Source organism: Streptomyces sp. NPDC050842 (assembly GCF_044456565.1).
Lineage (GTDB): Bacteria > Actinomycetota > Actinomycetes > Streptomycetales > Streptomycetaceae > Streptomyces.
Genome location: NZ_JBITGA010000010.1, coordinates 171,590 through 365,647, shown reverse-complemented (window position 1 = coordinate 365,647; position 194,058 = coordinate 171,590). Strand labels below are relative to the sequence as shown.

The 194,058-nt window shown below is 71.2% G+C and carries 159 protein-coding genes, 2 pseudogenes and 1 riboswitch (1 of these 162 running past the window's edge); of the genes and pseudogenes, 88 read left to right on the top strand and 73 right to left on the bottom strand.

All coding sequences use genetic code 11. The features are described from left to right. Positions 1-277: 277 nt before the first annotated feature. A complete protein-coding gene (locus ACIBG6_RS31355) occupies positions 278-937 on the bottom strand; it encodes a ScbR family autoregulator-binding transcription factor (RefSeq protein ID WP_399226079.1) in 660 nt (219 codons plus the stop codon). 79 nt (positions 938-1,016) lie between these two features. On the opposite strand from ACIBG6_RS31355, the gene ACIBG6_RS31350 reads away from it, so the two are divergent. The 3 genes from ACIBG6_RS31350 (at position 1,017) to ACIBG6_RS31340 (ending at position 3,847) form a co-directional block, all read left to right on the top strand. Beyond that, positions 1,017-2,015, top strand: a complete 999-nt coding sequence (locus ACIBG6_RS31350) for a ScbA/BarX family gamma-butyrolactone biosynthesis protein (RefSeq protein ID WP_399226078.1) — start codon at positions 1,017-1,019, stop codon at positions 2,013-2,015. A 14-nt stretch (positions 2,016-2,029) separates the two neighbouring features. Continuing rightward, complete coding sequence (locus tag ACIBG6_RS31345) at positions 2,030-2,995, top strand: NAD-dependent epimerase/dehydratase family protein (RefSeq protein ID WP_399226077.1); 966 nt, start codon at positions 2,030-2,032, stop codon at positions 2,993-2,995. Positions 2,996-3,082: 87 nt separating this feature from the next. Further along, on the top strand, positions 3,083-3,847 hold the full coding sequence (locus ACIBG6_RS31340) for an SDR family oxidoreductase (protein WP_399226076.1): 765 nt from the start codon (positions 3,083-3,085) through the stop codon (positions 3,845-3,847). A 7-nt stretch (positions 3,848-3,854) separates the two neighbouring features. Here ACIBG6_RS31340 and ACIBG6_RS31335 read toward each other — a convergent pair whose 3' ends face one another. Both ACIBG6_RS31335 and ACIBG6_RS31330 read right to left on the bottom strand, forming a co-directional pair. Continuing rightward, positions 3,855-4,505 carry a ScbR family autoregulator-binding transcription factor gene (locus ACIBG6_RS31335; RefSeq protein ID WP_399226075.1) on the bottom strand — a complete coding sequence of 217 codons (651 nt, stop codon included), beginning with the start codon at positions 4,503-4,505 and terminating at the stop codon, positions 3,855-3,857. A 276-nt stretch (positions 4,506-4,781) separates the two neighbouring features. Continuing rightward, the gene (locus tag ACIBG6_RS31330) at positions 4,782-5,873 is read right to left on the bottom strand and encodes an Lrp/AsnC family transcriptional regulator (protein ID WP_399226074.1); all 1,092 of its coding nucleotides are present in this window, start codon (positions 5,871-5,873) and stop codon (positions 4,782-4,784) included. Between the two features lie 63 nt (positions 5,874-5,936). On the opposite strand from ACIBG6_RS31330, the gene ACIBG6_RS31325 reads away from it, so the two are divergent. From ACIBG6_RS31325 to ACIBG6_RS31270, 12 genes and pseudogenes are all read left to right on the top strand, one after another. Continuing rightward, the gene (locus ACIBG6_RS31325) at positions 5,937-7,214 is read left to right on the top strand and encodes an MFS transporter (RefSeq protein ID WP_399226073.1); all 1,278 of its coding nucleotides are present in this window, start codon (positions 5,937-5,939) and stop codon (positions 7,212-7,214) included. Then, positions 7,211-8,512, top strand: a complete 1,302-nt coding sequence (locus ACIBG6_RS31320; RefSeq protein ID WP_399226072.1) for an amidohydrolase — start codon at positions 7,211-7,213, stop codon at positions 8,510-8,512. The genes ACIBG6_RS31325 and ACIBG6_RS31320 overlap by 4 nt, the downstream gene beginning before the upstream one ends. Continuing rightward, positions 8,505-10,208, top strand: a complete 1,704-nt coding sequence (locus ACIBG6_RS31315; protein WP_399226071.1) for an amidohydrolase — start codon at positions 8,505-8,507, stop codon at positions 10,206-10,208. Before ACIBG6_RS31320 ends, ACIBG6_RS31315 begins: the two co-directional genes overlap by 8 nt. 69 nt (positions 10,209-10,277) lie before the next feature. After that, positions 10,278-10,835, top strand: a complete 558-nt coding sequence (locus ACIBG6_RS31310; protein WP_399226069.1) for a TetR/AcrR family transcriptional regulator — start codon at positions 10,278-10,280, stop codon at positions 10,833-10,835. A gap of 153 nt (positions 10,836-10,988) precedes the next feature. Then, the gene (locus ACIBG6_RS31305; protein ID WP_399226068.1) at positions 10,989-11,729 is read left to right on the top strand and encodes a DJ-1/PfpI family protein; all 741 of its coding nucleotides are present in this window, start codon (positions 10,989-10,991) and stop codon (positions 11,727-11,729) included. A 169-nt stretch (positions 11,730-11,898) separates the two neighbouring features. After that, positions 11,899-12,115, top strand: a pseudogene (locus ACIBG6_RS31300) (amino acid permease); the annotation flags it as partial. A gap of 90 nt (positions 12,116-12,205) precedes the next feature. Beyond that, complete coding sequence (locus tag ACIBG6_RS31295; protein WP_399226067.1) at positions 12,206-12,412, top strand: cold-shock protein; 207 nt, start codon at positions 12,206-12,208, stop codon at positions 12,410-12,412. A 50-nt stretch (positions 12,413-12,462) separates the two neighbouring features. Beyond that, positions 12,463-12,670: riboswitch (cobalamin riboswitch) on the top strand. A 65-nt stretch (positions 12,671-12,735) separates the two neighbouring features. Continuing rightward, positions 12,736-13,797 carry an ABC transporter substrate-binding protein gene (locus ACIBG6_RS31290; protein WP_399226065.1) on the top strand — a complete coding sequence of 354 codons (1,062 nt, stop codon included), beginning with the start codon at positions 12,736-12,738 and terminating at the stop codon, positions 13,795-13,797. Beyond that, on the top strand, positions 13,794-14,864 hold the full coding sequence (locus ACIBG6_RS31285) for a FecCD family ABC transporter permease (RefSeq protein ID WP_399226064.1): 1,071 nt from the start codon (positions 13,794-13,796) through the stop codon (positions 14,862-14,864). Before ACIBG6_RS31290 ends, ACIBG6_RS31285 begins: the two co-directional genes overlap by 4 nt. Further along, complete coding sequence (locus tag ACIBG6_RS31280; protein WP_399226062.1) at positions 14,861-15,688, top strand: ABC transporter ATP-binding protein; 828 nt, start codon at positions 14,861-14,863, stop codon at positions 15,686-15,688. Before ACIBG6_RS31285 ends, ACIBG6_RS31280 begins: the two co-directional genes overlap by 4 nt. Positions 15,689-15,742: 54 nt before the next feature. Beyond that, complete coding sequence (locus tag ACIBG6_RS31275) at positions 15,743-16,159, top strand: ArsR/SmtB family transcription factor (protein ID WP_399226061.1); 417 nt, start codon at positions 15,743-15,745, stop codon at positions 16,157-16,159. Positions 16,160-16,249: 90 nt separating this feature from the next. After that, a complete protein-coding gene (locus ACIBG6_RS31270; RefSeq protein WP_399226060.1) occupies positions 16,250-17,629 on the top strand; it encodes an MFS transporter in 1,380 nt (459 codons plus the stop codon). Between the two features lie 3 nt (positions 17,630-17,632). On the opposite strand, the gene ACIBG6_RS31265 is transcribed toward ACIBG6_RS31270, so the two are convergent. Continuing rightward, on the bottom strand, positions 17,633-18,373 hold the full coding sequence (locus ACIBG6_RS31265) for a TetR/AcrR family transcriptional regulator (protein WP_399226059.1): 741 nt from the start codon (positions 18,371-18,373) through the stop codon (positions 17,633-17,635). A gap of 147 nt (positions 18,374-18,520) precedes the next feature. On the opposite strand from ACIBG6_RS31265, the gene ACIBG6_RS31260 reads away from it, so the two are divergent. The 5 genes from ACIBG6_RS31260 (at position 18,521) to ACIBG6_RS31240 (ending at position 23,749) form a co-directional block, all read left to right on the top strand. Further along, positions 18,521-20,044: an MFS transporter gene (locus ACIBG6_RS31260; RefSeq protein WP_399226058.1), complete on the top strand. Its 1,524-nt coding sequence runs from the start codon at positions 18,521-18,523 to the stop codon at positions 20,042-20,044. Positions 20,045-20,173: 129 nt separating this feature from the next. Beyond that, positions 20,174-21,325, top strand: a complete 1,152-nt coding sequence (locus tag ACIBG6_RS31255; RefSeq protein ID WP_399226057.1) for a hypothetical protein — start codon at positions 20,174-20,176, stop codon at positions 21,323-21,325. Positions 21,326-21,353: 28 nt separating this feature from the next. Beyond that, positions 21,354-22,271, top strand: coding sequence for a glutaminase (locus tag ACIBG6_RS31250; protein ID WP_399226056.1), 918 nt, complete (start codon positions 21,354-21,356; stop codon positions 22,269-22,271). 87 nt (positions 22,272-22,358) lie between these two features. Beyond that, positions 22,359-22,805, top strand: a complete 447-nt coding sequence (locus ACIBG6_RS31245) for a BlaI/MecI/CopY family transcriptional regulator (RefSeq protein ID WP_399226055.1) — start codon at positions 22,359-22,361, stop codon at positions 22,803-22,805. 11 nt (positions 22,806-22,816) lie between these two features. Next, on the top strand, positions 22,817-23,749 hold the full coding sequence (locus tag ACIBG6_RS31240) for a M56 family metallopeptidase (RefSeq protein WP_399226054.1): 933 nt from the start codon (positions 22,817-22,819) through the stop codon (positions 23,747-23,749). Between the two features lie 29 nt (positions 23,750-23,778). Here the strand turns inward: ACIBG6_RS31240 and ACIBG6_RS31235 are convergent, their stop codons facing one another. The 3 genes from ACIBG6_RS31235 to ACIBG6_RS31225 all read right to left on the bottom strand — a co-directional run bounded on the left by ACIBG6_RS31235 (position 23,779) and on the right by ACIBG6_RS31225 (position 25,911). Further along, on the bottom strand, positions 23,779-24,234 hold the full coding sequence (locus tag ACIBG6_RS31235) for a tellurite resistance TerB family protein (protein WP_399226053.1): 456 nt from the start codon (positions 24,232-24,234) through the stop codon (positions 23,779-23,781). A gap of 157 nt (positions 24,235-24,391) precedes the next feature. Continuing rightward, on the bottom strand, positions 24,392-25,087 hold the full coding sequence (locus tag ACIBG6_RS31230; RefSeq protein WP_399226052.1) for a sigma-70 family RNA polymerase sigma factor: 696 nt from the start codon (positions 25,085-25,087) through the stop codon (positions 24,392-24,394). Positions 25,088-25,224: 137 nt separating this feature from the next. Continuing rightward, positions 25,225-25,911 (bottom strand): hypothetical protein, encoded by a 687-nt coding sequence (locus ACIBG6_RS31225; protein WP_399226051.1) that lies wholly within the window; start codon positions 25,909-25,911, stop codon positions 25,225-25,227. Between the two features lie 198 nt (positions 25,912-26,109). Here ACIBG6_RS31225 and ACIBG6_RS31220 point away from each other — a divergent pair, with 198 nt between their 5' ends. Both ACIBG6_RS31220 and ACIBG6_RS31215 read left to right on the top strand, forming a co-directional pair. Then, entirely contained in the window at positions 26,110-27,441 is a 1,332-nt protein-coding gene (locus ACIBG6_RS31220) for an MFS transporter (RefSeq protein ID WP_399226098.1), read from the top strand. Beyond that, a complete protein-coding gene (locus ACIBG6_RS31215; RefSeq protein WP_399226050.1) occupies positions 27,438-28,514 on the top strand; it encodes a sugar ABC transporter permease in 1,077 nt (358 codons plus the stop codon). The genes ACIBG6_RS31220 and ACIBG6_RS31215 overlap by 4 nt, the downstream gene beginning before the upstream one ends. Here ACIBG6_RS31215 and ACIBG6_RS31210 read toward each other — a convergent pair. Then, a complete protein-coding gene (locus ACIBG6_RS31210) occupies positions 28,501-29,682 on the bottom strand; it encodes an acyl-CoA dehydrogenase family protein (protein WP_399226049.1) in 1,182 nt (393 codons plus the stop codon). The two genes, ACIBG6_RS31215 and ACIBG6_RS31210, sit on opposite strands and share 14 nt — an antisense overlap. A 115-nt stretch (positions 29,683-29,797) precedes the next feature. On the opposite strand from ACIBG6_RS31210, the gene ACIBG6_RS31205 reads away from it, so the two are divergent. Together ACIBG6_RS31205 and ACIBG6_RS31200 are read left to right on the top strand one after the other, a co-directional pair. Then, on the top strand, positions 29,798-31,618 hold the full coding sequence (locus ACIBG6_RS31205; RefSeq protein WP_399226048.1) for a CoA transferase: 1,821 nt from the start codon (positions 29,798-29,800) through the stop codon (positions 31,616-31,618). Next, entirely contained in the window at positions 31,615-33,276 is a 1,662-nt protein-coding gene (locus tag ACIBG6_RS31200; RefSeq protein WP_399226046.1) for a class I adenylate-forming enzyme family protein, read from the top strand. Before ACIBG6_RS31205 ends, ACIBG6_RS31200 begins: the two co-directional genes overlap by 4 nt. Before the next feature lie 48 nt (positions 33,277-33,324). On the opposite strand, the gene ACIBG6_RS31195 is transcribed toward ACIBG6_RS31200, so the two are convergent. Genes ACIBG6_RS31195 through ACIBG6_RS31185 form a run of 3 tightly spaced genes read right to left on the bottom strand, consistent with a single transcriptional unit; the run spans position 33,325 to position 35,590 of the window. After that, positions 33,325-34,131, bottom strand: coding sequence for a metal ABC transporter solute-binding protein, Zn/Mn family (locus ACIBG6_RS31195; RefSeq protein WP_399226045.1), 807 nt, complete (start codon positions 34,129-34,131; stop codon positions 33,325-33,327). Beyond that, entirely contained in the window at positions 34,080-34,958 is an 879-nt protein-coding gene (locus ACIBG6_RS31190) for a metal ABC transporter permease (RefSeq protein ID WP_399226044.1), read from the bottom strand. Before ACIBG6_RS31190 ends, ACIBG6_RS31195 begins: the two co-directional genes overlap by 52 nt. Then, positions 34,955-35,590, bottom strand: a complete 636-nt coding sequence (locus tag ACIBG6_RS31185) for an ATP-binding cassette domain-containing protein (protein WP_399226043.1) — start codon at positions 35,588-35,590, stop codon at positions 34,955-34,957. The genes ACIBG6_RS31190 and ACIBG6_RS31185 overlap by 4 nt, the downstream gene beginning before the upstream one ends. A 234-nt stretch (positions 35,591-35,824) precedes the next feature. Here ACIBG6_RS31185 and ACIBG6_RS31180 point away from each other — a divergent pair, with 234 nt between their 5' ends. From ACIBG6_RS31180 to ACIBG6_RS31160, 5 genes are read left to right on the top strand one after another with little or no spacing between them, the layout of a single operon-like run. Beyond that, positions 35,825-35,953, top strand: coding sequence for a hypothetical protein (locus ACIBG6_RS31180; protein ID WP_399226042.1), 129 nt, complete (start codon positions 35,825-35,827; stop codon positions 35,951-35,953). Further along, a complete protein-coding gene (gene kdpF / locus ACIBG6_RS31175; RefSeq protein ID WP_399226041.1) occupies positions 35,950-36,039 on the top strand; it encodes a K(+)-transporting ATPase subunit F in 90 nt (29 codons plus the stop codon). The genes ACIBG6_RS31180 and kdpF overlap by 4 nt, the downstream gene beginning before the upstream one ends. Before the next feature lie 8 nt (positions 36,040-36,047). Then, positions 36,048-37,712, top strand: a complete 1,665-nt coding sequence (gene kdpA / locus ACIBG6_RS31170) for a potassium-transporting ATPase subunit KdpA (RefSeq protein WP_399226040.1) — start codon at positions 36,048-36,050, stop codon at positions 37,710-37,712. Further along, entirely contained in the window at positions 37,709-39,829 is a 2,121-nt protein-coding gene (gene kdpB / locus ACIBG6_RS31165; RefSeq protein WP_399226039.1) for a potassium-transporting ATPase subunit KdpB, read from the top strand. The genes kdpA and kdpB overlap by 4 nt, the downstream gene beginning before the upstream one ends. A gap of 6 nt (positions 39,830-39,835) precedes the next feature. After that, positions 39,836-40,504, top strand: coding sequence for a potassium-transporting ATPase subunit C (locus tag ACIBG6_RS31160; RefSeq protein ID WP_399226038.1), 669 nt, complete (start codon positions 39,836-39,838; stop codon positions 40,502-40,504). Positions 40,505-40,598: 94 nt separating this feature from the next. Here ACIBG6_RS31160 and ACIBG6_RS31155 read toward each other — a convergent pair whose 3' ends face one another. After that, entirely contained in the window at positions 40,599-41,276 is a 678-nt protein-coding gene (locus ACIBG6_RS31155; protein ID WP_399226037.1) for a DUF998 domain-containing protein, read from the bottom strand. A 143-nt stretch (positions 41,277-41,419) separates the two neighbouring features. On the opposite strand from ACIBG6_RS31155, the gene ACIBG6_RS31150 reads away from it, so the two are divergent. Beyond that, complete coding sequence (locus tag ACIBG6_RS31150; protein ID WP_399226036.1) at positions 41,420-41,848, top strand: YciI family protein; 429 nt, start codon at positions 41,420-41,422, stop codon at positions 41,846-41,848. A 107-nt stretch (positions 41,849-41,955) separates the two neighbouring features. Further along, positions 41,956-43,989, top strand: coding sequence for a sigma-70 family RNA polymerase sigma factor (locus ACIBG6_RS31145; protein ID WP_399226035.1), 2,034 nt, complete (start codon positions 41,956-41,958; stop codon positions 43,987-43,989). On the opposite strand, the gene ACIBG6_RS31140 is transcribed toward ACIBG6_RS31145, so the two are convergent. Both ACIBG6_RS31140 and ACIBG6_RS31135 read right to left on the bottom strand, forming a co-directional pair. After that, entirely contained in the window at positions 43,964-45,118 is a 1,155-nt protein-coding gene (locus ACIBG6_RS31140; protein ID WP_399226097.1) for an MFS transporter, read from the bottom strand. The genes ACIBG6_RS31145 and ACIBG6_RS31140 overlap by 26 nt on opposite strands. Positions 45,119-45,144: 26 nt before the next feature. Further along, the gene (locus tag ACIBG6_RS31135; RefSeq protein WP_399226034.1) at positions 45,145-45,717 is read right to left on the bottom strand and encodes a Chromate resistance protein ChrB; all 573 of its coding nucleotides are present in this window, start codon (positions 45,715-45,717) and stop codon (positions 45,145-45,147) included. 143 nt (positions 45,718-45,860) lie between these two features. Between ACIBG6_RS31135 and ACIBG6_RS31130 the strand changes: the two genes are divergently transcribed. Together ACIBG6_RS31130 and ACIBG6_RS31125 are read left to right on the top strand one after the other, a co-directional pair. Continuing rightward, complete coding sequence (locus tag ACIBG6_RS31130; protein WP_399226033.1) at positions 45,861-46,430, top strand: DinB family protein; 570 nt, start codon at positions 45,861-45,863, stop codon at positions 46,428-46,430. A gap of 236 nt (positions 46,431-46,666) precedes the next feature. Next, complete coding sequence (locus ACIBG6_RS31125; protein WP_399226032.1) at positions 46,667-47,458, top strand: DUF4239 domain-containing protein; 792 nt, start codon at positions 46,667-46,669, stop codon at positions 47,456-47,458. A 69-nt stretch (positions 47,459-47,527) separates the two neighbouring features. Here ACIBG6_RS31125 and ACIBG6_RS31120 read toward each other — a convergent pair whose 3' ends face one another. Beyond that, positions 47,528-48,691 (bottom strand): agmatine deiminase family protein, encoded by a 1,164-nt coding sequence (locus ACIBG6_RS31120; RefSeq protein ID WP_399226031.1) that lies wholly within the window; start codon positions 48,689-48,691, stop codon positions 47,528-47,530. Positions 48,692-48,914: 223 nt separating this feature from the next. Here ACIBG6_RS31120 and ACIBG6_RS31115 point away from each other — a divergent pair, with 223 nt between their 5' ends. The 5 genes from ACIBG6_RS31115 to ACIBG6_RS31095 all read left to right on the top strand — a co-directional run bounded on the left by ACIBG6_RS31115 (position 48,915) and on the right by ACIBG6_RS31095 (position 55,433). Next, positions 48,915-49,976, top strand: a complete 1,062-nt coding sequence (locus tag ACIBG6_RS31115) for a hypothetical protein (RefSeq protein WP_399226030.1) — start codon at positions 48,915-48,917, stop codon at positions 49,974-49,976. A gap of 80 nt (positions 49,977-50,056) precedes the next feature. Further along, the gene (locus ACIBG6_RS31110; protein ID WP_399226029.1) at positions 50,057-50,638 is read left to right on the top strand and encodes a TetR/AcrR family transcriptional regulator; all 582 of its coding nucleotides are present in this window, start codon (positions 50,057-50,059) and stop codon (positions 50,636-50,638) included. A 214-nt stretch (positions 50,639-50,852) separates the two neighbouring features. Beyond that, positions 50,853-53,135 (top strand): RICIN domain-containing protein, encoded by a 2,283-nt coding sequence (locus ACIBG6_RS31105; protein ID WP_399226028.1) that lies wholly within the window; start codon positions 50,853-50,855, stop codon positions 53,133-53,135. 85 nt (positions 53,136-53,220) lie between these two features. After that, on the top strand, positions 53,221-54,486 hold the full coding sequence (locus tag ACIBG6_RS31100) for an NAD(P)/FAD-dependent oxidoreductase (RefSeq protein WP_399226027.1): 1,266 nt from the start codon (positions 53,221-53,223) through the stop codon (positions 54,484-54,486). A gap of 107 nt (positions 54,487-54,593) precedes the next feature. Next, positions 54,594-55,433, top strand: coding sequence for a hypothetical protein (locus tag ACIBG6_RS31095; RefSeq protein WP_399226026.1), 840 nt, complete (start codon positions 54,594-54,596; stop codon positions 55,431-55,433). A 69-nt stretch (positions 55,434-55,502) separates the two neighbouring features. On the opposite strand, the gene ACIBG6_RS31090 is transcribed toward ACIBG6_RS31095, so the two are convergent. The 5 genes from ACIBG6_RS31090 to ACIBG6_RS31070 form a co-directional block, all read right to left on the bottom strand. After that, positions 55,503-55,769 (bottom strand): hypothetical protein, encoded by a 267-nt coding sequence (locus ACIBG6_RS31090; protein WP_399226025.1) that lies wholly within the window; start codon positions 55,767-55,769, stop codon positions 55,503-55,505. Between the two features lie 106 nt (positions 55,770-55,875). After that, entirely contained in the window at positions 55,876-56,103 is a 228-nt protein-coding gene (locus ACIBG6_RS31085) for a hypothetical protein (RefSeq protein WP_399226024.1), read from the bottom strand. 4 nt (positions 56,104-56,107) lie between these two features. Then, positions 56,108-56,239 (bottom strand): hypothetical protein, encoded by a 132-nt coding sequence (locus ACIBG6_RS31080; RefSeq protein ID WP_399226023.1) that lies wholly within the window; start codon positions 56,237-56,239, stop codon positions 56,108-56,110. A gap of 159 nt (positions 56,240-56,398) precedes the next feature. After that, on the bottom strand, positions 56,399-57,919 hold the full coding sequence (locus tag ACIBG6_RS31075) for a protein kinase (RefSeq protein WP_399226022.1): 1,521 nt from the start codon (positions 57,917-57,919) through the stop codon (positions 56,399-56,401). A 147-nt stretch (positions 57,920-58,066) separates the two neighbouring features. Further along, positions 58,067-58,645 (bottom strand): TIGR03086 family metal-binding protein, encoded by a 579-nt coding sequence (locus tag ACIBG6_RS31070; RefSeq protein ID WP_399226021.1) that lies wholly within the window; start codon positions 58,643-58,645, stop codon positions 58,067-58,069. A 448-nt stretch (positions 58,646-59,093) separates the two neighbouring features. Between ACIBG6_RS31070 and ACIBG6_RS31065 the strand changes: the two genes are divergently transcribed. From ACIBG6_RS31065 to ACIBG6_RS31035, 7 genes are all read left to right on the top strand, one after another. Further along, a complete protein-coding gene (locus ACIBG6_RS31065; RefSeq protein WP_399226020.1) occupies positions 59,094-60,518 on the top strand; it encodes an extracellular solute-binding protein in 1,425 nt (474 codons plus the stop codon). A gap of 94 nt (positions 60,519-60,612) precedes the next feature. Next, positions 60,613-61,572, top strand: coding sequence for a carbohydrate ABC transporter permease (locus ACIBG6_RS31060; protein ID WP_399226019.1), 960 nt, complete (start codon positions 60,613-60,615; stop codon positions 61,570-61,572). A gap of 15 nt (positions 61,573-61,587) precedes the next feature. After that, positions 61,588-62,463: a carbohydrate ABC transporter permease gene (locus ACIBG6_RS31055; RefSeq protein ID WP_399226018.1), complete on the top strand. Its 876-nt coding sequence runs from the start codon at positions 61,588-61,590 to the stop codon at positions 62,461-62,463. Positions 62,464-62,658: 195 nt separating this feature from the next. Further along, positions 62,659-64,269 (top strand): glycoside hydrolase family 13 protein, encoded by a 1,611-nt coding sequence (locus ACIBG6_RS31050; protein WP_399226017.1) that lies wholly within the window; start codon positions 62,659-62,661, stop codon positions 64,267-64,269. Positions 64,270-64,396: 127 nt separating this feature from the next. Continuing rightward, complete coding sequence (locus tag ACIBG6_RS31045; protein ID WP_399226016.1) at positions 64,397-65,407, top strand: LacI family DNA-binding transcriptional regulator; 1,011 nt, start codon at positions 64,397-64,399, stop codon at positions 65,405-65,407. A gap of 357 nt (positions 65,408-65,764) precedes the next feature. Next, positions 65,765-69,142 (top strand): CARDB domain-containing protein, encoded by a 3,378-nt coding sequence (locus ACIBG6_RS31040; RefSeq protein WP_399226015.1) that lies wholly within the window; start codon positions 65,765-65,767, stop codon positions 69,140-69,142. Positions 69,143-69,222: 80 nt separating this feature from the next. Next, the gene (locus ACIBG6_RS31035) at positions 69,223-73,512 is read left to right on the top strand and encodes a discoidin domain-containing protein (RefSeq protein WP_399226014.1); all 4,290 of its coding nucleotides are present in this window, start codon (positions 69,223-69,225) and stop codon (positions 73,510-73,512) included. Positions 73,513-73,533: 21 nt separating this feature from the next. Here ACIBG6_RS31035 and ACIBG6_RS31030 read toward each other — a convergent pair whose 3' ends face one another. The 5 genes and pseudogenes from ACIBG6_RS31030 to ACIBG6_RS31010 form a co-directional block, all read right to left on the bottom strand. After that, positions 73,534-73,764: a hypothetical protein gene (locus tag ACIBG6_RS31030; RefSeq protein ID WP_399226013.1), complete on the bottom strand. Its 231-nt coding sequence runs from the start codon at positions 73,762-73,764 to the stop codon at positions 73,534-73,536. Next, positions 73,761-74,708 (bottom strand): hypothetical protein, encoded by a 948-nt coding sequence (locus ACIBG6_RS31025; RefSeq protein WP_399226011.1) that lies wholly within the window; start codon positions 74,706-74,708, stop codon positions 73,761-73,763. Before ACIBG6_RS31025 ends, ACIBG6_RS31030 begins: the two co-directional genes overlap by 4 nt. Positions 74,709-74,732: 24 nt before the next feature. Then, positions 74,733-77,102 (bottom strand): hypothetical protein, encoded by a 2,370-nt coding sequence (locus tag ACIBG6_RS31020; RefSeq protein WP_399226010.1) that lies wholly within the window; start codon positions 77,100-77,102, stop codon positions 74,733-74,735. A 666-nt stretch (positions 77,103-77,768) separates the two neighbouring features. Next, complete coding sequence (locus tag ACIBG6_RS31015; protein WP_399226009.1) at positions 77,769-77,978, bottom strand: hypothetical protein; 210 nt, start codon at positions 77,976-77,978, stop codon at positions 77,769-77,771. A gap of 193 nt (positions 77,979-78,171) precedes the next feature. Continuing rightward, positions 78,172-78,357 (bottom strand): annotated as a pseudogene (locus tag ACIBG6_RS31010) (Loki-CTERM sorting domain-containing protein); the annotation flags it as partial. 394 nt (positions 78,358-78,751) lie between these two features. On the opposite strand from ACIBG6_RS31010, the gene ACIBG6_RS31005 reads away from it, so the two are divergent. Next, the gene (locus ACIBG6_RS31005; protein ID WP_399226008.1) at positions 78,752-79,876 is read left to right on the top strand and encodes a hypothetical protein; all 1,125 of its coding nucleotides are present in this window, start codon (positions 78,752-78,754) and stop codon (positions 79,874-79,876) included. A gap of 360 nt (positions 79,877-80,236) precedes the next feature. On the opposite strand, the gene ACIBG6_RS31000 is transcribed toward ACIBG6_RS31005, so the two are convergent. The 4 genes from ACIBG6_RS31000 to ACIBG6_RS30985 form a co-directional block, all read right to left on the bottom strand. After that, positions 80,237-81,880 carry a hypothetical protein gene (locus tag ACIBG6_RS31000; RefSeq protein ID WP_399226007.1) on the bottom strand — a complete coding sequence of 548 codons (1,644 nt, stop codon included), beginning with the start codon at positions 81,878-81,880 and terminating at the stop codon, positions 80,237-80,239. A gap of 90 nt (positions 81,881-81,970) precedes the next feature. Further along, on the bottom strand, positions 81,971-86,125 hold the full coding sequence (locus tag ACIBG6_RS30995) for an Eco57I restriction-modification methylase domain-containing protein (protein ID WP_399226006.1): 4,155 nt from the start codon (positions 86,123-86,125) through the stop codon (positions 81,971-81,973). Beyond that, the gene (locus ACIBG6_RS30990; protein ID WP_399226005.1) at positions 86,122-89,169 is read right to left on the bottom strand and encodes a helicase-related protein; all 3,048 of its coding nucleotides are present in this window, start codon (positions 89,167-89,169) and stop codon (positions 86,122-86,124) included. Before ACIBG6_RS30990 ends, ACIBG6_RS30995 begins: the two co-directional genes overlap by 4 nt. A gap of 67 nt (positions 89,170-89,236) precedes the next feature. Further along, entirely contained in the window at positions 89,237-94,468 is a 5,232-nt protein-coding gene (locus ACIBG6_RS30985; protein WP_399226004.1) for a DEAD/DEAH box helicase, read from the bottom strand. A 238-nt stretch (positions 94,469-94,706) separates the two neighbouring features. On the opposite strand from ACIBG6_RS30985, the gene ACIBG6_RS30980 reads away from it, so the two are divergent. Then, positions 94,707-95,672: a serine/threonine-protein kinase gene (locus ACIBG6_RS30980; RefSeq protein ID WP_399226003.1), complete on the top strand. Its 966-nt coding sequence runs from the start codon at positions 94,707-94,709 to the stop codon at positions 95,670-95,672. Positions 95,673-95,676: 4 nt separating this feature from the next. On the opposite strand, the gene ACIBG6_RS30975 is transcribed toward ACIBG6_RS30980, so the two are convergent. Genes ACIBG6_RS30975 through ACIBG6_RS30960 form a run of 4 tightly spaced genes read right to left on the bottom strand, consistent with a single transcriptional unit; the run spans position 95,677 to position 105,001 of the window. Next, positions 95,677-98,610 carry a pPIWI_RE module domain-containing protein gene (locus tag ACIBG6_RS30975; protein WP_399226002.1) on the bottom strand — a complete coding sequence of 978 codons (2,934 nt, stop codon included), beginning with the start codon at positions 98,608-98,610 and terminating at the stop codon, positions 95,677-95,679. Positions 98,611-98,629: 19 nt separating this feature from the next. After that, positions 98,630-102,223, bottom strand: a complete 3,594-nt coding sequence (locus ACIBG6_RS30970; protein ID WP_399226001.1) for a hypothetical protein — start codon at positions 102,221-102,223, stop codon at positions 98,630-98,632. After that, on the bottom strand, positions 102,216-103,367 hold the full coding sequence (locus ACIBG6_RS30965; protein WP_399226000.1) for a hypothetical protein: 1,152 nt from the start codon (positions 103,365-103,367) through the stop codon (positions 102,216-102,218). The genes ACIBG6_RS30970 and ACIBG6_RS30965 overlap by 8 nt, the downstream gene beginning before the upstream one ends. 5 nt (positions 103,368-103,372) lie before the next feature. Next, positions 103,373-105,001 (bottom strand): PD-(D/E)XK nuclease family protein, encoded by a 1,629-nt coding sequence (locus ACIBG6_RS30960; protein ID WP_399225998.1) that lies wholly within the window; start codon positions 104,999-105,001, stop codon positions 103,373-103,375. 145 nt (positions 105,002-105,146) lie between these two features. On the opposite strand from ACIBG6_RS30960, the gene ACIBG6_RS30955 reads away from it, so the two are divergent. Beyond that, on the top strand, positions 105,147-106,640 hold the full coding sequence (locus ACIBG6_RS30955; protein WP_399225997.1) for a serine/threonine-protein kinase: 1,494 nt from the start codon (positions 105,147-105,149) through the stop codon (positions 106,638-106,640). A 3-nt stretch (positions 106,641-106,643) separates the two neighbouring features. On the opposite strand, the gene ACIBG6_RS30950 is transcribed toward ACIBG6_RS30955, so the two are convergent. Beyond that, complete coding sequence (locus ACIBG6_RS30950; RefSeq protein WP_399225996.1) at positions 106,644-108,638, bottom strand: N-6 DNA methylase; 1,995 nt, start codon at positions 108,636-108,638, stop codon at positions 106,644-106,646. A 1,059-nt stretch (positions 108,639-109,697) separates the two neighbouring features. Between ACIBG6_RS30950 and aspS the strand changes: the two genes are divergently transcribed. Then, on the top strand, positions 109,698-111,014 hold the full coding sequence (aspS, locus tag ACIBG6_RS30945) for an aspartate--tRNA(Asn) ligase (RefSeq protein ID WP_399225995.1): 1,317 nt from the start codon (positions 109,698-109,700) through the stop codon (positions 111,012-111,014). Positions 111,015-111,075: 61 nt separating this feature from the next. On the opposite strand, the gene ACIBG6_RS30940 is transcribed toward aspS, so the two are convergent. The 5 genes from ACIBG6_RS30940 to ACIBG6_RS30920 form a co-directional block, all read right to left on the bottom strand. Then, positions 111,076-111,858: a hypothetical protein gene (locus ACIBG6_RS30940; protein ID WP_399225994.1), complete on the bottom strand. Its 783-nt coding sequence runs from the start codon at positions 111,856-111,858 to the stop codon at positions 111,076-111,078. 14 nt (positions 111,859-111,872) lie between these two features. Continuing rightward, positions 111,873-112,751, bottom strand: coding sequence for a radical SAM protein (locus tag ACIBG6_RS30935; RefSeq protein WP_399225992.1), 879 nt, complete (start codon positions 112,749-112,751; stop codon positions 111,873-111,875). Next, complete coding sequence (locus ACIBG6_RS30930; protein WP_399225990.1) at positions 112,748-114,049, bottom strand: radical SAM protein; 1,302 nt, start codon at positions 114,047-114,049, stop codon at positions 112,748-112,750. The genes ACIBG6_RS30935 and ACIBG6_RS30930 overlap by 4 nt, the downstream gene beginning before the upstream one ends. A 4-nt stretch (positions 114,050-114,053) precedes the next feature. After that, positions 114,054-114,413, bottom strand: coding sequence for a hypothetical protein (locus ACIBG6_RS30925; protein WP_266907177.1), 360 nt, complete (start codon positions 114,411-114,413; stop codon positions 114,054-114,056). A 438-nt stretch (positions 114,414-114,851) separates the two neighbouring features. Then, complete coding sequence (locus ACIBG6_RS30920) at positions 114,852-115,067, bottom strand: hypothetical protein (protein WP_399225989.1); 216 nt, start codon at positions 115,065-115,067, stop codon at positions 114,852-114,854. A 238-nt stretch (positions 115,068-115,305) separates the two neighbouring features. Between ACIBG6_RS30920 and ACIBG6_RS30915 the strand changes: the two genes are divergently transcribed. Continuing rightward, entirely contained in the window at positions 115,306-116,628 is a 1,323-nt protein-coding gene (locus ACIBG6_RS30915) for a DNA-binding protein (RefSeq protein WP_399225988.1), read from the top strand. Between the two features lie 20 nt (positions 116,629-116,648). Here the strand turns inward: ACIBG6_RS30915 and ACIBG6_RS30910 are convergent, their stop codons facing one another. Continuing rightward, positions 116,649-117,659, bottom strand: a complete 1,011-nt coding sequence (locus ACIBG6_RS30910; RefSeq protein ID WP_399226096.1) for an NAD-dependent epimerase/dehydratase family protein — start codon at positions 117,657-117,659, stop codon at positions 116,649-116,651. A 455-nt stretch (positions 117,660-118,114) separates the two neighbouring features. Between ACIBG6_RS30910 and ACIBG6_RS30905 the strand changes: the two genes are divergently transcribed. Continuing rightward, the gene (locus ACIBG6_RS30905; protein ID WP_399225987.1) at positions 118,115-118,669 is read left to right on the top strand and encodes a flavoprotein; all 555 of its coding nucleotides are present in this window, start codon (positions 118,115-118,117) and stop codon (positions 118,667-118,669) included. Positions 118,670-118,779: 110 nt separating this feature from the next. On the opposite strand, the gene ACIBG6_RS30900 is transcribed toward ACIBG6_RS30905, so the two are convergent. From ACIBG6_RS30900 to ACIBG6_RS30880, 5 genes are all read right to left on the bottom strand, one after another. Further along, positions 118,780-119,163, bottom strand: coding sequence for a hypothetical protein (locus ACIBG6_RS30900; protein WP_399225986.1), 384 nt, complete (start codon positions 119,161-119,163; stop codon positions 118,780-118,782). A 115-nt stretch (positions 119,164-119,278) separates the two neighbouring features. After that, positions 119,279-120,979, bottom strand: coding sequence for a relaxase/mobilization nuclease domain-containing protein (locus ACIBG6_RS30895; protein WP_399225985.1), 1,701 nt, complete (start codon positions 120,977-120,979; stop codon positions 119,279-119,281). Beyond that, on the bottom strand, positions 120,976-121,371 hold the full coding sequence (locus ACIBG6_RS30890) for a plasmid mobilization protein (protein WP_399225984.1): 396 nt from the start codon (positions 121,369-121,371) through the stop codon (positions 120,976-120,978). Before ACIBG6_RS30890 ends, ACIBG6_RS30895 begins: the two co-directional genes overlap by 4 nt. Positions 121,372-122,249: 878 nt before the next feature. Then, a complete protein-coding gene (locus tag ACIBG6_RS30885; protein ID WP_399225983.1) occupies positions 122,250-122,948 on the bottom strand; it encodes an ATP-binding protein in 699 nt (232 codons plus the stop codon). Continuing rightward, positions 122,945-123,865: a hypothetical protein gene (locus ACIBG6_RS30880; protein ID WP_399225982.1), complete on the bottom strand. Its 921-nt coding sequence runs from the start codon at positions 123,863-123,865 to the stop codon at positions 122,945-122,947. Before ACIBG6_RS30880 ends, ACIBG6_RS30885 begins: the two co-directional genes overlap by 4 nt. A gap of 566 nt (positions 123,866-124,431) precedes the next feature. Between ACIBG6_RS30880 and ACIBG6_RS30875 the strand changes: the two genes are divergently transcribed. The 3 genes from ACIBG6_RS30875 to ACIBG6_RS30865 all read left to right on the top strand — a co-directional run bounded on the left by ACIBG6_RS30875 (position 124,432) and on the right by ACIBG6_RS30865 (position 126,513). Further along, complete coding sequence (locus ACIBG6_RS30875; protein ID WP_399225981.1) at positions 124,432-124,671, top strand: helix-turn-helix domain-containing protein; 240 nt, start codon at positions 124,432-124,434, stop codon at positions 124,669-124,671. 246 nt (positions 124,672-124,917) lie between these two features. Next, on the top strand, positions 124,918-125,196 hold the full coding sequence (locus ACIBG6_RS30870; protein WP_399226095.1) for a helix-turn-helix transcriptional regulator: 279 nt from the start codon (positions 124,918-124,920) through the stop codon (positions 125,194-125,196). Between the two features lie 186 nt (positions 125,197-125,382). Then, positions 125,383-126,513 carry a tyrosine-type recombinase/integrase gene (locus ACIBG6_RS30865; RefSeq protein ID WP_399225980.1) on the top strand — a complete coding sequence of 377 codons (1,131 nt, stop codon included), beginning with the start codon at positions 125,383-125,385 and terminating at the stop codon, positions 126,511-126,513. On the opposite strand, the gene ACIBG6_RS30860 is transcribed toward ACIBG6_RS30865, so the two are convergent. From ACIBG6_RS30860 to ACIBG6_RS30850, 3 genes are all read right to left on the bottom strand, one after another. Then, positions 126,498-127,082 (bottom strand): hypothetical protein, encoded by a 585-nt coding sequence (locus ACIBG6_RS30860; RefSeq protein ID WP_399225979.1) that lies wholly within the window; start codon positions 127,080-127,082, stop codon positions 126,498-126,500. The two genes, ACIBG6_RS30865 and ACIBG6_RS30860, sit on opposite strands and share 16 nt — an antisense overlap. A gap of 1,222 nt (positions 127,083-128,304) precedes the next feature. Then, positions 128,305-129,483, bottom strand: a complete 1,179-nt coding sequence (locus ACIBG6_RS30855) for a DNA sulfur modification protein DndB (RefSeq protein WP_399225978.1) — start codon at positions 129,481-129,483, stop codon at positions 128,305-128,307. A gap of 1,070 nt (positions 129,484-130,553) precedes the next feature. Further along, positions 130,554-131,660, bottom strand: coding sequence for a magnesium and cobalt transport protein CorA (locus ACIBG6_RS30850; RefSeq protein WP_399225977.1), 1,107 nt, complete (start codon positions 131,658-131,660; stop codon positions 130,554-130,556). A 176-nt stretch (positions 131,661-131,836) separates the two neighbouring features. On the opposite strand from ACIBG6_RS30850, the gene ACIBG6_RS30845 reads away from it, so the two are divergent. Next, the gene (locus tag ACIBG6_RS30845) at positions 131,837-132,952 is read left to right on the top strand and encodes a winged helix DNA-binding domain-containing protein (protein WP_399225976.1); all 1,116 of its coding nucleotides are present in this window, start codon (positions 131,837-131,839) and stop codon (positions 132,950-132,952) included. A gap of 49 nt (positions 132,953-133,001) precedes the next feature. Beyond that, positions 133,002-133,463: an SUKH-3 domain-containing protein gene (locus ACIBG6_RS30840; RefSeq protein ID WP_399225975.1), complete on the top strand. Its 462-nt coding sequence runs from the start codon at positions 133,002-133,004 to the stop codon at positions 133,461-133,463. An 11-nt stretch (positions 133,464-133,474) separates the two neighbouring features. On the opposite strand, the gene ACIBG6_RS30835 is transcribed toward ACIBG6_RS30840, so the two are convergent. Further along, positions 133,475-134,308 (bottom strand): response regulator transcription factor, encoded by an 834-nt coding sequence (locus ACIBG6_RS30835; protein ID WP_399225974.1) that lies wholly within the window; start codon positions 134,306-134,308, stop codon positions 133,475-133,477. Positions 134,309-134,425: 117 nt separating this feature from the next. On the opposite strand from ACIBG6_RS30835, the gene ACIBG6_RS30830 reads away from it, so the two are divergent. Together ACIBG6_RS30830 and ACIBG6_RS30825 are read left to right on the top strand one after the other, a co-directional pair. Then, a complete protein-coding gene (locus tag ACIBG6_RS30830) occupies positions 134,426-136,111 on the top strand; it encodes an AMP-binding protein (protein WP_399225973.1) in 1,686 nt (561 codons plus the stop codon). Continuing rightward, positions 136,108-137,727 (top strand): AMP-binding protein, encoded by a 1,620-nt coding sequence (locus tag ACIBG6_RS30825; RefSeq protein WP_399225972.1) that lies wholly within the window; start codon positions 136,108-136,110, stop codon positions 137,725-137,727. The genes ACIBG6_RS30830 and ACIBG6_RS30825 overlap by 4 nt, the downstream gene beginning before the upstream one ends. Here ACIBG6_RS30825 and ACIBG6_RS30820 read toward each other — a convergent pair. The 3 genes from ACIBG6_RS30820 to ACIBG6_RS30810 form a co-directional block, all read right to left on the bottom strand. Then, a complete protein-coding gene (locus ACIBG6_RS30820) occupies positions 137,724-138,311 on the bottom strand; it encodes a GNAT family N-acetyltransferase (protein ID WP_399225971.1) in 588 nt (195 codons plus the stop codon). The two genes, ACIBG6_RS30825 and ACIBG6_RS30820, sit on opposite strands and share 4 nt — an antisense overlap. 19 nt (positions 138,312-138,330) lie before the next feature. Continuing rightward, on the bottom strand, positions 138,331-139,161 hold the full coding sequence (locus ACIBG6_RS30815; RefSeq protein WP_399225969.1) for a TIGR04222 domain-containing membrane protein: 831 nt from the start codon (positions 139,159-139,161) through the stop codon (positions 138,331-138,333). Positions 139,162-139,285: 124 nt separating this feature from the next. Then, entirely contained in the window at positions 139,286-140,581 is a 1,296-nt protein-coding gene (locus tag ACIBG6_RS30810) for a hypothetical protein (RefSeq protein WP_399225968.1), read from the bottom strand. A gap of 324 nt (positions 140,582-140,905) precedes the next feature. On the opposite strand from ACIBG6_RS30810, the gene gcl reads away from it, so the two are divergent. Beyond that, positions 140,906-142,693 carry a glyoxylate carboligase gene (gene gcl, locus ACIBG6_RS30805; RefSeq protein WP_399225967.1) on the top strand — a complete coding sequence of 596 codons (1,788 nt, stop codon included), beginning with the start codon at positions 140,906-140,908 and terminating at the stop codon, positions 142,691-142,693. A 105-nt stretch (positions 142,694-142,798) separates the two neighbouring features. Here gcl and ACIBG6_RS30800 read toward each other — a convergent pair whose 3' ends face one another. After that, positions 142,799-143,782 (bottom strand): ArsR family transcriptional regulator, encoded by a 984-nt coding sequence (locus ACIBG6_RS30800; RefSeq protein ID WP_399225966.1) that lies wholly within the window; start codon positions 143,780-143,782, stop codon positions 142,799-142,801. Positions 143,783-143,859: 77 nt separating this feature from the next. On the opposite strand from ACIBG6_RS30800, the gene ACIBG6_RS30795 reads away from it, so the two are divergent. Beyond that, positions 143,860-145,092: an MFS transporter gene (locus ACIBG6_RS30795; protein WP_399225965.1), complete on the top strand. Its 1,233-nt coding sequence runs from the start codon at positions 143,860-143,862 to the stop codon at positions 145,090-145,092. Here ACIBG6_RS30795 and ACIBG6_RS30790 read toward each other — a convergent pair. From ACIBG6_RS30790 to ACIBG6_RS30775, 4 genes are all read right to left on the bottom strand, one after another. Then, positions 145,028-145,693, bottom strand: coding sequence for an HNH endonuclease (locus ACIBG6_RS30790; RefSeq protein ID WP_399225964.1), 666 nt, complete (start codon positions 145,691-145,693; stop codon positions 145,028-145,030). The two genes, ACIBG6_RS30795 and ACIBG6_RS30790, sit on opposite strands and share 65 nt — an antisense overlap. 512 nt (positions 145,694-146,205) lie before the next feature. Then, positions 146,206-147,663, bottom strand: a complete 1,458-nt coding sequence (locus ACIBG6_RS30785) for a catalase (protein ID WP_399225963.1) — start codon at positions 147,661-147,663, stop codon at positions 146,206-146,208. 209 nt (positions 147,664-147,872) lie between these two features. Further along, a complete protein-coding gene (locus ACIBG6_RS30780; RefSeq protein ID WP_399225962.1) occupies positions 147,873-148,763 on the bottom strand; it encodes a 2-hydroxy-3-oxopropionate reductase in 891 nt (296 codons plus the stop codon). Positions 148,764-148,807: 44 nt separating this feature from the next. Then, positions 148,808-149,659, bottom strand: a complete 852-nt coding sequence (locus ACIBG6_RS30775; protein WP_399225961.1) for a TIM barrel protein — start codon at positions 149,657-149,659, stop codon at positions 148,808-148,810. A gap of 140 nt (positions 149,660-149,799) precedes the next feature. On the opposite strand from ACIBG6_RS30775, the gene ACIBG6_RS30770 reads away from it, so the two are divergent. From ACIBG6_RS30770 to ACIBG6_RS30730, 9 genes are all read left to right on the top strand, one after another. Beyond that, complete coding sequence (locus ACIBG6_RS30770) at positions 149,800-150,051, top strand: hypothetical protein (RefSeq protein ID WP_078627122.1); 252 nt, start codon at positions 149,800-149,802, stop codon at positions 150,049-150,051. Positions 150,052-150,095: 44 nt separating this feature from the next. Then, the gene (locus ACIBG6_RS30765) at positions 150,096-150,434 is read left to right on the top strand and encodes a helix-turn-helix domain-containing protein (RefSeq protein ID WP_399226094.1); all 339 of its coding nucleotides are present in this window, start codon (positions 150,096-150,098) and stop codon (positions 150,432-150,434) included. Positions 150,435-150,590: 156 nt separating this feature from the next. Continuing rightward, positions 150,591-151,115 (top strand): 2-oxo-4-hydroxy-4-carboxy-5-ureidoimidazoline decarboxylase, encoded by a 525-nt coding sequence (uraD, locus tag ACIBG6_RS30760; protein ID WP_399225960.1) that lies wholly within the window; start codon positions 150,591-150,593, stop codon positions 151,113-151,115. Beyond that, positions 151,112-151,501: a hydroxyisourate hydrolase gene (gene uraH / locus ACIBG6_RS30755; RefSeq protein WP_024758738.1), complete on the top strand. Its 390-nt coding sequence runs from the start codon at positions 151,112-151,114 to the stop codon at positions 151,499-151,501. The genes uraD and uraH overlap by 4 nt, the downstream gene beginning before the upstream one ends. A gap of 5 nt (positions 151,502-151,506) precedes the next feature. Continuing rightward, positions 151,507-152,430 carry a factor-independent urate hydroxylase gene (pucL, locus tag ACIBG6_RS30750; RefSeq protein WP_399225959.1) on the top strand — a complete coding sequence of 308 codons (924 nt, stop codon included), beginning with the start codon at positions 151,507-151,509 and terminating at the stop codon, positions 152,428-152,430. Positions 152,431-152,499: 69 nt separating this feature from the next. Then, positions 152,500-153,906 carry a nucleobase:cation symporter-2 family protein gene (locus ACIBG6_RS30745; RefSeq protein ID WP_399225958.1) on the top strand — a complete coding sequence of 469 codons (1,407 nt, stop codon included), beginning with the start codon at positions 152,500-152,502 and terminating at the stop codon, positions 153,904-153,906. Positions 153,907-153,954: 48 nt separating this feature from the next. Continuing rightward, a complete protein-coding gene (locus ACIBG6_RS30740; protein ID WP_399225957.1) occupies positions 153,955-155,343 on the top strand; it encodes an 8-oxoguanine deaminase in 1,389 nt (462 codons plus the stop codon). Between the two features lie 436 nt (positions 155,344-155,779). Next, positions 155,780-157,129 (top strand): nucleobase:cation symporter-2 family protein, encoded by a 1,350-nt coding sequence (locus ACIBG6_RS30735; RefSeq protein ID WP_399225956.1) that lies wholly within the window; start codon positions 155,780-155,782, stop codon positions 157,127-157,129. Between the two features lie 62 nt (positions 157,130-157,191). Further along, complete coding sequence (locus ACIBG6_RS30730) at positions 157,192-157,845, top strand: aspartate/glutamate racemase family protein (protein WP_399225955.1); 654 nt, start codon at positions 157,192-157,194, stop codon at positions 157,843-157,845. A gap of 7 nt (positions 157,846-157,852) precedes the next feature. Here ACIBG6_RS30730 and ACIBG6_RS30725 read toward each other — a convergent pair whose 3' ends face one another. Then, entirely contained in the window at positions 157,853-158,530 is a 678-nt protein-coding gene (locus ACIBG6_RS30725; RefSeq protein WP_399225954.1) for a hypothetical protein, read from the bottom strand. 131 nt (positions 158,531-158,661) lie between these two features. Between ACIBG6_RS30725 and ACIBG6_RS30720 the strand changes: the two genes are divergently transcribed. Together ACIBG6_RS30720 and ACIBG6_RS30715 are read left to right on the top strand one after the other, a co-directional pair. After that, positions 158,662-159,621: a fibronectin type III domain-containing protein gene (locus ACIBG6_RS30720; RefSeq protein WP_399225953.1), complete on the top strand. Its 960-nt coding sequence runs from the start codon at positions 158,662-158,664 to the stop codon at positions 159,619-159,621. A 76-nt stretch (positions 159,622-159,697) separates the two neighbouring features. After that, positions 159,698-161,497 (top strand): hypothetical protein, encoded by a 1,800-nt coding sequence (locus ACIBG6_RS30715; protein WP_399225952.1) that lies wholly within the window; start codon positions 159,698-159,700, stop codon positions 161,495-161,497. Here the strand turns inward: ACIBG6_RS30715 and ACIBG6_RS30710 are convergent. The 3 genes from ACIBG6_RS30710 to ACIBG6_RS30700 all read right to left on the bottom strand — a co-directional run bounded on the left by ACIBG6_RS30710 (position 161,484) and on the right by ACIBG6_RS30700 (position 165,360). Then, positions 161,484-162,629: a GDSL-type esterase/lipase family protein gene (locus tag ACIBG6_RS30710; RefSeq protein ID WP_399225951.1), complete on the bottom strand. Its 1,146-nt coding sequence runs from the start codon at positions 162,627-162,629 to the stop codon at positions 161,484-161,486. The two genes, ACIBG6_RS30715 and ACIBG6_RS30710, sit on opposite strands and share 14 nt — an antisense overlap. Before the next feature lie 255 nt (positions 162,630-162,884). After that, entirely contained in the window at positions 162,885-164,507 is a 1,623-nt protein-coding gene (aceB, locus tag ACIBG6_RS30705) for a malate synthase A (RefSeq protein WP_399225950.1), read from the bottom strand. Between the two features lie 238 nt (positions 164,508-164,745). Further along, positions 164,746-165,360, bottom strand: coding sequence for an NTP transferase domain-containing protein (locus tag ACIBG6_RS30700; protein ID WP_399225949.1), 615 nt, complete (start codon positions 165,358-165,360; stop codon positions 164,746-164,748). Between the two features lie 183 nt (positions 165,361-165,543). Here ACIBG6_RS30700 and ACIBG6_RS30695 point away from each other — a divergent pair, with 183 nt between their 5' ends. Then, positions 165,544-165,867, top strand: a complete 324-nt coding sequence (locus ACIBG6_RS30695) for a DUF5955 family protein (protein ID WP_399225948.1) — start codon at positions 165,544-165,546, stop codon at positions 165,865-165,867. A gap of 21 nt (positions 165,868-165,888) precedes the next feature. On the opposite strand, the gene ACIBG6_RS30690 is transcribed toward ACIBG6_RS30695, so the two are convergent. After that, complete coding sequence (locus ACIBG6_RS30690; protein WP_399225946.1) at positions 165,889-166,539, bottom strand: response regulator; 651 nt, start codon at positions 166,537-166,539, stop codon at positions 165,889-165,891. Continuing rightward, positions 166,536-167,774: a sensor histidine kinase gene (locus ACIBG6_RS30685; RefSeq protein WP_399225945.1), complete on the bottom strand. Its 1,239-nt coding sequence runs from the start codon at positions 167,772-167,774 to the stop codon at positions 166,536-166,538. The genes ACIBG6_RS30690 and ACIBG6_RS30685 overlap by 4 nt, the downstream gene beginning before the upstream one ends. Positions 167,775-167,898: 124 nt before the next feature. Between ACIBG6_RS30685 and ACIBG6_RS30680 the strand changes: the two genes are divergently transcribed. Both ACIBG6_RS30680 and ACIBG6_RS30675 read left to right on the top strand, forming a co-directional pair. Beyond that, positions 167,899-168,981, top strand: coding sequence for an ABC transporter permease (locus ACIBG6_RS30680; RefSeq protein WP_399225944.1), 1,083 nt, complete (start codon positions 167,899-167,901; stop codon positions 168,979-168,981). Beyond that, a complete protein-coding gene (locus tag ACIBG6_RS30675; RefSeq protein WP_399225943.1) occupies positions 168,978-169,658 on the top strand; it encodes an ABC transporter ATP-binding protein in 681 nt (226 codons plus the stop codon). Before ACIBG6_RS30680 ends, ACIBG6_RS30675 begins: the two co-directional genes overlap by 4 nt. A 73-nt stretch (positions 169,659-169,731) precedes the next feature. On the opposite strand, the gene ACIBG6_RS30670 is transcribed toward ACIBG6_RS30675, so the two are convergent. Further along, positions 169,732-170,541, bottom strand: coding sequence for an IclR family transcriptional regulator (locus ACIBG6_RS30670; protein ID WP_329620460.1), 810 nt, complete (start codon positions 170,539-170,541; stop codon positions 169,732-169,734). Between the two features lie 334 nt (positions 170,542-170,875). Here ACIBG6_RS30670 and allB point away from each other — a divergent pair, with 334 nt between their 5' ends. Continuing rightward, entirely contained in the window at positions 170,876-172,210 is a 1,335-nt protein-coding gene (gene allB, locus ACIBG6_RS30665; RefSeq protein ID WP_399225942.1) for an allantoinase AllB, read from the top strand. Between the two features lies 1 nt (position 172,211). Further along, positions 172,212-173,327, top strand: a complete 1,116-nt coding sequence (gene alc / locus ACIBG6_RS30660) for an allantoicase (RefSeq protein ID WP_399225941.1) — start codon at positions 172,212-172,214, stop codon at positions 173,325-173,327. A gap of 133 nt (positions 173,328-173,460) precedes the next feature. Here alc and ACIBG6_RS30655 read toward each other — a convergent pair whose 3' ends face one another. Continuing rightward, a complete protein-coding gene (locus ACIBG6_RS30655; RefSeq protein ID WP_399225940.1) occupies positions 173,461-174,201 on the bottom strand; it encodes an SDR family NAD(P)-dependent oxidoreductase in 741 nt (246 codons plus the stop codon). Positions 174,202-174,370: 169 nt separating this feature from the next. Between ACIBG6_RS30655 and ACIBG6_RS30650 the strand changes: the two genes are divergently transcribed. After that, positions 174,371-174,979 carry a dihydrofolate reductase family protein gene (locus ACIBG6_RS30650; protein WP_399225939.1) on the top strand — a complete coding sequence of 203 codons (609 nt, stop codon included), beginning with the start codon at positions 174,371-174,373 and terminating at the stop codon, positions 174,977-174,979. Positions 174,980-175,098: 119 nt separating this feature from the next. After that, positions 175,099-176,034, top strand: a complete 936-nt coding sequence (locus ACIBG6_RS30645) for a DMT family transporter (RefSeq protein WP_399225938.1) — start codon at positions 175,099-175,101, stop codon at positions 176,032-176,034. A 47-nt stretch (positions 176,035-176,081) separates the two neighbouring features. Here ACIBG6_RS30645 and ACIBG6_RS30640 read toward each other — a convergent pair whose 3' ends face one another. After that, positions 176,082-176,303, bottom strand: coding sequence for a hypothetical protein (locus ACIBG6_RS30640; protein ID WP_399225937.1), 222 nt, complete (start codon positions 176,301-176,303; stop codon positions 176,082-176,084). Between the two features lie 145 nt (positions 176,304-176,448). On the opposite strand from ACIBG6_RS30640, the gene ACIBG6_RS30635 reads away from it, so the two are divergent. From ACIBG6_RS30635 to ACIBG6_RS30625, 3 genes are read left to right on the top strand one after another with little or no spacing between them, the layout of a single operon-like run. Beyond that, the gene (locus ACIBG6_RS30635; protein ID WP_399225936.1) at positions 176,449-177,675 is read left to right on the top strand and encodes a sensor histidine kinase; all 1,227 of its coding nucleotides are present in this window, start codon (positions 176,449-176,451) and stop codon (positions 177,673-177,675) included. Beyond that, a complete protein-coding gene (locus ACIBG6_RS30630; RefSeq protein ID WP_399225935.1) occupies positions 177,672-178,355 on the top strand; it encodes a response regulator in 684 nt (227 codons plus the stop codon). Before ACIBG6_RS30635 ends, ACIBG6_RS30630 begins: the two co-directional genes overlap by 4 nt. 17 nt (positions 178,356-178,372) lie before the next feature. Further along, positions 178,373-179,551: a cytochrome P450 gene (locus ACIBG6_RS30625; RefSeq protein WP_399225934.1), complete on the top strand. Its 1,179-nt coding sequence runs from the start codon at positions 178,373-178,375 to the stop codon at positions 179,549-179,551. Between the two features lie 11 nt (positions 179,552-179,562). Here the strand turns inward: ACIBG6_RS30625 and ACIBG6_RS30620 are convergent, their stop codons facing one another. Beyond that, complete coding sequence (locus ACIBG6_RS30620) at positions 179,563-180,558, bottom strand: Gfo/Idh/MocA family oxidoreductase (protein WP_399225933.1); 996 nt, start codon at positions 180,556-180,558, stop codon at positions 179,563-179,565. A gap of 167 nt (positions 180,559-180,725) precedes the next feature. Here ACIBG6_RS30620 and ACIBG6_RS30615 point away from each other — a divergent pair, with 167 nt between their 5' ends. The 7 genes from ACIBG6_RS30615 to ACIBG6_RS30585 all read left to right on the top strand — a co-directional run bounded on the left by ACIBG6_RS30615 (position 180,726) and on the right by ACIBG6_RS30585 (position 187,714). Then, positions 180,726-181,445 carry a GntR family transcriptional regulator gene (locus tag ACIBG6_RS30615; protein ID WP_399226093.1) on the top strand — a complete coding sequence of 240 codons (720 nt, stop codon included), beginning with the start codon at positions 180,726-180,728 and terminating at the stop codon, positions 181,443-181,445. A 111-nt stretch (positions 181,446-181,556) separates the two neighbouring features. Continuing rightward, positions 181,557-182,576 carry a sugar ABC transporter substrate-binding protein gene (locus ACIBG6_RS30610; protein WP_399225932.1) on the top strand — a complete coding sequence of 340 codons (1,020 nt, stop codon included), beginning with the start codon at positions 181,557-181,559 and terminating at the stop codon, positions 182,574-182,576. Next, the gene (locus tag ACIBG6_RS30605; protein WP_399225931.1) at positions 182,573-183,628 is read left to right on the top strand and encodes an ABC transporter permease; all 1,056 of its coding nucleotides are present in this window, start codon (positions 182,573-182,575) and stop codon (positions 183,626-183,628) included. Before ACIBG6_RS30610 ends, ACIBG6_RS30605 begins: the two co-directional genes overlap by 4 nt. Next, complete coding sequence (locus ACIBG6_RS30600) at positions 183,625-184,419, top strand: ATP-binding cassette domain-containing protein (protein WP_399225930.1); 795 nt, start codon at positions 183,625-183,627, stop codon at positions 184,417-184,419. Before ACIBG6_RS30605 ends, ACIBG6_RS30600 begins: the two co-directional genes overlap by 4 nt. Before the next feature lie 37 nt (positions 184,420-184,456). Beyond that, entirely contained in the window at positions 184,457-185,632 is a 1,176-nt protein-coding gene (locus tag ACIBG6_RS30595; RefSeq protein ID WP_399225929.1) for an ROK family glucokinase, read from the top strand. After that, positions 185,629-186,216, top strand: coding sequence for a hypothetical protein (locus ACIBG6_RS30590; RefSeq protein WP_399225928.1), 588 nt, complete (start codon positions 185,629-185,631; stop codon positions 186,214-186,216). Before ACIBG6_RS30595 ends, ACIBG6_RS30590 begins: the two co-directional genes overlap by 4 nt. 16 nt (positions 186,217-186,232) lie before the next feature. Then, complete coding sequence (locus ACIBG6_RS30585) at positions 186,233-187,714, top strand: PHP domain-containing protein (protein WP_399226092.1); 1,482 nt, start codon at positions 186,233-186,235, stop codon at positions 187,712-187,714. Between the two features lie 27 nt (positions 187,715-187,741). On the opposite strand, the gene ACIBG6_RS30580 is transcribed toward ACIBG6_RS30585, so the two are convergent. The 6 genes from ACIBG6_RS30580 to ACIBG6_RS30555 form a co-directional block, all read right to left on the bottom strand. Further along, the gene (locus ACIBG6_RS30580) at positions 187,742-188,437 is read right to left on the bottom strand and encodes a formyltransferase family protein (protein ID WP_399225927.1); all 696 of its coding nucleotides are present in this window, start codon (positions 188,435-188,437) and stop codon (positions 187,742-187,744) included. Beyond that, positions 188,434-188,625 carry an MbtH family NRPS accessory protein gene (locus tag ACIBG6_RS30575; protein WP_399225926.1) on the bottom strand — a complete coding sequence of 64 codons (192 nt, stop codon included), beginning with the start codon at positions 188,623-188,625 and terminating at the stop codon, positions 188,434-188,436. Before ACIBG6_RS30575 ends, ACIBG6_RS30580 begins: the two co-directional genes overlap by 4 nt. Further along, positions 188,625-189,863, bottom strand: coding sequence for a cytochrome P450 (locus ACIBG6_RS30570; RefSeq protein ID WP_399225925.1), 1,239 nt, complete (start codon positions 189,861-189,863; stop codon positions 188,625-188,627). The genes ACIBG6_RS30575 and ACIBG6_RS30570 overlap by 1 nt, the downstream gene beginning before the upstream one ends. After that, positions 189,860-191,644: a beta-ketoacyl synthase N-terminal-like domain-containing protein gene (locus tag ACIBG6_RS30565; protein WP_399225924.1), complete on the bottom strand. Its 1,785-nt coding sequence runs from the start codon at positions 191,642-191,644 to the stop codon at positions 189,860-189,862. The genes ACIBG6_RS30570 and ACIBG6_RS30565 overlap by 4 nt, the downstream gene beginning before the upstream one ends. Before the next feature lie 69 nt (positions 191,645-191,713). Further along, positions 191,714-193,594, bottom strand: coding sequence for an amino acid adenylation domain-containing protein (locus tag ACIBG6_RS30560; protein ID WP_399225923.1), 1,881 nt, complete (start codon positions 193,592-193,594; stop codon positions 191,714-191,716). After that, on the bottom strand, positions 193,591-194,058 hold the 3' portion of the coding sequence (locus ACIBG6_RS30555) for an acyltransferase domain-containing protein (protein ID WP_399225922.1). Its footprint extends 5,556 nt past the window's final position; the window shows 468 of its 6,024 coding nt (coding positions 5,557-6,024); its start codon lies off the right edge, out of view; it ends in the stop codon at positions 193,591-193,593. The genes ACIBG6_RS30560 and ACIBG6_RS30555 overlap by 4 nt, the downstream gene beginning before the upstream one ends.

Here is a 194,058-nt window from a genome sequence, read left to right as displayed (position 1 = left end):
ACCGCGGCCGCGAACGGCGCGATCTTCGCCTCCGCCAGCGCACGCACCGACTCCCGGAGCATGTCGTGCTCCTCGGAGGGCCGATACAGGTCGAAGTCCTTGCCCATGATGTGGAGCTCCCCTAGACGCTTGTGGCACCGATGTCACGCTTGTGGCACTGAGTACCCTCAGCAAAACACACTCAGTGCCATGACGCCAGAGCGCCCCGACGCTGTTCCACGTCGGGGCGCTGAGAGGACCGGTCGGTCGGTTTTGTTAACGGAGGGTGTACGCGAGACTAGAACTCCTCACGGCGTCTCAGGCTCGCGTCGTACTCCTCGGCCAGCTGCCGGGCGCGGCCCTCGGTCATGTCGAGGCTGGTCAGCAGGGCGGGGGTGCAGATGCTCGGCAGGAGGTACCGCAGCAGCACCGAGACCCGGTGGGTCAGGTCGTTGCGATCGCGCAGGATCTGGGACATCGTCTGGATCCCGGCGTACGCGCCCGAGAAGAGCTCGGCCGTGTCCGACACGTCCACATGGACGAGGATCTCCCCCCGGGCCTTCGCGACCGTCAGGATCTCCGACACCTGGTCGATCCACGCCTTGAAGGGCGCCGCCCGGTCGACCCCCGTGGCCCCACTGTCCAGGGCCAGTGCCACGCTCGCCCGCACGAGCGGGTCGCGCTGCAGCCGGTGAGCGAGCAGGAAGGCCTGGTCAGCGAGCTCCTGGAGCTTGATGGACTGCGGGGTCAGCGGCTCGTCGAGCATCTGGGCGTCGAGTACGCCGAGCGCGAGGTCTTCCTTGGAAGCAAAGTGGAAATACAGCGCTCCCTTGGTCACCCCGGCGCGCACCAGGATCTCCCCGATGGTCGTCCGCTCGTAGCCGCGCTCCGCGAAGACCGTGGCGGCCGACTCCAGGATCGCCCGCCGGGTCTTGATTGCACGCGCTTGCTGCGCCAAGGCGCCTCCTGCTGTCTCGCTGTCTGTGCTCACCGTGTGACGTGAAGCATTGAAAAGAAAACCGGGCTGTACGTATTCTATGTTGGGCGGACACACCGCCCAGGGGCGTGGGGCGCAAGGGGGATCCATGGATCAGAACTGTCGAGGGGCTACGACGCAGGTCCCCGGAGAGTTCGTTCACCGCGCCGACCCCGCGGACATCATCCCCACGGGCTGGACGCAGTTGACGGAGAACCGGTTCTCCATATCCGCCCGCTGGCCTGCCACGCATCCCTTCTTCTCTCCCGTCGCAGGGGACCGGCACGACCCTGTGCTGGTGGCCGAGACGATACGCCAGGCCACTATGCTCGTCGCTCATGCCGAGCTGGGGGTACCCGTCGACGACCAGTTCGTCATGTGGGGCCTCAATTACGCCGCCGATCCCGAGGCGCTCGCCGTGGACGGCCTCTCCTCGGACGTCACCGTGGACCTCGTCTGCTCCGACCTGACCCGTCGCGGCGGCAGCATCCGGAACCTGCGCACCACCATGGTGCTCACCCGCGACGGCCGTCACCTCGCCACCGGCAGCGCTCTGGCCCGCTGCACGTCGGCCCTGGCGTACCGCCGGATCCGCGGCGACCGCATGGCCGCGCTGGGCAGGCCGGTCCCGCTCATACCGGGCCTGGCCCCGCACCTGGTCGGCCGCGAGAACGCCAAGGACGTCGTCCTGGCCCCGGGCACCAGGCCCGGCCAGTGGCAGCTGCGGATCAACACCCAGCACACCACTCTCTTCCGCCGCCCGAACGACCACGTGCCGGGCATGGTGCTCCTCGAGGCCGCCCGTCAGGCGGCGACCATGACGACCGGGAGCCGCGTCTTCCTGCCCACCGTCATGGACGCCTCCTTCTCGCGGTACGCCGAGCTCGACAGCCCGTGCTGGATCGAGACCGAGGTCGTCCCCAGCTCGGCCTCCTCGGCCACCACCGTCCGTGTCCTCGGCCGGCAGGACGGCAACGAGGTGTTCCAGTGCGCGCTCACCTCCCCGTCGCGCGACCTGGCGGTCGTCGGAGGCGGCCTCGGCAGCCGCCTGGCGGGTTGAACCGGACAGGAACCATGGCACTTCGCATTCTGATCACCGGCACGACCGGATTCATCGGCGGCCGGGTCGCGGCGCTGGCCGCGGCGCGGCCGGAGCCCGGGTGCCTTCGGCTGCTCGCACGCGGCCCGCTGCCGCCGCCCGCCCTCGTGACGGGGGAGCGCGACGGAGGGCCGGTGACCGAGACCGTCACCGGTGACCTCCGGGACGCCGACTCGCTGCGCAGGGCCTGCGCGGGCGTCGACGTGCTGATCCACTGCGCCTCGGCGATCGGCGGGGACGAGGAGCTGGCCCGCACCGTCAACGACGAGGGCACCCGGACCCTCGTCGACGCGGCCGTGCGCGCCGGGGTGACCCGGATCGTCTCCCTGAGCACCGCCTCCGTCCACGGCCGCGGCCCCTTCCGGGCTGCCGCCCCCGGCACGTTGCCGTTGGCCCCCGGCTCGGCGACCAGCCGGACCCGGTCGGCGGGCGAGCGGCACGTCATGGACGCGGGCGGGGCCGTCCTGCGACCCCACCTCGTGTACGGCACGGGCGATCGGCAGCTGATCCCGGGCTTGGTCCGGCTGCTCGCGGCGCTGCCCGGTCCGCTCGACGCCGGCGCCTCGCTGCACTCGCTGATCGACGTGGACCGCTTGGCGGGCGCCCTGCTCGGCGCGGCGCTCTCGCCGCGGACGGAGGCGGGCCCGTACTACGTCAACCATCCCGACCCGGTGTCGGTGGCGGAGCTGCTCGCACCCTGCGAGGAGCTCCTGCAAGGGCGGGCGGGGCGGGCCAGGGCGGCGGCGGTGGACCTCGCGGAGGCCCACGAGCTGCTCGCCGGGCACCCCTTCGGCCGGCACCACCTCGCCATGCTCGCCACCGACCACTGGTTCGCCGACGGCCGTCCCTGGGCGGAGCTCGGCTGTGACCCGGGGCCGGGTTTCACCGCCGGGTTCGCGGCCCACGCGCCCTGGTACCGGAATCTGCTCGACCGTTCCTGAACCCGAACCCGAACCCGAACCCGAACCCGAACCCGAACCCGAACCCGAACCCGAACCTGATCCGCACCGAAGGAAGGCACCACCGACATGTCCGCGTTGGCCGGCAGGACCGCGATCGTCACGGGCGCGAGCCGCGGCATCGGAAGAGGCATCGCAGAGCGGCTGGCCAGGGACGGAGCCCTCGTCGCCGTGCACTACGGCAGCAACGGCGACGCCGCGCGCGAGACGGTGAAGGCCATCGAGGAGCAGGGCGGCCGGGCCTTCGCCTTCCGCGCGGAGCTCGAAGCGCCGGACGTCGCGGACACCTTCTACGCGGCGCTGGACGCCGGTCTCGTGGAGTGCGGCGCGGAGCCCGGGTTCGACATCCTCGTGAACAACGCGGGTGCCAGCGGTTCCGGCCGCATCCACGAACTGACCACCGAGGTCTTCGACCGGCTGTTCGCGATCAACGTGAAGGCCCCGCTGTTCCTGATCCAGCGTGGCCTCGGCCGGCTGCGCGACGGCGGCCGGATCGTCAACGTCTCCTCGGCGGCGACGCGGATCGCCTTCCCCGACTCCGTCACCTACGCGATGACGAAGGGCGCCGTCGACACGATGACGCTCGCCCTCGCCAAGGAACTGGGGCCCCGGGGGATCACGGTCAACGCAGTGGCCCCCGGCTTCGTCGCGACGGACATGAACGCGCGACGCAGGGCGACGCCCGAGGCGAGCGCCGCCCTGGCCGCCTACTCGGTCTTCAACCGGCTCGGGACACCGGCCGACATCGCGGACATCGTCGCGTTCCTCGTCTCCGACGACGCCCGCTGGATCACCGGCCAGTACGTGGACGCCACGGGAGGAAGCGCGCTCTGAGCCACGGTCAGCCGACCGGGTCGAGCGAGCGGGTGATGACGGCAGCGGTGCCCGCCGGTTCCAGGCCCGCGAGGGCCTCCGGGGCCGTCAGGGTCGGCAGCAGGGTGCGCCACAGACCGGTGACGGTGTGGGGGGAGAGCCACTCGCCGGTGTCCTGGCACAGGGTCACCAGGCCGACGGTGGCGGCGACGATCGTGCGGGCGAGGTCCTGCTGCCGCGCGACGCCGGCGGCGAGGATGCCCTCGTCGGCCGCCTCCGCGAGCCGTTGCTGTACGCAGCTCTGCCATTCCTGGCGCAGATTCAGCTCCGTACGGGAGTCGTTCGCGCAGCTGAGCCGGAAGCCCGCCCGTACGACGATGTCCTCGCGGAACAGGCGGGCGAGCGCGTGCGTGGTGTCCGCGAGGTTCTGCAGGGCGTTGGACCGGTGGCGGTACGCGATCCGGGCGGTCCGCCGCAGCGTCGTGCAGGCCGCGCCCTCGACGGCCTCGGCGATCGCCGCCTTGTTCTCGAAGTGGAAGTGGAGCGCCCCGGGGCTGACGCCGGCTCCCACGCTGATCGCGGACAGTGTGGCCAGGGCGTAGCCGTGCAGGTCGAACTCTCCTGCCGCCGACCTGATCAGCGCGTCGCGGGTCCGTGTGCCCCGCTCTTGTTTGGTCACCAACGGCTCCAGTAGCACCATGCGTCGAGCGGTAAGGAATTGCGCCCCGTCGCGCCGTACCACCCGACGACCTCAAACCGACTGATTGGTATTCTACGAGCTTTCGTTGGGATCCAAGGGCGCTTCCGTGTTGTCGGATTTACCTACCCATGGAGGGCGTCGGCATGCGCCCCCGACGGGGCCCACGACGTGTTCCAGGCCGGGGGAGGGGACAAGGGGGGCTGTAAACAAACCGATCAGAAGGTTTGTCGGTGCGAGCGGTAGTCAGCTGTCGCTTCAGTGCTCGGGCAGTCCCAGCGGGACCCGGCCCTCCGCCCGTCCCTGCTCGTCCAGGAGCCAGCCCATGCGTTTGCGGGAGAGCAGCGACACCGTCCGGTCCTTCACCGCGAGCGCCGGGAACCGCTCCGCGAGCAGTGCCTCGAAGGGGTCCACGGCGCCGAGGCCGTGCAGCCAGACCAGGACGAGCAGGTTGTACGGCCCGCTCACCGACACGCACATCCGCACCTGGTCGAGCCGGGCCAGCGCGTTCCCCGTCTGTTCGAGGAGGCCGTGCGGCACGGTCGCCCGGTAGACGACCATCGTGGACAGGCCCGCCAGCGGGTGCGCCAGATCGCAGCGCAGTGAGATGTCCCCGTCGCGGATCATCCGCTGGAGCCTGCGCCGCGCCGTGTGCTCGCTCATCCCCGTCCGCGCGCCGAGCTCCGCGTACCCGAGCCGCCCGTCACCGCCGAGCGCGCTGAGCAGCGCCTGGTCCTGCGGCCCTGGTCGCTCGTGGAGGTGCGTGCTGTACGAACGGGGGTGCGGGCCGCGCGGTCCGCCGAGACCGGCCCGCTCCGCCGGGTTCATCGCCCGCATCCGCCAGTCGCGCCCCTCCCCGAACAGCGTGATGCCCAGCCGCGTACGCGTCGAGCGCACTCCGCGCAGGCCGCCGATCCCGCCGTGGACCGCGCGCCCCAGGGACGGCAGATCGGGCGCGGCGACGGAGAGGAAGAGGTCGAAGTCCCCGGCCGTCTCGTCGACGCTGAACACCCACGGCAGCGCCGTCACCGCGGCGCTCACCCGGTCGAAGGCCCGGGGCCGGCACCGCACCTCGACATAGGCGACCGTCGCCGTCTTCGCGGCGTCGTACGCGGTGACCCAGGCGAGCCCGCCGGCCCGGAGCCGCTCGAAGCGGCGGGCCGCCGTCGTCGCGTCCACGCCGAGCGCCCGCCCGATCCGGGTCCACGGTGCGCGCGGGGCGGCCTGGAGCGCGTCGATCAGCGCGAGATCCAGCTCGGAGAACCCCGTGGCGGAACCCTCGGCGCGGGAATCCGGCGGAGGAAGGACTGGATCGAGGGTTTCCGGCAGTTTCCCGGCGTTCGCGCTCATGGACCGGATCGTAGGGGCACTTCAGGCCGACGACCAGTTTCGGCCACCGGTGAGAGGAGTACCGTGCCTGCTCCGACCCTTCCCGCACCCTCGGCGGCGCCGCCCGTGCACCGCAGAACCGTCCGGATCACGGTCGTCCTGCTCTTCGCTGCCTGGCTGGTCGACTACGCCGACCGGCTCGTGATCAACCTCGTGCTGCCGTCCATCGGCGCGGAGTTCCACCTCGACCGCACCCAGCAGGGCCTCGTCGTCTCCGCGTTCTTCCTCGCCTACGCCCTCTGCCAGATCCCCGGCGGCATGCTCGCCGACCGGTTCGGCGGCCGGCGGGTGACCCTCTGCGCCCTGCTGGCCTGGTCGGTCTTCACCGCCCTCACCGGCTTCGCCTGGTCCTTCGCCGTGCTGCTCGCCCTGCGCTTCGCCTTCGGCGTGGCCGAGGGCGTCTTCCCGCCCGCCGCCATGAAGGTCCTGGTCGAGCGCACCCGGCCCGAGGAGCGCATGGGCGCCAACGGCGCCGTGATGAGCTCCAACGCGATCGCCGCCGTCATCACCCCGCTCGCCGTCGCCCCGCTCGTCGCCGTCTTCGGCTGGCGCTCGGCCTTCTGGTCCACCGCTGCCCTCGGGCTCGTCGCCCTCGTGGCCGTACGCCTCTGGCTCCCGGCGCCGCTGCCCCGTACGGACGGCACCACTCCCACCGAGGAGGCCGCGGCCCGCCCTCCGCTGCGCGAGGTCCTGCGCAAGGGTGTTCTGTGGCGGTTCTCCCTCATGATGTTCGGCTACAGCACGATCGTCTGGGGCCTCAACACCTGGGTCCCCACGTACCTCAGCGAGGAGCACGGGGTCTCCCTCACGGCGGCCGGAGCCCTCGTCGCGATCCCGGCGCTCGGGGCCGCCGCCGCCACCCTCCTCGGCGGACGGCTCTCCGACCGGCTCGGCGGCCACCACCGAAAGATCATCGTCCCCGGCATGGGCGTCTCCGCCGTCGCCCTGCTCCTCATGGCGAACACGCCGTCCCTCACCGGCTTCGTCGTCTTCGGCACCCTCGCCATCTTTGCCGCGTCCCTCGCCTACATGCCGATCTTCGCCGTCCCCCTGTCCGGCCTCACCCCGGAGTACGTGGGGGTGGGCAGCGCCGTGATCATCGTCGGCGGCCAGATCGCGGGCGTCCTCGCCCCGCCCGTCATGGGCGCCCTCGCCGACGCCTTCTCCTTCCAGGTCGCCTTCGGCTTCCTCGTCCTCGGCGCGGTGATCGCCGCCGTCATGTCGTGCCTGACCCCGCAGGACGCCACCGCCTTCCGCATCGCCGCGGACCGTACTCCGAGCCCCGCAAAGGAATCCGCATGACCACCGAAGCCACCCGAGCAGCCGTGGCCCCGCTCCTCGCCGGGCTCGACGAGCGGCTCCCCGGGCTCCTCGCCCTCTACGAGGACCTGCACGCCCACCCCGAGCTCTCCTTCCGGGAGTTCCGCACGGCCGGTGTCGCCGCCGAGCGGCTGCGCGCCCAGGGCTGGGAGGTCACCGAGGGCGTCGGCGGCACCGGAGTGGTCGGCGTCCTCGCCAACGGCCCCGGTCCCGTCGTCCTGCTCCGCGCCGACATGGACGCCCTGCCCGTCAAGGAGGAGACCGGACTGCCGTACGCCTCCACCGCCACCGGCACCGACCCGGACGGCCACGAGGTGCCCGTCATGCACGCCTGCGGGCACGACATGCACGTCACCTGCCTCCTCGGCGCCACGGACCGGCTCGCCGCGCACCGCGACACCTGGAGCGGCACCGTCGTCGCCGTCTTCCAGCCCGCCGAGGAGATCGGCGGCGCGCCCGCCATGATCGAGGACGGCTTCCTCGACCGCTTCCCCCGCGCCGAGATCTGCCTCGGCCAGCACGTCGCCCCGGCGCCGGTCGGCTTCCTCGGCACCCGGCCCGGCCCCGTCATGGCCGCGTCCGACAGCCTCCGCGTGACCCTCTTCGGCCGCGGCGGCCACGGCTCCAGCCCCGAGACGGCCGTCGACCCGGTGGTGATGGCCGCCGCCGTCGTCATGCGCCTCCAGACCGTGGTCTCCCGGGAGATCGGCGCCTCGCAGACCGCGGTCGTCACCGTCGGCTCGCTGCACGCCGGGACGAAGGAGAACATCATCCCGGACACCGCCGAGCTGCGGATCAACATCCGCTCCACCACCCCGGCGGTACGAGACCGGATCCTGGCCGCCGTCACCCGCATCGTCCGCGCGGAGGCCGCCGCCTCGGGCGCGCCCGAGGAACCGGAGATCGTCCCCTTCAACCCCTTCCCGGTCACCGTCAACGACGGGCCCGCGACCGCCCTCGTCCAGACCGCCCTCACCGAGGCCTTCGGCGAGGGCAGGGTCTTCACCCTTCCCCAGGTCATCACCGGCAGCGAGGACTTCGGCGTCTTCGGCACCGCGCTCGGAGTCCCCTCCGTCTTCTGGCACTTCGGCGGCGCCGACCCCGCCCTGTACGCGGGCATCGACCCCGACTCCCTCCTGGAGAACGGGCTCCCCGACACCGTCCCCGCCAACCACTCGCCCCACTTCGCCCCCGTACCCGGGCCGACGATCCCCATCGGCGTGACCGCGCTGCTCGCCGCGGCCGCCCACTGGCTGCGGAAGGAGACCCCCGGTGCCTGAGCCCGACGCCACCCCCGGCCTCGCGCCCACCCCCGGCCTCGCGCCCACCGCCGACCTGGTGTTCATCGGTGGGCCCGTCCTCACCATGGATCCCGCCCGCCCCCGCGCCGAGGCCCTCGCCGTCCGCGACGGGCGCATCACCGCCGTCGGCACCCGCGACGAGATCCTGCGGCTGCGCGGCCGGACGACCGAGGTCGTCGACCTCGCCGGCCGGGCCCTGCTGCCCGGCTTCGTCGAGGCCCACGGCCACCCGGTCATGGTCGCCCTCGCCGTCGCCCCGCCCGCTGTCGACGTCCGGCCGTTCACCGTGCCCACCGGCGCGGGGGTCCTCGACCGGATCCGGGCCGCCGTGACCGCCGCCGAGCCGGGCGAACCGGTCTGCGCCTACGGCGTCGACCCGCTGCTCCAGCGCGACCTGACGCCCCCGACCCGGGCGGAGCTCGACGCGCTCCGCCCCGACGCCCCGCTCGTCGTCGTCGCGAACAGCGGCCACGCCGCCTGGGCCAACTCGGCCGCCCTGCGCGCCGCCGGCATCACCCGTGACACCCCCGACCCGGCCGGCGCCCGCTTCCTGCGCGACGCGCACGGCGAACCCACCGGCGAAGCCCACGAAGGGGGCGCCGTCGAGGCCCTGTTGTGGGTGGTGGCAGGGGACCGGCTGAAGCCCGACCGGCTCGCCGCCGCACTCGACTGGGCCTACGCCGAACACGCCCGCGTCGGCATCACCACCGTCGCCGACCTGGCCACCGAGCCGCGCCTCCTCCCGGCGCTGCGGGCCGCGGCGGAGCGCCCCGACGCCGCCGTCCGCGTCCGCTCGTACCTCATCGGCACCCCCGAACTGGCCGCCGACCCGGACCGCCGGTTCCCCGGACACGCCCCCGCCGAGGAGCTGTTCGGAGTCTCCGGCATGAAGCTGTGGGCGGAGGGCACCGCCTGGGAGGGCACGGTCGCGACCAGCTTCCCCTATCTGGACAGCGCCGCCACCCGGGCGATGGGACCGGGCCGCTGCAACCACGCCCCCATGAACTACACCCCCGACCAACTCGCCGAACTGGCAGGGGCGTTCACCGCGCAGGGCTATCCGATGGCCTGCCACGTCCACGGCGACGTCACCTTCGAAGCCGTCCTCGACGCCTACACCCGCGCCGCCGCGGCCGACCCCGAGGCCTTCCGCGCGCTGCGCCCCCGCATGGAGCACTGCGGCGCGGTCACCGCCGCCCAGTACCGCCGGGCCGCCGAACTCGGCGCCACCGTAAGCCTGTTCATGGACCACGTCCGCTGGTGGGGCGACGTCCTCGCGGACGACCTCTTCGGCCAGGGCGTCGCCGACCGCTGGATGGCGGTCCGCTCGGCCTGGGACGCGGGGCACCGGGTCTCGCTCCACAACGACGGCGTGTGCTCCCCGACCGACCCGCTGGCCTCGGTCGCGACCGCCCTCACCCGCCGCACCCCCGCCAGCGGCCGGGTCCACGGCGCGACGGAACGGCTCACCCTCGACGAGGCGCTGCTCGCGGTCACCGCCCACCCCGCCTGGCAGCTCCACCTCGACGACGAGCTCGGCTCCCTGCGCCCCGGGCTCCGCGCCGACCTCGCGATCCTCGCCCGAGACCCGTACACCGTCCCGCCGGAACGCCTCCCGGAGGAGGCCGCGGTCACGGCGACGTACCTGGGCGGGCGGCTCACCTGGAGCGGGTGACGGGAGGGCCTGTCCGCTCGTCCGTACGGGGACGGGCGGGCCTGTCACCGTGGATAAAGTGGGGCCACGATGACACGTTTCCGCGAGAGCGTCCGGTTTCTCCTGCGCGAGCAAGTGCTCGACGCCGCCTACCGCGTCGTCGCCGCGGAGGGCTGGGGCGGGCTGCGCATGACCGCCATCGCGCGGGCCGCCGGGATCAGCCGCCAGACGCTCTACAACGAGTTCGGCTCGAAGGACGCCATCGGCAACGCCCTGGTCCAGCGCGAGCTGGACGGCTTCCTGCGCGGCATCCAGCGCGAACTGGACGGCCACCGGGGCGAATTGGAGGCCGCGGCCGCCGCCGGGGTCGGCTACACCCTTCAGCAGGCCGCGGACAACCCGCTGATCAAGGGGGTCCTGGTGGCCGAGCGGGGCGGCGAGGGCGCTCTCCTCGCCTCGACGGCGATGGTCGACGCGTACGCGATCGAGACCTGGCCCGATGTGGACGAGGAGTCGCGGCGTCTCGCGGTCGAGACGATCGTGCGGCTCACGGTCAGCCACATCGTCCGGCCCGTGGCCTCCCCGGAGGAGTCGGCGCGCCGCATCGCCCGGATCACGGCGCGGACCGCGTACCCCGGCGGCCGCTGAGGCGCCGACCGGCCGCGCGCGGGAACCGGGCGGCGGGGCCGTCCGACTGACTCAGCGGGACGGACGGCCGGTGACGACCGCCGGGAACGAACGGTCCGGATCGGCCTTTTCCCACGGCTGTCCCCTTCGTCCGTCCACGACCCGGGGAGAGCCATGAACCGCCGCGACCTGCTCCGCGCCACCTCCACCCTCGGTGCCGCCTCCGCCCTCGCGGGCGTCGCCGCGGGACCCGCCGAAGCCGCCACGGGACCCGCCCGCACCGGACCCGCCACAGAGAAGCCGTTACGCGTCCAGCTCGTCCTCTTCGACGGAGTCGAGGAGCTCGACTTCGCCGCGCCCTACGAGGTGCTCGCGGCCGCCGGGTTCTTCACCGACCGCCCGGTGGAGGTCCGTTACGTCACCACCTCCGGTCCCGGCACCGTCACCGCCGCCTACGGGACGAAGGTCCGCGTCGAGCACCCCTGGGCCCCGCACAGGGCCGAGCTGCTCGTCGTGCCCGGCGGCGGCTACGCGCGCCGCGACAGCCCCGGGGTGTGGGCCGAGATCGACAAGGGCGTCCTGCCCCGTGCCCTCGCGGCGGCGGCCCGGCCGGGGCTCACCGTCACCGCCCTGTGCACGGGCGTGATGCTCCTCGCGGCGGCCGGGCTCACCCGGGGCCGTCCCTGCACCACCCACCACAAGGCCCGGCCCGATCTGGAGCGGCAGGGCGGCTTCCTGAAGAGGGCCCGGGTGGTCGACGACGGCGACCTGGTGACCGCCGGCGGCGTCACGTCCGGTCTGGAGCTCGCCCTCTGGCTGGTCCGCCGCGAGCTGGGCCCGGACGCGGCGAACGGTCTGGAGGCGATGCTCGAGTACGAGGCCCGCGGCACGGTATGGACCCGGACCCGGGACTGATCGGCGGGCCGCGGGACGTGCCGTGAAGTCGGCGAGGCCCGGTGACGGACACGGGGGATCTCCGACACCGGGCCTCTGTTGAAGATTCTACGAGATCGTGGAGGGTGTCCCGCACATCGGGGCCGTCCAGGTCACCGCGAGCCAGACGACGCCGTGGCGGTGGACCGCGGCTGGAGGCCTGCTCGTCTTCTCCGGCGGCGACGCCAGCACCCTCGTCCCGCTCTTCGCGATCGGGGTCTTCGTCGGCTTCACCCTCGCGCAGACCGGCATGGTCCTGCATTGCCGGCATGGTCCTGCACTGGCGGGCGACCCGTCAGTGGGGCAGGGCCGCGCTCAACGGGCTCGGCGCCGTCCTCACCGGCGTCTCCGTGATCGTCGTCACCGCCCACGGCGGTGTCCCGTGACGGGCGAAGTGCGCGCCGACGGGGTAGATCTCCCCTGAGAGGCACATCGCCGGTGACGACAGGGAGGCCGCCGTGGAAGGCAGAAGCAAAGGGTTCGTCCAGTCCTTCAACCGTCTCGGCGGGTACGGCTTCGTCGTCCCGGTGGATTCCGAGGAACAGGTCTACTTCAGCGCCGCGGACATCGAGGGAGAGGTGCGGACGGTCTCCGAGGGCCAGCAGGTCACCTTCGTCCTCGTCCTCGGCGACGGCCGCTTCGAGGCGAAGGAACTGCGCCTCTGACCTGGGGGGTGTCGTGACGGTCCGCGCCCGGAGGCGCGACGGGTCCCCGGTGGTACTGTGCCGAGGCCAGTCGCACCTTTGCGCTCACCCGAACGGGCGAGCGTACGGGTCAGGGAATCCGGTGGGAAACCGGAGCTGACGCGCAGCGGTGAGGGCGACGGGCGGAGCATCGGCCACTGGGCGGCGGAACAGGCCCGGGAAGGCGCCCCGTCCGGATGACCCCGAGTCCGAAGACCTGCTGGCGGCCCCGGCGTCACGCCGTCGACCGGGGAGCACCGTACGACAGGCTCCGCGTATGAGCCGTGGACGCAGAGGAATGCTCCGTGCCGCTCGCACACCCCGTCCGTTCCGCCGCGCTGCTTCTCGCCGGCGCCCTGACCCTGCTCGTGACCGCGACGGGCTGTGGCGGCGGACCCGCCACGACGCCGTCGGCGAAGAGTCCCGCCGAAGGCTCGGGATCCGGCTACCCCGTGACCCTCGACAACTGCGGTGAGCGCGTACGGATCGACCGCCCGCCCCGGCGGGCCGTCGCCCTCGACCAGGGTGCCGCCGAGATCCTGCTCTCCCTCGGCCTGGCCGACCGGATGGTCGGCACCGGGACCTGGACCGACCCCGTCCTCAAGGGGCTCGAGGCGCAGAACGCGAAGGTGCCGCGCCTCGCCGACCGCTACCCCTCCTTCGAGAAGGTCCTCGACACCGAACCCGACTTCGCCGCGGCCTCGTTCGCGTACACCCTCGGCAAGGGCGGCGTCGCGCCCCGCGAGCAGTTCGCGAAACTGGGCGTCCCCACGTACCTCTCGCCGACCGACTGCGCCGACAAGGACAACAGCGGCGACGGCGACGGTGTCCGCACCCGGCCGCTCACGATGGAGACCGTCCACGGCGAGATCCGCGACCTGGCCCGGGTGTTCGGGGTGCCGGAGCGAGGCGAGAAGCTCGTCGCCGAACTCGAAGGCCGGGTGGCGAAGGCGACGTCGTCCGGCGACTTCACGGACGCCACGGTCCTCTATTGGTTCGCCAACTCCGAGTCCCCCTACATGGCGGGCTGTTGCGGCGCCCCCGGCATCGTGACCCGCGCGCTCGGCGCGAAGAACGTCTTCGACGACACCCGCGAGGAGTGGCCCCAGATCAACTGGGAGACCGTCGCGGACCGCGACCCGGACGTGCTCGTGATCGGCGATCTGACCCGCCGTTCCCAGTCGGCCGAGAGCGCCGCGAAGAAGATCGCGTTCCTGGAGTCCGACCCGGTCACCAGGAACATGACGGCGGTGAAGAAGAAGCGGTACGTGCTGCTCAGCGGACAGGCGATGAACCCCACGATCCGTACCGTCGAGGGCGTCGAGAAGGTGGCGGCCGCGCTCCGCTCGTACGGGCTCGCCAAGTGACCCTCACGCGCCCGGTCGAGTCGGTCGAGGTGCCGCGCGGGAGCGGAGCGCTGTCCGGCGGCCGGACACTGGCGTGGGCCGTGGCCGGGCTCGCCGTCCTCTGCGCGTCGGCCGCCGCGGCGATCACCATCGGGCCGGCGGACATCCGCGTCGGCGAGGTGTGGTCCGTCGTCGTCGCCCACCTGACCGGGGGCGCCTCGGACCTGTCCCCGATCCGGGACGGGATCGTCTGGAACCTGCGCCTGCCCCGTACCCTCCTCGCGGCCGTGTGCGGCGCCGGACTCGCCGTGTGCGGGGCGGTCATGCAGTCGCTCCTGCGCAATCCGCTCGCCGATCCCTTCGTCCTCGGCGTCTCCTCGGGGGCCTCGACCGGCGCCGTCCTGGTCGTCGTCCTCGGCGTCGGCGGGGGAGTCGTCTCCGTCACCGGCGGCGCGTTCCTCGGGGCCGTCTGCTCCTTCGTGCTCGTGCTGCTGCTCAGCCACACCCTCGGCGGCTCGCCGGACCGCGTGGTCCTCGCCGGGGTCGCGGCGATGCAGCTCTTCTCCGCGCTGACCTCCTTCGTCGTCATGACGGCCGCGGACGCGGAGACCACCCGCGGCGTGCTGTTCTGGCTGCTCGGCTCGCTCGGCGGGGTCGGCTGGGACGAGGTGCGGGTGTGCTTCGCGGTGCTCGTGGCGTCCCTGCTGATCTGCGGCGGGTACGCGCGGACGCTGGACGCCTTCGCCTTCGGCGAGGACGCCGCCGCGTCGCTGGGCGTCGCCGTCAACCGCGCCCGGACCGTCCTGCTGTGCGTCACCGCCCTCCTGACGGCCGCTCTGGTCTCCGCGGCCGGCGCGATCGGCTTCGTCGGCCTCGTCCTGCCGCACGCGGCCCGCGCGCTCGTCGGCCCCGGGCACGCCCGGCTGCTGCCGGTCACGGCGCTCACCGGAGCGGTCTTCCTCGTCTGGGCGGACACCCTCGCCCGTACGGCGCTCGATCCCCAGGAGGTCCCGGTGGGTGTGGTGACCTCGCTGATCGGCGTACCGGCCTTCGTCCTCGTCCTCTACCGCACGAGGAGCACGCGATGACCGCGGAGACGGGTACGACCACGGGGCTCCGCGCCGACCGGGTCTCGCGCACCGTCGGCGGCAGCCCCGTCCTCGACGGCGTCAGCCTCGCCCCGCGTCCCGGCACCGTCACCGGCCTGCTCGGCCCCAACGGCTCGGGGAAGTCGACGCTCCTGCGCCTCCTCGCCGGCGTCCTCGCCCCCGACAGCGGCGTCGTCACCCTCGACGGCGATCCCCTCGACGGCCTCGGCCGCCGGGCGGTCGCGCGGCGCCTCGCCGCGGTCGAGCAGCAGGCCGACACCCAGGTCGACCTGACCGTCCTCGACGCCGTCCGGCTGGGCCGCGTCCCGCACCGCAGGGCCTGGACCCCCGCGTCGGCGGCGGACGAGGCCGCCGTCCGCTCCGCCCTCGCCCGCACCGGCCTCGCGGACATGGCCCACCGCTCGTGGCGGACGCTCTCGGGCGGGGAACGCCAGCGGGTCCAGATCGCCCGCGCCCTCGCCCAGGAACCGCGCGAACTCCTCCTCGACGAACCCACCAACCACCTCGACATCCAGCACCAGCTCGACCTCCTGACCCTGGTCGCCGGGCTCCGCCTGACCGCCGTCGTCGCCCTGCACGACCTGAACCTCGCGGCGATGTACTGCGACCGGCTCGTCGTCCTCGCGGAGGGCCGGGTGGTGGCCCGGGGCACCCCGGACGAGGTCCTGACGGAGGAGCTCATCGCCGAGGTGTACCGGGTACGCGCCACGGTGACCCGACCGACGCCCGGAGGCCGCCCCCACATCCGCTTCCTGGGCACGCTCCCGGCTCCCGCCGATGCCGAGGCCGGGCACGAGGGCTGAACCGTGGCCCCGCGCGAGGACTGAGCCGTGGGCCGGTCTGCCTACGATGGCCCCATGTCCGAGCGCGCAGATCCGGCAGACGCCGCAGGTCCCGACGGCCCCACGACGGATCCGGCGGCGGACGCCGGGGCGTCCGCCGTGCCGCGTCCGCACGAGCGGACACCCGGAGCGCGGGAACTCGCCGCGGCGGCTGAGGTGTTCGCGCTCCTCGCCGACCCCACCCGGCTCCACCTGCTGTGGCTGCTCACCCGCGGAGAGGCCGACGTCAGCGCCCTGACCGAGGCGTGCGGGGCCGCGCGCCCGGCCGTCAGCCAGCACCTGGCCAAGCTGCGCCTCGGCGGCCTCGTGCAGTCCCGCAAGGACGGGCGGCGGGTCGTGTACGCGATGCCCGACGGGCACCTGAAGCGACTGGTCGTCGAGGCCATCAGCCGCGCGGACCATGTGGTGAGCGGCGAGCCCTGGCACGACTGAGCCCGCATGACGTCAACGTGTGCGCACGTACGCACGTATCGGCTACGGTGAAGGGGTCCGCCGACCACCTGGCCGACCGGGGGCGTCCCCATGCTGTCCGTGCTGCGCAACCGCACCTACCGGCGCCTGTTCACCGCCCAGGTCGTCGCCCTCGCCGGCACCGGCCTCGCGACCGTGGCGCTGAGCCTCCTCGCCTACGACCTCGCGGGGACGAACGCCTCCGCCGTGCTCGGCACCGCCCTCGCGATCAAGATGGCCGCGTACGTCGGCATGGGCCCGGTCGTCGGCGCCCTCGCCGACCGGCTGCCCCGCCGGAACCTGCTCGTCACCATGGACCTCGTACGGGCCGGGGTCGCCCTGTCCCTGCCGTTCGTCACCCAGGTGTGGCAGATCTACGTCCTGATCCTCCTGCTCCAGACCGCCTCCGCCGCCTTCACGCCGACCTTCCAGGCGACGATCCCCGACGTGCTCCCCGAGGAGCGCGACTACACGAAGGCGCTCTCCCTCTCCCGGCTCGCCTACGACCTGGAGAGCCTGCTCAGCCCGGTGCTCGCCGCCGCGCTGCTCACCGTCGTCCCGTACGACCGGCTCTTCACCGGCACCGCCGCCGGGTTCCTCGCCTCGGGCGTCCTGGTCCGCGCGACCGCCCTGCCCGCACCCGCACTTGCCGCACGCGCGGGAGGACTCCGCGCCAGGGCGGCCTTCGGTACGCGGCTCCTCCTCGGCACTCCGCGCCTGCGGGCCCTGCTCGCCCTGGACGTCGCGGTGGCGGCGGCGGGCGCGACGGTACTGGTCAACACGGTGGTCCTGGTCCGCGACACCCTCGGCCGCACCCCCGGAGACGTCCCGCTCGCCCTCGGCGCGTACGGAGCGGGCTCGATGGCGGTCGCGCTCCTGCTCCCACGCGCGCTGGACCGCCGGCCCGCCGACCAGCCCGCCGACCGGCCTGCCCCGGGGGGTGAACGGGCGCTCATGCTGCGCGCCGCATTCGTCCTGGCAGGGGCCCTCGGGCTGCTCGCGCTCGGGCTCGCGCTCCCGCCGGGGGACTGGTCCTGGCCCGGGCTGCTCGCGGTCTGGCTGGTACTCGGCGGAGCGACCTCGGCGATCCTCACGCCCGGCGGCAGGCTGCTGCGCCGCTCCGCCCGGAGCGCCGACCTGCCGGCCGCCTTCGCCGCCCGGTTCTCCCTCTCGCACGCCTGCTGGCTGCTCACCTATCCCCTCGCCGGCTGGCTCGCGGCGCGAGCCGGACTCATGGCCTCGGCGGCCGTACTCGCCGGGATCGCCCTGCTCGGCGCCCTGGCCGCCACCCGCCTGTGGCCCCGTACGGACCCGGCCGCGCTGGCACACGTCCACCCCGAACTCCCCGCCGGCCACCCCCATCTCGTGGAGGCGGGCGGCGGCGGCCGCCACGCGCACGACTTCCACATCGACGAACTGCACCGCCGCTGGCCGCGCGGGGAGGCCGCGTAACGCTTATCGGGGGAGGCGCATCTCCAGGCCGTCGAGGACGACGTCCAGGCCGTAGGCGAACTTCTCGTCGCGGATGGCGACGGGGTCGACGACCGCGTGGACGGCGGAGTCGGCGTACGCCTCGGTGAGGTGGTCGTGGCCGGCCGCGGCCTGCTGGGCGGCGGGCATCAGGCGCGCGATGAAGTCGGCCTCGCTCTCGCCGGAGCGGGCGACCGTGGTGAGCCAGGCGGCCTCCGTCGTGCTCATCCCGATGACGTACGAGAGGAGGGTGTCGATCGCCCGGCTCGGCTCCGGGAAGCCGGCCGCCGCGAACAGGGCGGCGAGCCGCTCCGAGTACGCCATCAGGTTCGGGCCCAGGTAGGCGAGGCCCGCCTGGCCGAGGACGGACGAGAGCCAGGGGTGGCGCAGGGCCGTCGCGCGGAAGGAGTCCGAGGCCTCGGTCGCGGCGGCGCGCCAGCCGGCTCCGCCGCGGGCGGCTTCGGCCGGAGGGACGGCGATCTCGGCGGCGACCTCGTCCACGGCGAGCTCCATGAGCTCGTCCTTGGTCGCGACATGGCGGTAGAGCGAGGCCGCGCCGGCGTGGAGGCGGGCCCCGAGCTTGCGCATGCTGAGTGCCTCGATGCCGTCGGCGTCCAGCATGACGATCGCCTCGCGGACGATCGCGGTCCGGCTGAGGGCGGGCTGATCGGGTGCGGCCTGCTGTCGCGTCCATACGGACGGGACGGGGTTCGCCTTGGTGGCCATGGGGGCGGATCCTCCTTTGCGGCGCGTACGACGTTCGCATCAAGCGTACAGGTGCAAGAGGTTGCGAACACTGTGCGCGTCTGCGTACAGTGTTCGCACCGAAGGAAAACGGCAAGAGGAAAAGACGAAAGTCGAGGGGGAAGTCCCATGGAAAGCCGCAACCCACGCCGCTGGTGGATCCTGGTCGTGCTGTGCCTCAGCACCCTGGTCCTGGTGGTCGACAGCATGGCGCTGACCGTCGCGGTCCCCTCGATGACCGAGGACATCGGCGCGAGCGCCCAGGACATCCAGTGGATCCTGGACTCCTACATCCTGGTCTTCGCGGGACTCCTCCTCACCTCCGGAAGCCTCGGTGACCGGTTCGGCCGACGGAAGATCATGATCTTCGGCCTGCTGCTCTTCGGCGCGGCGTCACTGGCCGCGACCTTCTGCACCAGCCCCGGCGAGGTGATCGCCGCGCGGATCACGATGGGTGTCGGCGGCGCGCTGATCATGCCCTCGACGCTCTCCATCCTCATCACCGTCTTCGACGAGGACGAGCGGCCCAAGGCGATGGCGGCCTGGGGCTCCGTGTCGATGCTCGGCCTCGTCGGCAGCCCGGTCCTCGGCGGCGTCCTGATCGACCGGTTCTCGTGGCAGTCGATCTTCTTCATCAATGTCCCGGTCGTCGTCCTCGCCGTCGTCGCCGCCCTCACCCTCATGCCGGAGTCGAAGGGCCCCTGGCAGAAGCCCGACCCGCTCGGCGCGATCCTCTCCGCCGTCGGCATGACCGCGCTGATCTGGTGGATCATCGAGATCCCGCAGCACGGCGCCTTCGAGGGCCGCTCGCTCGTCACCCTGGCCGTCGCGGTCGTCTCCCTCGCCGGCTTCGTGATCTGGGAGAACGTCACCCCCCAGCCGATGGTGCCGCTGGTCCTCTTCAAGCACCGCAACTTCAGCGGCGGGTCGCTCTCGCTGACCCTCGTGCAGATCGGCAACGGAGGCCTGCTCCTCGTCCTCACCCAGTACCTGCAGTTCGTCCTCGGCTACTCGCCGGTCAAGGCGGGCCTCGCCTTCGTCCCGCTCGCCGTCGCCGCCCTCATCGGCAACGGCGCCGGAGCCGGACTCGCCGCCAAGGTCGGCAACCGCGTCCTGATCCTGGCGGGCATGCTCGTCATGGCCGGCTCCTTCACCCTGCTGACCACGGTCGACGCCGCCTCCGGCTTCACCGTCCCGGCCATCGCCCTGGGCCTGCTCGGCCTCGGCGCCGGCCTCGCGATGCCGGCCGCCGTCGGCGCCCTGATGAGCACCATCCCCGAGGAGAAGGCGGGCGTCGGCTCCGCCCTGAACGACACGATCCAGCAGGCCGGCACCGCGCTCGGCATCGCGATCCTCGGCTCGCTCCTCACCAGCACCTTCTCCCGTGAGATGCCGGCGGACGCCTCCGAGGAGGCCAAGCAGTCGATCGGCGGCGCGCTGGCCGCCGCCAAGGGCGACCCCGCGATGGTCGAAGCGGCCCGCGAGGCCTTCACCACCTCGATGTCCACCACCTTCACGATCAGCGCGATCGGTGTCCTCGCGGCGGCCGCCCTCGCCACCCTGGTCATGCGGGACGGCAAGAAGGCCCCCGTCGGAGATGAGGCGGACGAGGCAGACGCGGCGGGTGCGGAGAAGTCCGAGCTCGTCGCCTGACCCGAGCCCACACCGGGAGCCGGTGTCCCCTTCGGGGGGGCACCGGCTCCCGCCGTACGCGCGTGCCGTACGCGAAAAGCTTCCGCGAACACCCGCGTCCACCCGCCCCGGCCTGGCACGCTTTCGTCCGTGACCTATGTCGTAACCGTGGAAATACGCATTCCGGAGGGTGCTCCGGAGCTGGACGGGCTCCACCGCGTGGGAGCCTCCGCCCTGCTGGAACAGGGCTTCGCGTCGGTGGCCGGTATCGAAGGCGCCGACGGCATGGAGATGGACCTCTTCGACGTCGCCGTGGCGGTCCATCCGGGCGGGGCGATCCTGAAGGTGATGGTCGCGGCGCCGTCGCTGGAGTTCGCCGAGGAGGCGGTCGGCTCCGTCAGCGAGGAAGTCCTGGAACGTTCGGAGCTGCTGGCCGAGTGGACGGTCGAGAGCAGCGAGGTGCAGCTGCACACCGACGCGGCGCGCGAGAGCCTCGAAGCCGCCGACGGGCCCGGCGCCCCGCCCAGCGACCCGCAGGCGCGCCGGGCCCACCACACGGCGAAGCCCGACACCGCCGACGAGGCGGAGGGAGAGGCGCAGGACCACGAAGCCGCGTTCCGCGCCCTCGCGACCCGCCTGCGCTCCTTCACCCCGGCCACCTTCGGTGTCCCGCATGACGTGGACGAGGCGGAGGACGCGGCGCCGTCGGGGGAGGAGGAGCCGGCGGACGGGCCCGCCGGCGTCAGTCCCGAGAGCGCCGAACTCGCCGCCGGTTCCCTGGTGTACGGCGCCGAGGTCCTCATCGACGAGCTGTACGACGACGTCCAGGCCCTCGCCGAGGAGGACACCACCGTCGCCGAGTGCCAGGGGCACCTGTGGCACCTCGACCAACTGCCCTCGCGCCACGCCCCGCAGTACAACGAACTCTTCGCGCGCCGCTTCCTGGTGACCGCGATCGCCCTCACCACCCGGTTCACCGACGGCAGCTTCCGGCGGCTCGGCTGCCTCGCCGAGGAGCTCGTCCTGAAGCTCCTCCTCGAACAGGCCCACGTCACCCTCGACCTGCACGGACTCCTGGACGACGAGGTCGCGGCCGCCCTCGGGCGCTTCGCCGGGGAGGTCTACGAGGACATGGACTTCGCGTGGCTCCAGGACGAAGGGGAGAGCGGCGCCGGCGAGGGCGGTGTGGCGGCGCTCGGCTTCGGCACGTGGTTCACGCCCTTCGACGACGCGCGGTACGTGCACCCGTACGCGTTGGACGAGATGCCGGAGAGCGGCGTCCCCGACACGGCGGAGAGCTGACCCGGGCGCGGCCGGGCACAATGCGCTCATGGTGCAGTCCTTCCTACCCGTACTCGAACGCATCGGCGAGGAGATCGAGGGCCTCGCCGGCCGGGGCCGCCCCGCCGACTACATCCCGGCCCTCGCCGCCGTCGACGCGAGCCGCTTCGGCATGGCCGTGGCGGAGCTCGACGGCGCGGTGTACGGGGTGGGGGAGTGGCAGCAGCCCTTCTCCACCCAGTCCGTCACCAAGGTCTTCACCCTCGCTCTCGACCTCGCCCGGGAAGGCGACAGCCTCTGGGAGCACGTCGGCCGCGAACCCTCCGGCAACCCCTTCAACTCGCTCGTCCAGCTGGAGTACGAGCACGGCATCCCCCGCAACCCGTTCATCAACGCCGGCGCTCTCGTCGTCACCGACCGCCTGCAACGGATGACCGGCGACGCATCCGGCTGCGTCCTCGACTTCCTGCGCGCCGAGTCCGCCAACCCGGACCTCGACTTCAACCGGGACGTGGTCGCCTCGGAGTCCGCCCACGGCGACCGCAACGCGGCCCTCGCCCACTTCATGGCCTCGTACGGCAACATCACCACGCCCGTCCCGACCCTGCTGCGCGAGTACTTCCGGCAGTGCTCGATCGAGGCGTCCTGCGCCGACCTCGCCGTCGCCACCGGCTTCCTCGCCCGGCACGGCATCCGTGCCGACGGCACCCGCCTGCTCACCCGCAGCCAGGCCAAGCAGGTCAACGCCGTGATGATGACCTGCGGCACCTACGACGCGGCGGGCGACTTCGCCCTCCGGGTGGGGCTCCCCGGCAAGAGCGGGGTGGGCGGCGCCATCATCGCCGTCGTCCCCGGCCGCTGCACCCTCTGCGTCTGGAGCCCCGGCCTCGACGAGCGCGGGAACTCGGTCGCCGGCGTCGCCGCCCTGGACCGCTTCACCACGATCACGGGCCTCTCCGTCTTCTGAGCGGAAGCGTCACTGCGTCACTGACCTGCGGCGTACCGGTCGTAGGCTACGAGTGACGGGGTACGGGACTGGCGGGAGGGCGGCGGCATGACGGACCGGAGCGGGAGCGGGGCGGAGCCCTCGCCGCGCAGACGCGGCCAGGGAAAGCTGGAGGCGCACGTCCTCTCCGTGCTCAAGGGCGCCGCCGAACCGGTGCCCGTGGCGTGGGTGCAGGAGCGCCTCGGCGGCGACCTCGCGTACACCACCGTGATCACGATCCTGACCCGCCTGCACGGCAAGGGCGCCGTCGAGCGCGAGCGGGCGGGGCGCTCCTTCGTCTGGACCGCCGTGGCCGACGAGGCGGGGCTCGCCGCGCTGCGGATGCGCAAGGTGTTGGACGCCGAGGCGGACCGTCAGGCCGTGCTCGCCAGTTTCGTCACCGCGCTCTCACCGAACGACGAGCTGCTCCTGCGCGCACTCCTCGCCGAAGAGCCCGGTGAGTCGGGTGAGTCCGGTGGTTCCGGTGAGCTCGGTGAGTCCGAGCGGGACCGGTAGCAGCAGTCGTCATGGGGTTCTTCGTCTTCCTTCCGCTCGTCCTTCCGCTCACCGCCTGGCCGATCGCCCGCCTCGCCGAGAGCCGGCTCCATCCCCGTACGGCGACGCGGCTCCTCTCCGCCGTCGCCGGCGTCCTCGCCGTGTGCAGCACCCTCTGTCTCGTCCTGCTCATGATCGTCGGCACGGCCCAACTGCCCGGCAACCCCCTGCCCGACGCCTGGTCGGACCCCGAGGTGCGCGCGGCCCTGCCGTACGACGAGGTGGCCGGCCGGGCGGCGATCCCGGCCCTCCTCGCCGTCCTCGTCTCGTGCGGTGCGGCGGCCCGGCGCCAGAGGCGGGCACGCCGGCGGGCCGAGGGCGCGCTCGCCGGGCTGCCCCGGACCTCCGTGACCGTCCTGCCGGACGGCGCCCCCTACGCGTACGCGCTGCCCGGCCGTCGGCGTGGCCGCGTCGTCGTCAGCACCGGCATGCTCGCCGCGCTGACCTCCCGCGAACGCAGGGCGCTCTTCGCCCACGAGCGGGCCCACCTGGCGGGGCGTCACCACCGACACCTCCTGACGGTCCATCTCGCGGCCCGCGCCCACCCGTTCCTGCGCCCGCTCCGTACCGCCGTCGCGTACACCGCCGAACGCTGGGCCGACGAGGAGGCCGCGGTGGCGGTCGGCAGCCGCCGCTGCGTGGCCCGCGCGATCGGTACGGCCGCCCTGCTGGGCCCGCCCGCGACCACCGCGCTGCTCCCCGCGGTCACCGGCGCCGGGCCGGTGCCCCGCCGGGTCGCGGCCCTGCTGCGACCGGCCCCGGCGGGGCGCGCCTGGCCCTCGCTCTTCACCGCCGTCGGGTTCGCGGCCTGGGGCGCGGCCTTCGGCGCGACGGTGTCGGCCCTGTCCTCGGCGAACTCGGCCGTCACCCTCTTCCTCGTCCTGCGGGCGGCCACCCCGATGTAGCGACCGGCCTCCGGGCGGCCGGGTCTTTCCTAGAGGTCGAACTCGTGCGGCGGCAGGCCGAGGGTGAAGCACGCCTCGCGGACGACGGCCTGCTCGGTCTTGTCGAAGTCGCCGTCGGCGCCGCCGATGACGATGCCTATCTGGATGACGGCGCGGGCCTCGGCGGGCTTCTTCTTCGCCTTGGCGATCTCCTGGAGCACGCTGACCCGGCCGAAGTCGAAGTCGGCCGTCAGCTTGTTCAGGTTCTCGTCGAACCGGCGCTGGAGGTCGGCCGCGTCGAAGTTCTGCAGCACTTCGTTGGTCGAGATCAGCTGCGCGACCCGGCGGCGCTCGGCCGGATCGATCGTCCCGTCGGCGGCGGCCACGAGCGCGCACATCGCCATGCTGGCGTCCCGGAAGGCGCCGCTCTTCAGGTCGTTCTTCCGCGCCTCCAGCTGGGTCTGCATCGTCGATGCGGATTCCTTGATGCGGTCCCACAGGGCCATGTTCCGTCACTCCAGACGTCGTCGATTGCTTCTACGCTTCTGTAGAACGTGGCGGTGCCCGGGATGGTTCCCGGGCACCGCGGCCGATGTGACGGGTGGTCGGAACAGGCCTGGGCCTGTGTCTGGGCCTGTGTCTGGGCCTGTGTCTGGGCCTGGGTCAGGCGAGGGCGGGCGCCCGGGGGAATCTCCTGGTCGGCGGGGTGACGCCGGCCGGGGGCGTCTGCGGGGTCGCGTCCTCCTCACCGCGGAGCAGGGCGATCAGGGAGGCCCGGGCGCGGGCCACGCGGGAGCGGACCGTGCCCACCGGACAGCCGATGGCCTCGGCGGCCTCGGCGTAGGGCAGGCCCAGGAGTTGGGTGAGGACGAAGGCGTCCTTCCGCTCGGCCGGAATGGCCGCCAGGAGTTCCGCGAGGGCGATGCCGTCCTCGAAGCCGGGCAGCCCCCGGGGCTGGGTGTGCTCGGCCTCCGCCTGCCAGTCGTCGCGGTCGGAGAGACGGGGGCGGGCGGCCGCGTGCCGCAGGCTGTCGACCACGGTCCGCCGGGCTATGGACAGCAGCCACGTACGGGCCGACGAACGCCCCTGGAAGCGGGGTAGCGCGGCGAGCGCACGGAGGAAGACCTCCTGGGTGAGGTCGTCGGCCGCCTGGCGGTCGGCACTGAGGTAGGCCACGTACCGCCAGACGTCGCGGTGCAGGGCACGGACGAACAGGTCGGCCTTGGCCGGGTCGCCGTCCCGGGCAGCCAGCGCGAGCCGGGTCGTCACCGCGTCGGCGGCCGACGACTGCGCGGAGCGGGGTGCGGAGCGGGCCGGGGCGGTCGATCCGTCGAGGAGCGTTTCGTGGGCAGGGGTCATCGCCACAAGTCCTTACGAGGCAAGGGGAACCCGGCGGCGCGCGGACGGCGGCACCGGTGACTGGTACGGCCCGCCGGAACGGCATGGCCGATGCCCGAGCGGCGGACGCGTGTCCGTCGCGCTCGGGGAGCCGGCTGTCAGAGGACAGCGAGTGCCTGTGGAGGACCTCTGGAGACGACGGAACGGGCGAGCAGGAGCCGCCGGGGAGCCCGCTCGTCACCCGCGCGGGCCGGCCGGACGCGGGGCACGTCCCGCGGTACGGGAACGACCGCCGTGAACAGAAGCCGCAGGGGGCGGCAAAGCCCCATCGGCAGGGCGCGCAGCATGCGGAACACGGCCCGCTCCCCGTACGCCATCCACAGCCCGCTCAGGAGCGCGGCGAGCAGGTGCGCCGACAGCATGCCCAGGGACGACGACATCTCCCCCATGGCCGCCATGTCTGTCATGTCGTGGGCGGCGGGCGGCCCGGCGGTCCCGTGCGCCATGCCTCCGTGCCCCATGCCCTCGTGCCCCATGCCCGCGTGGGACGTGGTCGCGTCGGCGTGAGCCGTCGACGGGTCGGTGGCGGCTGACGACTGGGTCCAGGAGAACACCGTGTGCAGCACGCCCTGGACGGCTACGGTCGCCGCCGTCACGGCGAACAGCCCGCGTTCGCGCCCGGCGAGGACCCAGGCGACCGCCACGGTTCCCGCGAACGCGAGGGCCATCGCCCAACCGGGCACTCCATGACCCGACATGACGATGTGTCCGGTGGCCGCGAGCAGCACACAGACGGCCGCGAAGATCGCGGCCCGCGCTCCTCGGGAACATCGGCCTGGTGTCATGGCGCGCCCATCCTCGCACCCCCTCCGACGGCTCGCGGGCCGGTACGGCTGTCTGCTGTCGGCTCATGACTACGGGACTGTGGCGCGCCCCACAAGAGCGCCTCGGGAACTTCCGGCACTGCCGCGACGACTCCTCGGGTGCCCGCACGTCGCGAGAGAAGGGGACAGTCGGTGAGGACCGCGCTGCTGACGACCGCCATGGCCTTCTCGATGATGCAGCTCTTCCTCATCGGTGCGCTCGGCCCGCGCCTCGTCGACGACCTCGGCGTCTCGGCGACCGTCCTGGGCCTGACCACCACGGTCGGGTTCGGCACGGCCGCCGTCCTCTCGCCCGTCGGCGGCCGGATCGTGGACCGGGTCGGACCCCGGCGCGCGCTCGTGACGCTGCTCGCCGTGTCGGCCGTGGCGCTCGGGCTGATCGGCGCGGCCCCCGGGCCCGGCCTGCTCCTCGCGGCCGTCGCGCTCGGCGGTCTGCCCCAGGCGCTCGCCAACCCGGCGACCAACAAGGCCATCCTGGCCGCCGTCCCGGCCCCGAAACGGGGCGCGGTGACCGGCGCCAAGCAGTCCGGCGTGCAGCTGGGCGCCTTCGCGGCCGGGCTGCCGCTCGCGGCCGCGGCCGGCCTCGTCGGTTGGCGGGGCGCGGTGGCGGTGGCCGCCGGGGCGGCGCTCCTCGCGGCGGTGTGGGCGTGGCGCACGCTCCCGGCCGACGCGACGCGGGGGCCGATGCCGGCGCACACGGCGAGGCCGGATGCTCGTACGCCGTCCGCGCCGTCGCCGCCGTCCGCGCCGTCGCCGCCGTCCGCGCCGTCGCCGCCGTCCGCGCCGTCGCCGCCGTCCGCGCCGTCGCCGCCGTCCGCGCCGTCGCCGCAGTCCGTGCCGTCCGTGCCGTCCGTGCCGTCCGTGCCGTCCGTGCCGTCCGTGCCGCCCGCGCCGTCCGTGCCGCCCGCGCACGCCGGCCGGCACGTGCCCTGGCTCGCCGCCTTCTCGCTCTTCCTCGGCGCGGGCATCGCCTCCGTCAACACCTACCTCGCACTGTTCGGCGCCCGGCACCTCGGCCTCGGCCCGACCGTGGCGGGCGCGCTCGTCGCCGTCCTCGGCGTCGCAGGGATCGCCGGCCGCGTCGGCTGGTCCCGGGCCGCCACCCCGGGCAGGGCCCCGTGGTTCCCGGGCCTGCTCGCGGGCGGGGCCGTCGGCGCCGCCGTGCTCCTCGCCCTGGCCGTCCGCGTCGAACTCCTCGTATGGGTGGCGGCCGTGGCGGTGGGCGTCTTCGCCGTCTCCGGCAACGCGGTCTCGATGGTCCTGGTGATGCAGCGCTCCGCGCCCGGCCGCGCCGGGCAGGACTCGGCGCTGGTCGCCGCCGGCTTCTTCGCCGGATTCGCCGTCGGGCCCCCGCTGTTCGGACTGCTCGCGGAGCGGGGCCGGTACGGCCAGGGGTGGTTCCTGGTCGCGGCGGAGTTCGCCGTCGCGGCGGCCGTCGCCCTCGCCTGGGCGCTGCGGGACCGCCGTACGAGAACGGGTGCCTCCGCATGACCGGTGGTGACTGGGCCGGGGACGCTCTCCGCCTCCTCCTCCAGCGGGTCACCGTGACCGCCGAGCAGGTGGGCGACCGCTTCCCCCTGTACGCGGACCCGGCCGATGGGCGCTGGACCACCACCGGGCGAGGGTCGTGGACCGGGGGTTTCTGGGCCGGACTCCTCTGGCTGCGCGCCCGGCACACCGGCCTCCCCGCGCACCGCACCGCGGCGGCCGCCGCGACCGCCGCGCTCGCTCCCTGGGCCGAGGCCGACACCGCGACCCGGGGGCTCATCCTCTGGTACGGCACGGCCCTGGCCGACGGGGACGCGGCGGCCGGCGCCCTGCGCGACCGTGCCGCGCGGGCCGCCCTCGAAGCCCGGGACCCTGTGCTCGGCCTGATCCCGTGGGGTGCGGCGCTCGGAGGCCCCCGGCTGCGGGCCCGTGCGGACGGCGCTCCCGGCCTCGTCCCTCTGCTGGCGTGCGCCGGGCCCGAGGGCCGGGCGGCGGCCGCCGCGCACCTGCACCGTCACTTCGACCTGTGCCTGCCCCGCGAGGGCGCCGGGAGGCCCACGCCGGCCTGGCGCTGGGACGAGGGCACGGGCTGGGCAGCCGAGCCCGATCCGGCGCCCGGCTGGACCCGGGGCGAGGCATGGCTCCTCCTGTCCGTCGCGGATGCCTTCTCGCTTGCCCCGGCTACGGGCGGGCTGCCTGCGGCTACCGAACTGCTCCTCGCCCGCTGCGAGTTCCTCGCCGGGCCGCTCGTCCCGCCCGCCGACGCCTACCGCCTCGACGGCCCCCTGGACACCTCCGCCGCCGCCATCACGGCCGTCGCCCTGCTGAAACTCGCCCGCGTCCCCGGGGCTCCGTGGGCGGCCGCGTGCGCGGCCCGCGCGCGGGTGGTCCTGCACCGGCTGGCGCACGCCCATCTCACCGGGCCGGACGGTCCCCGCCCGCCCGGCATGCTCGTCGACGGCTGTTACGACGCGCCCGGCGGTACGGCCGTCCGGCACGAACTCGTATGGGGCGACTTCTTCCTTGCCCTCGGCCTGGCCGCACTCCTCGGCCGCGCCGACCTCACGCGGGTGTGACCGCAGCGCCCTCCCGGCTGCGCAGGATCCGCCGGGCGACGGAGGAGACGTGCAGCTCGTCGGGACCGTCGAGGATCCGGGCCGTCCGCCCCGTGCGGAACAGCGCGGGGAGCGGGGTGTCCGGGCCCAGTCCAGCGGCGCCGAAGACCTGGACGGCGCGGTCGGCGACGTCCTGGAGCGTGCGGGCCGCCGCCGTCTTCGCGAGCCCCACCTCCACGTGCGCGTCACGTCCTTCCGCGACCAGGGCCAGCGCCTCGTACACGAGCGGCCGCGTGGTCCGCAGGGCGAGCAGCGACTCGAAGACGTGCTGCTGGACGAGCTGCCGGTCCGCGAGCCGCCCCCGGGCGCCCTGCCGCGCGACGGCCCGCCCGCACAGCAGGTCGAAGGCCCGCTGGGCCTGACCGACCCAGCGCAACGCCCGCAGCGTGCGCCCCAGTTGGAGGCGCTCGCCCGCGACGGACAGTGCTCGGCCGGCCTCGCCGACGAGCTGGTCCTCGTCGACGTCGACGTGGTCGAACGCGATCTCGTACTGTCCGGCCGATCCGAGCACGGGCAGTTCGCGTACGACCCGGAAGCCGGGGGAGGCGGTGGGCACGAGGAACAGGGACAGGCCGTCGCGGTCCCCGGCCGTTCCGCTCGTGCGGGCGAGGACGGTGACGAGGTCGGCGTCGCCGGCCTGCGACACGAACCACTTGCGCCCCGTGACGCGCCAGCCGCCACCCGGCCGCGGCTCCGCCCGCGTCGCGGTGAGCGCCGGCTCGGTGCCGGGTGTGTCCGGCTCGGTCATCGCGTAACAGGTACGGAGCTCGCCGGAGACCAGGCCGGGGAGGCAGTCCGCGCGCACCCGGTCGGAAGCGTGCCGGGACAGCATCGTCACGTCGAGCAGCGGCGCGGATCCCAGGGCGGCGGGGCCGTGGTCGCTCGCTCCTTCGGCCTCGGCGAGGGAGGCGTATTCGAGCAACGGGATGCCACCGCCGCCCAGTTCGTACGGCAGGGGCAGTGCCCACAGGCCGGCCTGGCGCGCCTCCTCCCGCAGGCGCCGCCGCAGGTCTCCGGCGACCGGCCCGCCGGTGTCGAGCCGGGACTCGCACGGGAACACCCGGTCGCGGACGAAGGCGGTCACCCGCTCCCGCAGCGGCCCGACATCCGCTACGTCATGATCCGTCACCGTTTTCCTCCATCTCGGGAACTCGACAGAACACGCGTCCGACTGTCTGTCCGTGGAAGTGGTCGGGCGCATCGGCCCGCCGGTTCCCGCAACCGTGACGGAAGAGAGGAGAGGCATGGCGCCCCCATCGACCAGGACCTCCACCACGTATACGTCGGTACGTCGCCCGCTCGACGCGCTGCGCTTCGGCATCGAGGGGCCGCCGGCCCTGACCCGGGTCGTGGCCGACCACCTGCGGCGGCTCGGCGCGCGGGCGAGCGACGGGGACGCCGGGGAGATCGCCGTCGGCGGCGGCGGTTTCGCGCCCGTCACGGCACGCACCGCCTGGGGCGGGCTCGGCTCCGGCATCGAGGACGAGGCCACCGCCCAGGCCGCCACCGGCGTGATGGCCGTGCACGGCCGCCGTCACGGGGCTCCGCGCGGCCTCGGCGTCGACTACCTCGCGACCGCCACCGGCGTGCTCACGGTCCAGGGCCTGCTCGCCGCCCTCATCGGCCAGGCGCGGGGCGGTTCGGAGAGCCGCCGCATCCCTGTGTCGCGCGTGAGCACGACGGCCGACCGCACGGGCCTGCTCGCAGTGTCCCAGTACCTGGCCGCCGCCGGGGCCGACGAGTCGGAGTCCGTCGAACTGTCCCCGGGCGGACCGCCGTTCACCTCCGCCGACGGCGTCCTCTTCGAGCTGGAGACGCTCGACCCGGGGGCGTGGGCGGCGTTCTGGCGCGCCCTGGACGGGCCCGGCGACGCGATACGGGCGGGCTGGCGCCCCTTCCAGTTCCGGTACGCGACCGCGTGCGCGCCCTTCCCCGCCGAGCTGCACGACGTGACCCGGCGCCACGCGTGGGAGCGGATCCGGTGGGCCGCCGCGCAGTCCGGGGCCGAGGTGTGCCGCGTACGCACGCTCGCCGAGCGAGCGCAGGAGGCCGGTGAGGACTCCGGCGTCGACCCGTGGACCATGACCCCGATGCGGCCGGGGAAGGCCCCCGTCACCAAGGCCCCCGTCGCCGCGTCTCCCGCGCCGGGCCGCCCGTTGGCCGGCCTGACCGTCCTCGAAGCGGGCCGCCGCATCCAAGCACCGCTCGCCGCCCATCTGTTGGGACTCCTCGGCGCCCGGGTGATCCGCGTCGAACCTCCGGGCGGCGACCCGCTGCGCGGGATGCCGCCCGCCTGCGACGGGATCTCCGCCCGCTGGCTCGCGCTCAACCGGGGCAAGGAGGCCGTCGAGATCGACATCAAGGCGTCCGGCGACCGGCGCCGCCTGCGCGAACTCGCCGCCGATGCCGACGTGTTCCTGCACAACTGGGCGCCCGGCAAGGCCGCCGAACTCCGGCTCGACGCCGAGCACCTGGCCGACGCCAACCCGTCCCTCGTGTACGCGTACACCGGCGGCTGGGCCGGCCGGCTCGCCGACGCGCCCATGGGCACCGACTTCATGGTGCAGGCCCGTACGGCCGTGGGGGAGGCGATCCACCCGGCCGGCGAGACTCCCGCGCCGTCCCTCATGACGCTGCTCGACGTCCTGGGCGGTCTGCACGGCACCGAGGCGGTGCTCGCCGGCCTCCTCCTGCGCGAGCGCACCAGCCACGGCGTACGGGTGGAGTCGTCCCTGCTCGGCGCCGCCGACACCCTCCTCGCCCCCGCCCTGGGCGCGGCCGCCTCCGGATCCGACCCCCGGCGCCCCGCCGGCTTCCGGCACCCGCTCCCGACCGCCGACGGCTGGATCGCCCCGAGCGACGCCTGCGCGGCGGCCGCCGCCGCGTACGACCTGCGCGGGATGTGTACGGAGGACGCCCTCGACCAGCTGCGTTCCCACGGGCTGACGGCCACGGATGTCACCACCGACCTGACCGGCCTCGCCCACGACCCGCGCCTCTCCGGCTCGATCAGCCGGGACGCGCACGGTGCACCAGCCGTTCCCGACCCCTGGAGCCTCGCGTGACCGTCGCCCTGAACGACCTGCTCCCCGCCGCGCTCCGCCGCTCCTGGGCGGCGGACGGCACCTGCCCCGACCTCGACGTCTACAGCCTCTACCGGGCCCGGCGGATCGCCGACCCGCACCGCACGGCGCTCGTCGACGCCAAGGGCCCGCTCTGTTACACCGCGCTCGACCGCAAGGCCCGATGTCTGGCCGAGGGGCTGCGCGGGCTCGGCATCGGCCTCGGGGACGTCGTCGCCGTCCAGCTCCCCGACCGCCGCGACGCCGTCGTCGTCGACCTGGCCCTCGCCGCGCTCGGAGCGGTGGCCCTGCCCTTCCCCGTCGGCCGCGGCGCCGCGGAGGCCGCCTGCCTGCTGCGCCGGGCCGAGGCCGTGGCCGTCGTCGCGGCCACGGCCCACCGGGGCCGGACGCCCGCGGCCGATCTCGTCGCCCTCGCCCCGGGCGCCCTGCCGACCGTGCGGCGCGTGATCGCCGCGGGGCCCGGCCCCGCACCCGAGGGAACGATTCCGCTCGCGGCCCTCCTGCGTACGGACGCGACCGGCTTCGTCCCGGCCCGCCCCGACCCCGACAGCGCGGCCCGCATCCTCGTCTCCTCCGGCTCGGAGGCGGAACCGAAGATGGTCGCGTACTCCCACAACGCCCTGGCCGGTGGCCGCGGCAACTTCCTCGCCTCCCTCATGCCCGACGGCGCCCCGCCCCGCGCGCTCTTCCTCGTCCCCCTCGCCTCGGCCTTCGGCTCCAACGGCACGGCCGTCACCCTCGCCCGGCACGGCGGCACCCTCGTCCTGCTCGACCATTTCACCCCCGAAGCCGCGCTCGCCGCCGTACGCGAGCACGCCCCCACCCACGTCCTCGGCGTCCCCACCATGGTCCGGATGATGCTGGAGGCCCTGGAGCACACAGGCGGCCCGCTGCCCGCGCCCACCGCCCTCGTCGTGGGCGGCGCCCCGCTCGACGAGGTCACCGCCGCGGCGGCGGCCGCGGCGTTCGGCTGCCCCGTCGTCAACCTGTACGGATCGGCCGACGGCGTCAACTGCCACACCGGACTGGGTCGTTCGGTGCCGCCCACCGCCCGCTCCGGCGTCGTCGCGGGCCGGCCCGACCCCAGGGTGGCGGAGATCCGGATCGCCGACCCCGACACCCACGCGCCGCTGCCCGACGGGCGGATCGGCGAGATCGTCTCCCGCGGGCCCATGACCCCGCTCTGCTACGTGGCCTCCCCGGACCTCGACGCCCGCTACCGCACCCCCGAGGGCTGGGTCCGCACCGGCGACCTGGGCCTCCTCGACGAGGACGGCGTCCTCCACGTCGTCGGCCGCCTCAAGGACGTGGTGATACGCGGCGGCGCCAACATCAGCCCGGCCGAGGTCGAGCGCGCACTCGTCGCCCACCCGGGGGTGAGGGACGTGGTGTGCCTGGGCGTCCCCGACGCGCTGATGGGGGAGCGGCTCGCCGCCTGCCTGGTGACCAAGGGCGGGCGGGTGCCGAGCCTGGCCGAGCTGGGCACGTACCTGACCGGGCGAGGGCTCGACCGGCACAAGCATCCCGAGCACCTGCTCGTCCTGCCCGAACTGCCGCTCACCGCCGCGGGGAAGCCGGACCGCGCGGCCCTGCGGGACCGGATCGCGGAGGAGCGGGCCACCACCTTGATCAGGGCGTGACGACACGGACGGAGGAGAGTCGCGCGGGTCGGCTCTCCTCCGTACCGGTCAGACCCCGCCCATCGCCTTCTTCAGCTCGGCCGCCGCATCCCGGTACACCGTCAGCAAGTCCAGGTCCTCGCCCGGGTAGTTCACGATCCCGACCTGCTTCGCGCCCGAGTCCGGCAGCACCGCGCCCGTCGACATGTGCGCGTTGTCGAGGACGAGAGCGGGCTTCTTCGCGGAGAGGGAGGCCAGTTGGGCGGGGGTGACCGGCTCGGGGCCGTACGTCCCCACCGTCGTCGCCCCGGCGAGGGCCGCCGCCCACGCGGTGAAGACCTGACTGACGACCGAGGGGCTCTTCCCGCCCGGCCAGGCGGCCTTGAGCTCGCCGTTCAGCTTCTCCACCTCGTCCTCGAGGCGGGTCTTCCACCGCGAGGCCGCATCCTTCGTACCGAACAGGCCCCCCAGGCGGGCGACTTCGGCCCCGGCCTTGGCCGGGTCGTTGTCGAGGTTCACCTCGACGAGCTTCGCCTTCGAGCCCGCCGCCTCCTTGATCTTCGCCGCGTACGGCTCGAAGGGCGCGTACAGCACGAAGTCGGCCTGCGCGACGGCCGCCAGATCCGAGGGCTTCGGGTCGTAGTCCGGAGCGTGGTGCACCGACCGCGGCACGATCACCGTGACATCCTCCGCCCCCGCGGCCTTGGCGAAGGCCCCCTCCCAGGTGGTCGTCACGACCACGACGGGCTTGCTACCGGCGGCCTTCCGATCCGGGGCGGGGGTGGATTCGGTCCCGCATCCGGTGGCGAGGGGCAGTGCCGTGCTCAGTGCGAGGACGGAAACGAGACGGGCGGTACGGACGCGGGTGCGCGCCATGAGCGGTTTCTCCGTTCGGGAAAGAGGTGCGCGGCGAGGACGACCGCCCCCGCCGTCAGGACGAGGACCGGGCCCGGAGGCCAGTCCAGCCACAGGGCCAGCAGGAAGCCCGTCAGATTGACCGCGACGCCGATGCCGACCGCCCACACGGTGATCGACCACAGCGAGCGGCCCAGGCGGCGCGCGGCCAGCGCGGGCAGCAGGGTCAGGGCGTCGACGAGGAGGGCGCCGGTCAGCTTGATGGCCCCGGCGACCGACACCGCGACGAGGACGAGCAGCGCCGTGGTGAGGAAGCGGACGGGGACGCCCGAGCAGTGGGCGAGCTCCCGGTCGTACAGCAGCAGCGCCACCTCGCGGCGCCGCCACCAGAACAGGGACGGCACGACCACGGCGAGGACACCGAGGACCACGAGGTCGGGGGTGCCGACCGAGAGGATCGACCCCCACAGCAGGGCGAACGCCCCGGAGGCGTTGACCCCGGAGACGGCGAGGACGAGCAGCGCGGCGGCGATGGCCAGGCTCATCAGCAGGCCCATCGCCCCCGAGAGACCGTCCGGCGTCCGCGCCAGCGGAGCGATGCCCGCTCCCGACAGGGCGCAGGCGACGAGCGCGCACAGCATCGGATCGAGCCCGGTCAGCAGCCCCACCGCGATGCCGAGGAGCGCCACGTGCATCATCGCGAACCGCACCGGCATGATGTCGAGCCCCACGATGACGACGCCGATGACCGGCAGGGCGACGGCCGCGAGGAGCAGGGCGAGCGCGGCCCGCTGCACCGGTACGAGCTGGAGTACGGCGCCGAGGTCGGCGGTCGCGGTCGCGTTCACCGCACCTCCCGCAGCCGGCCGGCGGCCATCTCCAGGACCCGGTCGCACCGCGCGGCGAGCGCCCGGTCGTGGGTCACGACGACGAGCGTCACCGGGAGCGCGGTCAGTACGCCGGCCGCCTCCTCCTGGCCGTCGAAGTCGAGGGCGGCGGTCGGCTCGTCGGCCAGGAGCACCTGCGCTCCGGCCGCCACACAGCCGATCGCCCGGGCCAGGTACATGCGTTGCAACTGCCCGCCGGACAGGGTGTCCACGGGCCTCCCGGTCAGCGCGCCGACGCCCAGCAGCTCCGCGGCTCCGGCCGCCTCGTCCGCCGCGCCGCTGCTCGCGAGGAGTTCGTCCCCGCGCAGCGGGAACCGTCCGGCGGCCGGTTTCTGCGGGATCCACGCACAGGACCGGCGCCGCCACGCCCAGTCGGCGGCCGACCGGGCCTCGCGGCCGCCGACCTCGATCGTGCCGGTCGTCCGCCGGTGCAGCCCGAGGACGGCGCGGAGCAGCGTCGTCTTCCCGGAGCCGTTCGTCCCGGTCAGCGCGACGCGTTCACCGGCGGCGATCTCCAGGTCGACGCCCGTGACCGCTTCGGCGCGGCCGTGCCGGCAGGCGACGCCACGCATCCGTAGGTCGAGTCCGCCCATCCTCTGCCCTTCGACGATCCTGCACGATCTGCACCGATGTGGTCAGGAAGTCGGACGAGAGGGGCGCCGGGTTCCCGCCGCCGGCGGGAAAGACGTCAGCCGACGTGGACGCGCGGGCGGGCGGGCGCGGCAGCCCGCAGCATCCGAGGTCGTCGGCGTAGGGGACGCGTCAAGAGCGCGCCGCGGGACATATGGGGAGCGTTAACGGAAGCCGCCGCCTGGCTGAAAGGCGGTTTGCTCATCTCGTCCGAGAATCCGTTCTTCACTCAGGAGCTCACGATGGCCGACCTGGCCTTCGTCGTCACCACGATCGCGATCTTCGCGCTGGTGGCCTTCATCGCCAAGGGGGTGGCCAAGCTGTGACCGCCGAAAACATCATCGGTCTGCTGGTGGCCGCCGGCCTCATCGGCTATCTCGTCCTCGCCCTCGTCAAGCCGGAGAGGTTCTGAGTCCGAGCATGAGTCCCGTTCTTGCTGGCGTTCTCCAGCTCCTCGCGCTGATCGTCGCGCTCGGCCTCTCGTACCGCCCACTGGGCGACTACATGGCCAGGGTGTACTCCTCGGACAAGCACCTGCGGGTCGAGAAGTGGATCTACAAGGGCATCGGCGCGAACCCGACCGTCGAGATGAGGTGGCCCGCCTACCTGCGCGGTGTCCTCGCCTTCTCCGCCGCCAGCGTCCTCTTCCTCTACCTGCTCCAGCGGCTCCAGGGCTCGCTGCCCGGCTCGCTGGGCTTCGTCTCGATCGACCCGGACCAGGCGTTCAACACCGCCACCTCGTTCGTGGCGAACACCAACTGGCAGTCGTACTACGGCGAGCAGGCCATGGGCCACGTCGTGCAGACCGGCGGCCTCGCGGTGCAGAACTTCGTCTCGGCGGCGGTGGGCATCGCGGTCGCGGTCGCCCTGGTGCGCGGCTTCGCCAGGTCCCGTACCGGTGAGCTGGGCAACTTCTGGTCCGACCTGGTCCGCGGTGTCGTACGGATCCTGCTGCCGATCTCCGTGATCGGCGCCCTGGTCCTCGTCGCCTGCGGCGCGATCCAGAACTTCGCGGGCATCCACGACGTCGGCCAGTTCGTGGGCGGCACGCAGCAGTGGAACGGCGGCGCCGTGGCCTCGCAGGAGGTCATCAAGGAGCTGGGCACGAACGGCGGCGGCTACTTCAACGCCAACTCGGCCCACCCCTTCGAGAACCCCAACCCGCTCTCGAACCTCTTCGAGATCTACCTGATCCTGGTCATCCCGTTCGCCCTGACCCGCACCTTCGGCCGCATGGTCGGCTCGCTGAAGCAGGGGTACGCGATCCTCGGCACGATGGCCACCATCTGGCTCGTCTTCACGGGCCTGATGATGTGGACCGAGTTCGCCCACAACGGTCCCGCGTTCGACCTCGCCGGCGGTGCGATGGAGGGCAAGGAGACCCGGTTCGGGATCGGCGGCTCGTCGATCTTCGCGGTGGCGACCACGCTCACCTCGACCGGCGCCGTCAACTCCTTCCACTCCTCGTACACGGGGTTCGGCGGCGGCATCACGATGCTGGGCATGCAGCTCGGCGAGATCGCGCCCGGCGGCGTCGGCTCCGGCCTCTACGGCATGCTGATCATGGCGGTCATCGCCGTGTTCCTCGCCGGTCTGATGGTCGGCCGCACCCCCGAGTACCTGGGCAAGAAGATCGGCACCCGCGAGATCACGTTCGCGGCCTGCTACATCCTCGTCACCCCGGCGCTCGTGCTCGGCTTCACCGCCGTCGCGATGGCCCTGGACACCCCGTCGAACTCGATGACGAACTCCGGCGCGCACGGCTTCTCCGAGATCCTCTACGCCTACACGTCCGGCGCCAACAACAACGGCTCCGCGTTCGCGGGCCTCAACGCCGACACGCAGTGGTTCAACTCGACCATGGGCATCGCGATGCTGCTCGGCCGGTTCCTGCCGATGGTGTTCGTGCTCGCTCTGGCCGGCTCGCTCGCCGAGCAGACGCCGGTGCCCGAGACCGCGGGCACGCTCCGCACGGAGAAGCCGCTGTTCACGGGCCTCCTGGTCGGCACGATCATGATCATCACCGGTCTCACCTACTTCCCGGCCCTCGCGCTGGGACCGCTCGCCGAAGGGCTCGCAGCATGAGCACCGTCACTCCCACCCGGGCACCGCACTCGGATGCACCGGATGTACCGGACGCGTCTACGGGGCATCAGGCCCCCGGACGCGTCGGCGGGGGACTGTTCGACCCCAAGCAGCTGGTCACGTCCTTCCCCGACGCGGTCAGGAAGCTCGACCCACGCGTGATGATCAAGTCGCCCGTCATGTTCGTGGTCCTGATCGGGTCGGTGGTCACCACCGTCCTCGCGATCAGGAACCCGGGCGACTGGTTCGGCTGGGCGATCACCGTCTGGCTGTGGCTGACCACCATCTTCGCCAACCTGGCGGAGGCGGTCGCCGAGGGCCGCGGCAAGGCCCAGGCCGACACCCTGCGCAAGGCCAAGACCGACACCGTCGCCCGCCGGATCATCGGCAAGAGCGAGGAGAGGGTCCCCGGCACCGAGCTCCGCATCGGCGACCTCGTCGTCTGCGAGGCCGGCGACGTCATCCCCGGCGACGGTGACGTCGTCGAGGGCGTGGCCTCCGTCGACGAGTCCGCCATCACCGGCGAGTCGGCCCCGGTCATCCGCGAGTCCGGCGGCGACCGCTGTGCGGTCACCGGCGGCACCAAGGTCCTCTCCGACCGCATCGTCGTCAAGATCACGACGAAGCCCGGCGAGACGTTCATCGACCGGATGATCAGCCTGGTCGAGGGCGCCGCGCGCCAGAAGACCCCCAACGAGATCGCCCTCGACATCCTGCTGGCGTCCCTCACGATCGTCTTCCTGCTCGCCGTCGTCACGCTGAAGCCCTTCGCGATCTACGCGGGCGCCGACAAGCAGACCTCCCTGATCGTCCTGACGGCCCTGCTCGTCTGCCTGATCCCGACGACGATCGGCGCGCTGCTTTCCGCGATCGGCATCGCGGGCATGGACCGGCTCGTGCAGCGCAACGTCCTGGCCATGTCGGGCCGCGCGGTCGAGGCCGCCGGCGACGTGTCGACCCTGCTGCTCGACAAGACCGGCACCATCACGCTCGGCAACCGCCAGGCCGCCGAGTTCGTCCCCGTCAAGGGCACGACCGAGGCCGAACTGGCCGACGCCGCCCAGCTCTCCTCCCTCGCCGACGAGACCCCCGAAGGCCGCTCGATCGTGGTCCTCGCCAAGCAGAAGTACGGCCTGCGCGAGCGCCACCAGGGCGAGCTCTCCCACGCCACGTGGATCGAGTTCACCGCCCAGACCCGGATGTCGGGTGTCGATGTCGACGGCAGGCAGACCCGCAAGGGCGCGACCGGCTCGGTCGTCGCCTGGGTGCGCGAACAGGGCGGCACGGTCGCCGACGACGCCGAGACCCTGACCGACCGGATCGCGCAGGCCGGCGGTACGCCGCTGCTCGTCGCCGTGAAGGACGACAAGCGCGCCCGCGTCCTGGGCGTCGTCCACCTCAAGGACGTCGTCAAGGAGGGCATGCGGGAGCGGTTCGACGAGCTGCGCCGCATGGGCATCAAGACGGTCATGATCACGGGCGACAACCCGCTGACCGCGAAGGCCATCGCCGAGGAGGCGGGGGTCGACGACTTCCTCGCCGAGGCCACCCCCGAGGACAAGATGGCCCTCATCAAGCGGGAGCAGGCGGGCGGCAAACTCGTCGCGATGACCGGTGACGGCACCAACGACGCCCCCGCGCTGGCCCAAGCGGACGTCGGCGTGGCGATGAACACGGGTACGTCGGCCGCGAAGGAGGCCGGCAACATGGTCGACCTCGACTCGAACCCGACGAAGCTCATCGAAATCGTCGAGATCGGCAAGCAACTCCTGATCACCCGGGGTGCGTTGACGACCTTCTCGATCGCCAACGACGTGGCGAAGTACTTCGCGATCATCCCCGCGATGTTCGCCGTCGCCTACCCGAGCCTGGACAAGCTCAACATCATGGGCCTGGCCTCGCCCGAGTCCGCGATCCTGTCGGCCGTCATCTTCAACGCGCTGATCATCATCGCCCTGGTGCCGCTCGCCCTCAAGGGCGTCCGCTACCGGCCGAGCAGCGCCGACTCGATGCTCCGGCGGAACCTCGGGATCTACGGACTCGGCGGCCTGATCGCCCCGTTCATCGGCATCAAGATCATCGACCTGCTTCTCTCCCTCATCCCCGGAATCGGCTGACCCACCATGAACAACTCCGTAGGAAACACCGGGCGGGTCCTCTGGGCGGGCCTCCGTGCCCTCCTCGTCCTCACCGTCGTGTGCGGCGTCCTCTACCCGCTCGCCGTCACCGGCGTCGCCCAACTGGTCTTCCCCGGCAAGGCGAACGGCTCCGAGATCACCGACGCGAGCGGCAAGGTCGTCGGCTCCGAGCTCATCGGCCAGACCTACAACCTGCCGCTGGAGGACGGCGAGGAGACGGCGGCCCCGGACCTGAAGTGGTTCCAGCCCCGCCCCTCCAACGGCCTCGGCACGAACAGCGTCAACGGCCAGTACTCGATCATCCTCTCCGGCGCTACGAACCGCTCCGGCGACAACGAGGACCTGATCCAGTGGGTCAAGGACGCCAAGGCGGCCGTGGTCAAGGACAACTCGGTGAGCGGCTACACGGTGAAGCCGTCGGACGTTCCCGCCGACGCGGTCACCTCCTCCGGCTCCGGCCTGGACCCGCACATCTCCCCGGAGTACGCGAAGCTCCAGGTCCACCGGATCGCCGAGACGAACGAGCTGACCGTCGCCCAGGTCGACAGGCTCGTCGCCGACCACACCGACGCCCGCGTCCTCGGCTTCATCGGTGAGCCCCGCGTCAACGTCCTGAAGCTCAACATCGCGCTCAAGGAACTGACCAAGGGCTGATGGCCCTGTCGCGATACGGCGACGCCCCACGCGGGGCGTCGCGTGGGGCTGGGTCTCGCCGTGGCCAGGGGCTTCGTCGAGGCCATGAGAAGGCTCAGGCGGCGCGGCGGTACCGGGCGGCGACCGAGGCGATCCACACCATCGCCGTGATCACCCCGATCGCCAGGGTGAGCGTGCCGGCCGTGCCGCCGCTCATCGCCCAGCCGTTGCCGAGCAGCAGCGCCGTCCCCGCGATCCGCGAGCCGATGGCGTGCTTCCGCATCCCGGCGCGGCCGAAGTGCCGGCCCAGGACGTAGCAGGCGGCGATCAGCGAGATGAACGTGACCGAACCGGCGGCGAAGTGGGCGTAGCTCTGCCAGGACAGCGCGGCGGGCATCCCGTCCGGCGCCCCGACGGGGAAACCGTCGGCCGGGTCCATCACGAACGCTCCCGCCGCGATCATGCCGACACCGCTGAGCCGTACGAGCCGCGGCGCCCACGTCCCGCCGGGCGTACCCCGCAGGACCCGGCGCAGTCCGCCGGCGCCGATGACGGTGAGGACACCGGCGAGGACGAAGTTGGTGATCTGGATCCAGCCGAGCGACCCGTTGCTGAGGGCGCTCAGCGGGTGGCGGGTGATGTCGTAGCCGTCGCGGGTGGCGGCCTGGGTGAGGGCCACGAGAGCCCACAGGGGCTGCGCCACGACCGCGACGGTGAGCAGGGAGCGGGTGGTGGAGGGGGAGGGGGCGACGGTCGCGGCGGTGGTGCGGGGGGCGGTCTGCGTGGTGGCCATGTCGGGGCTCTCTTCCGGTGTCCGGGGCGATCTGCTTCTCGATGACACGTCGATTCGGCGATGTGACAGGGAACGGCCTCATTCCCTGTCACATGCCGTTGTTCGACGCTTAGGCAGAACCACCCGGAACGATCACCGGCACGATGACCGGAACGATCACCGGCACGATGACCGGAACGATCACCGGCACGATGACCGGCACGATGACCGGCGCGATGACCGGAACGACGAGAGGACCAGAGATCCCCATGCGCTACCTGATGACGACCAAGCCGTCCGACACCGCCCCCGACGAGAAGCTGTACGCCGAGATGGGCCGGTTCATCGAGGAGCTGACGGCGGCCGGTGTGCTCCTGGCGACCGGAGGCCTGGAGCCGGGCGGCGTCCGCGTGACCTCCGCCGGGGACGAGATCACCGTGACGGACGGGCCCTTCGCCGAGGCCAAGGAGGCCGTGGCCGGCTTCGCGCTGATCGAGGTCCGCTCCAAGGAGGAGGCGATCGAGCTGGCCCGCCGCTTCCGCCGGATCGTCGGAGACGGCGAGAGCGTGGTCCAGGAGGTCTTCGGTCCCTGACAGCCGAGATACCCGAGGCAGCCGAGATACCTGAGATACCCGGGACACCCGATCACAGCACCCCCGCGGCTTGCGACCGAGCCGCGGCGGGTGCTGTGATCGTTCCTGTGCTGCCGGACGTTCACCGCACGGTCGATGCGGCCTGGAAACTGGAGTCGGCGAAGATCGTCGCCTCGCTCACCCGCATGGTCCGCGACGTCGGTCTCGCCGAGGAGCTGGCCCAGGACGCCCTCGTCGCCGCCCTCGAGCAGTGGCCCGTCTCGGGCGTCCCCGACAACCCCGGCGCCTGGCTGACGACCACCGCCAAGCGGCGCGCCCTCGACCACCTCCGCCGCACCCAGCGCCTCGAACGCAAGCAGGAGCAGCTCGCCCACGAGCTGGGACAGCGACAGGACCGCCACCACGACCCCGACGCGCGGCCGGACGACGAGCCGGACGACGTCCTCCGGCTCGTCTTCCTCTCCTGTCACCCGGTGCTGCCGACGGAGTCCCGCGCCGCCCTGACGCTCCGCCTGCTCGGCGGCCTGACGGCCCAGGAGATCGCCCGCGCCTTCCTCGTCACCGAGACGGTGATCACCCAGCGCGTCGCCGGAGCCAAGCGGACGCTGGCCGAGGAGGGCGTCCCCTTCGAGCTGCCGGACGGAGACCACCTGGCCGAGCGGCTCTCCTCGGTCCTCGAAGTCATCTACCTGATCTTCAACGAGGGGTACTCCGCGACCTCCGGCGACGATCTGATGCGGCCCGGACTCTGCCTGGAGGCCCTGCGCCTCGGCCGGCTCCTCGCCGAACTGGCCCCGCGGGAAACCGAGGTGCACGGCCTCGTCGCACTGATGGAGATCCAGGCGTCCCGCGCCGCCGCGCGCACCGGACCGTCCGGCGAGCCCGTCCCCCTCCACGAGCAGAACCGGGGCCGCTGGGACCAGCTGCTCATCCGCCGCGGCTTCACCGCGATGCTGAAGGCCCGGGAGGGTCTCGTCGAAGGAGAGGCGGGCGGCGCCCCCGGCCCGTACATGCTCCAGGCGGCGATCGCCGTCTGCCACGCACAGGCCAGGAGCGCGGAGGACACCGACTGGGCCCAGATCGCCTCCCTGTACGCGACCTTGACCCGGATCCTGCCGACGCCGGTCGTCCGGCTGAACAGCGCCGTGGCGGTCGGGATGGCGTACGGGCCGGGGGCGGGGCTCGAACTCATCGACGCCCTCCTCACCGATCCGGTGCTGCGCGACTACCACCTCCTCCCCAGCGTCCGGGGGGACCTGCTGGCCCGGCTCGACCGCTTCGACGAGGCCCGCGTCGAGTTCCGGCGGGCGGCGTCCCTCGCGCGGAACGCCGCCGAGCGCGCCTTCCTGGAGCGGCGCGCGGACGCGCTCGGCGCCGCCGCCCCGGTGGGACCCGTCCTGGGGGAGGCGGCCGAGGAGTTCCTGCGCCGCGACGACCTGGACCCCGCGACGAGACGCTCGTACGGGCAGACCCTGCGCCGCCTCCGCCGCAGCCTCGGCGACCGGCAGCCGCTGGCGTCCCTGACGGCGGACCAGGTGACGCGGGTGTTCACGACGGCCTGGGGCGAGGCGGCGGCGGCGACCTGGAACCGGCACAGGGCGGCCGTCCGGTCCTTCGGCGCCTGGGCCTCCCTGGACGACCTCGCCGCGGGGCTCGACCGCCGCGCCGGGACCCGCCCCCGGGCGCGGCCCCTCGACCCCGCGCAGCTCGACGCGGTGTGGAGCCTCCCGGACCTGCCGCTGCGCGAGGAGACGCTGTGGCGCCTGCTGTACGAGTCGGGTGCCGGGGCGACGGCGGTCCTGTCCCTGGACGTCGAGGACCTGGACCTCGACGACCGCCGCGCCCGCTCCCGCTCCGGTTCCCCTGGCTCGGCCGGCTCCTGGGTGAGCTGGCGCTCCGGCACGGCCCGGCTCCTGCCCCGGCTGCTCGCCGGCCGGACACGCGGCCCGGTGTTCCTCTCCGACCGCCGCCCCGGCCCGGCCCGTACGCCCGGGGCGTCCGACCTGTGCCCGGACACGGGCCGCCGCCGGCTCTCCTACGAGCGGGCCGAGTACCTCTTCAAGCAGGCCACCAGGCCCCTGGACCCGGCCCGCGACGGCTACACCCTGCGCCGGCTCAAGCCGCACCACCGGGATCGCTGACCGGGGCCCTCCGTGTCGCCAGGGCCAGGACCGGCGCGGCGGCGACGAGCAGAGCGAGGGTCGCGTAGCCGTACGTGAGGGTCGAGAGCGTGGCGACGGCGGCGACGATCAACGGGCCGCCGGCATCGCCGAGTTCGCGGCCGAGCTCGGCGGAGCCCATCGTCTGCCCGAGCCGTTCCTCAGGGGTGGAGGCGGCGAGGGCGGCGAAGCCGAGCGGGGTGATCAGGCCGGTGCCGGTACCGATGAGAGCGGCGGCGAGCAGGATGCCGACGAGCCCGGGGAGCGTGGCCGCCGCGAGCCCGGCCGCCGTGACGGCGAGACCGGTGAGGAGTCCCGTACGGGTGGTCAGGCGGCCCGCGTCGAGGGCGCGTCCGGCCTTCGGCTGGACGAAGGCGGCGGTCGCGGCGAGGACGGAGACGGCCGCGCCGGTGGCGACGGTGCCGAGGCCGGCGGCGGCGCCGGAGACGGGCAGGAAGCCGACGCCGACGGAGAGCGCGGCGGTGGCGGCGGCGAGCGCGGCGGTCGGCGCGAGGAAGGAGCGGTCCGCGAGCCTCCGGGCGAGGTCGGCGACGGTCTGCCGCTTGCGGGGGAGCGGCGGTACGGCGGGCACGGCGAGCGCCGCCCAGAGGGCGACGGCCGCACCGCACACGGCCATGACGACGAACAGCAGGCGCAGCCCCCCGGCCCAGACGAGGACGCCGCCGAAGAGCGGCCCGAGGGTGTAGCCGATCGACTTGTAGAAGCCGTAACTCCCGAACGCCCGCCCGTGCTTGGCCGCCGGGTTGAGGCGGGCCACGAGGGCGGAGGCGGACGGGGAGAAGGCGGAGGCGGCCGCGCCCTGACCGAGGCGGGCGGTCCACAGCCAGCCGGGGCTGTCGGCGATCGCGTACAGCGCGGAGGCGGCGGCGAAGGCGAGCAGCCCGCCCAGGAGGACGGGCTTGCCGCCGATCCGGTCGGCGAGCGAGCCGAACACGGGCTTGAGCAGGACTTCGGCGCCGTCGTACAGGGCGAGCAGCCCGCCGAGGACGAGGAGCGAGGTGACGGCGTCCTCGGAGAAGCCGCCGAGGTTGGCGGCGATGCCGTGGGCTCCGAAAGCGGTGGTGAACCCGGCGGCGTACAGCGGCCACATGGCCCGCTTCGGGGCTATGGCGGTGGTCACGGGGTGGGCTCCTCATCGGTGCCGTGCAGGACGGTGAAGACGCGCTCGGCGTACTCCTCGCACACCTCGGTGCAGTGCTTCAGCCGCGCTGCGGCCTCCGTCGCCTCCGGGGCGCCGAAGACGTCCCGGGCGGTCAGGTCCCGGTGCCAGCGGCGCAGCCGCTCAAGGCTCTGCTCCTCTTCCTCCAGCTCCGCCAGGGTGAACTTGGCGATGCGGATCTCCTTGGCGATCTCCTCATCGAACTTCCCGCAGTCCGCGAGGAATTCGGCCCAGTCCGCGGACCGGGCGGCGGTGAACATCGCCTGGAAGCGGGCCGCGTCGGCGCCGCTCCGCCCGGCGGCCTCCAGGGTGATGGCCTCGCCGCCGTCGACACCCCCGGTCAGCCCGACGGCCCGGGCGACGCCGTCGGCGAAGACCGGCACGTCGGGCACGGCCCAGACGCCCTGCCCGAGGGAGAGAGCGCCGACCTTCCGCAACTCGCGCCAGACGGCGACGCGGTGCCGGGAGGGAGAGGCGGGAAGCCGGATGAGGAGGACGAGCCAGCGCACACGGCGGTCGAAGTCTGTCACGGCAAAAAATGTAGCAGCCGTTACATGTCGTGAGGCGTCCGGGGAGTGCGGCACGAGCCGATCCAGATGCCGGTGTCGGCGCTGCCCAACCCCGCGCACCCCGCGCGCAAAACCACTGGCCGACTCATGACACACAGACGATCATGGGGCGCATGAGTGACCAACCCGCGCGATGGAGCCAGGCGAGCGTCTACCCCGACATGTGGGCGGACCCGGACGACGACCCCCGCAACAGCGAAGGAGACGCCCCGGAGGGCGAGCTCGCGACGCTGCTGGACTTCCTTTCGGGCTACCGCCTGACGCTGCGGATGAAGTGTGAGGGCCTGGACCCGGAGCAGCTGGCCCGCCGGTCGGTGCCGCCGTCGACGATGTCGCTGCTCGGCCTGATCCGGCACCTCGCCGAGGTGGAGCGGGACTGGCAGAACTGGATCGTCGACGGCGAACCGCTGCCGAGCCTGTACGGCGAGGACGACGGGGACTTCCTCGGAGCCGTGGCGGACCAGGCCGTGGTCGACGCCGCCTACGCCGACCTGGAACGCGAGCAGGCCGCCACCGACGCCGTGCTCGCCGGGCACCCGGACCTGAGCGAGCGCCTGGCGAAGGACGGGATAGCCGTCCGCGAGCTGATGGTCCACAGGGTCGAGGAGTACGCCCGCCACTGCGGGCACGCCGACCTGTTGCGCGAGTGCGTGGACGGACGAGTGGGTCAGTAGCGAAAGCGGGGACGTTCAGATACGCCCGAGTGTCACCGCGCAGACCCTCGGTGATGCCCGGGGTCGACCGCCGTCTCACTCGATGGTGTGGACTCTCACGGGTGGCGGCGCGCGGCGACGTGGACGGACGGAGCGTGTTCCGCCGCCCGCGCGGGTGACGGGCCCCCATGCGCCCCCGCCGGCGGGCGGGCGGCGACGGTCCGTCGTATCCCCACGTATCCCTACACTCCCCGCATATGTCGCTCTGGCTGCTCAATCACTTCAGTACGTTCACCCTGGCCGTGGCCACCGTCGGCGGGACCGTCGTCCTGGCCGTCGTCGGCAGCGTGCTGCTCCGCCGCAGGTACCCCTCCTTGGCGGAGGGCGAACACAATGACATGGTCGGTGTGACGCTGGGGATGTTCGGCGCGATCTACGGGATCATCCTCGCCTTCGTCATCGTCACCCTCTGGACGCAACTGGAGAGCACGCAGACGATCGTCGCGGCCGAGGCCACGGACATGGCCCTCATCGCCCGGGACGCCGCCGCCTTCCCGCCCCCGGTCCGCGCCCGCCTCGACGACGCCCTCAGCGACTACGTCCACTCCGTCGTGGAAGTCCAGTGGCCCCTGATGCGTGAGGGAGTGCCGAGCTACGAGGCCACCTCCGCCAAGTTCCAGGCCGTCTACGACGTGCTCCAGGCGTACGAGCCGAAGACCGCCCACGAGGAGGTCTTCTACGGGGAGGCCGTCGACCACCTCAACGACGTCGCCTCCCAGCGGCGGGCCCGCCTGACCATGGCCGAACAGCAACTGCCCCCGCTGCTCCAGGCCCTGGCCTTCGGCGGCGCGCTCGTCCTGATCCCGCTCACCTTCCTCTACGGCATGCGCAAGCTGCGGATCCAGCTCCTCTTCGTCGCCTCCGTCGCCGCCCTCATCGGCTTCAGCCTGCTCCTGGTCTTCGTCCTCGACCGCCCCTTCGCCGGCGAACTCAGCGTGAGCCCGGCGCCGTACCGGGAGGGGGCGCTCGCGCGGTACTGGACGCCGTGACGGAGGGGCGGGGCGGGTTACGGCGGGCGAGGAGGGGCGAGCCCGCCGGGTACGGTCGGCCGGGTGCGGTCAGGCGGCGGGCTTGCCGGGCTCGTCGTGGGTGGCGCAGTGGATCCCGCCCCCGCCGGAGGCGATGGTGTCGATCTGCACCTGGACGACGTCCCGCTTCGGGAACTGTTCCTGGAGGATGGCCTTCGCCCGCGCGTCGGCCTTCTTGTCGCCGAACCTGGGCAGGAAGACCGAGTCGTTGGCGACGTAGAAGTTCGCGTAGGTCGACACGAAGTCGTCGCCCTCGCCGGTGATCCTGTCGAGGTCGGGCTGCGGCAGGTCGATGATCTCGAAGCGTCGGCCCCGCGCGTCGGTCGCCTTCTCCAGCACCGAGCGGGCCTGGTCGGCCGAGCGGGACCAGGAGTCCGGGGGAGTGCCGGGGAAGGCCTGGTCGAGCAGGACCACGCCGGGCGCGGTGTAGCGGACGAGACTGTCGACGTGCGCGTCGGTGATGTCCTCGCCGCGGACGCCCGCGAGCCAGACGACCTTCTCCACACCGAGGGTCTCGATCAGCGCGTCCTCGATCTGGTCCCGGCCCTTCCCGCGGTTGCGGTTGTCGTTGACGATCGAGCTCTCGGTGATCAGGAGCGTGCCCTCGCCGTCGGTCTCGAAGGAGCCGCCCTCGGCGACGAGCGGCGCCTCCTCGCGGGGGATGCCGTACTTGGCGAGGAGCTTCCGGCCCACCTGCGCGTCGTTGGTGTGCTCCTGCTTGTCGCCCCAGCCGTTGAAGTTGAAGTCGACCCCGATGACCTCGCCGGCGTCCTCGACGAAGACCGGGACGGTGTCGCGGGCCCACAGGTCGTCGACGGCGAGCGGGATGACCTCGACCTGGCTGCCGCAGGCCCGCTGCGCCGCCGCCACCTGCTCCGGGCGCGCCATCATGACGACCGCCTCGTACTCCCCGACGGCCCGCGCGATCCGGGCGATGTCCTCCCGTACGTAGGGCAGGTCCTCCTCCCAGACGGAGGCGAGGGCCGGCCAGGACATGAACGTACGGACGTGGCTCTCCCACTCGGCGCCGAAGCGCCGCTCCCCGTCGGCGGCGGGAGTGCGGGAGGGAGTGCCGGCCGTCCCCCCGAGTGTGGAGTCCTCCGGTCCGCAGGCGGCGGCGCCGAGGCCGAGCGCGGCGCCGATTCCGGCGAAGGCGCGCAAGGCGGTGCGGCGGGTGGGGATGAAGTGGGACACAGCGTGCTCCGATCGTGGGCCGGCGAGAGTATCCGGCGGCGGCCGGCGGATCGCGGTGACGCGGCGCGGCGGCGGAATCGCGGGCCTTGGCCTCACGCGCACGGCGGCCGTGGAGACGGCTGGGCAGCGACGTGAGTGGGGGTGGCCGTGGACGCCATGGTGTCACTGACTGAATTTTCAGTCAAACAAGGGGGTGAGGGGCCTGCGTGAGGGTGGGGCTATATTGACTGAAAATTTGGTCAAGGGGCCCGAGACCGACGTCTTCGCGCTCGGCGCGCTGGCCGCGTACGTCGCCGGGGGCACCCTGCCCTTCGGGTCGGGGCCCGAGTCGGCGGCCCTCTACCGCGTGGTCCACGAGCCCGCCGACCTCTCGCGCGTACCGGCGGAGCTGCGCGAGCTCGTGGGGCACTGCCTGGCCAAGGCCCCGGAGAACCGCCCCACTCCGGCGCAGCTGATCGCCGCCGTCCGCGCACACCCGGCCGTCGGTCCTTCGCCGGATCTCGGCGACCTCCGGCTGCCCGAGGAGCTTCGGCTGTCCGACGAGCGTCGGCCGACCGCGCCTTTCGACGGGCGTTCGCCGCACGACGACCCCACGCGGGCGTCCGCCCCCGCGATCCCGGTGCCCACGGAGCGGGTCATGGTGCCCGTACCGCAGCCCGTGCCCCCGCCCGCACCCTCGCCCGTGCCCCCGCCCGCACCCTCGCCCGTGCCCCCGCCCGCACCCTCGCCCGTGTCCCCGACCGCACCGCCGCGCGGGCCGGCCGCGCGGCGGGCCCGGCCCGGGAAGCGGCGGGGTCGTACGGCTCTGGCGGCCGGCGGCGTCGTCGTCCTCGCAGGGCTGGTGGTGGCGGGCGTCGCGTACTGGCCGGCGGCGGATCCGGACCGGGGCGGCGGTGCGGGGCCGGCCGCCGGGTACACGCCGGGCTACGCGGACGGGGAACTGACCGCGCCGGACGACGGCTACGAGTTCGACCTGGGCGCCGGGAAGGTGACGCCCGCCGAGACCGCCGACTGGTACCTCGCCCGGGACAAGAGCGGTTTCGTGCTCCCCGAGGACGCCGACGCCTTCGTCGCCTCGGGGTACGTGCTCGGCCCGGCCGACTGCGAGCGCGGGCTCGACGCGGAACCGGTGACGAGCCTGTCGTTCGACGAGCTCGGCGACGAGCGGCCGTTCTGCGTCCGCGCCGCCGACGGCAGGCGGCTCGTCGTGGCGCGACTGGTCGACGGGCCCTCCGGCGGCGGGCCCGTCACGCTCGTGCTGAGCCAGTACCGGCGGAACGGCTGAGCGTCCTGGGCCTCAGGTCGCTGGGGCGGTGGCCGGACCGAGCGCGGGTGCCGCCCGGCGGTCCGGATAGGGTTCGTGACATGGCATCTCGTAGTACTCAGATCCTGGAAGCGGCCGCCCGGGTGATCGCCCGGCGCGGGGTCCGCGGGCTCCGCGTGGAGGAATTGGCCGAAGAGGCCGGGGTCTCCACCGGTCTGATCTACTACCACTTCAAGGATCGCACCGGAATCCTGCGCCACACGCTGGAGTTCATCAACAACCGTGCCGAGCGGTACACCGCGGCGCAGGACGAGGCGGCGGAGCCGCTGAGCCCCCGCGAGGAGCTCGACCAGGTGCTGCTCCTGGAGCTCCAGGACACCCCGGAGGTACGGGAGAACAGCACGGCCTGGGGCGAACTGCGGGCGAGCGCCGTCTTCGATCCCGTCCTGCGCGAGGACCTCGCCCGGGCGACCCTGGTGTGGGTGCAGGAGGTGGCCGGGCTCCTCGGTCAGGTGCGGCCCCTGGCCCCGGCGGTCGGGCTCGCGGCCTCCGCCGAACGGCTCACGGCTCTGCTGGAGGGCCTGAGCATGCGCTGGCTGAGCGGCGGCCTCGGGATCGACCACGCGCGCGGCCTCATGGCGCAGGCCGTCGAGGTGGAGCTGGACCGGCTGCCGCAGTCGTAGCCTCCGGCCCTCGGCAGGTCCCCCGTACTCCCCCTGGTACTCCCCGCGAGCCCCGGCCGGAAAGTCCAAGCCCCTGCGGACAAGCGTCTATGGGCGCGGTCCGCGCGGCACGGTTCTGTGGACCCAGCCACCGTGACGCGCCCGGCAGGGTTCCGGTCGGCGAGGTAGCGCCGCCATGAAGAGCTGCGCACGGAGACCAGCCAAGGAGTCACCATTGTCAACTCCTCGAAGAAGCCTGATCGGTACGGTCGTCGCCGTGACCCTCGCGATGGTCGGAGCCGGCGCCGCGGTGACGGCACCGGCACCGGCATCGGCGACGACGCCCGCACCCGCGTCCGCACCCGCGTCCGCACCGGCTGCCGCTAACGCCGCCACGTACAGCGTCACCGTCGGCGCGAAGGGATCGTGGACGCACCCCGATGACACTCCGGCCGCCACCTACATCGACAAGGACGGCACGTTCTACTTCCAGCAGGCCCACGCGCTCTACGGATCGACGCAGCAGCGCAGATGGACCTTCTACACCGGGACGAACTTCGACACCGCCGTCCGGTCGAGCACCCTCAGCGACGCAGTGAACCCGGCGAACGGCAACGACCGGAACAACGACACGACCTGGCGGTGCAACAACAGTCCGACCGGTCTGAAGTCCACCTACGCGCCGACCGGATCGGGCTACTCCCAGAGGAACTTCTGCGACCTGGCCGGGGTGTGGGTCGACCCGGACACCGGCGACTGGTACGGCCTGGTCCACAACGAGTTCACGCCCCAGCCCTTCGGCGACGGCGTCCACTACGACGGGATCGACTACGCCGTCTCCACCGACCAGGGCCGGACCTGGACCATCAAGGACCACGTCATCACCTCCCCGTTCAGCACCGAGCGGGGCGACACGGCGGCCTTCCCGCAGCAGACGTACCACTACGGCGACGGTGACCAGCGCCTGTTCGTCGACACCGCGTCGGGGTACTTCTACGCCTTCTACGGCTCACGGATCGTGGAGAAGAACGGCGGCTGGAAGGCCTTCCACGCACACGTGGCCCGCGCCCCCATCTCCGGGAAGATGGCGCCCGGTTCCTGGAAGAAGTGGTACGACGGCACCTGGACCGAGCCCGGTGTCGGCGGCCGCGAGAGCAACATGACGCCGGTGGGGGGTACCGACACGACCGGCTACACGCCCGTCGGGGGCGAGTACGACCCGGTGACCCCCGGCACCGTGAGCCAGCAGGTCGCGGCCGGCGAGATGCCCGCCACATCGCCCCTGTTCGTCATGGACATCACCTACAACGCGCACCTGGGGCTGTACATCGGCGAGCCGCAGGCCGTCGACCAGAGCGGCAACGCGTCCCAGGAGATCTACGCCACCGACGACCTCACCACCCAGAAGTGGTTCCGCCTCGGGGACACGGGCGCCTACAAGAACGCGTCGTGGTACCGCTGGTTCCTCGACGGGGTGAACAAGACCGGGTCGGGGATCGTCGGCAAGAGCTTCCGTTCGTACTGCTCCTTCGGCTGCTCGGGCGGGGCGTCGAGCGAGTACGTGAATCTCGCGATCGACACCTCGGCGCCCGCAGCGCCCGTCGACACGAGCAAGGCGTACCGCATCGCCGGCGCGGGCGGTCGCGTCCTCGCCCAGGTCTCCGGCGGCTCGGCCACCACGTCCGTACCGTCGGCCACCGGCACCGACCTGGAATCGTGGATCTTCACCGCCAACGGCGACGGGTCGTACAGGATCGCCAACGCCGCCACCCGGCAGCTCCTCGGCGTCGACTCCGCCAGTACGGGCAACCGCGCCTGGGGCACCAGGCCGACGGTCAGCGCGGCCCCGGCGGGCGGCCCCTCTGTGGGGCAGCAGTGGTTCGTGATACCCGGCGCGTCCTCCGTGGACGGCTCGCCGAACGGCACGTACCGCCTGGTCAACCGCTACAGCGGCCTCGTGATCGCCATGTCCGGCACCGCGAACCGACTGGCCGAGACGACCCCCACCCGTACGTGGACCAACACCACGGGCAACGCGGTCGGCGGCACGCGCACGGCGGGCGAACAGACCCTGACCCTCACGGCGGTGGGCCAGGCCCCCGGCGGGATCACCGACGGCGACCACACGCTCAGCATGAGCGGAAAGGCCCTGGACAACCCGGGCCACAGCACCACCCCCGGTACGCAGCTCGTCACCTGGACCGCGAACGGCGGCGCCAACCAGACGTGGCGGTTCACCCGCCGCACCGACGGCTCCTACGAGCTCGCCAACGCCGAGTCGGGGCTCTGCGCCGACGTCGACGGCGGGTCGACGGCCGCCGGCGCCAAGGTGATCCAGTGGACCTGCACCGGCGGCACCAACCAGCGCTGGACCGCCACGCGGCTGGCGAACGGCACCTACACCGTCGCCTCGGTGAAGAGCGGTCTCCTGCTCACCGCCGCGTCCACCGCCAACGGCGCCTCGGTCGCCCAACAGCCCGACACGGGCTCGCCCTTGCAGCAGTGGACGATCGACTGACGTGGACCGGATTGGTCATGCGCCTGACAGTATGAGCGTTGCACACTCCCGCTACGGCACCACACCCCGAGGGAGCGATCAGCGCATGACCAAGCCTGAGAGCGCGGTACACGCCTACGACGTCGTCATCAGTGGAGCCGGCCTCGCCGGCAGCGCGGCGGCGATCCTGCTCGCTCGACGCGGGGTCCGCGTCGCCCTGCTGGAACGCCGCTCGGACCCCGAGGCGTACAAGGTGCTGTGCACCCACTCGATCACGGCCAACGCCTACCCGGTCCTGGACGAACTCGGCCTCGTCCCCGCACTGGAGAAGGCGGGAGCCGTCCGCAACGAGGCTCGCTGGCACACCCGTTGGGGCTGGATCGAGCCGAGGGCCGCGGCGGCGGGGCCGCCGCTCCCGTACGGGTACAACATCCGGCGCAGCACCCTCGACCCGTTGATCAGGTCCCGGGCGGCGGAGACCCCGGGCGTCGATCTGCTCCTCGGCCATCAGGTGACCGGACTGGTCCGGGAGGCGGGGCGGACCGTGGGGGTGCGCGCGTCGGCCCCACAGGGCGAGCGCGAGATCCGGGCCCGCCTGGTCGTCGGCGCGGACGGCAAGGACTCGGCCGTGGCGAAGTTCGCCGACGTCCCCGTCCGGCAGCACGAGAACACGCGGTTCGCCTACCTCGCGCACTTCCGCAACCTTCCGCTGCCCGGCGGGATCGCCCAGACCTGGTTCCTCGAACCCGACATGGCGTACGCGTTCCCGAACGACGACGGCGTGACGGTCATGGCCGTGGTCCCGGACAAGGAACGGCTGCCGGCCTTCCGGGACGACCTGGAGGGCAGCTTCCTCGCCTTCGTCCGCGCGCTGCCCGAGGCGCCGCCCATCGACTCCGCCGAACGCATCACGAAGATCATCGGCACGATCGACCACCCCCTCCGCAGCCGCAAGGCGTCCGCACCGGGCGTCGCCCTCATCGGCGACGCAGCCCTGACCGGCGATCCCCTGTGGGGCGTGGGCTGCGGGTGGGCCCTGGAGTCCGCGCGATGGCTGACGGAGGCGGTCGCCTCGACCGCGACCGGCAGGGGCGACCTCGACAAGGCGCTCGCGACGTACGCCCGCACCCACCGGCGCCGGCTGACAGCCCACCAGACCCTGGCGGCCGACTTCGCCAAGGCCCGCCCGTTCAACCCCGTGGAACGCCTGATGTTCTCGGCGGCGGCGCGCGACGAGTCGCTGGCACGGCACATGCACCTCTTCGCCTCGCGCCTGATCGGCCCGCTGCGCTTCCTGAACCCCGCGGCGGTGGCGAAGGCCGCATCCGTCAACCTCAAACACCGGAGGGCGGCCACGGCGCCTACGCGCTGAGTAGTCGTCGAAGGACGCGTACCAGGTGCCGCCGCTGCCGTGCCGATGCCGAGCGCCTGGTGAGTTCCTCCCCGGGCCCGACGGTTTCCACGACTAGCCTCCGCATCATGCTGCGCATCGTCGACACCCGCACCGGCCACCTGGTGGAGATTCCCTCCGTACGCCGTCATCTGCTGAGCATCTGCGTCCACGTGCCGCTCAGCGGCGCCGGGCTCGACCTGATGGACCTGCGGACGCTCCTGGTCGGTGACGTGCTGGCACGCACAGCAGAGCTGCACGGCCTGCAGTCCCGCACGATTCTCACGATGCCGGGCCTGCCGCATCTGCCGCATGAGCAGGCCGCGGCGCTCGATCGTGCCATGTCCGCTCTGGGCGTCCACCCGCCCGCCACCGTCGGTGCGCACCCTCCGAACGGCACACTCTGCGCCGCTGCCGACGTGCATGTCCGCGCGTACGGGACCGCCGAGCAGGGCGCGGTCGACGGGGTCCGTATGGATGTGGGCCACGTCGGCCCGGCATCCCGGGAGACGGACGTCCCGGACCGTTCCCACCTCCCGTCCCCGGCGCTCCTGGACGCCGTGGCCCCGGCGGGGACCGATCCGCTGGCCGTGAGGATGCTGATGCTCGGCCACGCCTACGGCACGTCGGTCACGGTCACCGGCACCGCGCTCGAAGAGGCCCGGCGGGCGCTGGGGGACTGGCGGCAGCTGGTGGCGGACTGGGCGGAGGAACCGTCCAGGCCGGTCCCTGCCGATGTGCTGCGACACGCCCACGCCGTGCTGGCCGATGATCTCGGCGTGCCCGCCGTCCTGGACGCGCTGGGCACCTTGGCGACGCGGTCCGACGTACCGGCCGGTGCCAAGTTCGAGACGTTCGCCTTCCTCGACCGCGTCCTCGGACTGGACCTCGCGCGCGAGGTGGGCCACCAGCACCGGGCGGCGCCATGATGTCGGGTCCGGTCGGTCGCCGTGGCGATCCGCGGGCCATCGGGCAGTCCGGCTCGGCCGCGTCCTTCCTCATACCTCGTCGACGTGGGTGCCGGTGCGAGCGGACTGTCTGCTGGCGGTGAGCCAGGAGGGGGCGGGTTCTGCGGCGGTTTCGGTGTCGACGGTGAGGTGGAGGCGCGTGCCGCCTTCGGGAACGGGGTAGCTGCGCTGTTCCGCCCCGGCGAAGGAGTGGCGGATGACTTCGGCGACCGCGCGGGCGGCTTCAGGGGTGGCGGCGACGATGCGGATCTCGGCGTGTCCGGCCGAGGGCAGGATCGCGGTGTCGGTGGGGTGCAAGGTGTGTGGTCCCTTCACGGGCGAGCGAGAGGCCGGGCGGGTGGGTTGTCCCGGGTGTCGGGTGCCCCACCCGCGGCCTTCGGCCGGAGGAGTGGTCCGAGGTGGTTCAGGGCGAGGTGCCCGTCAGCGGGCGGGGGGCGGCTTGCCCCGTCGCAGTGTCCTGCTCCGTCGGCGTGTGGGGGCTGTGGCCGGGTGGCCGGAAGACGGCCGGGAAGGGGTCGCTGAAGTGGTGGGCCGCGATGCGTGCGTCGTGCTGGGCGTTGAGCCGATGGATCAGGCGCATGCCGAGCGCGATCAGCAGGGCGACTGCCGCGAGCGCGATCAAGGTCTCCATGACGTCACCTCCGCGGGTTCGGGCGGAGCAGGATCATCCGCGCGACGACGACCGGGTGCCGGTACGGCGGCAGGGCGGTGGCCTTCGGCGTCGGCGACAGACGCGCCGGAAATGCGGGTGCGAGGGTGGTGGTCATGATCGCGGACCCGTCTCCGGGCCGTCCTGCAGGGCGGCCCAGTGTCTTGATCGCCGGAAACGACGTCCGCGTGGGAGCGGGTGCTCGAGTTACTCCCGGTAATTCGAGCCTACTCCGCTCCCTCGTCGGACGGGCGGTTCCGGCCGGGTGAGATCGCCGTCAGGACTGCGTGGCGATCGGCCTGCGTATGTCGTCGCGTATCTTGCGGGTCTCCGCCGCGGCCACTTCGAGTGAGGAGGTCGGGGTGAACGCGATCGCAACCGTGGTGTTGTCGTCGCCCCAGGCGCACACGGTCTCCTGGTCCACCGTCGTACAGCGGAAGTCGACGTCCGAGCCGGGAGGGCGGATCGTTCTGGGCTGCTCTGTGACGCTCTCGCTGCCCGTGACGGTCATGGCTCTGATCAGGGAGTCCCGATGCCCCTCCGGGTCCGTGTACCGACCGGACGAGCCGTACACCTCCACCGTGCGGAACGCGACGGCTCTTTCGACGCCGGTGCTGGTGACGGTGTAGTCCGCGGAGAAGTGGGTCGAGCCCTTCATGCCGTCCCTGTCCGGTTGCGGGTCCGGAGGGAGCCGGTTCTCGATGTTCCACCCGTACGCGCCGTCCGCGATCGTCTCGGGGATGGTGAGCTCGTGCGTGGCCTTGGGGAGGTTCGCGTCCGAGCCCGCGCCCATGGACGCGTAGATGCCGTACCCCGCGCCGCCGAGCACGATCAGGGCTCCTGCCACACCGGCGGCGAGCAGTCCGGGGCGCTTCCTCGCCGGAGTAGCGGTCTTCGTCTCAGGGTGGAGGGGTGGCTGCTGCGGGAAGGTGGGCAGGGCCTCGGTGCGCGGCGCGTCCGCCACGGTCGCGGCATGCGCGACGTCCCCGGGTGTCGATGGGGGAGCCGTGTCCGGGGCCAGCAGGTCCAACAGCCTTTTCGTGGTGGGCCTTTGTGCCGGATCCTTGGCCAGGCAGGCGGCGACCACCGGACGCACGCCCTCGGGCACGGCGGACAGATCCGCCGGCTCGTGCACCGCCCGGTACATCAGCACCATCGGGGTGCCCTCCCCGAACGCCTGCCCACCGGCCGCCGCGACCAGCACCGCGCCGAGCGCGAACACATCGGCCGCGCCGCCGACTTCGAGCCCCTGAGCCTGCTCGGGGGCCAGGAATCCAGGGGTCCCGAAGGCCGCTCCGGTGTGGGTGAGCCGGGTCGACTCCAAGGCCCGGGCGATGCCGAAGTCGAGCACCCGCGGGCCGTCGTCGGCCATGATGATGTTGCCCGGCTTGAGGTCACGGTGGATCAGGCCGCAGTCGTGAATGGCCTGCAGCGCCTCCGTCAACGCCGCGCCGAGCAGGCGCAGTCGGGCCTCGTCCATCGGGCCGTTTTCGGCGAGCAGGCCCGACAGTGTCGGCCCCGCGATGTAGGCGGTCGCCAGCCAGGGAGCCGGCGCGTCGGGGTCGGCGTCGACGACCTGTGCCGTATGGAACCCGCCGACCCTGCGTGCGGCGTCGACCTCCGCGCGGAACCGGGCGCGGAAGTGCGGATCGGCGGCCAGCTCGGGGCGGGCCACCTTGACGGCGACGGTACGTCCGCCCCGGGACCGTGCCAGGTACACCGTCCCCATGCCACCCGCACCCAGCTCACGCTCCACGGCGTAGTCGCCGATGCGCTCCGGCAGATCCACGCCGTCCACGCTCCACCCCCTGTGCCGCACGCCCCCGTTGGAATGCCGCGGGTCAGTATGACCGACCCTTCCGTCGTGCGTCACCCGCGGCCGGAAGGTGCCGTCGGCGGTGTCGCGTGGGCGTGAACGCGATGCCCTCACGCCCACGCGGCGCCGCTAGGCCGGGTGCCAGTCCGGCCGGCGGCCGCTGAGGCCGATCACGCGGTCCAGCAGGGGTGCGTCGTCGGCGACCGCGACGACGGGGCCGAAGAACCCCTCGCCGGAGGAGTCGTCGGATGGAGTCAACAGGGCCTCGGAGACTCGCAGTTCCTTCTCGCTCACCTCGTACTTCTGGTCGGTCGCCCGTGCCAGGTCCCAGCCGTGGATCAGCAGCTCGTCGAGTGCGATCCGGCCCATGACGGCGGCCGGCAGATCGATTCCGCCCGCCTGCGTGTTCCCCTCCCAGGCGTCCGGCTCCCGCCAGGCGGCGGCCAGTTCGGCCAGGGCCTTCGGCAGGGCGGTCCGCCAGTCGTCCGCCAGCACCGGAAGGGACGAGCCGGGCGGTGTGCCGGTCGTCGGGCCGAACTGCTTGCGGGCCGCGTCGCGGAAGGCGACGCTGAGCCCGGCGAGGTGGGCGAGCAGTTCCCGTACCGCGTACTCGGGGCAGGGCGTCGGGTCGCCGAGCCGCTCGTCGGCGATGCCCTCCGCGAGCCGGGCGACGCGGTCCGGGGCCGCGCCGAGATCGATCGGTTCCATGGGTGAGATGTTGTCCATGCAGGGCAGACCGTCGGGCCGTCCGAAACTCATCGCTCCGCGCCCGGCCCCCTGCCGCGCTGCGTCCCGGCGAGCTGTGCTCCACGCACTGCGTTCCGCCGGTGGACCAGGCCCCTTGCGCAGTCGCCCGCGGCGACGGAGGGATCCAGGGCGGCCGACGGCAGTGGTCGAGTGCACCAAGGTAACGGATGCGTGGAAAAACTTGAAGAGATCATGAAAATATTGCACGCGCCTTGATGGGCTGGGTGCGCGCCGACGCCCTCGCAGGCGGATGTGGAGTCCAGCGGGGCCTTGATTGTCGAGCAATTACGAAATCGGCGCGATATCTTGCGTTCACTTGTTGGCGGTGGTTGAGTGTGCCGCGCCCCACACCGCAGTCGCCGGCTCCGGTGGGGCGACCTCCACGTTCTTGCCCGAAGGGGACCACTCGATGAGAACTGCCAGGCTCCGCCGTACCCGCCGTACCCACCGCGCCAGCGCGGTCGCCCTCGTCTCCGCGATGACGCTGACCGCGCTCGCCGCCTGCGGCACGAGCAGCAGCGACGGCGGCGGCGGTGCTTCGCAGCAGAGCGGCTCACCCGACGCCTCCGCCCCGCTGGACCCGAAGACCAAGGTGTCGATCACGATCGACTGCATGCCGCCCGCGGCGAAGGCGGCCGAGCTGAAGGAGTGGAACGAGGACGTCGCCGCGTTCAACAAGACGTACCCGAACGTCACCATCGAGGGTCGTTCCACTCCCGGGCAGTGCCTGGAGCCGCCGCGGTTCACCGCGATGCTCAAGGCCAAGTCGCAGCCGGACGTCTTCTACACCTACTTCACCGACCTGCCGCAGGTCCTCTCCGAGGACGGCGCCACCGACATCAGCGCGTACGTCAGCGACAAGACGGTCCCGGGGCTGAAGGACATCGACCCGAACGTCCTCGGCACGCTCAAGAAGGACGGCAAGCTGTACGGCCTGCCCACGAGCAACTACACGATGGGCCTGCTGATCAACCGCAAGCTCTTCAAGGACGCCGGGCTCGACCCCGACACCCCGCCGCGGACCTGGGACGAGGTCCGCGCCGCCGCGAAGAAGATCGCGGGCCTGGGCGAGGGCGTCTCCGGGTTCGGTGAGTACAGCGCCGGGAACACCGGCGGCTGGCACTTCACCGCCCAGCTGTACAGCCTCGGCGGCGACATCGTCGACGCGAGCGGCAAGAAGGCCGCCTTCAACAACGACCTCGGCAAGCAGGTCGCGAAGAACCTCCACGCGATGCGCTGGGAGGACGACAGCATGGGCAAGACCCAGCTGCTGAAGTGGGGCGACCTCCAGAAGCAGATCGCCACCGACAAGCTCGGCATGTTCCTCGCCGCTCCCGACGACATCACGTACATGGTCCAGCAGCTGGGCGCGAAGTACGAGAACTTCGGCATGGGCCCGATCCCCGGCGGCAAGAACACGCTCGCGGGCGGCAACGGCTACATGATCAAGAAGGGCATATCGCCCGACAAGATCAAGGCCGCCATCGCCTGGCTCGACTTCAAGTTCACCACCGTCGGCGAGGGCCAGTTCGACTGGGCCCGCACCAAGGCCGACAGCCTGCCGGTCGGTCTTCCGCAGCCGAACTTCTGGCTGAACGACTCCAAGGCCAAGGACGACGCCTCCCGTACCCAGAACGCCACCATGCCGGTCGCCAACTTCAAGGCGTTCACGGACAATCCCGTCCCCGGCAAGGCCGAGCCGCCGAAGGCCCAGGAGGTCTACAAGGTGCTCGACAACGTGATGTCCGGCCTCCTCACCAACAAGGACGCCGACGTCGACAAGCTCCTGTCGACCGCGGAGACGCAGGTCGACCAGGTCCTGGCCGACCAGTGACGGAACCGGGCGGGGCGGGCGTCAGCCACCGGCCGTCCCGCCCGGCACTCCCCACCCGCCAGCGGACACGGCAGTCCCGTACCAAGGAGCACGCATGTCGGCCCCGAGCCTGACCCCGACCAAGGCGGGGCCTTCCCGCCACCCCGAGCCCCGCCCAGAGGGGCCCGCGGCCCCCGGCGGCGCTTTCGCCAAGAGCCTGCGGCGCAACCTGACGGCCCACTCGTTCCTCATCGGCGCCGTCCTCTGCTTCGCCGTCTTCTCCTGGTATCCGATGGTCAGGGAATTCCTCCTGGCCTTCCAGAAGACCGAGAGCGGCGAGTCCGTCTGGGTCGGACTGGACAACTTCCGCACCGTCTTCAACGACCCGGCCTTCTGGCAGGCCTGGGGCAACACCCTCTGGTACACCGCCCTCGCCCTGGTCCTCGGCTTCGCCGTGCCCTTCGTCCTGGCGATCACGATCAACGAGTTCCGGCACGGCAAGAGCTACCTGCGGCTCCTGGTCTACCTGCCCGTGATGTTGCCGCCGGTCGCGGCGGTCCTGCTCTTCCAGTACCTGTACGACCCGGGCTACGGCCTCCTCAACGAACTGCTCGGCCTCCTCCACCTGCCCGAACAGCAGTGGCTCCAGGACGCGGACATCGCGATGTTCTCCCTCGTCATCGCCTCGACCTGGATGAACATGGGCGGCGCCACCCTGATCTACCTCGCCGCGCTCCAGGGCATTCCCGGAGAGCTGTACGAGGCGGCCGAGCTCGACGGCGCCGGCCTGTTCCGCAAGATCTGGCACGTGACGATCCCGCAGACGCGCCTGATCCTCTCGCTGATGCTGCTGATGCAGATCATCGCGACCATGCAGGTCTTCGTCGAACCGTTCCTGCTCACCGGCGGCGCCGGACCGGAGGGGTCCACGACCACGGTCGTCTACCTCATCTACCAATACGCCTTCAACTTCAACAACTACGGCGCCGCGGCGGCCCTCGGCCTGCTCCTGCTCGTACTGCTCGCCGGCTTCTCGGCGGCGTACGTCAAGCTCAGCCGCGCCGAGGACGAGTAGGACCGGGAGACCAGCATGTCCACACGTACGCTCATCTCACCGGCCGTACTCGGCAAGCGCCGCGGCAAGCGCCTGTACTGGAGCGCCTTCGCCCTCGTCACCGGTGGCTTCACCTTGGTGTTCCTCGGACCTCTGTACTGGCTGATCTCCAGCGGATTCAAGGACACCCAGGAGGTCGTCCGGACCCCGCCGACCCTGGTGCCGGAGAGCTTCACCCCCGAGAATTACAGCCGCGCCTGGGAGGTCATGGACCTGTCCTCGCTGCTGTTCAACACCTTCTACTACGCCTTCGGCGCCCTCGCCTTCCAGCTGATCCTCGATGTGGCGGCGGCGTACTCGCTGTCCAAGCTGCGCCCGGTGCTCGGCAAGGCGATCCTCGGCCTGATGCTCGCCACCCTGATGATCCCGGCGACGGTCCTCGTCGTCCCCCAGTACCTGACCGTTCTGGACGTCCCGATCGTCGAGCGGAACCTGCTGAACACCCCGTGGGCGATCTGGCTGCCGTCCGTCACCAACGCCTTCAACATCTTCCTGCTGAAGCGGTTCTTCGACTCCATCCCGAAGGAACTCCTCGACGCCGCTTCCATGGACGGCGCGAGCCCGCTGCGGATCCTGTGGTCGATCGTCCTGCCGATCTCGCGGCCGATCCTCGGCGTGGTGTCGATCTTCGCGGTCGTCGGCGTCTGGAAGGACTTCCTCTGGCCGATGCTCACCCTGCCCGACCCGGCGAAGCAGACCCTCAACGTGGGCATCTACTCGCTCGCCAACGGGGTCCCGGTGAACGTCCTCATCGCCGCCCTCACCATCGCCTCCCTCCCGACACTGATCGTCTTCCTCGTCTTCCAGCGCAACATCATGGGCGGCCTCACCGCCGGCAGCCTCAAGGGCTGACGCCGCGCACCGCCTCTGTCCTCCCCTCCCCGAAGCCCTCGCCGTCGTCCCGGGCCCATCCCGTCCCCGCTCCTCCGGGACGGCGGCGAGGAACCCCCTGCCTGCCTACCCGCCGACCTGCCTACCCGCCTGCCCACTGACCCTGCCTACCCACCCACCTGCCTACCCGCCGACCCTGCCCGAAAGGACCGTTCCGTGGCAGCCTCCACTCCGTCCCGCACCGCCGACTGGTGGCGCGACGCCGTCATCTACCAGGTCTACCCCCGCAGCTTCGCCGACGGCGACGGCGACGGCACCGGGGACCTCGCGGGCGTCCGGGCGAGACTGCCCCACCTCGCCGAACTCGGCGTCGACGCCGTCTGGTTCACCCCCTGGTACGCCTCCCCGATGGTCGACGGCGGCTACGACGTCGCCGACTACCGGGCCATCGACCCCGCCTTCGGCACCCTCGACGACGCCGAGAAGCTGATCGCCGAGGCCACCGAACTCGGCCTCCGCGTCATCGTCGACATCGTCCCCAACCACGTCTCCGACCAGCACGCCTGGTTCCAGGAGGCCCTCGCCGCCGGACCCGGCAGCCCCGCCCGCGCACGCTTCCACTTCCGCCCCGGCCGGGGCGAGCACGGCGAACTCCCGCCCAACGAATGGCCCTCCCAGTTCTCCGGCTGCACCTGGACCCGCGTCCCCGACGGCGAGTGGTACCTCCACCTCTTCACCCCCGAACAGCCCGACCTCGACTGGTCCCACCCCGACGTCCGCCGCGAACACGAGGACGTGCTGCGCTTCTGGTTCGAACGCGGCGTCGCCGGCGTCCGCATCGACTCCGCCGCCCTGCTCACCAAGGACCCCGGGCTCCGCGACTTCACCGAGGGCGTCGACCCCCACCCGTACATCGACCTCGACGAGATCCACGACGTCTACCGCGCCTGGCGGGCCATCGCCGACGAGTACGGCGCCGTCTTCGTCGGCGAGGTGTGGCTCCCCGACGCCGAGCGCTTCGCCCGCTATCTGCGCCCCGACGAGCTCCACACCGCCTTCAACTTCAACTTCCTCGCCTGCCCCTGGGAGCCGGAGCGGCTGCGCCGCACCATCGACGACACCCTCGCCGAACACGCCCCCGTCCACGCCCCCGCCACCTGGGTCCTCTGCAACCACGACGTCACCCGCACCGTCACCCGTTACGGCCGCGCCGACACCGCCTTCGCCTTCGCGACCAAGACCTTCGGCACCCCCACCGACCTGGAGCTCGGCACCCGCCGCGCCCGCGCCGCCGCCCTCCTCACCCTCGCCCTGCCCGGCTCCGTCTACCTCTACCAGGGGGAGGAACTGGGCCTGCCCGAGGTCGACGTCCCGCGCGACCGCATCCAGGACCCCATGCACTTCCGCTCCGAAGGCACCGACCCGGGCCGCGACGGCTGCCGGGTGCCGCTCCCCTGGGAGGCCGACGCACCGTCCTACGGCTTCGGCACCCCGCCCGGTACGGCCGCCTGGCTGCCGCAGCCCGGCGACTGGGCCCCCTACGCGGTCGACCGGCAGAGCACCGACCCCGACTCCATGCTCACCCTCTACCGCACGGCCCTCGCCCTGCGCCGCTCCGAACCCGGCTTCGGCGACGGGCCGTTCACCTGGCTCCCGGCCCCCGAAGGCGTCCTCGCCTTCACCCGCCACCAGGGCCCGGTCTGCGTCGTCAACCTCTCCGACGGACCCGTGGAGCTCCCCGCCCATTCCACGCTTCTGCTCACCAGCGGCCCCCTCGACCCCGCCGGCACCCTCCCGCCGGACACCGCCGCCTGGCTGCGCGCCTGAGTCCAGGGCCGTCGCCAGGGCGGCCCCGCACGTGGAGGCCGTCGCCCGGTTCCCTTGCGTCGGAAAGTCCGCCGGGATTGGCAAACTGACGCAATTCTCTTGCGTGATTTGCGCTAGACTTGCGTGTATGACGCGACGACTTGCTCAGGTGGCGAAGAAGGTGGGGGTCAGCGAGGCGACGGTGAGCCGTGTCCTCAACGGCAAGCCCGGGGTTTCGGAGGCGACCCGGCAGTCCGTGCTGACGGCGCTCGACGTGCTCGGCTACGAACGGCCGACACAGCTGCGCGGTGAGCGGGCCCGGCTCGTCGGCCTCGTCCTTCCGGAGCTCCAGAACCCGATCTTCCCGGCGTTCGCCGAGGTCATCGGCGGCGCGCTCGCGCAGCAGGGGCTCACCCCGGTCCTCTGCACGCAGACGAAGGGCGGTGTCTCCGAGGCCGACTACGTGGAACTGCTGCTTCAGCAGCAGGTTTCCGGTGTCGTGTTCGCCGGTGGGCTCTTCGCACAGGCCGATGCCCCGCACGACCACTACTTCCGGCTGGCCGAGCGCAGCATCCCGGTCGTCCTGGTCAATGCGTCGATCGAAGGGCTCGACTTCCCCTGCGTCTCCTGTGACGACGCCGTGGCCATCGAACAGGCCTGGCGTCACCTCGCCTCCCTGGGCCACGAGAAGATCGGGCTCGTGCTCGGCCCCGGGGATCACGTGCCGTCCCGCCGCAAGCTGGAGGCCGCCCGCGTGGCCGCCGCGGCCGCCGGCATGGAGTGGGACGACGCGTTCGTGGAGCGGTCGGTCTTCTCGCTGGAGGGTGGGCAGGCCGCCGCCGCGCGCCTCCTGGCGCGCGGAGTCACCGGCATCGCCTGTGGCAGCGACCCGCTGGCGCTGGGCGCGATCAGGGCCGCCCGACGGCGCGGCCTGTCGGTCCCGTCGGATGTGTCGGTCGTCGGTTTCGACGACTCCGCCTTCATGACCTGCACGGAGCCGCCGCTGTCGACGGTGCGCCAGCCCATCGAGGCCATGGGGCGCGCCGCCGTGGACCTGCTGATCGCGCAGATCCAGGGCACCCAGCACCACCTCGGGGAGCTGCTCTTCGAGCCCGAGCTCGTCGTCCGCGGCTCGACGGCCCCGCCGTCCGCCCGCTGATCCTGGGGGCTCATTCCGACAACTGAACAGCCATCACCTGACGGCACCGGTATCTCCGCCCCGAGCGGCTCTGATACCGGTGCCGTCGGCGTTTCCGAAAGATGCCGGCTGTCTGCGAGTGGACGAGACCCGTTGACAAAGTCGTCATCCAGTAGAAACCTTGCGGGCTGACAGCGCAAATGAGCCACAGAGTTACTCAAGAACATGGCTGGCTGTCTTTCGATCCTTGTCGGAGTCATGTCGGGCTCCCGGCGCGTGACCTGTCGAACTCCTCCGAGCTCCCTTGCGCGTCCGTAGGCCAGGGCTGCTCCGGACGGCGACAGGTCACGGGCCTGCCCACATCGTGGAGAGGTCACCATGAGAGGCACACATCCGAGCAGGCGGCTGGGGGTCGGTCTGCTGACAGCGGGCCTGATCTCCGTAGGGCTGCTCCCCGTCCCCGCCCAGGCCGCAGGCGAGACCAACCTCGCCCTCGGCAGAGCGGCGACGGCCGGCGGCGCGAACGGCGGCTACCCGGCCTCCAACGTCACCGACGGAAGCCAGCAGTCGTACTGGGAAGGCCCGTTGGGCTCGTTCCCGCAGTGGGTGCAGGTGGACCTGGGCACCCAGGTCGACCTCGACCGCCTCGCGCTCAAGCTGCCCACCGGCTGGGAGGCGCGCAATCAGTCCCTCGCCGTCCTCGGCAGCGCCGACGGCAGCACGTTCAGCACCATCACCGCCGCCCAGGCCCGGTCGTTCGCCCCGTCCGCCGCGAACACGGTGAACATCGACCTGCCGTCGGCCACGGCCCGCTTCGTACGGATCCAGGTGGCCTCCAACACGGCCTGGAACGCCGCGCAGCTCTCCGAGCTGGAGGTCTACGGGGAGGCCGGGGGCGGCGACCCGGGCGACCCGCCACCGGTCACCGGCACGAACCTGGCGCGGAACAAGCCGATCGAGGCGACGTCCACGACGCAGAACTACGTGGCCGGCAACGCCAATGACGACAGCACCTCCACCTACTGGGAGTCGGCGGGCTTCCCCAGCGGACTCACCGTCAAGCTCGGCTCGGACGCCGACATCGAGGCCGTCGTCGTCAAGCTCAACCCGGACTCCGCCTGGGGCCCCCGGAACCAGTCCCTGGAGATTCTCGGCCGCGCCTCGGCGGCCACGGGCTTCACCACCCTCAAGGCGCGCGCCGACTACGCCTTCAGCCCGTCGGCAGGCCAGAACACCGTCACCGTCCCCGTGACCGGCCGTGTGTCCGACCTGCGACTGACCGGCTTCTCCAACACCGGCTCACCCGGTGTCCAGGTGGCGGAGATCCAGGTGCTCGGCAAGGCGGCGCCCGCCCCGGACTTCGTCGTCAACGAGCTCACCTGGGAACCGGCGACCCCGTCCGAAGCCGACGACGTGACCGCCAAGGTCACCGTACGCAACGCCGGCACCGCCCCGGCCCCGGCGACCACCGTGAACGTCAGCGCCGAGGGCACCGTCGCCGGCTCCGCCCCGGTACCCGCGCTCGCCGCGGGCCAGTCGACGACCGTGAACGTGTCCATGGGCAAGCGCCCGATGGGCTCGTACACCGTCTCGGCGGCCGTCGACCCGACCGACACGGTGCCCGAGCTCGACAACGGCAACAACAGCCGTACCGCTACGGACAAGCTGACCGTCACTCAGACCCCCGGCCCGGACCTGACGGTCACGGGCATCACCCCGAACCCGGCCACGCCCGCGGTCGGGGCGCCCGTCTCCTTCACGGTTGCCGTCAAGAACCGCGGTACGTCCGCCGTCCCGGCCGGCAGCGTCACGCGGCTCACGGTGGGCTCGACCACCCTGTCCGGCACGACCCCGGCCATCGCCGCGGGCGACACCGCCACCGTCGCCCTGACCGGTACGTGGACGGCCACCGACGGCGGCGTCACGCTGACCGCGACCGCCGACGCCACCGGCACCGTCACCGAGACGAACGAGGACAACAACGTCTTCGGCCGGTCCCTCGTCGTGGGGCGCGGCGCCGCCGTCCCGTACACGGAATACGAGGCGGAGGACGCGGCCTACCGCGGCTCGCTCCTGTCCACCGACTCCACCCGCCCGTTCGGCCACACCAACTTCGCCACCGAATCCTCGGGACGCGAGTCGGTACGCCTGAACACCACGGGCGACTACGTGGAGTTCACCTCCACCGACGCCGCGAACTCCGTCGTCGTACGGAACTCGATTCCGGACGCCCCGGGCGGCGGTGGCCAGGAGGCCACGCTGAGCCTGTACGCGAACGGGCAGTTCGTGCGGAAGGTGACCCTCTCCTCCAAGCACAGCTGGCTCTACGGCACCACCGACCAGCCGGAGGGGCTCACCAACACCCCGGGCGGTGACGCGCGGCGTCTCTTCGACGAGTCCCACGCCCTGCTGACCCAGTCCTACCCGGCCGGCACGAAGTTCCGCCTCCAGCGCGACGCGGGCGACACCGCCGCCTTCTACATCGTCGACCTGATCGACCTGGAGCAGGTCGCCCCGCCGGCCGCGAAGCCCGCGGAGTGCGTCTCGATCACCCAGTACGGGGCGGTGCCCAACGACGGCATCGACGACACCGACGCCATCCAGCGCGCCGTCACCGCCGACCAGAAGGGCGAGATCCCCTGCGTGTGGATCCCGGCGGGCCAGTGGCGCCAGGAGCGGAAGATCCTCACCGACGACCCGCTGAACCGGGGCACCCACAACCAGGTCGGCATCCGGGACGTCACCATCCGCGGCGCCGGCATGTGGCACTCCCAGCTCTACACGCTGACCCCGCCGCACCTCGCCAACGGGATCAACCACCCGCACGAGGGCAACTTCGGCTTCGACATCGACGACAACACCAAGATCTCGGACATCGCCATCTTCGGCTCCGGCACCATCCGGGGCGGCGACGGCAACGCCGAGGGCGGCGTCGGGCTCAACGGACGCTTCGGCAAGAACACCAAGATCGGCAACGTCTGGATCGAGCACGCCAACGTCGCCGCCTGGGTCGGCCGCGACTACTCCGACATCCCCGAACTGTGGGGTCCGGGTGACGGCCTGGAGTTCAGCGGCATGCGGATCCGCAACACCTACGCCGACGGCGTCAACTTCTCCAACGGCACCCGCAACTCCACCGTCTACAACTCGTCCTTCCGCAACACCGGCGACGACGCCCTCGCGGTGTGGGCCAACAAGTACGTGAAGGACACCTCGGTGGACGTCGGCCACGACAACCACTTCCGCAACAACACCGTCCAGCTCCCGTGGCGTGCCAACGGCATCGCGGTCTACGGCGGTTACGGCAACACCATCGAGAACAACGTCGTCTCCGACACCATGAACTACCCGGGGATCATGCTCGCCACCGACCACGACCCGATCCCCTTCTCCGGACAGACGCTGATCGCCAACAACGCCCTGTACCGCACGGGCGGAGCCTTCTGGAACGAGGACCAGGAGTTCGGCGCCATCACCCTCTTCGCCCAGGGGCCCGACATCCCGGGCGTCACCATCCGGGACACCGACATCCACGAGTCGACGTACGACGGCATCCAGTTCAAGACCGGCGGCGGCGCCATGCCGAACGTCAAGGTCACGAACGTGCGCATCGACAAGTCGCTCAACGGCTGCGGAATCCTCGCGATGGGCGGCGCGCGCGGCAGCGCCACGCTGACGAACGTCACCGTCACGAACTCGGCCAAGGGCGACGTCTGCTCGCAGCCCGGCACGCAGTTCGTCTTCGACCAGGGCTGACGCCCCGACACCGGTGGGGACGCCCGGCTCCGCATCCGGGCGTCCCCACCGCACCCCCGCCATCCACGAAGCGAGGAACGATGAGAACCCCCACCTGGCGAACACGGTGCCTGAGCGCCGCGATCGCGACGAGCCTGCTGGCACTGGGCGGCCCCCTGATGGCCGCCCACGCGGCCGGCGGACCCAACATCGCGCTCGGTGACACCGCCTCCTCCAGCAGCGCCCAGTCCGGCTACTCCGCCGGCACCATCACCGACGGAAACCAGGGCTCGTACTGGGAGAGCGCCGGAACCTCCCTGCCCCAGTGGGTGCAGGCCGACCTCGGCACGGCGACCCGCGTCGACGAGGTGGTGCTGAAGCTGCCTGCCGGCTGGGAGGCCCGGAACCAGACCCTGTCCATCCAGGGCAGCGCCGACGGCACCAGCTTCACCACCCTGAAGAGTTCCGCCACCTACACCTTCAGCCCTGGCTCGGCCAACACGGTCACCGTCGCCTTCCCGGCCACGCAGACCCGTTTCGTCCGCGTCGACATCACCGCGAACACGAGCTGGCAGGCGGCGCAGCTCTCCGAACTGGAGGTGCACGCCGCCGAGGGCTCCTCGGCCAACCTCGCCGCCGGCAAGACCCTCACCGCCGGCAGCCACGCCGACGTGTACGCCGCACCCAACGCCAACGACGGCAACCGGGCCAGCTACTGGGAGAGCGCCAACAACGCCCTGCCGCAGTGGCTCCAGGCCGACCTCGGCGCCGCCGTGGCCGTCAACCGGGTCGTCCTCAAACTGCCCGCCGGCTGGGGGGCCCGCAGCCAGACCCTGAAGATCCAGGGCAGCACCGACGGCACCGCGTTCACCGACCTCTCGGCTTCCCGGGCCTACGCCTTCGACGCGGGCAACGACAACACCGCGACGATCACCCTGGACTCCACCACCACCCGCTACGTGCGCGTCCTGGTGACCGCGAACACCGTCCAGCCCGCCGCCCAGATATCCGAGCTGGAGATCTACGGACCGGCCACCGGCGACACCCAGGCCCCGACCGCCCCCGCGAACCTGGCCTACACCCAGCCCGCCACCGGGCAGGTCAGGCTCGCCTGGAACGCCTCGACCGACAACGAGGGCGTCACGGCGTACGACATCTACGCGAACAACGTCCTGCTCACCACCGTCGCCGGCGACGTCACGACCTTCACCGACAACCGGCCGGCGGACCAGACGGTCTCGTACCGGGTCCGCGCGAAGGACGCGGCCGGCAACCAGTCCGGTGACAGCAACACCGTCACCCGCGTCGGCGACGGCGGCGACACCCAGGCCCCGACCGCCCCCGCGAACCTGGGATTCACCGAACCCGTCAGCGGGCAGGTCAAACTCGCCTGGAACGCCTCGTCCGACAACAAGGGCGTCACGGCCTACGACGTCTACGCGAACAACGTCCTGCGCGGCAGTGTGGCGGGCGCCGTCACCACATACACCGACACCCAGCCCGCGAGCGCCACCGTCACGTACCACGTGGTGGCCAAGGACGCGGCGGGCAACACCTCCGTCACCTCCAACCGCGTCACCCGCAACGGAAGCGGCGGGAACGGATCCGACCTCGCCGTCGGCAAGTCCGTCGAGGCGTCCTCGACCACGGGGAACTTCGCCGCGGGCAACGCCAACGACAACGACACCGCCACCTACTGGGAGGGCGCGGGCGGCACCTACCCGCAGACCCTCACCGTCAAGCTCGGCGCCAACGCCGATCTCGACAAGCTCGTGCTCAAGCTCGACCCGGCCCAGGTGTGGCAGGCCCGCACCCAGACCATCGAGGTCCTCGGCCGCGAGCAGAGCGCCACCGGCTTCACCGGCAGGGTCGCGGCCAAGAGCTACTCCTTCGACCCCGCGAGCGGCAACACCGTCACCATCCCGCTGACCGAGCGGCTGGCGGACGTCCGGCTCAGGTTCACCGCCAACTCCGGGGCTCCGGCGGGCCAGATCGCCGAGTTCCAGGTCGTCGGGGTGCCCGCGCCCAACCCGGACCTCACCGTCACCGGACTGTCCACGGCGCCCGCCTCGCCCGACGAGGACGACGAGATCACCGTCTCCGCCGTCGTGCGCAACGACGGAACGGCCGCCGCGGCCGCGAGCAAGGTCGCCGTCCGTCTCGGCGGCACGAAGGTCGCGACCGGGCAGGCCCCGGCCCTGGCCCCCGGTGCGCAGGCCACCGTCCCCGTCTCCATCGGCGTGCGCGCATCGGGCTCGTACGAGCTCGGCGCGGTCGCGGACGAGGCGAACGAGGTCCTGGAGCAGAACGAGACCGACAACACCTACACCCGGCCCACCGCCCTCGTGGTCAAGCCGGTCGCGAGCGCGGACCTCGTCGCCACCTCGGTGACGACCGTCCCGTCGAGCCCGACCGCCGGAGACGCCGTGACGTTCAAGGTCGCGGTGAGGAACCAGGGCACCGATTCGACCACGGGCGGCGGCCACGGCGTCACGCTGGAGCTGGTCGACGCGCGGGGCGGCGTCGTCAAGACGCTGACCGGGGCCCACAGCGGAGCGCTGGCAGCCGGAGCCTCCACCGAGGTGAGCCTCGGCACGTGGACCGCCGTGAACGGCTCGTACACCGTCAGGACCGTCCTCGCCGCCGACGCGAACGAGCTGCCGGTCAAGCGCGCGAACAACACGCAGACGCAGCCGCTGTTCGTCGGACGCGGCGCCGACATGCCGTACACGACGTACGAGGCGGAGGACGGCACCGCCGGTGGCGGAGCCGCCGTCGTCGGCCCCAACCGGACCGTGGGCGACATCGCCGGTGAGGCGTCCGGCCGCAAGGCCGTCACCCTGGACTCGACCGGCGAGTACGTCGAGTTCACCACCCGCGCCGCCACCAACACCCTCGTCACCCGCTTCTCCATCCCGGACGCCCCGGGCGGCGGCGGCATCGACACCACCGTCGACGTCTACGTGGACGGCGTGTTCAAGAAGGCCCTGCCGCTCACCTCGAAGTACTCCTGGCTGTACGGCGCCGAGGCCGGTCCCGGCAACGACCCGGGCGCCGGTGCCCCGCGCCACATCTACGACGAGGCGCACCTGATGTTCGGCGAGACCATTCCCGCCGGCAGCAGGATCAGGCTGCAGAAGGACGCCGCGAACTCCGCCGCCCACTACGCGATCGACTTCGTCAACCTGGAGCAGGTCGCACCGGTCGCCAACCCGGACCCGGCCACGTACACGGTGCCGGCCGGTTTCACGCACCAGGACGTGCAGAACGCGCTCGACAAGGTCCGCATGGACACCACCGGCAAGCTCGTCGGCGTCTACCTGCCGCCCGGTGACTACCAGACCTCCAGCAAGTTCCAGGTCTACGGCAAGGCGGTCAAGGTCGTCGGCGCCGGCCCCTGGTACACGAAGTTCCACGCGCCCACCACGCAGGACAACACCGACATAGGCTTCCGCGCCGAGGCCACGGCGAACGGCTCGCTCTTCAAGGGCTTCGCCTACTTCGGCAACTACGTCACCCGTATCGACGGCCCGGGCAAGGTCTTCGACTTCCAGAACGTCGCCGACATCGTCATCGACGACATCTGGAACGAGCACATGGTCTGCCTGTACTGGGGCACCAACACCGACCGGATCACGATCAAGAACTCCCGGATCCGGAACATGTTCGCCGACGGCGTCAACATGACCAACGGGTCCACGGACAACCTGGTGGCCAACAACGACGCCCGGGCCACCGGTGACGACAGCTTCGCGCTCTTCTCGGCGATCGACGCCGGCGGCGCGGACATGAGGAACAACGTCTACGAGAACCTGACCACCACGCTCACCTGGCGTGCCGCGGGTGTCGCGGTGTACGGCGGCTACGACAACACCTTCCGCAACATCCACATCGCCGACACCCTCGTCTACTCCGGCATCACGATCTCGTCGCTGGACTTCGGCTACCCGATGAACGGCTTCGGGACCATCCCGACGAAGTTCGAGAACATCTCGATCGTCCGCTCCGGCGGCCACTTCTGGGGCAACCAGGCCTTCCCCGGCATCTGGCTCTTCTCCGCCTCGAAGGTCTTCCAGGGAATCCGGGTCAGCCACGTGGACATCGTGGACCCCACGTACAGCGGGATCATGTTCCAGACGAAGTACACCGGTTCGCAGCCCGAGAACCCCGTGAAGGACACCGTCTTCACCGACATCTCCATCACCGGCGCGAAGCGGAGCGGTGACGCCTGGGACGCCAAGTCCGGCATCGGCATCTGGGCCAACGAGATGCCCGAGCCCGGCCAGGGCCCGCCCGTCGGCGAGGCGACGTTCAACTGCCTGCGCATGCAGGACAACGTCGAGAACATCCGGAACACCACCAACTTCAAGATCACCGTCAACCCCTGCTGAAGAACACCGGCGCCCACCGCATCAAGCGGTGGGCGCCGGCTCGTACTCGTAGGGACACCACAGCACCTGGAGCAGATCGGCCTGTCCCGGAGGCCGCAGCAGGGGTACGTCGCGCAGGTACAACTGGGACACGGGCAGCATGGGGTTCGGCACCTGAGGCCACTCGTCGAGCACATCGACCTCCGCCCCGACCTCCTCCCACGTCCCGTCGTGCGAGGTGTCGCAGCGGTGAGGTGCTGTGGCCAGCGTCAATCCGTCCTGCCCCCGTCCTGCCGGGTGCGGACTGCCACGCCGACCACCCGGTAGGGGGCCGTGCGCCACGGCGGCGACCAGCCCGGCTCGGGGGCGTCGGTGACGGGTGCCGGGTGGACGGTGAGTTGCCGGGAGTCGCGGGCGTCGCCGTACCGCAGGGTGAGGACGTGAGCGCCGGCCGGCGGCCGGGCGAACCGGACGCGCGGCCCTGTGCCGACGGGCTCTCCATCGAGCAGCCAGCTGAGCGACTCGGGATCGCCGTCCCCGCCGAGCCGGCCGTCCAGGCCCAGCCAGCCGTCGTCGAACATCTCCAGCCCCGTGGAGGGCGCGTCGATCAACGGGGCCGGGGCACGCGCGGGGACACGGACCAGCTCGCCGAGCGTGGTGACCGTACGGACACCGTCGCTGTAGTCGACGGACAGTCGGTAGTCCCGCCCCCCGGCCAGCTCGCCGAGGTCCAGGGGGATCACCGGGCGTTCGCCCGCACCGACGTCGACGACCGCCCCGGTCGGTACGGGCGGATACCGGCCCCCTGACTGCCAGCGGGCTACGAGGTGGGCGCCGGGCGGGGATGGGGGTCCGTCGATGTGGACCAGGGCTTCGGTGGCCCGCTGCTCGACGCGGATCCCGACAGGCGCCGCGGGGACGGGCCGGCGGAACACCTCGCGACGACCGTCCAGGACGGTGACAGCAGCCGCCGACTCGGGCAGGTCGATCACCGCTTCGAGGCGCCGGTACGGCTCTCCGGGGCAGACCGGTACGGTCATCACGGCCGCCCCCACGCGCGCGACGGCCCGGTCGGCCGCGTCGAGCGCCACGACGCTCCACCCCGAGTCGACCCCAGCGGAGCGGATCGCGTCAGGCGGTGCGCTGCCCCACCAGCCGGGGGTGAACCCGTCCTCCGCGTCGACGGTTCCGGTGACGTGCACGGGTACGGGGTCCATGTCCGTTCTCCGTTCCCCTTCGACTCAGCTGGGCCCGAGGTTCTTGAACACCCGGCGCCACCGCTCCGGGCTGGGCCAGGTCGGCTCCGGACAGTAACTGCGCATCATGATGTCGGTGGCGTCGCGCACGTCCTGATCGCCGTACGCGTCCCAGCCGACGACGCGTACCTTCCCCGAGTCGGGGAAGAGCGCGGGGTCGTCCTCGCCCGGGCTGTTGGCCAGATTGCACAGCCGCAGGTGGTTCTGGCTGAAGAGGTGGCCGATCTCGTGGGCGGTGGTGAGAGCGGTGGCATCGGTGGCGCCCGTCCACTGCCCGGGAGCGTAGCCACCGACCCCGGCCGGTCCGATCACCAGCCAGATCTCCTCACGCCATTGCGGGGTTTCGGTCCCGCCACGCAGGGCTCGCAGATCCTCGATGAGTTGGCCGCCGGCCGTATTGGCCTCGCCGGGGATCCGGAAGAGCTGCGGGTCCGGGATGGGGAGCATCGCCGCGGCGGCGCGCAGGACCTCCTCGCACACGGCGTTCGTCGGAGCAGGCTGACCTGGCACGTCGTGTGGCCGATACCGGATCCTGATGCGCCGTCGGGCATGGAACTTCACCACCGTGCTCGCCGTGGACGTCCAGACCCGGCCTGCGGAGTTCCACGCCCGCAGGGTCACTTCGAGGGCGACGTCTCCCACGCAGAGGTCGGGCGGGAGGACGAAGTTGAACGTCTCCGGGCGGCCGCCCGCCGTGACCCACTGGTCGAACTCGGCGATCGAGGCGAACGGGCGCTTGGAGGTGAGCTGGAGCTTCGTCGGTGCCTGCAGTTCGCCGGTGGTCTTGCTGGGCCGCAGCACGATGCTGGACTGCCCGACCCCGAGCGGCCCGGTCACTTCCAGCTCGGCCTCTGCGGTCATCGACTCGCCGATGGGAAGCTGCCGGATCGCCGTCCACCACTCGACCCGGACGACCGTGCGCTTCTGCCCCACCAGCGGGATCGACGGCCCGGAGCCGGGGTTCAGCAGCTCGCCGCCGCTGAAGGGGATGACGTCGACGTTCCCGCCGGGCAGTGACTGCAGCACGGTGAGGGCCGGCGACCGGAGCGGCGGTCCGGTGATCATCATGGTGAGGGTTGCTTGTACGGTGCCGCACCCCGCGTTACTCGCCTCCAGCGTGATGCCGGCGACGGTGGGTCGGCTGGACGCGGTGAGCGGCAGGTAGCCGTCCGTGCCGACCGTGGCGGGGGTCGGCTGGCCGGCGGCGGCGAGCATCGAGGTGGCTCCTCCGGTGGCCCGGAGCGTGACGGTGTCCGCGTTGACCGTCTGCCATCTGAGGGTGAACGCTTGACTGGTGGTGAGGTGGAGCTGGTCGCCGCTCCACATCTCCTGAGGGCCGAAGGGGATGAGCTCGGCCTCCAGGTGTGGGACCCCGGCCGCGTACGTGTTGGCCGCGCCGGCCGGCGGCGTCTCGGACCAGAGGCCCCAGATCTGTGTGTGCGCGGAGGGCGCGTAGCCGGGGCAGCCGGCTTGGTGCATCTTCTGGGCGACGCGTTTGTTGCGGTCCTTCACGGCGTCGTCGTAGGCGCGGATCCAGGCCACGTTCGCGAACGCCACGCTACCGCTGACGGAGTCGGCGCCGAGCTTTACGGTGACGGCGGTGTCCGACCAGCTGATGACCTGCACCGCCCCGTACCTGACCGCGAGGTCCTCGTGGTCCCAGCGGGCGGCGACCACACCCACCCCGGGCGGGGCGGCCGTTCCGAATCCGTGGCCGTGGATGACCAGGGTCGCCCCTGCACCGCACGGGTCGGTGACCTCGACCGCCTCGATGCCGGTCGTCCAGATGACGGGGCCGTCCGGTACGGGCAGCGGGAAGTTGTACTCCTCGAACTCCATCAGGTTGTCCAGCAGCTTCACGCACTTGGCCGCCGTGCCCGCTCCGCTACGGGTGGCAATGCCGCCTCCGCCGCCGAGGAGGGCGCGATCCGCCAGATAGCCGGCGCTTTGGAGTCCGGCTTCGGCTGCGAGTGCGGCGAGCGTCAGCCCGAGCACGAGCGAGGTGCCGTCCCGGCCGGCGAGGCGGGCGGCTGCGACGTTCAGGGCGTTCAGTCCGGCGTGGTCGATGAGTGTGGGAAGGCCGCGCCGGTACGGGTCCGCCTGCGCCGGGCCGGACGGACCGGGGTCACGGGTCGGCAACGGCACGGCCGCGGTGAGGTCCCGTACGGCCTCCCGGAAGGCGTCAGCACCGCCCGTGGCGCCGCCGTCCGCCGCGTGTGCCAGTGCGGCGAGCCTGTCCAGCATCCGATGGGGGGCCAACCGTGCGTCGGACGGCAGAGTCGCGGGGCTGATGGCCAGGCGCGCAGCAGACGCCCAGTTCACGGGCCAGGTCTGGTTCGCATGGGTTTCGCGCATGTCGGCAGCCTCCAGAAGCGCCGCGATCGCATCCCGCTTCCAGGCTCTCACCGGTCTGGCGGCGAGGCATCTCGGCGGTCCGGGCGGGGTGGGGGACAACGCGGTTGACTCGGTGCGGCCATCGGCTCAGCCCGAGGCGGGCGCGGGCACGGAAGATCCCGGACTTGCTCGGAAGCTGCCACGAGCTCCACAACTTGGCCGACCACCAGCCACCTCATCACTGTCGCTGTTGCGGGGCATCGGTTCCGGCGCGGTGGTGGGACCGAGCGGTGGTCCGTACTTCCTCGGTGATGTCGTTGAACGCCGAACTCCGGCGTACCCACACCGAGCTGTCGGACCACCTGGCGTGGGCAGGGGCGATTCTCCAACGGCTGACCCTGGAGAACCACCAGCTCCGCCAAGAGCTCGACGTCGCCGCCAACAACGGACAGTCTCAAGCCACCGACACAACGCGTTCGGCAAGCACGAGACGAACATGGGCCCGTACGAGGGGCCCCCACTTCCCCGGTGTCTCGGGGCATGAGCCGGCGTACGTGGCGAGCCGTCACTTCTCGCTCATGATGCTGAACGAGGTGATTGCCGACCTGGTCAATGCGCACGCCCGCCTGGACATCTCCCGCGGAGAGAGAAGGGGAAGCGGTGGCAGGCGTCCCGCAAGGACGGCTTTCACGTCCTCAGGCCCGCTGCTGCTGCCCCAGCCGCCGCTCGTGGCAACGGGCGCTCCTCGTCGTGCCTGATCCCGTGGGCCTTGGCGTACTCGTCCAGGTCATCGATCACGAACAGATGGCTCGACCGGTCTCCGGGCCAGACGGCGAAGAGGCGCGACGTGCCGGCGAGTGCTCGCTCGTAGGCGGCGCGGTCGTTTCCGTGTGTCACCGTGCCGTCCTCGTGGACCTCGATGTAGCACGTCGTACGTGCGGTGTAGGGGAAGCCCTTCCCTGCTGGTGAGAGGGGTGACGGCTCACTCCCCAGGGCAGCGCATTCTCCCCAGATTCTCCCCAGGGCGCCGAATCGACTCTCCAAGCGTGTTTGTAATTGTGCATTTGATCGGCGTTTCCGGGTCTCTCGTCTACAGCCAGTCGCGCCGCTTGAAGATGAAGTACAGGCTCGTGCACACCGCCGCCATCAGCAGGATCGCGAACGGGTAGCCGAAGGCCCAGTCCAGTTCCGGCATCGCGTCGAAGTTCATGCCGTAGATCGTTCCCACCAACGTCGGTGCAAACAAAATGGCCGCCCAGGAGGAGATCTTCTTGAAGTCGTCACCCTCACCCCGCTGACCTGCGGAAATCGCCCGAACAGACGGTCCGACCTGCAACGATCAGCCTTTCCGCCTCTTTCACCGTGCTGCCAGTTTGTACGGCCGACCCTCCCCAGCCGCTCCCCAACGGGCCTTCATTCTCCCCAGATTCTCCCCAGCCGCTGCTGCCCGGGAGGACGGGGCGCCGCTGGTCAGGGCCTGTTCCAAGCGTCGTGCGGAGCTACGCAACGTAGTGCAAGCGAGCAGGACCGGGGGTGGCGGTTGCCTTCGTGGGGCGACGGCTTGACGAACCGATTCGATTCTCCCCCTCGGCTGCGTTCCGTCTGCCAGGCTCGGACACGTGACGTACGTAGTGACCGTAGACATCTGCATCTCGGAGGGAACTCCGGAGATGGACCCGCTGCAGCGTGCCGGGGCCGTCGCGCTGATCGAGAGCGGCTTCGCCTCGGTCGACGGCATCGACGGGCCGGACGGCATGGAGGTCGAACTCCTTGACACGATCGTGGGCGTGTGTCCGGGCGGGGCACTGCTCAAGGTGTTCGTCTACGCAGAGGCGCTGGAATTCGCGGAGGACGCCGTCCGGGACGCCGTGAGCGAGGTGCTTCGGCGCTCCGAGCTGCTCGCGGATTGGAAGGTCGAGCGGTGCGAAGTCGAACTGCACCCGGAGCTCACCCAGGAGAGCCTTGCCGCCGCCGACGGCCCGGACGGCCCGCCGGCCGACCCCGCGGCCCGCAAAGCCCGTCATGCCGAGCCGCCCGCAGCAGCCGAAGGAGGCGAGTACGACGCGCAAGCGAAGGCCGAGGAAGTGCGCGCCCGGATGCTCGTGCTGGCGGACGAGCTGCGTTCCTTTTCACCAGTGATGTTCGGTGTGCAGGACGACCCCGGGGAGGAGGATGGCGACGACTACGGCTTCGCAGTCGCGCCCGAGGACGCCACGCTGGCCGCCGGCGCACTCATCTACGCCACCGACGTCTTGATCGACGAGCTGTTCGAGGACGTGCACACCCTGGAGCAGGAGGGCACCAATGTCAGCGAGTGCGACGGCCCGCTATGGCACCTGGAGGACCTGCCGGAGAGGTATGTCCTCCAGTACGACGCCCGTTTCGCCCGCCGCTTCCTGGTGACCGTGATCGCCATGACGACTCGCTTCACCAACGGCAGTTTCGACCAGCTGAGTTGCGTCGCCGAGGAACTTGCCCTGAGGCTGCTCTTGAGCCAGACGACCGTCACCCTGGAGTTGTTCGGGTTGCTCGACGACGGCGTCTCGAACGCGAAGTGTTCGCCGACAACGTCTACGAGGACATGGACCACGAGTGGCTGTACGACGGTTCGATGGACGGGATCGACGAGAGCGCGGTGGGCTCGGCCCTCGGCATCGCACCCATGGCGTTCGGCGCCTGGTTCACACCATTCAACCCCGGTAGGCACGTGCACCCATCGGCTGCAGACGAATCGGACACGGCCGCCGCAGCGTGATCCTCACCCCCATGGCCACACACGGCGGTGCTGCCGTTGACTCCAAAGAGCTGGGCGATCATGTCTCGGGTGCCGAGTTTGCGCAGGTAGTGCCCGGTGGCCAAGGACTCTGTCGGCGGTGGTCAGCTTGTCCTTGGCGTTGGCGCAGCGATCCTGGATGTGGCCTCCTCTTCGCTGCTGAGACCGCTCGCGCTCACGTAGCTCATCGAGTCTCTGGGACGGCTGGTCGACGAGTGTGTACAGTGCCAGCTCGGTCATGCCGGTCAGTTCCAGATGTCATGGTCGGTGCCGACGCCGTTTGTTGCTGCTGTCAAGAACGGTGACCTCGCCGCCTGAGTCGCCCTGGTGGCCCGGACAGTGCTGCCCCCGTCCGGGACGGGGGCAGCCGACTACGGACCAGTCAGGTACGGGTATTCGTGAGATGCGGGCCGATATAGCCCACGTACACGCGGCCCGTGTTCGGGCCGTCGTCGTAGAAGTAGAGGCGGGGTGCGACGGTGTTGCCGCCGCCGATGCGTAGGTGCGCCTCCATGTAGAGCTGGCCGGACGGGTCAACAGCGGTAGGAACCGGGAAGGTCCGCTGCTTGCGCCAGCTGCCACGGTTGCCCACCGAGTCCGACTCCTTCATCTTCACCTTGCCGGCCGAGAAGGGATATACGCCGGTCGGCGGCTTGGTACACCAGGAGCGGAAGTCGCCACCAGCGGTTCCGTCGGCCGATGCCGCAGCAAAGTCCTGCAGGGCCAGCAGCGCGTCCCAGGCCGTTTCGACCCAGTTGCCTACGGACTGGTCGTCCAGCTCGCTGGTGATCTTTGCGTTCCCCGTGAACACCAGGTCCGGTAGCTCCGCCATCCTGCCGAGAAGCTCTTCAAAGGAAGTCGGATGGTTGGCGGGTTCATCGGCGGGGGAATGAGCCAGTTCGTACTGTCCGGCCTGCTCCAGGCGAATTTGGAGGGCGCGTACCTCACGTCGCGCTCGACGCAGTTCAGTATCCAGGTCGTCGTTCTCGCGGATCAGCTCGTACTCGCGATCCGAAGTCCCCTTCAGCTCGCTGCGCAGGTCGCTGATCTCGTCTGCATGCGCCGTCTCCGTCTGCTCAGCCTCGGTGAGCATAGAGATGAGCGTCTGATTCTCGGCTCGGAGCTTTTCGACCTCCGAACCCTGGGTTGCAGGGCGAGGGCGGGTGCGCTGAATCGGGAGGGTATCGAGTGCGGCGGGCAGGGGCTGGCGCAAGGCTAGGCGCTGGGGTAGTGAAGCGAGCAGGGAAGCAGCCCGCCGCGGGTTCGCCTCGACGGTGGACCGGGACATCACAGGGTGACGATGAGCGTCGGGCTTCCAGGCAAGATCGATGCCCGGGAGGTAGGTGCGGATACCGCCGAGGAAGACCGGGTGGTATTCCAACGCCCTGTTGAACGCCGACTGCGCCTCGGGCGTGAGCACGTACAGGATCGCGAGTCCGGGAAGGAAAGCGAAGGCCTTCTCGATGACACCTTCGGTCCAGGCAGCGGTGTCCTGGCCATACGGAATGGTCGCGACGACGATCGGCAGGCGGCGATCTTCGTCGCACAGCTCCTCGATGACCTCGTCTACATCGTCCGGCTCGATGAAAGCAAGCGATGCGTCGACCGCTGCCATGCCGTCCTGGGCATCGAGCGAGTTGAGCAGGAGCTTGGCGAGGTTGGGTGTGTTGGCGCGCTTGGGCTGAAGCTCGGCGGAGGCGGGCCGGTGCTCGATGTCGACCTGGAGCCATGTCCGGCGGTCGTCTTCACGATGGTCGGCGCGGACGACCAGGCTGGACTGCCAGGTGCCCTCGTTGCCGGGCCTGGTCTCGCGCAACCGCCATCGGGTGTAAGCGCCGTCCCGGCCCGAAGCGGCGTCGTGGTCCAGCGTTACGTTGGGCCCGATTTCGTTGCGGCCCTCGTCGAGGGCGGATGTGTCGTAACGCTTGTCGGCTAGCCAGTCGTACAGCTGGCGCTCGGCGTTGGCGGAGGTGGCGACGTAATCCTGCGTGGTCGATATGACCATGCGGTAGCTGCGAGGTTCCATGGGCTTCCCGGGTGAGCTCGGAGCGGGGCGGGACGCGGTGCAACGGCCCGCCATCCGGAGGACGGATGGCGGGCCGTGTTGGTTGCGGAGTCAGGTGGAGTTGGTCCTGACGGGGTGGCGGGGTCCTCGGCCGGGGGGCGGGTCGAGGATGGTCTGGTATGCGGTGCCGCTCTTCTGGGCCTCGGCCATGCGGTCGTAGACGTCGAGGATGAGGTCCTTGGTGCGGTAGGTGCCGTAGGCGGTGATGTCTTTCCGTTTGACGATCGGGAACGTTTCCATCACGTGGTCGACGTCGCCGCGGGTGATGCCGTAGAGGTGGAAGAAGGCGGCGTCGAGCTCAGCGCGAAGAAGGGCACGGCGGTCGTTGTCCCATCTGAACGGGGGGCCAGAGAATCCTTGATCCTTAGCGAACGCCGCCAAGTCATAGGCCGTGTAGATGAGCTCAATTGTGCGATTTGCGACCCATGTCCATTGGTTCGACTGGGTGTCTCGGCTCCCGGTGTCCAGTTCCTCCGGGCGCGGCACCGGAAGTTGATACAGGTAGCCGAACGTCAGGTTGGTTCCTGCAATCTTCTGTCGAATCACGTAGTCGAAGATATGAGAAGAGAAGATTGCGTGGATAACTGGAGCAAAATCCGCTTGGCGGGGAAAAATGAGAGGGTTGCTGTGGCCAATCCCAACATAGGGCGGCGTTGAGCTAATCATCGTTCGCTCGTCCGAAGAGCGTGCGATGTTGCGCCAGCCGAGTAGCCAGCGGTGTGGCCAATTCCGGTCGCTGAGCCGCGAGGCGACGCCCATCTCATGGATGACGTTACCCTTCTTGTCCCGTTTCTCTGTCGGCACGTCGCACTCCGGCACCCAGTACCTCGGCATCGGCATGAAGTCCGGGTCGTCGTGCTGCTCCGGCGTCAGACGCGGCAGCGTCCCCATGTTGGCCTGTGCCTCAGTCTGGCCCTCGTACGTGCCCAGCCGGTGGTCGAAGTGGTGAAGCATCTTCGCCTCGTACAGCGGGAGGTACCGCTGCCCGCCGCGCTCGAAGACGTTGCCCTTGAGCTCCCAGTTGTCATCCGTCAGCTGCTGGTGGGTGCGGAACAGATGGGAGTCGTTAGACATGTGGAACATCGTCATGAACGACAGGCCCCAGGGATTGCCGTTTGGGTCGCCCTCCCTGATCAGGACCGGGACCCGGCGGTAGATTCCGAGGGTGATCTCCGCATCGCGGCGGGAGCGGAACACCGGCAGGGTGCCTGTGTTGGGGTTCACGAGCAGAATCTCCTCCGGCGGCATCGCGAACCGCCGCTCCGGCAGGTCTTCCATGTACCGCGTACCGAAGGCGAACGAAGCCTCCCGTACGCGCACATCCCGGCCGCCCACCGTGAGCAGGCAGAACCGGACCGAGTGGTGAACGTCCCGGCTGAGGATGAAGGCCTCGTTCTCGAAGTCCAGGAAGGCTGCCAGGCGTGACGTGCGTACGAGGTCGGAGAAGAACGGCGCCGTCGTGGCGTCCGTGGCGATGCCCGTCGGCAGGACCAGGCCGAGGCGTCCGAGCGGGGCGACCGCGTGCGAGGCGTTCTCGGCGAACACCGCGTACGTGTTCACATCGCCTGCGCCGGCCAGCGGGAAGCGGCCCGAGTCCCGCAGCAGGTGGCTCGTGCCCTCGGCCAGCCGTTTGGCGGCGGCGAAATCCTCCGCTAGCTCGCGCTCGGCTGGCTCCTCGCTTGTGGCCAGAGCCGTGATGAGACGCTCACGGGCCGCTTTGTTCGCGGCCTTTGCGATGCCCTCGCTGCGCTGGGCGAAGAACTCCTGCTCCTGGAGCTTGACCCGCTCCCACGGAGGGTTGCCCAGCATGCACGAGAACCCACCGGCCCACCCGGTGCGCTCATCCAGAGACTCCGTGCCCTCCCCGTCCGGCACACGGAAGATCTCGGGGAACTCCAAGTGCCAGTGGAAGAAGTCGAACGCCTCCTGGAGGCGCACGATCTCGTCGGTCACACCGTCCGCCACCACCGTCGCGCCATCGCTCAGGTCGAGCAGCGACCTCGTCGTGATCGCGGAGACCGCGCCAGGGGCTTTTGTCCAGACGAACGCCGCGCACCATGCGTCGGCCAGTTCACGTGCCTTGATGTACTCAGGGGAGGTGGTCAGTTCGGCGTAGCGGTCGCGCTGCTCGTGGACTGCTTCCAGGGTGTCGGACGGGGCCGCGCTGATGCCGGACGTCTTACGCGCCAGGCCCGAGTTGGAGGCGCGAAGCGGTACGTCCCCGAAGAGTTCGCCCTGCATCACCCCGTGCTTGAGGTTCGCCAGCCAGGCCGCCCGCTCCTCCTTGTTGCGCTTCTTGAGCGCCGAGACCCACTTCCTGTCGTCGCCCTCGATCGGCTTGAACGCCTCGTCCGGCAGCCCGCCCGCCAGCAGCTTCGGCGTCGTGCCCAGCAGCCCGTTGCCGTGCCGGATGTGCGCGTCTAGGAACGTCAGGGGCTTGCCCGGGTCCAGTGCCTCGATCCACAGCGAGACCTTCGCCAGTTCCACGGCCATCGGGTTCAGGTCGACGCCGTAGATGCAGCGCCCGATCACATCCCGCAGCGCGTGCCGGACCTCCTCGACCGGCGGCTCCGGGTCGTCCGTACGCACCGCCGCCAGCCGCTTGGCGACGCGGCGGGCCGCCGCCACCAGGAAGTGGCCCGAGCCGCACGCCGGGTCGCAGACCGTCACGGCCAGCAGCGCCGCCTCCTGCTCCTCGCGGGTCGTACCGGACTTGACCGCTTCGTCTATCACCGGGTCGAGGGCCGAGTCCAGCAGGGACTCGATCAGCGAGGAGGGGGTGTAGTACGAACCCGTGGTCTTGCGCTCGTTGCCCGCCAGGGTCCGCAGCACGAACGAGTCGTCGTCGCCGCGCCGGGGGACAAGCTCCAGCAGGGACTCGTAGATGGAGCCGAGTTCCTCCGCGCCCAGGTGGCGGTAGTCGACCGGGCGGGGGCGGCCCAGCTTCTTGTCGTCGACCACCGACAGCGACCTGATCGCGGAGAACAGCTTCTCGTTGGACAGCTCCCAGTCGTTCAGGACTCGGTCCGTATCCGTTTCCTCGAACAGACCGCCCAGTGCCGGCAGACCGAGCTGTGGCAGTCCGCCCTCCCGGCCCAGGCCGTCCAGGACCAGCCGCAGCGCCTGCCACTGGTCGCCGTGCGGGCCGCCGCGCCTCCGGCCGGCCAGACGGCGCAGCTTCGCGGAGGAGAAATACCGCTCGTAGCGGTCACGGGCGTCCGGATCGGTGTCGGCCGGGATCAAGACGTCGCGGTCCTCCGCGACGAACAGGAAGAGCAGGCGGTACGCGAGGCGCAGCAGGGCGCGGTGCAGCTGCTCGACGGTCACCTCGCGCTGGTGGAGGAGCTCGCGGAGTTCACGGTTGGCGGGGTTCTTCATGAAGCCGGTGCCCAGGGTGACGAGTGCGCGCTCCACGCCCTCGCGCAGCTGCTCCAGTGCCCGCGTCCCACTGGCGACCGCCTCTGTACGCCACTGCTCCAGCCAGCAGTTCGCCGGTTTCGGTGCCTCTTCGCTTCCCTCCCCGCCCTGGACGTCGAAGCGGGACTGGTGCAGCAGCCGCCACAGCAGCTGGAAGTCGGAGAACCGGTCGCCGTCGAAGATGGCCTGGAGGTCGAACTCGACGTACGACGCGCCCACCAGGGAGCTGGAGTCGCGCAGCAGCCGCAGGACCCGGCCGTTGGTCAGCACGCCCCAGAGCGTGCCGGGGCCGCTGCGGTTGAGGTACTCCTGCATCATCGACTGCGGCGCCGACGCGGTGACACCCTGTGTCCGGGTGTCCAGCGCGGTGTTCCAGCCCAGCAGATGGACCGGGACATGCTCCCGGGCGTGGCTGACCGGGAAGTGCTTCTCGCCGTCCACGGACGGCAGCCCGCCCGCGGCGACGCCCGGCAGGTGGCCGAACTTCAGTTCCTCGAAGAGTGGCAGCAGCCAGAAGCGGCGCGTGATTCCGGTCGCCTGGACGCCCGCGTTGTCATGGGCGCCCTCCTTCTCCAGGGCGTCCTGGAGAGCGGTCCAGTTGCCGCGCAGTGCGGACCAGGAACGTTCGGCGGCGTCACGGACCGTGTCGCGCGGGCCGAAGAGGCGGTAGTCGGCCGGCTTGGAGCCGACCAGCTCTTTGCCGTCGGAGATCCGGGTCAGCATGTCGGCCGGCAGCAGGCCGCCGACCGTGACGACGGACGGGGTGACGGCGGTCTTGGCGAGGCTCATCGGCGGGCACCCTCAGTGGTCTCGGCCGGGGCGGCCGTCTCGGCATCGTCGTCCGGCAGGTATACGTACACGCCCAGGACATCGGGCCGGTCCTGGGGCGTGACCTTCAGGCCGCGGCGGGCCGCGCCCACCGCGCCGCGCACCCGGCGGTGGGAATCCAGGAGTCGTTCGGCGAGTTCGGTGCCGCGTGCGACCAGTGCGCCGTTGATCCTGTCGAGGCCGGAGATGATCCGGTCGGCGTGCGCAGTGGCCCGGTCCGGGTCAGTATTGCCGGTGGCACGCGCGTGCAGCAGTTCAGCGGACTCCTCCTCGCTCAGCCACTCGGGGTGCGCCGGGGAGCCCCGGAAGGCGAGTAGGCGGGCGTCCTCCGCGATCTGGTCACGGGTCTCCCCGGTGCGGGTCGGCAGCGCGAGCTGGAAGCGGTAGCGGACCAGCAGCAGGGTGGTCCGTTTCTTCACCGCGTTCGTGCGGACGACCCCGCAGCGGCGGGCCGGACGTTCCCAGCCGGGCAGCTTCGGGTCGAGCGCCGCGTCCAGCACGAACTGGGCGAGGGCGGCGACCGCCGGGTCGGTACGGCTCAGGGCCACCTCTCCGCGCGGGGCGACCGGAGTGTCGTGGAAGGGCACCGGGCGAGGGTGCTTGGGACCCAGCACTGTGTGGAAGGCGTCCTTCACGGCCAGCGGCAGGCCCTCCGTGCTCATGGTGAAGCCGTTCGGCTCACCGGGCAGCGGGCCGTCCTGGCCGCGCAGGGCGAGGAGTGCGGCGCGGGTGAACTCCCCTACCTCCTCTCCCGATCCGAGCGCGGCTCGCACCTCGGCCACCTCGCGCGCCACGTCCTCCTTCTTGACCGAGTGCTGGGCGTAGCGGGAGCGGGACGCCTTCTCCCGGTCGGCCGCGCTCTGCCACTTTGCGTGCAGGTCGTCGCGCTGCCCGGTGAGGCCCGAATCGGTGCCGAAGTCGAGTGCGAGCTGGTCGCCCTGGATGCCCTCGCCGCGCAGCAGCAGGCCTTCCAGCACGGCCTGCATGACGTTGTCGGACTCGTCGGGCACGGGGACGGAGACCCCGGTGGCCTTGCGGATCCGGGCGTGCTTGCGGAGTAGGACGTCCAGCACGATGCCGTCGATGCCGTTGTCCGCCCCGTACAGGGTCACCGCGCGCACCACGTCGGTGCGCTGGCCGAACCGGTCCACGCGCCCCTCGCGCTGTTCGTGGCGGGTGGGGTTCCAGGCCAGGTCGTAGTGGAGGACCGCGTCGAAGCTGTCCTGGAGGTTGACACCTTCGGACAGGCAGTCGGTGGCGACCAGGACCCGGCGCGGCGGGGGCGGGTTGCCGTCCGGGTCCTCGGCGGTGAGCGCGGCGATGCGGGCGATGCGCTGGTCGGGGGAGAGCGTGCCAGTGATGGCCTCGACGGCGTGGGTCTTCTGGCCGCGCTTGGGGTTGAGGACGGCGTTCAGATGGTCGGCGACGTACTCGGCGGTGGGGATGAACCGGCAGAAGACGATCGGGTTGTAGCCGTCCTTCAGCAGCCCCTTGACCGTTTTCGTCAGCTGGGCGAGTTTGGCGTCCTTCGGGCCGGCCAGCGCCTGGGCCTGCCGGGCCATGGCGAGCAGGCGGCGGCGGGCGGACTTCTCGCTGCCGTCCGCGTCGGCGTCGGAAAGGTCCTCGTCGGAGAGGCTCTTGTCGTCCTCGGGAACGGGCGCGGTGAGCAGAGCGCCAGGTACCGCGTCAGCCGACTCCATCGTCTCGTCGCCGGCCGCGTCCATCACCGCCGCCCGGCCGATCGCATCGGCCTCCTCCTCGCTGACCGCGTCCAGGTTCGCCGCGCGGGTACGCAGGGTCTGCGCGGCGGCGAGCGGTGAGGAGGCCAGCGAGCGCAGCAGGGCCAGTGCCGACCACCAGCGGATGCGCTGCTGCAGGCCGCCGGAGGAATCGCGTACGGTCTCGCGGGCGTAGGAGATGACCCGCTCCACCAGCTTCCGGTAGTCCTCGTGGAGGGCGTAGGAGACCTCAAGGGATTCGCGGTCGCGGGGGAAGATCGCGTCGTCGCGGAAGTCGTCCCGGATGTCGGCCCGGCGGCGCTGCACGAGGTAGCGGGCCAGTTCCTTGCGGCCCGTCTCACGATCCAGGCTGATGGACTCCAGCTTCGGGTCCAGCAGGCCCAGCAGATTACGGAAAGGCTCTTCTTTGCCGCTGTGGGGGGTCGCGGTCACCAGCAGCAGATGCCGGGTGGGGTCGTCTGCGAGGCGGCGCAGGAGTTCGTAGCGGAGCTGACGCTGGCGCTTGCCCACACCGGTCGTGGTGTCGGAGACACAGGTGTGGGCCTCGTCGACGATCACCAGGTCGGGGCAGTTCTTGACGAAGTCGTCCCTGTGGCGGGGAGACTTGATGAAGTCGGTGGAGACGACGTAGTTGCGGTCTGGGCGGAACACCGAGCGCCCGTACAGCTGCGCCCGTTCCAGCCGTCCGATCGTCGACGCCAGCACCAGTTCCGCGTCGATGCCGAACTTGCCGCGCAGCTCGCCCCGCCACTGCTCCGCCAGCGCCGGGCTGCACAGCACCACCAGGCCGCGGGCCTCGCCCTGGGCCAGTAGCTCGGCGGCGATCAGGCCCGACTCCACGGTCTTGCCGATGCCGACGTCGTCCGCGATCAGCAGCCGCACAGTTTCCTGGCGGAGCGCCATCAGCAGGGGGACCAGCTGGTACGGACGAGGCTCCACGGAGATCCCGGCCAGTGAGCGGAACGGGCCCGCGGAGGAGCGGAAGCCGATGCGCAGGGCGCTGCGCAGCAGCCGGGCCGCCGACTGGTCGCCGATGTCGTCCGGGCTCGGCGGGGCGAAGCTCGCCGGGCGCACGGTCTCCAGGGCGGGCAGCACCCCGGCCACATCGTCGGCCGAGCCGCCCAGCGGACGCAGCACCAGCAGCTCGGAGGTGGACCCGGGCAGGACGACCCACTCCCTGCCGCGGGCGTGGACCAGGGAGCCCACCGCATAGTGCGGGGTGCCGGCCCGGCCGAGTCCGGTGGCGGCGGGGGCATGCGTCGTCATGAGGGACCTTCCATCACACATGGGGCGGGTGCGCTGTTCATTGTGCCGGGGCGTGGAGCGGTCGAGGTCAGGAGCTGCGGCCGGGGCCGAAGACACCCGGGTGGCGGGCCACGATCTCGGCCCAGTCGTCGTCGTACCGGAACCGGATCACGTCCCAGCCGACGTCGTAGAGGCGCTCCTCGGCCTCCTCGTCGCGGGTGGCCTGGTGCGCGTCGTCGTGGTGCGGACCGTCCACGAAGACCGCCACCGGTCCGTTCTTCAGCCGGTAGACGAAGTCCGGCTGGGCATGGGCGCTGGTCACCAGGGTCTGTTCCGCGTCGGGGAGCTGGTGGCCGCGTGCCTTGAGGAATCCGACGAGGCCCTTCTCCAGCTCCGAGTCCGCGCCCTCCATCAGCTTGGCCGCGTGCTCGTCGCGGGTTGCGTCAGGGTGGGCTGAGACCGCATCGGCCGATGCGAAGCGCAGCAGTAGGTCCCTTACCTGATGGCGGTCGATCAGGTTGTGGACCCGCTGGTTGCCGAACGACAGCAGGCAGTCGTAGCAGCCCAGTTCGCAGCGGTCGCCGCCGGCGCTCGCATCCGTGCCGTCCGGCTCGAAGTGGGCGATCTCCAGCGCCTTGGCGGCGGCACGGCGCAAGGCGTCCGGCTCGGCCTGGAGGCGGCGCAGCACGCCCGCTCCGCCCTCCGCGCTCTCGTAGAACAGGATCCGGTCGCGCGGACCGTCTTCCGGCGGCAACTGCTCGCTGTCCAGCTCGGAGTCCTCCAGCTGGAAGGTGGCCTCGATGCCGCGCTCCAGGGCGTACTGCAGGGTGACGGCCACCTGCTCGGGGACGCTCTCGGCGAGCTTCAGCACCAGGATGTTGCGGCTGTCCTGGACGTAGGGGATGACGCGCTGTTTGCGCGGCACGTCCTCCGCCTTGTCGAGGCCGTCCTGCTCCTCGCTGGTCTCGCGGCCCGGTTTGTCGGCGCCCTTCTTCGCGTCCAGCCAGCGGCCCTCGACGGTGTCGAGCCAGAAACCGTACTCGTGGTTGCGGACGCTGCGCCGGTAGCCGAGATTGGTCAGCCGGACGGTGGCGCTGTCGCCGTACGCGAGGGTGGCGAGCTCTCCAGCGGGATCGGCGACCTCGGCGGTCAGCTGGCGCAGCCGCTCCGCATCACCGGCGAAGGCGTACGAGACCTCCACGGCGTAGCCGGCGCGCAGTCGCTCCTCCTCGTCCGAGGAGATCCGGTCGCGGCGCTTGGTGAAGACCGTGTGCAGTTGCAGCAGCCCGAGCCGCTTGGGACCGAGCTCCTGGTTGCACACCAGGCAGACGTCCCGGCGGTCCTCGGGCAGATGCAGATAGCCGCAGTGCCCGCAGCGCGCGGCCTCGTCGGTGTTGAGGTCGCCGGTGGAATCGGTGGGCAGCTGGATACGGTCCACCTGGTAGCGGCTGCCCTCGTGGTAGATCAGCGCGCCGGGGCCGAACTCGCGGATCGCGATGAAGCGGGAGCGCTGGAGGAAGTCACCGTCACGCCCGCCGCGCGAAGTGCGTCCGGTGCCCGGGATGAAGGCGGCCAGCGGAAGTCGGGGGAAGGAGTAGCCGGGCAGGAACCCCTCGGAGGCGAAGTAGCGGTACGGGGTGAAGTCGGAGAGCACCGTGCCGGAGCCGCGCTCCTCGTTCTTCAGCAGCTTCAGCTGTGTCTCCGCCTGGGCGCGGCGCCGCTTGGCCTGCTCGGAAGCGTCCCGGTTCAGGGTGTGGTCGAGAATGCGCTTGTGCTGTACGGCCCGTTCCTGGAGTGCCTTCTCGTACAGAGTCCGCCACCGGCCGAGCGCCCGGTCGAAGGCCTTCGGCGCGTCTTCGACCTGCCGCTCCAGCCAGTGCGCGTCCCACCAGGCGGTCTCCTCGAAGTCCTTCACGGCGTGCCCGAGGACCGCGGTGGCCCGTCGCAGGGCACGTCGCTTGGCCCCCGCGTCGCCGGTCTGCTCGATGACCGTCGGCAGCAGCCGGAGGGACGGCTCGTCACCGTCGGCGTCCAGCAGCTCGGGAATGCTGCGCCCCAGCGGCAGCCCGGTCTCGGCCAGCCAGAGGGCGTGCACATGGGAACGGATGAGGTCCTCGTTGGCGAGGTCGAGGCGAGGAGCCGCGACCGACCCCGACACCATCTCGTCCGAGCGCTTGAAGTAGTACTGGTCGTGGCTGTTGCCGGTCGCGCAGTACGTGGTGACCAACGCGGGCTGCCCCGATCGGCCCGCGCGGCCGCTGCGCTGTGCGTAATTCGCCGGCGTGGGCGGCACATTGCGCAGGCCGACCGCGTTGAGGCTCGCGATGTCGACACCCAGCTCCATCGTGGGGGAGCAGTACAGCAGCGGCAGCGGCACGCCCTTGCGGAAGTCGTCCTCCCGCTCCTCGCGTACCCGGGCCGGGACCTGAGCGGTGTGCTCACGGGCGATCATCCCGGCGAAGGTGGCGGATACCTCCTTGTACAACTTCTTGAAGAAGGGGTTGGCCCGTGGACCGGCGTCCTTGCCGAACGTGCGGCGCAACCGGTCAGGTGCTCCGAACTCGTCGTCCCTCGCGGTCCAGACGAACGTCGTCGAGTTGATGCGGTACCCGGGGAAGCCGCCGCCGTCCCGGGCGTCCACCGCCTCGGTGAGCAGCCCGGCGTCGCTGAGCACGATCAGCATGTCGCGAATGATCTGCTGTGATTCGTCCAGCCCGATCTCATGACCCCAGCCGGGGAACTGGCCCACCCGGCGCAGGAACCGGCCGAAGCCGCCGCGGCCGGTCAGCGTCAACTCACCGCGCGCGCGCCCGGGGCGTCCGGCGCGCGGGAAGGCGATGCCGGTGGGCGGAGGGGTGCGCTCGGTCTCGGCCAGCCCCCACGGGTCCACCAGCAGCTGCGAGAGCTTGCGCATCTCGTCGAAGCCGGCGACCGTAAAGTACGGCACGTCGATGGCACGCACCCGGCGCAGCTCGTCCAGCAGGATCCGGCACAGTTCGGCGCGCTTTTCCGGGAAGGCGCCGCGCAGCGGTCCCGCCGCCTGCTCCCAGAGGTCGTCACGCACGCAGAGTTCGTCCATGTCCGCGTAGTCGATGCGGAGCAGGCCCGTCTGCTCCAGGTTGGGCATGGTGATCCGCCAGCCGCGTTCGAGGTCCAGGTAAAGGCGGTACGCGACGACCTCGCGCAGCGCGCGCAGGGTACGGGCGGCCTGACTCGTGAGTTCGCGCGGGTTGGCCGAGTACTCGGCGGGCGCCAGCCCGAGATGGTGGACGACCCGCTCGGCGACCTGCTCATGGCTCAGCCCGTCCGGCGCCTCGCTCATCGCTCGGTACAGGGCTCCGCGCAACTGGGTCACCTGGACGAAGTCGTTGAAGTGCCCGGCTTGCAGGCTGGCGTCCTGCCGGTTGTCGACGAAGGTGAGCAACTTGCGTGCGTCCGCGCCCAGTTCCGTCTCGGGCACGGATTTCAGACTGCGCACGATGCTCGCGCTGATCATGGAGGTGGCCGAGGAGCGGCCCTCCTGTTCGAGAGTGAGCAGCTTGCCGAAGTCGCTGCCGCGCACCGACTCGTAGCTGACCCCGCAGTCGTCGCTGACGCAGAACATGAACGGCATCGGCAGGAACGCTGCGTACAGGCCCTGTCCGCGGTCCACGGCCCGGCCGTCGGCGGTGACCCAGACGGGCTGCGGGGCGCGCTTGGTGCGGCTGGCGATCAGGGAGGGCACGCCGGTCTTGGGGTCGGGAGCCAGCCAGCTGTCCGGGAAGCGCTGGTCGTCGATCGCCTTGCCGGACTGCTCGGGCCAAGGGAAGAGCGAGCTGATGTAGAGGTAGCCGTTGTCCTCGTCGCCCTCCCGGCGGTCGCGGAAGAACGTGCTGCCGTCGGCGCGAGACTCTCGGGCCACCGCCAGGTACTCCTGGCCGCACTCGCGGCAGAACGACAGAGGGAGGAGGACCTTGTCCTGGTGGCCGGGCACCCGCTGCTGGTAGCTGCGGCCGATGTGACGGGTGTCCTCGTCTTCCAGGGAGACGTACACCGTGTCGCCCTTGGAGAGGAACTGGTGCAACCGGAAGGCGAACAAGGGCCGCCCCGTGACGGGGTCCTTGGCCTGGGAGCCGGCCCGCAGTGTGTCGCGGATGGCGGTCAGACATCCCTCGTACGGCTGGAGGGTACGGTCGGACAGCTTCTTGGCGGCGCGTTCCACAGTGGTGGGCCGGGCCCGTACGAGCCGGCCGTCGTCGGCTCCGCCACGCAGGGTGTGCAGGCCGAACTCGGTTTCGATCCAGGCGGCGAGCGGGTCGGAGGCAAGCTCCGTGTGATCGGTCGACGGCTTGTTGTCGTGCACGCGAGCCGCCAGCAATTCGTCCGACGCGACGTCGGCGACGGTGGCCCGCACGAGGGTTTCTCCCACCACCCGGTCCGGGGAGACCGTGGTGTCGAACAGGGTGGTGGCCACCTCGGCGACCGCGCGCCGCTGGTCGGCGAGGGTGCCGCCGGATGCCATGGTGGCGGAGGTGCCGACGCACTGTAGGGCCGGGGCCTGGCAGGCGTCACGCACCCGGCGCACCAGCAGGGCGACGTCCGCGCCCTGCCGGCCCCGGTAGGTGTGGAGTTCGTCGAGGACCAGGAACTTCAGGCCCTTGGCTGCCCGGATGAGTCCCTTGCGTTCACGGGGGCGGGTGAGCATCAGTTCCAGCATCACGTAATTGGTGAGCAGGATGTCCGGCGGGTTGTCCATGATCCTCGCGCGCTCGGCCTCGTCCTCCTGGCCCGTGTAGCGGGCGAAGGTCACGGGCTCGTGGCCCTCGCCGTAGCCGTGGCTCAGGAACTTCTGCAGTTCCAGCTTCTGGCTGTTGGCCAGGGCGTTCATCGGGTACACGATGATCGCCTGCACCCCGGTCGCGCCCTCTTCGCGACCGCGCAGTACTCGGTCGACGATGGGGACGATGTAGCCCATGCTCTTGCCGGACCCGGTGCCTGTGGTCAGCACGTACGACTCGCCGGAGCGGGCGGCCTCGATCGCGTCACGCTGGTGCTGGTGGAAGGTGACCGGACGACCCTCGAAGGAGTCTTCCTTCTTACCTGTCCGGAAGATCAAGTCGCACTCGGGGTGCAGGAGCCCGCCTTCACGGGACAGCTCGGTGACCGTGCCACCGGAGGCGAAGCTCGGATTGAGGGACAGCCAGGGATCGGGCCATTGAGCGCCGGCCTTCAAGGTGTCGGCGACACCGGACCTGATCTTGTCGTTCTTGATGACGACCGAACCCGAAGTGAATTCCTGATAGTCCGTGATCAACTGCTGGTGCACCTTGAAGACGTCCACAGAACCTCACTCGCTCCCCGTTGACCCGCGTTTCGCCACCGTACTGGTTGAGGCAGGCGGGTCGACCTTGATCAGACGACCTCCTCATGACATCAGAAGTTGTGAACTCAGTCAACGCACATCTAGTCGGGGAATGCGAGTCAGCCTGGTTCCGCTCGGTGGCCGCCAGTGGCACACTCGGTGATCACGCGAGTGCGGCCGGGCCTGCGTGCCGGCGCATGTGCGGAGGGGGAGGGGTATGGACATCGGGACGGTCATTGCCAAGCGCTACCGCATCAAGAGCGCACTCGGCCGTGGCGGGATGGGCCAGGTGTGGATGGCCCAGGATGAACACCTCAAACGTGATGTCGCGGTGAAGACCATGACTCCCTCACCCTCGCTTACACCGGCGCAGGCCGACGCCGACGCGGCGCGCTTCGAGCGGGAGGCGCGGGCGGTAGCGCGACTCGATCACACCGGACTCGCCGCCGTGTACGACATGGGCGTCGAAGCGGGTACGCACTATCTCGTCATGCAATACGTGCAGGGCACCGACCTCGGGGATCACATCGCCGAACAGGAGCGGCTGAGTGTGGAGGAGGCGGCGGCCATCGCCGTGCAGATCTGCTCCGTTCTCGCCACCGCCCACGCACGCCACATCGTGCACCGTGACCTGAAGCCCGGGAACATTCGTATCCGCACCGACGGCGTGGTCAAGGTCCTCGACTTCGGGGTGGCGGCGGTGCTCGACCCCGGCACGGCGAAGCTCACCACCACAGGAGAGCGGCTCGGAACCTGGCAGTACATGGCGCCCGAACAGGTCAAGGGGGCCGCGGTGGACCGGCGTACCGATCTGTACGCGCTCGGCTGCTTGCTGCACGAAATGGTCACAGGCGAGCCGGTGTTCAGTGACGACTCGCCCCTCCTCGTGCCCAGTCTGCACAGCGAGGCCGCGCCCACGCCGCTGCGGGAGCTTGCGCCGGACGTGCCGGAGGAATTCGAGACCCTGGTCCTAGATCTGCTCGCCAAGGACCCAGCCGCCAGGCCGCCGCACGTCGGTGAGGTGTACCGGCGGCTCGCCCCGTGGCTTCCCGCCACGGGGGACCCGACGCAGGCGCTCGTGCCCTGGGCCGAGGTCGATCCGCGGCGTCCATTCCGGCACCCCATGGCACCCGACGCGCGGCCCGTCCGCCAGTGGGCCAAGGAGGCGGACGGGGCGCCGTAGCAGGCTACTGCCCAGCTACCAGCGTCGAAGGGTCGAACAGCGACAACTGGATCTGCTCGTCCTCGGGCTCCGGCTCGTTCGCCAGGCCCGGGGCAGCCGCCGTGTCCGGGTCCGCGTCGGCCGCCGGCTCCGCGGCCGTATCTGTGACCTCCTCGCTGCGGGTCGGCAGGACGTACTCCTGGGCCAGGCCCGCCAGGTGGAGGGGTAGAGGCAGGCTCAGGGCGTCCGGCAGGTCCGGGGCCTGTCGCAGCTGGTGGACGGCCAGGGCCAGAGCCTCGGGCTCGTCGCCGTCCTGCATGTGGCAGCCCAGCACTGCCAGCTCCACGAGCCCCGGGTTCCAGGCCGCCTCACCGGTGTCGATCGTCAGCTTGCCTTTGGTGTTCACCCGGGGGGCAAGCTTGTCGGCGGCCACCGACAGCTTGAACGTGCGGGCCTTGGGAGTCGTCGACCAGAAGACACGAGCCGTCTCGGGATCGGCCGACGGGCCGGTCCACAGATGGGCGGCAAGGCCGTTCGCGCCGTCCGGGTTAACACCCCACCACTGAGCCGTCTCGCGACCACGCGCTGTTCGTACCCGCACCAGCCGGAGGTCCGGGTCCAGCCGGCGGGCCGGGGCATGACCGCCCCGAAACTTGTCAGCGACCACCTTGCCGTCCTGCAGCCACGTCCAGTGCGAGCGCATGTTCTGCGCGTGCGCCAGCAGCAGTGTCGGCTTGCCCCGCACCGAGCGCAGCACCTTCTCCAGCCACTCCTCGGCATCCCGGCGCTGCTGGGCCATGTCCGCCCACCACGACGGACGGCCCACAGGGGCGTCGCCGGCCCGCGGGCCGGGCACTGGTGCCCTCGGGACCTCTGCGCGGCGGGTCAGCTGGAGCAGCATCACCGGATAGGGCACCCAGGTCCTCGCATCGCCGTCCCAGCCCTCCACCCGGGCGCCGCCATCCCCGGCAGGGTCCGGTGTGACCAGCACGGCGACCGGTACGTGCCCCGCCCAACGCGTGCGGCTGCGCGCGTTCTTGCGGACCATCCACACCGCCAGATAGCGCAGGTCGCGGGGCAGCTTCTCGCCGAGGCTGTGCTCGGGGTGGACGCGCACCCCCAGCTGCCGTAGCCCGTCGTCCCAGGCCTTGGCGGCCCGGAAGCCGATGTTCATTTCGCTGTTGTAGCCCTTCACCCTCTTCGGGACGGCCAGGAACTGGGTCAGCACCCCGGCATCCGCGCAGCCCAGCCGCAGCGCGAACTTCGGATCGTGGGCGGCGGAGGAGAAGTCCTTGGCCCGGTCGATCTCCACCAGGGCCAATGCGGGGACGGTGGACGGGCAGTCCTTGGCGATGAAGTCCGCTACCTGGAGACGGCGGGTGGCCAGCGCGGTCGACACCGCCTCCCGCGAGTGCCGGGCCCCGTCGGGCAGCGGAAGATCGCCGCTGAGCGAACCGGTCAGCTTGAGGCAGCGCAGTCGTACCGTCAGTTCCGGCATCCGCCACTCCAGCACCGCCGGACCGTGCTCATAGCCTTCCGGTGCGGCCGGAGCGCCGCCGTCACCCTTCAGATCGAGGTGGGCGGCGAGCGCGGCGATCGCGGTGTCCCGCAGCACCGGTGTCTGCCACAGCAACCGGGCTTCCATGACGGGCAGTTCACCACTCGCGGTGTCCGGCGAGAGGTGGCGCAGCGCGAGGGCGGCTCCCTTCCTGCGGGCATCCGCCCTCTCGCGCTCCGCGGTTGCCTTCTGCACTGCCCCGGACGGCTCCTGACGTGGGTTGGCCGGAGTGCTGTGAGAGAGCCGGGTGCGTACAAGCGCGGGCGTCGGGCGCAGCTCGGCGGGCAGGGCCTTCTCCGCCCACTCGGTGATACGGGACCGCTGGTCGGACATCAGACCGGCGCCCACCTCGTGCGAGCCCATCGCAGTGCTGTACACCACGGCGGCGCGCATTCCGTCCCGAATCCACTCCGACGGGGAGGTCAGAAGCCCTTCGGCACTCGGGAGAGGCTCGCTGAGGGAGATGTTCCGCAGGATTCCGGCGGGGCCGCCGCCCACCCAGTCATAGCCGCTCGGACCCCACACCAGCCGGGCCACGGCGAACCGGTCGCTCGCCGGCGCTCCCGGGAGCCACGGTACGGGCGGCCGCAGCAGCACGGTCGTACGGCGGCCGTACGGGAGGTGTAGCCGGCCCGACTTGGCGCCTGTCCGGGTCGCGTACCGGCGGATCTGCGTGTGTAGGTGGAACCGCGGCAGCGGGTCGAACGGCACCGTCTGGAGCGTGATGTTGAGGACCACGGAGAACCACTCGGTGCCTCGTGCCCCCTCATGGGGGAGAGCCTGCGACACCAGCTCGGCGCCGCGGTCCCGCGGACCCCGCGGCATGGCCCGGAAGTGCAGCCTGCCCGCTCCGAAGTCGTACGGCTCCAAGTCGAGAATGCACCGGGCCAGCCAGTCGGTCGTCAGCTGGAACTGCCGGGAGTCCGGGGCTGCGGTGTCCCCGTCGGTCACCGGGCAGCGCAGCAGCTCGACTTCGACATCGTCCTGCCACTGCGGCGGCTGCTCGTGGAGCAGAGCCCGGGTGTCCTTCATCAGATCGCGATACTCGGGTTCCGGCCGCAGGTCGCGCAGCCAGGCGCCGAGCAGCCCCTGGAGCGCGCCGGGGGGCAGGGGGTCGGGCACTCCCTTGGGTGCGTACAGCCAGAAGTCCGGTCCTTCACCCCGGTGGCCCGACGGTCGGGGCCGCACTAGTAGGTCCGGGGCGAGCGTCTGGAGCACCTGGTCCATACGGAAGGTGGGGACGGTCTCCCACTGCTTCTCACGGCCCGCGTTGCACAGGGCGAGCAGTGGCCCGCGCCACGCTTCGGGAAAGGCCAGGGCGCGGTAGCGCGCGACGACCGAGGCATCGGGGGTGGACGGCAGCCAGGAGGCGATTCGGATGGCGTCGTATCGATGGACCATGACGATCTCCTTGTACCAGTCAAGTGGTGTGGTGGGTGATGTCTCGCAGCGCCGTGTAGAGCGGTGCGTACAGCAGACGAGCTACAGCGGGGTCGGCGGGATCGGGGCAGGTGGGAAGAGAGGCTCCAGCTTCGAAGTACGGGGCGAGGATGTCCCGCATGCCGGTGAGCAGGCCGTCCTCGACGGGTAGCTGCCGCGCTTGTACGCCGGGCGCGAGCGCCCGAGCGGTCTGCGGTGCGAAGCGCGCGTCGACAAATACCACCCGGGCGGGAACGCCACCACGTACCAGTCGGCCGATAACCTGCCAGATGGTCACCAACTGGTCCCAGGTGAAGGACCGCCTCTCGCGCTCGGACAGCTGCGAGTAGACGTAGCGGCGGGCCAGCAGCCTGCGCCACTCGGCTCGTGCCACATGACGGAAGGCGAGACCGGCCGCATCCAGGTTCTCCGCGCCTCCTGCAAGTTGGCCGAACGTGCCCTGTTCCAGTCCGGGTTCGTCCCGTACGAAGCGACTCGCCCAGTCGTTGATCGCGAACACGGCGAGTGAGAGGTCGTCCGGGCGGGGGTGCGGGCGGGCGAGGAACAGCGCGGTACCGAAGGCCGCGTTGCGTTGTGCGTTGAGGATGTTGTGGCCCCGTTCGACTGCCATCAGCGGAGCCACCAGGATTTCCGCGCTGCGGTCCTCGGCGAACGAGGCGAGGTCGCCGCGGCGCAGCACGGTGACCGGTCCGGCTTCCGTTGTCGGGCCTGAACCGCGTACCGCCTGTTCCAGGTCGGCATCGTCGGCCACGAGTACGCGGACTCGGCCGTGCCAGCGCTCCATACCGTGCAGGACCTCGGCCGCGGTGTTCGCTTCCTTGTAGCTGCCGACGAGCAGGATCGCCCTTCTGCGACGGACGTCAGCCACCTTCGCCAGCTCCTGTTCCAGCGGGCTCGGCGCGCCGCCACGGCCCGGGGATGCGAGACGGCTCACGAGCGCTCGCGCCGCCGCCGGACGGGCTTTGGGGTCGGTGCCGGACAGGCTCATTGGCCGGCCCTCGTCGTCGTACAGGAAGTGCGTGGTGAAAACGGATTCTCCGACCGCTTCCAGTGAACGCTCGGAGGGCTTGAGGACCGCTCCCACGGGTGCGAGCAGATGAGCGCGGGTGGACGTCCCCGCCCAGCTGGTACCCGACATGAGAACCACGTGCGGCCCCCGCTGCCCGGCACCCGGATCGGCGCCCACCTCGTGCAGGGAGAGCAGTAGCTCACGGCCGATTCCCGCACAACGGAAGAAGCGCAGGGTGCCACTGTGGCGGCCGTCGTCATCTCGCTCCCGCTCGTCCGGCAGGTACTGGAATCCCAGGACGTTGCCCATCGGGGCCTCCGGGACGAGCGGCGCATAGTCGAGTGGGGGGCGGCGGGAGAGTTCATTGCCGGTCGAGTCGAGATGCAGGGCAGCCTCCACCTGAGGCCACAGGAACACCAGCCGGTCGAGGCGCTGGTTCAGCGCGCTCAGCAGCAGCATGAACTCCAGGCGGCGTGCCGTCAGATCGAGCCAGGTTGCATCCGATGTCCGCGCTGCGGCGGGGGTCCGGGCGAGCAGGGGACGCAGCATCGTCAGCACTCGGCCACGGGTCTCCGACGCGGACAGCGTGGTTAGAAGGTCGTGGGCCAGCCGAATCAGGTCGTCGGTCTCATCGTGGTACGGGCCGTGCCCCCCCAGTGGATCGTCGCGGAAGACATCGAAGAGCCCCGTCAGTTCCTTGCGCACGGCATTGGCCTCCCGGCCGGCCGATTCAGCCTCGGGTACGTCGTCCTCGTACGCCTCGTACAGCTCCGATTCGGTCGGCACGCCATCGGGCTCTCCCGCTGCGCCGTCGGCCGGGAACCAGTCGCGGAACAACTTCTCCTGGAGGGTCCACGGGCTGAAGTACTCGATATCCGCCCACTCGCGCAGTTCGCCGTCCGAGATCAGCAGCTTGTACAGCCGGTCCGTCGCCGAGTGCGCCACAGTCAGCGAGGCTGACCAGCGTTCGATCTCCTGGTCGGTGAGCGGCAGCCTGCCCTGCTTGGACAGCTCCTCGATGCGGTGGGTCTGCACCTGGTCCAGCCAGGAGTCGATACCGGGGGAGACCAGCGTCGCGGACGGGGCGAAGATCTCGTCCAGCTTCATCTGGACCGAGTCGGCCTCGTCCACGATGATGATGTCGCTCCGCAGGCAGGCCAGTTCAAGATGACGCAATCGCTCATCACCCAGGTGGCGGGGAACCGAGGACTGCACCAGGCTCGCCGGATTCGCCACCCAGATCAGGGAGTCCACCAGATCCCGGGCCGATTGGTGGCGCGGACACGCGTGCCACACGGGACAGCCGTGCGCGGTGCCCTTCTTCTCGGCCGGACGGGTGTCCGGAGTAGCGTGTTCCTGCCTGCCTGGGCGGTAGGGCTCCGGAAGGGCCGTGGCCCCGGGATCCTCGACGCGCTTCTGCTTCTCCGGGTAGAGAGAGGCGCACGGGGCATCGGCGTACCGAAGCGGCTCTACCGCCTCGGTGCCGCGCAAGGCATCCAGTACGCACACCGTGCTGAGGTCGTCGAAGCCGGGGGCGTCGTGATCGAGGAGGTTTCCGAGGCCACGGGCGGCGAGCCTGCGGTGCAGGCGCTGCACATGCGTCTGCCGGGTGGTGAGGCCCAGTACAGGAGTCGCGGACAGATCGAGGTCGCGCAGCAGCGCACTAAGCCGCAGCTGCTCGGCCACGTCGCCGACGACGAGCGTCGTCCGCAGACCCCGGCGGGCGCCCCACACGGCGATGACGGTCATCAGGGTCGACTTTCCGGCGCCGACCATGCCGGCCAGGTGTAGCAGTCCGTCCAGGTGCATGGTCTCGGAGTCGTTGAAGGCGAAGCCATCAGCCGTGCGCGGGGCGATGCGCAATTCCTCCAGACGCTTCTGCCAGTGGCCAGGGCTCTCCACCCCCGCCGCGCGCTCTTGTCCATCCATCCACCGTGCCGTGTCGGCGAGTTCGTGCCGAGTAAGGGTGAGCGGCCTCCCTCCACCGGGGCGCCCTCGCTCCGGCCGGTGACCAGGCACGGGCTCCGGCCGCATGCGTTCGGGAAGGGTGACAGAGGTGGGGCGCCGCCAGGCGAGGAAGGTGGACCGGCCAGACGGAGCCAGCAGCAGTTCCTTGCGGGCGAGTGGGGGCAATGCGCCCAGCGCGGCGTCGTACACCGTGAACCGGTCCGAGGCGATGACGGGATCGACCGGCACTGCCGGGGAGCCGTCTGCGGGTACCTCGTACGCGCGTAGCCGCGACGGCAGCGCACGGTACGTCTCCAGGGCCTGCCGCCAGGTACGGCGGCGGCGCATTGTCCACAGCAGGTGGCGGCCGGCGGTGAGCATCACCTCGTGCTCGTCGGTCACCGCGTGACCTCGTGCGTGGGTGAAGGGGTAGCCGCCCAGCAGGACGTACGCACCCTCTGGGGATTCCTCCGGCGCGATGCGCATCAGCAGCCGGAGCGCCAGCTCGACTTGGCAAAGCAAGGTCGGCTTCACTCCGGCCAGGTCGTCCGGAAGCTCGCTCCACAGCCTGGCGAGTTCCCTGCTCACCGGCTTGTGCCAGCTGTCACGGTCACGCAAGGCTTCCTCCTTCGTTCCCCCGCAGTCGGGCACGGGCACGTTCGGTCAGCGTGCTGTCGGTCAGCAGCGGAAGTGTGCGGGCCCCCGCGGGCCGGTTGCGTTCGTAGGAGGCGATGTAGCCGGGGCGGTCCTCGACCCGGCTCCGGGGTACCACCCAGAAGGCCTCGTCATAGCGGGGCTCCTGGCGGACAGGGCGCGCGGCACGGCCCAGGAACGCCGGATGGGCCCAGTCCTTCACGTCGATCGCCCATACCCAGCCGTCGGGGAAGGTGACATGCAGGTCGTAGGCGTCGTAGGCGGGCCACATTCTTACGCGAAGGCCCAGCTTCACCAGAGCCGTTTCCAGGTCTGCCTCGGCGCGCCCAGGACCGGTGACGAACTGCCGCAGCGGGCGCTCCAACTGGAGCAGTTCACCAGCCTCGTCCACGGCGATGCGACGCCCGACCGGAGGTGGTCCCTGGCGGCGGCAGCGGTCGCGCTCGCACCACCATGAGCCGTCCCGGACCGGAGTGAGCAGGGTTTGGCAGCGCCCGCAGACCGAATAGGTGTCCGCACGTATGTAGCTGTCGGGGGCGGGTTGGTAGATGCGCCGGACGAGCTCCTTGACCGGGTCGAGTACATGGTCGACGGAAACCGCGAAAGCCTCGGCGGAGGTCAGTACCGGTCGGTTGACGAGCAGCCGACGGAACTCCGTGTAGGCGTCCTCCTCGCCGTGCTCTCGGCACAGCCGGAGCGCAGAGTGGATGATTTCGCGGTCGCGGTGAGTGAGGGCGCTGTCCCGCGACTGCTCCGCCCACTCATGACACAGCTCGCTCGGCCGCGAGGACACGGGGTCGAGCAGAAGGTCACCCGGGTTGACCGCATCGGCGGGCAGGTCCACGGGCCAGTCCGCCATCGGGCGCTCCCGGCACCAGGCCAGCAGGTCGGGCAGGCTCATCGGTGGTTGCGCGCCCCGCTCCAAGCAGGCCAGCACGGTCCGGTCCAAGGCGCGCTGGACCTCGGGTGGGTAGGGCAGGGTGAAGGCATTCAGCCCCGTGACGGCGTCGAGAGCGGTCAGCGCGGAAGCGAGAGTGCGAATCAGCGGGACGCCGTCGTGCGCCGACCAGTCGGCTGCGTGCGGCGGCAGAGTGCCGGCTGTCTCCACGTCTGTCACTCAGCCTTCGCATGGGCCTGGCCGGCGGCACAGTGGCGCAGCATCTCGCAGTTCCCGCAGTGCTCGCCGGTCTTCGGCTCGTACGTCTCGTCGACGGCCCACGGGCCGGCGAGCCGGGCGACGATGCGGCGGGCGGCAGCAAGGGTGTCCGGATCACCCGGGTCGATCTCCTCGCAACGCGAACCGCCCTCGTACAGGAACTCCAACTCGATCAGGGAACGGCGGGGGTCGCCGCCCGGCACGCCGGCGGACATCAGCAGGACTGCCAATGCCAGCTGGGGGTGGGTTTCCAGTAGTTCCTGGCCCTCCCATGGGCGGCGGGTCGCGGTCTTGGTCTCGTGCCAGATCCATCCGCCGGACCGGGTGTACAGCAAATCTGGGTCTGCGACGATCACCGTATCGAGTTCCGGGTCGTATGTGGTGAGCCGCTTCTGGACCTCGACCTGCTCAGCGGTTCCGAGACCTTCCAGCGGACAGGCGCGCAGGTGCTCAGCGAGCATGGCGAGTGCGGGCGCCTGCTCGCCGGTGGCCAGGGAGGGCAAGGACTCGGGAAGGGATACGCCGTAACAACTCCCTTTACTATGCTGCTGATTGAGCCAGGCATCTACGGCACGCCCCCTGCGGATCGGCTCGCTCTCCGGCTCGGACGACTTCAGGTGCAGGACCCGGGTCAGATGGAACAGTGCCGGGCAACGGGCATGTGTGCGCAGATCGGAGGCGGAGACGGAGCGTCGCTTGCGGGTTAGGTGTGGGGCGGGTACGCCGAGCAGACCGGGGGTCCTGGCCGGCTTTGCGCAGCCGGCGAGGGCTTCGCAGCGCTCGCAGCTGGAGCCGGGATTCAGCCTGTCGTCCGCGACAATGCGGCCCAGTACGGGCTTGGCGTGTGTCGCGTACTGGTGTGCGGTCTCCTCGGCGTCCCAGTCGGCGAGGACCGCGTAGGAGCCGTCGCCGCACCCGACACTGATGATCCGAACCCGGTCCGGGTGTGTCGTACTGCCCGGTGCGGGCCGGTGGATGTCCCGGAACGCCGAGTCGGACGGGGTCCCGGTGGCGGCGACGGAGGCCGCCTCGGCGATCTCGGCGTGTGGGCGGTTCTCCTTGAAGGTATTGACGGAGAGCAGCCACAACTCGCGCTCGGAACCGTCGTCGGATGCGTAGCGGCGACCCCAGGCGGTGCGCTCGTAGCGTGTCGCCCCACGGCTGTCGGGGAGTTCGAGTTGCCTGATGCTGGCCCACTGCTCCCGCACGGGCACGGTTGCGAGCCTCTTGAGTGTCTGACGCTCTGCCTCGGCCGCCTTCCGCGCGGCCAGGTAGCCGCGCACGGCTTCAGAGGCCCAATGGAGGTGCGCTGCATGGTATCTACGGTTGCTGGCGAGTTGCCGCAGTGCTGTCTCCACGTCTGCACCGTTGTACTCGATGGCGTCGAGGGCTTTCATCACCGGCGCGAGGGCGAAGTCCTCGACCGGCTTGCGGCGTGGCCGTTCCGGCACCTGTTCGATGAACGGTCTGGCCCGCACGGCAGTCCCGCGTGGGCAGTCCCGCGGATCCTCCCGCAAGAGCGGCAAGGAGGTACGGATGAGTCTGATGTCGCCGTCCGTGCGGGGGAGGGGCAGCTGAAGCGTCATGACGGACCCCTTGCTTGGGGAGACGGAAGAGCCTCAACAAGGGAAGCGTATGTCTGTGAACTTAGTCAAGCGATTCAATGTGGGTCGACTGTGAAACGATATGGTGTGCTGGCGGGGCACGGTTCATGGCGAACGGGGGTGCGGTGTGGAAGCGGGGGAAGTCCTCGACGGCCGATTCCGGGTCGACGAGTCTCTCGACCAGGGCGGCATGGGCAGCATCTGGAAGGCGACCGAGACGGCAACCGGACTGACGGTCGCCGTCAAGGTGCTTCGTCTCGACGCCTACACACAAGGCCGCTTCAGTCCGCGGGAACAGGCGCGCCGCAGGGTTGAGCTGCTCAGGCGGTTCGAGCGCGAAGGGGTGATCCTCGGGGAGCTGGACCACTCCGCGATCCCGAGGCTGCTGCACCGAGGCTATCTCCGCGAGGAACCGTATCTCGTTATGGAGTACGTCGACGGCGTCACTCTGCGGGACTTCCTCGATCTGCGTCGTCCTCTTCCGCTTGATGCGGCGTGTGCCATCGCTGTACAGATCACCGAAGCGCTCGCCCACGCCCACTCCCGCGGTGTGGTCCATCGGGACCTCAAACCCGGCAACATAGTCATTGCATCCGTTGGCGGGGCGGTCAAGCTGCTCGACTTCGGCATCGCCTATCTCACCGACCCGGACGCGACCCGTTACACCGCGCTCGGCGCGACGCCGGGCAGTGCTGGATACATGGCGCCCGAGCAGCTGCGAGGCCAGCAGGAGGTATCCGCCTCGGTGGACTTCTACGCTCTCGGCTGCGTGGTCTTCGAATTGGTCACCGGCGAGGGGCCGTTCAGAGACAAACCGGATCGCAACCGGGACACACAGCATGTCGAGGATCTCCCGCTGCGTATCCGGGAGATCAATGCCGGGCTCCCGCAGGATCTCGACGATCTGGTGTGGGATCTCCTGGGGAAGACCCCGGCCGACCGGCCGGCCCACATCGAAGACATCCTGGTCGTCCTGCGCGACCATCTGCCGAGACCCGGAGACCCGGCTCCAGAACCCGAACTGGATCCCGACCCCACCACACGCTACCGATGTCCGGCCGGGCCGGCCTTCGCTCCCGCCTTCGGGGGTGCCAAGCCCTCGCCGCGACGGCCTGTTCGGCGCCGTGGGGCCTGGCTGGGCCGCCAGGAGTTCGCCGGTCTGCTGCTTCAGGCGCGGACCGAGCTCGAAGCGGAGACCCCGGGTGTCGGATGCGAGCAGCTGGCGCTTGCGCTCGACGGGGCTGTCGCTGACTGGGGGTTGCGCGAATTCGCGGTCTCGGAGGCGCAGCTGATGTGCGCCGACTCGGCACGCCTTGCGGGGAACGACCGTCGGGCAGCATCGTTGTACGAGCAGGTTGCCGTGGCCCTGCACGGGCGCGCAGACCCGGTGTTGCGCGCCTTGGCCCTGGAGGCCCGGGTGGGTGCTGCCGAGTGCAAGGTGCCGGAGGACGATCTGCTGGGCGCGGTGATGGCCTGGGAAGAGGCCGTCACCGATGTGCTGGAGTTTGCCGCCGCTCCTGATCGCCTTGTGGCGCGATGCCGAGAGGTCGCGCTGGAGCTCGATGAGCGCGGTTGCGGCTCGGCCATTGCCCCGCTCGTTGCGAAGCTGGCACGGTGGTGAGTCTCAGCCACTGAGCAGTCCGCCCGAGGCCAGAAGATCGCCCAGCGACCGCCCCAGGTCGCTGCTCACGGAGTTCATCCCATGCAGCTCCCGCTCGAAGGCAGCGATCTTCCGGTAGATCTCCCCGTAGCGCTGCTGTTCGTGCAGGGGGAGCCGGGGCACCTGCAGCCGTCGCACGTCCACCCGGGATGAGGTGGAGGCATGGGTGCCCGCCTGCCGGACGTTGGAAGGGGCGCGCAGGCAGCCCGCCAGGAACCATGGATCGAGGAGCGATGGATCCGCGCGGAGAGCGTAGAGGTGAGGTCCGAGCACCGAAGGAGCCCCGACGTCGACCCGGGCATCGAATGACCTGGTCACACCCACTACGATCACATCTTCCGATGCGGTCAGGGTGACGGTCCCGTCGGCCATCCCGCGTGGTACTTCCTTGGCGGGCAGCCAGTGTTCGGTCCCTCCGGGCAGGAGGAGACCGGGAACCGTCAGCACAGGCACGGTGTCCTCAGGCCGTTCTCCGCGCTGAACGATCTGGTCGGGCAGGCCTTGGCCCGAGAAGATTTCGACGGCGCCGGCGCGCTCCAGTTCCGCGACGGTTGTGCGACTGACGGGATCGTGGCCCTCCGCAGGGTGCAGAGTGGACAATGACGCCGCGATGTCGCGCAATTCGTCGAGGTGTGCGCCGAACCGGGTCCACGACCGGCGCAGATCGGCCACACTGGCGGCGTCTTCGCCCGGGATGTGCCGTGCCGGTGTGAGGTCTACCTTTTCGTCGAGCAACTCGATCACTGGAATGGCTACGCTTCCGGAGGATTGCTCGCCCCGAAGCGTAGCCGACACCCCTTCCTGCAGCCGAGGCCAATCGATGCCGGCCTTCCCGGCTGTGGCGTCCAGTCCATGGGCGGCGTCCATCAGAACCAGGTCGGTCCGAGGATTCCGTGTGTCTGCCGCTCTTAGTACCCAGAGGTGCAGGCCGACAGAGTGTGGTGGTGCGGCGCCGGGCGGCAGCGCGATGACGGCTTGGAGTACCCCTGCGCGCAGCAGTCCCGCTCGGATACGCCGCCCCGCGCGGCGGACCGCGACAGCGGGAGGCAGGACCAGTACACAGACGCCGCCGGGCGCCATTGATGCGACAGCGTGTTGCACCCAGGCAAGTTCAGGCTCGGTCCGCGGTGGGAGCCCGTACACCCAACGCGGGTCGGTGGCGAGTTCCTCATGTCCCCAGTCGCGTTCGTTCGACGGCGGATTACACAACACTACGTCCGCGCGTACACCGGCGTGGACGTCAGCACGCAGTGTGTCGGAGGCTGTCACGATTGGGAGATATCCGGCCATGGCCAGTCGAGCCGAGGTAAGGGCGGCGAGCACGGGCTCGTTGTCCTGACCCAACAGCTTTACCTCCTGTGACCCCCGCCCGAGCCGACCCGCTGCCAGAAGCAAGGTTCCCGTTCCGCACGCGGGATCGAGGGCGGTACGTACATCGCCGTCATGAACGAAAGACGCGATGGAGGCCATGAGGGCTGCTAGTGGCTCTGGAGTGGCGGTGACCTGGCGCACATACGTCCGTAGCCACCGGCCCAGCAAGAAGTCGAATGTCCGCTCGGCTCCCTCGCCGCGGGCCGCCGCGACTGCTCGCTCCAAGAGCCGGGTCTCGACCTCTCCCAGCTTGGGTAGGTCGGGCGAAGGAATCTCCGCCCGAGTCGCACTGAGGCGGGCGCCCACGGCTGCCACCAGCAGTCCCATGGCATCGCGGTCACCGAGCGCTTCGAACTCTGGCCACAGGCGCTCCAAGGGCCGTTCGGGAACCTTGAACTTGTTCTCGTCACGCAGCCACTTCTCGATATCCGGAAGGGAGAACTGAGGGCTCGTGTCAGTACCGCCAATCGCAGCCGGGAAGCTCTTGTAGCGTCGCCGCCAGTTGCTGACGGCGGCACGACCTACGCCGGCGAGACGGGCAATCTCTGCGAGGGTCACCAGGACAGTCGACCCGTTGGATTTGGACATGAGACTCTCCGGAAGTTTCGGTGGCCGTGACACCGCCAAGCTATCGATGGCTCCTGTGGGTGGCCATGTGTTGCTTGACTCAGTTTACGAACGCTAGAGGAGCGTGGAGTGTCCGCCCTGCGCGTCCGTGGCCGCGGAGGAGCGAACGCACAGTCGATCGCGCTGCAGGTTGGGTCCGATCCCAGGCGCTGCTTCTTTCCCCGGCTACGCAGAGATCCCCAGCTGGACGGTGTATTCAACCGTGCGAAGTGGTAGGAGACTGCAGCTACGGCTGCAAGCCTGCCTGGGCATATATGTATGGAGCGGCACGTCACGCCGATGGTGCCCAACGCCTTCTTTCTGGGGAGGGCTCGCACTGTGGGAGGGCAAGTCACTCGCTGGGCTGGTGCCTGGCTGGACTGCGACGACATCGAGACGCTCCGGGGAAGATCTTCCTCGCCGCGAAGTCCGTTCCCAGGGGGGTGGCGCCGTCCCGTTCCGCTGGGGCGCTCCGCGTTCACCCATCAGCGTCCATATGGCGAGACGCAGTGGCTCCTGCTCGACTTCGCCCGTGATTTCACCGGTCCCGGCCTGGTCGACCTCGCTTTGTACCGAGTTGCCCGGCGTACCAGCGGCCTGTCCACCGGGGCGCGGGTCCTGGGCTGGCATCACACGTGGGCCGGGGCCGCGGTGGAGGGAAACTGCAACCACGGAATAGCGAAGGACCGCTTCGGTAGGGGCAGCATTTGGTCACGAGGCACGCCACCGTGCTGATTCCGTTGCGACGGACTTGCGGGGTCCTTATGCTCGTGACCAACGCGTCGACGGAGACGAGTAGCCACGGATCACGCGAGCAGAGAGAGCCGCCGGCAGCTGTGAAGGCGGACTCGCACCCGTGGTGAAGACCCTCCCGAGCGCGGGGAGGAAAGGCCCTCGGGCCCAATGCCCCGCCGGTTTGCCCCCGTCATCGGGCTGAATGAGGCCGCCGCTGTCTGGCGGTGGCAAAGGCGTGGTGGCACCGCGAGTACCCTTCTCGCCCACGCTTCCAAGGGATCATGACGACGCCCCTGGAGGGCTGCGATGATCCACACGACTAGCCGCGTACTGGTTTCTGACCTACGCGCACACCTCGACCAGACCGTCACCGTCTCCGGCTGGGTGAACGCGCTACGGCTGCAGCGCAAGATGCAGTTCGTCATCCTGCGGGACCACTCCGGCATGGCGCAGGTGACCCACAAGCGCGACGGCGGCCCGCTCGAAGCCGTCATCGAATCGCTTACCCCTGAGTCCGCCGTCCGGATCACCGGCCGCGTTGTAGAGGCGGCCCAGGTCAACCTGGGTGGCCTGGAGATCGTCCCCGAGACGATCGAGGTGCTGAACCGGGCGGAGACACCTCTGCCGATCGACGAGCACACCGGCCCCGAGCACCGGCTCGACTGGCGGTTCCTCGACGTACGCAAGCGGGCCACCGCGCAGATGGTGTTCGCCGCGCAAACGACCCTGGAGCAGGGGCTGCGCGAGTACGCCATGCAGAACAGCTGCACGGAGATGCACACGCCGAAGCTGATGGGCACCGCCTCGGAGTCCGGCGCGGAGGTGTTCAAGCTTGGGTACTTCGACCGCTCGGCCTACCTCGCGCAGTCGCCGCAGTTCTACAAGCAGATGGCCGTGGCCGCCGGCATCGACAGGGTCTTCGAGATCGGCCCTGTCTTCCGTGCCGAGCCGTCGTACACCTCCCGGCATGCGACCGAGTTCACCGGCGTGGACGTCGAGCTGTCGTGGATCGACGACGTCGAGGACGTGATGGCGTTCGAGGAGCGGATGCTCGCCCACGCCATCGCGAAGGTCGCCGAGGTACACGGTGAGGCGATCCGGGAGGTCTTCGGCATCGAGGTCGTGGTGCCGGAGGCTCCGTTCCCCAGGATCACAATGGCCGAGGCGCAGGAGATCCTGCGGGCCGGCGGCTGGGACCCCGAAGGCGTCAAGGAGGACCTGGACCCGGAAGGCGAGCGCACCATCGCCGCCCACATGAAGCAGCTCACGGGCCACGAGTTCGTGTTCATCACGCACTACCCGGCCAGCATCCGGCCCTTCTACCACATGCGTCCGGCGGAACGGCCGGACCTGACGCTCAGCTTCGACCTGCTCTGGAAGGGCCTGGAGATCACCACCGGGGCCCAGCGTGAGCACCGCTCCGACGTGCTGCTTAAGCAGGCGGAGGAGAAGAGCATGGACACCGAGCCGATGCAGGACTACATGAACATCTTCCGGTTCGGGTGCCCGCCCCATGGCGGCCTCGGCGCCGGCCTGGGCCGGATCCTGATGGTCATGCTCGGCTTGGACTCGATCCGCGAGGCCGCGTTCCTGTTCCGGGGACCGAACCGCCTCACCCCCTGAGCCAGGGGTACCCGCACTGCTGCCCCACCGCCTATCTGGCGGTGGGGCAGCTGGGGCTCGCTCAGTAACGGGTGTGGCCGAGGTCGAGCGTCCACGCCTCGGCGGGGTTCTTGTCCCAGTGGTCGCGCAGCGCCAGCTCGCGGTCGGCGTATCGGCCGCTGCGGGACAGGCCGCCGTGGGAGAGGGTGACGCTGAGCGCGAGTGGCGATTCGGTGGTGACCCAGTGCGGGGTCAGGGCGTGGCTCCACAGCTGGTCGCCTGGCTGCATCGTCACCGACTGCCGCTGCGCCTCGTCGTGCGGTGGGGGATCTTCGGCGGTGGTCTCACCGAGGACCGCGGCTTCGGGGGACAGGTGCTTGTCGGGGTTGTGGTAGCTGTGGAAGGTCTTGATCCCTTGGACCTGCCACACCAGACCGTGCGAGTTGTCGTTGTGGTAGGTCGAGGCCGCGCCCTCGGTGGACAGGAACAGGATGGGTGCGCACCGCTGCCACGTGAATCCCTGCGACGACAGGTAGGTGCGCCAGGGCACCATGACCTCGTCCTGGAAGCCGGTCAGGATCTCGCCGTAGAACCGGGCGAGGTTGAAGTGCACCAGGCGGAACGGCCACGTGGCGATCTCCTCGACCGGGGCCGTCCGGAACGCGGCGGTGCGGTCCATGCGCACCTTCCAGTCGTCCTCGCCGAGGATCGTGAACCGCACCTCCTCGTCCCGGCGGACGTGGTCGAGGATGTCGATCGCCGGTAGGAACAGGTAGTCGAACGGGACCTGCATGCGGAAGTTCGGCGGCTGCCTCCAGTGACTGTTGAAGTCGTCGGGATCGGTGACGGAGACCGACGGTTGCACGTGGACCCCCAAGGTCAGGCCGCCGCGCAGTCGCGGGACGCGGGGCGGCAGATGGCGGCGCAGTCGGGTACGACGCGGTCCGTGGCCGGCGCGTCGAGGAAGGCCCGGATCTCGGTACGTGGGGCGTGGACACTGACCTCGGAGGCTCCGTAGGGGCAGTGCCGCACCTCGCCGTCAGCCGACATGTAGAGGGTGGCCGACCGACAGGGGTGACTCTCCTCCTTGGACAGCTGTAGCTGCCGCAGGTCGTCGAGGTAGGACCGGTATCCGTTGGACAGGCGGAAGTACTGGTCGAGTGCCGCCGTGTCGCGCGCCCTCTGCATCAGGGAGTCCTGGAGTGATCGGCTGTCCCGGCGCAGGGCGCTTTCGGAGAGGAGGACGGGGCTCAACTGGATGTCGATCCCCGTTCCCGCTACGAGGTCGGCGAGCTGGGCGGCTTCCTCGTCGTCCACATCCCAGTAGGTGAGGTGAAGGACCTTCGAGGGGGTGTCGACGGCGTCCAGCGTCGCGACAGCCGAGGCCGCCGTCCGTGTGGTGCGGCCAAGCATCATTGCGCCCTGCGAGTCCGCGGAGACGGTCACGTTGGTCAGAAGGTGACCGACCTCCGCGAGGGCAGCGACCTCAGCCTCGGAGCGGGCCGAGGTCACCATGGACACCGTCATGCCGAACTGGAGGGCCAGGCGGACGAGCTGCCGGAGCTCTGGGTGGTGGGTCGGCTCACCGCCCGTGAGGCACACGCCCTCGACCCCGGTCTCCTTCAGCCGCGACAGGGCACGCGTGTACGTGGCGGTGGTGAGGAAGCCGCGTGCGCGGTCGGCCCGGAAGCAGAAGCTGCACGCGACCTCGCAGTGCCCCGCCGTCGAGATCAGCGCCGTACGGACCGGGGTGCTCATTGCACCCCCGTGTTGTCCCACACCGCGATGGCCACGGTGTTGGTATAGAAGGCGCACATCTGCGGGTCGGGGGTGCTGCCGCCGATGAGGGCTTGTTCGTTGCGGGACGGGCCACCGCAGATGGCCAGCGCCGGGCACTCGCCGCACTCGGGGAGCGGCGCGACCTTCTTCGTCGCCCTCGTGAGGAGGCTGGGGTCAGACCGCAGGTCGTCGAGTGTGTGGAGGAACGAGGGCTCGGTGAAGTTGATGTCGCACACGCTGACCCGGTTCCCGGGCAGCAGGGCGGCGTTGAGACTGCGGTCTCCCTGCATGTGGTCGAACAGCATCGGCCGGCGGGTGTCGAGGGCCTGGAAGGCCCGGTCCAGGACGGAGAAGAGCATCCCGCCTTTCCCGAGCGCGGTCAGACGGGCCTCGTAGAGCTCCCGGGCCAGGTCCGCGCCGTTCACCCGCCACTGGCCCCCGGTGGGGATGGGTGTGTTGACGTAGATGAACTTGAGGCCGAGGTCGTCGATGATCCACTGCACGCTCTCGGCCAGGCGCCCGATGTTCGACGCCGTGGGGGTGAGGTTGCAGCCGACGTGCAGGCCCTTTGCCTCGACCAGGCGCCGGACGTTGCGGCGGATCCGGTCGTCCGCGGGCTGGCCGCCGAGGAGCAGCCGGTTCGCCGAGTTGATCCCCGGTGGGCCGTCGATGGAGATGCCCACCCCGTACTCACGCTGCACGAAGTGGTCGAGGGCCTCGTCTGTCAGGCGGGCGCCGTTGGTGACGACTGTGCGCCGGACCCGCTCGACGCCGTAGCGGGCTGCGAGGGTGTCGGCGAGTTCGTCGCCGTACTGCATGAGGTCGAAGCAGATGGTCGGCTCGCCGCCGAACCACTGGATCGAGACCTCTTCCTGCCCCGCATTCTGCTCGAACAGGAACTCAAGACCGGCGGCGAGCTCCTGCTCCGTCATGTCAGGCTTGCCGCTGTTGGTGTCGACGAAGCAGTACGTGCAGGCCATGTTGCAGCGGTCGGTGAGCACCACCCGGAGGCCGCTGATCCTGCGCGGTGTCGGGTCGATGCCCAGGGTGTGGAGGCGGTGGTGGAGTGCTTCACGGCGGTCGGCCGCGGGGCCGTCCTGGGTGAAGCCGAGCCCGGCGAGGGCTAAGTGTGTCGCGGTCGGGGGGACCCCGGCGAGGTCAGAGACCTCGCCGGAGTCGAGAAGCACACTCTCCAGCGTGACCGGGTCGAGGAGGACAGCCTCGCCGTCCCGGTCGTACTGGAAGTATTTCCCCCACAGCAGCTGGGGAGTGGCCACTGGGTCAGGCCGCCGTTTCCTCTTCGGCGATGCCCAGCTCGGCCATGACGGCGCGGACCTTGTCCTCGGCGTCGGCCTGGAGCCGGGCGGAGGCCGCGGGGGAACCGCCGTCGGAGAGGACGATCACACCGGGGAGCGTCGGGTTCGGCGCGATGACCGTGAGACCGGCCGGCTCGGTGCTGATGACCATGACCGCGCCCTCCAGGCTGACCCAGTCGGTGCGGTCCTTCAGGGCCTCCAGGATGCGGCCCTGCTTGTCGCGGAAGGAAGCACGCTCACCCATCCACACGCCCGCCTTGGACTTGGAGTCCACGACGTCCGCGTAGATGAGGTGGTTCTGCTTCTCTTTCCTGGGCTTCGGCATAGCTGATCTCCTTGGTCGAAGGTGACTGCCCGGAACGGACAGCTTGGATCCGCTCTGGTGCCGCCGGTCCAGTGCCGTATGACACCTCGCCGGTTTCGTGCACGGCGCCCGGGGGCGCCGTTCCCTGCCCGGTGCCGAGCGCTTGGTCAGCGCCGGGCGGGAAGCCTGTTCAGCCCTTCGTGGCGCTGGGCTGTGCCGAGTGGGTGATCGGTTGGAGGGGCTGGAGGGTGTCCGGATCGGCGGTCCATTCCCGACCCGAATGGTCCAGCGGGCGCATGTGCGCCACCTTCCTGACCGGCCTGCCGGTGAGTTTCGATGCGTAGATCAGGACTGCGCCAACGGTTCCGCGACGTCCGCTGGCGGGGTGTGCGACGTCCTGTCCGAGGAGCCGGTGCCGGGTGTCCTCCGTGACCCAGACGTTCGCCTCAGCGGTCGCGCTCATTGGGCACCCCCGAGGCCGAGGAAGGCGTCGAACTGCGCGGAGCTCCACGTGGAGGGATCGCCGTTCCGGCTACGGAACGCCTCGGCGGCCCGGGGCAGACCGCGGCGCTCCGACGAGGTGCCGGCGTCCGTCCCCATGTACGGGGCGACGACAGCCTCGTAGCGAGTGCTGGTCGCGCCGGGGGTTCGTCGGGGAAGCCGAGGGCCGCTCACGTTCCACTCCCTTTCGCCGGGGGTCTTCGAGGTGGCGTAAGAGTCCCCCTGGTGCGGGTGTCACGGCCACGACGCGGTGGGTGTCATCTGGTGCTCGCCCGGGTGACCGAGGTGTCATGGAGGTAGCTCCGCGATGTCATCTGCCCGGATTCCGTTGCGCAGCAGGGGCGTTGGCAGGTAGGCACGAAGTGGAGCGGGGCGCGACGTGGCCCGTCTCCTGACCTTGAGGGAGCGACCGATGGACGATCCGGCGACGCTGCTGCGCGTCTTAGTCCAGCAGCGGCATTGGCGTTACAGGGACTTCGTCACGGCGTTCGAGCGCGCGGCCGTACAGGCCGGCGTGCAGGGCATGTCGGTGTCGGAGGCACAGTTCCGGCGGTGGACGTCGGGACGGATCAAGACCATGCCGGGACCGGACACGTGCCGGGCACTGGAGCAGCTCTTCGGCGTGGACGCCGCAGCGCTCTTCGGGCCACCGCCCGTGCTGTCGACCTCGGCATCGGTGACTCCCACTGCGTACGACCTCGAAAGTGAAATCGCCATGACCGCACGTGACGCCGCTGATGAGGCGGGGGCTGCCGCCGCGCAGTCCGTATCCGACACGACCATCGACCAGCTCCGTGACGACGTCCTGTCCCTCGCCCGCTCGTACGGCGCCGCGAGCGCCTTCGAGGTGTTCCGGCGGGCCAGGGTCCTCCGCTCGGAGGCGGAGCACCAACGTGGACTCACCAAGGTGCCTGTGCAGCAGCAGGACCTGTTGATCGTGGCGGGACAGGCGTGCGCGCTGCTGTCGACCGCCGCGTTCGACCTCGGCGCCCTGGACGACTCGGCACGCCTCGCCCGATCGGCGGCCCTGTACGGGGAGATGGCGCGCTTCGATCCGCTACGGGCCTACGCCACCGGGTCCTTGGCGATCTGCGCCTATTTCACGGGCCGACCTTCGGAGGCCGTACGGCACGCGCGGACCGCGCTGGCCTACGCCGGTCTGGGCGACACGGCCAAGCGGCGGCTGCTGTCCATCGAAGCCCGCGCCCACGGGCACCTCGGGGACCGGGAACGGGCCACCCGCGCGCTCGTCGCATCCACGCGGCAGGACAGCGGTGAGCGGGACGCCCTGCACGATGACGTCGGAGGTGAGTTCGCCTTCAACGAGGAGCGGCTGCTGATGTCCAACGGCACCACCGCCCTGCTCGTCGGCGACGGGGCAGGGGCCGAGGTGACTGCGCAGCGGGCGCTGGACCTGGTCGCGTCCCGGCCGCCGGCCCGGCAGTCGGTACCAGTACGGGGCAAGGCCGCGGCCGACCTCGCAGCGGCGCAGCTGCTCCGGGGCGACCTGGACGCGGCGGCTGCGACGCTGGAGACGGTGTGGGCGATCCCCGCGGAACAACGTGTGGCGGGACTGCTGGAGCGCACCGGCGGCCTGCGGCGGGCGCTGACGGTCGCCGCGTTCAGGGGGACGCGGGTGGCCGTCAACCTCGGCGAACAGATCGAGGAATTCGGGCGCCTCTCGGCACCGAGGCAGCTGGGCACAGCGAGCGGACTCCTCGCTATCGAACCCTGACGCTGGCCTACCCCCTGTGCCTACGAGTGGCCGAGGGCAGCGAGAATCTGGGCTTCCTTGGCTGGGTCCACTCCGTGCTCGTCCCACCGAGGGTGTTCGACCGGTCGGCCGTCTGCCTGCATCCACGCCCAGGTGTCGGCAATGGTGTCGGCGAGTGGACGGCAGCGGAGCCCGGCCGCCGCAGCACGAGAGGCATCGACGGACCACACCCCGGGGTGGGTGCGCCACAGCGGAAGCTCCGTCCACTGCTGCACACCGTGCGCGGTGAGCGCCGCTGCATCGGCCCACACCGGGCTGCCGGTGCTACCGGTGACGGTCAGGCACTCGGCGATGAAGTCGGCCCAACTGATTCCCTCGGGATGGGCGATGTTGAACGCTCGGCCAAGGCCATCGGTGCCAGCGGCCTGATCGACCGCGAAGGCGGCGACGTCTCGTACGTCCACGGGCTGGATCATCTGAGTGTCCGGCGCCGGGACGACGATCGGCCCGCCGCGCTGGGCACGCGTGAGCCACCAGGGGAGACGGCCGACATACTCACCGGGCCCCAAGATCACTCCGGGCCGCAGGAACACCACGTCGTCCCCGAAGGCAGCCCGCACGGCAGCCTCTCCGCCCGCCTTCTGGAACCCGTACTTCGTCGGACTGCCATCGGCGCCGGTGTGCCCGAACGACTCGTCGGCGTCCGGCGGACACTCCAGCAGCGGGGAGTCCTCGGTGAGCGGGTGGTGCGGCCACCCCTCATAGACGGAGACCGTGGAGACGTGCACCCACCGGGCAGCGACGGGACGCAGGGTATCGGTGGCGAGGAGCACGTCACGGGGTGGGAATTCGCTGCTGGATGTGTCGATCACGGCATCCCACGGTCCGTGTGAGGCGAGCAGCTTCAGGTCGTCGGGACTGGTCCGATCGCCCTGGACGGTGTCGGCGCCCTCGACCGTACCGGAGCGGCCCCGGTTGAACGTCGTGACCTCCCACCCGCGTCGAAGCGCATCATCAACGATCGCCCGGCCAAGGAACCAGGTGCCACCCATCACCAAAATCCGCATGAGGTTGACCTTGTCACGAAGCACGACGTGGGCACCATCCCGAGGCGCCGTCTCGGGGGTCGTGTGATCGGTGCGGGCGCGGATACACAAGGCGACCGGCGGCAGGAGGGCCCGGCCACCGGCGTTGGGTGGCTAGGGTCAGGAGGATGGCCGGGTTGTGGTGGGCGGCACGGGCATGGCCATCGACAGTGCGCGCCCGCCCATGCGTCGCCACATTTCGGACCGGAACCCCGAGCCACCCTGTGGGTCGCAGCCGCCCGAGCCCGCGCACAGCAGGGCCCCCTTGTGTACGACTACATGGCGCTGTGAATCCCTGAGACCTGCACTGGACGTACGGCGGGCCCGCGGTCCGGGACCGGTGACCGACACGGCAGCGCCCGGGACCGTCGGCGTACTCTGCCAGAGCTCCACCACTTCAGCCGCCGTCTGGGAGTACCCGCGTGACCGAGCCGCAGCGCAAGCCCTTCCTGTACGTCGTCGTCTGCGCCGCCGGGATTGCGGGCGAGGTCGGCAAGCTGATCGACGCCGCGCACGAGCGAGGCTGGGACGTCGGCGTCGTTGCCACCCCACAGGGGCTTCCTTTCCTCGACGTATCCGAGATCGAGGAGCGGACCGGTTACCCCGTCCGCTCCGCCTGGCGCGCGCCCGGCGACGCACGGTCCTTCCCACCTGCCGACGCGATCGCCGTAGCCCCGGCCACCTTCACCACGGTCAACAAGTGGGCGGCAGGCTTCGCGGACAACCTTGCCCTCGGCATCCTCTGCGAGGCGCCGGGCATGGGCATCCCCACCGCTGTCCTGCCTTACGTGAACACTGCCCTCGCAGCCCACCGCGCGTACCAACGCAGCCTCGCCGAGCTGCGCGAGATGGGTGTTCTGGTCGGCAGCTACGAGCCGCACCGCCCGAAGTCCGGCGGCGGTGCCGACCGCTTCCGCTGGGAGGAAGCCGTCGACCTCCTGGCCCCGTTCCTCGTGGCAGGCGACGCCCGCCACTGATCTTGCGACTTCTAGCGGGGTAGGGCCTGGCGGATTCCACGTGAGGAATGCCGCCGCCCGGTGGCCGGGAGGTACCCGCCACCGGGCGCAGGGTGCTGCGCTGGGGCCTGTCAGTCCTCGTGGGGGAGGTATATGCCGCCGTCCGGAGCGGCTATGGCGCACAGGCCCTCGTACTCGGCGCGGTCTTCCTCGGTCATGTGCGGGAGTACGTCCATGACCATGCGGGCTTCGGGGTGCCGGGCGAAGTACGAGAGCACGAGCTCGGTGAGGGCCTCCACGGCCTTGTCCTGTTCGAGGGCGGCCGCGGCGTTGCAGGCGCTCATTGCTGCCACGGCTTCGAGTTCGGTGCGCGTGGCCTGGAAGGCGGTCGCCTGATCGGCCTGGGTGAAGGGGCGACCGTCACTGTGGGACCAGGTGTTGGTGTCGGGTCGGAGCTTGAAGTCCGCCTCCAACAGCAGGGCGATGACTTCGATACGCAGTTCGGTTTCGGGCATGCGGGGGTTCCTTACGTGGGTGGGGTTGGTGGTGATGTTTTCAATGCTCCGGAGAAACCCCGGTTTGGCTGACCGGGGATCGTCGGCTATGTACGGCGGCGGATGCGTTCTGCCGTCAGCGCCGGCGGGAGGCGTTGTTCGCGGCCTTCAGAGCCGGTTGTGTGGTCGGCGCGTGCCGGGGGAGTGATGCTGCGGGATCGGCAGGCAGGTGGGCGAGGCGGCGGAGGCGCCAGACGAGGACGTCGCTGACGGAGGTGGCACTGTCCAGCTCCCGGTGCCGCGTGGCTTCTGCGAGGAGGTGGGCCGGGTTGTGGCCTGCGGCCTGGGCATCGGCGAGGGTGGCCGCCAGGGCGGGCCAGCCCGGCTCGGCCAGAACTTGTTCGGCAATCTCGGGCAGCGTCTGGCGGAGGACGGCTGCCTGTCGTCGCTGCAGTGGCAGGGAGCGGCCTCGCTGGTGGAGCACGGACATCGGCTGGGCGGCCGCGATCTCGTAGGCGGCGCGCAGGTGTTCGGCGGCTTGGTGGGCGGCTTCGGCTTGCTGGGCGTGGTGCTTCTTGGTGTGCCAACTCGCTGCCGCGGTGACGAGGAAGAACGCGGTGTCGATGAGCATGGCGGTGGTGGCGCCGTCCTCTCCGCGGCCGAGGGACCGTCCGCTGTGGACGAGGTCGTGCGCAGCCTGGCGCAGGGCGTGGTCGTGCCCGCGTACGGCGCGGACGTGGGAGCGGGAGGCCCGTTCGAACGCGAAGGCTGCATCGCGGAGTTCTCTGCGGGTGTAGGCGGCGGAGGTCTTGGCGAGGGCGTCGAGGACCTCCCCGGCAGCGGCGATCTGGGCTGCTGCCGTGCCTTCGTCGGCATGCTCGATGAGCAGCAGTGCCTGCCAGGTCGCAGTGGTGGCGCGGCGGCGGGCGTACGCAGGGCCGGTGACCGGCGGGAGAGCGGGGAGCTCCGGTGAGACGTCCTCGTCCGAGGAGGATTCTGCCGGTTGGGTCCAGCGTTCGCGGATACGGGGCAGGGAGAGATCGGGGGCGAGCTTGGATCCCGAGTAGAAGACGGGTTCGCCGTTCTTGTTGCGGTCGCCGGGCAGGGCCACGGTGTAGCCGAGGAGGTCCCCGGACGGCGCCACGCGCCGCTTTACGAGGAGACCGGCACGGCTGAGACGGTCGAAGAGCTCCTCCTCGCTCTGGGCGCCGGCCGCCGCGCGTCGGACGCTCTCGCGCAGTTCCTCCCTCGGGGTGCGTTCCCGCTGGTGGCGGTCGGCTTTGTGGCGTTCGGCACTGGTGGGGCGCTGGGCTGCGGTTCCGTCACCGGCGTTGAGGCGGCGCAGGCCGTAGTCGGCTTCGATGAGACGGGCTTCGGCCTGGGAGCGCTTGGCTTCGTTGTGGCGGCGGGGCCGGCGGCCGTCCTCGCGGACGGTGGTGGCGATGATGTGGATGTGGTCGTCGGCGTGGCGGACGGCTGCCCAGCGGCAGGCGGCGGTGTCGCCCTCGGGGGCCATGCCGGTGGCGGCGACCATGCGGCGGGCGATGTCACCCCACTGCTCGTCGGTGAGGACCGGGTCCTCGGGCGCGGCACGTACGGACAGGTGCCACACGTGCTCGGTGGGGCGCCGTGACTTGGGCAGCGCTTCGACGGGCTGGTCGAGGAGCCTTTGCAGGTCTGCGTAGGTGGCTTTCGGGTTGCGTCCAGGGTCGGGGACGAGGCTGTCCCAGGCCGCCACGAGGTGCGGGTCGGTGTGTTCCTCGTGGGTGCCGGGGCCGTAGAGGTAGCGGATCAGGCCGATGGTGCGGGTGCCCATCTTGTGGATGCGGGGGATCATCCGGCGGGGGTCTCCGTCTCGACGTAGCGCTGGGCGAAGTCGTCCACGCGCTCGGCGGTCCGTTGGACGGCGTCGAGGACCGCCTTGGCGTGCGGGGCGTCGGCGCCGGAGTTCAGGACGGTGGTGACCTGGTTGAGGTTGTGGCCGATCTGGCCGAGGGCCCGGCGCAGCGCGAACAGCTCTCTGACCATCTCCCGGTGGGTGGCGATCTCGGCTTCGGTGTGTTCGAGGTCGCGTGCGGCCTTCAGGGCGGAGTGGGCGAGGAAGGCGGCGATGCTCATGTGGCAGGCGGACGCGGCGTGGGTGAGGAGCGTGAATTCGTCGTCGTTCATGCGGCAGCTGGGCTGGTGCACGCGCTTCTTCTCGGCGAGCAGGCGCTCACGCTGGCGCACGTGCGATGTCGTTGGGGCGGTGTGCGTGCAGCGGGGGGTGTGGCAGGTGTGCTGTCCCTCCGTTTCGTGGTGCGATCCGGCTTCGGCGGCATCTCGAAGGACCGGCGCCCCCTGGTGCCGGTCCGCACCCGTCACCCCTGGGGCGGGGGAGCCCAGAGCATTGCTCCCGACGGGAGCAATGCTCTGGGTACAACTTGCTCCTCCTGAGGCTGGAAGCGAGGGCATGTTCTCGTCGCGGCTGGGAGGGTCGTGCGGTGGGTTGTGCATGCGTGTCCTTGAAGCGGTAGAGGCTGGTTGTGTGCAGGGGCTGTTGGGCGGGGTCGACCGGTTGGGGACCGCTCGCTCGTGACGCGAGACGCTGCCGGTGCTGTCCGGGGACCGGGCGGGGACGGTCCCCGTTTCGGGTAGGAACTCGGTCCCCAGCGGCAGGGGCGTGGGGGACCGGTCGTCTCGGTCCCGTAGTGGTGGGTGGGGACGGTCCCCGACGTGGTGACCTGGCGGTCCCCGAACCGCCGCAGGGTGGTCCCGGATGGTGGGGACCGAGGGGCCGGTCCCCACTGAGTCGGGGGACGTCAGGCGGGGGTGACCTGCGGAAACAGAGTTGGGGACCGGTCCCCGTGGTGGCCGGCGCGCGCAGCGCAATCAGGGGACGGTCCCCGATCGACTGCTGCCGGTCCCCTCCTGGGGGAGGTCGCTGCCAGCCGGGGAGCGGGGCCAGGTTGGGGACCGGGACGGGGACTACGACCGGGACGGGACCGGGTTGGGGACCGTGATTGGGACGGGGACGGGACCTGGATGGGGACGGTCCCGAACGGATCGGACCAGTTGGTTCGGTCCCCACGATGACGGGGGAAAAACCTGGGTGGGGACCGTGGTGGTCAGGAGCCCGACGGCTGGGCGCGTCGGCGGTCCGGGCCGGTGAGGATGACGCGGGTGGTCATCTCTGCCAGGCGGGAGGCGACGCGGTCCCCGACCGCGTTGCGGAGTTCCGCGATGGGCAGGTTGGTGGTGATCAGGGTCGGGAGCATCTCGGTGTAGCGGCGGTTGATCAGCCGGTACGTCAGCTCCTCGGTCCACTCGGACTGCTTGGCCGCGCCGAGGTCGTCCAGGATCAGCAGCGGGCACCGGCCGAGCTCTTGGATCTCCCGCTCGGGGTCGTGGTTGGGCCGGGGCCGGAGCTGGGCGTAGAGGTCGGCGGAGGTGACCGCCTGCCAGCGCAGGCGTACTCCGGCGGCCAGCAGCGAGCGGACGGCTCCGTAGGCCTGATGGGTCTTGCCGATGCCGGTGGGGCCGGCGATGAGCAGCGAGGGGCCGTAGGCGATGCCCCGGGTACCGGCCGGCCCGTTCCGCCCGGCGCCGGTGACCGCCTCCACCCAGCCCAGGACTTCGGGTTGGGTGGCGAGTGCCTCGCGGTAGCGGGGCGGGATGCGGCGGTCGGCGAGTTCCAGGGCGGTCACCGGCTCCACCGTGGGCCCGGCGAGTGCGGTGTCGGGGTCGATGCCCTTGGCAGCGAGAATGGCCTGGAGACGGGCTGCCAGGGTGCCAGCACGCTGGGGTTCGCGGGTCGCGGTGGTCACAGCTGGCCTCCGTAAGCGGCTTCGGCGTCAGCGGGGTTGGTGTACGGCTGAGGGGTTCGGCGCGCGCCAGCAGCGGCCTGCGGCGGGTTCATGGCCTCGTTGACCAAGCTGGGCAGCAGGCTCGGGTAGAGGCTCTTGAGGCGCATGCGGTCGACCCCGGCTCGGATGTGGTCCGGGTCGATGCCTTCGTGCAGCAACTTGCTGATCTCCCGGCCGACATGGCCCAAGACCTTCTCCGGAGGGCGCTTCCCGCACGCGGCGGCGTACTCGGCGACCAGTTGCTGGGCCGTTGCGGTCTGGGGTGTGGCGGGGGCGCTCGCGCCTCCCAACGGAGATCCTAGATCCATGATCCTAGGTCCTAGATCCGGACCGTGAGGGCTCGGCGCAGGCTCCCGCACTTCCTGCTGATGCTGCGCGGAGGGCTCACTGAACCCGTCCTGACCTGTGGATACGGGGATCATCGAAGCGGCGTGAGATGTGGGTGCGAGCTCCGGGGCGGGTGCCTGATGGTGCACGGACGCCTCACGGAGCCCTCCCCGCGCCAGCGGTGAAGTCAGGGGTACCCGGCCGCCGTCGTGGTAGGGGCAGTTCGGGTGCCGGACACCGCTGGGGCGGTTGACCTTCTGGTGCTTGGAGAAGGTCACGATGTGCAGGTACCGCTTGCCGTCCTCGCCCTCGTACCGGCAGATGAGTTCATTGCCGGCGAGCTGGGTGAGGTCGTCCTCGACCTCGATCGGGCCGTGTTCGGGGCGCAGGGACCACAAGAGGCCCGCGATGACGGCGGACTGGTCACGGAAACGGCCGTGGTCGTCGGCCTGGGTGAGCAGGCCGAAGAACGTCCGCTCCGCGGTGATGCTGACGGCGGCCAGCGATTCGGAGCTGAAGGCTTCCGGCTTGATGGTGCGGATGCGTGCCACGTCTATCGCCCCGCCTTCGTCTGCTGCTGGGACGGCGACGCCAGGGTGGGCGCGGGTGTGCGGACGGCTGCTTCGGCCGTACTGTGGGGCATAGACGTTCCTCAGATCCGTTCAGGAGTGGGCGGTTTGGACAAGGGCTCCCATCGGCTCTCGGCGCTGCAACGCCGGGAGCCGATTCCTTGTCGGGGGTGCTTAGCCAAGACAGCCACACCCAGCCCGCGCAAGTCCAGCGAATCCGCACTCGAAAAGCGTCAGAGCGCATCGCTGATCGCGAACGTCTTCACAGTAAGGGCGAATCCCCGGTTGACCAAAAAGTCGACGGCGCAGGGAGAGCGGCGAAGATCGCACCCCGAAAGCCATTGACCGGGGTAGGTGAGGCGATCTATGTTTCCGCCGCCCGGAGCCACTGATGGTGTGCGTACCTCTGCGATCTGAGATCGGTCCTAGTTCCACAATGGCCGCCTATGCGGGAATCGCCAGTTCGTTCTCCGCGAAACGGGCCCCAAAGTCCCATGTCTGGGCTTCCGCGATTACGTGAACCCGGGAACCCGAGCTACAACAGACGCATGCCCCGAAGAGCTACGGAAATCGGTCCCGCCGGAGAACGGACGGCCCACGCCATCGAGCGGCTGCGCACCTCGCGCGGATTCGCCCAGCGTGAGCTCGCTGCCCGTGTCGCCGAGCTCGGCCACCCCATGACCAACACCATGCTGTCTCGCATCGAACGCACCCGCCGGCGCTGCGACGTGGATGACCTCGTCGCCATTGCGGCCGCCCTCGGTGTCTCCCCGCTCGCCCTGCTCTAGCCCGCGACGCAGGGGTCCGGGCGGGTGCGCGGTGACGTCGCCCCGGCTTATACCCGACGATCCCCGGTCAGCCAAACCGGGGATTCTCCAGACCATAGAAGTAGTCCGCTCCACCTGCCTGTCAGCAAGTGGGGGCGGACTCGTCATGCCCGATGTCCGTCGCCACAGGTTGTTGACGGAAGATCCCGAAGGTTTCGATACGTGCGAAGTGTTGCTTGTGACAGTGAATTGCTGGCGAATGTCCGTATGTCTCCCCGTGTGTCGCCGCTGGGGAGGGGTTTTCTGAACGTGCATGAAGCCGCCGAATACCTGGGGATGTCGCCCGCCACCCTTTACGTGTGGCGGCACCGTCGCCAAGGTCCGCCGAGTTTTCGGATGGGGCGGAGCGGACGCGTGATGTACCGGATCGAAATGCTTGACGAGTGGATCCGAGAGCAGGAGCAGGCGGACTCCCGCAGCAATGATTCCCTAAGTCCGCTGAATGCCGCCCCGCAGCGCCGCGCCGGGTACGCGGCCACGGCCTGACCGATCTACTAGGCCTTACCACCCGCCCTACGCCCAACCCTTACCCCGAGGAATTCTTTGGCTGGATATATCGAAGACCGTTGGATCAAAAAGAAGAAGGATCCCGTCACCGGGAAGCGTGAGCGTACGACCCGTTACGGCAAGGGGTCTCGGTACCGTGTCGCTGGAATCCCGGGCGTCCGGGACATGTCGTTCGACGTGCTGGAGGACGCCAAGGGGTGGCTCCGGCGGTCCGGCACCGACAGCGAACGGGGCGAGTTCGTCGACCCGCGCGACGGCTCCATCACCTTGACGGACTTCGTCACGCGCCACTGGCGCGCCGGCGTTCGCGGCGCGCCCGGCACGGTCAAACGAGTTGACGAGCGTGTACGACTCCACATCCTTCCGCACCTCGGTGCGGTGGCGCTGCGCGACGTGTCGGCGACCGTCCTGCGCGGCTACATAGCCACGCTCGAAGGCGAGTGCTCTCCGCGGTACGCCAGGCAGATCCTCACCTCACTGTCGAACATCTTCGAGACCGCGATCGACGACAAGCGCCTCGTCCGCAACCCGATGCGGGCCAAGACGGTGCGTTGGCCGAAGGCCCCCGACGAGGACCGTGACGCGTGGCCGCTGCCAACGGCGCAGCGGGTGCGGGACGTGATCAATCCTCGGTATCGGATCGCGGTGGTCGTCGCGCTGGGGTGTGGGATGCGCCAGGGAGAGGTGTTCGGGCTGTCGCCGAGGGACATCGACTTCGAACGCGGTGTCATCCGAGTGCGCAGGCAGGTGCAACTTCTCTCCGGGCGCCTCTACTTCGCCCTGCCCAAGGGTGGCAAGACGCGCATCGTCGACATGCCCCGGTCGGTGGCCACGGAACTGGCCGCGTACTTGCTCGACCATCCGGCGGTCGACGTCGAGCTCCCCTGGGGCGGACCGGAGCCCGACCGGGAGAAGCAGAGCTTCCCGCTCGTCCTCACGACGACGTACGGCAACGCCATCCGCGCCAACATCTTCAACGACGAGGCCTGGAAGCCGGCCCTCGCAGCGGCAGGAGTCATTCCCGCGCGGGAGAAGGGTGCGCGGTGGAAGGCTTCGCGCAAGGACGGCTTCCACGTGCTCCGGCACACTTACGCCTCGGTCCTCCTCGAAGCGGGCGAGTCCATCGTCACGCTCGCCCGGTGGCTCGGTCACTCAAGTCCGACCATCACCCTCGACCACTACGCCCACTTCATGCCGGAGGCCGGCGGCAAGGGACCCGCGGCCATCGACGCACTGCTCGGCACGGTGCCCGAGTACGTACCTGAGGGCCTCGTCTCCTCTCACGGCAGCATCTGAGAGCCCGTACCGACAGCGGTCGCCTGCGCCCGGCAATGTTCCAGCCCCGCCGTTACCTCCGCCTGGTCCGGGCCGTCCTCGGTCGCCAGAAGTTCCCCGGCCGTAACCATGGCCGCCCAGAACTCGGGAGGTGAGCCCCGTCCGTCCCGGAACCGGGTCTGCGCGAAGAGCAGGAAGATCTTCGTGAGCTCCCCGGTACGAAACCAGGGGATCATGCCGCCAGGAAAGCCTCCGCGGGCGCAGGCGGCAGTCCACAACAGGTTGCGGATCCGCTCGCCGCGACCGTCCAGCACTTGGTCCACGACGAACACGTGCCCACAGGCGAGGAGCATGGCGACGATGTCTTCCTCTCCCGCCTCGAACTCGTCGAAGAGGGGCCGTGCCTCGTGGATTCGAGCTTCGGCGTCCGGCCGGGGCACTCCCAGGGCCAGACATAGGGCCAACGCGCAGGCGTCCCAGTCACCGGTGCGCGCGGCCAGTTCGGCGAAGACCTCCTCCTCGCCCTGTCCGGCGGCCAGCATCTCGCGAGCCTCCAGAACCAGCGCGTCCTCGCCTTCCCCATGATTCATGGCCAGAGGCTACAGCGATGCTCGAACGTGCCAGAGGGCGTGGTGACTTGAGCGCGCGGCCCCCATCCCCTTGCGGTGGGGAACTTGCCGAAGCGGCGAGTTCGGCGGTGATCACTCGCGTCCGATCGGGGTTTGTCCAGTGATTCCGGCTGGTCGTGCAGGTGACGAGGCTGGGTTCAGCGGCAGAGCTCCATGATGGTGTCGTCGAAGTCGGGGAACTCCTGGGCCGCCAGCTCGATCACGGCTGCCGCCGAGCGGTGCTGGTGCGGGTGCGAACCCTTCGGCGATGGCCGCCAACTCCGGATTGGGGTGTGCCTTCCAGTCCGGCTCGTACGAGGTGGCGGCTTCCCAGGCCGAAGCCGTCGGCCAGTAGCCACAGGAAGTCGCCCAGGTCGCGGGCGGCGACACCGGTCTCTCCCTCGGACCGAGGAAGACGACGGCTGCTCGGCCAGCGACCTACTCGGGCGGACGAGCCAGATCGCGGTGTACCCGCCCGTGCCGTCCTGCCCGAACACGCGGAAGTCGCTGCCGTCCAGTTCGCTGTTCCCGGTCCATGCCTGGAACCAGTCGGCGGTCTCGGCAACGGATGCCCCGAGCTGGAGCTGGTGATCGAAGCGACGGCCCAGTCCACGGGGCTAACCCAGTGCGACACGCGCAAGCACTGACCCAGGCCGCACGCAGGGCACCTGCCTTCGGGTGGGGGCCTTCGTCATATCCGGACCGCTCCGGACTGCCCGCGTCCTCGCGAAGTTGCACCAGGCACGGGCACTTTCCTCTCATCATCTGCGCCGCGCCCGCCGGCCTCGGCGCGGATTCGCGTGCGGTTTCTGTTCCCTGCTGACGCGGTGGCGCCTATGCTCCCCCAGCGCTGCGGGCGGTCGGCTTGTCCATGCCCCGGCGCTTCGGTCTTGGTCGTGTGGAGACAGATGCGAGGAGGGCACATGCGTCGGAGAGTCTTCGCGCCAGTGGACAGCGAGGAACTGGTCCCGCCCGGAAGCCCTGCCGGTACCTACAATCTGGATACTCTCCGCGCTGCCGCAGAGGGTCGGCGGCGGAGCGTTCCCGTGGGGGTGGAATACCCGTCGCACCAGATCGGCTTCACTGGGGGTGACCGGCTGTACGAGCCCCGGCCCATGCGGAACTGAGCCCGTCGGCAGCGCCGGGGACGACAAAGCCCCGCCCTCCCGCAGGGGGGAGAACGGGGCCGGTGTCGTGAGGGTGATCAGGCGGTCTCGGCGGGGTCGCCGAGGACGTTCTCCAGGATGACCTTCGTCAGGTCCTTGGCCGCGGTCTCCCAGGCGGTACGGCCGGCGGTGAGCTTGCCGGTCTCAGTGTCGATCAGGGTGCCCGCGAAGATCGTGTCCTCGGTCGTGATGGAGGCGGTCTTCCTGGTGCGGTCGAAGCTGACCTCGTCGAGGGCGCGGACGGCGTCGGGGATGGGGATGCCGCCCTTCTGGGCAATGTAGGTGGCGTAGGCAATGGCGTAGAGCACACCGGCCGAGGTGAGGTACGTGGCCTCACGGAGTTCGGGGGCCTTCATCTCGCCGCTGACGACGTCCGCGAAGCGGACCATCTCACCGAGAGCATTCCAGAACTCGGTCAGTTCCTTGCGGGCCTTCTCCGGGTCGCTGCCGGGGCCTTCGAAGAGGCCGTTGACGGCCTTGTCCATGGTGGCCGGGGAGCGGTATCCGTTGCCGACGAGGAGGAGACCGGAGACGTAGCGGACGGTCTTGAAGGAGAAGAGCTTCGCGGAGAGCTTGCCGGGGTTGTCCTTGAAGTACTCGACGCGGTCGTCGAAGAGGGGGCTGGTCTCGAAGAGATCGGACAGCTCGCGGTTGATGGGCTGGCGGCGGTCCATGGACTGGCCCATGGACTGGGTGGGGGCCTTGACGTTGCGCTGGAGGTCGGCGAAGTCCTGCGCGCGGTGCTTGGGGTCGTCCTCGATGACGATGATGAGGGGCTGGCCGGAGTTGCGGAGGCGCTGGATGACTGGGTCGTCCTCGTCTCGACTCTGGACGATCTTCTCGTAGGCGCCGATGCGGTGCTGTCCGTCGCCGATGTCGAACTTGGCGCCGATGTCGATGGCGAGGGTGCCGAACTGGGCAGCGTCGTGCTCGGTGGTGACGTTGGGTACCGTCACGGGCTTGAACTCCGCCTCGCGTTCGGCCAGGTAGAGGACGGCCGCGCCGAGGACGAAGTGCTCTTCGTCCTCCAGGTACTTCACGATGCCAGCCATGTGGTTGTTGTCCCGGGGCCGGTTTCCGTGGGTGGTGGTCTTGACCGGGTCCCAGGCTTCGGGCTTGGACACCATCGACACGAGGTCGGGGGCGGACATGGCGGTGGTCATCATGCGTCGGCCGCCCTGCGTGTAGCCGATGACCGGGATGTGAATCTTGGGCATGCGAGTTCCCTCCCCTTGGGATACATGGACGCCGTCGGTCGCTGCCGCTGCGGCGTTGCCTACAAGCGAGGACGGTACTACGCCACTTCGCAAGTCCACAACCCATCAAATCCTGCGTAGCGATTGCTAGTTCGTGCGTAGTGCATCCAAATCTCTGCGTATTTACCTGCAGTTGCAGGTGGCGTGGGATCTCTACGCAGGATTTGGCCGGCGATGGGAGAGGTGTCATCACGCTGGATGCCGTGGACGCAGGGGCGGAATCCGCCCGGCGACGGTCACCCTCCCGCCCCATGGGCGCCGCCCCCTGACGCTCGAAGGGATCCGCACCGAGCGGCGCGAGGACGGCGACGACCTCACCGGCTTCGACTGCCGGCCGAGCGGTCCGCCGAGTCCGAATGTCGGCTCGCGGTCCGTCTGCCGGCTCAAGGTCGCCGCCTTCCTCCACCTCGACTATCCCGGCGCCCGCCGGGCCATCCGGGTCGTCCGCTGGCGCCGCGAGTAGAGCACCGGGACACTGGCTTTCGAGCGTGTCTATCTGATCACCAGCCTGGACGTCTTCGACGCCACCACAGCCCGACTCGCCGCCTGGATCAGGGGCCACTGGGGCATCGAGAACCTTCTGCACTACGTCCGCGCGACCGCACCTTCCGCGAGGACGACTCCAAGGTCCGCACCTGCACCCTGCCCCGCACCATGGCCAGTCTGCGCAACCTCGCCATCAGCGTCTTCCGCCAGAACGACGAGGCAACATCTCCGCCGCACCAGCCGTGACTACCGCCGACCAATATCGACCCTCGGTCTCACGTGATCAACCCGGACAGATCCCGAACGTGCAATGACCCTGGCGACAGTGGGTGGCGCAGCGTCTGCTGTGCCACCCACTGTCGTTACTCTCCGCAGCCGCGCGCAGTCGAAGGTGGTCGGCGGTGCGGGCGGGCTGGCCCCAAGGTCCGGGGGAGCGCCCGGCATGGGTGGGCTGCGGATTCTCCCCAGATTCTCCCCAGGGGGTCCTGCGGGCCGCTTCTCGGCGTTCGCAGGAGCTAAGTTGATCGATGGTGCGGCTGTGCGGTCTACAGCCAGTCGCGCTTCTTGAAGATGACGTACAGGCTTACGCAGACCACTGCCATCAGCAGGATCGCGAAGGGGTAGCCGCCTGCCCACTTCAGTTCCGGCATGTCCTCGAAGTTCATGCCGTAGATGGTTCCCACGAGTGTGGGTGCAAACAGGATGGCGGCCCAGGAGGAGATCTTCTTGATCTCCTCGTTCTGTTCGAAGCCGGCTTCCGCCAGGGCGCGCATTTCCGCGTTCTGTTGTTGGGTGACCAGGGTCGCGTTGACCGTGAGGATGTCCGTGAGGGCCTGTCGGAAGCCGTCCACGCGTTCGCTGGTGTGGGTCACGTGGTCGGCGACGTCGCGGAGGTAGCGCTGGAGTTCCTCGTCCGTGCCGTACTTGGCGAAGCCCGCCATCAGGCCGTGGAGCATGCCCACCAGGGGGCGGGTCGCTCGTTGGAACTCGACCATTTCGCGGGAGAGTTCGTAGATGCGGCGCGAGACCGCCGGGTCGCCGCCGAAGACCTCCGTCTCGATCTCGTCGATGTCGTTCTGCACGCCCGCCACCACCGGGGCGTAGCCGTCGACCACCGCGTCGAGGATCGCGTACAGGACCGCTTCCGGGCCGAGGGCGAGGAGGTCCGGGTTCTCCTCCATGCGGTGGCGGACCGTGGAGAGGTCCGGGGCCGCGCCGTGGCGGACCGTGATGAGGAAGTCCGGGCCTACGAAGATGTGGAGTTCGCCGAATTCGACCTCCTCCTGGGCGTCGAGGTACCGCGCCGCGCGCAGGACGACGAAGAGGGTCTCGCCGTACCGTTCCAACTTCGGGCGCTGGTGGGCCTCCAACGCGTCCTCCACCGCCAGCTCGTGGAGGTCGAACTCGGCCGCCAGCGAGTGGAGTTCCGCCTCCGTCGGGCGTTGCAGGCCGATCCACGCCATGCCGTCGGGGTGCTCGCGCAGCCGGCGGAACGTGTCCGCCAGCGTCGCGGGGGAGGAGACCCGCCGGCCTTCGCGGTAGACGCTCGCCTGCACCACGCTCGGCCGGTCGGCGCGGCTCGGCTCCGACGCGGGCTCGGGCGACGGTTCCGGGTGGCGGCGCCAGGCCGCGCGGGGACGACGGTCGGACACGGGTCTTCCCCTCCTCCTGTGGGTGCCGGCCGGTGAGCGCCGGCGGGGTGTCGCGTGGTGTCGCGTGGTGTCTGTGGGGCTTTGGGCATGTTATCCGGCGGTTGTCGGTGCGGCTCGGGCTGAATCCCTGCCCCTTGCGGACCGAATCTGTCCGGAAGGGGCAGTAGCGTCCTCTTATGGCCTCCACGACGAAGCACCCGGTCCTCAGCTCCCGCGCCCTGAACCGCGCCACCCTCGACCGTCAGCTCCTCCTCCGCCGCGCCCCGCTCGGCGTCGAGGACGCCGTGGCCCATCTGCTCGGCCTCCAGGCACAGAACACCAAGCCCCCGTACTACGCGCTCGCCGCCCGTCTCGACGGGTTCCGGCCCGAGCAGCTGTCCGCGCTCATGGAGTCCCACGCCGTCGCCCGCATCGTGACCATGCGCTCCACCGTCCACACCCACACGGCCCGGGACGCCGTCGCCCTGCGCCGGCTCGTGCAGCCCGGGGCCATCGACCGGGAGCTCGCCATCTTCGTCGGCCGCAAGGGGCTCGACGGCGTCGACCTGGAGCGGCTCGCCGTGCTCTCCCGCGAGCTCGTCGAGGAGCGGCCCCGTACCCCCAAGCAGCTCCGCGACGAGCTCCTGAAGTCGTGGCCCCACGCCGACCCGCAGTCCCTCTCCCTCGCCGCCCGCTGCCTCCTGCCCCTGGTGCAGGTCACGCCGCGCGGCCTGTGGGGCCGCGGCGGGCAGGTCGCCCTGACCACCACCGACGTGTGGTTCGGGGACGCCGTCCCCGCGGAGACCGCCGACACGGACGAGACCGTGCTGCGCTACCTCGGCGCCTTCGGGCCCGCCTCCGTCAAGGACATGCAGACCTGGTGCGGCATGACCCGCCTCGGCGAGTCCTTCGAGCGGCTCAGGCCGCGGCTCCTCGTCTTCCGGAACGAGCGTGGCACCGAACTCTTCGACCTCCCCGACGCGCCCCGCCCCGACGAGGACACCCCCGCCCCGCCCCGGTTCCTGCCCGAGTTCGACAACCTGCTCCTGTCGCACGCCGACCGCACCCGGGTCGTCACCCCCGAGATCCGCTCGCGCACCTGGCAGGGCAACCGGGCCTTCTCCGTCTTCCTCCTCGACGGTCTCCTCGCCGGCATCTGGCACCTCGACGAGGCCAAGGACCGCACCACCCTCACCATCGAACCCTTCGCGCCCGTGACACGCGTCCAGCGCGCCGAGCTCGCCGCCGAGGCCGAGCGCACCCTCCGGATCATGACGCCGCCGGGGACCCCGTACGACATCGTCCATCCCTGAGTACGAGGACGAGGACGAGGGCGAGTAGGAGTGCGAGAGGGAGGACGCGATGCCCCGGATGACCGCGGCGGAGGTCGAGGCCGTCCTGCGCTCGGCCGGCTGGGCCCCCGGGCGCGACATCGGCGCGCGGCTGCCCGCGCTCCTGACGTTCGTGACCGACCGTTTCGCCGAGGAGGGCCATCCGGTCGAACCGTTCCCCGCCGCTCGGGACTTCGTCCGGGAATTCGGCGGGCTGCGCCTGGAGATTCCCGGTACCCCGCCGGCCGCCATCGGCTTCACACCGCACTGGATCTACGAGGAGAGCGGCGAGGACGTCGCCGAGCTCGCCCGGAGCCTCGGGAAGCGGCTCTTTCCCGTCGGGTACGAGACGTTCGACGGTGCCATGCTCCTCATCGACGAGACCGGGCGCTTCTTCCTCCTCCACCACACCGGCCCCTATGTCCTGGGGACGAGCGCGTACGAGGCCGTGAGCTGTCTGCTGCGTGGGCCCCAGCAGGAAGCGCTGACCTGACCGTGCCGCGCCTACGGCAGCACCCCCGCCCGGCGGGCCGCCACCACCGCCTCCAGGCGGGTGTGCGCCCCGAGCTTCCGCATCGCCGAGCGCAGGTAGCCCTTCACCGTCTCCGGCCGCAGTCCCAGGCGTGACGCCGCCGTCGCGTTCGTCGCCCCCGACGCCACCGCCGCCAGGACGTCCGTCTCGCGCGGGGTCAGCGCCACTCCCGGTACCGCAGCCCCCGGGGCCGGCGCCGCCGTCGCGCCGGAGGCCGAGCCCAGGCGGCCGCACACCGCGAGCAGCCGCTCCCGCAGCTCCGGATCCGCCACCCGCGGAGCCAGCGCCCGCAGCTCCCCGTACGCCTGCCGCACCTCCTCCCAGGACGGTTCCGAGGGCGGCGGCGTCAGCAGCTGCCGGACCTCGTCCCGTACCGCGAGCGCCTGCTCCACGTCCCGGGCCGCCGCCACCGCCGCGTCGTAGACCCGCTCGCCGATCGGCAGCGCGTCGCGCAGCGCCCCGTACAACACCCCGCGCACCTTGCGGCGCACCACGACCGGCACCGCGATCACCGACCGCAGCCCCTCCGCGGAGACCGGCCCGTCGTACTCGTGCGTGATGTGCCGCGCCGACGGGTAGTCGGTCACCGCGCACGGCCGGGCGAGGGCCAGGCACTTTCCCCCGAGTCCCCAGCCGGTCGAGATCGCGAGCCCGTGCAGCGCCGGGGTCACCGCCCCGTTCAGCTCGGTGATCCGCAGGACGCGGCCCTCGTGGAGCAGCCCCCCGAACACCACCGGGAGACCGGCGGTACGGCGCAGCCGCAGCAGCGCGCCGCGCAGCTCCACCGATTCGACGTGCTCGCGCACCGTTCTCTCCCCGCTGTCCGTTCGGCCGGTAGGCCGGTTCACCCCCGAACGGGGGTAGTGAGACCTGGGTCACCGATTACACGATGTCCGGGACCGGTCCCGCAACGAGGAGGACACATGACGGAAGCGAGCGCGACCAGTGCGACGGAGATGTTCCGGGCCGCCCGGGACTTCCTGCTCCAGCATCGCGAGGACTACGAGACGGCTTACGAGGGCTTCGCCTGGCCCCGGCCCGACCGTTTCAACTGGGCGCTCGACTGGTTCGACGTCATCGCCGACGGCAACGACAGAACCGCCCTGCACATCGTCGAGGAGGACGGTTCCGAGACGACGGCGAGCTTCGCCGAGATGTCCGCCCGCTCGAACCGCGTCGCGAACTGGCTGCGCGCCCAGGGCGTCCGCGCCGGGGACCGGATCATCGTCATGCTCGGCAACCAGGTCGAGCTGTGGGAGACCATGCTCGCCGCGATGAAGCTGCGCGCCGTCGTCATCCCCGCCACCCCCCTCCTCGGCCCCGCCGACCTCCGCGACCGCGTCGAGCGGGGCCGAGCCCGCCACGTCATCGCGCGCGCCGAGGACACCGCCAAGTTCGACGACGTCCCCGGCGACTACACGCGCATCGCGATCGGCGGCGACGGGGTGAGCTGGCTCGGCTACGAGCACGCCGCCCAGGGGTCCGCCGACTTCGAGCCCGACGGCGTGACCTTCGCCGAGGACACGCTGATGCTGTACTTCACCTCCGGGACGACCGCCCGGCCGAAGCTCGTCGAGCAGACCCACACCTCGTACCCGGTCGGCCACCTCTCGACGATGTACTGGATCGGCCTCAAGCCCGGGGACGTGCACCTCAACATCTCCTCGCCCGGCTGGGCCAAGCACGCCTGGTCCAACCTCTTCGCGCCCTGGAACGCGGAGGCGACCGTCTTCATCCACAACTACACGCGCTTCGACCCGGCCCGACTGATGAGCGAGATGGAGCGGCACGGCGTCACCAGCTTCTGTGCCCCGCCGACCGTGTGGCGGATGCTGATCCAGTCCGACCTCGGGCAGCTGAAGACCCCGCCGCGCGAGGTCGTCGCCGCCGGCGAACCCCTCAACCCCGAGGTCATCGAGTCGGTACGGCGCGCCTGGGGCGTCACCATCCGGGACGGCTTCGGTCAGACGGAGACCGCCGTGCAGGTCTCCAACAGCCCCGGCCAGCGGCTCAAGGAAGGCTCCATGGGCCGCCCCAGCCCCGGGTTCCGCGTCACGCTCGTCGATCCGGTGACCGGCCGGGCGGACGTGGAGGAGGGCGAGATCTGTCTCGACCTGTCGGCCAACCCGGTGGGCCTGATGACCGGTTACCACGGCGACCCGGAGCGTACGGCCGAGGCGATGGCGGGCGGCTACTACCGCACCGGTGACATCGGAGCCAGGGACGGCGACGGGTACATCACGTACATCGGGCGTGCCGACGACGTCTTCAAGGCCTCCGACTACAAGATCAGCCCCTTCGAGCTGGAGAGCGCCCTCCTGGAGCACGAGGCCGTCGCCGAGGCGGCCGTCGTCCCCGCCCCCGACCCGCTGCGGCTCGCGGTCCCCAAGGCGTACGTCGTCCTCGCCGCGGGCTGGGAGCCGGGCGCGGAGACCGCGAAGGTCCTCTTCGACCACTCGCGCGCGGTCCTCGCCCCGTACAAGCGGATCCGGCGCATCGAGTTCGCCGAGCTGCCCAAGACCGTCTCCGGCAAGATCCGCCGGGTGGAACTGCGCCGGCTCACCGCCGAGGGCGCCGGCACGGAGTACGCCGAAGGAGAGCTGCGATGACGAACGCACCGAACGCACGGGCCACGGAACTCTCGTACGCGCACGGCGTGTCCGGCACCGCCCTCCTCGGCGACACCGTCGGCGTCAACCTCGACCGGGCCGTCGCCGCCTGGCCCGACCGGGAGGCCCTCGTCGACATTCCCAGCGGCCGGCGCTGGACCTACGCCCAATTCGGCGCCGACGTCGACCGGTTGGCCGGTGCGCTGCTCGGCAGCGGCGTCCGGAAGGGCGACCGGGTCGGGATCTGGGCGGTGAACTGCGCCGAGTGGGTCCTCGTCCAGTACGCCACCGCCCGCATCGGCGCGATCATGGTCACCATCAACCCCGCCTACCGCTCGCACGAGTTGGCGTACGTACTGAACCAGGCGGGCATCTCCCTGCTCTTCGCCACGCTCACGCACAAGACGAGCGACTACCGGGCGATGGTCGAGGAAGTGCGGGGAGGGTGCGCACAGTTGAGGGAGGTCGTGCACTTCGGGGACCCGAGCTGGGACGCGCTCCTCGGGCGTACGGCGGAAGGGCTGCGTCCCGAGCCGCTCTCCTGTGACGAGCCGGTCAACATCCAGTACACGTCGGGGACCACCGGCTTCCCGAAGGGCGCCACCCTCTCCCACCACAACATCCTCAACAACGGTTACTTCGTCGGGGAGATGATCGCCTACAGCGAGCAGGACAGGATCTGCATCCCCGTCCCCTTTTACCATTGTTTCGGCATGGTGATGGGCAATCTGGCCGCCACCTCGCACGGCGCCTGCATGGTGATCCCGGCGCCGTCCTTCGACCCCGCCGCCACCCTCCGGGCCGTGCAGGAGGAACGCTGCACCTCGCTGTACGGGGTGCCGACGATGTTCATCGCCGAGCTCGACCACCCCGACTTCGCCGCCTACGACCTCTCCACCCTCCGCACCGGGATCATGGCCGGCTCGCCGTGCCCGGCGGAGGTGATGAAGCGGGTCGTCGCCGAGATGAACATGGCGGAGGTGTCGATCTGTTACGGCATGACCGAGACCTCGCCCGTCTCCACCCAGACCCGGCGCGACGACGACCTGGAACGCCGCACCGGCACCGTCGGCCGGGTCCTGCCGCACGTCGAGGTCAAGGTCGTCGACCCGGGGACCGGGCTGACCGTGGAGCGCGGCACGGCGGGGGAGCTGTGCACCCGCGGCTACAGCGTGATGCTCGGCTACTGGGACGAGCCGCAGAAGACCGCCGAGGTGATCGACGCCGGCCGCTGGATGCACACCGGGGACCTGGCGGTGATGCGGGACGACGGCTACGTCGCGATCGTCGGCCGCATCAAGGACATGATCATCCGAGGCGGGGAGAACGTGTACCCGCGCGAGATCGAGGAGTTCCTCTACGGGCACGCCAAGATCGCCGACGTCCAGGTCGTCGGCGTGCCCGACGCCCGGTACGGCGAGGAGATCCTGGCCTGCGTGATCCCCCGCGACCCGGCCGACCCGCCGGGCCTCGAGGAGATCACCGCCTTCTGCCGCGACCGGCTCGCCCACTACAAGATCCCGCGCAGGGTGGAGATCCTCACCGAGTTCCCCATGACGGTCAGCGGCAAGGTGCGGAAGGTGGAGCTGCGGCAGCGGTACGGGCAGGGCCTCTAAGGAGCATCCTGGACCTCCTGGACCTCCTGGACCTCCTGGATCTCCTGGACCTCCTGGATCTCCTGGATCTCCTGGACCTCTCGGCGCATGCAGACCCGGGGCCAGACCGACAGGCCGTGTGCCGCCTCCGCGTGGCTGATGGCGCGCAGCCCGTCCGTCAGCTCCGGGTCGGAGTCGGCCAGTGGGCGGAAGCCGAGCCGGGTGTAGTACGGGGCGTTCCACGGGACCTCGGTGAAGGTCGTCAGGGTCAGGGCCGTCAGGCCCTGCTCCCTGGCGGCCGCCGCCAGGTGCTCGATCAGCTCCCGCCCGACGCCCCGGCGGGCGGCGTCCGGGTGCACCGACACCTGCTCGATGTGGGCGGAGCCGTCGACCGTGTCGGCGAGCAGATAGGCGACGGGACGGTCGGCCGTGTCCACCGCCACCCAGGCCCGGCCCTCGCAGCGGTACGCCTCCAGGACGTCCAGGGGCAGGGGGTCGTCGTCGGCGATCGCCGCCATGCCGAGAGAACGGAACGGCTCACCCGCCGCCCGTTCGATGTCCTGGAGCAGCGGGAGTTCGGCCGGAGCGGCCGCTCTGATGCGCATACGACAGTATGGCGCGACGTCAGTGAGCGGTGCGGCCCGTCCCCCCGCCCGGCTGCGGCGGCGGCCGGTTCTCGTCCGGCTCGCGCGGGCGGTCGAGCAGCCCGCCGTCCCGGGAGAACCGGGGCAGGAACAGGGCCAGCGCCGGATCCCCGTACAACGCCACGTACAGCTGGACCAGGCGGCCGTCCGTCACCTCGCGCCGGTGGGCCGGCAGCGGATGCCGTTCCCGCAGGCCGGCGAGCAGGTGCCGGGCTGCCTGTGTGGCCGGCCGCAGACGCAGCAGCGCCACCGCGGCGAGGACCGGCGGCACGGCGACCGCGACGACGAGACCCACGCCGCCGGATCCGCCGGCGTACCCGCCTCCGTGGCCGTGGCGCGCCCAGGAGAAGAGCAGTCCGGCGCCGACCGTCAGCGGGACGCAGGCGAGCAGGGTGCGGGCGGCCCGCAGCCGGGCGGGCGGCCGCAGCAGGCCGGCGCGGCCGAGCTCGCCGTGCAGGGTGTCCACGGCCCGCCGCGCCTCCGGGCGCAGGGCGAGCGCCCGCAGCGCCAGGGCCCGGTGCAGCGCCCCGTGCACCCCGAGCTGTACGGGGTCACGGGTCCGGCCCGGCCCTCCGTTGGCCCGAATCGTACGTTTGCGGCCTGCGGCGACCGCCCCTCGCTGGTGCAGTGCCACGAGCGCGACCGTGACGGCCGCCCGGCGCCCTCCCCGCAGCAGCGCGAGGGCCTGTGGCGGTGGCTCGGCGCCCGCGGGCCACGCTCCGCTTTCCTGGCTGCGGGTTCGCAACAGCACGGCGGCGAGCACCAGTTCCGCGCAGGCCACCCCGATGAACCACCACATCGCCGTCGACATGACGCCACCCCCCGAGGGTGTTGTGCCCGGGGGAGCGTGATCGTCACGCGTGAATGGCCGGTTTCGGATGGCGAGGTCTTGTGGGCGGGCGTGCGGTGCGGGTGTGCGGGGACCGGCGGGAGGGTCAGGCGCCGTCGGCTGCCAGTTCGTCGGCGGCGTGGTTGGCGGGCTGCGGGGTGCCCGTCAGGTCGAGGACGAAGAGCGGGAGGCCGATCTCGGCGGCCCGCTTGCGCGCCTCCGGGGTGTAGCCGGCCAGCGAGAAGAACACGCTCACGCTCGTGTCGGGGGTGCTCAGGCCGTTGAGCCAGAGGCATTCGACGGCCCGCAGCCCGGCGGGCCGCGTGCTCGGATCCACCTGGGCGACGAGCCCCGGCGCCCGCAGGTCCACCCCGGAGGCGGGGCGGTCCTCGGGCTGGACCACGTCCCGGAACCCGAGCCAGCGGAGGTACCCGGCGGCCGCGGCCACCGCGTCCCGCGCGGTCCGGATCGTCACCGGCCGGAAGGCACCCCGCACCGGTCCGGGGCGCGGGGCCGTGGGAGGCAGCGGGATGTGCGCGGGATACCGCTCGGCGAACGTGCGGTGCGCGCGCGCCCGGGGCGGAACGTCCCGGCCGCCCGAAGCCCTGCTGTCGGGGCCGCCCGGAATCCTGCCGTCCGGGCCGCCCGGCGTGCTCCCGTCCGGCGTGCTTCCACCCGGCGTGCTCCCGTCCGGCGCGCTCCCGTCCGGGGCGGCCGGTCCCGGGCCGAACCACTCCGAGCCGGGTCCGAACGCCCGGGGGCGGGCCGGCCCGCCGGGGGCCGCCGCACCCGGCACGCCGGGCAGTCCGCTCGTACCGGGGCGCATGGGCGCCCCTTCGGGCCGGGCACCGAAGGTCCCGCCTGCGGCCGTCGGCGGGATGAGCCCCGGCCCGCGGGGGTCGGTGCCCGGACGCGTACCGGACGGTCCTGAGGGGCCCGACCCGCCCGCCGCGCCCGCGTTCGGCGCGGCCGAGCCGGGCCCGTCCGAGGAGGGAGGGGTGAGGGGCGGCAGAGGGGACGGTCCGGGGAGGGGCCCGCTCCGCTCGGCCGGTCGCGGCGCCTCGGCCCTCTGGAGGGCGTCGGGCCGCGCGTCACCGGCCCCCGTCCCGCCAGGGAGGTCCGGCTTCCGGCGGTCATGAGCCGCCACGTCCCCGGCGCCCGCGCCGACACCCCCGCCCGCGCCGACACCCCCGCCCGCGTCGGCGCCCCCGCCCGCGTCGGGCTCCGTGCCCACGGGCTGGACCGGGACCCGGAGGACCGTGCCGCAGGCGCAGCCCAGCTCCGGGTGGGGCCAGTCGTCCTCGCGGCCGCAGGCGCCGCAGCGGACGGTGACCCATTCGTCCGTCCAGTTCCGGTGCGTGATCGGTTCCGCCGTCGCGCCCGCCGTCACCGGCGGCGCCACCGGGCTCCCGCACGCACAGGGGAAGACCGGCGCCGCGTATGCCTGCGTCCGCTGACACTCCGGGCAGCGCACCGGTACCGACTCAGCCACAACCTCTACCCCCTGTCGTTCCGCCCCATCGTCCACCCATCGGCCACCTCGGGGGAGGGAGTTCGGCCACTTCGCTGATCCCGCGAGGCGGACTTCTCTTGACGGTTCTCCGGGACCCGACCTACATTGCTTCCGTATAGCAGAACAGTATTTCCGCATTACGGAACAACCCTCCCGGGCTCCCCGAGCCGCCGGGTGCGTTCGTCTCCGACCGGCCGAAGCAGGAGCACTCCCATGCCTCGTATGACCGCCGCCGCAGCGGCCGTTGAGATCCTCAAGCGCGAAGGCGTCACCAACGCGTTCGGCGTGCCTGGCGCGGCGATCAACCCCTTCTACCGCGAGCTCAAGAACGTGGGCGGCGTCGCTCACACCCTGGCTCGTCACGTCGAGGGCGCGTCGCACATGGCCGAGGGGTACACCCGCGCCAAGGCCGGCAACATCGGCGTCTGCATCGGCACCTCCGGCCCCGCCGGCACCGACATGATCACCGGCCTGTACTCGGCGATCGCGGACTCCATCCCGATCCTCTGCATCACGGGCCAGGCCCCGGTCTCGAAGCTCCACAAGGAGGACTTCCAGGCCGTCGACATCGCCTCGATCGCCAAGCCGGTCACCAAGGCCGCGACGACCGTCCTGGAGGCCGCGCAGGTCCCGGGCGTCTTCCAGCAGGCCTTCCACCTGATGCGCTCCGGCCGTCCGGGCCCGGTCCTCATCGACCTCCCGATCGACGTCCAGCTGACCGAGATCGAGTTCGACCCCGAGACGTACGAGCCGCTGCCGGTCTACAAGCCGCAGGCCAGCCGTGCCCAGGCCGAGAAGGCCCTCGGCTTCCTCCTGGAGTCCGAGCGTCCGCTGATCGTCGCCGGTGGCGGCATCATCAACGCCGACGCCTCCGACCTCCTGGTCGAGTTCGCCGAGCTGATCAACGTCCCGGTCATCTCCACCCTGATGGGCTGGGGCACCATCCCGGACGACCACGAGCTGGCCGCCGGCATGGTCGGTGTCCAGACCGCGCACCGCTACGGCAACGCGACCTTCCTGGAGTCGGACTTCGTCCTGGGCATCGGCAACCGCTGGGCCAACCGCCACACCGGCTACAACATGGACGCCTACACCAAGGGCCGCAAGTTCGTCCACGTCGACGTCGAGCCCACCCAGATCGGCAAGATCTTCGCCCCGGACTACGGCATCGCCTCCGACGCCAAGGCCGCGCTGGAGCTCTTCGTCGAGATCGCCAAGGAGTGGAAGGCCGCGGGCAGGCTCCCGGACTTCTCCGCCTGGACCGCCTCCGCGCAGGAGCGCAAGGCGACGCTGCAGCGCCGCACGAACTTCGACAACATCCCGATCAAGCCGCAGCGCGTCTACGAGGAGATGAACAAGGCCTTCGGCCCGGAGACCCGCTACGTCACCACCATCGGCCTCTCCCAGATCGCGGCCGCGCAGTTCCTGCACGTCTACAAGCCGCGCCACTGGATCAACTGCGGCCAGGCCGGCCCGCTCGGCTGGACCATCCCGGCCGCGATCGGTGTCGCCACCGCCGACCCGGAGACCCCGGTCGTCGCCCTCTCCGGCGACTACGACTTCCAGTTCATGATCGAGGAGCTGGCGGTCGCCGCCCAGCACAAGGTCCCCTACGTCCACGTCCTCGTGAACAACGCCTACCTGGGCCTGATCCGCCAGGCGCAGGGCAACCTGGGCATCAACTTCGAGGTCAACCTCGAGTTCGAGAACATCAACACCCCGGAGATCGGCGTCTACGGCGTCGACCACGTCAAGGTCGCCGAGGGCCTGGGCGTCAAGGCCATCCGCGTCACCGACCCGGACAAGCTGGGCGAGGCCCTCGAAGAGGCGAAGAAGCTCGCGGTGGAGTTCCAGGTCCCGGTCGTCGTCGAGGCCATCCTGGAGCGCATCACGAACATCGCGATGAGCAAGACGGTCGACATGAGCGACGTCACCGAGTTCGAGGAGCTCGCCACCGAGCCCGGCCACGCGCCGACCGCGATCAAGCCCCTCAAGGTCTGACACCCCTGAAGGTCTGACACTCCTGAAGGCCCCGAAGGCCTGATCCCGGGTGCCACGACACGGCCCCCGTCCCGAGGAGCACCGGGACGGGGGCCGCTCCGCGTGCTAGAAGGCGCCCGCCCGCTGCGCCCGCACCAGCACCGCGCCCGCCTCCGTCCACTCGTACAGCACCGAACGCCCCGCCCGCCCCCGCTGTACGAGCCCGGCGTCCTTCAGCACCTTCAGATGCCGGCCCACCGACCCGAGCCCCTGCCCGGTCAGCGCCACCAACTGGCTGGTGGACTTGGGGGATTCGAGTCGTACGAGCACACCCGCACGCGCCGCCCCGAGCAGGGTGCCCAATGCCTGCGGTACGACCGGCCCCGCCCCGTCCGCCAGGGCGCCCGCGCACGCGTACACCACCGCGAAGCGCTCCGAGCCCTCCCAGGACACCCACCCCGTGTTGGCCGTCACCGGCACGAACAGCAGACGGCCGCCGTCGACCGAACGGGGCGGATAGTTACGGGAGTTGACCTGGAGACGGCCGTCGCCGAGCCAACGCATCTTCCCCGGGCACAGCTCGTCCAGGGCCGCCGCCCAGCCGCCCCGGACCAACTGGGCGGTCCGCGCCACCACATCGGCTTCCAGGATCCGCCGCCGCCGCGGCCACTCCGGCAGCACGGTCTCCCGCCACACCCACGACAGGACCCCGGCCATCCGCTCCGGAAGGTCGCGCGCCGAGCACAGCGGCTCCGGTACGGGACCGCCGAGCGCGACGGCCAACTGCGGTACGGCGGCGGCAGGATCGGCCGCGCGAACGGCCTCGACCTCCTCCTCGAAGGACTGCTCGCCCTCGCCGAGCGGCGTCGGGGTCAGGAAGTCCGCGTTCCAGGTCCGTCCGATCGCGGCCCCGACGAGCAGCCCGTCGAGCGGCTCGGCCGCCAGGCGCGCCCGGTAGGCGGAGAGGTGCCGGGCCAGCCAGGCCCGCTCGCCCGGGTGGGAGCCCGCCGCCGCGTGCAGGATCTTGAGCGCCGCGATCGTCTCGGCCAGCGGTGAGACGACGAAACGGCTGCCCGCGAGCGAGTCCGTACCGATCCGCCACCAGCCCATGCGGCCACTCCGTCTCGTCGGTTTCGCCCCCGAGCGAAACAATATCCTCATGGCCGGGCGCCCCCGAAGCTCCTCGCATGCCCCGCTACCGCGACCTCTTCCGTACCCCAGAGTTCACCCCGCTCTTCCTGACGGGCGCCGCGCACACCGCCGCCCAGACGGTCGTCGGGCTCGGGCTCGCCACACTCGTCTACCGCGCGACCGGCTCCCCACTCCTCTCCGCCCTGGCCCTCTTCGGGCCCTCGCTCGCCCAGCTGATCGGTGCGACCACCCTGCTCTCGGCGGCCGACCGGCTGCCGCCGCGCACCGCGCTCGCCGGCATCGCGCTCTTCTTCGCCCTGGGCACCGCCGTCCTGGCGGTCCCCGGGCTGCCGACCTGGGCGGTCTTCACGATCCTGCTCGCCGAAGGGCTCGCGGCCTCACTCGGCGGAGGCGTCCGCTACGGCCTCCTGAACCAGATCCTCGCCCGTGAGGACTTCCTCCTCGGCCGCTCCGTGACGAACATGGCCGTCGGCGTCTGCCAGATCGGCGGCTTCGCGACCGGCGGCGTCCTGATCGCCCTGCTCTCGCCGCGCGGCACGGTCCTCGTCGGCGCGGGTCTCTACCTCGCCGCCGCGCTCCTCGCCCGCCTGGGCCTCGGGGCGCGGCCGCCCCGAGCCGCCGGCCGGGCCTCGGTCGCCGAGACCTGGCGCACCAACGCGCGCCTGCTCTCCGCGCCCGCCCGCCGCCGCTGCTACCTCGCCCTGTGGGTGCCCAACGGGCTGATCGTGGGCTGCGAGTCGCTCTTCGTGCCGTACGCCCCCGAGCGCGCCGGCCTCCTCTTCGCCTTCGCGGCGCTCGGGATGCTGGTCGGGGACGTGGCCGTCGGCCGCTTCGTACCGGCGCGGCTCCGCGGCCGGATCCGCTTTCCGCTCCAGGCTCTGCTCGCGGCCCCGTTCCTGCTGTTCGCCCTGGACCCGGCGCCGCCGCTCGCGCTCCTCGCGGTGACGGTCTCGGCGGTCGGGTACGGGGCGAGTCTCCTGCACCAGGAACGCCTGATGGCCCTGGTGCCGGAGGAGCTGGCCGGCCACGCGCTCGGGCTGCACACCTCCGGAATGCTCGCCCTCCAGGGAGTGAGCGCGGCGCTCGCGGGCACCCTTGCCCAGTACACGTCACCGCGTACGGGCATGGTGCTGCTCGCGCTCGCCTCGCTCACCGTCACCCTGGCGCTCGCCCGTGCCGACCGGGAGGCCGGAGCGGCACCGCCTAGTGAGGCGCCGTCGAGCGGTGCACGACCGTGTCCTCGCACGGACCGTCGGCGAACAGCTTGAGCGCCTCCACCTCGTCCTTGTCGGCGGAGAGGCCCCAGCGCAGCTTGGTGCTGACCCACTCGCCGACGTAACGGCAGTACCGGGCGTTGTCCGCGGGCACCCACTCGGCGGGGTCGCGCCCGGCCTTCTCCTTCTGGCTGCGGGCCGTGACGGCGACGAGGGTCGCGGCGGCTCCCTGGTCGTTGGCGTACTTCTCGCGCCGGGCGGCGGTCCAGCCGGAGGCGCCCGACTGCCAGGCCTCTTCGAGCGCGACGACGTGGTCCACGCGGAGCACGGCGGGATCGGTGACGTTCTGCCCGTCGTAGTACGAGGTCCACTGGCCCCCGGTCAGGGCGCAGCCCGCGCCGGTCTTCGGGGCGTCGACGGCCTCGGCGACGAGGACCTCGGCGCGGGTGTCACAACCGTCGGCCGGGTCGAGGCCCTGGTTCCAGTGGCTGAACGCCGACTCCTTGTAGCCGTCCGGGTCCTCGGAGGCCTCGGTGAGTTCGGCGAGCGCGTCGGGGAAGAGGATGACGCCGGCGGAGAGCGCGGGGGAGGGGACGGCGAGGGGGGACAGGATCAGCGCGAGCGGCGCGAGGCCGCGCATCAGGTTCTTGATCATGTACCAGTGGATAGCGGCGGTCGCGGGGCGCACGGGGAGAGAATCGCGGTGCGCTCCTCCGAGCGGGTGCGGATCTTCACCGCAGAAACGATGCGCTGGACGTCCGTACGCCGTACGCCCGTACAGACGAAGAAGAGCGCGGAACCAGGGACCGTAAACCTGGTTCCACGCTCTCCCGTTGTACCCGTCCGACGGCACGAGGCTGGCGCGACAGGACGTTCGCGCCGCCGGACGGAGTCTGTGGGTGCAGCCGCTTTCGGGCTGTGGGTGCCCCGAGGGGAAGGGGGCTGGGCGATAGGACCGCGGCGGCGGCGACGGGCGTGCCGGCTGTCCTCTTCTTTCAGGTCAAGAAGAGGAGCCCGACGCCCTTACCACCGCACTGGCTCGACGCCGCCGCGGTCCTCACGCTTGTCCGGTCCGCCGACCACCCCTCATCCGGGCCGGCGATCCGGACCGCGTACGGCACTGACCTCCCGTCAGGCGCCGTACGCAGTCTGGGTGCTGCTGTCCGCTCAGTCCTCGCGCAGGGCGCGGACGGCCTCGGCCACACGCTTGCCGTACTCGGCGTCGGCGGCGGCGAAGTGCGCGAGGTTCTTCTCGATGACGTCCTCGCGGGACACCTGGGACAGACCGCCGGCGATGTTGGCGATCAGACGGTTCTTCTCCTCGGCGGACATCAGGCGGTAGAGCTCGCCGGCCTGGAAGAAGTCGTCGTCCTTGGTGTGGGCGGGCGCCTCGTGGGTGCCGGTCCAGCCGTGGATCGCGAGCGGCGCGGAGAGCGCGGCGTCGGTCTGGGCCGGGCCCTGGTACGAGTTGGGCTCGTAGTTCTTGTCGTGGCGCGAGCCGTTGCGGGTGGCCATGAAGCCGTCCCGGCCGTAGTTCTCGGCCGTGGTCGCCTTGGGGGCGTTCACCGGCAGCAGGGTGTGGTTCACGCCGAGGCGGTAGCGGTGGGCGTCCGCGTAGGCGAAGAGGCGGCCCTGGAGCATCTTGTCCGGCGAGGGACCGATGCCCGGGACGAAGTTGTTCGGGGAGAACGCGGCCTGCTCGACCTCGGCGAAGACGTTCTCCGGGTTGCGGTCGAGGACCAGGCGGCCCACGCGCTGGAGCGGGTAGTCGCTGTGCGGCCACACCTTGGTGAGGTCGAACGGGTTGAAGCGGTACTCGGCGGCCTCGGCGGCCGGCATGACCTGGACGTACAGGGTCCACGAGGGGTTCACGCCGCGCTCGATGGCCTGGAGCAGATCGGTCTGGTGCGAGTTCGCGTCCTTGCCGACGAGCTCGGCGGCCTGCTCGCCGGAGAGGCTGCGGATGCCCTGGTTCGTCTTGAAGTGGTACTTGACGAAGAAGGCCTCGCCCGCCTCGTTGGTCCACTGGTAGGTGTGCGAGCCGTAGCCGTTCATGTGGCGGTACGAGGCGGGGATGCCGCGGTCGCCCATGAGCCAGGTGATCTGGTGCGTCGCCTCGGGGGCGTGCGCCCAGAAGTCCCAGACGTTGTCCGCCTCCTGCTTGCCCGTGAAGGGGTCGCGCTTCTGGGAGTGGATGAAGTCGGGGAACTTGATCGGGTCCTTGATGAAGAACACCGGGGTGTTGTTGCCGACGAGGTCGTAGTTGCCCTCTTCGGTGTAGAACTTCAGGGCGAAGCCGCGGGGGTCGCGGACCGCGTCCGCGCCGCCGAGCGAGTCGGCCACGGTCGAGAACCGGATGAAGGTCTCGGTCTTCTTGCCGACCTCGCCGAGGAAGTCGGCCTTGGTGTACCCGGTGACGTCGTCGGTCACCTCGAAGTAGCCGTACGCACCGGAACCGCGGGCGTGGACCACGCGCTCCGGGATCCGCTCACGGTTGAAGCGCGCGAGCTTCTCCAGCAGGTGCTGGTCCTGCAGGAGGATGGGGCCACCGACGCCGGCGGTGGCGGAGTTCTGGTTGTCGGCGACGGGGGCGCCGGACTCGGTCGTAAGCACGCGCTTCGACATCGTGACCTTCCGTACGGGAACTCTGCTGAGGTCCGAGGAGCGTAAATTCGGCTCGAACGTAACGTCAACAGTTTGTTGAAAATGAAGTGTGGTGTTCCGGCCGGCGGCGACGCCTGGGCGCGACAGGACAGGTGTCAGCGCCGCCGCCGACCGGAATTCAGGGGCCCCGGTGAAGGGGCGAGGGGGTGACCCACGAGCCACCCCTGGGATCAGACCTGCTGGCCGGAGAGGCGCTCGACGGCGCGCAGCAGGGCCGAGTGGTCCAGGCCGCCGTCACCCTGAGCGCGCAGGGAGGCGACGAGCTGGGCGACGACAGCGCCGACCGGGAGGGCCGCGCCGACGTTGCGGGCGGCGTCGGTGACGATGCCCATGTCCTTGTGGTGCAGGTCGATCCGGAAGCCGGGCTTGAAGTCCCGGTTCAGGAAGTTGTCCTTCTTGCGGGTCAGGACCGTGGAGCCGGCCAGACCGCCGTTGAGGACGTCCAGGGCGGCCTGGAGGTTCACGCCGGACTTCTCGAGGAAGACGACGGCCTCGGCGCAGGCCTGGATGTTGACCGCGACGATGAGCTGGTTGGCGGCCTTCACCGTCTGGCCGGAGCCGTGCGGGCCACAGAGCACGATGGTCTTGCCGAGGGTCTCCAGGATCGGGAGGGCCTCGTCGAAGTCGGCCTGCTCGCCACCGACCATGATCGAGAGCACGGCCTCGATCGCGCCGGCCTCGCCGCCGGACACCGGGGCGTCGATGACGCGGATGCCCTTCTCGGCGGCGTTCTTGGCGAGGTCGACCGAGGTCTGCGGGGTGATCGACGACATGTCGACGATCAGCGCGCCCTGCCTGGCGTTCTCCAGGATGCCCGCGGGGCCGTAGGAGATGGCCTCGACCTGCGGGGACGCGGGCACCATCGTGATGATGACGTCGGCGTCCTTCACGGCCTCCGCGATCGACGCGGCGGACGTGCCACCGGCCGCGGTGAGGCGGTCCAGCTTGTCCTGCTCCAGGGTGAAGCCGGTGACCGAGTAGCCGGCCTTGATCAGGTTCTCGGACATGGGGGAGCCCATGATGCCGAGGCCGATCCAAGCGATCTTGGGGAGGTTGCTCATGAGGGTGCCTCTCAAAACAAGGTGGTACGGGGAGAAGTCGCTGGTCAGCGGGCCGGGCGGGCTTCGGCCGGGAGCCAGTCGAAGGACGCGGCGGCGTCGGCGGCCTTGTACTCCAGGCCGACCCAGCCGTCGTAGCCGGCCTTCCTGAGCTCGCCGAGGAGCTGCTCCAGGGGGAGCTCGCCGGTGCCCGGCGCGCCGCGGCCCGGGTTGTCCGCGATCTGGACGTGGCCGGTCTTGGCGGCGTACTCCGCGATGACCTGGCTGACGTCCTCGCCGTTCATCGACAGGTGGTAGATGTCGAGGAGGAACTTGGCGTTGCCGAGGCCGGTGGCCGCGTTCACCTTGTCGATGACCTCGATCGCGGAGGGGGCGCTCACCAGCGGGTAGAGCGGCGACTCCGGCTTGTTGAGGGTCTCGACGAGGAGGATCGCGCCGATCCGGTCCGCCGCGCGGGCGGCGAGGACCAGGTTCTCCAGGGCGAGGGCGTCCTGGATCTGCGGGTCCACGCCGTCGACGCGGTTGCCGTAGAGCGCGTTGAGCGCCTTGCAGCCGACCGAGGCGGCGAAGTCGGCGGCCACCTCGATGTTGGCGCGGAAGCGGTCCGACTCGTCCCCGGGTACGGAGAGGGCACCGCGGTCCGGGCCGGGGAGCTGCCCGGCGTAGAAGTTCAGACCCACCAGCTGGGTGCCGGCGTCCTCAAGGGCTTTCCTGAGGGCGTCGAGCTCGCTCTGCTCGGGGGTGGCGGTGTCGATCCAGGGCCACCACAGCTCGACCGCGGTGAAGCCCGCCGCGGCTGCGGCCGCGGGGCGCTCCAGGAGCGGGAGTTCCGTGAAGAGGATCGACAGGTTCACATCGAAGCGCTGGTCCGTGCCTGCGCCTGCTGAGAAGCGGGCCATGAGGGGCGGCGCTCCTTCCGTATCGCGGAAGTAAGTTTCTGTCTGACGGAATGTTGCAAGCAGGTTGTCCACCTTGTCAAGAGGTCCCCGCAGGTCCGGGGCTCCCGCCGACCGGAGCGGGGCCGTACTTTGGGGGCATGGTGCGTTTGAGAGTGGAGTTCACGACCGAGCCGTTCGACCTCGACGAGGCGCCGGCGCACGCGGTCGTGGCCCGAGAGGTCATCCAGTCGGCCGAACTGGACGCGGTGGATGTCGGCCCCTTCGGCAACACGGCGGAAGGCGGTGCCGACGAGGTGCTCACCGCGGTCGACGCGCTGCTGCGCAGATCGCTCGCGGCCGGTGCCACCCGGGTCTCCCTCCAGGTGAATGTGATCGGGGAGGGCGAGAAGTGACCGAACACCCGCTGGTCGCGGCAGTGAAGCCGCTGGTCGACGCCATGGGGGGCGAGCTGCTCGGCCCCGCGCAGGCGCAGGGCGACGACGTCGTCCTCTCCTGGGAGGGGGAGGACGTGCTCGCCGTACGGCTTCCGCAGCTGTCGGATTCGCTGGATCACATCCTCGCGGCGATGGAACGACGGCACGGGATGCCATTGGCCGAACTCGACCGCAAGGCGAAGCAGGAAGCGGTGCGCGTTCTGGAGGCACGCGGTGCCTTCTCGGTGCGCCATGGGGTGGAGACGGTGGCGGGGGCGCTGGGCGTCAGTCGCTTCACGGTGTACAACTACCTGAACAGAGAGACCGCCCTGAACAGGGAAAAGGCTGCCGAGAGCAGCTAGTTGATCTTGTGTGACCGGGAGCCGTCGTCCAGATGTCGGGACGACGGCTTTTGTGTGGCCGACTTTTCAACAAAGTGTTGACGTCATGTTGCGGGAGGGCGTTAGCTATCCGCAGCCCGTCCGACGCACAGCGAAAAACAGCCACGGAGGCTTCCCGTGACTTCAGGTACGACACCGGGTCTGACCCGGTTCAACACCTCGGCGGACAGCGAGGCTCTCGCCGCGCTCCACGAGGTGTGCTCCAGCTCGGCGTGGGGGAGCAAACTGCTCGCCCAGCGCCCGTACGCCACCGCCGAAGCCCTCTTCCTCGCCAGCGACGCCGCCATGGCCGAGCTGACCGCCGAGGACCTGGCCGACGCGATGGCGGGCCACCCGCCGATCGGTCGACCGAAGGCCGGGGACCCGACCTCCTCCCGCGAACAGAGCGGGATGGCCGGCGCCTCCGAGGAGCTCAAGGCCGAGATGCTCGAACTCAACCTGGCCTACCAGGACAAGTTCGGCCATGTCTTCCTCATCTGCGCCACCGGCAGGACCGGCGAGCAGATGCGCGACGCGGTCCGTGAGCGGATCGGCAACTCGCCCGAGGAGGAGCGGGAGATCGTCCGCACCGAACTGGGCAAGATCAACCGCATCCGGCTGACCCGTCTCGTAGAGACCTCCGAGGAAGAGAGCTCCGCATGAGCACCGACACCACGGCCTCGGTGTCCACCCACATCCTGGACACCAGCATCGGCCGCCCCGCCGAGGGCGTGGCCATCACGCTCGCGGCCCGCAAGGGCCTCGACGGCGAGTGGGTCGCGCTCGGCGGCTCCGCCACCGACGCGGACGGGCGCTGCAAGGACCTGCCGGCCCTGCCGGAAGAAACCACCCACGTACGACTCGACTTCGAGGTCGAGGAGTACTTCTCCAAGAAGCAAGCCGAGGCGCAGCAGGACGCCCCCCGCGTAAGGGACAGCGGTGCGTTCTTCCCGGAGGTGGCGATCACGTTCGCCGTCAAGCCGGGCGAGCACTATCACGTACCGCTGCTGCTCAACCCGTTCGGCTACTCCGTTTACCGAGGGAGCTAGCAGACATGCCCACGATTCTCGGCCAGAACCAGTACGGCAAAGCAGAGAACCGCGTCGTCAAGATCACGCGGGACGGCGACACCCACCACATCAAGGACCTGAACGTCTCCGTCGCCCTCTCCGGCGACCTCGACGACGTCCACCTCACCGGCTCCAACGCCCACTGCCTCCCCACCGACACGACGAAGAACACCATCTTCGCGTTCGCCAAGGAGTACGGCATCGAGTCCGCCGAGCAGTTCGGCATCCACCTCGCCCGCCACTTCGTGACGAGCCAGGAGCCGATCAAGCAGGCGCGCATCCGGATCGAGGAGTACTCCTGGGAGCGCATCGCCTCCTCGGACGCCAACTCCAAGTTCATCGGCGCCGACGAGGTCAACCACTCCTTCGCCCGCAAGGGCCAGGAGACCCGCGTCACCCAGGTGACGTACGACGGCGAGAAGTGGGAGGTCATCTCCGGCCTCAAGGACCTCGTCGTCATGAACTCCACCAACTCGGAGTTCTGGGGCTACATCAAGGACAAGTACACGACGCTCCAGGAGGCGTACGACCGCATCCTGGCCACGCAGGTGTCCGCTCGCTGGCGGTTCAACTGGACCGACGACGACCAGCGCATGCCCAACTGGGAGCGGTCCTACGAGCAGACCCGCAAGCACATGCTCGAGGCCTTCTCGGAGACGTACTCGTACTCGCTCCAGCAGACGCTGTACCAGATGGCCACGCGCATCATCAACCACCGCTCGGAGATCGACGAAGTCCGTTTCTCGCTCCCGAACAAGCACCACTTCCTGGTCGACCTCGAGCCCTTCGGTCTGAAGAACGACAACGAGGTCTACTACGCCGCCGACCGCATGTACGGCCTCATCGAGGCCACCGTGCTGCGTGACGGAGCCACGGCGCAGATCCCGGTCGACATGACCAACCTCTAAGCGCCATCTGAGTGACGGCCCCGCCCGCCCGCAGTCGGGCGGGGCCCGCACCAGCCCGGAGGGACTCCCATGGCACCGCCTGCAATGGGGCCGGCATCCGCCGAAGGCCCGTGTTCCACCCCACCGGAGACCACACACCAGGTCCATCCGGTGGACGAAAAGCTCCCTGCCTCGCGGCTCGTCCCCGCGGCACTCCAGCACATCGCCGCCATGTACGCCGGTGTCGTCACCCCGCCGCTCATCATCGGCCAGGCCGTCGGCCTGGACGGGGCAGGGATGACCCGGCTCATCGCCGCCGGCCTGCTGATCGCCGGCTGTGCCACGATCCTGCAGACCCTCGGCATCCGGACCTTCGCCGGCAATCGGCTCCCGTTCGTCAACGCCGCCTCCTCGGCGGGCATCGCCCCGATGCTCGCGATCGCCGAGACCAGCGCCCCCGGGCACCAACTCCCCGCCATCTACGGCGCGGTGATGGTCGCCGGAGTGTTCTGTCTCGCCGTGGGACCGTTCTTCGGGAAGCTCCTGCGCTTCTTCCCGCCGCTCGTCACCGGCGTCGTCATCACCCTCATCGGGGTGACCCTGATGCCCGTGCCCGTCGGCTGGGCCCAGGGCGGCGACAAGACCGCCGCCGACTTCGGCGCCATGAAGTACCTGGCGCTCGCCGGCTTCACCCTCGTCGTCATCCTGCTCTTCCAGCGCTTCGGCAAGGGCTTCGTCAAGCAGATCGCCCTGCTGCTCGGCCTCTTCATCGGCACCCTCGCCGCGATCCCCTTCGGGATGGCCGACTTTACCGCCCTGCGCGAGGCGCCCGTCGCCGCCCTGCCCGCCCCCTTCGCCTTCGGCGCGCCCGAGTTCCAGCCCGCCGCGATCCTCTCCCTGTGCATCGTGATGCTCGTCCTGATGACCGAGTCCAGCGCCGGGATGCTCGCCCTCGGCGAGATCTGCGACCGCCGCAGCGACGGGAAGACCATCACCCGGGGTCTGCGCACCGACGGCATCGCTACCCTGCTCGGCCCCGTCTTCGGCGGCTTCCCGACCTCGGCCTTCGCCCAGAACGTGGGCGTCGTCTCGCTCACCCGGGTCCGCTCCCGGTACGTCGTCGCCGTCGCCGGCGGCGCCCTGCTGGTCCTCGGTGCCTTCCCGGTCCTCGGCGCGGTCGTCTCCACGGTCCCGATGCCCGTCCTCGGCGGCGCCGGAATCGTCCTCTTCGGCTCGATCGCGGTCAGCGGCATCCGCACCCTCTCGGAAGCCGGACTCGACGACAGCTCCAACATCATCCTGGTGGCCGTCGCGCTCGGAGCGGGCATCATCCCGCTCGCCGCTCCCACCTTCTACGCCGACTTCCCGGCCTGGGCGCAGACCGTGCTCGGCTCCGGCATCAGCGCGGGCGCGCTCGTCGCCGTCCTGCTCAACTTGTTCTTCCACCATCTCGGCACCCGGAGCCGTCACGCGGCCCCGGCACTCAAATCCTCCTAGGGTCCTGCCGTGCCCACACCACCCCCGAGGAATGAAGGAAGCACCGCCATGGCAGCACCTTCGGCAGCCCAGCGCATCGTCATCGAGAACGCGGCGATCGCGACCGTCGATGCGAACGACACCGAGTACGCCTCCGGCTACCTCGTCGTCGCCGACAACAGGATCGAGTCCATCGGTGCCGGCAAGGCGCCCGAGGGCCTGGAGAACGTGGTCCGCCGGATCGACGCCACCGGTCATCTGGTGACGCCCGGTCTGGTCAACACCCACCACCACTTCTACCAGTGGATCACCCGTGGCCTGGCCACCGACCACAACCTGTTCAACTGGCTCGTGGCGCTCTACCCGACCTGGTCGCGGATCGACGAGTCGATGGTCCGCGTGGCCGCGCAGGGCTCCCTGGCGATGATGGCCCGCGGCGGCGTCACCACCGCCATGGACCACCACTACGTCTATCCGAAGAACTCGGGCGACCTGTCCGGCGCCATCATCGGTGCCGCCTCCGACATGGGCGTCCGCTTCACCCTCGCCCGCGGCTCGATGGACATGAGCGAGAAGGACGGCTTCCTGCCGCCCGACTTCGCCGTCGAGTCCACCGAGGGCGCGCTCGCCGCGACCGAGGAGACCGTCAGGAAGTTCCACGACGCCTCCTTCGACGCGATGACCCAGGTCGCCGTCGCCCCCTGTTCCCCCTTCTCCATCTCCACCCAGCTGCTCAAGCAGGGTGCCGAGCTGGCCCGCCGGCTCGGGGTGCGCATGCACACCCACGGCTCGGAGACCGTGGAGGAGGAGAAGTTCTGCCACGAGCTCTTCGGCATGGGCCCGACGGACTACTTCGAGTCCACCGGCTTCCTCGGCGAGGACGTGTGGATGGCGCACTGCGTCCACATGAACGACTCCGACATCGCCGCCTTCGCCCGCACCGGTACGGGTGTGGCGCACTGCCCGTCCTCCAACGCGCGCCTCGCCGCCGGCATCGCCCGCGTACCGGACATGCTGAAGGCGGGCGTGCCCGTCGGCCTCGGTGTCGACGGCACCGCGTCCAACGAGTCCGGCGAGCTCCACACCGAGCTGCGGAACGCGCTCCTCATCAACCGCCTCGGCGCCCACCGCGAGGCCGCGCTCAACGCCCGCCAGGCCCTGCGCCTCGGCACCTACGGCGGCGCGCAGGTCCTCGGCCGCGCCGACAACATCGGCTCCCTCGAAGCCGGCAAGCTCGCCGACTTCGTCCTCTGGAAGATCGACGGCCTCGGCCACTCCTCGATCGCCGACCCGGTCACCGCGATCGTCTTCGGCGCCGCGGCCCCGGTCACCGCCTCCTTCGTCAACGGCAAGCAGATCGTCGAGAACAACCGACTGCTGTTCGCCGACGAGGAGCAGATCGCGCGCGACGCGCGCGCGGAGGCGCAGCGCCTGGCCCGTATCACGGCCCAGAGCTGACCCTCCCCATGGAGTCCGACCGAGGGGGACGGCCCTCGGTCGGTCGCCGCGGACCCGAGCGGGGTCCGCGGCAGCCCGACCGGGAGGTGCCGTACGCAGAAGACGTACGGCACCTCCCGGGAAGGTGATGCCCGCCCGCACCCCCCTGTAGGGCACCCGTCCCCGTGCAGCGCCTCCTCCCGCGTACACCTCTCCACCCCGCGTGCGTACGTCTCCACCCCGCGCCCGCACCGCTCCACCCCCGCAACGAGCCGCACCTCCTGTACTTCGCACCGCATCGCTCCACCTCCCTGAACCCCGCGTCACCGCCGACGTGTAACCGACCGGAGGAACCGCCGTGGCCGCCAAGCCCCAGGTTCGCAATGCACAAGACGCAGGCTCCGCCCCCGAAGACCGCGAGAAGCATCCGGTCGACGAGACGCTGCCCCCAGTAAAGATGCTCACGAGCGGCCTCCAGCACGTGGCCGCCATGTACGCGGGCGTCGTCGCGCCGCCCCTGATCGTCGGAGCGGCCGTCGGCCTCTCCGGCACCGAACTCACCTTCCTGACCGGCGCGAGCCTCTTCACCGCCGGTCTCGCGACCTTCCTCCAGACCCTCGGTGTCTGGAAGATCGGTGCCCGGCTCCCGTTCGTCAACGGCGTCACCTTCGCCGGTGTCGCCCCGATGCTCGCGATCGTCGACACCACCGACGACAAGTCCGACGCGCTGCCCGTCATCTTCGGCGCGATCATCGTCGCCGGACTGCTCGGCTTCCTCGCCGCCCCCTGGTTCTCCCGGCTCGTGCGGTTCTTCCCGCCGGTCGTCACCGGCACCGTGATCACCCTCATCGGTGTCTCCCTCCTCCCGGTCGCCTTCGGCTGGGCCCAAGGGCCCAACCCCACGGCCAAGGACTACGGTTCGACCACGTACCTGACCCTCGCCGCGATCACGCTCGTCGTGGTCCTGCTGCTGCGGCGCTTCACCCGCGGCTTCCTCAAGCAGGTCGCCGTCCTGGTCGGCCTCGTCATCGGCACGCTCATCGCCATACCGTTCGAGGTCACCGACTTCTCCCCGGTGACCGAGGCGGACATCGTCGGCTTCCCGTCCCCGTTCCACTTCGGCGCCCCGCAGTTCGCGCTCGCCGCGATCATCTCGATGTGCGTGGTCATGCTCGTCTCCATGACCGAGTCGACCGCCGACATGCTGGCGCTCGGCGAGATCGTGGAACGGCCCGCCGACGAGAAGACCATCGCGGCCGGCCTCCGCGCCGACACCCTCGGCTCGGCGATCAGCCCGCTCTTCAACGGCTTCATGTGCAGCGCCTTCGCCCAGAACATCGGTCTGGTCGCCATGACCAGAATCCGCAGCCGCTTCGTCGTGGCCTGCGGCGGTGGCTTCCTGGTCCTGATGGGGCTCTCCCCGATCGCCGCCTCGCTGATCTCGGTCGTGCCCAGGCCGGTCCTCGGCGGCGCGGGTGTCGTCCTCTTCGGCTCCGTCGCCGCCAGCGGCATCCAGACCCTGGTCAAGGCCGGCCTGGAGAAGGACAACAACGTCCTGATCGTGGCCGTCTCGCTGGCCGTCGGCATCATCCCGATCACGGCACCGAACTTCTACCACGCCTTCCCGGAGACCGCGAAGATCATCCTGGACTCCGGCATATCCACCGGCTGCGTCGCGGCCGTCCTGCTCAACGTGGTCTTCAACCACCTGGGCGGAGGCCGGGACGACGACCAGGTCACCGCGCCGATGGAGCCCGGCGAGGAGATCTCCGGCAGCGCCACGGCGAAGGCGGCGCACGTCCACTGAACCCGCTCGTAGCCCCACCGACCGCCCCGGTCCCCGCGCACGCCGCGGGGCCCGGGGCCGTCGTGCTGATCAACCCCAACACCTCCACGGCGACGACCGCGATGATGACCGCCATCGCCCGCCGGACCCTGGGGGCCCGGCCGGGAGGCCGCGCGGTCCGTGGGGTCACCGTCACCCGCGGCCCCGGCATGCTCACCGACCCCGCAGCCCTGCGCGCCGCCGCCCCCGAGGTGCTCGCCGCCGGACTGAGGGCCGAGGCCGAGGGCGACTGCGCGGCGCTCCTCGTCGGCGCCTTCGGCGACCCCGGCCTGGAGGCGCTGCGCGCCGCGACCGGCCTGCCCGTGGCGGGGCTCGGGGAGGCGGCCCTCCTGGAGGCCGCCGCCGGCGGCACGCCGTTCGGCGTGGCGACCACCACGCCGCTCCTTGCCGAGGCCATCGCCGCGCGCGTGGCGGCGCTCGGCCTCGCCGACCGGTACACGGGCATCCGGCTCACAGCCGGCACCCCCGAACGCCTCTCCGCCGACCCGTCGTTGCTCCTCGACCGGCTGGAGCGGGCGGTCCGGGCCTGCGCCGAACGGGACGGGGCGCGCGCCGTCGTCATCGGCGGCGGCCCGCTCGGCGAGGCCGCCGAGGAGCTGCGCGCCCGGTGCGCGGTCGAGGTCGTCGCCCCGATCCCGGCGGCCTGCCGCGCGCTCTCCCGCCTGCCGGCCGGCTGACTCCTCCTCACCGCTCCACCGCGATCCGCCGCAGGCACTCGCGGGCCAGGGCCGGGTAGGCCGCGGCGATCGCCTCGTACAGCCGCCGCCGCAGCAACCGCTCGGCATCCCCGCGGCCGGTCTCCCCGTACAGACCGTCGAGCAGCGACTCGTACCGCCCGAGAGCGTGCCGCAGGTAGCTCACCTGCCACCGCGTCAGCGCCCCGTCGGTCAACGCCCCCTGCGTCAGCGCCCCGCCCGTCAACGCCCCCTCCGTCAGCCCCCTGGCCGTCTCCGCCCCGTCCGTCTCCGGCCCGCCCGGTTCCGGCCCGGTCCTTCCCGGGCTCCGCCCGCCCAGCAGATGCCGATGGCGGACGGCCCGCCGCTCCAGCTCCGGGCCGGGGAGCAGCGGCACCTCGATCGGCGCGGCGCGGATCGCGGTGAGCACGGCGGCCCGCCGCCGCGCCGCGTACACCCCGGCGGCCGCCGACCGGGCCTTCGACAGCAGGGAGGCCGCGGCGAACTCCGCCGTCCGCTCCACCGTCTCCACCCGCACCAGGAGATACAGCCGCACGGGCGCGAGGGACCAGCGGCGCGGGTCGCGGCCCTGCACGTCGGGCGAGCCGAGCAGGTCCCGGACCATCGAGTCGGTCCAGCCGCGGCGGCGTACGCCGGTGAGCGTCACATAGGTCGTACGGTCCGTCATGATTCCCCCAGAATCGACTACTCAGCGTGACGATTCCAGTGAAGCGCACGCCACTGACAACGACCTCTTGCCGAGGTCGGCCCGACTGTGCGATATAGGTCTGGACCTTTTCGACGGACGGAGGGCTTCCCGTGCAACGCCCGCTCGCCGCAAGCCTGTTGACCGCCTTGATGCTGACGCTCGCCGCCTGCTCGGGCGCCCCGGAACCCCCTCCGAAGGACACGGCCGCCCCGACCGTCCCCACCGGGGTCACCGCCACCGCGGGCAGCGCGACCACCGTCCACGTCATGTGGAGCGCCGCCACCGACGACCGGGCCGTCACCGGCTACGCCGTCTACCGCGCGGGCCGCAAGGTCAGGGACCTCCCCGCCACCACCCTGATGACCGACGTCGTCGGACTCGCGCCCGCCACCCCGCACGCCTTCACCGTCCGCGCCCGCGACGCCGCCGGCAACGTCTCGCCCCCGAGCGCCACCGTCGCCGCCACCACCCTCCCCGTGGACACCGAGGACCGCACACCCCCCACCGCCCCGAGGGTGCTCCGCGCCACCGCCGACGGCAGCCGCGCCGCCACCCTCACCTGGACCCCGTCCCGCGACGACACCCGCGTCACCGCGTACGACGTCTACCAGGCCGACACCCGCGTCCACACCGCGCCCGGCACCGCCACCACCGCCCGCGTCACCGGCCTGCGCCCCGGCACCGCCTACGCGTTCACGGTCCGCGCCCGCGACGCCGCCGAGAACTCCTCCCCGGAAAGCCCCCGCGTCGAACTCACCACCACCCCCGCACCCGGCGCACCCGCGAACACCGCGCCCGAGCACCTCACCGCCACCGCCGCCAAGGGCGAGATCACCCTCACCTGGACCCCGCCCGACACCGGAGCCCCCGTCACCCACCACGAACTCCACCTCGACGGCCGCTTCGCCACCACCATCGTCTGGGGCACCACACCACCTCCCACCCGGGCCACCTACACCTTCCCGGTCCAGGACCCTCCAGGCACCCGCTACACCGTCACCCTCCGCGCCCGCCTCCCCGACGGCACCTGGGGCGACTTCTCGGCACCCCGCGTGGTGGTGGTCCGCTGAGTGGCAGCGCATGGAGCGCCTTGACCTGAATGTCTCGCATGCCCGGAATCCCCTCCCCGGAATTACCCTGGGAAGCGTGGCCGAGACCGTTCTCACCAACACCGGGCTCGACAGCTTCCTCGACGGAACGCCCGAGCGCCGCGACCCCGTCTTCACGCGCGCCGCCGAAGCGGTGCTGGGACTGCTCGCCCTGCGCGGGGCGGACCGGGGGAGCGGTGTGCCCGAGCCGACGCCCGGGCTCGTGCGGCACCTCCTCGTGGAGGACCTGCCGACGTTCGTGTACGCGGCGCCAGGGGAGCTCGGCGCCTATCCCGCCGTGCTCGCGGCGCTCGCCGCGCGGTTCGACGGCGGGCGGGGCGAGCGGGTCGTCGCCGTGGTCGCGGAGGCCGCGCCCGACTTCGAGCGCGCCATGAACGACCCCGGAAACCTCACCTGGAACCGCTGGTACGCCTCCCTCCTGCGGTCCTGCGGCACCGATCTCGCCGACCCCGAGGACGTACGCCGCCGGCTCGCCGCCCTCGACGGCGCGCCGCTTCCCGACGGGGTGCGCAGGGCCGACCTCATGGGTCGTACGGCCCTCGCCGAGGTCCTCCTCGCCGAGGCGCTCACCCGGGCGTACGTACGGGACGCCGAGACCTCCCCGGCCGCCGGCCCGCTCCTCACGGACCACGCCGTCGCCACCGGCATCGGGCAGGTCGCCGCGGCGCTCCTGGACCGGTGGACCGCCGCCGGGCTCGCCGAGCAGCTCGCCGGGCCGTACGCCCGCTTCGCCCCCGGCCCCGACTCCTTCCCCCACCTCGTCCTGGCCGACGCCCTCCTCGACGAGCACCTCGACTACTACGGCGACACCGGAGACCCCGTCCCGCCGCCGCCCGCCGTCGAGGCGCCGACCGGGCCCGGGGCCGTCGAGGAGGACGCCGACGCGCTCGCCGCCGCCGTCGAGAGCCTGGCCGAGGAGGAGTCCGGCCCCTACGGCGGCGAGGCGGCCCACCTGCTGTACGTGGTCTACCAGCGCGGCTGCTCCGCCGAGTCCGTCGCCCGCAAGGCCGCCGAGTACGAGGACTGGAGCGTCGACCCGGCCCTGGAGGACCTGCCCGTGCCGGTACCGGACGAGGCGCCGCCCGCGTACACCACCCCGCCCCTCGCGGAGCTCGTACGGCTCCTGGGGACGCCGGAGCTGACCGAGGCGGACCGGGAACGGCTCGCCGGACCCGCCCGCGACCTGGCCGCGGTCGTCGACCGGCTCGCCGCCACCGGCCTCCTCTTCCGCACCGGCGACGCCTTCGGGCTGACCCCGCGGGGCGCGGGCGTCGTGCGCTATCTGCTGCGAGTGCGGGGGATCGCCGCTCCCGTCGCGGCCGAGACCGCCGCCTGGGACGCGGCGGCCCTCGTCGCCGCCGCCACCGGCTGGCCCGTGTCGTCCGCCGCGCGCGTCCTCGCCGACTGGCTCCACGCGCGCGTGGACACCGCCGAGGCCTGGTCCCAGCTGCTCACCGCCCTCGGCACCGTCCACGCGGGCACCGCCGACGCGGCCGCCGCCAGGGGCTTCCTCGCCGTCCTCGACACGGACGCCGCCCCGGCCGAGGCCCTCCGCGGCGCCCTGCGCGACCCCGTGATCGGGCAGTACGCCTATGAGGTCCTGCACGCCAGGGGCGAGCGGGCGGACCACCTCCAGGTCCCCACCTCGGCGCGGGCGCTGTACGTCCTCGACGGACTGCCCGGCAAGAAGGGGCCCCTGGAGTCCCGCCGCGCCGCGTTCGACGCGGCGGCGGCCGCCTGGCCCGGCGGTTCCGCCGGCCTGGTCCGGGCGATGGCCGAGGCGGACCGTCACGAGACGGCCCGGGTCCTCGGCCCCCTCGGCGTCACCCTGCCGTGAGGTACATCCCCGAGGCTCCGGAACCGGCCGTGTTCTTGCAGCTGTGGTTCCCGGTGGGGCGGGCGTGGACGAGGGCCAGGCACCGGCCCAGGGCCTGCTGGCCGTAGGCGTTCGGGTGCATCGACTCCTGGACGAGCCCCTGCGTGCTCTGGCTGTCGATCCAGCGCGCCCACTCGCTCGACGTCGCCGACGCCGGCACGGTCGACGAGACCTGCTTGCTCGTCTTCGCGCAGACCTCGCGTCCCTGGAGCGCGTCCCGCAGGTCCATGAATTGGACGCCCTTGGCCGAGGCGACCCCCTTCAGCCGGTTGGCGAGCTGCGGGACCAGGGAGTCCCGCGCCCAGGTGGAGTCGGCGTTCCAGAAGGGGCAGCCGCCGGTGTTGGTACGGGCCCAGCCGCTCTCCGCGTACCGGTTCTCGGCGGCGCGCGGGATGGGGGAGGGGTACGACTGGAGCACGATCCGGTAGTCCGAGGACGTGTATCCCGCGGCCGTCATCACGGCCCGGATCTCGTCGACCGACCGGCCGACGTCCGCCATCACGCCGTCGATCCTCGCGTCGACCTCGGCCTGCTGGTCGTCGTGGCAGTACGAGTACCAGACGATGTAGTCCTTCGCGCAGGTGGCGATGATGTCGGCGAAGCCCAGGTCGTTGCCGCCGATGGAGAGCGCGATGAGCTCCACGTCGTGCGAGGCGGCCACGGCCGCCAGCTGGTCGGCCTGCGGGGCCTCGCCCTTGTAGGCCTGGCCGCCCTGGGAGGCCCGGATGACGTTGTCCGTGGTCGCCCCGGAGCAGGCGAGGTTGACGAGGGAGGAGGCGATCGCGCCGGCGCTCTTCACCTCGGCGGTGTCCGAGCGGTGACAGCCGCCGGCGGTGGTCCCGTACACCCGGGACGGGTCGTAGGCGCTGCCCGTCCAGGCCCGGTCGGTGCCGTTGCGGCTGCCGGAATTGGTCAGGCTGTTACCCAGCCAGCGTCCGGCCTCGCCGGAGATGTAGCTGTCGCCCATGGTGACGACGGCGGAGGGGCCGGTGCCGGGGGAGGCATGGGCGGATGGAGCGGCGACGGAGGCGAGCCCGGCGGCGGTACACAGAGCCAGGAATCCGCGCAGCGCACGGTGGGGGGTCGAAGGCATGGCTGTGCTCCTGCGGTATGCGATGCGCAGTGACGTGGGGGACAGCCGCCGGCCGGTGGCAGGCGGAATCTCGCACGGCGTGGCTTGTTACCGCTAGGTAGCTGCATATCTCGGTTGCGTCACGTCGCCTGTGACGGAACAGGGCTCCGCCCCCGGCGCGTGTGCGCGCACCGGGGGCGGAGCCCTGTTCACAGGTCGTACGGAGGCTGTTCGGCAGCTGTGCGGGCAGCCGGATCAGCCGGTTCTTCTCCGAGGTCAGCCGACCAGCTGTTCGTACGCGGGGAGCGTCAGGAAGTCCGCGTAGTCCGCGTCGAGGGAGACGTGCAGGAGCAGGTCGTGCGCCTGCTGCCACTTGCCGGCCGCGAAGGCCTCCTCGCCGATCTCCGCGCGGATCGAGGCCAGCTCCTCGGCGGCGACCTTGCGGGCCAGCTCCGGAGTCGCCGTCTGGCCGTTCTCGAAGACCACGCCCGCGTTGATCCACTGCCAGATCTGCGAGCGCGAGATCTCGGCGGTGGCCGCGTCCTCCATCAGGTTGAAGATGGCGACGGCGCCGAGGCCGCGCAGCCACGCCTCGATGTAGCGGACGCCGACCTGGACGGCGCTGACCAGGCCGTCGTAGGTGGGCTTCGCGTCGAGCGAGTCGATCGCGATCAGGTCGCCGGGCGCCACGGAGACGTCCTCGCGGAGGCGGTCCTTCTGGTTCGGCTTCTCGCCGAGGACGGCGTCGAAGGAGGCCATCGCGATCGGGACCAGGTCCGGGTGGGCGACCCAGGAGCCGTCGAAGCCGTCGCCGGCCTCGCGGTCCTTGTCGGCCTTGACCTTCTCGAAGGCCACCTTGTTGACCTCGGCGTCCCTGCGGGACGGGATGAAGGCCGCCATGCCGCCGATCGCGTGCGCGCCGCGCTTGTGGCAGGTGCGGACGAGGAGTTCGGTGTACGCGCGCATGAACGGGGCCGTCATCGTGACCGCGTTGCGGTCCGGGAGGACGAACTTGGCGCCGCCGTCACGGAAGTTCTTGACGATGGAGAAGAGGTAGTCCCAGCGGCCCGCGTTCAGGCCGGCGGCGTGGTCGCGGAGCTCGTAGAGGATCTCCTCCATCTCGTACGCGGCCGTGATGGTCTCGATGAGGACCGTGGCGCGGACGGTGCCCTGCGGGATGCCGACGTAGTCCTGGGCGAAGACGAAGATGTCGTTCCAGAGGCGGGCCTCCAGGTGCGACTCCGTCTTCGGGAGGTAGAAGTACGGGCCCTTGCCGAGGTCGATCAGACGCTGGGCGTTGTGGAAGAAGTACAGGCCGAAGTCGACGAGCGCGCCGGGGACCGGGCGGCCGTCGAACGTCAGGTGACGCTCCTCCAGGTGCCAGCCGCGCGGGCGCATGACGACCGTGGCGAGCTCGTCGGCGGGCTTGAGGGCGTACGACTTGCCGGAACGCGGGTCCGTGAAGTCGATGTTCCGGGTGTACGCGTCGATCAGGTTGACCTGGCCGAGGACCACGTTCTCCCAGGTCGGCGCGGAGGCGTCCTCGAAGTCGGCGAGCCACACGCGGGCGCCGGAGTTGAGCGCGTTGATCGTCATCTTGCGGTCGGTCGGACCGGTGATCTCGACACGGCGGTCGTTCAGGGCCGCCGGGGCCGGTGCGACCTTCCAGGAGTCGTCGGCGCGGATCGCGGCGGTCTCCGGGAGGAAGTCCAGCGTGGAGGTGCGGGCGATCTCGGCGCGACGCTCCCCCCGGCGGGCGAGGAGCTCGTCCCGGCGCGGAGTGAACCGCCGGTGCAGTTCGGCGACGAAGGCCAGAGCGGCCTCGGTGAGCACTTCCTCCTGACGCGGCAGGGGCTCGGCATCGACGACGGCCAGGGGGGACGGCGCTGGTGCGGACATGAACTGTCACTTCCTTCAGCGAACTTCACGGGCGGTGCCAGGCGGCCGCCGGGCGTCGCGGGACGGCACGGAGTGCCGCAGGCGCCGAGATACGACCGCGAGCGCCCTCTGAACTGGCAGGCGCTTCTGAACAGTGGATACTAGTTTCCTCATGGTGGAAGTTCAATGGTTTGTTGATGTCGAGATTCTCCGGATCGACAGAACGTGGCGCTCCGTGCCACGCCCGGTGCCGCGCCGCTCACTCCAGGTGGGCCAGATCCGCCTCCGTGTCGATGTCATAGGGCTCGGCCACATCCGAACAGTCCACCGGCGTGATCGCATCCCGGTGCGCCGCCAGATAGTCCCGTGCGCCCCGGTCGCCGACCGCGCCCTCGGCGATCCCCGCCCAGTGGCCGGCGCCGAACAGCACCGGATGGCCCCGGTCCCCGTCGTACGAGGCCGCCGCGAGCGACTCCCGCGAGCGGTACGCCGCACGGACCCGGGCCACCGCGACCGGTCCGATCCCCGGCTGGTCCACCAGGAACACCAGCGCCGCGTCCACCCCGCGCGGATCCGCGGCGAGCGACGCGAGCCCGGCACGCAGGGAGGAACCCATCCCCTCGGCCCACTCCGGGTTCTCCACCAGCACGCACCCGGGCAGCTCGGCCCGCTCCCGTACGGTCCCGGCCGCCGCGCCGAGCACGACGTGCACCACCTCGCAGCCGCCCTCGCGCAGCACACGCACCGCGTTCTCGACGAGGGGGCGCCCCCGGTGGGACAGGAGGGCCTTGGGCCGCCCCCCGAGCCGCCGCCCGCCTCCCGCGGCGAGCAGCAGTCCGGCGACGAGCGGGATTCGATCTTCAGTCGACGTCATGGGGACTGCATACCTCATGACGCGGAATGACACGGTCGCCTGAATTCCGTCCGAGGAGGGTGGCGCGGTGGGGTGGCGAAGGAGTTAACTGGCCGCGGCTCATCGGCGCCCGACTGCCGCCCGGCGGGTCGTCGTGGCGTGTTCGGAGCGTTCTGCGCACAGTGTCGTGCGAGGGGGAGAACCGTGTTGCGAAGCGTGGGGCAGAGGCGAGTGACCGGCGAGGGCGTGGACCCCAGGGTGGCCGAACTGCGGTCGGCCGTGTCCCGGCTCCGACGGGAACTTGCGGGTCATCGGGCCGAGTTCGCCGATCGCGGCATCGCCGAGGACGAGCTCGCCGCGCTGGACGCCATGGCGCTCAGCGGTGTCCCCGAGGTGCGCCGGCTGCGCCGGTCCCTGCTGCTGATCGCCGGCTCCATCGGCTCCGTGAGCGCGTTCGCCGACGGGCTCGCCGCGGTCCGCCGCGCGGTCGAGTACTTCGGTACGCCGCCGCAGGGCCCGGTGGGCTGAGGCCCCTGCCGTCCGGCGGTCCTACCGCCTGATCAGCCGCCGGGCCGTCGCCGCCGCCACCGCCGCCGTACGCGAATCCACGCCCAGCTTCGCGAAGATGTGCACGAGGTGCGACTTCACCGTCGCCTGGCTGAGGAACAGCGCCTTGCTGACCTGCTGGTTCGACAGGCCCTCGCCCACCAGCTGGAGCACCTCCAGCTCCCGTTTCGTCAGCGCCTCCGCAGGTGTCCGCATCCGGTCCATCAGCCGGTGGGCCACCGCCGGGGCGAGCGCCGACTGCCCGGCCGCCGCCGTCCGTACCGCCGCCGCCAGCTCCTCCGGCGGCGCGTCCTTCAGGAGGTAGCCGGAGGCGCCCGCCTCCACCGCCGCCAGGATGTCCGCGTCCGTGTCGTACGTCGTCAGGACCAGCACCTTCGGCCCGCCGGGCACCGCGGTGATCGCCGCCGTCGCCTCCGAACCGTGCATCCCTGCGCCGAACTGCAAATCCATCAGGACCACGTCCACGCCCCCGGCGGCGGCCAGCTCCACGGCCCGCTCGGCCGTGGCGGCCTCGCCGACCACCGTGAAGCCCGGCTCCGTGTCCAGAACCGCGCGCAGGCCCGCCCGGACCACCGGGTGGTCGTCGGCGAGGAGAAGCCTGATGGCCGGGGTGCCGGCCGGATCGACGGTCATGCGGAGACTCCAGCGGGGAGGGGGAGGGACACGGCCACCGCCGTGCCCTGGCCGGGTGCGGACTCGACGGTGAACGTGCCGCCCAGCGACTCGGCGCGCGAGCGCATCGCCGGAAGCCCGAAGCCGCCCTCCGAGGACTGCCGCACGGAGCCCGGATCGAAGCCCTTGCCGTCGTCGACCACGTCCAGGGTCACCGAGGCGCCCATGAACGACAGCGTGATCTCGGCCCGCGAGGCCGAGGCGTGCCGCACGGTGTTCGCGAGCGCGGACTGCGCGATGCGCAGCAGCGCCACCTCGTACGGGGTGGGCAGCTCGGTCGGCGTGCCGCTCACCGAGAACCGGACCCGCGGCCCGGCCCCGGGCCCGTAGGCGCCGTAGGACCCGTAGGACCCGTCAGGACCCGAACCGGCCCCCGGCTCGCACAGCCGCTCCAGGGCCGCCGCCAGCGAGCCGTGCTCCAGGTCGGGCGGCGACAGCGCCCTGACGAAGCGCCGCGCCTCCGCCAGGTTGTCCTGCGCCGCCTGCCGCGCCCGGTCGATGTGACCGGCGGCCGGGGAGTCCGGCGGCAGCGCCCGCTCGGCGGCGCGCAGCAGCAGCTGGATCGAGGACAGGCCCTGCGCCAGGGTGTCGTGGATCTCCCGCGCGAGCCGCTCGCGCTCGGCGAGCGTCCCCGCGTGCCGCTCCGCCGCCGCCAGCTCCGCCCGCGTCTCGATCAGCTCCTCGATGAGCCGGCGCCGCCGCTCGCTCTCCCGGTACAGGGCCTGGTACCCGAGGACCGTCGCCACCGCGACCGCCCCGCCGAGCAGCGGCCCGATGAAGACCCCCGGGTTGAGCGCGGCGCCGTGCCCCACGTACGAGAGGATCGCCGCGCCCGCCGTCAGCGTGACGGCCGGCAGCGACCAGCGCGTGGGCAGCAGATGCAGCTGGAGGAAGTAGAGCGGGAAAGCGATCCAGAGCGCTTCGGGCGTCAGCCAGAGCAGCGTCAGCCAGGACGCGCCGAGGACGCCCAGCCAGACGGCGGCGGCCCGCTGCGAGCGGCCCACGGACGGCAGCAGCGAGCCGGCCGCGTAGACCGCGCCCACGACCACCGCCATCGCCGTCCCGGCGGCCGAGTCGGCCCGTACCGCCGCGAGGACGAGAAGGCCGGCCATCAGCAGATGCAGGCAGAGGCGCAGGGCGCGCAGGGCGGGGGTGAGAGAGCGCCGGGCGGGGTGGAGGGAAGAAAGGGGATCCATGTCCCCTCCAGCGTAGACAGCGGGCGGAGGGGGAACGGACAATCCGGACTCAATCGAAAGTTTGATTGCGGAGCCATCCGTGGCGCGATGCCCGCACGGCGCCCCGCGGACCACTCTGGTCAGCATGTTCGTGGCATGGAGAGACCTGAGATTCGCCAAGGGGCGGTTCGCCCTCATGGGCACCGTGATCGTCCTGATCACCCTGCTCGTGGGGCTGCTGTCCGGGCTGACAGCCGGGCTCGCGCGAGAGAACATCTCCGCGATCACCGGCCTGCCCGCCGACCGGCTGGCCTTCGCGGCGCCGCCGTCCGGGCAGTCGGTCTCCTTCACCAACTCGACGGTGACGGAAGAGCAGTGGAGCGAGTGGGCGGAGCGGCCCGGCGTGACGGAGGCCGCCCCGCTCGGCATCCGTACGCTCAACGCCGCCGCCGGGGACCGTACCGCCGCCGTCTCCGCCTTCGGTACGGAGCCGGCGACGGGTCTCGCGCCCGAGAGCGGTCGGCTCGGCGCCGGCAAGGCGGTCCTCTCCGAGTCCGCGGCGGAGGAACTGGGCGTGGGCGTCGGCGACGCGCTGCGCCTCGGCCCCCTGGAGGCCACCGTCACGGCCGTCTCGGGCGACGCCTCGTACAGTCACACCCCGGTCGTGTGGACCTCCCTCGACGACTGGCAGAAGCTCGGGCACAGCGGCACCACCCCGCAGGAACAGGCCACGGTCATCGCGCTCAGCGGTGAAGCGGCCGATTGGGCGGCCGGCGACAAGGCCGCCGGGACCGAGGCGCGGACCATCGACGGCGCGCTCACCGCCATAGGGTCCTACCAGGCCGAGAACGGCTCGCTCCAGCTCATGCGCGGCTTCCTCTTCGCGATCTCCGCGCTCGTCATAGGAGCGTTCTTCACCGTCTGGACGATCCAGCGCAGCGGCGACGTCGCCGTCCTCAAGGCGCTCGGCGCCTCCACGCCGTACCTCCTCAAGGACGCCCTCGGGCAGGCCGTCCTCATGCTCACCGCGGGCACCCTGCTCGGCACCGCCCTCGCCGTCGGCATCGGCGCGCTGGTCAGCGGCGGGAACGTGCCCTTCGTCCTGGAGCCGCTCACCGTCCTCGGGCCCGCCGCCGTGATCATCGTGCTCGGGGTGCTCGGCGCCGCCCTGTCCATCCGGCGGATCACCGCCGTCGACCCCCTCACCGCCCTCGGGAGCGCCCGATGAGCCTCGTCCTCGACGCCGTCACCCTGACCTACCCCGACGGAGACGGCCGGCTCACCGCCCTCGACGCCGTCTCCCTGACCGTCCCCGCGGGCACCCTCACGGCCGTCGTCGGCCCCTCCGGCTCCGGCAAGTCCAGCCTGCTGGCCGTGGCCGCGACGCTGGTGACCCCGGACCGGGGACAGGTCGTCGTCGCCGGTACGGACACGGGGCCGCTCACCCCCGCCGCCCGCGCCGAGCTGCGGCGCGAGCACATCGGGATCGTCTTCCAGCAGCCCAACCTGCTGCCCTCGCTGAGCGCGGCGGAACAGCTCCAGGTGATGGCGCATCTGTCGGGACGTGCGCCGAAGTCGGTACGGGGTCGGGCGATGGAGCTGCTCGACGCGGTGGGCCTCGCGGACCAGGCGCACCGCCGCCCGCACCAGCTGTCGGGCGGTCAGCGACAGCGGATCAACATCGCGCGGGCCCTGATGAACGAGCCGTCCGTGCTCCTGGTCGACGAGCCGACGAGCGCCCTGGACCACGAGCGGGGGGCCGCGGTCATGGACCTGCTCGCCGGCCTGACGGCGGAGCGGGGCACGGCGACGGTGCTCGTGACCCACGACAGGACCCATCTGGCCCGCACGGACCACACGGTGACGGTGCAGGACGGGCGGGTCACGGAGGCCGTGAAGGCGTAGCGCACGCGCGAAGGCGCCCGGAACCGTGACGGTTCCGGGCGCCTTCGCGCGTGCGGGGCGACGCGTCTCGGGCTCAGCCCTGGCCGTTGCCCGTCGTGTTGGCGAGGGCCGCCGACAGTTCGCGGGCGACCTGCTGGAGGATCGGGACGATCTTCTCCGTGGCCGCCTCGGTGACCCGGCCGGCCGGGCCCGAGATCGAGATCGCCGCGGCGGTGGGGGAGTCGGGGACCGGCACCGCGAGGCAGCGGACTCCTATCTCCTGCTCGTTGTCGTCGACCGCGTACCCGGTCGCGCGGACCGCTTCGAGGGCGTCGAGGAAGCCGTCCGGCGTGGTGATGGTCTTCTCGGTGGCCGCCGGCATGCCGGTACGGGCGAGCAGCGCGCGTACCTCCTCCGCCGGGGTGTCCGCGAGGAGCGCCTTGCCGACGCCGGTCGAGTGCGGCAGGACCCGTCGGCCGACCTCGGTGAACATGCGCATCGAGTGCTTGGACGGCACCTGGGCGACGTACACGATCTCGTCCCCGTCGAGCAGCGCCATGTTGGCCGTCTCGCCGGTCTCCTCGACGAGCCGCGCCAGGTAGGGGCGGGCCCAGGTGCCGAGGAGGCGGGAGGAGGACTCGCCGAGCCGGATGAGGCGGGGGCCGAGCGCGTACCGCCGGTTGGGCTGCTGGCGCACGTAGCCGCAGGCGACGAGGGTGCGCATCAGGCGGTGGATGGTGGGGAGCGGCAGTCCGCTGCTGGCGGAGAGCTCGCTCAGCCCGACCTCGCCCCCGGCGTCGGCCATCCGCTCGAGGAGGTCGAAGGCACGCTCAAGGGACTGGACGCCACCGCTCGCGGCGGCGGGCTTGGCGGCGTCGGTGGTGCTGGCGCTGGACGTCGGCACGTCAACGGTCCTTTCGAGGCAGGCGGGCAAGTCAGCAGCCTACCGGGCCACCGGCCGGGACACCCGGTCCTGGTACCGGTGTACGGGCCGGTCAGGGGGTGTTTGTCCGGTGTCGGGGAGGGCTCGGCGCGGTCCGGCTCCGCCCCACATGTGTGGAGCTACGTTCTACTGTACGGAATTTCCATTCCACTTTGTGGAAACGTCTAAGTCGGGTTCGCCGACGGCCGATGCTGGAAGTGTGCCCTTGACGACATGTCGTCCGGAAGTGAAGACTCCTTCAACAGTTCGTTGAATTTCCCGGTTCCTCAGTGAATCGCTTGAAGAAGGGGTATGGGTGGACGTCAACCTGGTCCTGCGCTCGACTCGCGTCATCACCCCCGAGGGGACCCGCCCGGCGTCGATCGCCGTCTCCGGCGGGACGATCGCGGCCGTGCTGCCGTACGACGCCGAGGTACCGGCCGGCGCCCGCCTGGAGGACGTCGGCGACGACGTCGTCCTGCCGGGCCTCGTCGACACCCACGTGCACGTGAACGACCCGGGCCGCACCGAGTGGGAGGGCTTCTGGACCGCCACCCGCGCGGCGGCCGCCGGTGGCATCACCACGCTGCTCGACATGCCGCTGAACTCCATCCCGCCGACCACGACGGTGGAGAACCTGCGGGTGAAGCAGGACGTCGCCCGCGCGAAGGCGCACATCGACGTCGGCTTCTGGGGCGGCGCGCTGCCCGACAACGTCAAGGACCTGCGCCCGCTGCACGACGCCGGGGTCTACGGATTCAAGTGCTTCCTTTCGCCGTCCGGCGTGGACGAGTTCCCGTCCCTGGACCAGGAGCAGCTGGCGAACTCGCTCGCCGAGATCGCGGGCTTCGACGGTCTGATGATCGTGCACGCCGAGGACCCCCACCACCTCGCGGCCGCGCCGCAGAAGTCCTCCGCCGAGTACGCCGACTTCCTCGCCTCCCGGCCCCGGGACGCCGAGAACACGGCCATCGAGAACCTGGTCAACCAGGCCCGACGGCTCAACGCCCGCGTCCACGTCCTGCACCTGTCCTCCTCCGACGCGCTGCCGTTGATCGCCGCCGCGAAGGCGGACGGCGTCAAGGTCACCGTCGAGTCGTGTCCGCACTTCCTCACGCTCACCGCGGAGGAGATCCCGGACGGCGCGACCGAGTTCAAGTGCTGCCCGCCCATCCGCGAGGCCTCCAACCAGGACGCCCTGTGGCAGGGGCTCGCCGACGGCGTCATCGACTGCATCGTCTCCGACCACTCGCCGTCCACCGCGGACCTCAAGACCCCCGACTTCTCCTCCGCCTGGGGCGGCATCTCCTCCCTCCAACTCGGCCTCCCCGCGATCTGGACCGAGGCCCGGCGCCGCGGCCACTCCCTGGAGGACGTGGTCCGCTGGATGTCCGAGGCGCCCGCACGACTCGCGGGCCTGACGCGGAAGGGCGCCATCGAGGCCGGCCGTGACGCCGACTTCGCCGTCATCGACCCGGACGCGACGTTCACCGTCGACCCGGCCGAGCTCCAGCACCGCAACCGGATCACCGCCTACGCGGGCAAGACCCTCAGCGGCGTCGTCGCCTCCACCTGGCTGCGCGGAGAGCGGATCGTCGACCGCGGCACCCTCGCCGAGCCCTCCGGCCGCCTCCTCGAAAGGAACACCTGACGTGTCCGTCATACCCAGCTTCACCGGTGACGCGAGCCCCTACGGCGGCGGCGACCCCTACGCCGACTACCGGACGGCCGACTTCCCCTTCACCCAGTACGCGGACCTCGCCGACCGGCGCCTCGGCGCGGGTGTCGTCGCCGCCAACGACGAGTTCTTCGCCGAGCGCGAGAACCTGCTCAAGCCCGACGCCGCCGAGTTCGACCCCGAGCACTTCGGCCACAAGGGCAAGATCATGGACGGCTGGGAGACCCGCCGCCGCCGTGGCATCTCCGCCCAGCAGCCGCACCCCACCGACGACGACCACGACTGGGCGCTCGTACGCCTCGGCGCCCCCGGCGTCGTCCGCGGCATCGTCCTCGACACCGCCCACTTCCGCGGCAACTACCCGCAGGCCGTCTCCGTCGAGGCCACCTCCGTCGCGGGCTCGCCCTCGCCCGAGGAGCTCCTCGCCGACGACGTGAAGTGGACGACGCTCGTCCCGCGCACCGCCGTCGGCGGCCACGCCGCCAACGGCTTCGCCGTCGACGTCGAGCAGCGCTTCACGCACCTGCGCGTCAACCAGCACCCCGACGGCGGCATCGCCCGCCTCCGCGTCTACGGCGAAGTGGCACCGGACCCGCGCTGGCTCGCCGTCCTCGGCACCTTCGACCTCGCGGCCCTGGAGAACGGCGGCCAGGTCGAGGACGCCTCCGACCGCTTCTACTCCCCGGCCACCAACACCATCCAGCCGGGCCGCTCCCGCAAGATGGACGACGGCTGGGAGACCCGCCGCCGCCGCGACAAGGGCAACGACTGGATCCGCTACCAGCTCGTCGCCGAGTCCGAGATCCGCGCCGTCGAGATCGACACCGCGTACCTCAAGGGCAACAGCGCCGGCTGGGCCGCCCTCTCGGTCGCGGCCGAGGGCTCCGAGGACTGGGCCGAGATCCTGCCCCGGACCCGCCTCCAGCCCGACACCAACCACCGGTTCGTGCTCGACACCCCGGCGGTCGGCTCCCGGATCCGGATCGACATCTACCCGGACGGCGGCATCTCCCGCCTCCGCCTCTTCGGCTCCCTCACCGAGGCCGGCGCGGCGCGACTGACCGCCCGCCACCAGGAGCTGGGCGGCTGACGCAGGACACCCGAGAACCGGAGGCCCGGCCCGACCGGCCTCCCCCTGAACCGGGCGGGTACGACACCCCGCCCGGCCCGCGAGGGCGCACCGACCGACAGCACGGTGCGCCCTCGCGTAACCCCTCCCCGCGTCAAGCCGCGTGTCCGCCGTCCACCGCGAACTCCGCTCCCGTCACGTACCGCCCCTCCGGACCAGCGAGGAAGGCGACCATCGCCGCCACCTCGTCCGCCGTGCCGAAGCGGCCCAGCGCCGTCATCGCCGCCTGGCCCTCCGCGTACGGGCCGTCCGCCGGGTTCATGTCGGTGTCGATCGGACCGGGGTGGACGATGTTCGCCGTGATGCCGCGCCCGCCCAGCTCCCGGGCGAGCGCCTTCGTCAGGCCGATCAGCGCCGCCTTGCTCGTCGCGTACAGCGTGCCGCCCGGTCCGGGGACCCGCTGCGTCATGCAGGTGCCGATCGTGACGATCCGCCCGCCCTCCGGCAGCCGCCCGGCCGCCGCCTGCGAGGCGAGGAAGGCCGCGCGGACGTTCACCGCGAGGACCCGGTCCACGTCCGCCAGGGTCAGCGACTCCAGCGGGCCGAGCACCCCGGCGCCCACACTGTTCACGAGGACGTCGAGCCGCCCCAGGGCGTCCGCCGCCCACTCCACCGCGCCCGCCGCGTCCCCGGCGTCGGCCGCGTCGGCGCGCAGGGGCAGCGCCTTGCGCCCCGCCGCCTCGATCCGCGCGGCGACCTCCTTGGCCGCCGCCTCGTCCCGTACGTAGGTGAAGGCCACATCGGCGCCCTCCCGCGCCAGGCGGACGGCCGTGGCCGCACCGATCCCGCGGCTGCCGCCCGTCACCAGAACCGCCGTGCCGTTCATCGTGGACATCCCGAAACCTCCGTCAGAAGTGCTCAGTTGTTGCGGGTTCAATGAAAGTCGCCGGGGCGGCCGGACGCTGGCAGGAATCGGACGCCGACCCGATCACCGATGAGTTCCGCCGAGCGGTGCGGTCCACGCTTCTGAGACACGATGGACAGGACCAGAAAGGGCAATCGTCATGGCCACGCTCAGCCTCACCCAGTTCCTCACCCTCGACGGCGTCCACCAGGCGCCCGGCGGCCCGCAGGAGGACCCCAGCGGCGGGTTCGAGCACGGCGGCTGGTCCGTGCCGTACGGCGACGAGGACTTCGGACAGTTCATGAACGAGGTCTTCACCCGCCCCACCGCCTTCCTCCTCGGGCGCCGCACGTACGACATCTTCGCGGGCTACTGGCCGAAGCGGACCGACCCCGACGACCCCATCGCCGGCAAGCTCAACGCCCTCCCCAAGTACGTCGCCAGCACCACCCTCGACACCGCCGACTGGGCCGGGACCACCGTGCTCCGCGGCGACGTCGTGAAGGAGGTCGCCGACCTCAAGGAGAGCCTCGACGGCGAGATCCAGATGCACGGCAGCGGCGGCCTCGCCCGGACCCTGCTCGACCACGACCTGATCGACACCCTCCGCCTGCTCGTCTTCCCGGTGATCCTCGGCACCGGCCGCCGCCTCTTCACCGACGGGGTGCGCCCCACCGCCTTCCGGCAGACCGACGCGCGCACCACCGGCTCGGGCGTCGCGATCCTCACGTACGAGCTCGGCGGACGACCCACCTACGGCAGCTACTGACCAGCGGAAAAGCCCCGGAAAGGTGTAGCCGCCACCGGCCGGTCCGGGTACGGTGATCGCTCCGCGTGCGAGCCACTGAAGTCTCCACCCCGCCACAAGAGTTGGAGAAACGGCCCGCAATGTCGGTTTCGTCTTCGATCGCCGCACCCGTGTCCCTCGGCGCCCCGCGCCGGGCCTGGCTCACCGATCTGCCCGTCCTGCTCGTCGCCGTCGTCTGGGGCGCCAGCTACCTCGCGGCCAAGGGCATCACCACCACCCACACCGTCATCGCGGTCCTCGTGCTGCGTTTCGCGGTGGTGCTGCCCGTCCTCGTCGTCGCCGGATGGCGCAAGCTGCGCGCGCTCACCGCGCCCCAGTGGCGCGGCGCCGCCGTCCTCGGGCTGATCCTCAGCGGGATCTTCCTCCTGGAGACGTACGGCGTCGTCCACACCTCCGCGACCAACGCCGGCCTGATCATCAGCCTCACCATGATCCTCACCCCGCTCGCCGAGGCCGCCGTCACCCGGGTCAGGCCGCCCCGCGCCTTCCTCGCCGCCGCCGCGCTCTCCGTCGCGGGCGTCGTCCTGCTCACCCAGGGCGGCGGCTTCACCGCCCCCTCCCTCGGCGACCTCCTCATGCTGCTCGCCGCCGTCGCCCGTACCGTCCACGTCCTGGCCATGTCCCGGATCAAGGCGGTCCGGTCGGCCGACTCGCTCTCCCTCACCACCGTGCAGCTCGGCTCCGCCGTCGCCGTCTTCGCCGTCATCGCGGCCTTCCCCGGCACGGGCGCCTCGCCCTGGGCCACGGCCCTCGACTTCGGTCCCCGCGAATGGGCCGGGCTGCTCTTCCTGTCCGTCTTCTGCACGCTGTTCGCCTTCTTCGTGCAGATGTGGGCCGTCCGCCGCAGCTCCCCGTCCCGGGTCAGCCTCCTCCTCGGTACGGAGCCCCTCTGGGCCGCCGCCGCGGGCATCGCCCTCGCCGGCGACCGCCCCGGAGTCCTCGGCCTCGCGGGCGCGATCCTCGTGCTGGCGGGCACCAGTTGGGGCCGCCGCACGGCCGACGAGGCGCCGAGGTGACCCGACCGGACACCCCGAGCGTCTGACCGCCCGGGGCGCCCGCCCGGTCAGGACTTCCGCACCCGGTCCGACACGATCAGGAGGACCAGGCCGAGCACGGCGATCACGATGTCGACGAACACCTCCCGGCCCTCCATGAACCAGACGTTGTCGGTCAGGAAGCGGGTCAGGCCCATCAGCTTGAACCAGCCGTCCGTCAGCTCGCGGATCACCCCGCAGACACCGAACACGACGAGCAGGAAACCGGCGACCTCCAGGAATCTCTTCATGATTCGATCATGAGCGGGTGGCGGTTCCCGCCGCGTCCGACTCCGGTCCATGCCCACCGCTACCGAAGTATCGACCCGTGCGACTTCGGTAGCGTCCCGGCCCGCCCCCCACCCGCTCGGGGCCCCGGCTGCGTACATTGCCGATATGACCCGTACGGACCGGCAGCGCTGGCTGCTCCCCTCCCACCTGGTCGAACCGGGCGAGAGCGGCGCGGGCAGGCCCCGCCGTACCGTCCGCGACTGGATCGTCGACACCTCGCTCTTCCTCCTCGCGGCCCTCGTCGGCCTCGTCGCCGCCGACGCCGGCGCGCAGTACAGCAGCGAGCCCGTCATCCTCTTCGACCAGCTCGTCGGCGCCGCCGCCTGCTGCGCCCTCTGGCTCCGCCGCCGGTGGCCCGTCGGGCTGGCCGTCGCCCTCTCCCTCGTCAGCATCGTCGCCCCCGTCGCCGGCGGCGCCGTCCTCGCGGCCCTCTTCAGCGTCGCCGTACGCCGCCCCTTCCGCGAGGTCGCCTGGCTCGGCGCGCTCGCCGTCGCCGCCTCCACCGTCCAGGTCTTCGTCCGCCCCGACCCCACCCTCAACGCCGGGATCGCGATCCTCCTCGGCTTCGTCCTCATCCTGCTCGTCACCGCCTGGGGCATGCTCGTCCGCTCCCGCCGCCAGCTCGTCGAAGCCCTCCGCGAGCGGGCCCGCCGCGCCGAGGCCGAGGCCGAACTGCGCGCCGCCCAGGCCCAGCGGCTCGCCCGCGAGGCCATCGCCCGCGAGATGCACGACGTCCTCGCCCACCGGCTGACCCTGCTCAGCGTCCACGCGGGAGCCCTGGAGTTCCGCCCCGACGCCCCGCCCGAGCAGATCGCCCGCGCGGCCGGCGTCATCCGCGACAGCGCCCACGAGGCGCTCCAGGACCTGCGCGAGATCATCGGCGTCCTGCGGGCCCCGGGGGAGAACGGCGACGGCGGCGGCGACCGGCCCCAGCCGACCCTCGCCACCCTGGACGCGCTCGTCGCCGAATCCCGCGACGCCGGCGCCGACGTCGTCCTGGAGCTCGACGTCGACATCGCCGAGAGCGCGCCCACCGTCCCCGCCTCCACCGGCCGCACCGCCTACCGCATCGCGCAGGAAGGCCTGACCAACGCCCGCAAGCACGCCCCCGGCACCAAGGTCACCGTCACCGTGAGCGGCCGCCCCGGCGAAGGGCTCGACGTCACCGTCCGCAACCCCGCGCCCGCCGGACCCGTGCCGCACGTCCCCGGCTCCGGCCAGGGCCTCATCGGGCTCACCGAGCGCGCCACCCTCGCCGGGGGCCGGATGGAGCACGGCCCGGACCCCGACGGCGGCTTCGCCCTCCACGCCTGGCTACCGTGGCCCGCATGACCATCCGGCTGATCATCGTCGACGACGACCCCCTGGTCCGCGCGGGCCTCACCTTCATGCTCGGCGGCGCCGACGACCTGGAGATCGTCGGCGAGGGCGCCGACGGCCGCGAGGTCCCCGAGCTCGTCGACCGGCTCGCCCCGGACGTCGTCCTCATGGACATCCGCATGCCCCACGTGGACGGACTCACCGCCACCGAACGCCTCCGCGCGCTCCCCGGCGCCCCCGAGGTCGTCGTCCTCACCACCTTCCACGCCGACGAGCAGGTACTGCGCGCCCTGCGGGCGGGCGCCGCCGGCTTCGTCCTCAAGGACACCCCGCCCGCCGAGATCGTCGCCGCCGTCCGCCGGGTCGCCGCCGGGGACCCGGTGCTCTCCCCGGCCGTCACCCGCCAGCTGATGACCCATGTCGCGGGGGAGGCGGACCGGCCGGACCGGCGGGAGGAGTCGCGGCGCGCCGCGCTCACCGCGCGCCTCGCCGAACTGGCCGTACGCGAAAGGGAAGTGGCCGTCGCCGTCGGCCGGGGCCGCTCCAATGCGGAGATCGCCGCCGAGCTCTACATGAGCGTCCCCACGGTCAAGACCCATGTCTCGCGCGTCCTCGCCAAACTCGGCCTCAACAACCGTGTCCAGATCGCCCTCCTCGTCCACGACGCGGGCCTCCTGGACGAGGAGAAGTAGTCGGATAGTCTGCCGGGATGTCCGTCATCGAACTGGGGGAGTACGGCGCGGACTTCGCCGCGAACCCGTACCCCTACTACGCCAAGCTCCGCGCGTCCGGCCCGGTCCACGAAGTGCGCATGCCCGACGGCTTCCAGTTCTGGCTGGTCGTCGGCCACGAGGAGGGGCGCGCCGCGCTCGCCGACCCCCGGCTCGCCAAGTCCCCGTCCGTCATCGGCGTACGGCCGCCGGAGGAGGACGTCATCGGCGTCCACCTCCTCGGGGCGGACGCCCCCGACCACACCCGGCTCCGCAGACTCGTCGCGGGCGTGTTCACCGGCCGTCGCGCCGAGAACCTGCGCCCCCGCGTCGAGCGGCTCACCCGGGAACTCGCCGACGCGATGGAACCGGCCGGACGCGCCGACCTCGTCGACGCCTACGCCTTCCCGCTGCCGATGACCGTCATCTGCGAACTCCTCGGCGTCCCCGCCGAGGACCGCGACACCTTCCGCCACTGGTCGAACGAGCTCGTCGCCCCCGGGGACGAGAACACCCTCCTCGCCGCCATGCAAGGCTTCGGCGGCTACCTCGACGAGCTCATCGAGGACAAGCACGCCGCGGGCCCCGCCGACGACCTGCTCTCCGGCCTCATCGCCGCCCGCGCCGAGGACGGCGACCGGCTCTCCGGGCCCGAACTCCGCGCCATGGCCTACCTGCTGCTCATCGCCGGCCACGAGACCACCGTCAACCTCATCGCCAACACCGTCCGCAACCTGCTCACCCACCCGGAGCAGCTCGCCGCCCTCCGCGCCGACCCCGGCCTCCTCGACGGCGCGATCGAGGAGTCCCTGCGGTACGACGGGCCGGTCGAGACGAGCACCTTCCGCTTCACGCGGGAGCCCGTCACCCTCGGCGGCACCGAGATCCCGGCGGGCGCGAGCGTCCTCGTGGGGATCGGCGCGCTCGACCGCGACCCGGCCCGCTTCCCCGACCCCGACCGCTTCGACATCCGCCGCGACACCCGCGGGCACCTCGCCTTCGGCCACGGCATCCACTACTGCCTGGGCGCCCCGCTCGCCCGGCTGGAGGGCAGGATCGCCCTCCGCACGCTCCTGGACCGCTTCCCCGGGCTCGCACTGGACCCCGAGGGCGACCCCTGGGAGTGGGTGCCCGGCCTCCTCATCCGCGGAGTCCGCCACCTCCCGGTCCGGTGGTGAAGGAAACCGTCTCAGGCGGGGTCCACCCGCACCGGACGCCGCTCACCGCGCGAGCGCTCGCACGCCTCGGCGACCCGGAGCGCCGCCAGGGCCTCGACGCCGTCGCACGGATTGGCGGCCTCGCCGCGCACCAGCCGGACGAAGGCGTCGAGCTCCGCCTCGTACGCGGGGCCGAACCGCTCCAGGAACCCCTGCCAGGGCTTCCCCGGCGCCGGCGGCCCCTGCGGCTCCACCGAGGTGAGCGGCGTCCGGTCGTCCAGGCCCACCGCGATCTGGTCCCGGTCGCCCGCCAGCTCCATCCGCACGTCGTACCCGGCGCCGTTGCACCGCGTCCCGGTCACCGTCACCAGCGTGCCGTCGTCGAGGGTGAGGAGCGCGGCGGCCGTGTCCACGTCCCCCGCCTCCCGGAACATCGCGGGACCCGCGTCCGAGCCCGTCGCGTACACCTCCACGACCTCCCGCCCGGTCACCCAGCGCACGATGTCGAAGTCGTGCACCAGACAGTCCCGGAAGAGTCCGCCGGAGAGCGGCAGGTACGCGGCGGGCGGCGGCTCCGGGTCGGACGTCGCCGCCCGTACGGTGTGCAGCCGGCCGAGCCGCCCCGACCGCACCGCCTCGCGCGCGGCCCGGTAGCCCGTGTCGAAGCGGCGCATGAACCCGAGCTGGAGCTCGGTGCCCGCGTCCGCCACGGCCCGCAGCGCCGTCCGCGTGCCGGGCACGTCCAGGGCGATCGGCTTCTCGCAGAAGACCGGAAGACCAGCGCCGGCGGCGCGGGCGATCAGCTCCGCGTGCGCGGCCGTCGCCGAGGCGATCACCACCGCGTCCAGGGCGTGCCCGAGCAGCGCCGCCACATCGGGCGCGGCCTCCGCCCCGAGCGCCCCCGCGACCCCGGCCGCCCGGCTCGCGTCCGCGTCCGCCACGACCAGCGACTCGACCTCCGGGTGGCGGGCCAGCACCCCCGCGTGGAAGCTCCCGATCCGTCCCGTACCGATGAGTCCGATGCGCATGGCCCCACCGTGGATCCGGACGACCGCGGTGTCAAGGATGTGTCAGGACAACCGGACGTCACGACGTCCCGTCATCTGCTTCCCGCCGTCGGCTTCCGGTCATCAGCGCGCCCGGTTACGCTCCCCCCGTGTCCAAGCAGTCCGGTTCCTCCCTGCCCCCGCTCTCCGTGGACCGCACCAGCCCGGTCCCGCTCTACTTCCAGCTCGCCCGGCAGCTGGAGGGCGCGGTGGAGAACGGGACGCTGCCCCCGGGCACCCTCCTCGGCAACGAGATCGAGCTCGCCACCCGCCTCGGCCTCTCCCGTCCCACCGTCCGCCAGGCCATCCAGACCCTCGTCGACAAGGGGCTCCTGGTCCGCCGCCGGGGCGTCGGCACCCAGGTCGTGCACAGCAGGGTCCGCCGCCCGCTGGAGCTCAGCAGCCTCTACGACGACCTGGAGGCCGCGGGCCGCCGCCCCGCCACCCGCGTCCTCACCAACCGCCTCGAACCCGCCACCGCACCGGTCGCGGCCGCCCTGGGCGTACCCGAGGGCAGCGACGTCCACTACCTGGAGCGGCTGCGTACCGCGTACGGCGAGCCCATGGCGTACCTGCGCAACCACCTGCCCGCCGGCCTCATCGACCCCGATACCGAGCGCCTGGAGACCACCGGCCTCTACCGCATGCTCCGCTCCGCCGCGCTCACCCTGCACAGCGCCCGCCAGTCCATCGGCGCCCGCGCCGCGACCGCCGAGGAGGCCGCGCTCCTCGACGAGCGGGAGGGTGCCCCGCTGCTCACGATGGAGCGCACCACGTACGACGACACGGGCCGCGCCGTCGAGTACGGCTCGCACCTCTACCGGGCCGCGCGCTACTCCTTCGAGCTCCAGCTGATGGTCCGCCCCTGACCGCGTACCTGACCGCGCACCCGACCACACAGGCCCCCGCTGAACAGTGCCACGACCCGCATGACCGATACTGCAATGCACGCAGAAGGACACAAAGGAGGGCACGGCCTCGTGACCAGGCTTCGGACAGGAGGGGTACGGGCCGTCATCGGCGCCGTGCTCGCGCTCGCGCTCACAGGAGCGCTCGCGGGGTGCAGCAGCACCGGCGGGAAGCGGGCGGAGGACGCCCGCAAGGCCGCGGCGGCGCAGGGCAGGGCGGCCGTCGACACCCCCCGCTGGACCTTCGCCATGGTGACCCACTCCGGTGACGGCGACACCTTCTGGGACATCGTCCAGAACGGCGCCAAGCAGGCCGCCGTCAAGGACAACATCAACTTCCTCTACGCCCACAGCGACGAGGCCCAGCAGCAGGCCCAGCTCATCGACTCGTACGTCGCCAAGGGCGTCGACGGCCTGATCGTCACCCTCGCCAAGCCCGACGCGATGAAGGCCTCCGTCGAGAAGGCCGTCAAGGCCGGCATCCCGGTGATCACCGTGAACTCCGGCGCCGAGCAGTCCAAGGCCTACGGCGCCCTCACCCACATCGGCCAGGACGAGGCCGTCGCCGGCGAGGCCGTCGGCGACGAGCTCGACGAGCGCGGCAAGAAGAAGGCCCTCTGCGTCCTGCACGAGCAGGGCAACATCGGCCACGAGCAGCGCTGCGCCGGAGCGAAGAAGACCTTCGGCGGCGAGCTCGTGAACCTCTACGTCGACGGCACCAACATGCCCGACGTCAAGGCCTCCATCGAGGCCAAGCTCCAGTCCGACAAGGCCATCGACGCCGTCGTCACCCTCGGCGCCCCCTTCGCCGACGCCGCCGTCCAGGCCGCGAAGAGCGCCGGGAGCAAGGCCGAGATCGACACCTTCGACCTGAACGCCAAGGTCGCGACCGGCCTCCAGGACGGCACGCTCGGCTTCGCCGTCGACCAGCAGCCCTACCTCCAGGGGTACGAGGCCGTCGACCTGCTCTGGCTGTACCGCTACAACGCCGACGTCCTCGGCGGCGGCAAGCCGGTCCTCACCGGCCCCCAGATCATCACCAAGGACCAGGCGGGCGCGCTCAAGCAGTACGCGGAGCGGGGCACCCGATGAGCTCCACCGCCCCACCGTCCGACGGCGTCGACCACGTCGACGAACGGCTCCTGCGCACCACCCCGCTGAAGAAGCTCCTCGCCCGGCCCGAGCTCGGCTCGGTCGTCGGCGCGATCGCCGTCTTCGTCTTCTTCTCCGTCGCCGCCGACAGCTTCCTGCGCCCCGCCAGCCTCGGCACCGTGCTCTACGCGGCCTCCACCATCGGCATCATGGCGGTCCCCGTCGCGATGCTGATGATCGGCGGCGAGTTCGACCTCTCCGCCGGTGTCATGGTCACGAGCTCCGCGCTCGTCTCCTCGATGGTCAGCTACCAGCTGACGGCGAACGCCTGGGTCGGCGTCGGCGTCTCGCTGCTCGTCACCCTCGCGATCGGCGCCTTCAACGGCTTCATGCTGACCCGCACCAAGCTGCCCAGCTTCATCATCACGCTCGGCACCTTCCTCATGCTGACCGGTCTGAACCTCGGCCTCACCAAGCTGATCAGCGGCACCGTCTCCACCAAGACCATCGCCGACATGGAGGGCTTCCCCTCCGCCCGGAAGCTCTTCGCCTCCCAGGTGACCGTCGGCGGCGTCGAGCTCAAGGTCACCATCCTGTGGTGGCTCGGCCTCGTCGCCCTCGCCACCTGGATCCTGCTCCGCACCCGCTTCGGCAACTGGATCTTCGCCGTCGGCGGCGGCGAGGACGCCGCCCGCGCGGTCGGCGTCCCGGTCTACCGGACGAAGATCGGCCTCTACCTGGGCGTGGCCTTCTGCGCCTGGATCTCCGGCCAGCACCTGCTCTTCTCCTTCGACGTCGTCCAGTCGGGCGAAGGCGTCGGCAACGAGCTGATCTACATCATCGCGGCCGTCATCGGCGGCTGCCTGATCACCGGCGGATACGGCTCCGCCATCGGCTCGGCCGTCGGCGCCCTCATCTTCGGCATGACGAGCAAGGGCATCGTGTACGCCGAGTGGAACCCCGACTGGTTCAAGTTCTTCCTGGGAGCGATGCTCCTCCTGGCGACCCTGCTGAACGCCTGGATCCGCAAGCGTGTGGAGGCCACCAAGTGACGACGGAAGCCACCGCGCTGGTCGAGCTCGACGACGTCAGCAAGTACTACGGCAACATCCGCGCCCTCGAAGGGGTGTCCCTGCGGGTGGACGCGGGCGAGATCACCTGTGTCCTCGGCGACAACGGCGCCGGCAAGTCCACCCTCATCAAGATCGTCGCCGGACTCCACCGGCACGACGCCGGCACCTTCCGCATCGAGGGCGAGGAGGTCACCCTCGCCAACCCGCGCGACGCCCTCGACCGGGGCATCGCCACCGTCTACCAGGACCTCGCCGTCGTCCCCCTCATGCCGGTGTGGCGGAACTTCTTCCTCGGCTCCGAGCCCACCAAGGGCTCCGGCCCCTTCAGGCGGCTCGACGTCGACCTCATGCGGACCACCACCCGTGAGGCGCTGCTCCGCATGGGCATCGACCTGCGCGACGTCGACCAGCCCATCGGCACCCTCTCCGGCGGCGAGCGCCAGTGCGTGGCCATCGCCCGCGCCGTCCACTTCGGCGCCAAGGTCCTCGTCCTCGACGAGCCGACCGCCGCGCTCGGCGTCAAGCAGTCCGGGGTCGTCCTGAAGTACGTGGCAGCCGCCCGTGACCAGGGCCTCGGCGTGGTCCTCATCACCCACAACCCCCACCACGCGTACCTCGTCGGCGACCGGTTCGTCCTGCTCAAGCGGGGCGTGATGGCCGGCAGCCACACCAAGAGCTCCGTCACGCTCGACGAGTTGACCCGCCAGATGGCCGGCGGCACCGAGCTGGACGACCTCCGCCACGAACTGGAGCGGCCGTCCGGAGCGTAACGACCCCTTCACCTCCCACCTGGCAGAATCGGAACCGATGAGCACCTACCGCGACCTCACCCACCGGGGATCCGCCCGGGGCACCGTGCTGCGGACCGTCGGGACCCGGGAGCGGCGCTCCCACCTGACCGCGCCCCGCGTGCCGACCGTCGGCATCGACATCGGCGGTACGAAGGTGATGGCCGGCGTCGTCGACGCGGACGGCAACATCCTGGAGAAGCTCCGCACCGAGACGCCGGACAAGTCCAAGAGCCCCAAGGTCGTCGAGGACACCATCGTCGAGCTCGTCCTCGACCTCGCCGACCGGCACGACGTGCACGCCGTCGGCATCGGCGCGGCCGGCTGGGTCGACGCCGACCGGTCCCGGGTCCTCTTCGCACCGCACCTCGCCTGGCGCAACGAACCCCTCAAGGACGCCCTCCAGGCCCGGCTCGCCGTCCCCGTCATGGTCGACAACGACGCCAACACCGCCGCCTGGGCCGAATGGCGCTTCGGCGCCGGACGCGGCGAGGACCACCTCGTCATGATCACCCTCGGTACGGGCATCGGCGGCGCGATCCTGGAGGACGGCCAGGTCAAGCGCGGCAAGTACGGCGTCGCCGGCGAGTTCGGGCACATGCAGGTCGTCCCCGGCGGCCACCGCTGCCCCTGCGGCAACCGCGGCTGCTGGGAGCAGTACAGCTCGGGCAACGCCCTCGTCCGCGAGGCCCGCGAGCTGGCCGCCGCCGACTCCCCGGTGGCGTACGGGATCATCGAGCGCGTCAAGGGCAACATCCCCGACATCACCGGACCGCTCATCACCGAGCTCGCCCGCGAGGGCGACGCCATGAGCATCGAGCTGTTCCAGGACATCGGCCAGTGGCTCGGCGTCGGCATCGCCAACCTCGCCGCCGCCCTCGACCCCTCCTGCTTCGTCATCGGCGGAGGCGTCTCCGCCGCCGACGACCTCCTCATCGGCCCCGCCCGCGACGCCTTCCGCCGCCACCTCACCGGCCGCGGCTACCGCCCCGAGGCCCGCATCACCCGCGCCCAGCTCGGCCCCGAGGCCGGGATGGTCGGCGCGGCCGACCTCGCCCGGCTCGTCGCCCGCCGCTTCCGCCGCGCCAACCGGCGCCGCGTCGAGCGGTACGAACGCTACGAGCGGTACGCCCAGGCCCTGCGCAGCGGCACCTCGGCCCGGGCTCCCCGTACTCCCGAGGACCCCTCTTCATGACCCTGCCCCACCCGTCCCGCACGCCCCACTCGCCCCATCCGCCCGAGGGAAAGCTGCCGGAGGAGCGCCGGCACATGATCCGCCGCCGCTGGATCACGGCCGTCATCATCGTGCTGCTCGTCGGCATCCCGGCCGGGTACCTCGTCGTCTCCGCGGGCCAGAGCCGCGACAGCGGCCGCGACAAGGAACGCGAGTCCTCCGCGGCGGGCCTCCAGACCAATCCGCCCTCCAAGATGAAGCGGCGGGTCTTCGAGGTCCCGATCCCCGGCGGAGCCTGGGACGTCGCGTACTACGAGACCAGCAACTGGAAGACCAGCCGGCTCTACGTCCAGTTCACGACCGACGCCTACGGCCTCGACGCCTTCCTCGCCACCTCGGGCACCTCCCGGGCGCAGCTCACGTCCGGGCGGATCACCGTCGGCGACCGCGACGCCGAGATCGCCGGCTGGTCCTTCGCCGAGGGCATGACCTGGGCGGGCACCACGGTCGATCGCGAGGAACCGCGCCCGACCACCGACATCACGGTCGACCTCACGGACCCGGCGTTCCCCCGCGTCTACGCGGTCTCCACGACCAGCCCCTGACCCGTCGCCCTCCTGGATATGCTTCGGGACTCCATGCCGGGGGAAGGGGGGATGCGCGATGTGGCTGGCGGGTGACCATCACGTCCACACCCAGTACAGCGGGGACGGCAAGTACCGGGTCATCGACCAGGTCCGCCAGGCCCGGGCGCACGGCCTGCGCTGGATCGTCATCACCGACCACGGCGGCGCCACCCACGCCAAGCTCGGTGTGGAGAAGGTGAATCCGGACATTCTCCAGGCCCGCGAGGCCCATCCGGACATCCTGGTCTTCCAGGGCCTGGAGTGGAACGTCCCGGCCGCGGAACACGCCACGGTCTTCGTCCATCCAGGGCGTGAGGAGGTCGCCGTCCTCAGGGAGTTCGAGTCGCGCTACGACGGCGGGGTGACGGGTTCCACCGCCGTCACCGACGCCCACAAGGAGCTCGCGCTCTCAGGACTCGGCTTCCTGGCGGACGCGTTGACGGACAGGCGCGTCGAGGACGCCCTCTTCCTCGCCAACCACCCCTCGCGCCGGGGCCTCGACGCTCCACGCGACCTCAGGAACTGGCGCGACGCCCAGCCGCACATCGCCGTGGGGATGGAGGGCGCGCCGGGCCATCAGGCCGCCGGGCTGCCCGCGACGCGCGGGCCCGGTGCGTACCGCGGCAACTACAGCCGGACTCCGGGACCGGACTCCCACCCCCCTTACCCTCCGGAGAGCTACCGGACCTTCGGCGGATTCGACTGGATGACCGCGACCGTCGGCGGGCTGTGGGACAGCCTCCTCGCCGAGGGCCGACCCTGGTGGATCACCGTGAACTCCGACGCGCACGACGTCTTCGGCGACACGTCGGTACGGGGCCCCGGCAGCGACTTCGCCGGCGACGGCCGCCACGCCGATCCCGTCTACGGCGGAGAGCCGAACCGGGTCATCGGCGACCACTGGCCCGGCCAGTACAGCCGTACGCATGTCGGGGCGGACGCCCTCTCCTACCAGGCCGTGATGGACGGCCTCCGGGCCGGCCGGGTCTGGGTCGACCACGGCGGCCTGCTGAGCGGACTCCACGCGCGGCTCCGGGCGGACGACCGCACGGCCGGCCTCGGCGAGACCCTGACCGTGCGACGGGGCGACAGGGTCGAGCTCGTCGTCGACGTCGCGTCGGCGACCGCCCCCAACTGGACGGGGACCGTGCCCACTCTGGCCCGCGTGGACGTCGTCCAGGGTGACGTGACCGGGACTCCGGCCGATCCCGACGCCTTCTGCGCGCCCGGCACCAAGGTGGTCCGGTCCTTCGAGGTGGACACGTCCGCGCGTACGGTGCGGCTGACGTACGATCTCGGCCGCCTGGACCGGCCCGTGTACGTACGGCTGCGCGGGACCGACGGCAAGCGCGGCGCCCCGGGCCTCCGGGGCGCGGCGGTCGATCCCCACGGCCCTGCCATGGACGTACGCGGTGGCGTCGATCCGTGGCAGGACCTGTGGTTCTACTCCAACCCGATGTGGGTCGTCCCCTTCTGAAACGCGACTGACGGGCTAGTCGACGGGCTAGTCCGCGTGCAGCGCCCACTTGCTGCCGTCGACGTCCACCGATCCGGGCAACGCGATCAGCTCGGGCTTGAACAGCGGCTGCGTGTCCATCGCCGGTTCCCAGGTCGCCAGCTTCTCGTCCTGCGGGACCTCGATGTGCCTGCCCGCGGCGAGGTCGGCGACCACCTTCAGGAGCAACCGCACACCGAGCGGCGCCAGATGCTCGCGCCACAGGGTCTGCGCCGTCGAGCCCGGGGGCACGAGCAGGTGCTCCTGGGCGGCCAGCGGGCCGCCGTCGGTGCGCTCGGTGAGGTGGTAGACGCTCCCGCCCGTCACCTTGTCGCCGTCGCGGATCGTCCACCGGATCGCGTCCCGGCCGCGGTGCAACGGCAGCAGACTGGGGTGGTAGCCGATGGTGGCGACGCCCGCCCTGGCCCGCGTACGGCGGCCGAGGAAGGCGTGCGAATGCGCGGCGAGGATGATGTCCACCCCGTCCGGGACGTGCATCGCGCGGAGCTCGGCCGAGTCCGTCCACGGGATGTTCCTGGGGAACGCCCAGGAGCGCAGGCGGTCCCAGCACATCGCGTTGCCCTCGTCGGACTGCCCCTTGCGCAACCGGGGGGCGGCCGCACCGACGATCTTGTGCCCTTCGTCCAGCAGGGCGTCCGCGACCTGCACCGCGAAGCCCCCTCGTCCCGACAGGTAGATGTTCACGCGCGCTCCCGCGCCGCGGTGGCGTGCCGCTCGACGAAGTCGAGGGCACCCTCGCGGTCCGGGCCGGAGTGGACGATCCGCCAGCCCTTCGGCACGTCCAGGTACGGCCGCCACAGCGCGTACTGCTCGCCGTCGTTCGCCACGATCAGCCAGTCGGCGTCGCCGCCTTCGAAGGGGCTACCGTTCATCAGTCGACCTCTTTCAGTCCGGATGGATCGGGGCGGAACCGCACCGGCAGGGTGGAGAACCCGGTCAGGAAGTTGGACCGGATGGGCAGCGACTCGCCGGTCTGCTCGAATCCGGTGGTGAAGTCCCGCAATGCCATGAGGAGTTCGGCGATCTCCACCTTGGCCAGGTACGAGCCGACACAGAAGTGGGGGCCGTAGCCGAAGGCCAGGTGTTTGTTGGGTGTGCGGCCGAGGTCGAACGTCCCCGGCGAGTCGAAGACCCGCTCGTCGCGGTTGCCGGAGGCGTGCCAGAGCGTGACGATCTCGCCCGGCCGCAGCCGTACGCCGTGCAGTTCGGTCTCGTGGACGACGCTGCGCCCGAAGTGCATCGTGGGTGACGCCCAGCGCAGCACCTCGTCCACGGCGGTGTCGATCGCGACCTCGCCGTCCTTGAGCCGCCGCCACTGCTCGGGTTGGGCCGCGAGCGTGCGCACGCAGTCGATCATCGTGAGCCGACTGGTCTCGTCGCCGCCGATGATCAGGCTGTAGCAGTTGAGCACGACGTCCTCGTCGGACAGCGGCACACCGTCGATGGAGCTGCCGACCAGCATGCTGATCACGTCGTCGCCCGGCGACTCGCGCCGCTCCTCGACGATGTCCATGAAGTACATGAGGATCTCGTTGCGGGCCAGCTCGGAGTCGGCCTCGCCGGCGCCCTCGTCCTCGGTCGACAGCGCGGCCTTGGTCAGCGAGAGCAGGAACTCCCGGTCCTCCTCGGGTACTCCGAGCAGGCTGGAGATCGTCGTCATCGGAATCCGGCCGGCGATCTCCTCGGCGAAGTCGCACCCGCCGCTCTCGACCGCCTCGCGGATCCACCGCCGGGTGTTGACCCGTACCGTCCGCGCCACCTCGTCGAGCACCCTCGGCGAGAGCACCCGCTGAAGGATCTTGCGCAGCTCGTGGTGCCGGTGCCCGTCGGTGACGGCCAGCATCCGGCCGGCCCCGGCGTCGCCGCCCTCAAGGAGCGTGACGAGCACATTGCCGCGCTCGGAGGTGAAGTTCACGTCGTCGCGGTAGGTGGCCATGATGTCGTCGTACCGGGAGAGCACCCAGAACCCCTTGCGGCCGCCGGCCGGCGGGTTCCAGTGCACCGGCGCGGTGTCCCGCAGGGTGCGCCAGAACCCGCCGAGGTCCTGGTCCGCGAAGGTTCCCGGGTCGCCCAGGTCCACGGTGTCCCGTGCCGTCGTGCTCACGGTCACCAGTCCGTACGCCAGAAGCGGCGCGGCCGGAAGGGGTACGTGGGCAGGGGCACGCGGTGGCTGGCCTCCCCGAGGTGCAGGGAGTCGAAGTCCACCCGCCGGCCGGTCACCCAGGCCGCGGCCACATCGGCCAGCGCCTCCGCGTCCCGCCCGGACTCCACGATGCCGTTGTCGTTGAGGCGGAAGGCGTCCACGTCCACCCGCGGCGCCGCACTCGTCGTGACGGCCGGGCCCCCGGCGGAGTCGGCGGCCAGCGCCTCGATCAGCTCCGCACGGCTGCGGACCACGGCCGCCCACCGGCGGTCCATCACCTTGCGGCCCAGGTTGAGACTGAAACAGATGTCGTCCAGCCGCAGGTCGGGGCGGGCGATCAGCCACTCCCTCAGGCGTGCGCGCTGACCGGCCAGCGCCTCGTCGTCCAGGGCGGACAGCGTGGCCAGTCGCGGCCTGCCGACGGCCTCGGGGGCGCGCTCGGCGACCGTCGGGGGCTCTTCGAGCACCAGGTGCGCGTTGTAGCCGCCGCCGCCGATCGAGGTGATGCCCGCACGGCGGACGCCGGACTCCGTCTCCCAGTCCGTCGTCTCCAGCTGCGGTACGAACGGGGTGCTGGGGAAGTCGAGGTCCTGGTTGACCTCGGTCAGGTTGATCGTCGCCGGCAGCTTCTTGTGGAAGAGGGCCAGCGCGGCCTTCATCGCGCCGAAGCCGCCCGACACCACGCCGCCGTGGCCCACGTTGCCCTTGACCCCGCCGATCGAGGTGGTGCCGGTCTGCTTGCCGAACGCCATGCTCGCCGCGTGCACCTCCAGCTCGTCGGTCATCGGCAGACCGAGACCGTTGGCCTCGTACATGGACACGGTGTCGGGGGTGACGCCGCCGACCTCCATGGCGGCGGCGATGCACGCGCTCAGCCGCTCGGGCTGGGCCAGGCCGTAGGCCATCGCGCTGACACCGTTGTTGTTCACGGCCGAGCCCTTGACCACGGCGTAGATGTGGTCGCGGTCGGCGACGGCGTCGGCCAGCGGCTTCAGCAGGACGGTGACGACACCGCTGGACAGGGCGGTGCCGGTGCCGTGGGCGTCGAACGGGCGGCAGTGGCCGTCCCGGGAGAGGATGCGGTTCTCCTCCCACAGGTGACCTCGGGGGTGCGGCAGCCGGACCATCGCGCCACCGGCGATCGCCATGTCGGTCTGGCCGAGCAGCAGCGACTGGCAGGCCAGGTGCACCGCGTAGTGGAAGCCGGCGCAGACGGCGGCGACGGTGACGGCCTCGCCGGTCAGCCCCATGTAGTACAGGGCGTTGGACGTCATGGTGTCCGGCGACCACGCCAGACTCGCCTCGATCGCCTCGGGGCCGACCGACACCCGGTCCGGCGGAGAGCTGTAAAGCGCGGCGGTCTGCGGGTTGTTGGCGCCGTACATGCCTATCTCGGCCCTGACCCGGTCCGGGTCGTAGCCGCCGTCCTCGAGCGTCTCCCACGCACTCTCCAGGAACAGGCGGTTCTCCGGGGTCATCGCGGCCGCCATCCGGTCGCTGATGCCGAACACCGAAGGATCGAACTTGTCGTACGTGTCGAGCACACCGCAGGCCCGTACGTAGAACGGGCTGTGGATCAGGGTCTCGTCGACGTGGATGTCGTCCTTCTCCAGGAACGACACGGACTCCCTGCCGTGCACGAGGTTGTCCCAGAACTGTTCCTTGGTACGGGCTCCGGGCGACCGGAGGGACATGCCGATGACGGCCACGTCACCCGGGTCGTAGTCCTGCTCGGGGCTGTCGGTCATGGAAACGCTCCTGCTTCGAGGCGAGTGGCGAGTGGCGAGTGGCGAGTGACGGGTGGCGAGCGACGTGGCTCAGCTGTCGGTGGGGGCGGCGCGGCCGCGCAGCGCTGCGCGCCGGGCGCCCGCGCGGCGGCGGGCCGACTCGACCACCTCGGGGGTGGCGCCGGTCTCGGTGTCGAGCCAGCGGGCCAGGGAGGCGATGTCACGGAAACTGAACAGGTCGGGCACGCGGACGCGGCGGTCGAACCGCCGGGTCATCAGCCTGGCCAGCCGGACGAGCAGGAGCGAGTCGCCGCCGAGGTCGTAGAAGGCGGCCTGGACGTCGATGCTCGCCGGTTCGAGGTCGAGCAACTGGCCCCAGATCTCCGCCAGCGCCACCTCGGTCGGCGTACCGGCGGCCCTCAGGGGAGGACCGGACGCGACGGCCGGCGGCTCGGGCAGCGCCGCGCGGTCGAGCTTTCCGCCCGGCGCCAGCGGGAGCGCCGTCAGGAACACGAGGGTCCCCGGCACCATGTAGTCGGGCAGCTCGGCGGCGAGCTCGCCGGTGATCGAGGTCTGGAGTCCGGCGTCCAGCCAGACGCCGTCCCTGGAGTCCGCGTCCCTGGAGTCCGCGTCCTGGGAGTCACCGTCCCGTGAGCCGCCGTCTCGTGAGTCGCTCTCCGGTACGACGTAGCCGATGAGCTTGTTCCCCCGTACGACGGCGGCGGCCTCCCGGACCCCGGGGCAGCCGGTCAGCCGCGCCTCGACCTCCTCCAGCTCGATGCGGAAGCCGCGCAGCTTCACCTGGTGGTCGGAGCGGCCGCCGAACCGGAGTTCGCCGTCGTCGGTGCACGTGACCACGTCCCCCGTGCGGTACATGCGCTCGCCGTCCAGGAACGGGTCCGGCACGAACCGCTCGGCCGTGGTGCGCGGCCGGTTCACGTAGCCGTGGGCGAGGCCGACGCCGCCGACGTACAGCTCGCCCGGCACGCCGGTGGGCAGCGGCTTCAGGTTCTCGTCGAGGACGTAGGCGCGGGCACCGGCCGACGGCGTGCCGATCGAGGGCTCGTCGCTCCCGTCTTCCGGTACCCACTTGTGCGAGCTGAAGACGGTCGCCTCGGTGGGGCCGTAGGCGTTGTAGACCCGGTCGGCGCCGGTCTCCCGGTACGCCCGGTCCACGAGCTTGCGCCGCAGGGGCTCGCCGCCGAACACGACCGTGCGGACGTTCGGTGGCAGGGCGCCGGCGTCGAGCAGGCTGTTCATCACCGACGGGACGACGTTGAGGTGGGTGATCCTGTCGGCGTACGGGCTGTCCGGCAGGTGGACGGCGCTCTCCACGAGGACGACGGCGCCGCCGCGGCACAGCGCGGGGAAGATCTCCATCACGGACATGTCGAAGCAGACCGAGCTCGCCGCCGAGATGCCGCTCATGTCGCGGCCCTCGAAGATCCGGTCCATCTCCGACAGCATGGCGACGCAGCCGCCGTGGTGGATGGCCACGCCCTTCGGCACGCCGGTGGATCCCGAGGTGTAGATGATGTACGCCGTGTCGCCGGGCACGACCGGCACGGGCTTCTCTCCCGGCTCTGTCGTCACGGTCTCGCCCAGGACGACCACGGTCGGGCCGGACGGGCAGTTGGCCCGGGACGCGGGCGTGGTCAGCAGCAGTCTGGTCCCGCTGTCCCGGACCATGAAGGTCAGCCGCTCGGCCGGGTAATTCGGGTCCAGGGGGACGTAGCAGGAGCCGGTGCGCAGGACGGCCAGCAGGGCGACGAGCAGGTCGGGCGTGCGCTCGACACAGATGCCGACCGGGACACCGGGGCCGGCGCCGTCGGCGACGAGCCGCTCGGCCAGCTCCCGGGACCGCTCGTTCAGGTCGCCGTAGGTCAGGACGCCGGCGTCGGCGTAGACCGCGGGGGCACCGGGGTTCTTGACCGCTTGTTCGACGAACTCGGAGTGCAGGGTCTCGGTCACTGGTCCGACTCCTCGGGGAGGCCGCTCGGCGCGATGTCCCGGAGGACCAGGTCGGGTTGGGCCATCGAGGCGAAGAGCACGGTGCGGTAGAGCGCGAGCAGGGCGGTCACGGTCTCCCTTTCCAGGTAGCTCGGCTTGTACTGGATGTGGCCGACGACCTCGCCGTCGATGTCGGCCATCGAGATCTCCAGGTCGAACTTGGCGAGGTGCCTGCGCACCTGGAGCGGTTCGAGCGGGAGGGCGCCGTCGGGCGCGAGGGTGTCGCCGATGCCGTGGAAGAGCTTCACGGACCGGGGGAACGCGTCGGAGGACAGCCAGTTCACCACCACGTCGAACCACGGGGAACGGCCCTCGGCCCGGGGCGGCTTCAGCTGGGAGGCCAACAGGTCGAGCGGGTAGTTCATGTGCTCGACCAGGCCGAGCGAGAAGGCGTGGACCTCGCCCAGCAGGTCACGGAAACTGCG

Excerpts from the sequence above, each read along its gene's own strand:
- ACIBG6_RS31350 (WP_399226078.1), top strand. The coding sequence starts at position 1,017 with ATGTTGGGCGGACACACCGCCCAGGGGCGTGGGGCGCAAGGGGGATCC.
- ACIBG6_RS31345 (WP_399226077.1), top strand. The coding sequence starts at position 2,030 with ATGGCACTTCGCATTCTGATCACCGGCACGACCGGATTCATCGGCGGC.
- ACIBG6_RS31340 (WP_399226076.1), top strand. The coding sequence starts at position 3,083 with ATGTCCGCGTTGGCCGGCAGGACCGCGATCGTCACGGGCGCGAGCCGC.
- ACIBG6_RS31330 (WP_399226074.1), bottom strand. The coding sequence starts at position 5,873 with ATGAGCGCGAACGCCGGGAAACTGCCGGAAACCCTCGATCCAGTCCTT.
- ACIBG6_RS31320 (WP_399226072.1), top strand. The coding sequence starts at position 7,211 with ATGACCACCGAAGCCACCCGAGCAGCCGTGGCCCCGCTCCTCGCCGGG.
- ACIBG6_RS31310 (WP_399226069.1), top strand. The coding sequence starts at position 10,278 with ATGACACGTTTCCGCGAGAGCGTCCGGTTTCTCCTGCGCGAGCAAGTG.
- ACIBG6_RS31305 (WP_399226068.1), top strand. The coding sequence starts at position 10,989 with ATGAACCGCCGCGACCTGCTCCGCGCCACCTCCACCCTCGGTGCCGCC.
- ACIBG6_RS31280 (WP_399226062.1), top strand. The coding sequence starts at position 14,861 with ATGACCGCGGAGACGGGTACGACCACGGGGCTCCGCGCCGACCGGGTC.
- ACIBG6_RS31275 (WP_399226061.1), top strand. The coding sequence starts at position 15,743 with ATGTCCGAGCGCGCAGATCCGGCAGACGCCGCAGGTCCCGACGGCCCC.
- ACIBG6_RS31270 (WP_399226060.1), top strand. The coding sequence starts at position 16,250 with ATGCTGTCCGTGCTGCGCAACCGCACCTACCGGCGCCTGTTCACCGCC.
- ACIBG6_RS31265 (WP_399226059.1), bottom strand. The coding sequence starts at position 18,373 with ATGGCCACCAAGGCGAACCCCGTCCCGTCCGTATGGACGCGACAGCAG.
- ACIBG6_RS31260 (WP_399226058.1), top strand. The coding sequence starts at position 18,521 with ATGGAAAGCCGCAACCCACGCCGCTGGTGGATCCTGGTCGTGCTGTGC.
- ACIBG6_RS31250 (WP_399226056.1), top strand. The coding sequence starts at position 21,354 with ATGGTGCAGTCCTTCCTACCCGTACTCGAACGCATCGGCGAGGAGATC.
- ACIBG6_RS31245 (WP_399226055.1), top strand. The coding sequence starts at position 22,359 with ATGACGGACCGGAGCGGGAGCGGGGCGGAGCCCTCGCCGCGCAGACGC.
- ACIBG6_RS31240 (WP_399226054.1), top strand. The coding sequence starts at position 22,817 with ATGGGGTTCTTCGTCTTCCTTCCGCTCGTCCTTCCGCTCACCGCCTGG.
- ACIBG6_RS31235 (WP_399226053.1), bottom strand. The coding sequence starts at position 24,234 with ATGGCCCTGTGGGACCGCATCAAGGAATCCGCATCGACGATGCAGACC.
- ACIBG6_RS31230 (WP_399226052.1), bottom strand. The coding sequence starts at position 25,087 with ATGACCCCTGCCCACGAAACGCTCCTCGACGGATCGACCGCCCCGGCC.
- ACIBG6_RS31225 (WP_399226051.1), bottom strand. The coding sequence starts at position 25,911 with ATGACACCAGGCCGATGTTCCCGAGGAGCGCGGGCCGCGATCTTCGCG.
- ACIBG6_RS31220 (WP_399226098.1), top strand. The coding sequence starts at position 26,110 with ATGGCCTTCTCGATGATGCAGCTCTTCCTCATCGGTGCGCTCGGCCCG.
- ACIBG6_RS31215 (WP_399226050.1), top strand. The coding sequence starts at position 27,438 with ATGACCGGTGGTGACTGGGCCGGGGACGCTCTCCGCCTCCTCCTCCAG.
- ACIBG6_RS31205 (WP_399226048.1), top strand. The coding sequence starts at position 29,798 with ATGGCGCCCCCATCGACCAGGACCTCCACCACGTATACGTCGGTACGT.
- ACIBG6_RS31195 (WP_399226045.1), bottom strand. The coding sequence starts at position 34,131 with ATGGCGCGCACCCGCGTCCGTACCGCCCGTCTCGTTTCCGTCCTCGCA.
- ACIBG6_RS31185 (WP_399226043.1), bottom strand. The coding sequence starts at position 35,590 with ATGGGCGGACTCGACCTACGGATGCGTGGCGTCGCCTGCCGGCACGGC.
- kdpA (WP_399226040.1), top strand. The coding sequence starts at position 36,048 with ATGAGTCCCGTTCTTGCTGGCGTTCTCCAGCTCCTCGCGCTGATCGTC.
- kdpB (WP_399226039.1), top strand. The coding sequence starts at position 37,709 with ATGAGCACCGTCACTCCCACCCGGGCACCGCACTCGGATGCACCGGAT.
- ACIBG6_RS31160 (WP_399226038.1), top strand. The coding sequence starts at position 39,836 with ATGAACAACTCCGTAGGAAACACCGGGCGGGTCCTCTGGGCGGGCCTC.
- ACIBG6_RS31155 (WP_399226037.1), bottom strand. The coding sequence starts at position 41,276 with ATGGCCACCACGCAGACCGCCCCCCGCACCACCGCCGCGACCGTCGCC.
- ACIBG6_RS31150 (WP_399226036.1), top strand. The coding sequence starts at position 41,420 with ATGACCGGAACGATCACCGGCACGATGACCGGAACGATCACCGGCACG.
- ACIBG6_RS31140 (WP_399226097.1), bottom strand. The coding sequence starts at position 45,118 with ATGTGGCCGCTGTACGCCGCCGGGTTCACCACCGCTTTCGGAGCCCAC.
- ACIBG6_RS31130 (WP_399226033.1), top strand. The coding sequence starts at position 45,861 with ATGGGGCGCATGAGTGACCAACCCGCGCGATGGAGCCAGGCGAGCGTC.
- ACIBG6_RS31125 (WP_399226032.1), top strand. The coding sequence starts at position 46,667 with ATGTCGCTCTGGCTGCTCAATCACTTCAGTACGTTCACCCTGGCCGTG.
- ACIBG6_RS31110 (WP_399226029.1), top strand. The coding sequence starts at position 50,057 with ATGGCATCTCGTAGTACTCAGATCCTGGAAGCGGCCGCCCGGGTGATC.
- ACIBG6_RS31100 (WP_399226027.1), top strand. The coding sequence starts at position 53,221 with ATGACCAAGCCTGAGAGCGCGGTACACGCCTACGACGTCGTCATCAGT.
- ACIBG6_RS31095 (WP_399226026.1), top strand. The coding sequence starts at position 54,594 with ATGCTGCGCATCGTCGACACCCGCACCGGCCACCTGGTGGAGATTCCC.
- ACIBG6_RS31085 (WP_399226024.1), bottom strand. The coding sequence starts at position 56,103 with ATGGAGACCTTGATCGCGCTCGCGGCAGTCGCCCTGCTGATCGCGCTC.
- ACIBG6_RS31080 (WP_399226023.1), bottom strand. The coding sequence starts at position 56,239 with ATGACCACCACCCTCGCACCCGCATTTCCGGCGCGTCTGTCGCCGACG.
- ACIBG6_RS31070 (WP_399226021.1), bottom strand. The coding sequence starts at position 58,645 with ATGGAACCGATCGATCTCGGCGCGGCCCCGGACCGCGTCGCCCGGCTC.
- ACIBG6_RS31065 (WP_399226020.1), top strand. The coding sequence starts at position 59,094 with ATGAGAACTGCCAGGCTCCGCCGTACCCGCCGTACCCACCGCGCCAGC.
- ACIBG6_RS31060 (WP_399226019.1), top strand. The coding sequence starts at position 60,613 with ATGTCGGCCCCGAGCCTGACCCCGACCAAGGCGGGGCCTTCCCGCCAC.
- ACIBG6_RS31055 (WP_399226018.1), top strand. The coding sequence starts at position 61,588 with ATGTCCACACGTACGCTCATCTCACCGGCCGTACTCGGCAAGCGCCGC.
- ACIBG6_RS31045 (WP_399226016.1), top strand. The coding sequence starts at position 64,397 with ATGACGCGACGACTTGCTCAGGTGGCGAAGAAGGTGGGGGTCAGCGAG.
- ACIBG6_RS31040 (WP_399226015.1), top strand. The coding sequence starts at position 65,765 with ATGAGAGGCACACATCCGAGCAGGCGGCTGGGGGTCGGTCTGCTGACA.
- ACIBG6_RS31035 (WP_399226014.1), top strand. The coding sequence starts at position 69,223 with ATGAGAACCCCCACCTGGCGAACACGGTGCCTGAGCGCCGCGATCGCG.
- ACIBG6_RS31025 (WP_399226011.1), bottom strand. The coding sequence starts at position 74,708 with ATGGACCCCGTACCCGTGCACGTCACCGGAACCGTCGACGCGGAGGAC.
- ACIBG6_RS31020 (WP_399226010.1), bottom strand. The coding sequence starts at position 77,102 with ATGCGCGAAACCCATGCGAACCAGACCTGGCCCGTGAACTGGGCGTCT.
- ACIBG6_RS31005 (WP_399226008.1), top strand. The coding sequence starts at position 78,752 with ATGGACCCGCTGCAGCGTGCCGGGGCCGTCGCGCTGATCGAGAGCGGC.
- ACIBG6_RS31000 (WP_399226007.1), bottom strand. The coding sequence starts at position 81,880 with ATGGAACCTCGCAGCTACCGCATGGTCATATCGACCACGCAGGATTAC.
- ACIBG6_RS30995 (WP_399226006.1), bottom strand. The coding sequence starts at position 86,125 with ATGAGCCTCGCCAAGACCGCCGTCACCCCGTCCGTCGTCACGGTCGGC.
- ACIBG6_RS30990 (WP_399226005.1), bottom strand. The coding sequence starts at position 89,169 with ATGACGACGCATGCCCCCGCCGCCACCGGACTCGGCCGGGCCGGCACC.
- ACIBG6_RS30980 (WP_399226003.1), top strand. The coding sequence starts at position 94,707 with ATGGACATCGGGACGGTCATTGCCAAGCGCTACCGCATCAAGAGCGCA.
- ACIBG6_RS30975 (WP_399226002.1), bottom strand. The coding sequence starts at position 98,610 with ATGGTCCATCGATACGACGCCATCCGAATCGCCTCCTGGCTGCCGTCC.
- ACIBG6_RS30960 (WP_399225998.1), bottom strand. The coding sequence starts at position 105,001 with ATGACGCTTCAGCTGCCCCTCCCCCGCACGGACGGCGACATCAGACTC.
- ACIBG6_RS30950 (WP_399225996.1), bottom strand. The coding sequence starts at position 108,638 with ATGTCCAAATCCAACGGGTCGACTGTCCTGGTGACCCTCGCAGAGATT.
- aspS (WP_399225995.1), top strand. The coding sequence starts at position 109,698 with ATGATCCACACGACTAGCCGCGTACTGGTTTCTGACCTACGCGCACAC.
- ACIBG6_RS30935 (WP_399225992.1), bottom strand. The coding sequence starts at position 112,751 with ATGAGCACCCCGGTCCGTACGGCGCTGATCTCGACGGCGGGGCACTGC.
- ACIBG6_RS30925 (WP_266907177.1), bottom strand. The coding sequence starts at position 114,413 with ATGCCGAAGCCCAGGAAAGAGAAGCAGAACCACCTCATCTACGCGGAC.
- ACIBG6_RS30915 (WP_399225988.1), top strand. The coding sequence starts at position 115,306 with ATGGACGATCCGGCGACGCTGCTGCGCGTCTTAGTCCAGCAGCGGCAT.
- ACIBG6_RS30910 (WP_399226096.1), bottom strand. The coding sequence starts at position 117,659 with ATGGGTGGCACCTGGTTCCTTGGCCGGGCGATCGTTGATGATGCGCTT.
- ACIBG6_RS30900 (WP_399225986.1), bottom strand. The coding sequence starts at position 119,163 with ATGCCCGAAACCGAACTGCGTATCGAAGTCATCGCCCTGCTGTTGGAG.
- ACIBG6_RS30895 (WP_399225985.1), bottom strand. The coding sequence starts at position 120,979 with ATGATCCCCCGCATCCACAAGATGGGCACCCGCACCATCGGCCTGATC.
- ACIBG6_RS30875 (WP_399225981.1), top strand. The coding sequence starts at position 124,432 with ATGCCCCGAAGAGCTACGGAAATCGGTCCCGCCGGAGAACGGACGGCC.
- ACIBG6_RS30870 (WP_399226095.1), top strand. The coding sequence starts at position 124,918 with ATGTCTCCCCGTGTGTCGCCGCTGGGGAGGGGTTTTCTGAACGTGCAT.
- ACIBG6_RS30865 (WP_399225980.1), top strand. The coding sequence starts at position 125,383 with ATGTCGTTCGACGTGCTGGAGGACGCCAAGGGGTGGCTCCGGCGGTCC.
- ACIBG6_RS30860 (WP_399225979.1), bottom strand. The coding sequence starts at position 127,082 with ATGAATCATGGGGAAGGCGAGGACGCGCTGGTTCTGGAGGCTCGCGAG.
- ACIBG6_RS30855 (WP_399225978.1), bottom strand. The coding sequence starts at position 129,483 with ATGCCCAAGATTCACATCCCGGTCATCGGCTACACGCAGGGCGGCCGA.
- ACIBG6_RS30845 (WP_399225976.1), top strand. The coding sequence starts at position 131,837 with ATGGCCTCCACGACGAAGCACCCGGTCCTCAGCTCCCGCGCCCTGAAC.
- ACIBG6_RS30840 (WP_399225975.1), top strand. The coding sequence starts at position 133,002 with ATGCCCCGGATGACCGCGGCGGAGGTCGAGGCCGTCCTGCGCTCGGCC.
- ACIBG6_RS30830 (WP_399225973.1), top strand. The coding sequence starts at position 134,426 with ATGACGGAAGCGAGCGCGACCAGTGCGACGGAGATGTTCCGGGCCGCC.
- ACIBG6_RS30825 (WP_399225972.1), top strand. The coding sequence starts at position 136,108 with ATGACGAACGCACCGAACGCACGGGCCACGGAACTCTCGTACGCGCAC.
- ACIBG6_RS30820 (WP_399225971.1), bottom strand. The coding sequence starts at position 138,311 with ATGCGCATCAGAGCGGCCGCTCCGGCCGAACTCCCGCTGCTCCAGGAC.
- ACIBG6_RS30815 (WP_399225969.1), bottom strand. The coding sequence starts at position 139,161 with ATGTCGACGGCGATGTGGTGGTTCATCGGGGTGGCCTGCGCGGAACTG.
- gcl (WP_399225967.1), top strand. The coding sequence starts at position 140,906 with ATGCCTCGTATGACCGCCGCCGCAGCGGCCGTTGAGATCCTCAAGCGC.
- ACIBG6_RS30800 (WP_399225966.1), bottom strand. The coding sequence starts at position 143,782 with ATGGGCTGGTGGCGGATCGGTACGGACTCGCTCGCGGGCAGCCGTTTC.
- ACIBG6_RS30795 (WP_399225965.1), top strand. The coding sequence starts at position 143,860 with ATGCCCCGCTACCGCGACCTCTTCCGTACCCCAGAGTTCACCCCGCTC.
- ACIBG6_RS30790 (WP_399225964.1), bottom strand. The coding sequence starts at position 145,693 with ATGATCAAGAACCTGATGCGCGGCCTCGCGCCGCTCGCGCTGATCCTG.
- ACIBG6_RS30785 (WP_399225963.1), bottom strand. The coding sequence starts at position 147,663 with ATGTCGAAGCGCGTGCTTACGACCGAGTCCGGCGCCCCCGTCGCCGAC.
- ACIBG6_RS30780 (WP_399225962.1), bottom strand. The coding sequence starts at position 148,763 with ATGAGCAACCTCCCCAAGATCGCTTGGATCGGCCTCGGCATCATGGGC.
- ACIBG6_RS30775 (WP_399225961.1), bottom strand. The coding sequence starts at position 149,659 with ATGGCCCGCTTCTCAGCAGGCGCAGGCACGGACCAGCGCTTCGATGTG.
- ACIBG6_RS30765 (WP_399226094.1), top strand. The coding sequence starts at position 150,096 with ATGGGGGGCGAGCTGCTCGGCCCCGCGCAGGCGCAGGGCGACGACGTC.
- uraH (WP_024758738.1), top strand. The coding sequence starts at position 151,112 with ATGAGCACCGACACCACGGCCTCGGTGTCCACCCACATCCTGGACACC.
- pucL (WP_399225959.1), top strand. The coding sequence starts at position 151,507 with ATGCCCACGATTCTCGGCCAGAACCAGTACGGCAAAGCAGAGAACCGC.
- ACIBG6_RS30745 (WP_399225958.1), top strand. The coding sequence starts at position 152,500 with ATGGCACCGCCTGCAATGGGGCCGGCATCCGCCGAAGGCCCGTGTTCC.
- ACIBG6_RS30740 (WP_399225957.1), top strand. The coding sequence starts at position 153,955 with ATGGCAGCACCTTCGGCAGCCCAGCGCATCGTCATCGAGAACGCGGCG.
- ACIBG6_RS30735 (WP_399225956.1), top strand. The coding sequence starts at position 155,780 with ATGCTCACGAGCGGCCTCCAGCACGTGGCCGCCATGTACGCGGGCGTC.
- ACIBG6_RS30725 (WP_399225954.1), bottom strand. The coding sequence starts at position 158,530 with ATGACGGACCGTACGACCTATGTGACGCTCACCGGCGTACGCCGCCGC.
- ACIBG6_RS30710 (WP_399225951.1), bottom strand. The coding sequence starts at position 162,629 with ATGCCTTCGACCCCCCACCGTGCGCTGCGCGGATTCCTGGCTCTGTGT.
- aceB (WP_399225950.1), bottom strand. The coding sequence starts at position 164,507 with ATGTCCGCACCAGCGCCGTCCCCCCTGGCCGTCGTCGATGCCGAGCCC.
- ACIBG6_RS30700 (WP_399225949.1), bottom strand. The coding sequence starts at position 165,360 with ATGACGTCGACTGAAGATCGAATCCCGCTCGTCGCCGGACTGCTGCTC.
- ACIBG6_RS30690 (WP_399225946.1), bottom strand. The coding sequence starts at position 166,539 with ATGACCGTCGATCCGGCCGGCACCCCGGCCATCAGGCTTCTCCTCGCC.
- ACIBG6_RS30685 (WP_399225945.1), bottom strand. The coding sequence starts at position 167,774 with ATGGATCCCCTTTCTTCCCTCCACCCCGCCCGGCGCTCTCTCACCCCC.
- ACIBG6_RS30680 (WP_399225944.1), top strand. The coding sequence starts at position 167,899 with ATGTTCGTGGCATGGAGAGACCTGAGATTCGCCAAGGGGCGGTTCGCC.
- ACIBG6_RS30675 (WP_399225943.1), top strand. The coding sequence starts at position 168,978 with ATGAGCCTCGTCCTCGACGCCGTCACCCTGACCTACCCCGACGGAGAC.
- ACIBG6_RS30655 (WP_399225940.1), bottom strand. The coding sequence starts at position 174,201 with ATGTCCACGATGAACGGCACGGCGGTTCTGGTGACGGGCGGCAGCCGC.
- ACIBG6_RS30650 (WP_399225939.1), top strand. The coding sequence starts at position 174,371 with ATGGCCACGCTCAGCCTCACCCAGTTCCTCACCCTCGACGGCGTCCAC.
- ACIBG6_RS30645 (WP_399225938.1), top strand. The coding sequence starts at position 175,099 with ATGTCGGTTTCGTCTTCGATCGCCGCACCCGTGTCCCTCGGCGCCCCG.
- ACIBG6_RS30640 (WP_399225937.1), bottom strand. The coding sequence starts at position 176,303 with ATGAAGAGATTCCTGGAGGTCGCCGGTTTCCTGCTCGTCGTGTTCGGT.
- ACIBG6_RS30635 (WP_399225936.1), top strand. The coding sequence starts at position 176,449 with ATGACCCGTACGGACCGGCAGCGCTGGCTGCTCCCCTCCCACCTGGTC.
- ACIBG6_RS30630 (WP_399225935.1), top strand. The coding sequence starts at position 177,672 with ATGACCATCCGGCTGATCATCGTCGACGACGACCCCCTGGTCCGCGCG.
- ACIBG6_RS30625 (WP_399225934.1), top strand. The coding sequence starts at position 178,373 with ATGTCCGTCATCGAACTGGGGGAGTACGGCGCGGACTTCGCCGCGAAC.
- ACIBG6_RS30620 (WP_399225933.1), bottom strand. The coding sequence starts at position 180,558 with ATGCGCATCGGACTCATCGGTACGGGACGGATCGGGAGCTTCCACGCG.
- ACIBG6_RS30605 (WP_399225931.1), top strand. The coding sequence starts at position 182,573 with ATGAGCTCCACCGCCCCACCGTCCGACGGCGTCGACCACGTCGACGAA.
- ACIBG6_RS30595 (WP_399225929.1), top strand. The coding sequence starts at position 184,457 with ATGAGCACCTACCGCGACCTCACCCACCGGGGATCCGCCCGGGGCACC.
- ACIBG6_RS30590 (WP_399225928.1), top strand. The coding sequence starts at position 185,629 with ATGACCCTGCCCCACCCGTCCCGCACGCCCCACTCGCCCCATCCGCCC.
- ACIBG6_RS30575 (WP_399225926.1), bottom strand. The coding sequence starts at position 188,625 with ATGAACGGTAGCCCCTTCGAAGGCGGCGACGCCGACTGGCTGATCGTG.
- ACIBG6_RS30565 (WP_399225924.1), bottom strand. The coding sequence starts at position 191,644 with ATGACCGACAGCCCCGAGCAGGACTACGACCCGGGTGACGTGGCCGTC.